General features: G+C 62.8%; 176 protein-coding genes, 3 tRNA genes and 13 pseudogenes (2 of these 192 only partly in view). 59 read left to right on the top strand and 133 right to left on the bottom strand.

The window, feature by feature from the left end:
- From CAP2UW1_RS01220 to ggt, 9 genes are all read right to left on the bottom strand, one after another.
- Window positions 1–320: the 5' end (the start) of a nucleotidyl transferase AbiEii/AbiGii toxin family protein gene (locus CAP2UW1_RS01220; protein WP_012807043.1), read on the bottom strand. 604 nt of this gene lie to the left of the window's left edge; only the first 320 of its 924 coding nucleotides appear in the window; its start codon is at window positions 318–320; its stop codon lies beyond the left edge, outside the window.
- On the bottom strand, window positions 317–916 hold the full coding sequence (locus tag CAP2UW1_RS01215; protein ID WP_041568016.1) for a type IV toxin-antitoxin system AbiEi family antitoxin domain-containing protein: 600 nt from the start codon (window positions 914–916) through the stop codon (window positions 317–319). Before CAP2UW1_RS01215 ends, CAP2UW1_RS01220 begins: the two co-directional genes overlap by 4 nt.
- A gap of 91 nt (window positions 917–1007) precedes the next feature.
- Window positions 1008–1574, bottom strand: a complete 567-nt coding sequence (locus CAP2UW1_RS01210) for a hypothetical protein (protein WP_199931548.1) — start codon at window positions 1572–1574, stop codon at window positions 1008–1010.
- An 89-nt stretch (window positions 1575–1663) separates the two neighbouring features.
- The gene (locus tag CAP2UW1_RS01205) at window positions 1664–2989 is read right to left on the bottom strand and encodes an IS4 family transposase (RefSeq protein ID WP_012806920.1); all 1326 of its coding nucleotides are present in this window, start codon (window positions 2987–2989) and stop codon (window positions 1664–1666) included.
- A 42-nt stretch (window positions 2990–3031) separates the two neighbouring features.
- Entirely contained in the window at window positions 3032–3442 is a 411-nt protein-coding gene (locus CAP2UW1_RS25180) for a hypothetical protein (protein ID WP_199931547.1), read from the bottom strand.
- A 57-nt stretch (window positions 3443–3499) separates the two neighbouring features.
- Complete coding sequence (locus CAP2UW1_RS01195; protein WP_199931546.1) at window positions 3500–4129, bottom strand: hypothetical protein; 630 nt, start codon at window positions 4127–4129, stop codon at window positions 3500–3502.
- A 215-nt stretch (window positions 4130–4344) separates the two neighbouring features.
- A tRNA-Phe gene (locus CAP2UW1_RS01190) sits at window positions 4345–4420 on the bottom strand.
- Window positions 4421–4526: 106 nt separating this feature from the next.
- Window positions 4527–5567: a DUF1615 domain-containing protein gene (locus CAP2UW1_RS01185; RefSeq protein ID WP_291913607.1), complete on the bottom strand. Its 1041-nt coding sequence runs from the start codon at window positions 5565–5567 to the stop codon at window positions 4527–4529.
- Window positions 5568–5896: 329 nt separating this feature from the next.
- Entirely contained in the window at window positions 5897–7693 is a 1797-nt protein-coding gene (ggt, locus tag CAP2UW1_RS01180; protein WP_012807039.1) for a gamma-glutamyltransferase, read from the bottom strand.
- Window positions 7694–7875: 182 nt separating this feature from the next.
- On the opposite strand from ggt, the gene CAP2UW1_RS01175 reads away from it, so the two are divergent.
- From CAP2UW1_RS01175 to CAP2UW1_RS01165, 3 genes are read left to right on the top strand one after another with little or no spacing between them, the layout of a single operon-like run.
- Entirely contained in the window at window positions 7876–8898 is a 1023-nt protein-coding gene (locus tag CAP2UW1_RS01175) for an efflux RND transporter periplasmic adaptor subunit (RefSeq protein ID WP_012807038.1), read from the top strand.
- 4 nt (window positions 8899–8902) lie between these two features.
- A complete protein-coding gene (locus CAP2UW1_RS01170; RefSeq protein WP_012807037.1) occupies window positions 8903–12109 on the top strand; it encodes an efflux RND transporter permease subunit in 3207 nt (1068 codons plus the stop codon).
- Entirely contained in the window at window positions 12106–12333 is a 228-nt protein-coding gene (locus CAP2UW1_RS01165) for a YgaP family membrane protein (RefSeq protein ID WP_012807036.1), read from the top strand. Before CAP2UW1_RS01170 ends, CAP2UW1_RS01165 begins: the two co-directional genes overlap by 4 nt.
- A 151-nt stretch (window positions 12334–12484) precedes the next feature.
- Here the strand turns inward: CAP2UW1_RS01165 and CAP2UW1_RS01160 are convergent, their stop codons facing one another.
- From CAP2UW1_RS01160 to CAP2UW1_RS01130, 7 genes are all read right to left on the bottom strand, one after another.
- On the bottom strand, window positions 12485–12895 hold the full coding sequence (locus tag CAP2UW1_RS01160) for a type II toxin-antitoxin system MqsA family antitoxin (RefSeq protein WP_012807035.1): 411 nt from the start codon (window positions 12893–12895) through the stop codon (window positions 12485–12487).
- Window position 12896: 1 nt separating this feature from the next.
- Complete coding sequence (locus CAP2UW1_RS01155) at window positions 12897–13199, bottom strand: type II toxin-antitoxin system MqsR family toxin (protein ID WP_012807034.1); 303 nt, start codon at window positions 13197–13199, stop codon at window positions 12897–12899.
- Window positions 13200–13505: 306 nt separating this feature from the next.
- Complete coding sequence (locus tag CAP2UW1_RS01150) at window positions 13506–14441, bottom strand: CysB family HTH-type transcriptional regulator (RefSeq protein ID WP_012807033.1); 936 nt, start codon at window positions 14439–14441, stop codon at window positions 13506–13508.
- A gap of 9 nt (window positions 14442–14450) precedes the next feature.
- A complete protein-coding gene (locus CAP2UW1_RS01145; protein WP_012807032.1) occupies window positions 14451–15518 on the bottom strand; it encodes a sulfate/molybdate ABC transporter ATP-binding protein in 1068 nt (355 codons plus the stop codon).
- A gap of 3 nt (window positions 15519–15521) precedes the next feature.
- A complete protein-coding gene (cysW, locus tag CAP2UW1_RS01140) occupies window positions 15522–16415 on the bottom strand; it encodes a sulfate ABC transporter permease subunit CysW (protein WP_012807031.1) in 894 nt (297 codons plus the stop codon).
- A gap of 1 nt (window position 16416) precedes the next feature.
- Window positions 16417–17253, bottom strand: coding sequence for a sulfate ABC transporter permease subunit CysT (gene cysT / locus CAP2UW1_RS01135; protein WP_012807030.1), 837 nt, complete (start codon window positions 17251–17253; stop codon window positions 16417–16419).
- A gap of 184 nt (window positions 17254–17437) precedes the next feature.
- Window positions 17438–18448 carry a sulfate ABC transporter substrate-binding protein gene (locus CAP2UW1_RS01130; RefSeq protein ID WP_012807029.1) on the bottom strand — a complete coding sequence of 337 codons (1011 nt, stop codon included), beginning with the start codon at window positions 18446–18448 and terminating at the stop codon, window positions 17438–17440.
- A gap of 649 nt (window positions 18449–19097) precedes the next feature.
- On the opposite strand from CAP2UW1_RS01130, the gene CAP2UW1_RS01125 reads away from it, so the two are divergent.
- On the top strand, window positions 19098–20552 hold the full coding sequence (locus CAP2UW1_RS01125) for an SPOR domain-containing protein (RefSeq protein ID WP_012807027.1): 1455 nt from the start codon (window positions 19098–19100) through the stop codon (window positions 20550–20552).
- Between the two features lie 768 nt (window positions 20553–21320).
- On the top strand, window positions 21321–23288 hold the full coding sequence (locus tag CAP2UW1_RS01120; RefSeq protein WP_012807026.1) for an acyl CoA:acetate/3-ketoacid CoA transferase: 1968 nt from the start codon (window positions 21321–21323) through the stop codon (window positions 23286–23288).
- Between the two features lie 137 nt (window positions 23289–23425).
- On the opposite strand, the gene CAP2UW1_RS01115 is transcribed toward CAP2UW1_RS01120, so the two are convergent.
- A complete protein-coding gene (locus CAP2UW1_RS01115; protein WP_012807025.1) occupies window positions 23426–24028 on the bottom strand; it encodes a MarC family protein in 603 nt (200 codons plus the stop codon).
- A gap of 90 nt (window positions 24029–24118) precedes the next feature.
- Window positions 24119–25297 carry a GGDEF domain-containing protein gene (locus CAP2UW1_RS23445; protein ID WP_012807024.1) on the bottom strand — a complete coding sequence of 393 codons (1179 nt, stop codon included), beginning with the start codon at window positions 25295–25297 and terminating at the stop codon, window positions 24119–24121.
- Window positions 25298–25616: 319 nt separating this feature from the next.
- Here CAP2UW1_RS23445 and metH point away from each other — a divergent pair, with 319 nt between their 5' ends.
- Window positions 25617–29333 carry a methionine synthase gene (metH, locus tag CAP2UW1_RS01105; RefSeq protein WP_012807023.1) on the top strand — a complete coding sequence of 1239 codons (3717 nt, stop codon included), beginning with the start codon at window positions 25617–25619 and terminating at the stop codon, window positions 29331–29333.
- Window positions 29334–29352: 19 nt separating this feature from the next.
- Window positions 29353–30393, top strand: a complete 1041-nt coding sequence (murB, locus tag CAP2UW1_RS01100; RefSeq protein WP_012807022.1) for a UDP-N-acetylmuramate dehydrogenase — start codon at window positions 29353–29355, stop codon at window positions 30391–30393.
- A gap of 40 nt (window positions 30394–30433) precedes the next feature.
- Here the strand turns inward: murB and CAP2UW1_RS01095 are convergent, their stop codons facing one another.
- Both CAP2UW1_RS01095 and CAP2UW1_RS01090 read right to left on the bottom strand, forming a co-directional pair.
- The gene (locus CAP2UW1_RS01095) at window positions 30434–31351 is read right to left on the bottom strand and encodes a pseudouridine synthase (protein WP_012807021.1); all 918 of its coding nucleotides are present in this window, start codon (window positions 31349–31351) and stop codon (window positions 30434–30436) included.
- A 3-nt stretch (window positions 31352–31354) separates the two neighbouring features.
- A complete protein-coding gene (locus tag CAP2UW1_RS01090; RefSeq protein ID WP_012807020.1) occupies window positions 31355–31699 on the bottom strand; it encodes an FKBP-type peptidyl-prolyl cis-trans isomerase in 345 nt (114 codons plus the stop codon).
- A 225-nt stretch (window positions 31700–31924) separates the two neighbouring features.
- On the opposite strand from CAP2UW1_RS01090, the gene CAP2UW1_RS01085 reads away from it, so the two are divergent.
- Window positions 31925–33022 (top strand): HD domain-containing phosphohydrolase, encoded by a 1098-nt coding sequence (locus tag CAP2UW1_RS01085; RefSeq protein WP_412566849.1) that lies wholly within the window; start codon window positions 31925–31927, stop codon window positions 33020–33022.
- Window positions 33019–33819, top strand: coding sequence for a tRNA threonylcarbamoyladenosine dehydratase (locus CAP2UW1_RS01080; protein WP_012807018.1), 801 nt, complete (start codon window positions 33019–33021; stop codon window positions 33817–33819). The genes CAP2UW1_RS01085 and CAP2UW1_RS01080 overlap by 4 nt, the downstream gene beginning before the upstream one ends.
- Before the next feature lie 37 nt (window positions 33820–33856).
- Here the strand turns inward: CAP2UW1_RS01080 and CAP2UW1_RS01075 are convergent, their stop codons facing one another.
- A complete protein-coding gene (locus tag CAP2UW1_RS01075) occupies window positions 33857–35650 on the bottom strand; it encodes a GGDEF domain-containing protein (protein ID WP_012807017.1) in 1794 nt (597 codons plus the stop codon).
- Between the two features lie 157 nt (window positions 35651–35807).
- Here CAP2UW1_RS01075 and CAP2UW1_RS01070 point away from each other — a divergent pair.
- From CAP2UW1_RS01070 to CAP2UW1_RS01060, 3 genes are all read left to right on the top strand, one after another.
- Window positions 35808–35881 (top strand) — tRNA-Thr (locus tag CAP2UW1_RS01070).
- A gap of 209 nt (window positions 35882–36090) precedes the next feature.
- Complete coding sequence (locus CAP2UW1_RS01065; RefSeq protein WP_199931544.1) at window positions 36091–36621, top strand: hypothetical protein; 531 nt, start codon at window positions 36091–36093, stop codon at window positions 36619–36621.
- A gap of 190 nt (window positions 36622–36811) precedes the next feature.
- Window positions 36812–38062, top strand: a complete 1251-nt coding sequence (locus tag CAP2UW1_RS01060) for a hypothetical protein (RefSeq protein ID WP_012807016.1) — start codon at window positions 36812–36814, stop codon at window positions 38060–38062.
- A 4-nt stretch (window positions 38063–38066) separates the two neighbouring features.
- Here CAP2UW1_RS01060 and CAP2UW1_RS01055 read toward each other — a convergent pair whose 3' ends face one another.
- From CAP2UW1_RS01055 to CAP2UW1_RS01045, 3 genes are read right to left on the bottom strand one after another with little or no spacing between them, the layout of a single operon-like run.
- Window positions 38067–38381, bottom strand: a complete 315-nt coding sequence (locus CAP2UW1_RS01055; protein WP_012807015.1) for a HigA family addiction module antitoxin — start codon at window positions 38379–38381, stop codon at window positions 38067–38069.
- 10 nt (window positions 38382–38391) lie between these two features.
- A complete protein-coding gene (locus CAP2UW1_RS01050; protein ID WP_012807014.1) occupies window positions 38392–38670 on the bottom strand; it encodes a type II toxin-antitoxin system RelE/ParE family toxin in 279 nt (92 codons plus the stop codon).
- A gap of 30 nt (window positions 38671–38700) precedes the next feature.
- Complete coding sequence (locus CAP2UW1_RS01045) at window positions 38701–39366, bottom strand: tyrosine-type recombinase/integrase (RefSeq protein ID WP_012807013.1); 666 nt, start codon at window positions 39364–39366, stop codon at window positions 38701–38703.
- An 18-nt stretch (window positions 39367–39384) separates the two neighbouring features.
- Here CAP2UW1_RS01045 and CAP2UW1_RS24280 point away from each other — a divergent pair.
- Window positions 39385–40556: pseudogene (locus CAP2UW1_RS24280) on the top strand (IS3 family transposase); the annotation flags it as partial.
- A 537-nt stretch (window positions 40557–41093) separates the two neighbouring features.
- Here CAP2UW1_RS24280 and CAP2UW1_RS01030 read toward each other — a convergent pair.
- The 7 genes from CAP2UW1_RS01030 to CAP2UW1_RS01000 all read right to left on the bottom strand — a co-directional run bounded on the left by CAP2UW1_RS01030 (window position 41094) and on the right by CAP2UW1_RS01000 (window position 47974).
- A complete protein-coding gene (locus CAP2UW1_RS01030) occupies window positions 41094–41564 on the bottom strand; it encodes a hypothetical protein (protein WP_012807010.1) in 471 nt (156 codons plus the stop codon).
- Between the two features lie 12 nt (window positions 41565–41576).
- A complete protein-coding gene (locus CAP2UW1_RS01025) occupies window positions 41577–42356 on the bottom strand; it encodes a DUF2092 domain-containing protein (protein WP_012807009.1) in 780 nt (259 codons plus the stop codon).
- A gap of 136 nt (window positions 42357–42492) precedes the next feature.
- Complete coding sequence (locus CAP2UW1_RS01020; RefSeq protein WP_199931542.1) at window positions 42493–42801, bottom strand: hypothetical protein; 309 nt, start codon at window positions 42799–42801, stop codon at window positions 42493–42495.
- 124 nt (window positions 42802–42925) lie between these two features.
- A complete protein-coding gene (locus tag CAP2UW1_RS01015) occupies window positions 42926–43927 on the bottom strand; it encodes an HAD family hydrolase (RefSeq protein ID WP_012807007.1) in 1002 nt (333 codons plus the stop codon).
- Between the two features lie 67 nt (window positions 43928–43994).
- Window positions 43995–45539, bottom strand: coding sequence for an arylsulfatase (locus CAP2UW1_RS01010; RefSeq protein ID WP_041567643.1), 1545 nt, complete (start codon window positions 45537–45539; stop codon window positions 43995–43997).
- Between the two features lie 160 nt (window positions 45540–45699).
- Complete coding sequence (locus CAP2UW1_RS01005; protein ID WP_041567642.1) at window positions 45700–46086, bottom strand: transposase; 387 nt, start codon at window positions 46084–46086, stop codon at window positions 45700–45702.
- A gap of 208 nt (window positions 46087–46294) precedes the next feature.
- Window positions 46295–47974: an IS1634 family transposase gene (locus CAP2UW1_RS01000; RefSeq protein WP_012807005.1), complete on the bottom strand. Its 1680-nt coding sequence runs from the start codon at window positions 47972–47974 to the stop codon at window positions 46295–46297.
- Window positions 47975–48094: 120 nt separating this feature from the next.
- On the opposite strand from CAP2UW1_RS01000, the gene CAP2UW1_RS00995 reads away from it, so the two are divergent.
- From CAP2UW1_RS00995 to CAP2UW1_RS00975, 5 genes are all read left to right on the top strand, one after another.
- Window positions 48095–48820, top strand: a complete 726-nt coding sequence (locus CAP2UW1_RS00995) for a DUF2092 domain-containing protein (protein ID WP_012807004.1) — start codon at window positions 48095–48097, stop codon at window positions 48818–48820.
- A gap of 12 nt (window positions 48821–48832) precedes the next feature.
- Complete coding sequence (locus tag CAP2UW1_RS00990) at window positions 48833–49300, top strand: hypothetical protein (protein WP_012807003.1); 468 nt, start codon at window positions 48833–48835, stop codon at window positions 49298–49300.
- An 805-nt stretch (window positions 49301–50105) separates the two neighbouring features.
- Window positions 50106–50399: a DUF2924 domain-containing protein gene (locus CAP2UW1_RS00985; protein WP_363319326.1), complete on the top strand. Its 294-nt coding sequence runs from the start codon at window positions 50106–50108 to the stop codon at window positions 50397–50399.
- On the top strand, window positions 50396–51754 hold the full coding sequence (locus tag CAP2UW1_RS00980) for a recombinase family protein (RefSeq protein ID WP_012807001.1): 1359 nt from the start codon (window positions 50396–50398) through the stop codon (window positions 51752–51754). Before CAP2UW1_RS00985 ends, CAP2UW1_RS00980 begins: the two co-directional genes overlap by 4 nt.
- On the top strand, window positions 51751–52206 hold the full coding sequence (locus CAP2UW1_RS00975; RefSeq protein WP_012807000.1) for a hypothetical protein: 456 nt from the start codon (window positions 51751–51753) through the stop codon (window positions 52204–52206). Before CAP2UW1_RS00980 ends, CAP2UW1_RS00975 begins: the two co-directional genes overlap by 4 nt.
- 174 nt (window positions 52207–52380) lie before the next feature.
- Here the strand turns inward: CAP2UW1_RS00975 and CAP2UW1_RS00970 are convergent, their stop codons facing one another.
- The 5 genes from CAP2UW1_RS00970 to CAP2UW1_RS00950 all read right to left on the bottom strand — a co-directional run bounded on the left by CAP2UW1_RS00970 (window position 52381) and on the right by CAP2UW1_RS00950 (window position 61675).
- Complete coding sequence (locus tag CAP2UW1_RS00970; RefSeq protein WP_012806999.1) at window positions 52381–54867, bottom strand: phospholipase D family protein; 2487 nt, start codon at window positions 54865–54867, stop codon at window positions 52381–52383.
- Window positions 54864–56456: a hypothetical protein gene (locus tag CAP2UW1_RS00965; RefSeq protein ID WP_012806998.1), complete on the bottom strand. Its 1593-nt coding sequence runs from the start codon at window positions 56454–56456 to the stop codon at window positions 54864–54866. Before CAP2UW1_RS00965 ends, CAP2UW1_RS00970 begins: the two co-directional genes overlap by 4 nt.
- A gap of 642 nt (window positions 56457–57098) precedes the next feature.
- On the bottom strand, window positions 57099–57956 hold the full coding sequence (locus CAP2UW1_RS00960) for a DUF4338 domain-containing protein (RefSeq protein WP_012806997.1): 858 nt from the start codon (window positions 57954–57956) through the stop codon (window positions 57099–57101).
- Window positions 57953–59647 carry an IS66 family transposase gene (tnpC, locus tag CAP2UW1_RS00955; RefSeq protein WP_012806996.1) on the bottom strand — a complete coding sequence of 565 codons (1695 nt, stop codon included), beginning with the start codon at window positions 59645–59647 and terminating at the stop codon, window positions 57953–57955. Before tnpC (CAP2UW1_RS00955) ends, CAP2UW1_RS00960 begins: the two co-directional genes overlap by 4 nt.
- Window positions 59648–60454: 807 nt before the next feature.
- The gene (locus CAP2UW1_RS00950) at window positions 60455–61675 is read right to left on the bottom strand and encodes an aminotransferase class I/II-fold pyridoxal phosphate-dependent enzyme (protein ID WP_012806995.1); all 1221 of its coding nucleotides are present in this window, start codon (window positions 61673–61675) and stop codon (window positions 60455–60457) included.
- Between the two features lie 292 nt (window positions 61676–61967).
- Between CAP2UW1_RS00950 and CAP2UW1_RS00945 the strand changes: the two genes are divergently transcribed.
- The 7 genes from CAP2UW1_RS00945 to CAP2UW1_RS00915 all read left to right on the top strand — a co-directional run bounded on the left by CAP2UW1_RS00945 (window position 61968) and on the right by CAP2UW1_RS00915 (window position 70056).
- Window positions 61968–63062: an isocitrate/isopropylmalate dehydrogenase family protein gene (locus CAP2UW1_RS00945; protein ID WP_012806994.1), complete on the top strand. Its 1095-nt coding sequence runs from the start codon at window positions 61968–61970 to the stop codon at window positions 63060–63062.
- 123 nt (window positions 63063–63185) lie between these two features.
- The gene (locus CAP2UW1_RS00940; RefSeq protein WP_012806993.1) at window positions 63186–63896 is read left to right on the top strand and encodes an alpha/beta hydrolase; all 711 of its coding nucleotides are present in this window, start codon (window positions 63186–63188) and stop codon (window positions 63894–63896) included.
- A 93-nt stretch (window positions 63897–63989) separates the two neighbouring features.
- Entirely contained in the window at window positions 63990–64754 is a 765-nt protein-coding gene (locus CAP2UW1_RS00935; RefSeq protein ID WP_012806992.1) for a ParA family protein, read from the top strand.
- Window positions 64755–64883: 129 nt separating this feature from the next.
- Window positions 64884–66344, top strand: coding sequence for a caspase family protein (locus CAP2UW1_RS00930; RefSeq protein WP_012806991.1), 1461 nt, complete (start codon window positions 64884–64886; stop codon window positions 66342–66344).
- 33 nt (window positions 66345–66377) lie between these two features.
- Window positions 66378–67829, top strand: a complete 1452-nt coding sequence (locus CAP2UW1_RS00925) for a DUF2868 domain-containing protein (RefSeq protein WP_012806990.1) — start codon at window positions 66378–66380, stop codon at window positions 67827–67829.
- Window positions 67826–69280: a DUF3482 domain-containing protein gene (locus CAP2UW1_RS00920; RefSeq protein ID WP_012806989.1), complete on the top strand. Its 1455-nt coding sequence runs from the start codon at window positions 67826–67828 to the stop codon at window positions 69278–69280. The genes CAP2UW1_RS00925 and CAP2UW1_RS00920 overlap by 4 nt, the downstream gene beginning before the upstream one ends.
- A gap of 254 nt (window positions 69281–69534) precedes the next feature.
- Complete coding sequence (locus tag CAP2UW1_RS00915; RefSeq protein WP_012806988.1) at window positions 69535–70056, top strand: DUF1993 domain-containing protein; 522 nt, start codon at window positions 69535–69537, stop codon at window positions 70054–70056.
- A gap of 155 nt (window positions 70057–70211) precedes the next feature.
- Here CAP2UW1_RS00915 and CAP2UW1_RS00910 read toward each other — a convergent pair whose 3' ends face one another.
- The gene (locus CAP2UW1_RS00910; protein WP_012806987.1) at window positions 70212–71081 is read right to left on the bottom strand and encodes a caspase family protein; all 870 of its coding nucleotides are present in this window, start codon (window positions 71079–71081) and stop codon (window positions 70212–70214) included.
- Between the two features lie 607 nt (window positions 71082–71688).
- Between CAP2UW1_RS00910 and CAP2UW1_RS00905 the strand changes: the two genes are divergently transcribed.
- Window positions 71689–73014, top strand: coding sequence for an IS4 family transposase (locus tag CAP2UW1_RS00905; RefSeq protein ID WP_012806986.1), 1326 nt, complete (start codon window positions 71689–71691; stop codon window positions 73012–73014).
- A gap of 198 nt (window positions 73015–73212) precedes the next feature.
- On the opposite strand, the gene CAP2UW1_RS00900 is transcribed toward CAP2UW1_RS00905, so the two are convergent.
- From CAP2UW1_RS00900 to CAP2UW1_RS23435, 8 genes and pseudogenes are all read right to left on the bottom strand, one after another.
- Window positions 73213–73410 (bottom strand): hypothetical protein, encoded by a 198-nt coding sequence (locus tag CAP2UW1_RS00900; protein WP_012806121.1) that lies wholly within the window; start codon window positions 73408–73410, stop codon window positions 73213–73215.
- Window positions 73407–74201 carry an ExeA family protein gene (locus CAP2UW1_RS00895; protein WP_012806122.1) on the bottom strand — a complete coding sequence of 265 codons (795 nt, stop codon included), beginning with the start codon at window positions 74199–74201 and terminating at the stop codon, window positions 73407–73409. Before CAP2UW1_RS00895 ends, CAP2UW1_RS00900 begins: the two co-directional genes overlap by 4 nt.
- Window positions 74202–74203: 2 nt before the next feature.
- Window positions 74204–75526 carry a DDE-type integrase/transposase/recombinase gene (locus CAP2UW1_RS00890; RefSeq protein WP_012806985.1) on the bottom strand — a complete coding sequence of 441 codons (1323 nt, stop codon included), beginning with the start codon at window positions 75524–75526 and terminating at the stop codon, window positions 74204–74206.
- A 129-nt stretch (window positions 75527–75655) separates the two neighbouring features.
- On the bottom strand, window positions 75656–76180 hold the full coding sequence (locus CAP2UW1_RS00885) for a DUF6431 domain-containing protein (RefSeq protein WP_012806124.1): 525 nt from the start codon (window positions 76178–76180) through the stop codon (window positions 75656–75658).
- 293 nt (window positions 76181–76473) lie between these two features.
- A complete protein-coding gene (locus CAP2UW1_RS00880) occupies window positions 76474–77742 on the bottom strand; it encodes an IS4 family transposase (RefSeq protein WP_081444076.1) in 1269 nt (422 codons plus the stop codon).
- A 119-nt stretch (window positions 77743–77861) separates the two neighbouring features.
- Window positions 77862–78509 (bottom strand): annotated as a pseudogene (locus CAP2UW1_RS00875) (nucleoside recognition domain-containing protein); the annotation flags it as partial.
- Window positions 78510–78839: 330 nt separating this feature from the next.
- Window positions 78840–79271, bottom strand: coding sequence for a S49 family peptidase (locus CAP2UW1_RS23440; RefSeq protein ID WP_199931541.1), 432 nt, complete (start codon window positions 79269–79271; stop codon window positions 78840–78842).
- Window positions 79272–79302: 31 nt separating this feature from the next.
- The gene (locus tag CAP2UW1_RS23435) at window positions 79303–80424 is read right to left on the bottom strand and encodes a phage portal protein (protein ID WP_199931540.1); all 1122 of its coding nucleotides are present in this window, start codon (window positions 80422–80424) and stop codon (window positions 79303–79305) included.
- 65 nt (window positions 80425–80489) lie between these two features.
- Between CAP2UW1_RS23435 and CAP2UW1_RS00860 the strand changes: the two genes are divergently transcribed.
- From CAP2UW1_RS00860 to CAP2UW1_RS00850, 3 genes are read left to right on the top strand one after another with little or no spacing between them, the layout of a single operon-like run.
- Window positions 80490–81620 carry an efflux RND transporter periplasmic adaptor subunit gene (locus CAP2UW1_RS00860; RefSeq protein WP_012806981.1) on the top strand — a complete coding sequence of 377 codons (1131 nt, stop codon included), beginning with the start codon at window positions 80490–80492 and terminating at the stop codon, window positions 81618–81620.
- Window positions 81621–81629: 9 nt separating this feature from the next.
- Window positions 81630–84800, top strand: coding sequence for an efflux RND transporter permease subunit (locus CAP2UW1_RS00855; RefSeq protein ID WP_012806980.1), 3171 nt, complete (start codon window positions 81630–81632; stop codon window positions 84798–84800).
- On the top strand, window positions 84797–86251 hold the full coding sequence (locus tag CAP2UW1_RS00850; RefSeq protein ID WP_012806979.1) for an efflux transporter outer membrane subunit: 1455 nt from the start codon (window positions 84797–84799) through the stop codon (window positions 86249–86251). Before CAP2UW1_RS00855 ends, CAP2UW1_RS00850 begins: the two co-directional genes overlap by 4 nt.
- Window positions 86252–86307: 56 nt before the next feature.
- On the opposite strand, the gene CAP2UW1_RS00845 is transcribed toward CAP2UW1_RS00850, so the two are convergent.
- The 6 genes from CAP2UW1_RS00845 to CAP2UW1_RS00820 all read right to left on the bottom strand — a co-directional run bounded on the left by CAP2UW1_RS00845 (window position 86308) and on the right by CAP2UW1_RS00820 (window position 94153).
- Entirely contained in the window at window positions 86308–86769 is a 462-nt protein-coding gene (locus tag CAP2UW1_RS00845) for a hypothetical protein (RefSeq protein ID WP_012806978.1), read from the bottom strand.
- A gap of 23 nt (window positions 86770–86792) precedes the next feature.
- The gene (locus CAP2UW1_RS00840; RefSeq protein ID WP_012806977.1) at window positions 86793–89897 is read right to left on the bottom strand and encodes an efflux RND transporter permease subunit; all 3105 of its coding nucleotides are present in this window, start codon (window positions 89895–89897) and stop codon (window positions 86793–86795) included.
- 9 nt (window positions 89898–89906) lie between these two features.
- Window positions 89907–91109, bottom strand: coding sequence for an efflux RND transporter periplasmic adaptor subunit (locus CAP2UW1_RS00835; protein ID WP_012806976.1), 1203 nt, complete (start codon window positions 91107–91109; stop codon window positions 89907–89909).
- On the bottom strand, window positions 91102–91674 hold the full coding sequence (locus CAP2UW1_RS00830) for a hypothetical protein (RefSeq protein WP_012806975.1): 573 nt from the start codon (window positions 91672–91674) through the stop codon (window positions 91102–91104). The genes CAP2UW1_RS00835 and CAP2UW1_RS00830 overlap by 8 nt, the downstream gene beginning before the upstream one ends.
- Window positions 91671–92897 carry a TolC family protein gene (locus tag CAP2UW1_RS00825; protein WP_012806974.1) on the bottom strand — a complete coding sequence of 409 codons (1227 nt, stop codon included), beginning with the start codon at window positions 92895–92897 and terminating at the stop codon, window positions 91671–91673. Before CAP2UW1_RS00825 ends, CAP2UW1_RS00830 begins: the two co-directional genes overlap by 4 nt.
- A 227-nt stretch (window positions 92898–93124) precedes the next feature.
- Entirely contained in the window at window positions 93125–94153 is a 1029-nt protein-coding gene (locus tag CAP2UW1_RS00820; RefSeq protein ID WP_012806973.1) for a metal-dependent hydrolase, read from the bottom strand.
- A gap of 499 nt (window positions 94154–94652) precedes the next feature.
- Between CAP2UW1_RS00820 and CAP2UW1_RS23430 the strand changes: the two genes are divergently transcribed.
- The 4 genes from CAP2UW1_RS23430 (at window position 94653) to CAP2UW1_RS00800 (ending at window position 104045) form a co-directional block, all read left to right on the top strand.
- Window positions 94653–97565 carry an ATP-binding protein gene (locus CAP2UW1_RS23430; RefSeq protein WP_049778500.1) on the top strand — a complete coding sequence of 971 codons (2913 nt, stop codon included), beginning with the start codon at window positions 94653–94655 and terminating at the stop codon, window positions 97563–97565.
- A gap of 429 nt (window positions 97566–97994) precedes the next feature.
- Entirely contained in the window at window positions 97995–101729 is a 3735-nt protein-coding gene (locus tag CAP2UW1_RS23425) for a PAS domain S-box protein (RefSeq protein ID WP_012806971.1), read from the top strand.
- Between the two features lie 182 nt (window positions 101730–101911).
- The gene (locus CAP2UW1_RS00805) at window positions 101912–102529 is read left to right on the top strand and encodes a glutathione S-transferase family protein (RefSeq protein ID WP_012806970.1); all 618 of its coding nucleotides are present in this window, start codon (window positions 101912–101914) and stop codon (window positions 102527–102529) included.
- 277 nt (window positions 102530–102806) lie between these two features.
- A complete protein-coding gene (locus tag CAP2UW1_RS00800; protein WP_012806968.1) occupies window positions 102807–104045 on the top strand; it encodes an L-serine ammonia-lyase in 1239 nt (412 codons plus the stop codon).
- A gap of 151 nt (window positions 104046–104196) precedes the next feature.
- Here the strand turns inward: CAP2UW1_RS00800 and CAP2UW1_RS25910 are convergent.
- Window positions 104197–104387, bottom strand: a pseudogene (locus CAP2UW1_RS25910) (efflux RND transporter permease subunit); the annotation flags it as partial.
- A 415-nt stretch (window positions 104388–104802) separates the two neighbouring features.
- On the opposite strand from CAP2UW1_RS25910, the gene CAP2UW1_RS00790 reads away from it, so the two are divergent.
- Entirely contained in the window at window positions 104803–105684 is an 882-nt protein-coding gene (locus tag CAP2UW1_RS00790; RefSeq protein WP_412566848.1) for a hypothetical protein, read from the top strand.
- 6 nt (window positions 105685–105690) lie between these two features.
- Here CAP2UW1_RS00790 and CAP2UW1_RS00785 read toward each other — a convergent pair whose 3' ends face one another.
- From CAP2UW1_RS00785 to CAP2UW1_RS00775, 3 genes are read right to left on the bottom strand one after another with little or no spacing between them, the layout of a single operon-like run.
- Window positions 105691–108822: an efflux RND transporter permease subunit gene (locus CAP2UW1_RS00785; protein WP_012806965.1), complete on the bottom strand. Its 3132-nt coding sequence runs from the start codon at window positions 108820–108822 to the stop codon at window positions 105691–105693.
- Window positions 108823–108857: 35 nt separating this feature from the next.
- The gene (locus CAP2UW1_RS00780; protein ID WP_012806964.1) at window positions 108858–110207 is read right to left on the bottom strand and encodes an efflux RND transporter periplasmic adaptor subunit; all 1350 of its coding nucleotides are present in this window, start codon (window positions 110205–110207) and stop codon (window positions 108858–108860) included.
- Entirely contained in the window at window positions 110204–111553 is a 1350-nt protein-coding gene (locus CAP2UW1_RS00775; RefSeq protein WP_012806963.1) for a TolC family protein, read from the bottom strand. Before CAP2UW1_RS00775 ends, CAP2UW1_RS00780 begins: the two co-directional genes overlap by 4 nt.
- 150 nt (window positions 111554–111703) lie before the next feature.
- Between CAP2UW1_RS00775 and CAP2UW1_RS00770 the strand changes: the two genes are divergently transcribed.
- Window positions 111704–112387 (top strand): heavy metal response regulator transcription factor, encoded by a 684-nt coding sequence (locus tag CAP2UW1_RS00770; RefSeq protein ID WP_012806962.1) that lies wholly within the window; start codon window positions 111704–111706, stop codon window positions 112385–112387.
- A complete protein-coding gene (locus CAP2UW1_RS00765; RefSeq protein WP_012806961.1) occupies window positions 112378–113817 on the top strand; it encodes a heavy metal sensor histidine kinase in 1440 nt (479 codons plus the stop codon). Before CAP2UW1_RS00770 ends, CAP2UW1_RS00765 begins: the two co-directional genes overlap by 10 nt.
- Here the strand turns inward: CAP2UW1_RS00765 and CAP2UW1_RS00760 are convergent.
- From CAP2UW1_RS00760 to CAP2UW1_RS00750, 3 genes are all read right to left on the bottom strand, one after another.
- Window positions 113801–114604 carry an EAL domain-containing protein gene (locus CAP2UW1_RS00760; protein ID WP_012806960.1) on the bottom strand — a complete coding sequence of 268 codons (804 nt, stop codon included), beginning with the start codon at window positions 114602–114604 and terminating at the stop codon, window positions 113801–113803. The two genes, CAP2UW1_RS00765 and CAP2UW1_RS00760, sit on opposite strands and share 17 nt — an antisense overlap.
- 374 nt (window positions 114605–114978) lie before the next feature.
- Window positions 114979–115812, bottom strand: a complete 834-nt coding sequence (gene fabI / locus CAP2UW1_RS00755) for an enoyl-ACP reductase FabI (protein ID WP_012806959.1) — start codon at window positions 115810–115812, stop codon at window positions 114979–114981.
- A 210-nt stretch (window positions 115813–116022) separates the two neighbouring features.
- Complete coding sequence (locus CAP2UW1_RS00750; protein WP_049778499.1) at window positions 116023–117717, bottom strand: PHA/PHB synthase family protein; 1695 nt, start codon at window positions 117715–117717, stop codon at window positions 116023–116025.
- A gap of 604 nt (window positions 117718–118321) precedes the next feature.
- Between CAP2UW1_RS00750 and CAP2UW1_RS00745 the strand changes: the two genes are divergently transcribed.
- The gene (locus CAP2UW1_RS00745) at window positions 118322–119449 is read left to right on the top strand and encodes an AI-2E family transporter (protein ID WP_012806957.1); all 1128 of its coding nucleotides are present in this window, start codon (window positions 118322–118324) and stop codon (window positions 119447–119449) included.
- A gap of 51 nt (window positions 119450–119500) precedes the next feature.
- Here CAP2UW1_RS00745 and CAP2UW1_RS00740 read toward each other — a convergent pair whose 3' ends face one another.
- The 14 genes from CAP2UW1_RS00740 to CAP2UW1_RS00670 form a co-directional block, all read right to left on the bottom strand.
- Entirely contained in the window at window positions 119501–121120 is a 1620-nt protein-coding gene (locus tag CAP2UW1_RS00740) for a patatin-like phospholipase family protein (RefSeq protein WP_199931537.1), read from the bottom strand.
- A 224-nt stretch (window positions 121121–121344) separates the two neighbouring features.
- Window positions 121345–122961, bottom strand: a complete 1617-nt coding sequence (locus CAP2UW1_RS00735; RefSeq protein WP_012806955.1) for an IS1634 family transposase — start codon at window positions 122959–122961, stop codon at window positions 121345–121347.
- A gap of 158 nt (window positions 122962–123119) precedes the next feature.
- A complete protein-coding gene (locus CAP2UW1_RS00730; protein ID WP_012806954.1) occupies window positions 123120–123776 on the bottom strand; it encodes an alcohol dehydrogenase catalytic domain-containing protein in 657 nt (218 codons plus the stop codon).
- 90 nt (window positions 123777–123866) lie between these two features.
- Window positions 123867–126956 carry an efflux RND transporter permease subunit gene (locus CAP2UW1_RS00725; protein ID WP_012806953.1) on the bottom strand — a complete coding sequence of 1030 codons (3090 nt, stop codon included), beginning with the start codon at window positions 126954–126956 and terminating at the stop codon, window positions 123867–123869.
- Window positions 126953–128032, bottom strand: coding sequence for an efflux RND transporter periplasmic adaptor subunit (locus tag CAP2UW1_RS00720; protein ID WP_041567640.1), 1080 nt, complete (start codon window positions 128030–128032; stop codon window positions 126953–126955). Before CAP2UW1_RS00720 ends, CAP2UW1_RS00725 begins: the two co-directional genes overlap by 4 nt.
- A gap of 35 nt (window positions 128033–128067) precedes the next feature.
- Window positions 128068–129570 carry an efflux transporter outer membrane subunit gene (locus tag CAP2UW1_RS00715; protein ID WP_012806951.1) on the bottom strand — a complete coding sequence of 501 codons (1503 nt, stop codon included), beginning with the start codon at window positions 129568–129570 and terminating at the stop codon, window positions 128068–128070.
- Window positions 129571–129658: 88 nt separating this feature from the next.
- Complete coding sequence (locus tag CAP2UW1_RS00710; protein WP_012806950.1) at window positions 129659–130105, bottom strand: hypothetical protein; 447 nt, start codon at window positions 130103–130105, stop codon at window positions 129659–129661.
- Window positions 130106–130117: 12 nt separating this feature from the next.
- Window positions 130118–130453: a hypothetical protein gene (locus CAP2UW1_RS00705; RefSeq protein WP_012806949.1), complete on the bottom strand. Its 336-nt coding sequence runs from the start codon at window positions 130451–130453 to the stop codon at window positions 130118–130120.
- Window positions 130454–130506: 53 nt separating this feature from the next.
- Complete coding sequence (locus tag CAP2UW1_RS00700) at window positions 130507–130722, bottom strand: hypothetical protein (RefSeq protein WP_012806948.1); 216 nt, start codon at window positions 130720–130722, stop codon at window positions 130507–130509.
- 106 nt (window positions 130723–130828) lie between these two features.
- Window positions 130829–133756: an ATP-binding protein gene (locus tag CAP2UW1_RS00695; protein WP_012806947.1), complete on the bottom strand. Its 2928-nt coding sequence runs from the start codon at window positions 133754–133756 to the stop codon at window positions 130829–130831.
- A 717-nt stretch (window positions 133757–134473) separates the two neighbouring features.
- A complete protein-coding gene (locus CAP2UW1_RS00685; protein WP_012806946.1) occupies window positions 134474–134932 on the bottom strand; it encodes a hypothetical protein in 459 nt (152 codons plus the stop codon).
- 75 nt (window positions 134933–135007) lie between these two features.
- Window positions 135008–136450, bottom strand: a complete 1443-nt coding sequence (locus CAP2UW1_RS23420; RefSeq protein WP_012806945.1) for a diguanylate cyclase domain-containing protein — start codon at window positions 136448–136450, stop codon at window positions 135008–135010.
- Between the two features lie 281 nt (window positions 136451–136731).
- A tRNA-Ala gene (locus tag CAP2UW1_RS00675) sits at window positions 136732–136807 on the bottom strand.
- Between the two features lie 94 nt (window positions 136808–136901).
- The gene (locus tag CAP2UW1_RS00670) at window positions 136902–137084 is read right to left on the bottom strand and encodes a hypothetical protein (RefSeq protein WP_041567638.1); all 183 of its coding nucleotides are present in this window, start codon (window positions 137082–137084) and stop codon (window positions 136902–136904) included.
- Between the two features lie 75 nt (window positions 137085–137159).
- Here CAP2UW1_RS00670 and CAP2UW1_RS00665 point away from each other — a divergent pair, with 75 nt between their 5' ends.
- On the top strand, window positions 137160–138218 hold the full coding sequence (locus tag CAP2UW1_RS00665) for a transposase (RefSeq protein WP_012806944.1): 1059 nt from the start codon (window positions 137160–137162) through the stop codon (window positions 138216–138218).
- Here the strand turns inward: CAP2UW1_RS00665 and CAP2UW1_RS00660 are convergent.
- From CAP2UW1_RS00660 to uvrA, 3 genes and pseudogenes are all read right to left on the bottom strand, one after another.
- A complete protein-coding gene (locus CAP2UW1_RS00660; RefSeq protein ID WP_012806943.1) occupies window positions 138192–138701 on the bottom strand; it encodes a hypothetical protein in 510 nt (169 codons plus the stop codon). The two genes, CAP2UW1_RS00665 and CAP2UW1_RS00660, sit on opposite strands and share 27 nt — an antisense overlap.
- 110 nt (window positions 138702–138811) lie before the next feature.
- Window positions 138812–139120, bottom strand: a pseudogene (locus tag CAP2UW1_RS00655) (HU family DNA-binding protein); the annotation flags it as partial.
- Between the two features lie 221 nt (window positions 139121–139341).
- Window positions 139342–142215: an excinuclease ABC subunit UvrA gene (gene uvrA / locus CAP2UW1_RS00645; RefSeq protein ID WP_012806941.1), complete on the bottom strand. Its 2874-nt coding sequence runs from the start codon at window positions 142213–142215 to the stop codon at window positions 139342–139344.
- Between the two features lie 70 nt (window positions 142216–142285).
- Between uvrA and CAP2UW1_RS00640 the strand changes: the two genes are divergently transcribed.
- Entirely contained in the window at window positions 142286–143491 is a 1206-nt protein-coding gene (locus CAP2UW1_RS00640; RefSeq protein WP_012806940.1) for an MFS transporter, read from the top strand.
- Between the two features lie 50 nt (window positions 143492–143541).
- Window positions 143542–144021, top strand: coding sequence for a single-stranded DNA-binding protein (gene ssb, locus CAP2UW1_RS00635; protein ID WP_012806939.1), 480 nt, complete (start codon window positions 143542–143544; stop codon window positions 144019–144021).
- Window positions 144022–144097: 76 nt separating this feature from the next.
- Here ssb and CAP2UW1_RS00630 read toward each other — a convergent pair whose 3' ends face one another.
- The 18 genes and pseudogenes from CAP2UW1_RS00630 to CAP2UW1_RS00545 all read right to left on the bottom strand — a co-directional run.
- Window positions 144098–144685, bottom strand: coding sequence for a Fe-Mn family superoxide dismutase (locus CAP2UW1_RS00630; protein ID WP_012806938.1), 588 nt, complete (start codon window positions 144683–144685; stop codon window positions 144098–144100).
- 90 nt (window positions 144686–144775) lie between these two features.
- Window positions 144776–146185 (bottom strand): exodeoxyribonuclease VII large subunit, encoded by a 1410-nt coding sequence (gene xseA, locus CAP2UW1_RS00625; RefSeq protein ID WP_012806937.1) that lies wholly within the window; start codon window positions 146183–146185, stop codon window positions 144776–144778.
- 177 nt (window positions 146186–146362) lie between these two features.
- Window positions 146363–148261, bottom strand: coding sequence for a GGDEF domain-containing response regulator (locus CAP2UW1_RS00620; RefSeq protein WP_012806936.1), 1899 nt, complete (start codon window positions 148259–148261; stop codon window positions 146363–146365).
- A gap of 81 nt (window positions 148262–148342) precedes the next feature.
- A complete protein-coding gene (locus CAP2UW1_RS00615; RefSeq protein ID WP_291913221.1) occupies window positions 148343–148672 on the bottom strand; it encodes a hypothetical protein in 330 nt (109 codons plus the stop codon).
- A gap of 156 nt (window positions 148673–148828) precedes the next feature.
- Window positions 148829–149254, bottom strand: a complete 426-nt coding sequence (locus CAP2UW1_RS00610; RefSeq protein WP_012806934.1) for an LPS biosynthesis protein — start codon at window positions 149252–149254, stop codon at window positions 148829–148831.
- Window positions 149255–149275: 21 nt separating this feature from the next.
- Complete coding sequence (locus tag CAP2UW1_RS00605) at window positions 149276–151207, bottom strand: polysaccharide biosynthesis protein (RefSeq protein WP_012806933.1); 1932 nt, start codon at window positions 151205–151207, stop codon at window positions 149276–149278.
- Between the two features lie 111 nt (window positions 151208–151318).
- Entirely contained in the window at window positions 151319–151879 is a 561-nt protein-coding gene (locus CAP2UW1_RS00600) for a sugar transferase (protein WP_041567635.1), read from the bottom strand.
- 27 nt (window positions 151880–151906) lie between these two features.
- Entirely contained in the window at window positions 151907–152872 is a 966-nt protein-coding gene (locus CAP2UW1_RS00595; protein WP_012806931.1) for a UDP-glucose 4-epimerase family protein, read from the bottom strand.
- Window positions 152869–154116, bottom strand: coding sequence for a glycosyltransferase family 4 protein (locus CAP2UW1_RS00590; RefSeq protein ID WP_012806930.1), 1248 nt, complete (start codon window positions 154114–154116; stop codon window positions 152869–152871). Before CAP2UW1_RS00590 ends, CAP2UW1_RS00595 begins: the two co-directional genes overlap by 4 nt.
- Before the next feature lie 12 nt (window positions 154117–154128).
- Window positions 154129–155262 (bottom strand): non-hydrolyzing UDP-N-acetylglucosamine 2-epimerase, encoded by a 1134-nt coding sequence (gene wecB, locus CAP2UW1_RS00585; protein ID WP_012806929.1) that lies wholly within the window; start codon window positions 155260–155262, stop codon window positions 154129–154131.
- 1 nt (window position 155263) lies between these two features.
- Entirely contained in the window at window positions 155264–156370 is a 1107-nt protein-coding gene (gene wbjC / locus CAP2UW1_RS00580) for a UDP-2-acetamido-2,6-beta-L-arabino-hexul-4-ose reductase (RefSeq protein WP_041567990.1), read from the bottom strand.
- 317 nt (window positions 156371–156687) lie between these two features.
- Entirely contained in the window at window positions 156688–156888 is a 201-nt protein-coding gene (locus CAP2UW1_RS24275) for a DUF4160 domain-containing protein (RefSeq protein WP_291913217.1), read from the bottom strand.
- Between the two features lie 3 nt (window positions 156889–156891).
- Window positions 156892–157920, bottom strand: coding sequence for a polysaccharide biosynthesis protein (locus tag CAP2UW1_RS00570; RefSeq protein ID WP_012806927.1), 1029 nt, complete (start codon window positions 157918–157920; stop codon window positions 156892–156894).
- Between the two features lie 10 nt (window positions 157921–157930).
- A complete protein-coding gene (locus CAP2UW1_RS00565) occupies window positions 157931–158728 on the bottom strand; it encodes an AglZ/HisF2 family acetamidino modification protein (protein ID WP_012806926.1) in 798 nt (265 codons plus the stop codon).
- Window position 158729: 1 nt separating this feature from the next.
- Window positions 158730–159344, bottom strand: a complete 615-nt coding sequence (hisH, locus tag CAP2UW1_RS00560) for an imidazole glycerol phosphate synthase subunit HisH (RefSeq protein WP_012806925.1) — start codon at window positions 159342–159344, stop codon at window positions 158730–158732.
- Window positions 159341–160498, bottom strand: a complete 1158-nt coding sequence (locus CAP2UW1_RS00555) for an N-acetyl sugar amidotransferase (protein WP_012806924.1) — start codon at window positions 160496–160498, stop codon at window positions 159341–159343. The genes hisH and CAP2UW1_RS00555 overlap by 4 nt, the downstream gene beginning before the upstream one ends.
- Before the next feature lie 201 nt (window positions 160499–160699).
- Window positions 160700–161947: a glycosyltransferase family 4 protein gene (locus tag CAP2UW1_RS24270; RefSeq protein WP_012806923.1), complete on the bottom strand. Its 1248-nt coding sequence runs from the start codon at window positions 161945–161947 to the stop codon at window positions 160700–160702.
- A 587-nt stretch (window positions 161948–162534) separates the two neighbouring features.
- Window positions 162535–163443 (bottom strand): annotated as a pseudogene (locus CAP2UW1_RS00545) (IS4 family transposase); the annotation flags it as partial.
- A 98-nt stretch (window positions 163444–163541) separates the two neighbouring features.
- Here CAP2UW1_RS00545 and CAP2UW1_RS00540 point away from each other — a divergent pair.
- Window positions 163542–164810, top strand: a complete 1269-nt coding sequence (locus CAP2UW1_RS00540) for an IS4 family transposase (protein WP_081444076.1) — start codon at window positions 163542–163544, stop codon at window positions 164808–164810.
- A 382-nt stretch (window positions 164811–165192) separates the two neighbouring features.
- On the opposite strand, the gene CAP2UW1_RS00535 is transcribed toward CAP2UW1_RS00540, so the two are convergent.
- Entirely contained in the window at window positions 165193–166584 is a 1392-nt protein-coding gene (locus tag CAP2UW1_RS00535) for a lipopolysaccharide biosynthesis protein (protein WP_199931535.1), read from the bottom strand.
- A gap of 156 nt (window positions 166585–166740) precedes the next feature.
- On the bottom strand, window positions 166741–167652 hold the full coding sequence (locus CAP2UW1_RS25175) for a hypothetical protein (RefSeq protein WP_199931534.1): 912 nt from the start codon (window positions 167650–167652) through the stop codon (window positions 166741–166743).
- On the opposite strand from CAP2UW1_RS25175, the gene CAP2UW1_RS23415 reads away from it, so the two are divergent.
- A complete protein-coding gene (locus CAP2UW1_RS23415; RefSeq protein WP_412566866.1) occupies window positions 167605–167982 on the top strand; it encodes a hypothetical protein in 378 nt (125 codons plus the stop codon). The genes CAP2UW1_RS25175 and CAP2UW1_RS23415 overlap by 48 nt on opposite strands.
- A 415-nt stretch (window positions 167983–168397) precedes the next feature.
- Here CAP2UW1_RS23415 and CAP2UW1_RS00525 read toward each other — a convergent pair.
- The 3 genes and pseudogenes from CAP2UW1_RS00525 to CAP2UW1_RS00515 all read right to left on the bottom strand — a co-directional run.
- Window positions 168398–168691: pseudogene (locus CAP2UW1_RS00525) on the bottom strand (IS1634 family transposase); the annotation flags it as partial.
- Window positions 168692–168711: 20 nt separating this feature from the next.
- Complete coding sequence (locus CAP2UW1_RS00520) at window positions 168712–170037, bottom strand: IS4 family transposase (protein WP_012806920.1); 1326 nt, start codon at window positions 170035–170037, stop codon at window positions 168712–168714.
- 66 nt (window positions 170038–170103) lie between these two features.
- Window positions 170104–171657, bottom strand: a pseudogene (locus tag CAP2UW1_RS00515) (IS1634 family transposase); the annotation flags it as partial.
- Between the two features lie 234 nt (window positions 171658–171891).
- On the opposite strand from CAP2UW1_RS00515, the gene CAP2UW1_RS25905 reads away from it, so the two are divergent.
- The 3 genes from CAP2UW1_RS25905 to CAP2UW1_RS00505 are packed head-to-tail and all read left to right on the top strand — an operon-like array spanning window position 171892 to window position 174441.
- Window positions 171892–172614, top strand: coding sequence for a hypothetical protein (locus CAP2UW1_RS25905; RefSeq protein ID WP_412566846.1), 723 nt, complete (start codon window positions 171892–171894; stop codon window positions 172612–172614).
- On the top strand, window positions 172535–173587 hold the full coding sequence (gene tnpC / locus CAP2UW1_RS25900) for an IS66 family transposase (protein WP_412566845.1): 1053 nt from the start codon (window positions 172535–172537) through the stop codon (window positions 173585–173587). Before CAP2UW1_RS25905 ends, tnpC (CAP2UW1_RS25900) begins: the two co-directional genes overlap by 80 nt.
- Entirely contained in the window at window positions 173584–174441 is an 858-nt protein-coding gene (locus CAP2UW1_RS00505; protein ID WP_012806919.1) for a Druantia anti-phage system protein DruA, read from the top strand. Before tnpC (CAP2UW1_RS25900) ends, CAP2UW1_RS00505 begins: the two co-directional genes overlap by 4 nt.
- 48 nt (window positions 174442–174489) lie before the next feature.
- On the opposite strand, the pseudogene CAP2UW1_RS00500 reads toward CAP2UW1_RS00505, so the two are convergent.
- The 4 genes and pseudogenes from CAP2UW1_RS00500 to CAP2UW1_RS00485 all read right to left on the bottom strand — a co-directional run.
- Window positions 174490–174672: pseudogene (locus CAP2UW1_RS00500) on the bottom strand (ISAs1 family transposase); the annotation flags it as partial.
- A gap of 28 nt (window positions 174673–174700) precedes the next feature.
- The gene (locus CAP2UW1_RS00495) at window positions 174701–175969 is read right to left on the bottom strand and encodes an IS4 family transposase (RefSeq protein WP_081444076.1); all 1269 of its coding nucleotides are present in this window, start codon (window positions 175967–175969) and stop codon (window positions 174701–174703) included.
- A gap of 109 nt (window positions 175970–176078) precedes the next feature.
- Window positions 176079–176441: pseudogene (locus CAP2UW1_RS00490) on the bottom strand (ISAs1 family transposase); the annotation flags it as partial.
- 453 nt (window positions 176442–176894) lie between these two features.
- Window positions 176895–179459 carry an ArnT family glycosyltransferase gene (locus CAP2UW1_RS00485; protein ID WP_041567628.1) on the bottom strand — a complete coding sequence of 855 codons (2565 nt, stop codon included), beginning with the start codon at window positions 179457–179459 and terminating at the stop codon, window positions 176895–176897.
- A gap of 473 nt (window positions 179460–179932) precedes the next feature.
- Here CAP2UW1_RS00485 and CAP2UW1_RS00480 point away from each other — a divergent pair, with 473 nt between their 5' ends.
- Window positions 179933–180268 carry a hypothetical protein gene (locus CAP2UW1_RS00480; protein ID WP_412566844.1) on the top strand — a complete coding sequence of 112 codons (336 nt, stop codon included), beginning with the start codon at window positions 179933–179935 and terminating at the stop codon, window positions 180266–180268.
- Window positions 180269–180982: 714 nt separating this feature from the next.
- Here CAP2UW1_RS00480 and tnpC (CAP2UW1_RS00475) read toward each other — a convergent pair.
- Window positions 180983–182437, bottom strand: a pseudogene (gene tnpC / locus CAP2UW1_RS00475) (IS66 family transposase); the annotation flags it as partial.
- Between the two features lie 187 nt (window positions 182438–182624).
- On the opposite strand from tnpC (CAP2UW1_RS00475), the gene istA (CAP2UW1_RS00470) reads away from it, so the two are divergent.
- Together istA (CAP2UW1_RS00470) and istB (CAP2UW1_RS00465) are read left to right on the top strand one after the other, a co-directional pair.
- On the top strand, window positions 182625–184151 hold the full coding sequence (gene istA / locus CAP2UW1_RS00470; RefSeq protein WP_012806915.1) for an IS21 family transposase: 1527 nt from the start codon (window positions 182625–182627) through the stop codon (window positions 184149–184151).
- A gap of 55 nt (window positions 184152–184206) precedes the next feature.
- Window positions 184207–185010, top strand: a complete 804-nt coding sequence (gene istB, locus CAP2UW1_RS00465) for an IS21-like element helper ATPase IstB (RefSeq protein ID WP_012806914.1) — start codon at window positions 184207–184209, stop codon at window positions 185008–185010.
- 530 nt (window positions 185011–185540) lie between these two features.
- On the opposite strand, the gene tnpB is transcribed toward istB (CAP2UW1_RS00465), so the two are convergent.
- The 4 genes from tnpB to istA (CAP2UW1_RS00450) all read right to left on the bottom strand — a co-directional run bounded on the left by tnpB (window position 185541) and on the right by istA (CAP2UW1_RS00450) (window position 188401).
- Window positions 185541–185894 carry an IS66 family insertion sequence element accessory protein TnpB gene (tnpB, locus tag CAP2UW1_RS00460; protein WP_012806913.1) on the bottom strand — a complete coding sequence of 118 codons (354 nt, stop codon included), beginning with the start codon at window positions 185892–185894 and terminating at the stop codon, window positions 185541–185543.
- Window positions 185891–186211, bottom strand: a complete 321-nt coding sequence (gene tnpA / locus CAP2UW1_RS25895) for an IS66 family insertion sequence element accessory protein TnpA (RefSeq protein WP_012806912.1) — start codon at window positions 186209–186211, stop codon at window positions 185891–185893. The genes tnpB and tnpA overlap by 4 nt, the downstream gene beginning before the upstream one ends.
- Window positions 186212–186530: 319 nt before the next feature.
- Window positions 186531–187316, bottom strand: coding sequence for an IS21-like element helper ATPase IstB (gene istB, locus CAP2UW1_RS00455; RefSeq protein WP_012806911.1), 786 nt, complete (start codon window positions 187314–187316; stop codon window positions 186531–186533).
- Complete coding sequence (istA, locus tag CAP2UW1_RS00450; RefSeq protein WP_012806910.1) at window positions 187313–188401, bottom strand: IS21 family transposase; 1089 nt, start codon at window positions 188399–188401, stop codon at window positions 187313–187315. Before istA (CAP2UW1_RS00450) ends, istB (CAP2UW1_RS00455) begins: the two co-directional genes overlap by 4 nt.
- A gap of 265 nt (window positions 188402–188666) precedes the next feature.
- On the opposite strand from istA (CAP2UW1_RS00450), the gene CAP2UW1_RS00445 reads away from it, so the two are divergent.
- On the top strand, window positions 188667–189191 hold the full coding sequence (locus tag CAP2UW1_RS00445; protein WP_012806124.1) for a DUF6431 domain-containing protein: 525 nt from the start codon (window positions 188667–188669) through the stop codon (window positions 189189–189191).
- A 129-nt stretch (window positions 189192–189320) separates the two neighbouring features.
- Window positions 189321–190097, top strand: a pseudogene (locus CAP2UW1_RS24260) (DDE-type integrase/transposase/recombinase); the annotation flags it as partial.
- Window positions 190098–190118: 21 nt separating this feature from the next.
- Here the strand turns inward: CAP2UW1_RS24260 and CAP2UW1_RS00430 are convergent.
- The 4 genes from CAP2UW1_RS00430 to CAP2UW1_RS24255 all read right to left on the bottom strand — a co-directional run bounded on the left by CAP2UW1_RS00430 (window position 190119) and on the right by CAP2UW1_RS24255 (window position 193354).
- Window positions 190119–192197 carry a recombinase family protein gene (locus tag CAP2UW1_RS00430; protein WP_012806909.1) on the bottom strand — a complete coding sequence of 693 codons (2079 nt, stop codon included), beginning with the start codon at window positions 192195–192197 and terminating at the stop codon, window positions 190119–190121.
- Window positions 192194–192478 carry a hypothetical protein gene (locus CAP2UW1_RS00425; RefSeq protein ID WP_012806908.1) on the bottom strand — a complete coding sequence of 95 codons (285 nt, stop codon included), beginning with the start codon at window positions 192476–192478 and terminating at the stop codon, window positions 192194–192196. The genes CAP2UW1_RS00430 and CAP2UW1_RS00425 overlap by 4 nt, the downstream gene beginning before the upstream one ends.
- A complete protein-coding gene (locus tag CAP2UW1_RS00420) occupies window positions 192475–192942 on the bottom strand; it encodes a helix-turn-helix domain-containing protein (protein ID WP_012806907.1) in 468 nt (155 codons plus the stop codon). The genes CAP2UW1_RS00425 and CAP2UW1_RS00420 overlap by 4 nt, the downstream gene beginning before the upstream one ends.
- Before the next feature lie 166 nt (window positions 192943–193108).
- Complete coding sequence (locus tag CAP2UW1_RS24255; protein ID WP_291914475.1) at window positions 193109–193354, bottom strand: DUF5372 family protein; 246 nt, start codon at window positions 193352–193354, stop codon at window positions 193109–193111.
- Between the two features lie 98 nt (window positions 193355–193452).
- Here CAP2UW1_RS24255 and CAP2UW1_RS00410 point away from each other — a divergent pair.
- The 6 genes and pseudogenes from CAP2UW1_RS00410 to CAP2UW1_RS00385 all read left to right on the top strand — a co-directional run.
- A pseudogene (locus CAP2UW1_RS00410) lies at window positions 193453–194001 on the top strand (Mu transposase C-terminal domain-containing protein); the annotation flags it as partial.
- Between the two features lie 2 nt (window positions 194002–194003).
- The gene (locus CAP2UW1_RS00405) at window positions 194004–194798 is read left to right on the top strand and encodes an ExeA family protein (RefSeq protein WP_012806906.1); all 795 of its coding nucleotides are present in this window, start codon (window positions 194004–194006) and stop codon (window positions 194796–194798) included.
- Window positions 194795–194992 carry a hypothetical protein gene (locus CAP2UW1_RS00400; RefSeq protein ID WP_012806905.1) on the top strand — a complete coding sequence of 66 codons (198 nt, stop codon included), beginning with the start codon at window positions 194795–194797 and terminating at the stop codon, window positions 194990–194992. The genes CAP2UW1_RS00405 and CAP2UW1_RS00400 overlap by 4 nt, the downstream gene beginning before the upstream one ends.
- 118 nt (window positions 194993–195110) lie before the next feature.
- Window positions 195111–195983, top strand: a pseudogene (locus CAP2UW1_RS00395) (IS66 family transposase); the annotation flags it as partial.
- Window positions 195984–196064: 81 nt separating this feature from the next.
- Window positions 196065–196442, top strand: a complete 378-nt coding sequence (locus tag CAP2UW1_RS25890; protein WP_412566841.1) for a hypothetical protein — start codon at window positions 196065–196067, stop codon at window positions 196440–196442.
- Window positions 196394–197029, top strand: a complete 636-nt coding sequence (locus CAP2UW1_RS00385; RefSeq protein WP_412566840.1) for a transposase — start codon at window positions 196394–196396, stop codon at window positions 197027–197029. The genes CAP2UW1_RS25890 and CAP2UW1_RS00385 overlap by 49 nt, the downstream gene beginning before the upstream one ends.
- Window positions 197030–197133: 104 nt before the next feature.
- Here the strand turns inward: CAP2UW1_RS00385 and CAP2UW1_RS00380 are convergent, their stop codons facing one another.
- From CAP2UW1_RS00380 to CAP2UW1_RS00335, 11 genes are all read right to left on the bottom strand, one after another.
- Window positions 197134–200304, bottom strand: a complete 3171-nt coding sequence (locus CAP2UW1_RS00380; RefSeq protein ID WP_012806904.1) for a hypothetical protein — start codon at window positions 200302–200304, stop codon at window positions 197134–197136.
- A complete protein-coding gene (locus tag CAP2UW1_RS00375; protein WP_199931533.1) occupies window positions 200301–201440 on the bottom strand; it encodes a hypothetical protein in 1140 nt (379 codons plus the stop codon). The genes CAP2UW1_RS00380 and CAP2UW1_RS00375 overlap by 4 nt, the downstream gene beginning before the upstream one ends.
- Window positions 201441–201478: 38 nt before the next feature.
- On the bottom strand, window positions 201479–203533 hold the full coding sequence (locus CAP2UW1_RS00370; RefSeq protein WP_012806902.1) for a glutamine amidotransferase: 2055 nt from the start codon (window positions 203531–203533) through the stop codon (window positions 201479–201481).
- Window positions 203534–203540: 7 nt separating this feature from the next.
- Window positions 203541–205859: a fused MFS/spermidine synthase gene (locus CAP2UW1_RS00365; RefSeq protein WP_012806901.1), complete on the bottom strand. Its 2319-nt coding sequence runs from the start codon at window positions 205857–205859 to the stop codon at window positions 203541–203543.
- On the bottom strand, window positions 205856–207181 hold the full coding sequence (locus CAP2UW1_RS00360; RefSeq protein ID WP_012806900.1) for a lipopolysaccharide biosynthesis protein: 1326 nt from the start codon (window positions 207179–207181) through the stop codon (window positions 205856–205858). Before CAP2UW1_RS00360 ends, CAP2UW1_RS00365 begins: the two co-directional genes overlap by 4 nt.
- On the bottom strand, window positions 207178–208176 hold the full coding sequence (locus CAP2UW1_RS00355; protein WP_012806899.1) for a glycosyltransferase family 2 protein: 999 nt from the start codon (window positions 208174–208176) through the stop codon (window positions 207178–207180). The genes CAP2UW1_RS00360 and CAP2UW1_RS00355 overlap by 4 nt, the downstream gene beginning before the upstream one ends.
- Before the next feature lie 277 nt (window positions 208177–208453).
- Complete coding sequence (locus CAP2UW1_RS25885) at window positions 208454–210085, bottom strand: aminotransferase class I/II-fold pyridoxal phosphate-dependent enzyme (protein WP_291911560.1); 1632 nt, start codon at window positions 210083–210085, stop codon at window positions 208454–208456.
- Window positions 210033–210341 carry a hypothetical protein gene (locus CAP2UW1_RS25165; protein ID WP_199931532.1) on the bottom strand — a complete coding sequence of 103 codons (309 nt, stop codon included), beginning with the start codon at window positions 210339–210341 and terminating at the stop codon, window positions 210033–210035. The genes CAP2UW1_RS25885 and CAP2UW1_RS25165 overlap by 53 nt, the downstream gene beginning before the upstream one ends.
- Before the next feature lie 56 nt (window positions 210342–210397).
- Complete coding sequence (locus tag CAP2UW1_RS00345; RefSeq protein WP_012806897.1) at window positions 210398–211468, bottom strand: glycerol-3-phosphate dehydrogenase/oxidase; 1071 nt, start codon at window positions 211466–211468, stop codon at window positions 210398–210400.
- Window positions 211465–212040: an acyltransferase gene (locus CAP2UW1_RS00340; protein WP_012806896.1), complete on the bottom strand. Its 576-nt coding sequence runs from the start codon at window positions 212038–212040 to the stop codon at window positions 211465–211467. The genes CAP2UW1_RS00345 and CAP2UW1_RS00340 overlap by 4 nt, the downstream gene beginning before the upstream one ends.
- Window positions 212041–212042: 2 nt before the next feature.
- Entirely contained in the window at window positions 212043–213101 is a 1059-nt protein-coding gene (locus CAP2UW1_RS00335; protein WP_012806895.1) for a Gfo/Idh/MocA family protein, read from the bottom strand.
- Window positions 213102–213638: 537 nt separating this feature from the next.
- Between CAP2UW1_RS00335 and CAP2UW1_RS00325 the strand changes: the two genes are divergently transcribed.
- Complete coding sequence (locus tag CAP2UW1_RS00325) at window positions 213639–214577, top strand: ROK family protein (protein WP_012806894.1); 939 nt, start codon at window positions 213639–213641, stop codon at window positions 214575–214577.
- A 24-nt stretch (window positions 214578–214601) separates the two neighbouring features.
- On the top strand, window positions 214602–215801 hold the full coding sequence (locus CAP2UW1_RS00320) for an MFS transporter (protein ID WP_012806893.1): 1200 nt from the start codon (window positions 214602–214604) through the stop codon (window positions 215799–215801).
- A 43-nt stretch (window positions 215802–215844) separates the two neighbouring features.
- Here the strand turns inward: CAP2UW1_RS00320 and CAP2UW1_RS00315 are convergent, their stop codons facing one another.
- From CAP2UW1_RS00315 to CAP2UW1_RS00280, 8 genes are all read right to left on the bottom strand, one after another.
- Window positions 215845–217083, bottom strand: coding sequence for a hypothetical protein (locus CAP2UW1_RS00315; RefSeq protein ID WP_012806892.1), 1239 nt, complete (start codon window positions 217081–217083; stop codon window positions 215845–215847).
- A gap of 102 nt (window positions 217084–217185) precedes the next feature.
- A complete protein-coding gene (locus CAP2UW1_RS00310) occupies window positions 217186–218724 on the bottom strand; it encodes a Ppx/GppA phosphatase family protein (RefSeq protein ID WP_012806891.1) in 1539 nt (512 codons plus the stop codon).
- Between the two features lie 342 nt (window positions 218725–219066).
- Window positions 219067–221091 carry a primosomal protein N' gene (locus tag CAP2UW1_RS00305; protein ID WP_012806890.1) on the bottom strand — a complete coding sequence of 675 codons (2025 nt, stop codon included), beginning with the start codon at window positions 221089–221091 and terminating at the stop codon, window positions 219067–219069.
- A gap of 342 nt (window positions 221092–221433) precedes the next feature.
- Entirely contained in the window at window positions 221434–222513 is a 1080-nt protein-coding gene (gene hemE, locus CAP2UW1_RS00300) for a uroporphyrinogen decarboxylase (RefSeq protein ID WP_012806889.1), read from the bottom strand.
- Between the two features lie 150 nt (window positions 222514–222663).
- The gene (locus CAP2UW1_RS00295; protein ID WP_012806888.1) at window positions 222664–223101 is read right to left on the bottom strand and encodes a hypothetical protein; all 438 of its coding nucleotides are present in this window, start codon (window positions 223099–223101) and stop codon (window positions 222664–222666) included.
- A 12-nt stretch (window positions 223102–223113) separates the two neighbouring features.
- Entirely contained in the window at window positions 223114–223509 is a 396-nt protein-coding gene (locus CAP2UW1_RS00290; RefSeq protein ID WP_012806887.1) for a CBS domain-containing protein, read from the bottom strand.
- A 74-nt stretch (window positions 223510–223583) separates the two neighbouring features.
- A complete protein-coding gene (locus CAP2UW1_RS00285) occupies window positions 223584–223931 on the bottom strand; it encodes a P-II family nitrogen regulator (RefSeq protein WP_012806886.1) in 348 nt (115 codons plus the stop codon).
- A complete protein-coding gene (locus CAP2UW1_RS00280) occupies window positions 223928–225427 on the bottom strand; it encodes a DUF1538 domain-containing protein (RefSeq protein WP_012806885.1) in 1500 nt (499 codons plus the stop codon). The genes CAP2UW1_RS00285 and CAP2UW1_RS00280 overlap by 4 nt, the downstream gene beginning before the upstream one ends.
- Window positions 225428–225903: 476 nt before the next feature.
- Between CAP2UW1_RS00280 and CAP2UW1_RS00275 the strand changes: the two genes are divergently transcribed.
- Entirely contained in the window at window positions 225904–227361 is a 1458-nt protein-coding gene (locus CAP2UW1_RS00275; RefSeq protein ID WP_041567976.1) for a TrkH family potassium uptake protein, read from the top strand.
- Window positions 227362–227400: 39 nt separating this feature from the next.
- On the opposite strand, the gene CAP2UW1_RS00270 is transcribed toward CAP2UW1_RS00275, so the two are convergent.
- The 3 genes in view from CAP2UW1_RS00270 to CAP2UW1_RS25880 are tightly spaced (at most 37 nt apart) and all read right to left on the bottom strand, a layout consistent with a single transcriptional unit that may run on beyond the window.
- Window positions 227401–228855, bottom strand: a complete 1455-nt coding sequence (locus CAP2UW1_RS00270) for a TrkH family potassium uptake protein (protein WP_012806883.1) — start codon at window positions 228853–228855, stop codon at window positions 227401–227403.
- Between the two features lie 9 nt (window positions 228856–228864).
- Window positions 228865–230295: a Trk system potassium transporter TrkA gene (trkA, locus tag CAP2UW1_RS00265; protein WP_012806882.1), complete on the bottom strand. Its 1431-nt coding sequence runs from the start codon at window positions 230293–230295 to the stop codon at window positions 228865–228867.
- A gap of 37 nt (window positions 230296–230332) precedes the next feature.
- Window positions 230333–230686 carry the 3' end of a sigma-54-dependent transcriptional regulator gene (locus CAP2UW1_RS25880; protein ID WP_012806881.1) on the bottom strand. The gene runs 903 nt beyond the window's last position, so only the last 354 of its 1257 coding nucleotides appear in the window; its start codon lies off the right edge, out of view; the stop codon is at window positions 230333–230335.

Genomic DNA, 230686 nt, shown 5'->3' with positions numbered 1-230686 from the left:
GAGTCGGGCTGGAACACGATGCCGTCCTCGACCTCAATGCTGCACATACTCCGGAAGACCTGCTCGATGTGTGGAATCTCGGCCGGCCCAAAACCGAGTAAATCGGCGTCATGGGTGGGTCGGTGTGGCACATCGAACCACAGATCGAACAGCAATGCTCCCTTGAGCACGAGCTGGTCGCGTTGTTCCGAGATGCTCAGGCGGTAGAGCATGCGCTCCAGTGCATATCTGGTCAGCAGCAGATTGTAGTCCAGGTTCTCGGCACGAGCCTTATTGAGCAGCCTGTTACGGATGGCAGCTCCGATGTTCCGAACGCTCACGTCAGACTGTCCAGGTAAGGACGCATTACGTTGGCCACACGGCAGACCTTGGCGTATCGCCAGATGTCGTCACTGCTCATGCGCCTCTCGTGCCAAGCCTCGCGTAGCGCCTCCAGGGCGACGTCGAGACCGATCTTGTTCCGATACTTGAAGCAGTCGGCGACGGTCTTGGCAACGCCGGTGATACGGATGGTCACGCTATCCACGACGTGTTCCTCCACGCCCTCGGTGAATGCCTTGCCGGAGAAACGGACGATGCGCAGTGGCGGATAGTCGAGTTTCGGCGCGAGGGCCTTGTTCTCGATCGCCAGCCACACCTCGAACGGGGCCTGCGTCGTCAGACCATGAAAACGCAGTGCCGAGAGCAGACAAACAACACCCTTGGGCACCCTGCGCGCCACTTCCGCCAGCAAACCGTGGGCCGAAACCTCGCGTCCGGGCAGGCCGTAGAGCCCACGCCCGATCCGCTCCAGCAGGCCGCTGCGGACGGCACGGGTCAGGGAGACCCGGGGAATTCCAAACGGTGCCAGATCACAGGGGCGAATCAGTCCTCGGGATCGAGCCAGTTCGATCAGCCTCTCGGCAGTGGTGTCCATGTCGGGCATAATGTTTCATAACATCGGCAAATGTCAATAACTGCCGATGAATCGAAACGAATGTGCCTATGCGCGCCGCACGCACTGTCGTCTACCGGACAAGATAATTGACGCCACCCTCCCCGCCACGAACGCTGGAATCCCCTATCAAGCCGACTTGGCAGTGATAGTCCAGCCGTGAATTGTCAGCAGACGGCTGCTGCGTGAAATATACACTGGCGAGCCGAAGACGATCCCTCTTGAGAAATGCCCCGGTGCTGGCACGAATTTCGTCGATCTCGGCCTCTTCGTCAAAGGTAAACAGGAAGCCCTTTGCTTCAACGCTCAAGGGTTTGATGCCCTGCTGTTCTATCGATGTCTCCAACTCCCGGCCCGCTTCGACGACGTAGAACCACTGCTGGTCGCCGTCGCGCCAATATAGGTGCATGCGGCGCACGCCGGTGCCCTCGCCGGTGCACTTGCCGATGGCACGACGCAACAGCACCTGCGTAAGATTGCTTCGCCCCGCGCCGCCGAGCCGTTCACCCATCGTGTCGCCCACCCCGAAGCGCTGAAAAGCCGCCGGGTTGTCGCCCGTGTTTTGCGGTTGCCATGGCTTTCCATCCCACCGCAGCGGCACGTCCCAAATCTCCAGACTCTTGAAGCCGCTGTCGGGCAAGGGCGGTCGATGCCGGCGCATCCGCCCGACAAACTGGAGAATGTCTCGCTCTTGCCGGCTCTCGATTACCCCATATCCTTATACACAACTCACCCCGGGGCCGCCTCACGCATGAACTGGAGGCCGACGACGCAGTCCATGACGCGCTGCAACCCGATCCAGATCGTTTTGACGCCCGGCTCGCCGTCGCCTTTGCGCGCCAAGAAACCGCCGAGCATGGCCACCAATCGCAGGACCTGGTTGAGAGTTGGTGGGTCAGCCGGAGGTTTCTTTTTGTTGAGGAGATAGGCGGCATGCCATTCATCTTGGTCGAAGAACAAGTCGGCTGGCAAGTCTGGACAGGTCCGGCCGAATCGCATCAGCATCGCAATGCGCCAGGAAACGATGAGGTACAGCGCGATGGCGCGTTGCAGGCCGTCGATCGTGCGCAATTGCAGGGACTCGATCCGGCAGCCGTTCTTGAGGATGTGGAAGAGGATCTCGATCTCCCAGCGCGCGCGATACCAGTCAATCAGCTCCGCCACCTCGGCGAGCGTCTCGGCGGTGCGATTGGTCAGCAGGCGCCACTCAACCGGGGTGCTGCCGGCAGGGGGGTCGATCTCCTTGGCCACCACACAGGTAGCTCGGATCGTTTTGTTCTTGCCATGCGGAAGATCGACGACGCGCGCCCAAAGTTGCTGGCGCACTACGCGAGCCTTCTGGCCATGTCTCGCCGGCAGGGTGAAAGAGATTCCGCCGAGTTCCTCACCAGACGTCACCGTTTGCCACAGCTTCTGGCCGTCGGGCAGCGCTCGATCGTGCTGGGCACGCAGCAACCAGTCGGCCGGGGTCTCCAATTCGCCGGCACGGGCCATCAGTTCGATCATGTCGGACTCGCGGTCGGCGACGTAGACCAGCCGGGTGTCCGGCAACTCCGCCGCCAACTCGGCCACTCGTTCATAGCCCTCGACCCAGCGCGTGCTCTCTTTGATCCCTGGGCGCTGGCCGTTGGCGTCTTTCGGCTCGCGCGCCCACATCCACGCATCCAGAACCCCCAAGGGCTCGCGATCCGTACTCACTGCGTACGTCGGATGCACGTACAGACCGCGCTGAGCTTCATAGCTCAAGGGGCCCAAGCCGTCGATGCTTTGCCCGTTGAAGTCCAGTTCGGTCGTGTCCTGCAGCATCAGCACGACCTTGTGGCAGGCGATCCGCGTCCGCGAGCACGACCAATGAGGTCTCAGGATGCCCTCCCACGTGACGGCATCATTGTCCAGGAAGCGGTAGGCCGCAATCGTCTCCGACCAGCCCGAACACGCCGACGGGATACTCAGTGTCGGCTTGGCCGCCAGCGTGTCCAACAACGTGATCGCTCGCTTGTTCAGTCGTCGGTCCCCCAAGTCAACTTCCTTCAGCTCCTCCCCAGCCCAGCCCATTCTGCCACCTTCTCAAAAAAATCGGCAGCTTACAACGAGATGCTAAAGTTGTGTATAAGGATATGCGATTACCCCCCAATCGAAATCATGATCCCTGCCGGTGGTCTCCAGTGTCGAAACGAGGATCACCGCGATGTTCAGGCACGACGAGCCGGCAACGAAATCCCGCACAAATGGATTGGCCAGCGGCGCGAGATCGCCATTTTCTCCCTTTCGGCAGAGCATTCGGTTCAGTTGCCCATTAATCCAGTTGCGCGTCGCCAGCGACAGTCGGCCGTGCAGGCAAATCACGCGGATATCGAGCGCCTCGACGGCTCTTTCCTCGGCGGCCCAGGCCGCGAGCGCCAGGGCCAAGCGCTGGCAATGCACTACATGGACCACCTGAACACATCCGACGGAGAAGCGGCGTTCATCTGGCAGGCATACAGCGTTGAGCCGGTGAAGGTGATCCACGGCAGCCACCAGGGACAATAGCTGCTGCCGCTGCTCTAACGCGGGGGCATCCGCAGCTTATTGACGATGGATACATCCGGCAACCCGCCGTTTACCCTGCACGCCTGCCATCTCCGCAACCCCTCCGGCAAACGCCAGGTGTTCCTGCTCGAAACCTTCCGGCGAGGAGATCTTCTGGATGACGGGCGGCGTCGAATCCGAGAACCAGCCCCCGAAGATCCGTGTCTCTGCGCTCTCCAGGGCATCGCGCGACTTGACCCCGGCGAGGTAGGCGCGAAAGAGAGCAAAAGCGATCACTGGCGAGAGCGTCGCCGAACTCAGAATGAGGCGGCTGCGCCAGAAACCCGCGGCTTCCACGAGACGGCCAATCGCCAGAAGATCCATCGGCGAATACATGTCGACCTCGTCGATGATCAGGTCCGAGGAGGCCAGGCGCAGCAAATGGGTCAGGTAGCTGCCGCGCCGTCCGTCGGCGAGTTTCATCACCGTATCGAGTGTCGCTGCGAGCACCGGCGTGGTGATCATCCGCGCTTCGCGATCCTTGAAGCAGCGCAGTGTGCGCATGCGCTCGCCGAGATCCGGTGATGAACCGCCGCCGACGAGATCGATTGACTCGTCGTCGCACTCCGGGCGGTTTTGCTGCGTCTGTTTCCATGCAGTCGCTTTCGCCCCAGGACTTGCCGACAACAACCGACCGCCTCCAAACCCCCGCCAATACAGGGGGCGGTCTCGCGCACGCTCGCGAGACCACCAGATAGAAACGGAGAACAGAGAGGCCGTGAAGGGCCAGAAACGCGGGGATGGGAGGGGTGGCGCTCGCGAGGCAAATCCGCGAAGCCCCGCCAGGACTCGCATTGCGGGCAGATACGAAAAAGCCCGGAGCGAGTCCGGGCTTTAGGATCTGGTGGCCAAGCGCGGAATCGAACCACGGACACGCGGATTTTCAGTCCGCTGCTCTACCAACTGAGCTACTTGGCCAATCAACCCAGAATTATATCCAATGCCTTCCGTGCCGTCAAAAAAAGTGCGTACGCATCAGCAAAGCGGGGGCGACAGCGTCGCCGACCTTGCCTGTGCCTCGTAGTCAAGTGGCTGGCACATTTCTTTCGAGACAATTGCGGTAACGCTCATCGACGCGGCGGGCGAACCACTCGGTGGTCAGCCGGCGCGAGATTTTCGGACTTTTCAGGTCAATCCGGGGTAGCAACTCGCGCGGACGTTTTCCGGCGCCGGCGGCGTCGGCGAGTGCGTATAGCCGTTGGTAGAGCGGCGTCTGCTCGAAAGCGAACGACTTCTCGAGTTTGAGATCGCGCAGGATCTCGGCCTCGCTCAGGTTGAGCCGTACCCGCAAGGACTGGATGGCGCGTTGTGTGTCGCTGGCTTCCGCCGCCGGAGAACCGTCGCTGTAACGCAGGAGATCGCCATCGAGTGCCAGGGGAGAACCGCTGAGGCGCGCAACCGACGATTGGAAGGCGGCATTCCGGCTGCTGTAGCGGCCGGCATTGAAGTCGGCGAAGCGGTAAAGCATCTGACTGTACGCGGCCGGGTAGTCGAGCAGCATCGCGACGCCAAAATAGACGCCGCCGCGACGGGTGAAGACCTGGTCACGGATGCTGTCCCGGCGCGTGTAAGGGTAAGGGCGGTTGCGCACCTGCTCCTCGGCGAAGGTGACGCTGACCTGCATCGGCCCACCGGTGCGGACCGGGTTGTAGCCTCCGAGGAGCATCCGACCCGCCGGCAGTTCCGAGATCATCTCCTCGTAGAGCGCGTTCATCTGCTTTTCTGTGCGCAAGGCATCTATCCTCGCGCGGTAGGTACGGCCGTCCGGGGAGGACTTGAGCAGCGCCAGATCGAGAACGACTTTCGGGATGGCATACCTTTCGCGTCGCCGTTCGATTTCCTGCCAGACGATGTGTGCCAGGCCGGGCACTGGCGGGTCAGCCTGGAAGCTCGATTCCTGCGCGATGATGGCGATGGTTGCGCAGAGGTTCTCTGCCAGCGCCGGAATCCGCAGAGAGGCAAACGCTGTCAGGATGTCCACCGCCCAAGCGCTGCGCTCGCTGATACCCGTCGGCAGCAGGCGGTCGAGCGCCAACCGGGCCTCGTTCGCGCTCGGGTAGGGCACGGGCGCCGGTTGTGGCAGTGGAGCCGGCGAGCCGAGGGTCGGCGGCGTCGGGGTGATCGGCGACGCTTCGCGTAGCGGGGCCGGCGAGCTCGCCGACGAGTCTGCTGGCAAAGCGGCGCGGGCTCGCGGCGAGGCTCGCGATTCGTAGCTGCCATCGGTGGCACAACCGGCGACGGCAGCTACGCAAAGAAGGACGGAAAGGCGCCACGCGGGTGAGACCGGGGCGGGCCGCCAACCGGTCTGAGCGTGAGAAGATGAGCTGTCCGTGGCAAGCGGCGCGAAGGCCGTCGAGGGTCGCTGCCGGTGAGTGCGGTTCATGATCGCGGGCATCACTCGCCCATTACCCTGCCCTCGCGGCGCGGGTCGGCGCCACCGACATAGCTGCCATGGTCCTTGCGGATGGCCTGCACGCCGCTGGTCATGCCGACTTCCTTCACTTCATGGCCGGCCGCCCTGAGCGCTTCGACGAAGGCCGGCGGGAAGCGCTTCTCCTCAAGGAGCGTCGGACCATTCAGCGAGCCGAAGTTGGGCAGATCGATCGCCTGCTGCGGTGCGAACCCCCAGTTCAGTGTGGCGTAGAGCAGCTTGGCGGTGTAGTGGATGATCAGCGCACCGCCCGGCGAGCCACCGCTCATCACCAGTTCGCCGGTATCGTCGTCGAAGACCAGCGTCGGGCTCATCGACGAGCGCGGCCGCTTGCCGGGCTGGACGCGGTTGGCCACCGGTGCGCCGCTGGCGTCGGTCGGCGTGAATGAGAAATCGGTAAGTTCGTTGTTGAGCAGGAAGCCTCTGACCATCTGGCGGGCACCGAAGGCGTCCTCGATCGTGCTGGTCATCGCCAGTGCATTGCCGTAGGCGTCGACGATGCTGATGTGCGAGGTGCCGTACTCGGCTTGCTCGGGCATCGGCGCGTGCGAACTCCTTTCCGGTGACGGCAAACCGGGTCGGGCGACCTGCATGCTCATCGGCCCGATCAGTCGCGCCCGGGCCGCCAGATAGTCCGGCCGGACCAGCGACAACCAATCGCCCGCCGGGGCCGAAACGAAGTCCGGGTCGGCGACATACTGTGCGCGGTCGGCGAAGGCCAGTCGCGAGGCTTCGCTGTAGAAGTGCATCCAGCGCGGGTCTTCAAAGGGCAGGAACGGCGCCTCGGTATGGTTGAGAATGCCCAGGATCTGGGCGATCGCGACTGCCCCCGAACTCGGCGGCGGAAAACCGCAGATGCGGTAAGTCCGCGCCGGCTCGGCCGTCCTCGAGGCATAGCGGGTGCACAGCGGCGTACGTTCCTTCGGCGAATACGTCGTCAGGTCGGCCATGCTCAGTGTGCCGGGGTTGTAAGGGTGCTTGGCGACCTTGTCGACGATCGCCTGCGCAATCTCGCCCTGGTACAGGGCGGGCGAGCCTTCCGCGGCAATCAGGCGCAGGACGGCTGCCAGCGCCGGATTGCGCAGCAGGGTCCCCGTAGCTAGAGCGCGACCGTCGGGGTCATAGAAGTAGGCGGCGGCGCCCGGGTCCTTGCGCAGATGCGGGTCGCTCTCGAGCAGGGCGTACAGGCGGGCGCCCAGTGGGAAACCGCTGTCCGCCAGCCGAATCGCCGGCTCGAAGAGGCTCGCCCAGGGCAGTCTGCCGTACCTGGCATGCGCGACTTCAAGCATGCGAACGGCTCCCGGTACGCCAACCGCGCGACCGCCCACGACCGCATCGTGAAAGTCCATCGGTTTGCCGTCTGGCCGCATCAACAGCGTCTCGCCGGCAGCGGCCGGCGCCGTTTCGCGGCCGTCGAAGGCGACCGTTTCGCGCCCGTCGTGGTAGAGCAGGAAGGCCCCCCCACCGATGCCGCTGGACTGCGGTTCGACGATGGTCAGCACCATCTGCGCAGCGATCGCCGCGTCGATTGCCGACCCGCCAGCCACCAGCACTTGCTGGCCAGCTTCGCTGGCCAGCGGATGCGCGGTCGCGACGGCAAAGCGCCGGCCGTGCCAGCCCGGCTGCGTGCTGACGCCCGAGGGGCCTTCCGGCTGGTGAAGAGCGGTGCCGGCCGCAGGTGCCGGGGCGAGCGCAGGCGCCAGGTTGCTGCAGCCGATGGCCAGCAGAGCCGTGGTCAGAGCGAGGCAGACGAGTTTCATCGCGACAGTCCGGTAGGGAAGCTCTGCTTTGTCTCATTCGCGCGGCCTGGTCGTCAAGAGGCGAGACACGCAAGTGCCGGCGGACCCGAGCGGGCGACCCGGATAGCGAAACACGGGCGGGACATGCAGCGAGGACGCGGCCACACTTGTCTTTCACGATATATCAGGATATGCTTATATACATGCCAGACCATACTCACCGTCGCTGGTCACTCTGGCAGCCGCTGCTCGCCAGCCTGGCTGCCGCCGTCTCGTTGACCGTCCAGGCGCAGGCCCTGCCGGTGATGATCATGCAGCCGCATCCGGTCGAACTGACGCTGCCCGCTGACGCGCTCGTCGAAGCGGTCAATCAAGCGACGGTGGCGGCGCAGGTTGCCGGGCGCGTCGTCGAAGTGCACGTCGATGCTGGCCAAGCGGTGCGCAAGGGCGATCTCCTGATGAAGATCGATGCTCGCGAAGCAAGCGAGGTGGCCGCCGGCGCCTCGGCGCAGTACGTCAACGCGAGAGCCCACTACCAGCGAACGGTGAGCCTGCGTCAGCAGGGTTTCGTCAGTCAGGCGGCGGTCGACAAGGCGAAAGCCGATCTTGACGCGGCACAGGCGGCGCATGGGCAAGCGGCGGTGGGTGTCGGGCACGCGACGGTGCGCGCGCCGCTCACCGGAATCGTCGCCCAGCGGCTGACCGAAATGGGGGAAATGGCGACTCCGGGCAAACCACTGCTCGTCATTCACGATCCGCAGGGTCTGCGTGTGACTGCCAGCATCCCGCAGTACCGAGTGCCACAGATGCACGCGGTGCGGCAGGCGCGGATCGAGTTTCCGGAACTCGGCAAGGTGGTCGATGCCACGAGCGTGACGCTACTGCCGACGGCTGACGCGGCGACGCACGTCTCACCGGTACGCGTCGGTCTGCCGCCCGGGTTTGCCGATATCGTCCCCGGCATGCATGCGCGTGTCCATTTCGTCGTTGGTCGCGCCAACAAGATGACCGTGCCGCAGACTGCCATCGTGCGGCGCGGCGAGGTGGCCGCCGTGTATGTGCAGAATGAGCAGGAAGCGCTTTCCCTGCGCCAGTTGCGCCTCGGCGAGCCGGTAGGGACCGGCGAAGTCGAAGTGCTGGCGGGTTTGCGGGCCGGCGAGCGGGTCGTCCTCGATCCGGTGAAGGCCGCCGTCGCGCTGAAATCTGCCAGTCCGCCGGGCAAGTAAGGTGATGGGGGTTTCCGGCCGTATCGCCCGCCTTTTCGCGAGCTCGCAGATGACGCCGCTGCTGGCACTGGTGGCCTTGCTGATGGGCGTCTTTGCGACGCTGGTGACGCCGCGCGAGGAAGAGCCGCAGATCGACGTGACCATGGCCGACGTCTTGATCCCCTTTACCGGCGCGTCGGTGCGCGATGTTGAAAACCTCGTCGCCACGCCGGCCGAACAGGTGCTGTCGCGCATGTCGGGAATCGAACACGTCTATTCGGTGTCGCGGCCGGGCATGGCGATCGTGACCGTGCAGTTCGCCGTCGGCGTCAAGTACAACGACGCCGTGGTTCGCCTCTACGACACGGTGCATTCGCACCGCGACTGGCTGGCGCCGAATCTCGGCGTGCTCGAGCCGACGATCAAGCCGAAGGGCATCGACGACGTGCCGATCGTTTCCTTGACGTTCTGGACCAGTGATCCGACGCGTTCGGCTTTCGATCTGCAGCAGGTGGCGCGCGCCGCCGAGATCGACCTCAAGCGTGTCAAGGGGACACGCGACGTGTCGACATTGGGCGGCCCCGATCACGTGCTGCGCGTCCTGATGGACAGCGAGCGGATGAACGCCTTCGCCGTCACGCCGCAGGATCTCGCCGCTGCCCTGCGCGTCGGCAACGCGCTGCAATCGTCGGGTAGCCTCGTCGCCGGCAACCACGAAGTGCTGGTACAGACCGGTACGTATCTCGAGTCGGCCGCCGACGTGAGGCAGCTCGTCGTCGCCGTGCGCGGTAGCGCCGACGAGCGCAAGCCGGTGTTCATGAGCGACGTCGCGCGCGTCGAGGATGGCCCGGACCAGCCCCGCCGCTATGTCTGGCTCGGCAACCGCGAGGGTGAGTTCCCGGCCGTGACGGTGCAGGTTTCGAAGAAGCCCGGCGTCAACGCGGCCGACGTCGCCGATGCGCTGATCGCGCGTGTCGCGACGCTGAAGGGAACGCTGATCCCCGAGGGCGTCGAGGTGACGGTCACTCGCAACTACGGCCAGACGGCGACCGACAAGGCACAGAAGCTGATCGGCAAGCTCGTCTTCGCCACCGCCTTCGTCGTTCTGCTGGTCTTCTTTGCCCTCGGCCGGCGCGAGGCGCTGATCGTCGGCGTCGCCGTCAGCCTGACCCTGGCGGCGACGCTGTTTGCCTCCTGGGCGTGGGGCTTCACCCTCAACCGCGTGTCGCTGTTCGCCCTGATCTTCTCGATCGGCATCCTCGTCGACGACGCCATCGTCGTCGTCGAGAACATTCATCGCTGGCAGGCGCTGCAGCCGGGGACGCCGCTGATCGAGATCATCCCGCTGGCCGTCGACGAAGTTGGCGGGCCGACGATCCTCGCCACCTTCACGGTGATCGCCGCGCTGCTGCCGATGGCCTTCGTCACCGGCCTGATGGGCCCGTACATGAGCCCGATCCCGATCAACTCGTCACTCGGCATGTTCATCTCGCTGGCCGTCGCCTTCGTCGTCACGCCGTGGCTGGCCGCGCGCCTGCTGGCCGCGGCCCCGCCGCATCCAGGCGTCGCCGACACGCCCGTGGCGAGCCGCCTCGAACGACTGTTCCGCCGTCTGCTGACGCCCTTTCTCGACGCGCACACCGGCCGGCGTGCACGTCGCTGGCTGCTGCTGGTCATCGGGCTGCTAATCCTCAGCTCGCTGGCACTCGCCGGCCTGAAGCTGGTCGTCCTCAAGATGCTGCCTTTCGACAACAAGAGCGAATTCCAGATCGTTCTCGACATGCCTGCCGGCACGCCGCTCGAGGAAACCGCGCGCGTCCTGCGCGAGATCGGCGCCGAGGTCGTCAGGGTGCCGGAAGTCAGCGACTACCAGGCCTATGCCGGTACCGCCAGCCCGATCAATTTCAACGGTCTGGTCCGCCAGTACTATTTGCGGGCCGCGCCGGAACTGGGCGACCTGCAGGTCAACCTCGTCGACCACCGGCAGCGCTCGCGGCAGAGTCACGAGATCGCCGCTTCCGTGCGCGCCGCCGTCGAAGCCATCGGTCAACGGGCCGGCGGCAACGCCAAGATCGTCGAAGTGCCGCCGGGGCCGCCGGTGCTGTCGCCGATCGTCGCCGAGGTCTACGGGCCGGATTACCGGGGCCAGATCGCGGTGGCCAGGGAAGTGCGCAAGGTGCTGGAGGGCACGCCCGATCTCGTGGGAGTCGACGACTCGGTGACCGCCGCAGGCAGCAAGACGGTGCTGCACGTTCTGCAGAACAAGGCGGCGCTGCTCGACGTCGCGCAGAGCGACATCGTCGAGGTCGTGCGCATGGGGCTGGCCGGCGAGGATGTGACACCGGTACACAACAGCGAGTCGAAGTTCGAGATTCCGGTGCGGCTGACGCTACCGGCGGAACAGCAGAGTTCGATCGAGGCGCTGCTCAAGCTGCGGGTGCGTTCGCGCGCGGGCCGCCTGGTGCCGGTTTCCGAACTCGTCGAGGTGCGCGAGCAGCCGCGCGAGACGGTGGTCTATCACAAGGATCTGCTGCCAGTGGTTTACGTCGTCGCCGACATGGGCGGCAAGCTCGATTCCCCGCTCTACGGCATGTTTGCGGCGCGCAGCGACCTCGTCGGCCGTTCGCTCGATGGACTCGACAAGGGCGCCGGCACGCTCGGCGAGTGGTTCATTCGCCAGCCGGCCGCTCCGGACGCGGCCTACAGCATCAAATGGGACGGTGAGTGGCAGATCACCTACGAGACCTTCCGCGATATGGGTATCGCCTACGGAGTCGGCCTGATCCTGATCTATCTGCTGGTCGTCGCCCACTTCAGGAGCTATCTCCTGCCGCTGATCATCATGGCGCCGATACCGCTGACGATCATCGGCGTCATGCCGGGGCACGCGCTGCTCGGCAGTCAATACACGGCGACCTCGATGATCGGCATGATCGCGCTCGCCGGGATCATCGTCCGCAACTCGATCCTGCTCGTCGATTTCATTCGTCAGCAAATCGGGGAGGGAATGCCCCTGCGCGAAGCGATCATCCAGTCGGCCGCCGTGCGTGCCAAGCCGATTGCGCTCACCGGACTGGCGGCGATGCTCGGCGCACTGTTCATTCTCGACGACCCGATCTTCAACGGGCTGGCGATCAGCCTGATCTTCGGCATCTTCGTCTCCACCCTGCTGACGCTGGTCGTCATCCCGGTGCTCTACTACGCCGCTTTCAGAAAGGAGCCTCAGACATGACCACCGATCGCGCCGTGCGCATCATGGCCGGCAGTTTCATCCTCATCTCGCTGGCCCTCGGCGTCCCGGAGAGCCCACTCTTTGTCTCGAAGTATTTCCTGTGGTTCACCGCCTTCGTCGGGGCGAACCTGTTGCAGAGCGGCTTCACCTGCTTCTGCCCGGCCGAGAGCGTTATGGTCAAGTTGGGAATGAAGCGGGGAGACGAGGCATCGTGCGGTCGCTGAGTCGGTCGAGAAGAGGGGGGGATTATGGCTTTCACGATCGCGGTCGTTTGGAACGTTCGTGTTTCTTAGCCCGGGCATCCTGGCGCTTGACGCGTGCGCGACAAGCAGGCTAACGCTACAGCTACGCCCGCCTTCGGTCACGCGCGGTGACTCACGTTCCGCGCAGTTCTTCAAGCAATTCCGGGTGCCTATCCAGGAGCTTGAGCAGTAGCACGGTAGATTTGTGCGGCTGGGTCTTGCCGCGCTCGTATTCCGAAAAGGCGCTGGCGCCACCGCCGAACAGCCTCCCTGCATCGGCTTGTCGCAAGCCGAGCTTCTTGCGGATCGCGCGCAGCGAGGCAGCGCGTTGCGCGTTCGCCAACTGGCGCAGCGCTGCCAGCGTCGCACTGAAGCGCTTCCCCTCACCATCGTCAAACTCGCAGGTCCCGCAAGTCGGGCAGTGCCAGCCAACAACGGCAGGAACGGTCTGCGACATTCCGTCAATCGTGATCATCATGTCTTGCGCGCCGTGTTGCAGCACGCTTCCGTCATCGCATTGCAAACAATAAGCAGGGTTCCTCATTTCACAACTCCTTGAACTGGATGACCACGGCTCCATCCTGCAGCGTGACCTTCACATAGGCTGTTTTTCCGTTGGGGCAAGGGGCGTGATACACGTCCTGCCACACACGACTGTCTGCGTGGGTTGTCATGCTCTTGAACAGCATGTCACGACGCAAGCCCAACACGATGGACACTCCGTCGGCTTCGCTCAGGCCCATGCTGAAAAGTCCGAGCAATGCCGTACTGGTAAAACTGTCGATACCGCGATACATGACCACCGCCTTCACCTGGCCCAGATCGTAATGTGCCCTGCGTTTCTCCATGCCCTCTAGTTTATGGATTCCATAACTCAAGTGCAATGGGGTTCTCGTCCGTAGTGAAGGTTGATCAGAGCAAGGGGGCCGGGCTCGACTTCGTCGCCTCAGCGTGGTGAGCAAGCGGCGCGCTCGCGGCCGGCTGGGTCAAACCCGCCTTGCCAACCACTGTTTGGGGATGAGGCGATCGGCTAGCCGATCGCCCTTGGGACTGCGGAGCCGCCGCCCTGTCCGCGGCATGGGAGCAGTTGGGGCGACAAGCGTGGACGCCTTCAGCGAGCCGTGCCGTTCATTCGTCGAATGCGGCGCCGCGAATCACTCGTTGCCATTCTGCTTCTGAATGGCTGCCTTGAGGTTTTCCTCACCAATGTCCGGGCAGACTTTCTCGATGAACGCCAGCGCGTAGCTGCGCAGATAGGTTCCCCGGCGCACGGCCAGGCGAGTCGTACTTTCCGGGAACAGATGCGGCACCGCAATCAGCGTCAAGTTGCGGTCCTTGCAAGCATCGTAGGCCATCGAGGCAACAATGCCGACACCGAGTTCGAGCTCGACGTAGGTCTTGATCACATCGGCATCAATTGCCGAGAGCACGATATCCGGCACGACGCCAGCGTCGGCGAAAGCCTTGTCGATGTGCGTGCGGCCGGTGAAACCTTCATGATAGGTGATGATCGGGTATTCGCCGATGACCTCCAGTGTCAGCTTGTCCACCTGCAGCAACGGGTGGCCGTGCGGAACGATCAGGGCATGGTGCCAGCGATAGAACGGAAACGTCTCCAGTTCGGGGACCTGGTCCAGCCGCTCGGTCGCGATGCCGACATCGGCCTCGCCGGAGACGAGCTTTTCGGCAATGTCGACCGGGCTGCCCTGGTGCAGCGCGAGGTGCACGCGCGGGTAATCGGTCTTGAACCACTTGATGATCTGGGGCAGCGCGTAGCGCGCCTGCGTATGCGTCGTGGCGACGACGAAATGGCCGGTTTCCCGACTGGCGAACTGGTCGGCGATCCGGCGCAGGTTCTGGGTGCCGAGGAGAATGCGGTCGACCACCTCGGCCAGTTCCTTGCCAGGCTCGGTCAATCCCAGCAGACGCTTGCCGCGACGCACGAAGATCTCGATCCCGAGTTCGTCTTCGAGGTCCTTGATGTGTTTGCTGACTCCTGGCTGCGAGGTGTAGAGCGCGCTCGCCACGGCGGTCAGGTTGAAGTCCTGGCGCAGCGTCTCGCGGATGATGCGTAGCTGTTGAAAGTTCATGCTCTTGCCTCAAGCGGCCAGAGCGTCCGTTGGAAAGACGCGGATATGGCGCGGACGCAGCGACACCCTGTCTCCCTCCGACAGACCCAAGAGGCGGAAGGCGTCGCGCCCGAGGCTCACTTCGATCAGCTTGCCGTCGCCGTGCGCGAGTTCGATCTGGGCGCTGGGTCCGACGGAGACGACGCGGACGATGCGCGCCGCCAGAGCTCCCTGTTCATCCCATCCCGGCACCAGGTCGAACTCGTGCGGCCGCACGAAGGCCACTGCCTTGCCGTCGCTGCCTTCGCTCGCGCCCAGGGCCAGCGCGTCGTTGCCGACGTGCAGGTGGCCATCCTCGACCCGTCCGTGGAACAGATTGACGGAGCCGAGGAAATTGGCGACAAAGGGCGTTGCCGGATGGTCGTACACCGATTCCGGCGTACCGATCTGCTCGACCTTGCCTTTGTTGATCACCACCACCCGGTCGGATACCTCGAGCGCCTCTTCCTGGTCGTGCGTGACGAAGACGCTGGTGACGTGGATTTCGTCGTGCAACTGCCGCAGCCAGCGGCGCAACTCCTTGCGCACCTTGGCATCGAGGGCGCCAAAGGGCTCGTCGAGCAGCAGCACCTTCGGGTCCACCGCCAACGCGCGTGCCAGAGCGATTCGCTGGCGCTGACCGCCGGAAAGCTGCGACGGATAGCGATCGGCCAGCCAATCGAGTTGCACGAGTTCCAGCAGGCGCTTCACCCGGCGTTTGATATCCGCTTCGGCGAGGCGCTCGCGACGTGGCTTGACGCGCAGCCCGAAAGCAACATTGTCGGCGATGCTCATGTGGCGAAACAGCGCGTAATGCTGAAAAACGAAACCGACGTGGCGCTCGCGGACGTGACGGGCCGAAGCGTCGTCGCCATCGAGCACGATCTGACCGCTATCGGCAAAGTCGAGGCCGGCGATGATGCGCAGCAGGGTCGTCTTGCCGCAGCCCGAGGGACCGAGGAGAGCGACAAGTTCGCCCGAGGGCACGTCGATGGAGACATCGTCGAGCGCCTTGAAGGCGCCGAACTGCTTGCTGATGTTACGGATGGCAATACTCATCACTCACTCTCCGGAGGGTTCGATAATTTCCTGCAACTGCCGACGCGTCTGCCGCTCGACCAGGGTCTTCAGCGCCAGCGTGACAATGGCCAGCAAGGCCAGCAGCGACGCCACGGCAAAAGCGGCTGCGTAGTTGTATTCGTTGTAGAGGATTTCCACATAGAGCGGCATGGTGTTGGTCTGCCCACGAATGTGCCCGGAGACCACCGATACAGCCCCGAACTCGCCCATCGCACGCGCGTTGCAGAGGATGACGCCGTACAGCAGCCCCCACTTGATGTTGGGCAGCGTGGTGTACCAGAACACCTGCCAACCGGACGCTCCGAGAACGACGGCGGCCTCTTCCTCTTCGCTGCCCTGTGCCTCCATGAGAGGGATCAGCTCGCGGGCGACGAACGGGAACGTGACGAAGATGGTCGCCAGTACGATGCCGGGCACCGCGAAAATGATCCGGATGTCGTGCTCCTGTAACCAGGGGCCGAACCAGCCCTGGGCGCCAAACAGCAGGACGTAGATCAGACCCGAAATGACCGGCGACACCGAAAAGGGTAGATCGATGAACGTGATCAACAGGCGCTTGCCTGGGAACTCGAACTTGGCGATCGACCAGGCGGCAGCGACACCGAACACCAGATTGAGCGGAACGGCGATTGCAGCCGTGATCAAGGTCAGCTTGATGGCATCCCAGGCATCGTCATTGACCAAGGCCGCCACGTAGGCAGCCCAGCCCTTGCGCAGGCCTTCGGCGAAGACCGTGCCCAGCGGCAGCAGCAGGAAGACGGCAAAAAAAGTCAGGGCGATGCTGATCAGCACCACTCTTACCCAGGCAGGCTCGCGGGTGCTTGCCGTTTCGGCATGCTCCAGGCTGCCCGCGTGCAGTGCAATAGTCGCGCTCATGTCAGGCTCCCTTGGCATGACGGTTCTGCATCCAGCCCTGCAAGCCGTTGATGATCAGCAGGAGGACGAAGGAAAAGACCAGCATCACCGAAGCCACGGCGGTGGCACCGGCGTAGTCGTACTGTTCCAGCTTGGTGATGATCAGCAGCGGCGTGATTTCCGACACCATCGGCACGTTGCCGGCGATGAAGATCACCGAGCCGTACTCGCCGACGGCGCGGGCAAAGGCCATGGCGAAGCCGGTCAGCAGAGCCGGCGCGATGTGCGGCAGGATGATGCGCAGGAAGGTCTGCCAGCGCGAGGCGCCAAGCCCAGCCGCGGCCTCCTCGACTTCCTTTTCGAGATCGCCGAGGACCGGCTGTACGGTGCGCACGACAAAAGGTAGGCCGATGAAGACCAGCGCCAGGAGAACGCCGTTCGGCGTATACGCGATCTCGATGCCCCAGGGCTCGAGCAACTTGCCGACCGGACCGTTCTCCGAATAGATCGTGGCCAGTGCAATTCCGGCAACTGCTGTCGGCAAGGCGAACGGGAGATCGACCAAGGAATCGATCAGGCCCTTGCCGGGGAAACGGTAGCGGACCAGCACCCACGCGAAAATCAGGCCGAAAACCACATTGATCGCAGCGGCGAGCAGTGAGGCGCCGAAACTGAGCTGATAGGAAGCCACGACCCGCGGACTGCTGACCGCGGCCCAGAAAGCCTCCCAGCCCATCGTCAGGGTCTTGGTCCCCACTGCGGCGAGGGGAATGAGCACGATGAGGGTCAGATAGACCAGGGTGTAGCCCATGGCCAGGCGAAAGCCCGGCAGGGGACTGTAACGCTTCACGCTGGTCATGCCGGCCTCGCCAGGAATAAGCCTGTGTTCATCGTCGGTTCCTGCTGCGGTGCAATCACGGATACTGGAGTCTAGAGGCAACGGTTTATGCTGAGAAATACGAAGTTGTGAGAAAGTAATTCACTTTCGGCATAACGGCGGCGGACCGAGCAACGCCCGTGTCCTCGAAAGCAGTGGCCAGAAATCAGCGCTTGCCACCAGGGACGTAGATCTGGTCGAAGATGCCGCCGTCGGAGAAGTGGGTCTTCTGGGCGTAGCGCCAGCCGCCGAACGTGTCATCGATGGTCACCAGATTGACCTTGCCAAACTGCCCGGCGTACTTGGCCGAGACCTTGGCATCGCGTGGCCGGTAGTAGTGCCTGGCGGCAATCTCCTGACCTTCCGGAGAATAAAGGTAGTCGAGGTAGGCCTGCGCGACCTTGCGCGTGGCGCGCTTGTCGACCACCCTGTCGACGACGGATACCGGTGGCTCGGCTAGGATCGACAGCGACGGGGTGACGATCTCGAACTTGTCGGGCCCCAGTTCCTTGATCGCCAGATAGGCTTCATTCTCCCAGGCGATCAGCACGTCGCCGATGCCGCGCTCGACGAAGGTGGTGGTCGAGCCGCGCGCACCGGAGTCGAGGACTTTGACATTGCCGTAGATCTGGCCGACGAATTCCCGCGCCCTGGTTTCGCTGCCACCTGGCTGCTTGAGCGCGTACGCCCAGGCAGCCAGGTAGTTCCAGCGGGCACCCCCAGAAGTCTTGGGGTTGGGAGTGATGATCGAGACACCCGGCTTGACGAGATCGTTCCAGTCCCTGATCGCTTTGGGATTGCCTTTCCTGACCAGAAAGACGATCGTTGAGGTGTAGGGCGCCGCGTTGCTGGGCAATCGCTTCTGCCAGTCGAGCGGCACGATCCCCCGATCGGCGATGGCGTCGATATCGAACGCCAGCGCCAGAGTGACCACGTCGGCGTCGATGCCGTCGATGACCGAGCGTGCCTGCTTGCCGGAGCCTCCGTGCGAAGCCTTGACCCTGAGAGTGTCTCCGGTCTTCGCTTGCCAGTACTTGCCGAAAGCGGCGTTGAAATCCTGGTACAACTCGCGCGTCGGGTCATAGGAGACATTCAGGATGGTTATCTCGGCGGCGCTCGCGCTACCGAGCAGGAGAGCGCCGACCAGCAGGCCGGCGAGAGATTCTTGTACGTTCATGGGCACTCCCTTCAACAAATTGGCGAAACGGAGTCTAGGAAGGCGGCACGGCCAAACGAACGAATCTTTGCTTATTTGCTTATACGGAGAGGCTTCGGTTCGTGCGGATCGGTTCACTGCGGACTCCGCAGGCCGCAGGGACGATCGAGCTCGCCGGGCATCTCGACGAAAGCATCGCTGCGCTGCCAGACACGGCAAGCGGCATATCAACCGCTTGTGACGCAACCGGTCTGAGCACGACGGGGCAAGACGGCGGGCAGGAGAACACCGGCCACGAGTGTGCCTTTCCCGTCACCGCGACCAGCTACGAGAGCTTTGCCCTCGGCCAGCGCTACCGGAAATGGGGCGGACACCAAAAACTTCTTCGCTGCACTCACCCAGCTGTGCGGCTGGGGCGGCGAACGTTGGCCACCTGAACTTTATCGACTTCGCGGAAGTCGGAATGACAGGTTGTCGGTCTTGGCGTCTCTTGCGGTGTCCTCGTTTGCACTGCGGGAATGGCGTCTGGGCCTTTGGGCGCTTGCGACAGCCGGCACCCACGCAGTCCAGGAGAAGACGAGAGAACTGGTCAACTTCCGATGCAGCGTGTCTGAGTGCGCTGCCAGAAGCCAGCCGCAAACCTGTGATACCACGACCGAGGAGGCCGACTATGACCAAGACAGCACGACTGGCGGTGCCGAACAATGCGCAGGCCGAGAACGAGATAACCATGCAGGCGAGCGCGTCGCTGGAGACGCTGGAGACGGAAATTCCGGCTATCGAACCGAAGATGGCTGGGCTGCTGGAATTCACCCGGGCAAACGATTCCCGCCTGACACCCAAGGAGATCAACGCGCAGCTTGACCTTGTCCTGCGCGACTACGACGACCTGACAGCGCGATACGCCGAGAACAATCGACTCATCGACACGGCGTTGGCCGAACTCCGGCAGTCCGGTGGCGCGGTATCGAGTCAGGTGCATCGGCTCGACGCGGATTTGCAGCAGCAGAGAATGTCGTTGGCCGCGCATGCCACGGCGACCGAGCAACGGATCGAGGCGGTTGCGGAAGATGCTCGCGGTCACCTGGCCGAAACCGAGCAGCGCTGGGAAACTCGGCTCGCGAGCGACAATGCACGTATCGGTGCCGACCTGACGCGGCTCGGCGCCGGTATTGGTTCGCTGCATGGCCTGTTTGCAGCGCAGGAGCGAATCATCGCCGAGCAACGCGTGCGTCTTGATCAGTTTGATCTCACCTACGAGTTGCTGGATAGCGTGACGCGCGGAAACAAGAGCCGTATCGAAGCGGTGCGCGAGCAAGCGGCAAAGCAGCACGCGATTGTCGAGGCGCGACTCGAGGGTTTGAGCGCCTTGCAGCGCGAGCACCATGCCGAGTTTCAGACCTTGCAGGGCTTGGTCGGCGTGTTGCAGTCGGAGACGCAGCGACTGGACGCGGCTATTGGCGAGCTTGCCACAGCACAGGCCGACCATCGAAGTGCCACGCGTGACACGTTCAAGTGGACCCATCGCGCCATCGCCGCCCTGCTGTTGCTGACCATTTCGGGTTTCGTCCTGGTCAAGTGGGTGCCGGCCTTCGCCCCGGCAAGCAGTGAATCGGCAATTGCGAAGAACGACGCCCGAATCACCGAAGTCAGCAGCCAGATGGCGTCACTCTCCGCGGCCGAAGCGGCCCGGAAGACCAGCGATGCGCTGCAGCAGGGGCGCCTTGAGCAGGTCTCGGACAAGGTTTCCGGGCTGGAGAAAAGCCTCGGCGAATTGCGCACCGCGCTGCGGAAGATAGGCGTGCCCAGCGGGGGAGCAGCGGTCGTGCATGACAGCCAGTGGTTACTCCGACAACACCCCAAGGCTTACACCGTGCAGTTGGTGATGTCGCCAAGCCGGGACGACATGGCGCGCTTCATCGACCGCAACATGGAACATCTGACGCTGAATTCGCTGGCCTTTTCCGCGACTGAACACCAGCAGCGCGAGCACTACAATCTCTTTTTCGGCGTGTTCGATACGATCGCTCAGGCGCGTGCCGCCATCGCGGCGCTGCCAGCTGAATTGCGTGTCAACCAACCGTGGGTGCGTCAGCTCCAGTCGGTGCAGGATTCTTTGCGCTAGCCGCACTGTGACAAGCTTGGCCATCGTGTCACGGTGGCCAGTTCTTCTTGATCGGCCGAATGCTGGGCTGGACCGGCCGCGCGCACCAGGAAGGCGCCCTGGTCGGTTCTGTGAGGACGGTGAGTGGCCGCTGCCAACCGTTCTTAACGCCTGGGCGTCGCCCACCAGCACCTGCAGGCCAAAGGCGATGTTCTTGAGGCGCTCCTGCACGTCGTGAGGAGCCCTGCTTTCGCGCTGGATCTGCGCCGACCGTCTGTAGAGACGCTGGAGCCGGGCATCGGCGCGGTCGCTACATCGCCGGCCGCACGCGTCGGTCCGGACAAGACCCGGCTTACCCGTGGGCAGGAGTGCTGCGAACGCAGAGTCGATTCCGCATGCGTGAATGGAACCCACACCCCGCCGCGCCCTGGGCAAACTTGGGCCACTGCCATCCGCCGCTGGCCTGCCAAGAACAACTGCCTTGACGCCCAAGAACCGCTTACCACGTGCCGTCAGCCGCGGCGCGCGCGGGAGCACTGAACGGAAGGCTCGGCCGCAAGGTATTCGGAGTATCCTGCTTCAGGGTAGACGTGAGGGCGCACGGAGCTGCATCGAGAAGTCGCCGGTGGCCGATGGGGCTCCGGTGGGCGCTGGCGGATTTGTAGCAACGCTCACGCTTTCAGGCCGCGAGGGCTTGACGAGCGCGGCGACCCGGCTGGTCCCGCCGCGTTGATCTCGTCAGTCAGGACTCCGGCCGGGAATCATCAACGTGATCGGGAGGAAACCAACATGCGCAGCAAGATCGTCACCGCCGACGAAGCGATCGCCCTGATCCGCGACGGCGATACCCTGGCCAGTACCGGCTTCGTCCAGACCGGCTTCGCCGAGGCTCTGCTGTCGGCACTCGAGCGACGCTTCCTCACCACCGGCAGGCCAAGGAACCTGGCCTTGTTCGCTGCCGCCGGCCAGGGCGATGGCAAGACCCTGGGGCTCAACCACCTGGGTCACGAGGGGCTGCTGCGCCGGGTGGTGGCGGGCCACTGGGGCCGCATGCCGACGGTCGCGAAGCTGGCACTCGACAACCGCATCCAGGCGTACAACCTGCCCCAGGGCATCATCTGCCAGTTGTTCCGGGATCTTGCCTCCGGCAAACCGGGCTCCTTCTCCAAGGTCGGCCTCCACACCTTCGTCGATCCCCGCTACGGTGGTGGCCGGGTCAATGCCGCCACCACCAAGGACATCGTCAGCCTGGTCGAAGTCGAGGGCGAGGAGTGGCTGTTCTACAAGGTCGGCACGGTCAATGTTGCCTTCGTGCGTGGCACGACCGCCGATACCTTCGGCAACATAACCATGGAGCGGGAAGCCCTGACGCTCAACAACCTCGCCATGGCGATGGCGGCCAAGAACAGCAACGGCATCGTCATAGCCCAGGTCGAACGGATCGCCGAGCGCAGCGGGCTGCCCCCGCGCCAGGTCAAGATCCCGGGGATTCTGGTCGATTGCGTTGTGGTTGCCGAACCGGCCCAGCATATGCAGACGCTGGCCACCCAGTACAACGCGGCTTATGCCGGCGAGTTCCGGGTGCCGGCCGCCAGCCTGGTGTCGACTCCGCTCACCGAGCGCAAGATCATCGCACGTCGAGCCGCCTTCGAATTGCCGCCCAACGGCATCATCAACCTGGGGGTCGGGATGCCCGAAGGCGTGGCGGCGGTGGCCAACGAGGAGCGCATCTCGCACCTGCTGACCCTCACCGTGGAATCCGGGCTGATTGGCGGGATCCCGTCGAGCGGGGGCAACTTCGGCACCGGGGTCAACATGGATGCGGTGATCGACGAGAATCAGCAATTCGATTTCTACGACGGTGGCGGTCTCGACATGGCGTGTCTCGGCATGGCCGAGTGCGACGCCGCCGGCAACGTCGACGTTAGCCGCTTTGGCGGCCGGCTGACCGGGGCCGGCGGCTTCATCAACATCAGCCAGAACGCGCGTCTGGTGGTGTTCGTCGGGACCTTCACCGGCAGCGGTCTCAAGGTCGACGTCGATAACGGCAAGCTCCGCATCCTCCAGGAAGGCGTGCAGAAGAAATTCGTCAGGCAGGTCGAGCAGATCACCTTCAATGGGCAGTACGCTTACGACCGCGGCAAGCCGGTCTATTACGTCACCGAACGCTGCGTGTTCCGTCGGGTCAGGCGGGGGCTGGCGCTGATCGAGGTGGCGCCGGGCATCGATGTCGGCCGAGACATCCTGGCGCACATGGACTTCGAGCCGATCATCGGCGAATACGGCGAGATGGATGCTCGCATCTTCAGCGCCAACCCGATGGGCCTGGAAGCTGAACTGCTCAACCTGTCCCTGCCGGAACGCGTCATCTACGATCCGGAACGTAATATCCTGTTCCTCAACTTCGAGGGTATGCACGTGCGTGGGAGCGACGACGTGCAGGCGATCTGGGATATCTGCGAGCTGCGTTGCCGGGCGGCCGGCCAGCGGGTGGGCGTGATCATCAATTACGATCGCTTTCGCATCAATCAGGACATGTACGACGCCTATGCCGAGATGGACCGCTACTTCCTGGCCAACTACTTCAGCCAGATCACCCGCTACGCGACCAGCGCCTTCCTGCGCGCCAAACTGGGCGAGGCTTTCTCCGCCCGCAGCATCGCGCCGCATGTGTTCGAGCGCCGGGAGGAAGCCCAGGCATTCCTCGCCGGGCGCAGCGGTGACTACGGCCCGCAGCCGTCCTCCGGATTGCCCTGACCAGCGTGTGGAAAAGGCGCTGGTGGCAGACATCGCCCCCGCTGCGCGCCGGGGAGCGGCTTTCGGCTGGTTCAATCTGGCGGCGGGGTGACGCCGAGCGAGCCAGATACCGGCGTGTTGCCCCGATGCGCGGCGAGTCACATGCGCGTGATCTGGGTGGCGAAGGTCTTGATGCCGCGCAACATCATCTCGATCGACATCGCCACCAGCACCAGGCCCATCAGCCGCTCCAGGGCGACGACGAAGCGGTCGCCGACGACGCGCTGAATACGTTCGGCGAGGACCAGGACGACGGCACTCACCGCCATCGTGATGCACAGCGCGGCAATCCACTCCAGGCGCCGGTCGGGTGCCTGCGAGACCAGCAGGAGGACGGTCGCCAGCGCCGAAGGCCCGGCAATTGCCGGAATGGCCAGGGGCACGATCAGCGGCTCACCCGTGGTGTCGGGCGTGTCCGGATTTGGCGGTGGAAAGATCATGCGCAAGGCAATCAGGAACAGGATCACGCCACCGCCGATCTGCAGTGACAACTCGCTGAGGTTCATCAGACGCAGAAACCCCTCGCCAACGAACATGAAGGTGAGCAGCAGGACGAAGGCGATCAACACCTCGCGCAGGATCACCCAGGGGCGACGCTCCGGGGCCACGTGTCGGAGTGCATTGGCGAAGATCGGAATGTTGCCGATCGGGTCGGTGATCAACAGCAGCAGGATGGTCGCCGAGGCAAAGGTGTAGTTCATGGCGAGAGGCTCTCAGACAATGCCGTCCGGGCGACGACGGCCGGTGGCCACGGGCGGCCTGACGAGGGGGTTCCGGCGAGGCACGGACGATCACTCGCCGAGTTCGTGCAGCGGCATGGCGAGCGGCTGTTCGGACACGCGGCTCGCCTTCGCGCGATACATTCTCCGGTCGGCAACCGACCACAATGCGCTGGCGCCGATGCCGTCGTCGGGGTAAACGGCAAAACCGACGCTGGCACTGATGCGGACGACGATGGCGTCGAGCTGGAAGGGCTCGGCAAGAGCCAAGCGCAGCTTGCTGGCCACGTCGGCGACGTCGGATTCGGCATGCACGCTGGCGACGATGATCGCGAATTCATCGCCACCCATGCGCGCACAAAAATCGGCGGCACGGATGCTGCTGAGGAGACGGGCGGCGACCGCCTTGAGCACGCGATCCCCGGCAGTGTGCCCGTAGCGGTCGTTGATCGGCTTGAAGTTGTCCAGGTCGATGGCCAACAGTCCGACTTTCCCCTGATCACGGCTGGCGATGCTGAGCGTTCGCGCAATCGTCTCCTCGAAATACCTGCGGTTGCCAAGAGCGGTCAGGTCATCGTGCAGTGCCATGTGACGAATGGCTTCCCTGGTGCGTCGGTTTTCCTCGATCTCCTGCTGCAGGCGTTCGTTGAGGACGATGGCGCCGATCGCCGTCGCCGAGACCTGGCGTGCCTTTGCCAGGACGATGGCCTGCCACATGATCGCGACGGCGATGAGCAGCAGATAGTAGGAATCCGCATGCGCCAGATACTGCTGCGCAAAGTGCCCGGTCAAGGGTAGCAGACTGACCACGTTCAGCGTCAGGTAGTATCTTGGCATCACGGCGTAACCGAGCGCAGCGACGGTGACGACCGTCGACACGATGATGAACAGGAACGTGTCCTGCGCGGGAGCCGTTCCCGGCAGGAGAAATCCGACGATACCGTAGGACAGCGCTATTCCCGCCCCGAGACCGATCCGCAGGTTGACGAGCCGCTGGCAGTTCCCGGCCGTCACCCCCGTTTTCTTCACGCGGCGCTCGACCAGCAAGACCCCCGCAGACGCCGCGCACACGAACAGTCCCCAGACACCCAGAGTTGGCAGGGAGACGCCACCACTGTGGAGGACGACGGCGATCAGAATGGCCCCAACCAGGATGCTCGCCATGTTGCCGCTGGCGTGCCCGAAAAAAATGCGAATGCGGGCAAGCTGCACATTGTCGTCAAGAGAGGTGGCGGGGCTCGGCAAGGTCATCGTTCAACTGAGGTAGATGCGGGGCGCCGCAGGGCGAGTGCAAAATGCCGCTGGACTTCGGCGGAGCCCATTATGGCGGGTTTTCTGCGCGCCGGTAAGGGCTGCCGGGCGAGCCGCCATCTTGACAGGAGCTGCCACGCCGGTTAGATTCAGAACCCTGCTCAGGCCTGCTCCTGGGTTCGCGCCGATTTGACATCACCAGATTGCGGGCGCGCTAAAAATGCCGCTAAAGCGAAACCCACACGAGGACCCGTCGAGTTTTGCGCCGACGGGTTTTTTTGTTTTGCGCCGCGCGCGAGACAGGCATCAAAGGACAGACATGCAGCTTGACCGTACCGCCGAACTGAAGGCTCGCCTCGAACACGACATTCTGGTTCTCGACGGCGCGATGGGGACGATGATCCAGCGCCGGGGATTGCGCGAGGCGGACTACCGCGGGACGCGCTTTGCCGCCCATCCGCACGACCTGAAGGGCAATAACGACCTGCTGCTGCTGACTCGTCCCGACATCATCCGCGCCATTCACGCCGAGTATCTGGCGGCCGGCGCCGACATCATCGAGACCAATACCTTCAACTCGACGAGCGCTTCCCAGGCGGATTACCGACTGGAAGCCATCGTCTATGAGCTGAACGTTGCCGGCGCGCAACTGGCGCGCGCGGTCTGCGACGAGTTTACCGCCGGCAATCCGGCCAAGCCGCGCTTCGTCGCCGGCGTTCTCGGCCCGACCTCGCGCACCGCATCGATCTCGCCCGACGTCAACGACCCCGGCTATCGAAATACGAGTTTCGACGAACTCGTCGACACCTACGCCGAAGCCATCCGTGGTCTCTGCGATGGCGGCGCCGACATCCTGCTGGTCGAGACGGTCTTCGACACCCTGAACGCCAAGGCAGCCCTGTTCGCCATCGAACGTCACTTCGACGAGGTGGGGCGGCGCTGGCCGGTGATGATTTCCGGGACGATCACCGACGCCTCCGGGCGGACGCTGTCGGGGCAGACCGCCGAAGCGTTCTGGAACTCGCTCAACCATATCCGGCCGCTCTGCTTCGGTCTCAACTGCGCGCTCGGTGCCGCCGACCTGCGCCAGTACGTGGAAGAGCTGTCGCACCTGTGCGAGTGCTTCGTCTCGGCGCACCCGAATGCCGGCCTGCCGAACGCTTTCGGCGGCTATGACGAAACCCCCGAGCAACTGGCGGCCGAAATCGGTGACTGGGCACGCAAGGGGTTCGTGAATATCGTCGGTGGCTGCTGCGGCACGTCGCCCGCGCACATTGCCGCGATCGCCGCCAGTGTCGCCGGCGTCCAACCCCGGGTCATCCCCGAGCGCGAACGCAAGCTCCGCCTGTCCGGCCTCGAGCCTTTCAACGTTGGTAGGGACTCCCTGTTCGTCAACGTCGGCGAGCGCACCAACGTCACGGGTTCGCGCGCCTTCGCCCGGATGATCCTCGAGGGACGCTTCGACGACGCGTTGGCGGTCGCCCGTCAGCAGGTGGAAAACGGTGCCCAGGTCATCGACATCAACATGGACGAGGCGATGCTCGATTCGCAGGCGGCGATGGATCGCTTCCTGAAGCTGATCGCCAGCGAACCGGACATCTCGCGCGTGCCGATCATGCTCGACTCGTCGAAGTGGGAGGTCATCGAGGCCGGCCTCAAGTGCATCCAGGGCAAGGGCATCGTCAATTCGATCTCGATGAAGGAAGGCGAGGCCGAGTTCCTTCGTCAGGCCAGGCTGGCGCGCCGCTATGGCGCGGCGGTCGTGGTCATGGCTTTCGACGAGACCGGCCAGGCCGACACCTACACCCGCAAGACCGAGATCTGCGCGCGCGCCTATCGCCTGCTTACCGAGCAGGCGGCGTTTCCGCCCGAGGACATCATCTTCGACCCCAACATCTTCGCCATCGCCACCGGCATCGAAGAGCACAACAACTATGCCGTCGACTTCATCGAGGCCTGCGCCTGGATTCGTGCGCATCTGCCAGGCGCGCAGATCTCCGGCGGCGTCTCCAACGTCTCCTTCTCTTTCCGCGGCAACGATGCCGTGCGCGAGGCGATTCATACCGTCTTCCTCTATCACGCGGTGAAGGCCGGGCTGTCGATGGGAATCGTCAACGCCGGCATGCTCGGCGTCTATGACGACCTCGATCCGGCCCTGCGCGACAAGGTCGAGGACGTCGTGCTCAACCGCCGGCCCGACGCCGGCGAAGCGCTCGTCGAGTTCGCGCAGACGGTCAAGGAAGGCAGGTCCCGGGAGGGTGGCATGGGCGGCCCCGACCTCGCCTGGCGGGATTTCGAGGTCGAAGCGCGGCTGACGCATGCGCTGGTCAAGGGAATCAACGACTTCGTCGTTGCCGATACCGAGGAGTGTCGGGCGACGGTGGAGTCTGCCGGCAAGCCGCCGCTGTCGGTGATCGAAGGCCCGCTGATGAACGGCATGAACGTCGTCGGCGACCTCTTCGGCGCCGGCAAGATGTTCCTGCCGCAGGTGGTCAAGTCGGCGCGGGTGATGAAACAGGCGGTGGCACACCTGATTCCCTACATCGAAGCCGAAAAACTGCGTACGGGGGTGAGCAGCAAAGGCAAGATCGTCATCGCCACCGTCAAGGGCGACGTGCACGACATCGGCAAGAACATCGTCGGCGTCGTGCTGGGCTGCAACGGCTATGACGTGGTCGACCTCGGTGTCATGGTCGGCTGCGACAAGATCCTGCACGCGGCGCGCGAGCACGGTGCACAGGCGATCGGCCTGTCCGGCCTGATCACGCCGTCGCTCGAGGAAATGAGCCATGTCGCGGCCGAAATGGAACGACTGGGCTTCGCCACGGGGACTGACGGTAGCCCGCCGGTGCCGCTGCTGATCGGCGGTGCGACGACCAGCCGCGCCCACACGGCGATCAAGATCGCTCCGAACTACTCCGGACCGGTGGTCTACGTCCCCGATGCCTCGCGCGCCGTCGGCGTCGTCACCAAGCTGCTGTCGATCGATAACGCCGACGCCTTCAAGGCCGGGCTGGCCGCCGATTACGAAAAGCTGCGCGCCCAGCATGCCGGCAAGAAGGGCACCACGCTGCTTGCGCTGGAGGCCGCGCGCGACAACCGCTTCGTCTGGAACGGCGAGGCCACCTATCGACCGAGCGCACCGAAACGCCCGGGCCTGCATGTGCTGCGCGCGATCGATCTGGCGACGCTGGCCGGGTTCATCGACTGGGCGCCGTTCTTCCAGACCTGGGATCTGGCCGGCAGCTACCCGAAGATCCTTGACGACCCGCTGGTCGGCGCCACGGCGCGCGCGGTGTTCTCCGACGCCCAGGCGATGCTCGACAAGGTCATCGCCGAGAACTGGTTGAGCGCCAACGCCGTCTTCGGCATCTTCCCCGCCAACAGCGTCGGCGACGACATCGAAATCTATGCCGACGAAACGCGCGCGAAAACGCTGATGACCTGGCACAACCTCCGCCAGCAACACGAGCGGCCGGCGGGCAAGCCACACTACTGCCTCAGCGACTTCGTCGCCGAGCGGGGCACACCCGACTGGATCGGTGCCTTTGCCGTCAGTGCCGGCTTCGGTATCGAGGAGAAGCTCGCCGAATTCGCGGCGGCGCACGACGACTACCACGCGATCATGCTGAAGGCCATCGCCGATCGCCTGGCCGAAGCCTGTGCCGAGTGGCTGCACGCGCGCGTGCGCCGTGAGTACTGGGCCTACGCCGGCGATGAAGGGCTGGATCCGGAGGCACTGATTCGCGAGGCGTACCGCGGCATACGGCCGGCACCCGGCTATCCGGCCTGCCCCGACCATACTGCCAAGGGCGCCCTGTTCGCCATGCTCGATGCGCCGCGCAACGCCGGTATCGAACTGACCGAATCCTTTGCCATGACGCCGGCGGCGGCGGTTTCCGGCTTCTATCTGGCGCACCCGCAGGCCCGCTATTTTGCGATCAGCAAGATAGCCGGCGATCAGCTTGCCGACTGGGCGCAGCGCGCCGGCTTCAGTGTCCCCGAAGCACAGCGCTGGCTGGCGCCGCTGCTTTGAGCGGCAAGGAGGTCAGCCGGTGAATGGCGAGAAGCTTCCCCACTTCGTCGAGCGCGACGCCGACCTTGGGGGGCGAACGACGCTCGCCTTGCCGGGGCGCGCGGCGTTCTATGCGGAAATCAAGTCCGTGGAGCAACTGGCGCAGCTTGCCGGCAAGAGCGCGTTGCGCCGCTTCGTGCTCGGAGCTGGCAGCAACCTCGTCCTGACCGGCGACTTCGACGGCCTGGTGCTGCACATGGCGATCGGTGGGCGCGAACTGATCGGCGAGGACGACGACGCCTGGTACGTGCGCGGCGGGGCCGGCGAGGACTGGCATGCCTTCGTCGAGTGGACCCTGGCCAAGGGCTGTTGGCCGGGACTCGAGAATCTCGCGCTGATCCCCGGCACGGTCGGTGCGGCGCCGATCCAGAACATCGGTGCCTACGGGCTCGAGTTGGCCGATCGCTTTCAGTCGCTGGAAGCCTGCGACATGCTGACCGGCCGAACCGTACGGCTCGATCGCGACGCCTGCCGCTTTGCCTATCGCGACAGCGTCTTCAAGCAGCAGGGCTGGCATCTGGACGCCCGTCTGGTGATCACGCGGGTAACCTTCCGGTTGCCGAAGGCCTGGCAGCCGCTGGCCAGTTACGCCGACCTGGCCGCTGAACTCGACCAGCGACAGCTCGGTCGCCCAAATGCCCGGCAGATTGCCGATGCCGTCATCGCCGTCCGCCGCCGCAAACTGCCGGATCCCGCCTCAGTCCCGAACGCCGGCAGTTTCTTTCACAATCCGCTGGTCGAGGCGAATGTCGGCGAGCGACTGGCGGCGGCGCATCCGGACCTGCCGTCCTACCTGCAAGCAGATGGCCGCGTCAAGCTCGCGGCTGGCTGGTTGATCGAAAGGTGTGGCTGGAAGGGTCGAACCCTCGGGCAGGCGGGGATGTACGAGAAACAGGCGCTGGTGCTGGTCAATCGCGGCGGCGCGACCGGCGCCGAGGTTCTTGCGCTGGCGCGAGCCGTGCAGGATGCCGTGCGCGAGCGTTTTGGCGTCGCCCTCACACCCGAGCCGGTTTTCCTCTGAACGCCAGGCGACAATGAGCCGGCCGTAGCCGGCGCAGCCATCAAAAGACCTCGTCCGGACGCAGGAAGCGCCATTGCCCAAGCGGCAGATCGGCCAGCCTTACGGCGCCGATGCGGACGCGCTTGAGGCCGGTCACGCGCAGCCCGACCAGCTCGCACATTCGCCGGATCTGTCGCTTTCTACCCTCGCGCAGAACGAAACGAAGCTGGTCGTCGTTGAGCCATTCGACCCTGGCAGGCTTCAACTGCCGCCCATCGAGACTCAGTCCGTGATTGAGCAGGGCCAGATCCTTGTCGGCAAGGCGGCCGTCGACGCGTACCAGGTACTCTTTTTCGACCGTCGACTCCTCACCGATCAACTGGCGCGCGACACGTCCATCCTGGGTGAGCACCAGCAAACCGGTGGAATCGATGTCAAGACGTCCGGCAGGCGCCAGTCCCCTCAGGCAGGAGGGGTGAAAAACCGGCGTGTCCGGCGTGCGAAACTGTCGTTCCGGCTGAATCAGGGTCACCGCCGGCGTACAGCCGGGTTCGGGCTGCCCCGAGACGTAGCCCACCGGCTTGTGCAGCAGGATCGTCATCTGCTTTCGCTGCTGCGTCTGGGCGGCCGTGTCCAGGGTGATCGCCGCGCCAGGGTCAGCGCGAGTGCCCAGTTCGCTGACCCGCCGGCCATCGACGAAGACCCAGCCACGCGCGATGTAGTCATCCGCATCGCGGCGCGAACACAGACCGCGCTCGGCCATCAGCTTGGAGATGCGCACGCCGCCTGGTGGCGCGCTGACGACAGTTGCGGCTACTTTCGTCGCGGGAGATCCGGGCACGACCCGCGGTGACACCGCCGGCGCGCGCACCAGGCGTCCGCGCGCCGGGTGCGGCGGATGGCCGGTGCCGGTCGTCGCGACGCCGTCCGCGGCGGGCGGTGGGCGGCTCAGCAGCGTCTTGCGCGGCCGCTCGGCCATCGATCAGGCAATATCGAGCAACTCGATCTCGAATACCAGCTTGGCATTCGGTGGGATCATCTTGCCCGCGCCACGCGCGCCGTAAGCCAGGTCGGCGGGAATGGTCAACTTCCGAATGCCGCCGACGCTCATCCCGGGAACGCCTTCTTCCCAGCCGGCAATGACATGTCTCCCGTCGAGCGGAAAACGGAAGGGCTCGTTGCGATCCTTGCTCGAATCGAACTTCTTGCCATCGGCCAGCCAGCCCGTGTAATGGACGATGACGTGCTGACCGACGCTGGCGGTGGGGCCACTGCCGACGATGATTTCTTCGATCTGGAGACCACTGGGGGTAGTGACGATGGGCATGACTTATCCTCGCGTTCAAAAAAACCCGAAGTTTAGCCCAGCTAGCGGCCGCGGAGCCAGTTCAATCCGTGACGCCGCTGCTGGCGAGGACAGCGAACAAGCCGCCCGACGATCGCCGATGCTGCTCGGTTGCCCACGTGCGGTGGCGTGCGCAGGCAACGCTCGGTCGGTGTTTCCGTTAAACTCTCGGGCACGACTCAGCGGGGATAGAGCATGGATAGGCAGATGATCGTTGCCCCTGTCGCTGCCGACAGGGAGACGTTGCAGGACTTTATCGATTCGCTGCGCGACTACGCACCGGGCATCGAAGGCGACATCGCTCACCTGCGGAGCACGCCGGCGGATCGGGGGGCGATCGGCAGCCTGTTTCGCGCTTTGCACAGCATCAAGGGTGACGCGACAATCTGCCGACTTGATCTGGCGGTGGCCATTGTGCACCCCGTGGAGAGCATTCTCGACCGCGTGCGCCAAGGCGAGTTGCCCTTCAGCGAGCAGATTGCCGAAGTCATCTTGCTGACCATCGATCGTCTCGAACTGGCGATGGCCGGGCTGTCGGCCGGTGACAGACTCGACGGCCTGCATCTCGTGTCTCTCGTCGAAGGACTGGAAAGACTGGCGTCGGCACCCACCGGGCAGTTCGAGGATTGCGTCGCCGAGGTCATCGAGGCGGTCACCGGTTTTCGCCCGGTCTCTGCGACGGCCGTGTCGACTCGCCGCGAAGCGCCGGGCCTGCGCAGCACCGCGAACTCTCCGACAGACGATGACCTGCGTTTCTTCCACACACTGGCCGACCAGTTCGAAGCCCGCTCACCGATTTTCAAGGGCCGCACGCTGCGCCTGCTGCGTCTGGCACTGGAAACCAACCGACTGGCCGGCGAAACGATCGACCCGCTGCAACTCGAAGCGGCCGTGTATATGCACGACATCGGAATGATGTTTCTCCCGGAATCGGCGTGGTTGAAGACGAGCGCCCTGACGGCCGAGGAGAAGGCGATGCTGCGCACCCATCCCGCGTACGCCGCTGGCCTGCTGGCGCGGATGTCCGGTTGGGCAGGAGCTGCCGAAATGGTTGCCCAACACCATGAAACCCCCGATGGCAAGGGCTACCCGGCGGCGCACAAGGCGGCGCAGATCTGCCCCGGCGCCAAGCTCCTGGCCATCGTCGACGCCTATGAAGCGGTGATGCTGAAGCATGGCAGCCATGGTCGAACCCGTTCGCTGCTGCGCGCGATCGCCGAGATCAATGCCTGTGACACCCAGTTTGCCCCCGAGTGGATCGAGCCGTTCAATCGCGTCATCCGGCGGGCCGCCGACGCGCGATGAGCGAAACGGCAGGCGATCCTGGACGCCGTTTCGGCGGCATTGCCCGCCTCTATGGCGCCGGCGCACTGAGCCGTTTGCAGAGTGCCCATGTTGCTGTCGTCGGCATCGGCGGTGTTGGTTCTTGGGCGGTCGAAGGCCTGGCGCGTTCGGCGGTCGGCCGGATCACGCTGGTTGATCTCGACATGGTTGCCGAGTCGAACGTCAACCGGCAGGTGCATGCGCTCGAGGGAGAATTCGGCAAGGCCAAGGTCAGCGCCATGGCGCAGCGGATCCAGTCGATCAACCCGGCCTGCCTGGTTACCGAAATCGAGGATTTCGTGACCCCGGAGAATGTCGACACGATTCTTGCCGGTCACTTCGACTATGTGATCGACGCCATCGACCAGGTGCGCAGCAAAGCGGCGATGATCGACTGGTCGAAGCGTCGCGGCGTTCCTCTGATCACCGCGGGTGCCGCCGGCGGCCAGATCGATCCGACGCAAATCCGCGTCGCCGATCTCGCGTTGACGATTCAGGACCCGCTGCTGGCCAGGGTACGCGCACTGCTGCGCAAGGACTACGGCTTCACTCGAGAGGCAAAGAAGAAGTTCGGCATTCCGGCCGTCTTCTCGGGCGAAGCACTGCGCTATCCGGATCGCGCGATCGGCTGCGCGGAGCCGCGCGCGCTGAGCGGTCTGAACTGTGCGGGCTTCGGCTCGTCAGTCTGCGTGACGGCGCCTTTCGGCCTTCTGGCGGCCGGGGAAGCGCTGAGGGCGCTCGCCGGCGGCAAGTCTCCGGTCGCAGAGGCGCTCGCCTGACGCAGGATTGGCCGCTAACCCCGAAAACGACGGGCGCTCAGCCGACCAGCACCCGGTTCTTGCCCGCCTGCTTGGCGGCATACATGGCCTCGTCGGCCCGTTTGGTCACCGAAAGCTGTGTATCCTCGGCGCGGAAGTCCGTCACGCCGGCGCTGAAGGTGATCAACTGCCGATCGTTGTTGTGCAGGAAGATGCGCCGCGTCAGTTCGCGCTGCAGGCGCACGATGGCCGTTTGCGCGTCTTCGATCGAGGTATCGGGCAACAGAATGATGAATTCCTCGCCGCCATAGCGGGCGATGGTGTCCTGGGGCCGCATCGTCTCGCGGATGACCGTCGCCAGGTGAATCAGCGCCGCGTCGCCGGCGTCATGTCCCAGTGAGTCGTTGAGTTTCTTGAAGTTGTCGATGTCGAGCAAGGCTACGCAGAGGCAGGACTGCCGCCGCCGGGAACGCGCCGTCTCCTTGCCGAACGCTTCCTCGAGGCCACGGCGGTTGAGCGCCCCGGTCAGCTGATCGTGGCGAACCAGTGTACTGGCCCTGTCGAGTTCCGCCTGCAACTCGCTGATGCGCTTGTCGGCCTCTTCCACACGCAGTTTGGCGTTACGCAGGTCGTCTCGCGATCGCTGGGCGTTCAACTGAATGATCTGTGTCTCGCGAATCACCTCGGCGAGGACGTCTTCGAGCTGGTTGATGTCCTCCGCCTTGCTGATCCGGTCGGCGCAGACCTCGATCTTGTCATGATAGTCGGAAGTCGAATCGGCAAACTCGGCCAGGTGATCGACGAAACCCGCGAGCATCTGCTTGAGCGCTTCCTTGGCTTCGTTGAGGCTGTGCTTGAGCTGGCTTTGCTTGAAGATCACTTCCCGGAGCCGACTCTCGGCGTCGCCAATCGAGCGCAGGCTCAAGGGCTGGGCGACGATGTCACGAACGATGTCGATCTGACCTTTCAGCCAGTGGTCCTCGACAACCAGTTCGCCGACATTCTGAATCAACAATTGCAGCAGGTTGAGCAGACCGGCGCGCAGTTCGCCACGGTCTTCGGCGAGAATATCGAGGCGGAAGGCGAAACGCTTGATGGCCGTGAGCAACCCATCCATGGCCGCGCGCGACATGGTGGTGCGAACCTTGTGCGCCAGATCGCGAGCCTCGGCGGCCAGTTCCGGCTCATCCCCGAGTTGTGTGGTGATGACCGCTTCGAGCGTGTAGGCGAACAGTTCGCGCAACTCGGCCGCTGGCTCGCTGGTGGTACCCGCACTGGGCGTTGCACCGCCCTCGGCGGCCATCACGGCGGCGCTCGAAGGGGCAGCCAGGGTCTCTGGCTCGACGAGGGGGATCTCGTCGGCCACCGGAGCGTTGAGCGACCATGATTTGACCAGTCCCTGCAGCCTTCCGAACAACAGCTCGCGATTGGTCGAGCCGCCGGCCAGCACACGTTCGAGCGCCTCGCGCTTGCGGGCGACGGTAAGACCGGCCTGCTTGCCTTCCCACTGGCGGAGAAACTCGCCCAGCAACTCGCTCCAGGGCAGGTCCTGCTCCCGGCCGATCTCCTTGGCCAACTCGGCAACGCCCGCCTGGACTTCCTCCCAGTTCCGCCCCCCAAGCGCCTGCTCGAAGCGTTTGGCCAAGCGCTGCTGACTTGCCGTCGCGCGCGGAAGCGATGCCGGAAGCGCTTTCAGATCCTGTTCCGGGAATGCTTCCGCCACGTGATCGGCGATACCGGCTATCTCGTAGTAGAGCGCCCGATAATTCTCGGGGGATGGAGACATCCGGCGGGCAGCCAGCAGACGCAAGGCCTCCCGCGCAATTTCCGAAGGGTTCGACAAGCTTGGCATGGCTCCACACCGAAAAAGCAGTCAGCGCATTCTATCAGTGGCTCGACGACCGTGAAAGGATGGGTCCTCGGTCCGGCCGAACCCTCCGCGGCGCACCCCTGCAGACAAGTCGCGTCCAGCCGCCTTGGGCTATAATGGCGCACCGCAGCAGCCGGCAGCCCCCGTAGCATGAAGGTCGTGCAGTTGATTTGTAATCATCAGGTGTTGGTTCGATTCCGACCGGGGGCACCACGAAAACAATCACTTAGCCAGGAACATAAAGTCTGTCCTTCTCTATACGCCCTTCGGTAAGCAAATGGTAAGCAGATTTCGGCAACCCGAATCCACGCATCGGCCCGGCGGCGCCCCTCAAAAGGCCATTCATTCCGCGGCCATGCTGTAACGCCTCGGCGATCATCGGGCGAGGCTCGCGCCACCAACTTTGCCGGGAGCGAAAGCCTGTGACGAATCATCTCAGTCGTCTTGTTGTTCAACTTGGCGCGATCCTTGTCCTCGCTGCCTGCGCCCATACTGAAGTGGCGCGATGGGCATCGCCCCCTGGAAAAGAAGTCGTGATTGGGCAACGCGGGGCTGTCGAAACGGTCAAGCAAGGCAACCGCGAGATTGACGTGTGGGTTCAGGGTTCCCCGAACCGCCCGTTCAAGATTCTGGCGAAGACAACATCAACTTATCGGCACGGTCTAGCAGACAAACAACTCACGCGTGATGCGGCCAAGCGCCAGATGATCGACGCGGTTGTCGTTGCCGGAGGAGATGCGGTTGTATTTGGAAGCGAGGCAATCGCGTCCGTGGGAACCGTCTATATGCCGGGGACGCAAACGACCTACGTTCAGCCTGCTCCTGCTGGCGCCTTTACGGCGAACACCTACAGCAGTCCGATGGTCGGGGGAAGCATCGACGAAGGAACTAGGCTTTTCCCAAGACTGCGCTTGGGAAAAGAGGTTCTCCTTCGGAGAACCGCCGAAGACTGAGTGGTCGGGATGGTGTGATGCCATGACGCCCGGATCGGCATTGGATGGCCAGCTGATCGCTCAACGGCCGCGACATGGGTAGCTCAGGGCGAACGGCAGTTCACCCCGCCGGGTGAGAGGAAAGAAACCGTTGGCTCTGCGCCTGTCAAAGGAGGAACGGGATTTTCCGGTGTGCGCGGAGGCTCTTCCGATGAAACAACCCGATGACTTGTCTGCGTATTACGAGGAGCTTCTGGAAGGCCGTTATGACTGCGTGGATCGCATCGTGCTCAACGGCTACTTTCCGCTCGGCCAGCAGGCCATCTCCTTGGAGAAGGAGGGTAACTGCTTCGTCGGGGGTTCGTTCCAGGCTTTGGATCAGCTCGCAGATACCTTGTGCGATGAGCACGCCATAGGGCGACTGGCCAAGGTCTGTGACCGTTGGGTGTACTCGAGCTGCCTGTGTTTCGCTCTGACGATCGAGGAGCAAGAGCGCAGCCGCTTCCGGTACCGCTACTCGGTCTATCAGATCGAGTACAGTCGCAATCTCTTGTTCGTCCGTGGCACCACCCTGGATGCGGTCTTCCAGGGCTTGATTGATCGTACCCGGCGTCTGCTCGACGTGCCGATCCTGCGCACGCTGTTCGGCCGCAAACAACGCCCCCGCTGGCGTGCCGACAGGAGCCACGGCGTGGCTCGTATCGTCGATCAATCAGCCTACGATCTGACGGTGTTCAAGGTGCATTTCGGCGCGCTGACCCTGAAGCTCTACGACAAGGGCGCGCGCGTGCTGCGCGCCGAGGCCATCGCCCACAACATCAAGGAACTGCGCTGCGGGCGTTCGCTGGAGAAACTCTCGATCATGCTGGCCAAGCTCCAGCACATGGCGATCGACTTTCTCAACGCGATGCAGGCCGCCCATGTCAGCTTCCTTCCCGATGGCGTGCTCGACTCCCTCATCGAACCGACCGAGCGCGGCAATCGCCGCCTGTCCGGCGTTGATCTGCAAAAGCCGCGCATGCGCTCGGTCGCCGAAGCCATCCTGCACCTCGCGCCCAATCCCGACGGGTTCACGGTACAAGAGCTGGCTGACGAAGTGCGTCCGTCGCTGCCTGAAGTCTCGCGCGACGCCTACACCGGGCGGCAGGCCGCCTACGATCTCATGAAGCTCCGTGGCAAGTGCCTCATCGAGCGTATCGCCAAGACGCGCCGCTACCGACCCCAGCCGACGGGAATCAGCATTCTCGCTGGCTGGCTCATCCTCCGGGAGAAAGTCATCAAACCCGTTCTCGCCGGCGCCGGGACACCACACCTCGGACCACCACCGAAGAACATCCAGGCCCTTGATCAACACTACGAGAATCTCCAGCGCGAGTTGCGTCGCACCTTCGATACCCTGCTCATCACGGTTGCTCCTGGCTCAAACACTAACACCAACATGTTTGCTTCAACACCCGCTTAAGCGCCTATACCGTGGGGGCGATCTCGACTTGTGCCCGCCGAACCGTCGGTGCACCTGCCTGCCGTGCCTTCCACAGATCGAAGGCGGCTTGCTGCGCTATCCAGGCATCGGCACGCCCGCCATTCTCGACGCCAAGCCAGCCTTCAAGCCGCAGGGCCATCTCCGGAGAAATGGCGGCGCGGCCGTTCAGCACGCGCGACAGCGCGGCGCGAGTCACGCCAAGTTGTGCAGCGGCGGCAGTGACGCTCAGGCCCAGAGCGGGCAGAACGTCTTCACGTAGCGCCTCGCCGGGGTGGGGGTAGGCGTGCATCCTGTTCATGGGTCTTCTCCTAGTGGTAGTCCAGATAATCAACCAGTACGGCGTCGCCATCTTCAAAGGTGAAGGTCATGCGCCAATTGCCGTTCACCGACACCGAATGGAACCCGGCCAGATTGCCGGCAAGGCTATGCAGCCGCCAGCCCGGAAGGTTCATGTCCTCCGGCACCTTGGCAACATCCAGTCGCGCCAGTAGGCGCAGCAGCTTTTGCGAGTGGTGAGGTTGAATGCCGGCCTTGCTGCCCGTCTCGAAGAAGGCTTGCAGCCCCTTGTGCTGGAAACTCTTTATCATGCTTAAGTGTATAGCGATACGTTACGGGTATCAAGTGGCGTTTCTTTGCTTCATCGAGAGGACATTGGAACGTGCCGTTCCGGTAGCGATCTCGTGAAGCCGGCTTTCCCAGGCCATCAATGCGGCGCGCTTCTCGTCGGTGTAGGCGTCCCGGTCGTAGTGGGAAACCTGCACGCCTGACAGGCCGTGACTCAGCAATTGCGCGCGGGTGTCGCGGGATATGCCCATGCTCGCCAGCATCGTTTCGCACGTGCGGCGAATGTCTCGTAGGTCGAACGGCTCGCCAGTCACGGCGGCGCCGATTTCCGCGGCGCGCTTGCCGGGCGTCGTGTCTGCCAATTGAGTCTGGCCATACGTCGAGAACAGCAGCGGCGATCCTTTCGCTTCGGCGCGGGCGATCAAATGCGCCACCAGTGCGGCGGCTCGTGGCGCCAGGGGTAGCAGGTGCTCCCGCGGTGACGTTGTCCGGCCTTTGGCATCCCACAGACGAAGGGTGGCCGTGCCCGTGTCATAGTCGCTCACCTTGGGGCGCAACAGTTGCGCCACGCGTTGCCCGCCGGCCAGCAGTGTCAGCAGTAGCGCTTGGTCGGCGAGGTTGTCGCCAAGCTCGGCGAGATAGGCGCGCAGCTCGTCGGCGGATAGCGTCCGGTTATAGTGGTCCCCGGAATTCAGACAGTAGTTTAAGCTGTGCGCCAAGGTAGGGAGCAAGGAACGATGAGTGAAACGAAGACGCGGAAGGTACATACACCGGAGTTCAAGGCGAAGGTGGGTCTGGAGGCCGTGCGAGGGGTGAAGACGATCAACGAGATTGGCCAGGAGTATGGCGTCCATCCGGTTCAGGTTGGGCAGTGGAAGAAGGCTATCCAGGATCAGGCGAAGACGCTGTTTGAAGGTAAGCGAGGTCCCAAGCCGCTGGCCGCCCACCGGGAGCCGGAGCGGCTGTACAGCGAGATCGGCAAGTTGAAGATGGAATTGGACTGGCTCAAAAAAAAGTCCGGGATCAGCCCGTCATGATCCGGTAAGGGTGGATCGACCCAGGGGAGGCGGTCGCCATGGTGCAGCAGTGCGTCCTGGCCGGGGTCTGCCGGTCGACGATCTATGCGCAGCAAAAACCGGCGGTGGTCGATGCCAGCGATCTCCTGTACAGTCGCCTGATCGACGAGGAGTACACTCGGCACCCGTTCTACGGCAGCCGCCGGATGGTGATCTTCCTTGGGAAGGCGGGTCACACGGTCAACCGCAAACGGGTGCAACGCCTGATGCGGTTGCTGGGGTTAGCCGGCATGGCGCCGGGCCCGAACACCAGCCGTCCGCACCCAGAGCACCAGGTCTATCCCTACCTGCTGCGCGGAGTGCCTGTGGTCAGGCCCAACCAGGTCTGGAGCACCGACATCACCTACATCCGGCTGGCGCGTGGCTTCGCCTACCTGGTCGCGGTGATTGACTGGTATAGCCGCAAGGTCCTCAGCTGGCGGATCAGCAACAGCATGGAAGCGGCCTTCTGTGTCGATTGCCTGGAAGATGCCTTGCGCACTCACGGCAGGCCGGAGATCTTCAATAGCGATCAAGGCAGTCAGTTCACCAGCACTGCCTTCACCGATGTGCTGAAACGTGAAGGGGTGGTGATCAGCATGGACGGGCGGGGCCGGGTGTTCGACAACATCTTTGTCGAGCGACTCTGGCGCAGCGTCAAGCACGAGGACGTGTATCTGAAGGGCTACGCCACCTTGGGCGAATTGACGGTCGGATTGGCCGAGTACTTCGCCTTCTACAACGGCGAGCGTCCGCACCAGTCGCTGAGTGACAAGACGCCCGATGTGGTCTATCGCACCGCTATCGGTGGTGGGGCCTTGATCCTCGACAAATTCGGCGGCGCGGGTGGGGAATCGCCTGTTCCGCTACGCTCCACAGGCGATTCCCCACCCGCAGAAGCCAGATCAACATCAGAATCAACAGCAACGACCAAACCAACAGCAAAACCGGGGCAGCGCCGTCCAGCTGCTACTGCAGTTGAAAGCACAGCTTAAACCGAGCTAATTTTTGTCTTGACTTCGGGGACCACTTTAGAACAAGAGTAGAGCTCCATGTATGTTCACTTGTTATGAAAGAGCGCAGGGCCATACCCTGGTGGGGTAGCGAAGGATAGGATTTCAATCCAACCTTTGGCAGTGTCTGGGCCATTTCGGTCTCTGTTAATCGTTGATTTCGTGCCGAATGTTCCTGATCAGCCCTGAAACCTCGCCCCGGGGATGCCCATTATCCATGCCAGTGGCCACCTGGGTGGCGGAGGTTTACCGTGCAGGTCGCCACTGGCACGAGTCGTCCCCGACGAGCGAGGCTGTTCGTCTTATCCTGGTGCCGGGCTATCGGAGATATCCGCACCAAAAAAACCGCGCAGCGCGGTCTTTCTTTTGCTCGGCCGGTCAATACGGCGGATTGATGACGACATACTGGGAACCCTGGGGTTGATACCAGGTGCTGCCGCACTGCTGATAGATCATGCCACCATAGTTCACTGGGACGCAGCCGGCCGGCACGGTGCGCACCATTGAGCCAACGACGGCCGAAGTCACGACCACCGCAGCAGTGACCGCCGCCGCCGTCGCCACCGGGTGATAGTTGTTATCCCAGCCGCCGTTGCAGCAGCCACCACGGTTATTGTTGGCATTGACGTTGACGTTCCGGTTGACGTTGACGTTGTTGACACTGGTGTTCCGGACATTGTTGGTGCGCACGTCGGCACGGGCGTTGTTGACCTGCCGGTTGCCGCCACCACCACCACCGCTAAAGTGACCGCCACCGCCGCGTGCCTCAGCCACTGGAGCCATGGCGAAACTGGCCAGAACGAGAACCGTCAGGGGGGCCAGGAAGATTTTGCTGAATGATTTTTTCATGTGGGCTCTCCTTTACTTCTGAACCAGCGGACGAATTTCAACCGCGGTCGCGCCCTTGGGCGGCGTGAACCTGAAAACCGCGTCCTTGAACGTCGGCTTCAGGTTCCAGGCGATCAGTTGGAGCGACTGGGGACGAGCGTCGTCATTGCGATTGGTGATCACGAGCTTGCGCGGCAGCGGCTTGTCACCGGTGGTGATCCAGATCTGCCAGTCGAACATTCCCTGACGGAAGGCGTAGTGGTCGCAGAGGTCCTTGCCGATGAAGTCCTGACCGGCATTCATTGCCGATTCGATCTTGTCGAACGATGCTGCCGGCGTACCCCAGATGAACATGTCGGCCAGCGGCACTTCCACGCCATAGCGCTCTTCCAGCTTGTTGATCAGTTCGCCGAGGTTGCCGGAAAACTCGACGGTCGAGTAGTACTTCTGCGCCGGCGTATAGAGCGTAGCCGTCTTGCCGTCGTAGATCAGTTCGCGTTCGGCCCGGGCGCTCCAAATCCGGGCGTGTAGCCGGTTCGGACGCTCGACGTCCATGTCCGCCGTCGCCATGTGCTGCAGCTTCTGACCGTCGGCGAGAACACGCTCGCCAGTCAGCTCGGTGGACACCTGGAAACGTTTCAGGGTCTGCAGATACGCACCCATGTTCTTGAGGGCCTGAATCGATGCCGGATCGACCGCATTTGCCACCGCCGGTACGGCAGCGGGGGCGGCAGCCGGCGCCGTCTGTGCATGGATGCCGGGCGCTGCAAGCGAGATTGCCAGCAGGCTGAGCACCAGTTTTTTTCTTACCATGGTTATCTCCTCGGGAGTAATAAAAAAGGACTGGCAATTAAGGCAAATGCCATTCGGGGAAGGTCAAAGTACAGCCAACAAAAACTTCGGTGAATATCGTTAAGCATTGTCGTTCATACAAGCGCCTTGAGCAATTTTAGGACGATATCCTTGATTGGATTTGCAGCGCGGCGGCCAGCAACATCGGCAGCGCTATTGGCAGCATGATTGCAACCATCGCACGCATGCCGATCGGCGCCGGGCGCATGGCCTTTACTGCGTGATAGATGGCTGCGGTATCGGCGACCGGCCCGATCTCGGCGGCTTCGAGCAGCGTCGGGTCGGCCACCGGCTCGCGCAGTATCCAGCGCCGGTGCACCATGCGCTCGTGCTCGCCGACCAGCGCGGCGTAGGCCGGACGCGCCCGCCGCTTGGCCGCCAACAACGCGGGCGCCAGCATCAGCAACGGTAACAGCCACAGGAATGCGCTGGTGACCACCCGAGCTTGCGCTGCCAGCGCAGTGGCGGCTCGTTGTCGATGGGCGAGAAAGAGTGCTCGGGGGAGCTAGCCATCCTGCCCGACGGGTGGTTCATTGCTTTGTTGGCGCTGCGAAGACTGTCTTCCAGTCGCGCCTCATATCCACCACCGTCCAACCGCGCGCTTGCGCTTCGTCGAGCGCCTTGTCGAGCTTGCCGATGTGCGACTTGCGGTCGTAAGCCCATTCGCGTTCGGCATCGGTATGGTGGACGATGAGCGCGAAGCGCGGCCCGGCGCCGGCAGTCGTCCATTGCAGCATCTGCAAATCGCCGTCGGAATTGCCGAACGCGGCGATCGGTCGACGACCGATCTGCTGGTTGATGCCGACCGGCTTGCCAGCCTTGTCGTCGATGAAGTTGATCTCCGGCAGACGCACCAGCACCGGCTTGCCGTCGCGGATTTCATATTTTGTCTTGATGCTGCTGCCAATGACCTGTTCCGGCGGCACGCCATAAACCTTCTCCGTCCACGGACGCATGAACTCGATGCCGCCCCCGGAGACGATGTAGGTCTTGAAGCCGTTGGCACGCAGGTAGGCGAGCAGTTCGAGCATCGGCTGATAGACCATCTCGGTAAACGGCCGCCCCGTCTTCGGGTGCTTCGCAGTGGCAATCCAGTCCTTGACGATCTGCTCGAATTCCGCCGTACTCATGCCTGCGTGGGTGGCCATGACCATTTCCAGCAGCGCCTTCTCGCCGCCCGCCAGCGCCGCTTTCATGTCGCCCTTGAGCACCGACGCGAACGGCTCTTGCGTTGTCCACTCCGGATGCTTCGGCGCCAGCGCCTTGATGCGGTCGACGATGAAAAAGGCCTGAAAATACATCGGCTGCTCGGCCCACAGCGTGCCGTCATTGTCAAAAGTGGCAATGCGCTCGGGCGCCGGCACATAGTTGGGGGAGGCTTCGTGCGTCACCTTCTCGACAAACTCGACGATGGCACGTCGGGACGCGGTGTCGTTCCAGGAGGGCAGTGGGTCGACGACCGGGGCCGCAAAGGCCATCGCTGCCGCCGCGCTCAGCAAAACAGCGGCTATCTTGCTCAGTATCTTCTTCATGAAAACCCCGTTTTTCAATGAAAAACGGGGCGCCGTCAACCATGACGGTGCCCCGATGCAGATCAACTTATTTGCCTGAAGTGGTCATGCCCTTGATCTGCTTTTCCAGCGAATCAAGGCTCCAATCGCCCGGCGTCTGGCTGGGCGGGAAGTCCTTCAAGGTCAGCAGGAACTTGGTGGCCACGGCCTGCAGTGGGATCAGCACGTACGCCCGGTCAATCATCCAGTCGTGATACGTGTTGGAATTATGCTGTGATTTCTCGAACGGATCGCGGCGCAAATTGAACACCAGCGGCAAACGCAGATGAGCCACAGGCTCACGCCACACGTCCAGCTGGTAGCCGCGGTTCTCGAGATAAACAGCCTTCCAGTCACCGACGCGAATGGCCATCACGGCGCCGTCGTCACCCACATAGATGAACTCTTTGCGTGGCGATTCGTTGGTCTTGCCGCTCAGGTAATCAAGCTGGTTGTAGCCATCGATATGGTTCTTGTAGCTGCGACCGTTCAGAGTCGCGCCCTTGAGTAGCTTTTCCTTGATGTCGGGCGCGCCGGCGGCGGCGGCAAAAGTCGGCAGCCAGTCCTCATGCGAGACGATGCCGTTCAGCGTCGTGCCGGCAGGAAAATGACCGGGCCAGCGGACGAAGGCCGGTACGCGGTAGGCGCCTTCCCAGTTCGAGTTCTTCTCGCCACGGAAAGGCGTGGTGCCGGCATCGGGCCAGGTGTTGTAGTGCGGGCCGTTGTCAGTCGAATACTGGACGATGGTGTCGTTGGCCAGCCCAAGCTCGTCGATCAGCTTGAGCAACTCGCCCACGTGCATATCGTGCTCTACCATGCCGTCATGGTATTCATCGCCACTCTTGCCGCTGATCCCTGTGTGCTCTGGCTTCACATGGGTGCGGAAGTGCATGCGAGTGGCGTTCCACCACACGAAGAAGGGCTTGCCTTCTTTGGCTTGGCGAGTCAGGAACTCCTTGGCCGCGGCCAGCGATTCCTCATCGATGGTCTCCATGCGCTTCTTGGTCAGCGGGCCCAGGTTCTCGATGGTCTGGCCACCCTTGCCGTCGGCCTTGGACTTGATCACGCCACGCGGGCCGAACTGCTGCAAAAAGGTCTTGCCATTGGGCAGCTTGAGGTCGCGCGGATAATCGCGGTTCTCGGGCTCTTCCTCGGCATTCAGGTGGTAAAGGCTGCCCATGAATTCGTCAAAACCATGCACGGTGGGCAGATGCTCGTCGCGGTCGCCCTGGTGGTTCTTGCCGAACTGGCCAGTGGCGTAACCCTGACTCTTGAGAATCGTAGCCATAGTGACGTCGGTCTTTTGCCAGCCTTCCTTGGCTCCGGGCAAGCCGACCTTGGTCATGCCGGAACGTACCGGCACCGAGCCGCTGATGAAGGCCGCGCGGCCCGCCGTGCAGCTCTGCTGCGCGTAGTAATCGGTAAAGCCGACGCCTTCCCTGGCGATACGGTCGATGTTAGGCGTCATGTAGCCCATCATGCCGCGGTTGGTGTGGCTGATGTTCCAGGTGCCGATGTCGTCGCCCCAGATGACGAGGATATTGGGTTTTTTCTGCGCCTGCGCGAACGCGGGTGATGCCGCGATGAGCGCCATTGCTGTCGCCACGAGCCACGTAGCGGCCCGGCGCCATGTAAACTTGTTCATGAACCCCTCCCTGAATGAACCAAAAAAATTAACCGCTCAACTGTCAGCATAACTTTTTACCATACAAATGTTCTTGGGGGAAAAAAGCAGGAAATGCAAGACCACTTTTTCAGTATCGCTTTCGTTTCAGTCGTGGACAATCTCTTGAAGGCAGTGCTGAAGGACCCTGAAAAGCGTGCCCCCGGGGATGCCCGTTGTCTATGCCAGTGGCCACCTGGGCATCGACTGAGAAGTCGCCGCCGTATTCCCATTCGGCCATCACCTGAGCATCGTCCGCCAACATCAGCCAACGTCGCTCGACAGCCCGCAGAAGTCGCCGACGCACGGCGGTCTCAACCTCCGCAATCGCGGGTGCAGCCAGTCCGCTAGCCGGGCGAAAGCTGACGCCGCCTTCCGCATCGCCGTCGAAAACGCCATCCACCACAACGCAGTGGAAGTACAAGTGGAAGCGCAGATGGGTGTTCAGGAGCGCATCAAAGCGGTGGATGAAGACCACGGCGCCGAGACGGACACTGCACTGGCGGCAGGACTGTGTTGCCGAACTACCCGCTCAATGGCGGTCAGGAAAATGTGCAACGCGACGTTCAGAACCGCCGGATCACGTTCGAGGTGATAGCGCAGGCGCTTGGGCACCGAGAGCCCGAGTTCGACAAAAATACGGCTAAGCGATTGTTTATGCGCAATTCCCGGGTGCGGAATTGGCACTACAGGCGTCTGGCGGAGGGCTCGGGCAGGGCGACGGTTTCGAACAGCTCCTTCTGTTGGGGGGTGATGGCGGACAGGCCGGATGCCGACTGGCGTTGATGCAGCGTGATCTGGTGGTACTGGATCCGGCGGGCGATCTCCAGGGCGCGCTCCGGGGAAATGGGGCTGGCCTTCGCCTTCAGACGCAGGCGCAGCACCCGATAGAGTAGCAGTGCCAGGAAGCAGATCAAGGCGTGCGCCCGGATGCGATCCGGCAGGCGATGGAAGACCGGTGCGATTTCGATCTCGGACTTCAGGACCCGGAATCCCCGTTCGATGTCGGCTAGCGCCTTGTAGCGCGCCACGATCTCGGCCGGGAGAGAATCCGGAACGTTGGCAACGAGGATCAGTTTGCCATCCATCAGCCGCGCGCGCTTCAGCGCACGCTCGTCAATCTCGTAGGTGAATACCTCGGAGGCCAGATTGACCTTGATGATGTGCGTCAGATGCGCGTCAGCGACCGCCTTGTAGAAACGGGCGATCGTTCCGGCGTCTGACAGCTTCTTGCCCGGATGGGTCTGGCCGGCGTCTTGGGCATCGAGTTTCTCCGCCCACTGTGCTGCATCCGCTTCCAGCGCGGCAATGCGCTCGTCGCGCACGCGACTCTGCTCGCTGGCCATGTCGGGGCGATGAGCAACGATCAGACGAAACCCCTCCCACTTCAGCTCACCGAAGACCTCTGCCGTCGCCGAGTGGCAGATCTTCTCGTGGAACGGGGCGAGCAGGCTGTCAAAATCCCCGTAGCGCCGCGCCGGGACGGCCAGAATGAACTCCAGCGGCTGATCGTCGACCCGCAGCGCCCGGATGGCGTCGAGATTGTCGAGACTCAGCAGACCGCGGTCGGCGACCAGGACCACGCGCTTGATCGGATAGCGTGCCAGCACCTTCTCGATCGTCGGCACCAGCGTCGTCGTCTCACCGGTATTGCCGGCAAAGACCTCGTGATGGATCGGCAGGCCTTCCGCTGTCTGGACCACCCCCAACATCACTTGGCGCACCGTCCCGCCCTCCTTGGCGTGGCCAAAGTGCCGCAAGTCCTCGGACTCGGCAGTGCCTCCTTCGGCACGGATCGTCGTCAGGTCGTAGAAGACGATCGCCAACTCCTGATCGATCAACGGCCGCAAGAGGCCTGCCAGGGCGTCGTCCACCCGGTCGGCACCCTCCGCCAGCGTATCCATCGTGCGGAGCAGGTGCTGGTGGGTGACCGAATCGGCGCTGACCTCGGGAACCCGCGTGCCCTCCAGCCAACGCAGGATCCCCAGCTTGGACTCCGGATCACACAGCCGGTTGAAGACCATCACCCGCAGGAGGCGTTCCGCATCGAACTGGTGGCGGTTGCGCAGCAACCGGCGAAAGGCGTCGGCAAAGCCCAGTTCCTTCCACAAGGCGGTCAGCAACCAAGTATCGCCGACCGACAGCGCCGGCGCAAAGGCGACCTCGCCGGTTCCTTCTTCGAGGGAGGGTTTGCCTGCCGCTCGCAGCAGACCGTTGAGTAGCGAGTCCGCCTCGCCGGATCGTACGGATTCGATGCGCCCCAGGGTAGCGATGACCCGCTGGCGAGGCACCCCGGCGGTATCCCGGTAGGACTCGACGAGCTTGACGTACTGGCGCGGGCCGGACGTGGTGATCTTCACGAACATGTCGCCACTGTATCCGCATACCGACATGATCGCAATAGCTTTTTAGGCCAAACGTGTCACTACACAAAATTTTCGCCTGCGCGCCAACCCCTTGTTTTTATAGCGATCGAAGCCCTGTTTATGCGTTTGGCACGCGAAAAGTGTCGAACTCGGGCGGGTACTGCCCAGCAAGTAGCGAATGCTGTCGACCCAGCATCAATTCAGGCACTCAAGGACATGGGCGCCCATTTGCAGAGCCTGAAGCGCTTTCAGGTGTCCACCGAATTGACGGGCGAGCGGGTTCTCGCCGATGGTCAGAAGTTGCAGCATTCGGCAACCGCGGACCTTGAGGTCGACCGTCCGAACAAGCTGCGCGCCAGGATGTTCAGCGCCCGTTCCGAGCGCGAAATCTTCTACAACGGCCAAATGGCTACCCTCTACACGCCTGCACAAAGGTACTACTCGACGGTCGCGTTCACCGATACCCTCGCCGTGCTGGTTACTAAGCTCCAAGAAAAGTACGCCGTGCAGGTCCCATTGTCCGACCTATTCGTCTGGGGGACCGCGGCGGCGCCGCTCGACAAGATCGATTCAGCCATGAATGCCGGCCAGGATTTTGTCGGCCAAGACCTTTGTGATCATTACGCCTTTCGCCAGGGCAAGATCGACTGGCAGGTCTGGATCACGACCGGGAGCAAGCCGCTACCGCGCAAGATCGTGATCACCAATCGCGACGACGAGGCGCGTCCGCAATCGGTCTCCCTGCTCGACTGGAACCTGAAGCCGACCTTCACGGACGCCGTTTTCAAATTCACGCCGCCCAAGGGTGCAACCGAAGTTGAACTTCGTTCGCTGGACAAAAAGTAAGGGAGCGCCAAAATGAAAACAACATTCAGCAAACTGTTCTTGGCACGCCTGACCGTTCTCGTTCTGGCCAGCTTCGCGATGGCCCCGGTAGCTGACGCATTCGGTGGTGGCGGCGGTGGCGCTCGCGCAGGTGGAGGCGGCAACCGGGAGGTCAATACCAGCAATCGCGACGTGCGTGCCAACAATGTACGAAGTACTAGCGTGAATAACGTCAACAACACGAACGTCAACGTGAACAGGAACGTCAATGTCAATGTCGATAACCGTGGCGGCTGGGACAATGGCTATCACCCGGTCGCGACTGCAGCAGCAGTTACCACCGCGGTCGTCGTGACTTCCGCCGTCGTTGGCTCAATGGTGCGTACCGTCCCTGCCAACTGCGTCCCGGTCAACTACGGCGGCTTGATCTATCAGCAGTGCGGCAGCACCTGGTATCAGCCCCAGGGTTCTCAGTACGTGGTGATCAATCCACCGTATTGATGATTGGCCGAAAAGGGCCGCGGAGTTCGCGGTCCTTCTTTCCTGTTTTCCGAAAACTATCTGATGATCTGCCGTTCGCGGCAAGTTCCAGAAGCCACCGAATGACCATCGCCGAATGCGACACCGCCAACCCGCGCCGGTTCGAATTTGAACTGATACGCTACAACCGGCCCCTTACGCTGGCGACGCTAGATCGTGGTCGGTCTGGCCAAAGGGCTTGGCGCCGTGCGGCGGGCGATCGTGTTCACTCTGTCGTGCTGGCGGCCGCTTGTGCTGCGGGCCGCCCTCTTTGAACGCCTGTTTGGCGAAGTGGGACTGTCGACAATCGGACCGAGTTCGTCCGCTATGAGGATTCTCCACATAATGCGTGTATGGAGTCGTTCAGTGAAGTCGGAAGCGATCATTCGCGGGTACCGAGCCGCAACAACTCACCAATGGCGACACTGGCCACTGGGCAGCCGGTCGCGCTGGCAACGGATCACCATGCAGCCAGAGAGCCAACGTTTTTCGCTCGCTGACCCCGCGTTGTTGCCCCCTCCGCCTACCAATGCCACGAATCAACCGCTTGATTACATCACGCGTAAGCTGTTGATACATAACGGTTCCGTTTCATGAACTCGTGGACTTCGGCCTCCAGTGGACACCAAGGCCGGAGAGAAGAATGATGGCCAGGAGAGAGTGAAAACGGCCAAATCCGGGCGCCCGCGGGCAACCTCGAAGTCCACAGGAACCCGCACGAACCCGCGCCAGCACGCGGGAGTATGCAAAAAGGCCCCGACCGAGAACGGTCAGGGCTTCGTGTTTGGTGGAGCGAAACCAGCGTCGGATCGAATCCCTCCTCGAAACGGGCCAGGTCAGGAAGTGCGACCGCGACACCCGGCCGGCGGTGGGCACCGTGCTGACTCGGGAATACCGCGATGTCGAATACTGTGTGGTTGCCACCGGCGACGACCAGTACGAGTTCAACGGCCGGATGTACCCTAGCCTGTCGATGATCGCGCGCGAGATCACCGGTACACGCTGGTCGGGGCCGCTGTTCTTCGGGCTCAAGGCCCCGGCCCAGCCGGCCACGTCCGCCAGGAAAGGTACCCGGCGATGAGCGAAGCCCTGAAACGGCGCGTGCGCTGCGCCGTCTACACGCGCAAATCGACCGACGAGGGAATGGACCAGGAATACAACTCCATCGACGCGCAGCGCGACGCCGGTCATGCCTACATCGCCAGCCAGCGCGCCGAAGGCTGGATTCCTGTGGCGGACGATTACGACGACCCGGCTTTCTCGGGTGGGCACATGGAACGTCCAGCGCTCCGGCGCATGATGGCCGACATCGAGGCCGGCAGGATCGACGTGGTCGTGATCTACAAGATCGATCGCCTGACCCGCAGCCTGGCGGACTTCTCCAAGATGGTCGAAGTCTTCGAGCGTTACGGTGTTTCGTTCGTCTCGGTGACCCAGCAGTTCAATACTACGACCTCGATGGGCCGGCTGATGCTCAATATCCTGCTGTCGTTCGCGCAATTCGAGCGCGAGGTCACCGGCGAGCGCATCCGCGACAAGATCGCGGCCAGCAAGGTGAAGGGGATGTGGATGGGTGGCGTGCCGCCGCTGGGCTACGATGTCGAGAACCGGCGCCTGGTGCTCAATGAGCAGGAAGCCAAACTCATCCGGCACATCTTCCAGCGCTTCTTCGAACTCGGTTCCAGCACCGCCCTGTTCAACGAGTTGAAGCTGGACGGCGTCACTTCGAAGGCCTGGACCACGCAGGACGGAAAGGTCCGCGAAGGGAGGCCGATCGACAAGGGGATGATCTACAAATTGCTGAACAACCGCACTTACCTCGGCGAGTTGCGGCACAAGGAGCAGTGGGTTCCGGCGGCGCACCCGCCGATCATCGAACGCGAGTTGTGGGACAGCGTGCACGCGATCCTCTCGACCAACTGCCGGGTGCGCGGCGGCGTCACCCAGGCGGTCGTGCCCTTCCTGCTCAAGGGCATCGTATTTGGCAACGACGGGCGCGCCTTGTCTCCTTGGCACTCGACCAAGAAGAGTAACGGGCGCCGGTACCGGTATTACATCCCGATGCGCGACACCAAGGAACAGGCGGGCGCGTCCGGTCTGCCGCGCTTGCCGGCGGCAGAGCTGGAATCGGCGGTGCTCGAACAGCTACGAGGCATCCTGCGCGCGCCGGCACTGCTCGGCGACCTGCTGTCGCAAGCCAGCAAACTCGATCCAACCCTGGACGAGGCCAAGGTTACGGTGGCCATGACGCGCCTAGATGCGATCTGGGACCAGTTGTTCCCGGCAGAGCAGACCCGCATCGTCCGGCTCCTGGTAGAGAAGGTGATCGTTTCGCCCACCGATATGGAACTGCGCCTGCGCGCCAATGGCATCGAACGGGTGGTACTCGATCTTCGCCGTGAGCCCGCCGAACGGCGGCAGGAGGTACTGGCATGAATGGGATTCGGATCCGTAAGACCGGAGCGCCGGATGTCATCGCCGCCAGCGACGGCAGGCTGACCCTGTCGGTGCCGATTCAGATCAAGCGCCGCAGCGGGCGGAAACTGGTCACCCTGCCCAGCGGTGAGTCCGCCCAGCCCAGACCGTGGGATGTCGCCGCCACACCGATGCAACTGGCGCTGGCCAGGGGCCATCGCTGGCTTGCGATGCTCGAATCGGGCGAAGCCCAATCCATCACCGAACTCGCTGCCCGCGAGAAGATCGACAACAGCTACATGTGCCGCATGCTCAACCTAACCACGCTCGCGCCCGATATCGTGGAGGCCATCCTGGATGAGACCTTGCCTCCTCACGTCACCGTACATGAGCTGGCGATCAGTCCGCCGGTCTTGTGGGAGGAGCAACACGCGAGAATTGGTGTTGTGGGCGAGGAGATCCAGCCGGAATGATTGCGGCTGCATCCAGATGCCTGCAGGGTGGTGGGCGTAGACGACCCATTGCCGCCGTACAGCGCAACACCGTCAACGACAGTAGTGCCGCGCGTCGCTCACAGCGGCGAGAGGCGCCAAGCCCGCTCGCAACCATGACGACTATGGGCCTGAGCGCCCGGCGGCCCGAGTGCATCAGCGCGCCGCATACGACTGGATTCGAGCGGGTTCAACCAAGGCCAGGTGCGCCTGGTCGACGCGCTCGGCGGATACACCAAGCCGGTCTCCATAGCGGCGGCTCATTCCCGAGAACACTTCGTGCACCACTGCACCAAGGGCCTGCTCCGGCAGCAATCGGGTGAACCGGTACAGGTCCGCGGCCAGCATGTTCTCCGACTTGGTGACATGGAACGGCGCACCTACATCGTTGACGGCCTCACGCATGGCACAAGTTGCCCAGAAGCAGGTGGCCCAACACTCGAGCACGTCCTCGGGGAGCCCCATGTCGCCGTCTGATTCGAGGCGCAGGCTCTGAATGAGAGGCGCACGGGTCCCGAGGCGATCGCGGAAGAAGTCATATAGGAGCCGTCCGACGAGTCGGCGCCAGCTTGCCTCGCCAACCGACGGAAGCACCTGCCTGCGACGGACCTGGGTGGCAAGGTCTCTCGGCAGGAGGTCAGTCTTCTTGCTCCCGGCGCCGAGCACCACAATCAGGAGTGCCCGCAGCCGAAGCAGGTCGACCACACCCAGTGACTGGCCATTCGCCTGTTCGCGCAAGCCCCGGAGGAAGGCTTCGACGGCGTCAATGATGCTTCGCTGTGTGTCTTGAACATACCGCTGGCGTTGGCGCAGCTGTCGCTTCGCTTCGGCGGTCTGATCCGCTCCAGTGCCATCGGGCGCGGACTGCGGCAGGTCGCCCGATTCCATGGCGCCTGCGCCGTCGGCAGTCTCGTCTCCCAGGCCCAGGTCCGGTACCGGCCCCTCGTCCTCTTGCGATTCCGAGAATTCGAGGACTGCGCGCTTGCCAATGAGCGCGTTGAGGAAGCTTCGTACCGACTCCTGGTGGGTCGCTGCCAAGTGGCTGCCTGCCGAAGCGGTTCTACCGTCCTCGGCTCGTCGACCTGCAACGAATTCGTCATAGGAGAGCACGCGGGAGTCCGGCGCTGCGTCCGTGGTGGGCCGCTGCTGAGGAGGCTGCTCGGCCGCACCCCGCGGACCGCGCATCTCGTGTTCGGCTTCGGTGATCTTTTGAATTACCTCCAGCAGCCACAGTCCTTCGGACGCCTCGTCGTCGTCGAGCAGGTCCAGCACATTCGCCAAGCCTCGCCCTGCCGCCCGCCGTTGGCTCTCATGAATCGACTGCTCGACAACCACAACCGCTAGTGACGACACAAACTGCCCCTGGTGAACCTGTGCGAAGTGGGGGGCGACAGTGCCGTCGAAACGGTAGTTCGCCGGGCTGCCCTGAGTTCCCAGCCTGCTCAAACTGCCAGCCACCGGCGCTCCCCGCTGGTCAAGCAGCCGGATGGCGGCCTCATCGGACAAAAGACCCGACGGCGGCCACCAACGCAGCAGTTCGCCCGCCAGCTCGAATCGCCCTGGAAGTCTCGCCGCGAGGTCCGACAGAGGGATGTCGTCGGCCGGACTGAAACTCGGTACGGACGAGACGGCGAGTTCCGCGCCTGCGGACAGCGCCTCTTCGAGGCCAAGCAGCCGCACCGCGTCGCCTGCGGGCAGGTCCCGAGCCAGGCATGCCTCCTCGTTGATACCTGCTTGACCTGAGGTACCCAGAGCTGCCTCGGTGCAGTTCGCGCTTCCGAATAAGACGCAGTCGCCGCTGTCGCCCTCGGCGATGAAGAGCTTCGCGTGTGCGAACCTACTGGCTGTGCCCGGCACGCGGTTCAGGTCAAAGAGGGCAAGCGGGCCCGCGCTTGCGTGGGCGTGGACCGGAAACAGGGCCGACTGCGGCTGTATAAATGCGGCGCCCTTGGCGGCACCGAAGCGATCGCAAAGACCGCGCAGCGACCGCAGGTCGTGGTCCCAGTACGGACTCACCACCACGAGGCGCGTGACGACGCGGTCGCCGACGAACTCAAGGAAGCGCTCCGCAATGCCCTTGCCATCGTTCCTTGCGAGGAACGCGACTCGCATCCCGTCCTGAAGCGCGACAACGGCTTCGGGGGAAGCCGAAGCGGGGAGCCAGCGCGCTCTCTTCAGCGTCCACTCGACCTGGCGCCGGGCCACCGACGCCGGCGCCAAGAACCGAAGCAGGTAGTCGACAGCGGCCCGCAACAGCGGTGCAGCCTCCATGGCGTCCTCGGCGACCGCGACCTCTCCGGCGACCTCAAAATTGCCGGCCATACCGGCAGTGGTCATGTTCGCGGAGGTCACGAGGAGTCGTCCCGACGCCTTGCCCAACTGGAGAATCAGCTTGGGATGAAATACTCCGGCGCACTGCGTGCCTACCACGGAGTAGCGTCGACCGGCGAATTTCGGGCGGTGCGCGCCGTCCCCAAGCGCCTGCACAAGCATGCGGGCATCGGCCACCACGATATTGTTGTTGCAGCCCGCATCACGCAACCGTGGCAGTGCGATGGCCTCGTAGGCATCGAAGTCGATGCCAAAGGTCGTGATGATGCTGGAGTGATAGCCGCTTGCTGAGAAGCAGTTGAAGAGCTTCATGCTGCTTCTTGGATGAGGCGCAAGCCAGCCGGCGTGGGCCCGTCGGGGCCCAGCAGATGAGTGTCCTGCAGGAACGCGATTGCCGAGGACAGCCGAGGGTTCGTGAGCACAGGCCCGTCCTTCTGTCGAAGGCGCATGCGCCCATCGTCGGCTTCGATCAAGAAGGTGTAGTCGCCTGCTGGGCCGCGGAACTTCTGGATAGCCACCCACAGGTGACGGTCGAGGACTCGCTGCTTCACGATTCGAGCCAGTAGCGACTCGAAACGCTCCGTCGCATGTTCGTCGAGGAAGCGCATCTCCGTCACGATTGAGCGCAGGAAGTCACCTTGTGCAAGCACGGGGAACTCGCGGGCAATCCGCTCGAGCAGGTCGCCGAAGCGTTTGTGAAGCACGGCAAGCAGCAGGACCGAGCAGCGCGCGGAGTCTTCACTGGTGACGACTTCGGGCCGGGAGCTTCTAAAGGCGGTCTGTTGCAGCATGAATTCGCTCATGGGGTCTTTCTCGGACACGGGGTCTTTCGCGAGTACCAATGAAGCGATGAGTTCGTTCCAGGACTCAACGGAATGAGAACCGAGCGCCGACATCAGTCGCGAGACGGTTTGCGCCAACAATGCCTCGAACGGCATTCCGGTAGGTGCGCCGCCGAGGATGTCCAGGGCCAGTTTGAGAATGGTCTCGTAGCTCACGTGCAGCAGGTCGTTCGCCTGGTACACGGCCCAGGCGAATCGCTGCTGGTCCTCTTCGGCTCCAAGGGCGGTCAAGGCTGGCGCGCCGCCACATTGAGACGCATAAAGCGACCAACGAAGGGTATCTACTCTCAGCGACGTTCGCTGGTCACTAGCGATCCTGAGAACCAGGCGTAGGCTGTGGCTTCGTGATGTCGCTCGCGGCTTCTGGGCCGGGTCGCCGACGAGCAACAACTCTTCGTACAGATCTCGCTCAGGTCCGGTCGCCGCGATTCGCGAAGGGAGCATGGGTGCCAACGACGTGAGGCTGCTCTTGCCAACGGTTCCCGCCTTGGCAGCTGCAATGAAGGCATCGGCTGATGCGCCGATGGCCGATTCGAAGGCATTGGCCAGCTTGTCACCTATACCTCGTGTTGGCACGGGGACACGGTGGCCAGGTACGACCTCGAGAACGCCAATATCCAGGAGCTGGCTGCCGTAGGCCGCACCAAATGCGCCGAACTTCTGCTTTAGGTACTGCGGCGCGCCTTCACCTCTGTCCGTCGCAGGGTGGAAGGCGACCTCAGGTCCAGAGGCGGCGAATGCCCGGGAGGCCCAGTCCACACCAGCCACCCCTCGCTCGGCACCCGCATGAACGGCGATGAGCGAATACAGCGCCTCGGCGCGTCTCAGGTACAGACACCATCTTTCCACGGATGTGTCGCCCAGGTCCTTTGCGTACCGCTGCGCCAGCCACGCGTAGAATCCGTAGTACCGCATCCGTAGCGTCACGTTGCTGATACCAGGCAACAGCAGCTGGTAGAGCGCGACACTCGTCGTTTGCATGCCCAACGGGTCCAGGCCGCGCTTCTCGGCCTTCGTCGTCCACTCCGGGTAGCCCAGACCGATTGCTGGAGTTGCCATTGCGCTTCGTTCCTCCCGTGAGACCCCATTTTTCTTAGTCGACATCATCAGGAACCACGGCAGTAGCCCGATGTGCAATCCGGCCAGAGGAAAGTCTGGCCGGCGAAAATCTTGGTGACATGCTTATGGCAAGGCACGCACGCGGCGCATGCAGCATAAGCCGCGCGAGCGCGATCTGATGATTCGTGAACTTGCTCATACTCACGGCATGAACTCTTCGGCCCCTTACGGGCCTTCATCATGCCAGTCGATTCTACTACTGAATGGTCCTGAAGGCTGAGATAGGGTCGGCTAACAGTTGTTCGGGACATTGATACGACTGGTTGTCGTTGAGTACTCGGTTGAGGAGGCACTGCGGTCGTTCGACGCGCCGTTCGTTGAGCGACCGATTCTGACGGCCACCGCCTCTTCTGTGTCGCGGCCGAATGGTCGCGACCAGTTCAAAACGGACATCCAACCGGCTGCGGCCAATGGCCGCTGATGGCTGGAAATGGCTCGCCAGCCAGCCACAGAGCCAGCATTTTCGAACTCGCCGGCATGGCGCCGCTGTTTCCACCGCCTACCAATGCCACGAATCAACCGCTTGTAAGTATTCGGTGAACCCGTGGGCCAAGTCTGACCTTGACGATCGGCGCTTCGGCGCTAGCGACACAGAATTGAGCGGAAGTTCCTGTGCAGGGGATAGAGCCAGATATCCTTGATCGGCAGGATAGGCTTGGACGTGGGGCATTTCTTGCCGCGTCCGGTGGTTTGACCGACCTTGATCCAGTTGGCGGCCTGGTAACAGGTGCCGCGATGACGGGGAGTCTCGACAAAGGTTTCGAGGAGCACGGGGCGGTAGCCGTAGCGCGCCAGCCAGTCGTTGGGCAGTTGCCTGTGGATGATCGCGAGGATCTTCGAGGCCAAGCCCTTGGACTGGATCCAGGGCAAGATCAGAAAGCGGGCATTGTTGACCACGAGCGGCAGGTTTCTTTGCCGCTCGTCCTCCTGCCAGCCGATGAAGCGCTCGCGTGCCGCAAGCTTCCAGGCACTGGCGCCGAAGCTCAACAAGGCAACCCGATGCTCACCGGCGAAGACGAAGTAGCGGCTCTGACTACCGGCCATGGGCGTGTAGCCGAGATAGTGGTAACGGGCGATGTACTCGTTCCACAGCCGGGAGTGGGCCGAACCGGAGACTTGGCGCAAGTGGAGCGGCGGCAACTCATGCACTGGCCGCACGAGCAGCGATTGGGGATCGGTAGCGGCGGTGGCGAGATACTCGGGTTGGCGAGGGGCGCACCGTTGTGCCGCCGGCAGGGTGAGCAGGCCGTCCGCTTGCATGCGTAGCATGGCGACTCGGCAGGTCATGTCCTTCAGCTCGCCATTCGGCTTGAACCAGTCGAGGAGCGCGCACACCTGACGCGAGAGCTGCGCGCGGCTGGCACTGGGGTTGGCCTCGATCAGGTGGCGGAGGGTCTGCAGTTCGTCAAGGGTGAACTGACGCCCGCAATAAGGCTTCATGAGCTGTCGATGGGGTCGGCCGGGTCCATCGCGGCACGACGCCTCTGTGCCAGCAGGTCAGCGTCCATCGCCCAGGGCAGAAAGACACTCAGGTCCGCCGGCGGCTGGCTGCCATTCGCCGCACAGGCGTCCAGATACGCCGTCAGCCAGGTGCGGGGATTGATCCCCCACAGGCGCATCGTCATCAGCAAGCTGAACATCGTGGCCGCGAGGGCGCCCGACCACGGACTGCCGGAACCGTAGAAGTTCTTGCGCGCGACGACGGGCGTGCGTTGGTCCCGCTCGGCGACGTTGTTGTCCATCGGCACCTCGGGGTGGTCGACAAACACCGTCAAGCCGGACCAATGCTTCTGCATGCTCTGCAGCACCTTCCTGGCCGGGGCCTTGAGCGCCGGGTTCGCCCGTTCGGCCTCGCGTTGGTTCGCCATTTGCGCGACCCTTTGCCGCAAGCCGTCGTCACGTGCGGCCCACTGAACCGGATCGGCGCGCACGGCAAGGCGCGCGTCGTTCAAGAGGTAGAGCTCGCCAATCCGTTCGACCCAGGACAGGGCCCATTCCGAGAGCTCCGGATGGGCGTTGGCCAACTCGATGAAATCACGCCGTTGATGGGCCCAGCAGAAGGCCAGAAGGATCGTCCCAAGGATTCTCGCGAGCTTCTTGTAGCCCGAGTAGCGATCACAGATGACGATCCCTCCTTGGCTGGCGGACAGTTCTGCGATCGGCACCTGCGCCGATCGCGTCGGGTCAAGCACAAAGTGAATCACCGATTCGGAGTGAAACACCCACAGGTACCAGCGATGACCGATCTTCCCTTCGGTCTCGGCAAACACCATCCAGCGGGTTTCATCCGCGTGCCAGCGATTCTCGCTCTGCAGTCGGCAACGCAGCGCGTCTTCCAGCGGCTCGAATAGCGGGGCCAAGGCGCGTAGTCCGCCAGTAAGGGTTCCGGGCGAGAGCGTCAGATCGTAGTCAGACCAGTCTCGGAGTAGCCGATGAGTCGGCTGGCCGTACGAGAACTTGGAGAGCAGAAGGTGCACCCAGATCGACACCCCGTACTTGCCGCGGGCGATCAACCGCGCCGGGGGGGGTGCGCTCAGGATGCCCGGCGTCCCGGGGCACCGACAGGTCCGCCGGTAGCGCCGCCGGCGGATTACTCGCCGGTACGGCTTGACGTCTATTTCGAGAATTTCACTGTCTTCCGTGCCGGGAAAGTCGGCATAGCCGAGACCACACTCCGGGCAATGGGGGCAGTCGAGTTCGATGGTTTCGACCTGTGCCGGCAAGTGGCTTTCGAGCCTCCGTCCGTGACCGGCGACTCCCGGCCGCTGGCCTCGCGGCCTCGCCGACTTCTGGTCATTCGATGCGGCGTCCTTTTCCGTCCTCGAACGACGCTCGGACTTGCGGCCAAACAGGCGCTTTTGCAAGTCCCGGAGCTTGCCCTCGGCCTTCTCCAACTCGCTGCGCAAAGCCGCCTCACGCGCCGCCGCTTGCGCCATCGCCAGGCGATGATCAGCCTCCCGTTGCGCCAAACGGGCAAGCGCTTGTTGATGTTGACTCTTCCAGTAATTGGCCTCGGAACGGAGCTTGATCTCCGCTTCCTTGCTCAGCGTCACCATCACCTGGGCAAACGGCGTCGGCTTGCCGTTGCTTGTCGATGGTCCTGCGTACGAGATGTCCGATCCAGAGCCCATACGTCGAAGTCTACCCAAACTCGGCTTCTGTGTCCAGCCCTCCGCCATCTGCTCAGTCGCCGACTATCGGCCGCCACCTCCGACTACGGGTTCACCGAATACTTACAACCGCTTGAATGGTCCACGTATAAGCTGTTGATTCGTAACGGTGCAATTTCATGAACTCGTGGACTTCGGCGTCCAGCGGTGAGCGAGGCCGGAGAGAAGAATGGCCAGGAGAGAGTGAAAACGGCCGAATTTCCGCGCCCGTGGGAAACGACGAAGTCCACAGGAACCCGCACGAACCCGCGCCAGCACGCGGGAGTAGGCAAAAAAAGACCAACCCGATGAGGGGTTGGTCTTCTTGTTTGGTGGGCCCGCAGGGACTTGAACCCTGGACCAAAGGATTATGCTTACCACTACGGCTTTCGTCGCCTCGGGTGAGTTTGTGGTCTGGACTATACCTTCCCGTTACAGGCTGGCCGTCTAGTCTCTACACCTTTCCCCTTCCTGCAGGGGACTTGGCTCGGTATTGGCTTGTCCTGATGGAGTTAGCGTTCACCGAATTTGACCAGTTCTACCCGCCACCAGACCGAATCTGATCACGGGCAACCCTTGAGGCCAACCCGACATCCGACGATGTGCGGGATGACCTCGCTAAGTCCTCTGCTCTGACCAACTGAGCTACAGGCCCGGGAATGTATTCTACAGGCTTACCGCCCGATCGGCAGCATTCAAGGCCGCAGGTGCAAAGCAGCATTCGGGGCTCCGCCCTCGCCTTCCCGACCTTGGGAGTCGCCGCCGCAGAGCACCGACTCGTCGGACGCGTCAGACACCAGCGCCGGCTGCGGGCATCACGTTGGCCTCGGCGAGACAGTGTTCGATGCGGACCATCGTCTGAGCGATATCTTCGTCGAGGCCGATCGAAAAACGGATCAGTCCGTCGCTCAGGCCCGCGGCCGCGCGCTCGTCGAGCGGGATCTCGGACGACGTGCTGTGGCCGGGCGTCGTGAACAGCGTCTTGAAGTAGCCGAGGCTCACCGCCAGGTAGCCGACCTTGTCGCGCTGCAGCAGCGTCATCAGGCGATTGGCGGCAGCATGGTTGCCGGCGTCGAGCGTCAGCATTCCGCCCCAGCCATAGCCGTGGTTCATCAGCCGCGCCAGGAGTGCGTGGTGGGGATGACTGGCCAGCCCCGGGTAGTGCACCGGGTAGCCCAACGTTTCGAGCCGGCTCGCCAGATAGAGCGCATTGGCACCGTGCTGGCGCAGACGCACGTGCAGGCTATGCAGGTTCTTCAGGATGCTCGCGGCGCGCGTGCTGTCGAGTACCGGACCGAGGAGCATGCTCGGGCCGGCATTGATGTCGTTCAGTCGGGCGATGAATTCGCGCGACGAAACGACGCAACCGGCGACGCAGTCGCTGGTGCCGTTGACGAACTTGGTCAGGCTATGCACGACGACGTCCGCACCGTGACGGAGTGGCGACAGAATCATCGGCGTGAAGGTGTTGTCGACCACCAGTCGCGCGCCGCCGGCATGCGCGATGGCTGCAAGAGCTGGCAGGTCGCTGACTTCCAGCAGCGGATTGCTCAGCGATTCACAGTACACGACGCGCGTACGCGGGGTCATCGCCGCGCGCACGGCATCGTGGTCGCAGAGGTCAACGAAGCGGGTGTTCACGCCGAAGCGCGGCAGCAGATTCTTGAGCAAGGCATAGGTGCCTCCGTAGATGCTGCGACCGCAGACGATCTCGTCGCCGGCGCCGCACAGCGTCATCAGCGTGGTGCTGATCGCGCCCATCCCCGACGCCATGACCTGCGCGGATTCACCGTCTTCCATCCGCTCCAGCGCGCTGGCCAGATACTTGTTGGTCGGGTTGAAATGGCGTGAGTAGAGGAAGCAGCCCTCGATCTCGTGTTCGAACAGCTCCGCCATTCGCTCCGGACTCAGGAAGGTGTAGGTCGACGAGTCGGTGATCGATGGGTTGACGTCGCCGAACTCGCCGAACACCAGATAATCCTGAACGCGTGATGCGGGATTGAAAGCCATGCGGTTGTCCTCCGACGGGTGCTGGGAACATCGAACGTAGCACGTACGAACCCGCGATGGCAAAGCCATCCCGGCGGCGCTCGCGGCCGGCTGCAGCGTGCGCGCGTCGGCTCACCTGCCCGCCTGGGGTCTGCTCGTAACCCCGAAAGGGAAAGCGCACGGCAGAAAATGCTTGACCCCGCTGCCGGTTTTATTTATGTATGTGTGCTGGCCCCGTGGCGGGCCGACGCCGCCTCGCCCAGGGGCGGCAGGCACCGGCAGCCGTCCCCGCCAGAACCAGGAAATCACAACAATGAAAAGAGATCTGCGTTTCCATATCGCCGTCCTCCCCGGGGATGGAATCGGCCCCGAGATCGTCGCGTCCAGCCTGCACGTTCTCGAGGTCCTCAACGAGCGCATGGGCGGTATCGGCTTCGATTTCTGGCATCTCGAAGGGGGCGCGGCGCATTACCAGAAGACCGGTACGGCTTTCTCCGATGAGAACATGGCTGCGTGCAAGAAGGCCGATGCCGTGCTGCTCGGTGCGATTGGCCTGCCGCATGTCCGCTACTCCGATGGCACGGAGGTCACCACCCAGCTGGATCTGCGCGTCGAGATGGACCTGTACGCCGGGCTGCGTCCGATCCGCAGCTACCCGAGCCTGCCGCGGGTGCTGGTCGACAAGCGCGCCTCCCAGATCGACCTCGTCCTCGTTCGTGAACAGACCGAAGGGATCCTCTACTCGCGTTGTCGCGGCACGATCGAGGACGACCGCGTCGCCTGGGAGACGATGATGATTTCGCGCAACGGCACCAGCCGGGTTTCCGAGTTTGCCTTCCGCGTCGCCGAGCGGCGCGCCAAGAGCCGGCGACGACCGGGCAAGGTACTGTGTGTCGACAGATCCAACGCGCTAACCTCGATGGCCTTCTTCCGGCGGATTTTCGGCGAGGTGGCTGAACGTCATCCGTCCGTCTCGGCGGACTATGCCTACGTTGACACGACCGCAATGAAGCTGGTCAAGTCGCCCTGGGAGTTCGACGTGCTGGTCACCGAGAATGCCTTCGGCGGCATCCTCTCCGACCTTGCCGCGGGTGTCGTCGGCAGCCTGGGTCTCGCGCCATCGGCGGACATCGGCGAAAAACACGCTGTCTTCCAGCCTGCGCACGGCAGCGCACCACATATTGCCGGTCAGGGTCTGGCCAACCCGGTGGCGCAGATTCTCTCGGTGGCATTGATGCTCGACTGGCTGGCCGACCAGCACGGCGAACCGCGCCTCGCGCATGGCGCGCGCATCCTCGAGCACGCCGTCGAAAAGGCGCTGACCGTCGTTTGCCCGGTCGAATTCGGTGGCAAGGATGGCACGGCGGCGATCACCAAGGCGATCATCGCCCAGATCCGGAAATCCTGATCGCGAGCCAGACAACGCACGGCCGATGGCCACGCGGCGGCGGCCGTCGTTCGTCATCGGCAGTGTGTTGCGCAGCACGGACCGTTAGAATGGCGCCTGCCGAAAAGAACCAGGACCGATGACATGAATGCCAAGCCAACACCCAGTACCGCCGATGCACTGTTGCTTCCTGCCGTCGAATGCCGCACCGGGGACTCGCCGCAGTGCGCGATCATCTGGCTGCACGGGCTGGGTGCCGACGGACATGACTTCGAGCCGATTGTCGACGAGTTCGATTTCGACCAGTTGCCGGCAATCCGCTTCGTCTTTCCGCATGCACCCATGCGGGCGGTGACGATCAACGGCGGCTACGTGATGCGCGCCTGGTACGACATCGTGTCGCCGGATTTCGCGCCGGGGCGTGAGGAGGCCGAGGGTGTACGCCAGTCGGCCGAGCAGATCGAAGCGCTGATCGCCCGCGAGAACGCCCGCGGCATCCCCGACGGACGCATCGTTTTGGCCGGGTTTTCGCAAGGCGGAGTGATCGCCCTGCATACGGGTTTGCGCCACCCTCAGCGACTGGCAGGCGTCCTCGCGCTATCGTGCTATCTGCCGCTGGTCGATACGCTGCCTGCGGAAGCGCATCCCGCCAATCGCGACGTGCCGATCTTCATGGCGCACGGACGTAACGACCCGGTCATACCTTACGATTTCGGCAAGCGCTCGGCCAAGCTGCTCAAGGTGCAGGGCTACGCCCTGCAGTGGCACGGCTACGCCGCTGAACATACCGTATGCATGGAGGAGTTGCGGGACATCGAGGGCTGGTTGCAGCAGATCCTCGCCGCCGCCTGCTGAGCCGGCGGCCATCCTCCTGATCCAGGTCCTCGACGGCTGCCCCCGAAGTGACTACACTTCCATCAAATCCTTATTTGCGATGGGGGAACTGTCATGCGCCGGGTCGTCTTCAATCAGAAGGGAGGGGTGGGCAAGTCGACCATCGCCTGCAACCTTGCCGCCATTGCGGCGGCACGCGGACGAAGGACCTTGCTGATTGATCTCGATTCGCAAGCCAATGCTTCCCGCTATGTGCTCGGCAAGGCGCTGGACGAACAGAAGAAGACGCTTGCCCACTACTTCGACGATATCCTCGGCTATCGCCTGTTTCCCGAGGCGCTCGATGCCTACGTGATTCACACGCCTTTCGCGAATCTTGACGTGCTGCCGTCGGACTCCCGCCTCGAGGAACTGCAGGTCAAGCTCGAATCCCGCTACAAGATGTACAAACTGCGCGAATCGCTGGACAAGCTTGCCGGCTACGACGAGATCTTCATCGATACACCACCGGCGCTCAATTTCTTCACCCGCTCGGCACTGATCGCCGCCGACACCTGCCTGATCCCGTTCGATTGCGACGATTTCTCGCGCCGTGCGCTGTACACGCTGATGGACAACGTGCGCGAGATTCAGGCAGACCACAACCGTGCCCTGCGTGTCGAAGGCATCGTCGTCAACCACTATCAGGCGCGGGCCAACCTGCCGCTGCGTCTGGTCGATGAACTGCGCGGCGAGGGACTGCCGATCCTCGACGCTTTTCTGTCGGCGTCGATCAAGATTCGCGAGTCGCACCATCAGGCGCTGCCGATGATCCACCTCGATCCGCGGCACAAGCTGACCGGCGAGTTCGCTGCCCTCTACGACCTGTTGTCGCAGTGAGCAGCGGCGGCGTCGGCAGTGGCGTTCGCCGGCAGTCGATGCTGTCGATGCCGCCGATGCGCGCGATCAGCGCAGCCAGCCCGACGAGGTGTATGATTTCCCCTTGTCATTGATCCTGGGGAGATGGGGATGCCTGCTGTGCGGCGGTGCCTGCGCCTGTTGGCGACGATTCTCTTGTGGCTCGGCTGTGGTGCGCTGGCAGCCGCGCCGGCGGCTACGCCGGGCAAGGGCCAGGTGGCGCTGGTCGTCGGCATCGGCGCCTATCAGAATGCGCCGCCGCTACCCAACCCGCCGAAGGACGCGCGCGCGCTCGCCGACTCGCTGAAGAAACTCGGCTTCCAGGTGGAACTGGCCATCGATCCGGACAAGACGCGTCTGGAACAGGCAGTCAAGCGCTTTGGCGACCAGTTGCAGGGGGCCAAGGTAGGCTTGTTCTTCTACGCCGGTCATGGCCTCCAGGTCAGCGGACGCAATTACCTGGTGCCGGCGGATGCCAAGATCGACAACGAGCGCTCGCTGCCTTTCGCCGCCGTCGATGCCGACCTGGTCTTGACGCAGATGGAAACGTCAACCCCGATCAGTCTCGTTTTCCTCGACGCCTGCCGCGACAACCCCTTTTCGCGTTCCCTGGCACGCAGTATGGGAACACGTTCCGCTGCCGTCGGTCGTGGCCTGGCCCAGATCGCCGCCGGGGAGGGCTCGCTGATCGTCTTCGCCACCCAACCGGGCAATGTCGCCGAGGACGGCAAGGCCGACCACAGCCCATTCACCGAAGCGCTGCTGAAGAACCTGGCGGCGCCGGGACTGGAAGTGCGGCAGATGCTCACTCGGGTGCGCCAGCAGGTGAAGGAGCAGACCAACGGCAAGCAGATACCCTGGGACCATTCGTCGCTGACTCAGGATTACTATTTCCTCGGACCCACCACGGTGGTCGTCCAGCCGCAGGCGGCGCCGGCCGCCCAGCCGAAAGCGGCGGGCGTCGATCCGATGGCGGTGCAGCTTTCGCTCTGGGAATCTGTACGGACCAGCCAGGATCCAGCGGATTTCGAGGACTACCTCAAGCAGTACCCGGACGGCAAGTTCGCGGCCATTGCCCGACGTCGCGTAGCGGCGCTGAAGACCGCCTCGTTGAAGGAGCGCGAGCCGGCCGCCAAGGAGCCGGCGGCGCAGCCGCAGCCGCCACCGGCGCGGCCGGCGGCACCGGTCGAGCGCCAACCGGCCAAGGCCTCGCCCGCGCCGCCGGTTGCCGCCCCCGATGCGCAGGCGCAGGCGGCGTTTGACGTCATGATGCAGGGCACCGCCACCAACCTCACCGTCGGTACCACCGCTCAGGTGCAGTTTCAGCTGCGTCGCTCCGGCAGCGGCGTCACCGCCGCCATCCGCGTCTTCCCACCCCTATACGCGACCGGCGTCCTGCAGGGCCAGTACCAGGGGGGTCAGTGCCTGATGCAGGGATGGATGAATGAAGGCTTCCTGCTGAAAATGGCCGGCGCGTGCTCGGCGGGCAGTTTCTCGGGCCAGTACCAGGCCGAAAGCCCGGGTCTGGTCCAGCAAGGCGTGTTCCGGCTGCAATCGCGGGCGACCAACTGAACCCGCCTGCCGGGGATTTGCTATCCTTGGCCGATGAACGAACGCGAGGCCCTGCTGACCACTGCGCTGCGCGTGGTGGAAACGGTTGACCGGGACGGCCACCTGTGGACCGACGAGGACCGCGCGTGGGCCAGCCACGCGGCGGCCGAAGTCGTCGGCGAAGGGGCGAGTCCGGCCGCCTTCGTCGCCCGCCGCGCCGGCCTGGCCTTCGAGCGTTTGCGTAGCCGCGACCAGGCTTTCGTTGCCGCCGTCGACGGACTCGGCTGGCGTCCCTGGATCGGCACGGCAGTGATCGTCCTGGCGTTTCTGGCCGGCGTCGTCATCGACCACCTCGGGGGTGGGCAACGCATCAATCTGTTGGCGCCGCCGATCCTCGGGCTGCTCGTGTGGAACCTGACGGTATACCTGTTGATCGTCGTCGGCTGGCTGCGCCACCAGCTTGGCCAAGCGCCGGCCTGGAGCACCGTGCGGCGTATTCTCGTGCGCTGGGCGACGGGTAGGGACGGCTGGCTGCGTCAGCGCGGGATGCACCTGCCGGCGTCGGTGCTGGCCCGCCTGATCAGCGACTGGAGTACCGTCGCGGCGCCTCTCTATGCCTCGCGGGCCACGCGCATACTCCACCTTGCTGCCGCACTGTTTGCGGTCGGCGTCGTCGCCGGCTTCTATCTCCGCGGCCTCGCCTTCGAGTACCGCGCCGGCTGGGAAAGCACCTTTCTCGGCAGCGAGGCCGTTCATCGGCTGCTCGCGCTGATGCTGGCGCCCGGCGTGTGGCTCACCGGCCAACCCCTGCCGGATGTCGAGGCGCTGGCGGCCATCCGTTTCGGCGTCTCGCCGCCCACGGAAAACGCAGCGCTCTGGCTGCATCGCCTGGCGGCGACGATCGTCATCGTGGTGGTGGCTCCACGGCTCCTTCTGGCGCTGCTCAACGCCCTGATCGAACGACAGCGATCGGCAGACCTGATCGACCGTTTCGACGACCCCTATTTCCAACGCCTGTTGCGCGGCTACCGGTCGACACCGCTGAACCTGACGGTCATTCCGTACAGCTACCACCCGCTGCCGGCCGCACTGGCCGGGCTGCAGCGCGTGCTCGCGCGCATCTTCGGCAGCAGCGCCGCGATGCTCTGCACGCCGCCGGTGAGTTATGGCGAAGAGGACGCGCCGCCGAGCGCCGCCCGACTCGACGGCAATTCCCCGGTGTTCGCCCTGTTCAGCCTGGCGGCTACACCGGAGAACGAAACGCAGGGCGCCTTCGTGCGCGCGCTGCGGTCCTTCGCGAGCGGGGCGCCAGTGCTCCTGCTCGTCGATGAAGGCCCGTGGCGCGCCCGTTTCGCCGCCGACGAGCGGCGACTCGCCGAGCGTCGGTCGGCATGGCGGGCGCAATTTGCCGACCTCGCCCTGGTGCCGATATTTCTTGATCTGACGACACCTGACCTGGCCGCTGCACAGAGCGAGATTGAACGTCGCCTCGAGGCTGCCGGATGAATACCGATCGCATCTCCCTGTCGCTGATTTCGCACACCAATGCCGGCAAGACGACGCTCGCGCGCACCCTGCTCGGGCGCGATGTCGGCGAGGTGCGCGACGCGCCGCACGTCACCCTCGAGGCCACCGGCCATTCCCTGATCAGCACGCCGGAAGGCGATGAACTGCTGCTCTGGGACACCCCGGGATTCGGCGACAGCGCCCGCCTGGCCAGGCGTCTGCAGCAGCAAGGCAACCCCATCGGCTGGTTCCTGGCGCAGGTCTGGGATCGTTTCCGCGATCGCGCGTTCTGGCTCTCGCAGCAGGCGGTGCGCAACGTGCGCGAACAGGCTGACGTCGTGCTGTACCTGGTGAACGCGTCCGAGGAACCGGCGGACGTGGGCTACCTGGCGCCCGAACTTGCCGTTCTCGAATGGATCGGCAAACCGGTCATCGTGCTGCTCAACCAGACCGGCCGTCCGCGTCCCGGCGACGAAGAGGCAGCCGATCGGGAGCGTTGGCATGGAGCGCTGGCCGGCTATCGATTCGTCCGTGCGGTGCTGCCACTGGATGCCTTCGCCCGCTGCTGGGTGCAGGAGATCACCTTGTTGCGCGCCGTCGGCGGCGTCCTGCCGGTTGAGCGCACAGCCGCCTACGGACGCCTCGTCGCCGCCTGGCAAGTGCGGCGGGAAGCCCAGTTCGACGCGGCGATGGCGCTGCTCGCGGAAACCCTGGCACGCGCCGTGGCGGACTGCGAGACGCTGCCGGAGAAGCGGCTGCAGGGCGCGTTGCGCGATCTTGGCCGCGCCATCGGCGTCGGCCGCGACGACGGCGGTGGCGATCAGGCGCGTGCCGTGCAGGCACTCGCCGCGCGCCTGGACGCGAACCTGCGGGCGAGTATGGACCGCCTGCTCGCCATCCACGAACTCGAGGGCCAGGCGGGAAGCGAGTTGCTCGGCAGGATGGCGCGGACAGTGACATTGGCCGCACCGGTCAACGCCGGCAAGGCCGCGCTGATGGGTGGCGCGCTGTCCGGCGCCCTGACCGGACTGGGTGCCGACCTGATGGCCGGCGGACTCACCTTTGGTGCCGGCCTGCTCACCGGTGCCGTCCTGGGTGCGCTCGGTGGTGCCGGCATGGCGCGCGGCGTAAACCGCGCACGCGGCCGGCTCGGCACCACCTTGCGTTGGGACGATGCGTTCCTCAGCGAACTGGTCGTCGCTCTGCTACTGCGTTATCTCGCCGTCGCTCATTACGGCCGTGGGCGCGGCGAATGGCACGAAACCGAGTACCCGTCGTTCTGGCAAGCGCTGGTCACCGGCGTCGTCGCCGAGAACGCCGCCGCACTGGTCATGGTGTGGGACGGCCGTGCGGCCGATTCGTCCACCGCCGCTATCGCCCGGCATGCGCGGCCGCTGCTCGCGCAAGTCGCACGCACCATCCTCGCGCGGCTGTACCCGGATTCGTTCTGATTTCGCGATTGACGACGCTCGCTGCGGACTCCTATCCTATACTGCCTGCCGTGCCGCACCACAAACAGTCCGGGGTGACCGATGCCGGGGACAGCGAGGCGAGAGTCGACGCCGTCGTCACTGACCGCGGCTTGCGGCAAGAAGTACCGGCGCATCGGGCGCTGGTGATTTGCCGGACGGACCGCGAGCGCGCAAGGAGGCGGCGGGGGGCCATTGCCGGTTTTCGCAACCAGGACTTACGGAGGTGACATAGCATGGCCATTCCCCTTTACGACGTCAGCGTTTCATCGTTTCTGCAGGTGCTCGGAGCCGTCTCGGGCTTTCTCGACAAGGGCGCGAGTCATTGCCGGGAGACAGGCACCGATCCGAACGACATCGTCGAGATGCGCCTGTACCCGGACATGCTGCCGTTCCGCTTTCAGATCATCTCGGTGGCACACCACTCGAAAGGCGCCATCGACGGCGTGCAATCCGGGGTGTTCGCGCCGCCGACCGGCATGGCGGACCAGGACTACGCCGCGCTGCAGGCCATCGTCGCCGACGCGCGTTCGGCACTGGAAAAGCTCACGCGGGAAACGGTCGACGCGATGCAGGGCAAGGAGGTCGTGTTCAAGTTCGGCGAACGCAGCATACCCTTTACCGCCGAGGGCTTTCTGATGTCGTTCTCGCTGCCCAACCTGCATTTCCACGCCACTACCGCGTACGACATGCTGCGCATGCGGGGCGTGCCGCTCAGCAAGCGCGACTATCTCGGCCGGATGCAGATCAAGAGCTGACGCGAAAACGACTGCGACTGCCCGACCGTAATCGGCATGCCGGTTCGGCGACCACACCGACCGGCGTCACCACTGCCAAGCCCTGGTTGGCCCAGGGCCGGAAACGAAGCGGGGGCTCCGCCAGGACCCCCCGCCTTACCGACACCAGCTACCGGTCAATAGACGATCGCCTGCCCGCGGTTGGTGGCATTGCCTTCCAGTTGCGGGGTTTGTGCAAAACCGCTCTTCATCAGCGCCCGCATCTTGGCGATCACCGCCTTGCGCGAAAGCTTGTTCTGGGTATCGCGCATCACCTTCACGAAATAGTAGGTGAAGGCACCGTTGTAGCGACCATTGAAGTAGGCGTCGGCACTCGTCTGGTTGGCCTTGCAGCCCGTCCACAGAACGTGGTGCGCCCCGGCGACGGCCGCCTTGCTGGCCTCGGCGGCCCCCTTCTTGGCACTGCCCGCGGGCGGGCGGTCGAGCGCGAAGCCACGCATCTTGGCCGTCTTCTGCTCGAATTCATGGTCGGGCGGAGCGATGTAACGGGCTCTCGGCGCATGCAGGCCGAACTCGGCTCCGCGCAGACCGGTACCGCTGTGGCAGGTATCGAGGTAGACCTCCAGCAGAACGTTGGCCGGCAGTTGCACGAAAAGATCGTGGAATTCGTCGTCACTGATGATACGGGCGGGGTCCCAGGCGCCGTTCTTCTCGGCGATGTCATGCGGCACGAAGGCCTCGTCCTTGCCGTCCGGCTCGTCGCCGCTGGTGTCGTTCATCTGGGTGCCGTGCGATGAAAGGCTGAACACGAGATAGTTGAGCTTGCCGGCCTTCGCGTCGGCGACCATGGCGTTGAGTCTGGCCATGATGTTGGCCTTGGTTGCCTGGGCATCGGTGAGCGTGCTCATCTCGGTGGTCTTGAATCCCAGCAGGTCCTTGTAGAGAGCCGCCATGTCCTTGGCGTCATTGACGCAGCCGTTGAGGGTGAACTGCGAGTAGTTCGCAAACTTGTTGATGCCCACAAAAAGGGCTTTCTTGCCAGCCATGTCTCGTCTCCTTTCAATGACGCAGCAAAAGAGAACCGCGATGGTGCTGCGTCCACCGCTGCCGCATTATGCGGCGATCATCAGGGGGTCGCAATGGGCGATGAACGGCGCCGCGCAGCGGGTTGCCGCGAGTCCAACGCCAAGCGATCGCGAAAGAAAGCGACAGTGCTCGATCCGGCGTCTGCTTACCACCCCCCAAGACCGCTTACGATAGCCGTCGGAGTGTGGTGTGACCGTATAGCCTCGCACATCGTGCAAGGGGAACACAGTCGTAACGGCGGTCCCTGCATGCCGAACTTCACGGAGCCAGATGACGTCGCCTACCCCAAATCTCAACTGTGCCGATTCAAGAACGAGGTTGTTGTCGTAGTAGAGAGCTGGGGAACTCAGCTCGGGCTCTAAATGGCGCAGCGATGGCGGCACAGGGTGATCGAGCGATTGAGCTGAACGCTACTTCACTATTACCTTCATTACTTTCATTTGTCTTAGATGCTTTGAAGTCAAGCCAGCATCGAGCAGGCTAGCCTTTTCCACGCCTAACGCATATCCTTATACACAACTTTAGCATCTCGTTGTAAGCTGCCGATTTTTTTGAGAAGGTGGCAGAATGGGCTGGGCTGGGGAGGAGCTGAAGGAAGTTGACTTGGGGGACCGACGACTGAACAAGCGAGCGATCACGTTGTTGGACACGCTGGCGGCCAAACCGACACCGAGTATCCCGTCGGCGTGTTCGGGCTGGTCGGAGACGATTGCGGCCTACCGCTTCCTGGACAATGATGCCGTCACGTGGGAGGGCATCCTGAGACCTCATTGGTCGTGCTCGCGGACGCGGATCGCCTGCCACAAGGTCGTGCTGATGCTGCAGGACACGACCGAACTGGACTTCAACGGGCAAAGCATCGACGGCTTGGGCCCCTTGAGCTATGAAGCTCAGCGCGGTCTGTACGTGCATCCGACGTACGCAGTGAGTACGGATCGCGAGCCCTTGGGGGTTCTGGATGCGTGGATGTGGGCGCGCGAGCCGAAAGACGCCAACGGCCAGCGCCCAGGGATCAAAGAGAGCACGCGCTGGGTCGAGGGCTATGAACGAGTGGCCGAGTTGGCGGCGGAGTTGCCGGACACCCGGCTGGTCTACGTCGCCGACCGCGAGTCCGACATGATCGAACTGATGGCCCGTGCCGGCGAATTGGAGACCCCGGCCGACTGGTTGCTGCGTGCCCAGCACGATCGAGCGCTGCCCGACGGCCAGAAGCTGTGGCAAACGGTGACGTCTGGTGAGGAACTCGGCGGAATCTCTTTCACCCTGCCGGCGAGAGATGGCCAGAAAGCTCGCGTAGTGCGCCAGCAACTTTGGGCGCGCGTCGTTGATCTTCCGCATGGCAAGAACAAAACGATCCGAGCTACCTGTGTGGTGGCCAAGGAGATCGACCCCCCTGCCGGCAGCACCCCGGTTGAGTGGCGCCTGCTGACCAATCGCACCGCCGAGACGCTCGCCGAGGTGGCGGAGCTGATTGACTGGTATCGCGCGCGCTGGGAGATCGAGATCCTCTTCCACATCCTCAAGAACGGCTGCCGGATCGAGTCCCTGCAATTGCGCACGATCGACGGCCTGCAACGCGCCATCGCGCTGTACCTCATCGTTTCCTGGCGCATCGCGATGCTGATGCGATTCGGCCGGACGTGTCCAGACTTGCCAGCCGACTTGTTCTTCGACCAAGATGAATGGCATGCCGCCTATCTCCTCAACAAAAAGAAACCTCCGGCTGACCCACCAACTCTCAACCAGGTCCTGCGATTGGTGGCCATGCTCGGCGGTTTCCTGGCGCGCAAAGGCGACGGCGAGCCAGGCGTCAAAACCATCTGGATCGGGTTGCAGCGCGTCATGGACTTCGTCGTCGGCCTCCAGTTCATGCGTGAGGCGGCCCCGGGGTGAGTTGTGTATAAGGATATGCGCCTAACGCCCTAAAGGCGTCAAGAGTAATCCCCGTAGCGGCAGTCTCCGCCGGGGCTACGTGTTACGTCCCGCGATATCTGGAACTCTTCAACCCGAGCCATTCGAGGTTGAGATGATGGCAAAGTCCCACGCTGACGCCGGAAGAAGAGGTTCCGGCGTCAGCGTGGGACGAGAGGGCTAGAAGGGCTCGCCTGGAGGTATTCTCCAAGGGGCTTCGGGATCGTAGAGGTTCATCTGACGGCTGCGGTGGCGGCGAAGCTGGACGAGGTAGCGGGCCTCACAAGCAGCGGCGAGTTGGTGAAGGAACTCGCTGATCGCCGCCGCACTTTCGTCGGAGAGGCCGTCGGGGAAGAGGGAGTGAGGGCGGCGTTTCATCGCAACTCCTCGATAGCCGCTTGCAGCAGATCGTCGGGCAAATGATTGAGTGCGCGCGGCACCGCCAGACGCATGGCGGTGCGCAGGATGCGCCCGGCGTGGCGCGGCAGGCCCTTGCTGGCTTGGCGCAGGAGTTCCAGGCCGGAATCGGTGAGCAGGGTATGCGCACACCCGGCGCTCTTGAGGGCATGGCCGACGAGTTGCGCAAAGCGCTCGCGTTCGAGCACCGGTCGCAGATGCACGCGTGCCTGGATGCGGCCGGCGAGTGCGGCGTAAGACGCCCGTTCGAGGGTTTGGGCGAGGATCGGGTGACCGACCAGCCAGACAGTGATGAGATCGCGCGAATCGAAGGCGAAGTTGAGAAAAGCGGGGAAATCGCGGAAGAATTCGGGTGGCAGATTCTGCGCCTCGTCGAGGATCCAGACCGGCAGAAGTTGCTTGGCGTCGGCCAGATGATGGATATGCGCCTTGATGTCGCGCCACAGTTGGGCGCGACGATAACTCGGCTGAAGGCCGAGGGATTGGGCCAGGCACCGGTAAAGGTCTGCCCGTCCGAAATCGGTCTCGGCATGGTAGATGACTTGGTAGCGATGCGGATTGAGCTTGGCGGTCACGAGGCGCAAGGCGGCCGTCTTGCCCACGCCGGCCTCGCCGGTCAGCAGGCCGAGGCCCGGCGATTGCAGAAGCCACTGGAAGCGCTCGGCGAGTTGCGCCAGCGCACCGTCATCCCACAGCTCGGCGGCGTCCTTGCCCAGAGGCGGATGGCGCAGACCAAAGTGTTGCAGATACATCTTCAGTCTCCTTTGCGGTCGTAATACTGACGATAGGTGAGTTCGATCAGATTCGGGCCAGACGGCGAGGCGGGAGCGGCGTCTGTCGGGTCGGATTTATTTCGTTGGCGATCGAGATTGCCCAGGGCATCGAGCGGGGTCGCGGCGCCGATCCCCTTGCCGTGCTCGTCCTCGACCTCGATGACCGCCCCGCTATGCGGATCGACGACCAGACACACCGTCTTGCCGGAGAGTTCGAAAGGCACTTCGAAGCGCGCCCCCTGATACGACACCGTGCCATCCTTCCTGACTCGACGGCTGACGCGATACCGGAACAAGGCATCGAGCTGCGCGGCCAGCGCTCCCAGCGAACGAATCTTCGACAAATCCTGCTGGTAGCGCGCGAGCGGCGTCATCCCGTCGAGGCCGGCATGCGGCGTATGGTGATAGACCCGCTCCAGCCAGGCCCAGAGACGCGCATTGAGGTCCTCGAAACTGTTGATGTGGCGCTCGTCGAGTTCCGACAGGAACTGGTCGCGGCAGGTCCGGTGCCAGCGCTCCAACTTGCCCTTGCCCTCGGGCGCATAGGGCCGGCAATAGATCAGGTGAATGCCCAGGCGGGCGCAGATCCCCTGCAGGGTCTCAGCGCGGTAGGCCGCGCCGTTATCGACGACGAGCTTGATCGGGATGCCTCGCTTCAGCAGCGCCTGCTTGAGCACCCCTTCGATGTCGAGCGCCGTTTCGCCGGGGCAGAAAGCGCTGTGAGCCACCAGACGTGAGGCATCGTCGAACAGCGAGACGAGATACCCCTTGACGAGCTTGCCCTCGTGAGGCACGCGGGGACCGTGCATCACATCGCCATACCAGATGGCGCCCGCGGAAGCGGCGACGAAGCTGCGCTTCTCCTCGGGCAGGCTGGCCGAGCCGCTGATCCGCGACAGGCCGTGCTGTTGCAGCAGCCGGTGGACCGTCGAGCGCGACAGGCTGCCGCGAGCCACCGTTCCGGTGGCTTCGAGCAACTGGCGAATCTGACGGATCGAGCGGCGCGGGTTGTCGCGCTTCGCGGCAAGGATCGCGGTCTGAATGGCTTGCGATAGCTTCGATTGCCCGCGGTCGATACGGGTCTTGGGTGTCAGGCCATCGATGCCCTGGGCAAGGTAAGTGTAATACCAGCCCTGAATCGTCTTCTCGGCAACATGGCGCCGACGCGTGCCGGGAATGGTGTATTCGCGCTCGGCCAGGGCGCGGATGGTCTGCTGCAATTCGCCGTGATCCAGCCGTTCCCGGCTGGTCAGCGAACCCAGGACGGACAGGCGAAACAAGGCGATCGGATTGATTCGATTCATGACGACTCCTCGGGGTGAATGGGAGTCGTCATCAAAACAAAAGGGCCGAAATAATGCCACGAGCAAACTGTGTGGGGACCCCGCCCGGGCGGGGTCCCCACCGTCCGCCACTCGCTCGGTGTCAGGAAATCATGGGACGCTCATCTCTTGATCGAGCCAGAACATGGCCCGCGGCAGACCCAGGCTGTTGAACACCTGGTGCCAAAAGCCGTGCGTGTCAACGGCCCGGCCGAGTTCGGCAAAGCGCACGCGCAGGTGAAACACAAAGTCCTTTCCCCGCTCCTGCAACCAGTTCCACCAGCGCGCGCCCGTGTGCCGGTCAGGTGGACCGCCGGGGTGCTCTGCCGCGCCGTTCAGCCGCTGCTGCAGGACTTGCTGTTGCACCGACCAGTCATACCAGCGTCGCGGTGCGATACATTCCGGCAGGCGCGAACACGTGCGTCGGCATCCGGCACAACGGTAGCGAAGGATGGGGATCGGGTTGAGCCGTGGCGGCACGGCTCGGCGGTCGGCCTTTCGCTCATAGTGACCATGCTGATGGACCACTCCCAGCCCGCAGTGCGGGCACGACTTCGGTCGATACACTTCAGCGGCCTTTTGAGTCGTCTCAACGTGCTGCTCAAGCGTGGTGATGCCGGCTACAATTCGTTGCATGGGCTGGGCTCTTTTCTATCTCGGTCGTCTCGATAACTTCCCACGATAGCAGAGGTGTTCCAGCCCTTCTCCGTCCTTCTTCATTCCGCCTTCGCTCAGGAGATCCTTCGATCTTCCTGCTCAAAGTACGCGCGATATTCAAAGCCCTTCAATCCCGTTTAGGGGCGGACGTAACACTACGTTTGAAAGCTGTTTGGCTGCGGATATAGCGAGAACCTTGACATCCTCAACCGACTGCGTCTTAACAAGCTGAGCCAGCCTTGCGCCAATGCTCCCAACCTATCAGAACCTTGTCATACTCCACTTTTGTAAGCGTGTGATAAATGTGGTTTTTGGGTGAATTTCCTGGGGTATGACCGGTTTGGTTTTATCTGGACGAGGTTCTTGATGAGTTCGTTGAAGACCGAGGTGATGTTGTCGAGGGCGTCGCGGCCTTGGAGGAGCCAGCGTCCGAGTGTACGCTTGATGCGCGAGAAGGTGTCGCCGCGGTTGATGAAGTAACTTGCGCGGGTGTTGGGATCGAGGGATTCGCTGGCGGCATGGACGGCCAGGGCATTGATGTTGTCGCAGAGGATTTTAGCGCCGAAGTCTTGTCGTGCGGCCAACCAGGACATGCCCGACAGATGCTCCAGGGCCAGACGGTGCTTGATCCGTTTGAAGGCTTCCTCAATTCTCCACCGCGAGTGATAGAGCGCCCCGAATTCGGCAGCGGGATAGGCGTCGAGGTCGAGGAGCGAGGTCACGAGGACACGCACCTTGTGGCCGAAGACCTGGCGAATCAGGCGCACCTCACAAGGCGTGGCGGCAATTTCGTAGTCCAGCGCATCCTGTTTGCAGGGAGCGGGCAGCCTGACGATTTGCTCGGCCAGGCCGGATCGGCGGAAGGCTTGAATAGCGCTGAAATTGAGGCTGTCCGCTCGCATGCAGAAGTGCCGCCCGCGCTGCAACAAGGCGGCGAAGAGCCAGTAGGCTGGGTAACCGCGGTCGAGCACCAGAATGTCCTTGGAACGGAGTTTATCGAGATGTTCGAAGAGCATCTGACGCTCGCCGACGTCAGGAGAATACAGCGTGGCCGCCAGGGTCATTTCGATCCCGGGCAGATACAGTGCGAAGCCAATGGCGTCGACCACGTGGCGAACAAATGGCCTGCCGTCACGGGTCTTGCCGAACAAAGTCAGGCGCAGGACCGTGGCATCGCCGGCGACGACCCGCAGACCGCGCCAGAGGGGAAAGCCGAACTGCGTATCGACCAAGGCGAGGAAGTGATCGTTGAGAAGCTCGAAGGCGGTGGCCGACACCTGCTTTCGGGCTTTGGCAAAGGCTTGTGCGGAGACTTCTCGCAGCAGGTCGGCGCGGTTCGCCAGATTGGCGAAGAACGCGTCGAGTTCAGACTGCACTTTCGACGTGTATCCGCCGAGCAGGCAGGCGATCAGGCGGGGAAAACTGAGGAAGCCCGTTCGCGAGAAAGCTTTCGTCGAAAGACGCGCATCAAGGAAAAAAGCTTGGGAAACAAGATACTTGGAAAACGAGTCAACGACGTTGACATAAAGATCGCGGCATATAAAATTTTACATCCGTATCAAGGGGATACCCACTTTGCCTTGTCCTCGCCCGGCGCGCAACCGGTTTCTCGGCGGGTTCCTGAATTTATGCTAATCGCGTGTTAGGTTGGGAGCATTGGCGGTGTCAGCCATTCTGTGAGCAGATCAATGACACCAAAACGCTTCAAGGCGATAACCACCACCAGTGACAGCACTAGCATGGGGATGGCCCCAACAGCAATTTTGAAGGCCTCGGCACCGGCCCGATTGATGACGTCAAGCACGCCCTTGGCACTGTCCGCTGATTGGTGTGGAAGTGTTTCATCGACCACTCCCTCTGCTGCAGAGAGGTGGCGGCCGAACAGATAGTATGTCGCTGACGCTGCTGCCAACCCTCCGACCAGAGAAAATGCCAAAGTTGTGCCAAAGTTCAGACCCATCGTCATCATTGGAAACGCTGCATTGGCTTGTGACATCGAGAAAACCATTGCCAAGGTGGCTGCAATATGACGATCTGAAGCGCCGCGTTGTTCCATCATGGTCAAGGTTGCAATTGGGGCAGCGAAACTGACAAAATTTATTTGTAGTGCAGCGAAAACACCCAATCCGCCAAGCCCGAAGGGTCTCAACGCCGGCGCCAGTCGTTGAGCCAACCAGTCGAGCATGCCTTGGGCCTCGAGCATACGCATCAGGGTGAGCATGACCACCATGACCGGCAACAGGACGAAGAAAGCAAGCTCAACGGCAGAACGGCCAGCCTTGAGGATGATGTCGATCAAGATTTCCATTGCCTGATACGCCTCGCTGCGGTTGCCTCCGCAGGCAGTAATGAAGAAAGCAAAGAGGCAGATTGGATGATGGCCTCCCAGTTCCACTCACTGTTATCGTGATCATGTGGTTGCCAAAATGCCTCGGCAACCTCCGTCGCCTTCGCCGATCCCGCAGTGACCGGAGTGCTCACGGTGACTTTGCGATATGAATGCGGTTTTCTCTCATAGTCCCGAAAAGAGCCTTGAATGACTCTTGGTGGCCGGCATCAGCCGTTCACTTCGGCCGACCAACGCGATCGCACGCAGCACCAAACCGTGCAACGAGGTCTCAACTGCGCGTTCCCATTATCACAGAATCTCGCTCGCCCGTTGCGCGTACGCTGCGTCGGCGCCGAGCACACGACCCTGCCCCATCCCGTCGCGCACCTGCGCAATCGGCACGGCGCGCCCACGCGCCACCACCTTGGTAAAGCTGGTGTAGTAGTCATCCACCCGCGACTGCATCAAGCCCTGCGCCTCCTCGTCGAGCGGCGCACACGGATTGCCCTCGACCTTGTACTTGCCGGCCGAGATCAACGTGGGCTTCACGCCCCCGGCAGCAAACGCCTGCGAGTAGTCGAAATACGCCTGCCAGACGGCGATCGAGCCGACCTCGCCACCCGGCGCGACGTAGAACTCCGACGCCGAGCAGCCGATCCAGTACGACCCACTGGCAGCGAGGCGGTTGGCAATTGCCACCATCGGCTTCTGCACCCGGGCACTGGTAACCTCGTCCGCCAACGCGGACGCCCCATAGACGCCGTCGCCCGGACTATCGATGTCGATCAGGATCTGACGACCGAGTCATCCGCCAGCGGCTGGCCCAACACAGACGCAAACTGCTGCGTGCGGACGCTGCCCGGCCCCGACACGTCGTCGACCATGTTGCCACGCTGAGTGACGACGCCATACAAGGGCAGGACGGCGATCCCACCGCTGGAGACCGCGGTGGCCGCCTCCCGGCGCGCTTCGCGCACCGCGCGGTAGGCAGCGATTGATGCGACCACCTCCCCGCCAAACGGCCGTCCTGGATGCGGCTCTGGTAGTACGACGAGCGGCCAGCCGCGTCGCTGCGCATCAGGTTGGCCAAGCCGAACTCGACTGCCAGATCGTCGCCGTCGAACAGCAACTCCGCCTCGAGGCTCGCCTCCCAACGCTCCGCCCAAGACGTCATCGTGTGCATCTCGAATTCCAGACTCTGCTGCTCAATGTTCGAGAAGGTCGCGCGATCGAGATCCGCGATGATGTGCGGCGGCACGCGGAACAGCCGCGCGATGTCGGTGATCCGGAACTTGCGCAGTTCGAGAAACTGCGCGTCCCGGTCGGTCACCCGATAGCGGTAGTCACCCGAGGGGGTGAGTTCCATCCGGATCCGGTCCGGGTGGATCGGCACCAGTTTGACAATCTCACGCCGGCCGTTGGCGACGATCCGGTTGTAGGCGTTGCCCCTCAACGCCAGGTGGCCCTGCAGCATCTCGCGCCACTCATACGGGTTCTGGTACCGGTTCGGACGTTTCGCGAACAAGCGATACAACCAGTGATCCGTCACCCGGTCCTTGCCGCCATCGGCGCGCTGCCGGTAGAACACGAACGGCAACGAGGCCATCGTCTCGGCCAGGATGCGCACGCTGGCGTACACCGCCGCCAGGCGCAGGGCGTTGTCCGCCGAGACACGCATGCCACTGGACGTGCGCACGGAGACCAGTTCGAACCAGAAGTCCCCCCATTCAGAGCGGTCGGAACTCGACGCCCGCAGGCGGTTCAAGAAGCTCAAGAAGCCCATCAGAGCATCACCAGTTCGTAGAGCAGGCGTGGAGTTGACTGACTGTCGGCTGCCGGGGATACTCCGCCGGGTGCCGTTGCGTTTCCAAAGCTTCCTCTTGCCGTCCTTCACGGTTGCACAAGTCGATGCCCAAATCCTTTCTGCATCAGCGTCGCCGGCTTGTCGGGCGACTGAGCATGCACTCTGCCACCCTCGTCCTGGGCCTGGCCGCCCTCGCCGCTTGTGGCCGCGAGCCGGCAAAGCCGGCGCCACCGCCGCTCGAAGTGACGACGCTGACGATCGAGGTGCGCGACGTGCCGGTGTCGGCCGAATACGTGGCGCAAACGCAGAGTTCGCAGGCCGTCAATATCCAGGCGCGCGTTTCCGGCTTCCTCGACAAGCGTGTGTACACCGAGGGCGCGGTGGTGAAGGCCGGCCAGTTGCTGTTCCAGATCGATCCCAAGCCGTTCCAGGTGCAGGTCGATGGCGCGGCAGCGGCATTGCAGCGCAACCAGGCGTCGCTGCAGGTGGCGACCGCCAATCTCAAGCGCACCAAGCCGCTGGTCGAGCAGGACGCCCTGTCGCAGAAAGACCTCGACGACGCGCAGGGCCAGTACGAGCAGGCTGGCGCCGCCGTCGCGCAGTCGAAGGCGCAACTGGAGTCGGCAAAGCTCGATCTCTCGTACACCAGGATCACTTCGCCGGTCGCCGGCGTGACGAGTTTCGCCGCCGTCGCCGAAGGCACCTATGTCAGTTCGCAGAACAGCCAGTTGACGACCGTCTCGGTGCTCACGCCGATGTGGGTGAACTTCAGCATCTCCGAGAACGAAGTCGAGCGCATTCGCAACAACATCAGGAAAGGGCTGCTCAAGCTGCCCGCCGACAACAAGCTGGTGGTCGAGATCGAACTGGGTGGCGGGAATCTGTTTCCCCATACCGGCAAAATCACCTTTACCGACCCCTCGTACAATTCGCAGACCGGCACCTTCCTGATCCGTGCGACGGTCGATAACCCGGACGGGCTGCTGCGCCCCAACCAGTACGTGCGGGCGCGACTGCAGGGCGCGCTGCGGCCGAATGCCATCCTGATCCCCCAGCGTGCCGTGCAGCAGGGAGCTCAGGGTCATTTCGTCTGGCTGGTCAACAAGGAGGGCAAGGCCGAGCAGCGGCCGATCGTCGTCGGCGACTGGTACCGCGAGCACTGGTTCGTCAGCGAGGGACTGCAGGCTGGCGATCAGCTCGTCGTCGATGGCGGCATGCGCCTGTCGTCGGGGGCAACGGTGACGGTGAAACCGCCTGCGCCCAGACCGGCGGCGGCCGGTTCCTGAGCAGTCGGCATGTTTTCCCGCTTCTTCATCGAGCGCCCGATCTTCGCGGCGGTCGTCGCGATCATCCTGTCGATTGCCGGACTGGTGTCGATCTTCGTCATGCCGGTGCAGCAGTATCCGGCGATCACGCCGGTACAGGTGACCGTTCAGGCGACCTACCCGGGTGCCGATTCGAAGACGCTGGCCGATTCGGTGGCGGCACCGATCGAGGCGCAGATCAACGGCGTCGACAAGATGCTCTACATGACGTCGAGCAGCTCGGCCACGGGTCAGCTCCTGCTGACCGTCTACTTCGCGCTCGACGCCGACCCCGACATCGCGCAGGTGCAGGTGCAGAACCGGGTGAACCTGGCGCTGCCGCAGTTGCCTTCGGCGGTAACTCAGCAGGGCGTGTCGGTGCAGAAGAAGTCGTCGACGATCATGATGCTGCTCGGCGTTACCGGCAAGGGCGGCCGCTACAGCCCCGGCTACGTCGCCAACTATGCGAACGTGTATGTACTCGACGCGCTGAAGCGCGTTCCCGGCGCCGGCCAGGCGCAGATCATGGGCGTTGCCGACCAGGCGATGCGCATCTGGATGAACCCCGACCGGATGGCGTCGCTGGCGATTACCACCAGTGACATCGCCAACGCCATCAACACCCAGAACGCGCTCTTCGGCGCCGGCCAGATCGGCCAGCAGCCGACCGCCGACGCCGTCGAGCTGAGTTTCCCGGTGGTTACGCAGAGTCCCTTTACCGATCCACGCCAGTACGAGAAGATCATCCTGCGCGCCAACCAGGACGGCAGCGCGATCGTCCGCGTCGGCGACGTCGCACGCGCAGAAGTCGGCCTGCGCCAGTACGTCGTCAATACCCGGATCAACGGCGAACCGACGACCTTGATCGCCATCTACCAGCAGCCCGGCGCCAATGGCCTGGTCGTTTCGCAAGCCGTGCGCGCGGCGCTGACGGAAATGAAGTCGCGCTTTCCCGAAGGGCTCGATGTGGTGGTGGCGCTCGACACCAACGATTTCGTCCGGCTGTCGATCGAGGAGGTGCTGAAGACGCTGGCCGCGGCGATGGTCCTGGTCGTGCTGATCGTTTACCTGTTCCTGCAGAACCTGCGTACGACGCTGATCTGTGCGGTGGCGATCGTCGTCGCTCTCGTCGGCACCTTTGCCGGCATGCTGGCGCTCGGTTTCTCGATCAACCTGCTGACGCTGTTCGGGTTGATCCTGGCAATCGGCATGGTCGTCGACGATGCCATCGTCGTCGTCGAGAACGTCGAACGAAACATGGCGCAACACCATCTGGCGGCCAAGGAGGCGACGATCCGCTCGCTGGGCGAGATCGGCAGTTCCCTTGTCGCCGTGGTTCTGGTCATGGCCTCCGTCTTCGTTCCGGCGGCGTTCCTGGCCGGCACCACCGGCCAGCTCTACCGGCAGTTCGCAATCACCATCGTCATTTCGGTGAGCATCTCCGGTTTCGTCGCGCTGACTCTGACACCGGCGATGTGTGCCTTGCTGCTGAAGCACTCGCCGGCACCGCAGCGCGGCTTCTTCGCCTGGTTCAACCGCCAGGTCGACCGCGTGACGCGCGCCTTCGGGCATGCCGTCGAATGGGTCATCAAGCGCATGCTCCTCGCCTTCGTGCTGCTCGGCGTGTTCCTGTACAGCATCTGGCACCTCTTTCACCTGCTGCCGACGAGCTTCGTGCCCAACGAGGACCAGGGCTACGCGATGGTGGCGATCATCATGCCGCAGTCCGCCAGCCTCGACCGCACGCAGGCGGTCGCCGACCGCGTCGATGCGATCCTGGCGCAGATACCGGGCGTCGACCGGCGTTCGATGATCACCGGCTACAGCCTGATCGATGCCGGCTACAAGGCCAACGCGGCCACCTTCTTCGTCACCTTCAAGGACTTCGCCACGCGTTATGGTTCGCTGGATTCGGCGCGCAGCCAGAACGCGCGCGCGATCCTGCTCGCGTTCTACGACCAGGCCAAGCACATCGAAGAGGCGATCGTCCTGCCGATCGCGCCGCCAGCGATTCCGGGCATCGGCACCACCGGCGGTTTCGAGTTCTGGATCCAGGACACCGCCGCCGGTGACCCGCTGAAGCTCGATGCGCTGACGCGCGCCTTCCTCGACAAGGCGCGCACGCGTCCCGAACTGGCATCGCTGAACAGCACTTTCAACGCACAGGCACAGCAGTTGCGTGCCGATGTCGATCGCGACAAGGCGACGCTGCTCGGCCTGCAGGTGCAGGACGTCTATAGCGCGATCCAGGCGCAGTTCGGTTCGCTGACGGCCAGCCAGTTCAGCCAGTTCAGTCGCGTCTGGTGGGTGATCGTGCAGTCCGACGCCAGCTTCCGCCAGCAGCCCGCGGACCTGACGCGGCTATACACGCGCAACAACCAGGGCAAGATGGTGCCGTTGTCGGCGGTGGTGACGACCCACTGGACCGTCGGACCCGACATCCTGCCGCATTTCAACGGTTTCCCGGCGGCCAAGGTGATCGGCAACCCGGCACCGGGTTTCAGCTCCGGCCAGGCGATCGCGGCGATGGAGGAGGTGGCCGGCGAGATCCTGCCGGCGGGCTATACCTTCGCCTGGTCCGGGCTCGCCTTCGAGGAGAAGAAGTCCCGCGGCACCTCGGCGCTGGCATTTGTCTTCGGGCTGCTTATCGTCTTCCTGGTACTGGCCGCGCAATACGAGTCGTGGACGCTGCCCGGCGCGGTGATGACCGCGGTGCCCTTCGGCATCCTCGGCGCGCTGCTCACCAACTGGGCGCGCGGCCTCGAAAACGACGTCTATTTCCAGATCGGTCTGCTGGTCCTCATCGGTCTGGGCGCCAAGAACGCCGTGCTGCGCGTCTCGGCGGCCGTCGACTTTCGCAAGCAAGGCAAGTCGATCATGGAAGCGACCGTGCTCGCCGGCGAGCAGCGACTGCGGCCGATCATCATGACCTCGCTGGCATTTGCCTTCGGCTGCCTGCCGCTGGCGCTGGCGCTCGGCGCCGGGGCGAATGCCCGTCATTCGATCGGCACCGGCATCATCGGCGGCATGATCGGCGAGACAACGCTGGCGATGCTCTACGTGCCGCTGTTCTTCTACCTCTTCGACCGCCTGGCCGAGCGCAGAAAAGGCGGCGGCGCACCGGCAGCAGCCGCCGCCCCGCCCACAGGACAACGGGAATGAGGCGCCTGCTGGTGCTCGCTGCCACGGCAATCCTGTTGGCCGGTTGCCTGCTGGGCCCCGACTACCGGCGCCCGCAGGTCGCTGCGCCCGAGGCCTTCCAATACGCACCGAAAGATGCCGCCGACACCGCCGACACCTTGTGGTGGAAGCAGTTCCAGGATCCCGTGCTCGACCAGTTGATCGCCGAAGGGCTGGCGCACAACAGCAACATCGCCATCGCCGCCGCCAACGTCGAGCAGGCGGCGGCGGTGCTCACGCAGACGCGCTCGCAACTGTTTCCGCAGCTTGGCTATGGCGCCAGCGGCGAGCGCCAGCGCTCGCTCGAACCGGCTTTCGCGGCGCTGCTGCGCGACTATCCGAACCCGAGCACGGCCTACCAGGCGGGGCTGTCGGCGAGTTGGGAAATCGACCTGTGGGGCCGCATCCGGCGGCAGTCCGAGGCGGCGCTGGCCAATCTGCTGGCCACCGACGAGGCGCGGCGCGGCGTGGTCCTCTCGCTCGTCGCTTCGGTCGCCAACAGCTACCTGCAGTTGCGCGGCCTCGACGCGCAACTGGCGGTCGCCAAGAAGACGCTGTCGGCCTACGGCGAGTCGGTCAAGCTCTTCGAGCTGCAGTACAAGTACGGCCAGGTGTCGAAGATGAACGTCGTGCAGGCGCAGTCGCAATACGAGTCGGCGGCAGCGCAGATCCCGCTGATCGAATCGCAGATCGCGCAGACCCAGAACTCGCTGGCGGTGCTGATCGGGCGCGACCCCGGTCCGATCGCGCGCGGCAAGTCGGTCGACGACCTCGTCTTGCCGCAGGTGCCGGCGGGTGTGCCGTCAGCCTTGCTCGAGCGTCGCCCTGACCTGCTGCAGGCCGAGCAGACCCTGATTGCCGCGAACGCGCAGATCGGCGCGGCGAAAGCCCTGTATTTCCCGTCGATCTCGCTGACCGGCGCCTTCGGCGGCGCCAGCTCCGATCTGTCGAATCTGTTCAAGGGCTCGTCGCGGGTATGGAACTACACCGGCTCGATCGTCGGACCGATCTTCACCTTCGGCGCGGTCAGCGGTCAGGTCGCACAGGCTGAAGCCGGACAGGCCGCGGCGCTGCTCAACTACCAGTTGTCGATTCGCAACGCCTTTGCCGACGTGGATAACGCGCTGGTCGCCAACCAGAAGCTGCAGGAGCAGCTCGCCGCGCAGAAGCGGCTGGTCGTCGCGCTGAGTGAGTACTCGCGCCTCGCCCGCCTTCAGTACGAGGGCGGTTACACCGGCTATTCGACCGTGCTGCAGGCCGAGCAAACCCTGTTCCCGGCGGAACTCAATCTGGCGTCGATCCGCGCGTCCCTGTTCGCCTCGTCGGTCAACATCTACAAGGCGATGGGCGGCGGCTGGGTGAGCGAAGCCGACCAGCTGACCGCGGGCGGCGGGCGGCCAGTCGCGCCGGGATCCATACCGCCATTGTTCTGACTGCCGGCACCTCGTCGGGGGCCGGCGCGTTACGGCCAGGCCGCCATTGCCGGTGCTCACTGCCGGTGATCACCGTGCCCATCGGCGGCGGCCATGGTCAGCGGCGTAAACCGCGCCTGTTCTGTTTTCCTGTCGGCGAGGGTGATTGACACGACGACCTTCATCTGCGGATCCGACGCGTACTTGCCGATTCCCGTCAGCCGGTTGTCGCCGGCCGGCACCAGCGGCACCGTGATCTTCGCTTTTTCGGCCAGGATGGTGGCCGTACCGCTGGCGCCCGCCGCGGCGACCTTTTTCCCGTCATGGTCGGAGAGATAGACGCTTACCGGGTTGTCTCTGGCCTGCCTGCTGTCCCTGGCGACGACCAGTTCGAAGTGGTAAGCGCCGGCCATGCGCAGTTGGCCGCCATTGGGTCCGGCGAGTTTGTCGAGCGTGGCATCGTCATGGGCGAAGGCGCCGTTGCCGACCGACACTAAAGCCGCCACCAGGGTCAGGGGGAAAATCAGGGTGCGTTGCATGGGTTCTTCCTCACGGGGCAGGGTCAAAAGGAGGCTTTCGCTTTCTCGGCCAACAAGCGTTGCAGCGGCTTCTCGCCGAACAGCCAGAACATGACCGGCGTCAGCAGTGTGTCGAGCAGGGTGGAACTGATCAGTCCGCCAAAAATCACCACCGCCACCGGGTGCAGGATCTCCTTGCCAGGCGCGTCGGCGGCGAGCAGTAGCGGCGTCAGGGCGAAGGCGGCGACCAGGGCAGTCATCAACACCGGCGTCAGCCGCTCCAGCGAGCCGCGCACGATCATCTTTCGCCCGAATACCTCGTCCTCAAAGGCGCACAGGTTGATGTAGTGGCTGATCTTGAGAATGCCGTTGCGAGTGGCGATGCCGGTCAGCGTGACAAAGCCGACCAGCGCGGCCACCGACAGCGGTTCGCCGGAGATCCACAAGGCCACCACCGAGCCGACCAGCGCGAGTGGCACATTGCCCATGACGATGGCCGTCAGGACGGCCGAACGATAGCGGCTGTAGAGGACCAGGTAGATCATGGCGAGCGAGACCAGCGCCAGTACCGCAATCAGCCTGGCGGCCTCCTCCTGCGCCTGGAACTGCCCCTCCAGGAGAGGGAAATAGCCCTCCGGCATCGGTTGGCGGTCGATTTCTGCGCGGATCTCGGCAATGATGCGGCTCATGTCGGAACCATCGCTATTGGCCGAGATGACGATGCGTCGGCGCGTGTTTTCCCGGCCGATCTGGTTCGGGCCATCGCCATCCTCGATCGTGGCGAGGCTTGACAGCGGCACCCGACCGATCGGCGTCTCGATCAGCAGGTTCTCCAGGCCGCGCTCGCCGCGGGCGTCTTCCGGCAGGCGCAGGCTGAGGTCGAAGCGACGATTGCCTTCCAGGACCTGGCCAAGGCGTTCGCCGGCCAGCAACTGTTCGAGCCGTTGCAGCAGTTCGCCGGAGGTGACGCCGTAGCGCGCGGCGGCGTCATAATCGACGCGGATCTTGTACTGCGGGATCAGCACCTGCTTTTCGATCTGCAGATCGGTAATCCCGGGGATCCTGGCCAGTCGCTCCCTGAGGTCGCCGGCCAGCCCGCGCAGGGTATCCAGGTCGTCACCGAAGATTTTCAGTGCAATCTGCGCCCGCACCCCCGAAAGCAGATGGTCGAGGCGGTGCGAAATCGGCTGTCCCACACTGACCACCGCAGGCAGGCCGGAGAGGCGCTGGCGAATGTCGGCGATGATCACCTCGCGGCCACGTTCCGAGGCTTTCAGGTCGACCTCGATTTCCGAGGAATGGACGCCTTCAGCGTGTTCGTCCAGTTCGGCCCGACCGGTCCGACGGCCAACTTCGGTGACTTCCGGCACGGTCAGCAACAGCTTCTCGGCCTGCGTGCCGAGGCGATTCGCCTCGCTGAGCGAGGTGCCGGGGTTGAGCAGCACACTGACCGTCAGGGTGCCTTCGTTGAACGGCGGCAGAAAGGATTTCGGGAAGAAGGGGATCGATGCCAGCGCCACCGCCACGGTGATCGCCGCACCGGCCAGCAGGAGTCGGCCACGATCAAAGGACCAGTTGAGCAGGCGTTCGTCCCACGCCTTGAGTTTCTTGACCAAGGCACTGTCGCCATGATCGATGTGCTTCATTTTCGGCAAAAGGTAGTAGCACAGCACCGGGGTGATGGTCATTGCCACCGCCATGCTGGCCAGGATGGAAACGATATAGGCCACGCCGAGCGGCGTGAACAGCCGGCCCTCGATACCCGGCAGGGCGAACAGCGGAATGAACACCAGCACGACGATCAAGGTCGCATAGACGACCCCGGAGCGAACTTCCTTCGAGGCGGCAGCGATCACTTCCAGCGCCGACCGGGGATTGGGCAAACTCCGGTTTTCGCGCAGGCGACGCAGGACGTTTTCGACATCGACCACCGCATCATCGACCAGTTCGCCGATGGCGATGGCCAGGCCGCCAAGCGTCATGGTGTTGATCGACAGGCCGAAGTAGTGGAAGACCAGCGCCGTGATCAGCAGGGAGACCGGGATGGCGGTCAGCGAAATGAAGGTCGTGCGGAAATTGGCCAGGAACAGGAAGAGGATGATGGCGACCATGATCGCGCCGTCGCGCAGCGCTTCCTCGACGTTATTGACCGACGCTTCGATGAAATTGGCCTGCCTGAAGAGGAACTGCGGTGTTTCGACCCCCTGCGGCAGACTCCTGCCCATCTCCGTCAGGGCTTTTTCGATGGCGCGCGTCAAGGCCACCGAGTCCGCCGTCGGTTGCTTCTGTACCGAGAGAATGACTGCCGGCTTGCCCTGGAAACTGCCATCGCCGCGCTTGATGGCCGGCGCGAAGCTGACCGAGGCGACTTGGTGGAGCAGGATCACTTGCCCCTTGCGCAGCGCCACCGGTTGGTTCTGCAGGTCTTCCAGCCGGCTGCTGCGGCCGATGTTGCGGATCAGGTATTCGCGTCCGCCGGCATCGACGAAGCCCCCGGCCGTGTTGCCGCCGAAGTTTTTCAGCGCCGCTTCCAGTTCGCTCAGCGTCACTGCCAGCGCCTGCAGGCGCGCCGGATCGGGTTCAACGCGGTACTGCTTGACCTGGCCACCGATGGCAATGACCTGCGCGACGCCGGGAATGGTGAGCAGGCGTGGGCGGATGACCCAGTCGGCGTATTCCCGGACCTGCATCGGGCTGACCTTGTCGGGGTCGGCGGGCAGGGCGATGAGCAGGATCTCGCCCATGATCGACGAGATCGGCCCCATCTGCGGAACGATGCCCTGGGGCAATTGCTCGCGCACCAGATTGAGACGTTCGGCGATCTGCTGGCGGTTGCGGTAAATCTCGCTTCCCCACGCGAACTCGATATACACCACCGACAGGCCGATACCGGACACGGAGCGCACGCGCGTCACACCGGGCATCCCGTTCATCGCCGACTCGATGGGGAAGGTGATCAACTGCTCGACCTCTTCGGGCGCCATGCCGCCGGCTTCGGTCATCAGCGTGACCATCGGCTTGTTGAGGTCGGGGAAGACGTCCACCGGCATCTTGCGCACAGTCAGGGCGCCATAAATGATCAGCAGCAACGAGACACCCAGCACGATCAGACGCTGCCTGAGGCTGGCGTTGATGATGAAATCGAACACGGCGCCCCCTCAACGAATCTGCGAAAGCGATGCGGCGCCTTGCACGACGACCCGCTCGCCGCCGCTCAGCCCCTCGGTCACGGCCACGGAATGACCGTCCAGCGGCGCGATCCTGACCTTGCGCGAGACAAAGCGCTCGGCGCTGGTATGCAGCCAAACCACCGATTCATTGGCCGCATTGCGCACCACGGCGCCGACGGGAACGGCGACGCCGGACTGGCGCTCCCGAGTCTGGGCCAGCACCTTGAGTGTCTGGCCGACCGCAAGCGCAGGCAGCTCGCCGGTTTTCGGCAATTCGACACGGAACAGGACCGGCATGGCCTGCTCCTTGAGAGTGCGCCCGATGCCGACGAAGGCCAGATCGATAACGCCGCCGGCCACCGGCGCGCTGGCCCCGGCCAGTCCGGCGAGCAGCAGCGGGTCGTAGGCCAGTGCCTCGACCGCCAGGCGCTGTGGATCGATTACCTCGAAGACCACCTCCCGCGCATTGACGACCTGACCCACGACGGCGTTGGCGGCGCTGACGACACCGCTGACCGGCGCCACCAGCGCTTCACGACCGAGGCTGCCGCCGAGCGCGCCTTTTCGTTTTTTGAAGGCGGCGAGTTCGATCTGCGCCTGCTCGACATCCTTCTGCGGAACGCTGCCTTCGAGTTGCCTGAAGCGTGCGACGCGGCGTTCGAGGATGCTTTCCTGAGCGGCGAGTTCGGCCAGCGCCGCCTGCTGCGAACCGCGTTCGATGGCGCTGGACGCCGGCTGCAGCCAGGCGAGAACTTGCCCTTTGCCGACCCGCTGGCCGAGTACCGCGAGTCCCTGCGGGCCGGCCTCGATGCGCCCGCTCTGGAAGGTCTGCACGCGTCCGCCCGCATTGGGATCGCCGACGACGCGGCCATTGAGTTCGATGGTGCGGGGAAACTCGCCCTTGCGTGCCGCCAGGGTGCGCAGCGCCAGTTGCCGTTGGGCCGATTTCGGCACGAAGACGCTGCCATCCGGCAAGCGCAAGGCGGGCTCGACAAAGGTCACCTGGCCCTGGGCGTTGACTGCCTTGACTGCCTTGACTGCGCTGACTGCGGCGACCGCCACCGGGGCTGCGGTGGATTTCTTCTCGTCGTCATGCTTCTCACCGCCGTGCGCCCAGACCTGCTGAACCGTCAGCACACCAGCCAGCAGCAAAACAACAGCGTGACGGCCTGAAGTGCGGTAGTCAGACATGGTGAATGGCCCTCTCTCTTGCTTGGCGACGCAGGCGATGCGCGACCAGGCCGCCGGACAGCACGAGCAGCGAAATCCCTGCGAGGAGCCACCACGGGCGTTTGGTATTCTCCTCGGCGGACGCTGCCGCCGGGACTTCTCCCACCTCCAGAGTGGCAGCGAGCAGATCGACGCTTTCGCCTGCCTGAATCGTCAGCGTCAGGGGGTATCTGCCGGCCGGGGCGAGGGCGGCAGCGGGTAGTTGATAGACCCCGTCGGGCATCGCGGAGGCAACGCCCTTGATCCCTGGCCCCTCGACTTCGATCTGTGCGTCTTGAACTGGCCGGTTGTCGCTGACGCGGTCGAGATAGATGAGCAGAGTCTTGTCGGCGAGCACACCGACAACTTCCACGTCCTCGTTGCGCACCTCGAAACGTGGTGCCAGCCGGACATCGGTGGGTTTCGCGGCGGCCCCGTGGTCATGGCCTTCGTGGGCGATGAGCGGCGCAGACAGGGAAAACAGCGCCAGCAGACTGGCCGCCACACAAGCAGCGGCCCAGGTCGGGAGGAAGAATGGTCGGGTCACGGCGTGATTCCTCGAGCCTGATTCAGATTGGCCTGCGCGGCGGATAGTCGGGAACGGCTGCGGGCCCCTTCGATGCGGGCCTCGGTGGTCTGGGAATGGGCGCGGAGCAGCTCGACGAGCGAGGTTTCGCCAAGCTCGAACGAGCGGCGCATCAGCGCCAGGCGCTCCGCCGCGGCGTGCTCGCGCTCGACCGCCAGCGTCGCACCGAGACCGGCCGAGTCGAGCTGTGCCTCGGCTTCGCGCACCTCGGCCTCGACTTCGGCAAGGAGCCGACGATAGCGGGCTTCGGCGTCGATCAGGGCCGTGTTGGCGCTGGCCAGCAGGGGCGCATTGCGCACTTCGACGGCCAGCGGGATGCTGATGGCAAAACCAATGCTGTCGCGCGGGGTGGCACCGGAAACGTCACGATCGCGGCGATAGAGCACACCGACACTCGGCGCCTCTCGGCGTGACTCCTGAGCCAGTTTGAGGGCCGCGCGGGCGCGCTCGATAACGGCCTGGCCAGCGGCGACGCGGGGATCGACAGGCCGATTGTCTGCCACCGCAACCGGCTCCTGCGGATCGTCCGGCAGCCGCTCGCTGCCGGTCAGCACCCGGTAGCGTTGCAGGCTGCGAACCACCCCGAGTTGCGCGTCGGCTGCGGCGGCGCGCGCACTGGCGGTTTCCTGCCGGGCAAGCAGCAGGTCGGAGCGGGCGATTTCTCCCACCTTGAGCCGCCTGCCGACATCCTCTTCGAGTGCGAGCGCGGCTTTCAGGCGTTCTGCGGCAACCTCGGCTTCACTCCTGGCCATGATCAGCGTCCACAACGCCCGGCGCAGTTCACCGGCCACGGCCAGCCGTGTCGCCTGGATGTCACCTTCGTTCTCTCCGCCTTCGGCCTCGGCCAGGCTCCGGCGCGCCGCCTTCTGTCCGGGCAGCCAGAGCGGAACGGAAACGCCGATTTCGCTCTCCTGGTTGCCGAGATCGCTGTTCCAACGGTCGGTCCGGTGAAAAGCGTCAACCTTCGGGGCGGCAGGAAACCAGGATTCGGCCACCGTTCGGCTGGCGGCGACTTCGTCCCGCTTCGCCTCTGCCGTCCGCCCGTGGGGGGAACTGGCCCACGCTTTCTCGAACACCTCGCGCAAGGTCTCCGCCTGCGCGGAAGCTGTCGTAACGCCAAGCAACACGCTCAGGAGCTTGACTGCCAGCCGTGCCTTCAACGTTCGCTGGGGATTGCAATGCATCGGAGGCGCCCATCGTGAATCACTGATGGACGCCATGTTGCCGGACGCTGACCAACAGAAAGCTGACTGAAAAATTACAAATTCGTTATCTGCGTCGCTTGTACGTGACAGCGCGCGCGACAGAAGCCTGTACGCCTCACGCCGTGTACAGGCCTTCGCGGCGAGCGCCTTGGGAGTGGGAAGATTTCATGGCAGGAGTGAGCCCGAAGGAGCGGTAAGCTCGCCGTTCACGGTAACTCCCGCACGCTGCGGTAGCCCGCAGCGGTCGCACTGATTTCGCTCCACAGCTCGCTGATCGGTATGCGGTTCCGTGCGGTGTAGTCCACCCACTCGGTGGCGGCTACGCTACCGGGGTGGAAACGGACGCCCCAGATCGGTTCGAAACCGTCGCGTCGCAACGAATAGCGGGCGTCGCCGACGACGCTTGCATCGTCGTCGGCAAGCGCCGTCCACCCGGCCGAGAAATAGCTGAAACGCGCGAAGTCACGGCGGATTCGTGGATCGGCGAGGGCCTGCGCCGACAAATCGTCTTCGCGAAAGAGCTTCAAGCGACTGCCCTGCTTCCACAGGCTGTTGTCCTCGCCGAGAATCCGCAGGCGATTGGTGTACAGGGTGGTGCCCGATTGATAGACCGAGCGCCAGAGTATGGGATTGCCGACCGTCGGAAACATCTCGGCACGCGCTACCTGATGCCCGCGTGCGGCCGCGATCTCTGCCTGTACATCGAGTGCGCGCTCGCGCTGCCAGGCCGCGCCGCCAACATAAGCGACCGCCAGCAGCAGCGACAGCACAGCCGGAAGCCGCGATCGCCGGCCTGCGGAAAACAGTAGCCCGAGCAACAGAATCAGCGTCAACAAGGGGCCGATGGTGGTGATCCAGTGCCAGGCGACGCGCTGCGGCGAGAAAGGCCACAGCAGGTGCGTTCCGTAGTTGGTACAGGCATCGAGGAGCCCATGCGTGGCGTAACCCAGCGTGCTTGCCGCGAGCAGCGGCCGCCAGTCAGGGCGATAGCGCTTCTGTAAGAGCCAGGGCGACGCGGCCAGGGCACCGCCACAGGGAATGAACGCGAGTGCGTGCGTGAAGTGGCGGTGGTACTCGATCGCCAGCAAGGGATCGCTCGCGCTGCGGATCAGGATGTCGGCGTCAGGCAACACGCCGCCGAGTGCCCCGAGCATCCACGCCTGACGACCCAGCCGCGGACCCAGGGCTGCCTGCGCAGCCGTCGCGCCGAGCAGGGCATGGGTCAGTGGGTCCACTCGCGCTCCACCAACAGCGGCGAACAAGCGACGGCCACGCAGTGCGCCCGAATATCATGTGCCGACCGATCATTCGGCGATGCTCGCTGCGAACAGTCGAGATCGTTCATCTTGCGCCCAGTAACGATGGAGTCACGATGGAGTCGGACATGGCAGGAGGCGGTCGTTCAGACGGGCCCCGATCATAGCATCGCTCGCGCTGGGCGAGATCCAGGTCCCACCGCCTGCTGTTCGGCCAGCGAGCCGCGCCGAAGCCTGGCGGAGATTCGTCGCAGCAAGTCACATCGCTACCTCCCCCGGCCGGCGCCGCAAGCTTTTCGTGCACGGCGGGGAGAATTGCTTTTGAGCCTGAAACGGCACAGACTCTCTCACAAGAGGCGAAACTACAGGTACCAGGGGCGACGTGATACGGGGGAGTTGGCGGCAGCAATCGAGGAAGGGCGGCTCAGCCACGGCGCTGACGTGCTCCCTCGCCTTGGTCGCCGTCCGGGGGAAGCGATTGGCGCGACTGCTGCTTGCTGTGGCTTGCCTGACGCTGCCCGTCGCGTCGATCGCCGACGAGCGCCCGGGGCACGCGCATGTCGACATCCTCGTCCTCCATTCCTACCATCAAGGGCTGCCCTGGACCGACAGCGAGCAGGACGGACTCCGGGTCGGGCTTGCCGAGCATCTGCCGCGCCTCGGCCTGTTCATCGAGTACCTGGATGCCTTGCGCTTTCCGCTGCGCGGCCCCGACGCGGAAGCGGCGGCCGCGCAGCGTCTGGCCGAGCGCTACGCCAGCATGCACATTGAGTATCTGGTTGCCACCGACGATCCAGCCTATCGGCTTCTCTTGGCACATCGGGATCGCCTCTGGCCGGGGATTCCGATCCTGTTCGCGGGCGTCAACAACATCGACAGCAGGGACATCGCTCATCTTGACCGGGTGGCCGGTGTAGCGGAACGCCCGGACTTCTTCGCCAACCTGGCGTTGATCCAGTCCTTGCACCCGAAGGTCGATCGGCTCGTCGTCGTCGGCGACGAAACCAGGACCTTCGCGTCGAACCGCAAGGCCCTCGAAGACGCCAACGCGACGCTCGCCCGGCCGTTCACCGTCGAGGTCATCGTCCGCCATTCGCTGCGGGATGTCCTTGCCGAGCTGCGCAGCCTGTCCGGCGATTTCGTCATCTTTCTGATGGGTCGGCCGTTCGATGATGAGGATCGCATTGGCGCCGAGGCCGTCGTGGCCGAGGCGGTCCGCGGCGCTACCCGGCACGCGGTCTATTCCGCCTGGAGTTTCTTTCTCGGCCACGGCATCGTCGGCGGCAAACTGGTTTCCGGCAAGGAGCAGGGGCTGGCGCTCGCCGGCCTGCTGACCGACCTGTATGCCGGCAAGGCGCTGGCCGACCTGCCGCGCGTTATCGACAGTCCGAACCGCTACCTGTTCGACTATACCGAACTCGATCGCCTGGGCCTGTCCGGACACTCGCTTCCACCGGGGTCGGTCGTGATCAACCGGCCGGCCAGCATCTGGGACTCGTACCCGAAGACCTTTGCCGCTTCGCTGGCGGTTTTCGTCTTCCTGCTGGCGCTGCTGGCTCTGCAGCGACGAAATCTGCGCGTCAAGCAGGCGCTGTCGGCGGAGATCGAGAAGGAACTGGTGCTGGTGCAGGCGCTGATGAACGCCGCTCCCTTCCCGATGTTCTTCAAGGACGTGGCCTTGCGCTACCAGCGCATCAACGATGCCTTCGTCGCCTTTCTCGGCAAGTCTCGCGAGGAGATCATAGGCCAGACGGCGAGCGCCGTCGCACCGCCGGCGCAGGTGAGCGTGTATCGCAGCCGCGACGAGGACCTGCTGGCCGAGGGAGGCAGGCAGATCTACGAAACGGTCGTGGTCGGCCCGCAACAGGCGCCGCGGGACGTCGTCTTTCACAAGGCCGTCGTGCGACTGCCGGACGGTCGCGTCGAAGGCATCGTCGGCGCCATGCTCGACGTCAGCGAGTTGCGGCGCAGCGAGCGCGAACTGCGCGAACTCAACGAGCACCTCGAGCAACGCGTAGCCGGGCGGACCGCGGACCTCGCGCAGTCCAACGTCCGCCTGCAGCAGGCGGTCGATTCGCTGGCGCTGGCGCAGGATGAGCTGGTGCGCTCGGAGAAACTCGCCTCGCTCGGGTCCATGGTCGCCGGCGTGGCGCATGAACTCAACACGCCGATTGGCAACGCTCTGACGGTGTCGACGGCGATGCAAAACAAGCGTAACGCCCTGGCGGCCGAGTTGACGCAAGGTGTGCTGCGCAAGTCCAGCCTCGATCAGTACCTTTCCCATGGCGAGAGCGGCTTCGCTATGCTGGTCCGCAACCTGGAGCGCGCGGCGCGGCTCATCACCAACTTCAAGGAAGTCGCGGTCGACCAGACCAGCGATCGCCGCCGGCGTTTCCGCCTGCTCGATACCGTCGAGGAATGCGTTCACACCTTCACCGCCGGCGTCGGCGCTCGGGTGCCCGGGTTCCAGGTCGATGTCGCAGAGTCGATCGCCTTCGACGCGTATCCGGGGGCGCTGGGTCAGATTCTCTTGAACCTGTTCGAGAACGCGCGCGTCCACGCCTTCGCCGATGGCGCTCCAGGCACGATCCGGATCGGTGCACAGGCCCTGCCGGACGGCAACGTCCAGATCAGCGTCGGCGACAACGGCAAGGGCATCGCTGCCGATGCGCTGCCGAAGATCTTCGATCCGTTCTTCACCACCCGTCTCGGGCAGGGCGGCAGCGGACTCGGTCTGGCCATCGTCTATCGGCTGGTCACCAAGAAGCTCGGCGGCAAGATTCGCATCAGCAGCGAACCGGGACAGGGAGCGATCTTCATTATCGAGTTGCCGGCAACCGCGCCGGAAGTCGACAGCGGCGACGAGGTCACGGCGACGCACGCGGCGTGGGCACCGCCGGCGGGGATGAACCCGGCCGGGACGGGGGCCGGGGACGCATCGCCTCTGCACCTGCGCGACGAACTCCTCGATATCCGCGAACTGGTCGAATCGCGCGCCGCCGCCGCCACCACACGGCGTATCACCGACGCTGGCCGAAGGCGCCTGGCGGATGTTTTCGAACGGCTGGACAAGAGCTTCTCGACCGAGGACGCCGAGGCGCAGGTGGCCTGCGATCTGGCTTTCCACATGGCGATCATCGACCTGTCGGTGGATCCGGCACTGCAGAAGGTCGGCGCGGCCGTGATCCCGCTGATGTACGGCCATATGCGGCGCACCCTGACGCGATTGATGCCCGATCCGGAGCGGCGGGACACGCTTCGCCGACAGCATCGGGCGATCTACGAGGCCATCATCGCCGGCGATCCCGACAGTGCTTCGGCGGCGGCGGCGGCACACATGGCCTACGTTCGCACCCAGGCGGATCGGCGTGAGGAGACCGCAGCGAGCTGACGCACCCGACTCCAGCCCTCGCTTGCCGTCGCGTGGCGCCGACGATCCAGCTCCGCGCCGGCATTGCCAACCCCAGCCGAGGCCACGTTCGAGATTGACGCCCTTTGCTGGTGGCCCATATACTCGCCTCGATGCCATTGGCTTTACGGGCCCTTGATGGCGGTACAGTTGCTCCCGCTGCCACCCTTGGATTTGCTTTTCGCAACGATGCCAGCGTTCTTCTGATGACTCCTGCCGCCACAACCGACGACCTCACCGGTCGAGACCGCGACTCCTTGCGGGTCGATGCATCAACTCAGGATAGCGCCAACGGGATCGCGCGGCACTCCTTGAACCGGCAATCCAGGCGCCGTTTGGCAGCGGCCGGCGAGCTGCGCAAACGCTTCACAGCCTCGCATGATCGCCGCTCCATGATGGCCGGATAAGGCGATGGCCTCCGCTCGTCCTCTTCGCCTGTGGCTGGCGCTGCGCATCGCACTGGCGGGAATGGTGCCACTGGCCATGGTTGCCGTCCTCATCGTGGGGGTGCTGCTGCCGCAACGGCGTGCCGACCTCGATACAGGCTATCAGGGCCTGGCCGGCGCCCTCGCCGCGCAAGTCGAAACTCACCTGCTCGGCGCCGAACGTCAGCTGCGCGCCATCGCGGAGGACTTCCGCAGCCACCCGGGCGACCACTCAGCGCCGAACTGGTCCCGCACCCTGGACGCGCACGCCGGCACGGGCGACGGTTTCGCGGCGATCTACCTCGCCGATCCGGACGGCTCGGCGTACGCCGTCGGCCTGCCCCGGGCGGAGCGCGGCCGGCGCCGGGATCTGGTGCACCTTGATCTTTCCGAAAGGGCAGCCCTGCGCGAGGCGCGCCAGCAGAACGAAGAGGTGTGGTCGGCAGCCTTCCTGTCCACCGTCACCGGCCGGCTCGCCGTGAGCGTGGCAATTCCGTTGTCTGAACAGGTGCTCGTTGGCCAGATCGCCCTCGACCGACTCGCGCTGCTCCTCGGTCGCTCGCCCGCCGAATCGGCGATGCACACGATCATTCTCGACGCTCAGGGCCAGATCATCGCCCATTCCGCCGGTGTCCAGAGTGGCGCGCCGTTCAGTGTCGACCACCTGCCCGGCATCCGCGATGCCTTGCTGGGGCACCGCACGACCCAGGACTTCGCGGTGGACGGCGAGATGTTTGTTGGCACCTCGGTCAGCATTCCGCGATTCGGCTGGATCCTGCTGGTCGCGCAGCCCCACAGCGATACGCTTCGACCGTTTCTGTCTACCGCTTGGGTGCTGGCCGCCGGCGCGCTGGCGGCGCTGCTGTTGACGGTCGTGATGGCGCTGACCATGGCGCGTAGTCTTGCGCGGCCCATCGGTCGCTACGCCGAACAAGCTCACGCGATCGCCGGCGGCGACTACAGCCAGCCGTGGCCGGTCTACCGGATCCGGGAGTTCGACCGCCTGGCGGGCGATCTGGAACGGATGGCACTCGCCATCCGCCAGCGCGAGCAGGAGCTGGCGAAGAGCGAGGCGCGCTACCGGTCCGTGATCGCCAGTGCCCCACTGGCCATCTTCCAGTTCGACGAGCGCGGCGTCTTCGCGCTCAGCGAAGGCAAGGGCCTGGCACGCGTCGGTCTGGTCGCCGGCGAAGCGGTCGGACAGTCCCTGTTCGAGCTTTACCGCGGCTACCCGGAACTCTGCGACTATGCCCGCCGTGCCATCGGCGGCGAGCCCTTGCACTTTGTCTCGCGTTTCGGCGACACCTGGTTCGACACCTGCTTCAGTCCCGTGCGGGATGCCGCGGGCTGTCTCCAGGTGATGGGCGTGGCGGTGGACATCTCCGAGCGCCTGCACGCGGAGAAGGCGCTGCGGGAGAGCGAGGCGCGGCTGCGTACCGCCATCGAAAGCATACCCTTCGACCTGTTCCTCATCGGCCCTGACGGGCGCTATGTATTGCAGAACACGGCTTGCCGGAAAGCCTGGGGCGACGTGCTTGGCAAATACCCTGGAGACGTCACCGACGACACGGCAATACTCGCGCGCTGGGACGACAACAACAAGAGGGCGCTTGCCGGCGAGATTGTCGAGGAGGACGTCCGGCTCACCGTCGGCAACGAGGAGCGATACCTCCATAACATCATCGCTCCGATCAAGGACGGAGATGACATCCGGGGCATCCTCGGGATCAACATCGACATCACCGAGCGCAAACGCTCCGCGGAGTTGCTGGAGCTGATGCGGCTTTCCGTGGAGTACGGCTCCGACGCGATCTTCTGGATGAACCGCGACGGCAGCATTGCCTACGTCAACGAGCAAGCCTGTCGCTCCTTGGGCTACGTGCGGGCCGATCTCCTGCAATTGCGCCTCTGGGAAGTCGACCCGAACTATTCCACGGACACATGGGACGAGGCCTGGCGGGCGCTCACGGAAACGGGTTCGTTCCACGCCGAAACACGGCACCGGCGCCATGACGGCAGCGAGTTCCCGGTCGAGGTGAACGCGATAGCGATCACTTACGAGGGTCGAACGTATGCCATCGGTTTTGCGTGCGACATCACCGAGCGTAAGCGAGACCACGAAATCCTGAAGCGAAGCGAGACCGATCTCCAGCTCGCTGTGGAGGTGGCAGGGCTGGGTCACTGGAAGTGGGATATCCGCACCGGCGAGCTGATCTGGTCCGAGCGGTGCAAGGCGCTATACGGTTTGCCACCCGATACGGAGCTTACCTACGAGCGCTTCCTTGCACGCGTTCATCCGGACGATCGCGCACGCGTTGACGCTCTGCTCCGGGAGGCGCTTGAGAAACGAGGTGGCTACGAGCTGGAGAAGCGACTGGTCTGGCCTGATGGGTCGGTGCGTTGGACGTCCTCGATGGGACGGGTGATCTGCGATTCCGACGATCAACCCGTGCTCATGGTGGGCGTGACGCTTGATATTACCGAGCGCAAGCAGGCCGAGGACGCCCTGCGCTTGACCCAGTTCACCGTAGATCGCACGGCGGACGCCGTTTTCCTGATCGATGCCGAGTCACGTTTCAAGTACGTCAATGAAGCGGCCTGCGTCGCGCTTGACTATACCCGGGAAGAGTTGACATCGATGTCGATCCCCGACATCGATCCCGACGTTTCCGATCAGATGGCGAGCGACATTTTTCAGGATCTCAAACGGCAGGGCAGTCTGCGATTCGAGACTCGCCATCGTCGCAAGGATGGGACGACATTCCCGGTCGAGGTCAATGCAAATTACATTGCGTTCAGCGGCGAGGAACTCAATAGCTGTTTCGTCCGTAACATCACCGAGCGCAAGCGGGCGGAGGACGAACTGGAACGGCACCAGGAGCACCTGGAAGAGTTGGTCACCGAACGTACCGCCGAATTGCGCCAGGCGATGGAGCAACTGGTGCAAGCCGAGAAACTGGCCGCGCTGGGCCACCTGGTGGCCGGCATGGCCCACGAGCTCAACACCCCGCTGGGCAACGCCCGCGTCGTCGCCAGCAGCCTGGGCGCGGAAGTACGCAACTTCGCCGCCGCTGTGGACGCCGGCGCCCTGCGCCGCTCCCAGGTGGCGACTTTCCTGGAGCGGAGCCGGGAAGCGGTCGAGCTGCTGGAGCGCAACGCCGCCCGCGCCGCCGACCTGATCAGCAATTTCAAGCAGGTCGCGGTGGACCAGGCCAGCGCCCGCCGCCGCCGCTTCGACCTGCGCCAGACCGTCGAGGAATTGCTGGTCACGCTGCAACCCCAACTGAAGCGCACCGCCCACCGTATCGAGCTGGACATCCCCCGGGAGCTGGAGCTGGACAGCTATCCCGGTCCGCTCGAGCAGGTGCTCGCCAATCTGGTCGGCAACTCCCTGACCCACGGCTTTGCCGGGATCGAGGCCGGGCTGATCCGCGTCCGGGCCGCGCCGCTCGATGGCGATCGCGTGCAGATCGACTACACGGACGACGGCGTCGGCATCCCCGATGGGCTACTCCATCGTATCTTCGAGCCGTTCTTCACCACCCGGCTGGGCCAAGGTGGCAGCGGCCTGGGTTTGTACATTGTCTATAATCTGGTCACCGGGGTGCTCGGAGGAACGATTCGCGGATTCAGCGACGTGGGCAAGGGGGTCGCGTTCGTCCTCATCCTGCCCCGGATCGCCTCCGAGCGGACCCTGCAGACCGACACGCATGAGCAATGACCCCGTCGCGTCGTATCACCCTCCGGTCGGCAGCCAGCGTGTGGGCGCCAGCAGAGCCCGGTGCAACCACCGTCGGTCCATCGTGTCACCGCCGTCAATGCAGGCTTGTCGGCGGAGCATCGATGTCTACCTCCAGCAGCCCGTTTTGATCGAATCCACCTCAACATTGCAAGGGGCTCAACATGTCTGACCTGGTTTTCTATACCCATCCACAAAGTCGTGGCCGTATCGTGCGCTGGATGCTGGAAGAGTGCGAAGCGCCTTATCAAACCGAAATCGTGCAATACGGTCTTCAGATGAAAACGCCGCCGTACACCGATATCAACCCGATGGGCAAGGTGCCGGCGATCGTGCACCAGGGGAGAGTGGTCACGGAATGCGCCGCCATCATTGCCTATTTGGCAGACGTGTTTGCGGCAGCGGCCCTGGCACCGCCAGCGGCGCAGCGGCAGGATTACTATCGGTGGCTTTTCTTCGCCGCCGGGCCTTTCGAGCAGGCGACGACCAACAACGCGCTGGGCTTCGTGGTCAGTGAGGAAAAGCAGAGGATGGTGGGCTATGGCAATCTCGACCTGGTGGTCAATACGCTGGCCAGGGCCGTCAGTGCGCATCCCTATATCGCTGGCGACCACTTCTCGGCGGCTGACGTCTACGTCGGCTCGCAGATTGGCTATGGCCTGCAGTTTGGCACCTTGCCCGATCGCGCCGAGTTTCGCGATTACTTTGCTCGCCTCGAGAACAGGCCAGCCCGTCTGCGCGCCACGCAAATGGATGACGCACTGATCAACAAGCCGGTGTGAGATCCGTCGCGAGTGACCTCATCCACGTCCGCATGCGGCGATCTGCAGCCAGTTCAACCCGTTACCCGACTCGCTCTGACACTCCAAGGTCACCGGACCGGCGATGACCGAGGTGTTCGAGAAGACGGCGTGCCCCGGCGACAGCATCGCGGGCGCCGAGCCTGCGTCGGACTCCGCCGGAACGATGGCCGCAGCTACTGGGGCTGTCTCCGCACCCAGGCCGCCGATCTCGGTCGGATGATCGACGAGTTCAACGAGAAAGTGGGAGGCTGATGACGTGAAATCCCTGCGCGAACTCTACCGCATCGGCCTCGGGCCCTCGAGCAGCCACACCATGGGGCCGCGCTTTGCCGCGCAAGCCTTCAAGGCCGCCAACCCCACGGCTGCACGCCTGCGCGTCACGCTGTACGGCACCCTGGCGGCCACCGGCCGCGGCCACCTGACCGACCGGGCGGTCAGCGTACCGTTTGCGCCGACGCCGGTCGACATCGTCTGGCTACCGGATCGTTTGCTGCCGCGGCACCCCAACGGCATGCAGTTCGAGGCCCTCGACGCCGGCGGCGGCGTTCTTGCCGCGCGCGTCGTGTACTCGGTGGGCGGCGGCGCCTTGCTCGACGAAAACGGCCAACCCGACGGCGGCGACGATGTTTATCCGTATGCCGGCATGCGGGAGATTCTCGAAGAAGCGGAACGCGAAGGCCTGCGGATCTGGGAGCTTGTCGACCGCCACGAAGGACCGCCGATCTGGCCATATCTGAGCGGCGTCTGGAGCAGCATGCGGAGAGCCATCGCCAGCGGCCTGAATGCCGAAGGCCGCCTGCCCGGGACGCTGAACGTGCCGCGCAAGGCCTCGGCCTATCACGCGCGCGCGCAAAGTCTCGCCGGCTACTTCGGACAAACCGCGCTGCAGTTTGCCTACGCGCTGGCCGTGTCGGAGGAGAATGCCGCCGGCGGCGAGGTCGTGACCGCGCCGACCTGCGGCGCCTGTGGCGTGTTGCCCGCCGTGTTGTTCTTCCTGCAGCAACAAGCGCAACTGTCCGACGAAAAGATCCACCGCGCCCTCGCCACGGCCGGACTGATCGGCAACCTCGTCAAGCGCAACGCCTCGATCTCGGGCGCCGAAGTCGGCTGCCAGGGCGAAGTGGGGACGGCCTGCGCCATGGCTGCCGGTGCTGCCGCGCAACTGCTGGGGGGCTCGGTACGGCAGATCGAATATGCAGCGGAGATGGGGCTGGAACATCATCTGGGCCTCACCTGCGACCCCATCGGCGGCTACGTGCAGATTCCCTGCATCGAACGCAATGCGATTGCCGCGGTACGCGCCGTCGACTGCGCCGCCTACGCCCTGCTCTCCGACGGCCACCACATCGTGTCCTTCGACGAGGTCGTGCGCACGATGTGGGAAACGGGCTGCGACATGAAGGCGAGCTATCGGGAAACGGCGCGTGGCGGACTCGCCAAGATCCATGCGCTGCGCAAGAAGGGCGCCGGCAGCGTTCCTGGCATGGGGAGTTGAATCTGGCGCGCTGGCACGAGTCAGGGGAAGGAGTGACATTTGTCTACCGGATGGTGATCGGTGCCTCTTCCCGGCAGTGCTGGGCACCGTCGTGGAGCGATTAAAGCGGGCGATTCACTCGTGCTCGTCGGTAATCCTTCCTGCCCGTGGAGTCGAGGTGTTGCTGGGCGTGCTCAACTATCATGATCGCCGCGTCGATCGTCGCGCCGATGGCAATTACGCCGAGACACATCCGCTGGGAACTCATTCCCGGCGAGCGCATGCCGATGAATGCATAGAGATGCGGATTGGTAGCATCAGGATGGCCACCAGGGCGCTGCGCACGTGCAACAGGAAGAAGACAAGCGGCGCCAGACTGAAGCTCTACGCTTGGCTCGGAGAAGCTCGGCCTTCTGGGGTAAACTCGCACCAATGCGCCTTTTTGGCACACCGGAAGAGGTCTTCGGAGATTTGTGATGATCGACCCCATCGTTGAAGAAGCACGGAAGTATCGCGCCGAACATGCGCGGAGGTTCAATTTCGACCTCCCTGCCATTGGGGCCGACCTTGAGGAGATCGATGCTACTTGCGGGCATACGGTTGTCAGTCTCCCGCCGCGAACGTTGGACGTAACCACTGACCAGTTGGAGCCATCCGATCAGGGCCGGCAGGCCGTTGATGTCCATTCGCTTTCACCCCGACTAAGCCTGTCCTTCGGGCCGCCTGATATATATAAAAGGAAATCGTTATGAACTCACGGTCTTGGCGCGTACCAAGCTTGACGGTTCTTGCCTCGCTGATGGCGGTCACGGGTTCTGTGCAGGGGGGCGAGGCGGGTGAGAGGCAAGCGTTCGTCTCGCTCACGCCGGTCTACCAGGGGAACGCCGACCTCGACCGCAGCGGTGATTTCAGCGTTGGCGGCGCGATCCTGCGCGGTGGGGTTTCCCAGGACCTTGGCGGCGGCAGGCGCGCGGGTATCACCCTCACCTACGACTATCTCGACTATTCGTTCTCCAACTCCGGCGCTTTCGACAGAGTGGCGCCGTGGAACATCGTTCAACGTTACGGCGTATCGGCACCGCTCTCGTTCGAGGTCGGCGACGGCTGGAGCGTAGGAGTAGCGCCGTCGGTGGACTGGTTCAGGGAAAATGGGGCGAAATCCGGCGATTCGCTCATCTGGGGCGCCACAGTCTCCGGGTCCAGGCGCTTCGAGCGTGGCAATCGTCTCGGCCTGGGCATAGGCGTATTCGACGGGATCGAGAAAACCAGCGTATTCCCGTTACTGGTCATCGACTGGCGCTTCGGAGACCACTGGCGCCTGACCAATCCCCTCCCCAGCGGCCCGACGGGGCCAGCCGGACTGGAACTTGGTTACTACTTTGATGGCGGCTGGACTGCCGGTGTCGGCGTGGCCTATCGGGTTCTGCGTTTTCGCCTGAGCGAGACCGGCCCGGTGCGTAACGGCATCGGCGAAGAGAGCGGTATGCCGGTGTTCGTTCGAGTAACGCGCAACTTCACCGACCAATTGGCGCTGCACCTCTATGGCGGCGTCGTAGCAAACGGGAGGCTACGCGTCGAGAATTCATCCGGACATCTGGTCCGCAAGGAGGACTTCGACCCGGCGCCTCTCTTCGGCGCGACCTTCATCGGACGTTTCTGAGAAATTTCAACCGCTGCCCGGCCGGAGCCGCCACTGCTTGACCAGTGCGTAGATCGCCGGAATCACCGCCAGCGTGAGCACCGTTGACGAGATCATCCCGCCCACCATCGGCGCCGCGATTCGGCTCATCACTTCCGAACCCGTCCCTGTCCCCCACAGGATCGGCAGCAGACCGGCCATGATCGCCACGACGGTCATCATCTTCGGTCGTACGCGCTCGACGGCGCCTTCCATGATCGCCGCGTAGAGGTCGTCGACGTTTGGCGCGCGCCCCGCTGCGCGGCATTTCGCCTGGACAGCTTCCCAGGCATGGTCGAGGTAGATCAGCATGATCACGCCCGTCTCGGCCGCCACCCCGGCGAGCGCGATGAAGCCGATGACCACGGCGACTGAAAGGTTGTAGTCGAGCAGCCACAGCAGCCAGATGCCGCCGACCAGGGCGAAAGGCACCGAGAGCATGACGATCAGCGTTTCGGTGAGGCGCTTGAAGTTGAGGTAGAGCAGCAGGAAGATCGACAGCAGCGTCACCGGAATGACGATCTTCATCTTCTCGGTTGCCCGCTCCATGTATTCGAACTGGCCGCTCCAGGTCACGTAGTAGCCGGGCGGGAAGCTGACCTGCTCGGCGACCGCCTTCTTCGCGTCGGCGACGTAACCGCCGATGTCGCGGTCGCGAATGTCGACGTAGATGTAGGCGGAAAGCAGCGCGTTCTCGGTGCGGATGCTCGGGGGTCCCTTGGCGACGACCACCCGGGCCAGTTGCCCGAGGGGGATCATCGCCCCGTTCATGGTCGGAATCAGCACTTCGCGGGCGATCTGCTGCGGGTCGGAGCGCAGCTCGCGCGGATAGCGGATGGTGACGCCGAAACGCTCGCGGCCCTCGACGGTCGTGGTCACCATTTCACCGCCCAGCGCGCTGCCGATGACGTCCTGGAGTTCGCCGACGGCCAGCCCATAACGCGCCAGTTGCTCGCGGTCGGGTTCGATGTTGAGGTAGAAGCCGCCGGTGATGCGTTCGGCAAAGGCGCTGGTCGTTCCGGGGACGGTTTTCACCACCGCCTCGATTTCCTTGGCCAGCGTTTCCATTTCGTCGAGGTCCTTGCCGAAGACCTTGATGCCGATCGGCGTGCGGATACCGGTGGACAACATGTCGATACGCGCCTTGATCGGCATCGTCCAGGCGTTGGCGACACCGGGAAACTGCAGCGCCTTGTCGAGTTCGGCGATCAGCTTGTCGGTGGTCATGCCGGCGCGCCACTCGGATTCCGGCTTGAGGTTGATCACCGTCTCGAACATCTCGGTCGGCGCCGGGTCGGTGGCGGTGTTGGCGCGCCCGGCCTTGCCGTACACCGACGCCACCTCGGGGAAGCGCTCGATGATCTTGTTCTGGGTCTGCATCAGCTCGGCGGCTTTGGTGATCGACATTCCGGGCAGCGAGGTGGGCATGTACAGCAGCGTCCCCTCGTTGAGCGTCGGCATGAACTCGGAACCGAGCCGCGAGGCCGGGTAGAGAGAGAGCGCCATGGCCAGGACGGCGAGAACGAGGGTCAGCTTTTTCCAGCGCATGACGCCGGCGATGATCGGCCGATAGACCCAGATCAGGAAGCGGTTCACCGGGTTCTTCGCTTCGGGCAGGATCCTGCCGCGGATGAACAGCAGCATCAGCACCGGCACCAGCGTAATCGACAACAGTGCGGCGCCGGCCATCGCGAAGGTCTTGGTGTAGGCAAGCGGCGAGAACAGCCGGCCTTCCTGGCCTTCCAGGCTGAAGACCGGCAGGAAGGAAACGGTGATGACCAGCAAGGAGAAGAACAGCGCCGGCCCGACCTCCCGGCAGGCGGCGAGCATGGCTTCAGCGCGGTCGCCGGGTGAGTGCCCCGCGGGCAGGCGCTCGAGATGCTTGTGGGCGTTCTCGATCATCACGATCGCCGCGTCGATCATCGCGCCGATGGCAATGGCAATTCCTCCGAGACTCATCAGATTGGAATTCATTCCCAGCGAGCGCATGGCGATGAAGGCGATGAGGATGCCGACCGGCAGCATCAGGATGGCGACCAGCGCGCTGCGCACGTGCAGCAGGAAGACGATGCAGACCAGCGCGACGATGAACGATTCTTCGAGCAGCGTTCGCTTGAGCGTCTCGATGGCGCGGTGGATCAGCTCGGAACGGTCATAGACGGTTTCCACCGTCACTCCCTCAGGCAGCCCGGGGCCGATTTCGGCGATCTTGGCTTTCACGTTATGGATCACTTCGAGAGCGTTCTGACCATAGCGCGCCATGGCGATCCCCGACACCACTTCGCCTTCGCCGTTGAGTTCGGCGAGGCCGCGCCGTTCGTCCGGTGCGAGTTCGACGCGGGCGATGTCGCGGATCAGAACGGGGGTGCCCCTGTCGCTCTTGACGACCAGTCTCTCGATGTCGCTCTTGCCGCGCAGGTAACCCTTGCCGCGCACCATGTATTCGGTCTCGGCCATTTCCACCACCCGGCCGCCGACGTCGCGGTTGGAATCGCGGATCACCTGCGCGATCTTCATCAGTGGGATCCCGTAGGCGCGCAGCTTCACCGGGTCGACGGTGACCTGATACGTCTGCACGAAGCCGCCGATCGATGCCACTTCGGCGACGCCATGCGCCTTGCTCAGTGGGTAGCGCACATACCAGTCCTGGATCGTGCGCAACTCGGCGAGCGTCTTGTCTCTGGCGAGCAGCGCGTACTGGTAGACCCAGCCGACGCCGGTGGCATCCGGCCCGAGCGACGGCGTAACGCCCCTGGGCAGGCGGCTGGAAGCGAAACTCAGGTATTCGAGGACGCGTGAGCGTGCCCAGTAGATGTCGGTGCCGTCCTCGAAGATGATGTAGACGAAGGAGGCGCCGAAGAAGGAGAAGCCGCGCACCACGCGCGATCTCGGGACCGACAGCATGGCCGTGCTCAGGGGATAGGTGACTTGATCCTCGACGACCTGCGGTGCCTGACCGGGGTACTCGGTGTACACGATCACCTGCACGTCGGAAAGATCGGGCAAGGCATCGATCGGTGTCCGGAGGACCGCGTAGATGCCGCCGATGGTGACGAAAAGGGTGGCGAGCAGGACCAGGAAACGGTTGCCACCCGACCAGTCGATGATTTTCGCCAGCATGGTGCCGAATCTCCGTCAGTCTCTGCTGAGGTCTGTCAGTGACCGGCGTGCGGGTTGGCGGCGCTGCCGGCCTTGCCGGCGTCGGCGCTGGCCGCGGGGGCGAAACCGGCGAGTGCCGCCTTGAGATTGCTCTCCGAATCGATCAGGAAGTTGGCCGCGACCACCACCTGTTCGCCGTCCTTCACGCCATCGACGACTTCCACGTAGTCGTCGCTGCGGGCGCCGAGCTTGACCTCGCGCGGCGCGAAGCGGCCTTCACCTTGCTGGATCAGGACGACCTGGCGGGTGCCGCTATCGATCACTGCCGAGAGCGGAACGCTGACCATCGGCCCCTTGGCCGACACGGCCAGCTCGACCTGGGCGAACATGGCCGGCTTGAGCAGCAGGCCGGGATTGGCGAGTTCCACGCGTACCGGAACGGTTCGCGTGTCGCTCTTGAGGGTCGGATAGACATAGGTGACGGCACCCTCGAAGAGCTTGTCCGGGTAGGCGTTGATCCGGATCTTCGCCCTGGCGCCGGTCCTGACCAGGCCGATGTCCTGCTCGAAGACGTCGGCGATGACCCACACCGAGGAGAGGTCCGCCACCTGATAGAGCGCTTCGCCGGGCATGAAGCGCATGCCCTGAACGGCCTTCTTCTCGGTGACGATGCCTGCCACCGGCGAGCGGAAGGTCAGCGTCCGTTTCGCTTCGCTGGATTCGGCGAGCGCCTTGACCTGCTCGGGCGAGACATCCCAGTTCCTGAGGCGCTGCAGGCTGGCGTTGGCCAGGTCCTGCATGCCTGTCTGCGCCTGACCGCCGGCCTCCTTGAGCGCGGTCACGCCCTGCGCGGCGACGGTGTACTCGCGCTGGGCGGAGACGAGTTCCGGGCTGTAGACCTCGAACAGGGGCTGCCCCTTGCCGACCGGCTGGCCGGTGACATTCACGTACAGGCGCTCGACGTAACCCTCGAACTTGGGGGCGATGGTGAACAGACGTCGCTCGTCCGGCTCGATCCGACCGGCAGCACGCACCGTCCTGTCCAGGGTGCGGCGCTGGGCGGCCTCGGTGCGCACCCCGAGCTTCTGGACCTTCTCGGTGCTGATCCGGATCTGGTTGGCGGAAGCTGGCTCGTCGTCCTGCTCGTCGGCGTAGACGGGTGTGTAGTCCATCCCCATCGAGTCCTTCTTCGGGACCGGCGAGGTATCCGGCAGGCCCATCGGATTGCGGTAGTAAAGCACCTTCCGCTTCTCCGGTTCGCCGGCGCCCTTTGCGGCAGCGGCGGTCATGGTAGCGCTGCCTTCACCGGGGGGTACGGCCCCCCTGCTGCCCAGCCAATAGCCGCTGCCGGCGGCCAGCACCGTCACCGCGACGAGACCGATGGCGATTCCGGTTGCCTGCTTCACAAGTCTTCCCCCAGTAGCCTTTCGATGGCGGCGAGACGGATCTGCGCTTCGCTCTGCGCCTTGATCTGGCTCTGCCGGGCCTGCCGAATCTGCCGCTGCGCTTCGAGGAGCGTCGCGAAATCGACCTTGCCGTTTTCGTAACCGGCCAGTGCCGCCCGAAACGTCAGTTCCGCCTGCGGCAGGAGGCTGGTCGTCGCCAGCATTTCGATGCGCCGCGCCGCCTCGATGCCGGCCAGATTCTCCGCGAGGTCGGCGAGCACCTGATTGGCGGTGGCTTCCTTGCGCGACCGGGCGGCCGACAGCATGGCTTCCGATTCGCGTTCCTGGGCCCGCCGCGTGCTCAGTTGCAGTGGGATGTTGAGTTCGACCATTACTTCCCATTCCTTGACGGCGTTCTGGTACTGGATGGGGCCGAAGCCGACGGTGAAATCCGGATAACGATTCCGGTAGGCGAGTTCACGGCTTTTCTCGGCCGCCTTGAGGCGCGATTCTTCCGCAAAGAGCACGGGGTTGCGCGCGCGCACGCGCTCTTCGAGCGTCGCGTAGTCGAGTCTGGCGGCTGTCGGCAGCACCGGCAGCCTTTCCGGTGGCGCGAGTTCTGCCGCAGCCGGACGCGCGAGCAGGGCATTGAGGCGCGCATCGACCTGGCGGCTCTCGCTTTCCAGTGTCACCAGTTCGCTGCGCATGCTGGTCTGCTCGACCTGGGCGCGGATCACATCCTGCTGGGCGGCGAGACCGCCGGCATAGCGAACCTGTGCAACCTTCTCCAGGCGAACGATCAGTTCGAGGATTTCCCGGGTCAGTTTTTCGTTGCGGGAGAGGTAATAGCGTTGCGCGTGCGCGGCCTTGATGCGCGCGGCGAGGTCGGACCAGGTTCCCCGCGCCCGGCTCGTTGCGCCTTCGGCTTCGAATTCGGCGATTTCCCGCTTCAGCTCACGCTTGCCGAACCACGGCAGATCCTGCGACAGCAGGTAGCGGGTACTGCCGACCTGGCTGGGTGACAGCGTGGGATTCTGGTCGCCGGACTTGGTGATGTCGCGCAGTTCCATCCTGAACTTCGGGTCGGCCAGCGCACCGGCGGGCGTCACGCGCTCCAGCGCGGCGTCGGCTTCGGAGCGTATCGCAGCGTACTCGGGATTGGTCTCTCGGGCAAAGACGAGCAGGCTCTCGACGGTCCTGCCGATGGCCTTGTCCTGTGGCCAGGCCGGGGCGGCGATGGCCAGCGCCAGCCCGAGCGCGCATGCCTGCGCCCCGAGAAACCCGCACGGCAGCACCCGAAGCGGCCGGACCCGACGGGATTCCTGCGATCGTTCGTCGTGCCCACTCGCAGTGGTCGGTTGCCGCATGCGTCGGAGATCCTCGGTCATGGCCGAATGATGCTGTCGGCAGCCTGACAGGAAGCTGTCTGCTTGATTACATTCCTGTAATCTTCGCGGAAAGGGCAAGCGCCGGCGCAGACTGGTGGGAGAGTATAGGTCCGGCAAAGGAGTGCACTGATGAAGATCCTGGTCGTCGAAGACGAGCCGAAGACAGGCAACTACCTCAAGCAGGGTCTGCTGGAAGCCGGTTTCGTCGTCGATCTGGCACGCGACGGAGAAGACGGCATGCACTGCGCGCTGACCGAGGCCTACGATCTGGTGATTCTAGACGTGATGTTGCCGGGCATCGATGGCTGGTCGGTGCTGCGGGGAATTCGCAAGTCGGGGAAGGACATGCCGGTATTGTTCCTGACAGCCCGCGATCATGTCGATGATCGGGTTCGCGGCCTCGAACTGGGCGCCGACGACTATTTGGTGAAGCCGTTCGCGTTCTCCGAACTGCTGGCGCGGGTGCGCAGCCTGCTGCGCCGCGGCGGCAAGGCCACGGAGTCGGAGTTTCTGCGCGCCGCCGATCTGGAACTCGACTTGATGCGCCGACGGGTGAACCGTTCCGGCAAACGAATCGATCTGACGGCCAAGGAGTTCGCCCTGCTGGAACTGCTGCTGCGCCGTCAGGGCGAGGTTCTGCCGCGCTCGCTGATCGCCTCGCAGGTCTGGGACATGAACTTCGACAGCGATACCAACGTGATCGAGGTGGCGATCCGGCGCCTGCGGGCAAAGATGGACGATGGCTTCGAGCCGAAACTGATCCGTACCGTACGTGGCATGGGCTATGTTCTGGAGGTGACGGCATGCGCTTGAGCGGCATGCGGTCGATGACCTTCCGCTTGACGATGCTCTTCGCGCTGTCCTCGACGGTTGTCCTGCTCTTGCTTGGCTACCTCATCGCCGGCGCCGTCGAGCGCCACTTCGAAGAACAGGATATGGAGGTGCTTTCCGGCAAGCTCAAACTGGCTCAACACGCTCTCGAGAAGGCTCACTCGCAGGCCGATCTCGATGCGCTGCCACAGCAACTGGCGGACTCGCTGGTTGGCCACGATGGTTTGGCGGTGATCGTCCTGGCGCCGGACGGGCGGACGCTTTTTGCTACCCGCGCTGCCGAGTTTCCCCGGACGCTGCTGGAGAGCGCGTCGCAGGCGGATCAGGCGCGCCCGACAGTCTGGACGACTGGCGACAAGCGGCCGCTACGCGGCATTTCCGCTCTCGCTCGCACCGGGATCAAGGGGTTCCACCCACTGATCGTCGGCGTCGCCACCGATGTTTCGCACCACGAGCATTTCATGAAGTCGTTCCGGACGACGCTATGGTCGTTCGTCATCCTGGCCGCCCTCCTGACGGGCGTCCTCGGCTGGCTCGCCGTCCGCCGCGGACTCGCCCCATTGCAGGCGATCCGGCGAGAAGCCGCGGCAATTACCGCGCATCGGCTGCACTCCCGACTTCCTGCCGACGCGATCCCCGTCGAACTCGCCGAATTGACCGCGACTCTGAACGAGATGCTGGCTCGCCTGGAGGACTCTTTCCGGCGGCTGACGGCCTTCTCGTCGGACATCGCGCATGAATTGCGGACCCCCGTCACCAATCTGCTGACACAGACCCAGGTCACTCTCGCCAAGGAAAGACCCGCCGGCGAGTACGGCGATGTACTGGCTTCCAACGCCGAGGAACTGGAGCGCCTCTCGCGGATGATTGCCGACATGCTCTTCCTGGCCCGGGCAGACAACGACCTGGTGATGCCCAGGCAGGAGCCCCTCGACCTGGTGGACGAAGTGAAGGGCTTGTTCGCGTTCTACGAGGCACTGGCCGAGGAGAAGACGATCACGCTCACCTGCTCCGGAAGCGGCCGCGTCGGCGGCGACCAGTTGATGTTGCGGCGGGCGATCAGCAATCTGCTGTCGAACGCCCTGCGCCATACTCCGGTGGGTGGTCAAGTAAGCGTTCATGTGGACGACACGGGCGATACCGGCGTTCGCCTATCGGTGCAAAACTCCGGTGAAACCATTGCCCTCGAGCACCTGCCACGCCTGTTCGACCGCTTCTACCGCGTAGATTCCTCGCGGCAACGAGCGAGCGATGGCGCTGGACTGGGCCTGGCAATCACCCGCTCGATCATGCGCGCCCACGGTGGCGACGCTGCCATCCGTTCGGCGCGTGGCATGACCGTGTGCGAGTTGCACTTCCCCCCTGAATTGGCGACCGACCGTCACCCCATCTGCATCAACGTGCCTCGTTGAGCCGCGCGACCAGATCGCGGCGCCAATTCGGAAAACCGGCCTCGAACACCTTCGGCAGTTCGGCCGCCGGCAGCGCCGGACTCCAGAACCACCCCTGTCCGTAGTCGACGCCGGCGGCCTGCAGAAAAAAAGCCTGCGCCGCCGACTCCACGCCCTCGGCAACAACCCGCGCGCGAATCATGGATGCCAGGACAATAATGCCCCGCACCAGCCGCTCGGCTGTCACGTCCGTGGTCAGCAGCACGACCTGCGAGCGGTCCAGCTTCAGGACATCGATGGTGAGGCCGAGCATTTGCGCGATGCCGCTGTGCCCGGTGCCGACATCATCGACCGCAAGCCGGATCCCGACCTGCCGCGCGAGTTCAAGCGCGGCGCGCCCTTGCGCACTGAGCGCCTGCCGTTCGGTTATCTCGCAAACCAGACGGCCGAGATAGGGTTCCAAGTCAAAATCAGAGAGCATGCCACGCATCGCTGGCTCGCCGAGCGCAGTTCGCGCACCGAGTATCGCCGGCGGTACGTTCACGCTGACGTAAAAACCGGGGTAGCGTTCGAACAGTGGCACCGCGTCGCGACTGATCATGCCTAGCAACCGCCGCATCAGGCGATCGAGCAGCACTGGATCGCTTTCGATCTGCTCGATGACGGGGCCGATCGAACCCGCATCGCCATCGGCGTCGACGGTCCGCAACAACGCTTCGAAACCCGCAATAGCGCCAGTATCGAGATCGACAATCGGCTGGTAGTGCACGGTCGCGCACTCCAGCACCATCAGGAGATCCTGGTTCATTGGTCCGGCTCCGCAATCACTCACTCGCGCTGCCGCGGTGATGTATGGTGGGCAATAGGGGTCTGAGGCGCCCTGCACGGCGGAGCGCGTGGCCAGGTTCACTCAATGATCTCCTGATTGCCGCTTCCGATCGTCGCAACCAGCACAACTTCGCGCACGGTCGGGTTCGCAGAGCCGACGCAACTCTCAGCTCCTTCTTGTGAAAGAGAAACCGCAGGTAGATCGATCGGGGATCCAACACTCGAAACGCCTTCACAATGCGTTCCCTATCGTCCGGGCGGGTCACGCGTATCGTTACACCCGTTGTGCTATGGAGCTGGATCACTTGTCGCGACCTTTGAGAGGCTCGGCGTTGCTGCGTGGCCCTTCTTCCCTCAGCCAACGATATGGTAACCGCCGTCGACATGGATGGTATCTCCGGTAATCAACTTCGCAAAGTCCGAAGCGAGAAACGCCGTCGCCATACCTACATCCTCGATTGTGACCAGCATGCGGCTGGGGGCGCGTTGTGCGGCAATCTCCATCAACTCGTCGAAGCGATCGATTCCCGTTGCGGCGCGGGTCTGGATCGGGCCGGGTGACATCGGATGGACGCGGATTCCTTTCGGTCCCAGCTCGTCCGCCAGGTACCGGGCCGATGCCTCGAGCGCTGCCTTGACGGGCCCCATCACGTTGTAATGCTCGACCACCTTCTCGGCGCCGTAATAGCTCATGGTAAATAGTGCTCCACCGTCCTTCATCAGTGGCTCCGCCAGCTTCGCCATGCGGATGAACGAGTGGCAGGAGACATCCATCGCGCTCAGGAAGCCGTCGCGGGAGCAATCGGTAACGCGGCCATGCAGATCCTCACGCGGCGCGAAAGCGATGGAATGCAGGGCGATATCCAGTTTTCCCCAGGTCTTGCCGATGGCCTCGAACACAGCCTCCAGTTGCCCCTCTACGCGCACGTCGCAGGGGCGATACAGGGCAGGATCGACGCCGAGGTGATCGGCCAGCGGCTGTGTGTACTTCTTGGTCTTGTCGTTGAGATAGGTCATCGCGATATCCGCGCCGAAGGCACGGAAGGCGAGCGCGCAGCCATAGGCGATCGACTGATCGTTGGCGATGCCGACGATCAAGGCCTTCTTGCCTTCAAGGGGGCCCGCAGAACCTTTGACCTCCTTCTTGAGGTCTTCAAAAAATTGTTCGGTTGCACTCAGTTGTGTCATCACTCGTTCTCCTAGAAACAATTAGCTCATGCTGTTGCCGGTAGCTTCGCGGCCCGGGCCTTTTCGGGTCGCGAAGTATGCCCACATCAGGTTCCTATCTCCGGTCACGGTCGCCTACGTTTCAAGGTCATCGGCCTGCAGCGCCCAAGTCAGGCTCGCCGCGTCTCCGACATTGATCGCATCGAAGGTTCCGTTCTCCAGGCAGTTCTGTCACTTCTGATGCACGTAGGTCCCGGGCGCGTCGCACAACGGCTCATAGCCCTTGTCCGGGGCGCCCATGATTGGCGGCGTAGCGCCGCCGCTCGAATGCTGCGTCAGCCACTGGTCCCAGGCGGGCCACCACGAGCCTTGCGTGACCGGCGTCTGCGCCTTCCAGGTCTCGGCATCGAGACAGCGTTCGCCTTCCTTGCAGGTCGCCATCTGAAACTTGCGTCGCGGGCGGCCCGGCTCGTTGACGATGCCGACGTTATGGCCGCCGCTGGTGAGCACGAAGCTGAGTTCGGTCGCGTCGCTCTGCAGGTGCAGCTTGTACACCGAATGCCAGGGGGCGACGTGGTCGGCCACCGCGGCGACGGCAAAAATCGGGCAGTGGATGTTGCTGATCGAGATGGCGCGCCCGCCGACCATGTACTTGCCCTCGAACAATTCGTTATCGACGTACAGTCGGCGCAGAACCTCGGAGTGCTGGCGGTAGGGCATGCGTGTGCCGTCCGCGTTCCAGGCCATCAGGTCGAACATCGGTTCACGATTTCCAAGGTAGTACTCGCGTACCATCTTCGACCAGATCAGGTCGGCAGACTTGAGCAACTGAAAACCGCCGGAGATCTGCTTGTGATCGAGATAGCCTTTCTGCCACATGATGTCCTCGAGCATGGTGACCTCGCCGGCATCCATAAAGACGTTGATTTCGCCGACCTCGGTGAAGTCGGTCATGGTGGTGAACAGGGTGACGCTGGCCAGACGGTCGTCACCGTCGCGCGCCATCGTCGCCGCGGCGATGGTCAGTAGAATGCCGCCCAGGCAGTAACCGACGGCGTGGATCTTGCGGTCCGGCAGGATGTTGGAAATGGCGTCGATCGCCGCCATGGTGCCAAGCTTGCGGTAATCCTCCAGGCCCAGATCGCGATCCTCAGGCCTAGGGTTGAGCCACGAGATCATGAACACCGTATGACCGCGATCGACGAGGTATTTGACCAGTGAGTTGTGCGGCGACAGGTCCAGGATGTAGTACTTCATCATCCACGCCGATTGCATCAGCACCGGTTCGCGCTGAACGCTCGCCGTGGTGGGCGTGTACTGGATCAGCTCCATCAGGCGGTTGCGGTAGACGACCTTGCCGGGAGTGACGGCGAGATTCTTGCCGACCTGGAACGTCTCGGTGCCGGCCGGCGGCTCGCCGCGGATACCTCGCCGCAAGTCCTCGGCGAAGTTCTGCGCGCCGCGCAGCAGGTTGGCGCCTCCCTCGGCGAGGGTGGTTTGCACGATTTCGGGATTGAGGAACGGAATGTTGGAGGGCGAGAACATGTCGAGCACTTGGCGCGTGATGAACGAGACCGCCTCTTCGTTGTGTTTGGAAACTCCGCGGACGCCGGTCGTGGCGTTGTGCCACCACTGCTGATCCAGAAGGAAGGCCTGATAGATGACGTTGTACGGAAAGCGTTGCCAGGCCTCATGCTCGAATCGATGGTCTTGCGCCAGTGGCTCGATGCAAGGCGTGGCGCCGGGGTCGGCCGCGCACGTCGCGGCGTAGCGCCCCAGACGCAGCGCCTTCCGCACGGCTTTCTGGCCGAGCTCGAACTGCTTGCCGGGGGAACTGGCCAGATGCGCCATCCAGCCGAAAAGGTCCATCGCGACGGAGGTAGGCGAGATGCCACCGGTGGCGTGGGCGATGGCTGCGTTGGTCATGCGATCCGCGTTCTCCAGCCATTCGGACTCGTACAAGGCGCGGTCGCCGATGCGCCGACCGGGTCGGGCGCCGAGCGCGCCTGCCTGACGCGATGCGGCGGCTGGTTCAAGCGCCTCTTGGCTCGGTGAAGGCGCGCTCGGCCCATTTGATGAGCTTGGCGTAATCGCTCTTCGATCATCGGTCGGGGTGGTCAAGGATGTTGGATTTGAGGCTGCGTTCATGGTCGGTTCTCCATTCAAATGACTCTCTCGTGATACTGAGGGTAGCGTACTCACATCCAATTACCGAGTGGTCAGCGAAACGTCTGCGATACGTGGGAACTCGGTGGCGAATGCCCGTGCCGATGCCACAGACGAGGCGCTCGGCACGCACGGCTTGCCGGCACCGCTGCCATCGCCGCGTCCGGGCACCTGCCGGCGAGCCAAATCGGGACGCAATGCCGACACTCTGCTTATGACTTGGGCCAGCGCGGCGTTTAGCATGCTTTTGATGGCGCCGAGGCACTACCCCCTGCGAATACGGGGTGAGCTTGGGCCCCCGAACGCATAGAGCCCGGACGGCCGCCGCGAAACGGCCCGTCCTGCATGAACCACGGAGCGAACCATGCGCAATCCGACCGACAGGGAAACGCCAGTGCCGCCGAAGACGATGACCATAAAGCTGCCGACAGGCTGGTTTTATGGCGCGTTGATCGTCATCCTGTCGGCCTGGATCCTGAACAGCTTCCTTCAAGCGATGCTCGCGGCGTGCGTGACCGCGATCGCCAGTTGGCCGCTCTACACACGGTTTGCGGCCCGCCTGCCACGGTGCATCGGCCGAAACTCGAGTTCGCTGATCTTCACGCTCGCGTTGACGATTTTCGTGCTGGCGCCGTTGATGTTTGCGTTCGGCGCGCTGCTCAGCGAAGCGCACGCGCTGCTGTCGGCGATCGCCGTCGCGGACAAGAAGGGAATCGCGGTTCCTCAGGGGTTGGAGAACGCACCGCTAATCGGGCCATGGCTCGCCGCTCGTTGGCAAAGTCAGCTCGCCTCTCCGGGTGCCCTTCTGACGTGGACGCAGCGGACCGACGCGGCTGCGCTCGTTCCGTGGGCGCAGTCGCTCGGACAATTCACGGTGCGGCACGCGTTCATCATCTTTTTTACGGTCCTTCTGTTGTTCTTCCTGTATCAGGAAGGCGAGTCGCTGGCGGCGGGCTTCAGGCGCGTCCTTCGTCGCTGCCTAGGCGAGCACGCTGACGGTTTTGCCGACCTCGCTACGCGGGCCGTGCGCGCCTCGGTAAACAGCATGCTGGTCGTGGCCCTCTTCGATGGACTCGCCAGCGGCGTCGCGTATGCGATTGTCGGCGTGCCGCACGCCGCCGTGTGGGCCGCCGTTACCGGCTTGCTCGCGCTGGTCCCGTTCCTGGGCTATGTAGCGGTCGGTGCGCTGGCGTTGCAACTCGCGATGACAGTCACCACCACGCCACCGCTTCTCGCGCTCGGACTGGGCTGCTTCGTCCTGTTTTGTGGCGACAAGGTTGTCCGGCCGGTAGTCGCGTGTAACGGAGTCCGCTTGCGCTTCGTCTGGGTCCTGATGGGTTGCCTTGGCGGTTTCGAGGTGCTTGGGCTGATCGGCCTGGTGATCGGTCCGGTGGTGCTCACCCTCGCAAGGGAACTGTGGGAGCAACGTGTTCGCGATCTCGCTGTGGTCGATGTCACCGACTCCAACCCCCAAGTGAGCCAGAGCGCGTGACAACGATACCTCGATGCATCAGCGGGGTGGCGGTCGGAGGAACCCGTGCAGCTAGTCCACGGGCGCCCGCGCGGGCGCGACCGCCATCTGCGCGGCGCCCGCCGATGTCCGCTCACTACCGACCATGCGCGCGATGTCCTGCTTCATCAGCCTCCGAATGGCAGGCGATTCGAGGATTGCCGTCCTCGCCGCGGCCCGAAGCCGATCGACCGCTTCGCTTGGCAGAACGAGCGAAGTGGGCAAACGGTGCAGATAATCGCGCTCGGCCGAGTCCTTCAGGACGGCGAATGACACGTCGATCACGTGGATATTGATGTCCGGCGCCCGCAGGATGAAATCGAGCTTTGGATTTCCCTCCGCTATCGGCTTCATGTCCGTGCGCACCACCCGTAACACCTCCCACCCAGCCTGCATATCCTTCAACGTCTCAACGGTGTCATACGAGTAGCGATCGATTGGTGCGCCGGCGGTCTGGATGAGCAGCTCGACCATACCAGGTGGGTTTTCGTGCAAGCTCCAGTCGTTGGGAGGAGTTGCCAGCGAGTTGACAACGAATACGAAAACCTCGCGCAAACGATCAACCGGCGTCGGCATGCCCAATGCGTGGAGCGACGCGAACGTCGATAGGACATCCAGCACACCCCGAGCGCTGATATTGTCGGAGATGCCGCCGTCCACAAGATGAAGGTAGGGTCGCCTCGACTGGTCCGTGTAGACTCGCAATTCATTCAAGTGTTTGATCGAGCGTACGGCGGGTCGCGGAGGATCGGGATTGTCGAGTAATAGCCTGGCCCACGCAGGGGGACGGTAATCGCAGGTCCCGCCGTGGTTGTCGATGGTGATGGCCGACAGGACCACCGGAACGGCGGAGGAAGCCGCGGCCGCGCGGGCGAGGCGGAAACCTCCCAAGTCCGTGCACAACATATCGAATGTCGGTTTGTTGAAGTCGATGCGTGTGCCCTCAGACAGGTCAGTGGCGCTCACGACGATTTGCGGACCGTCACGCTTCAGGTCGGCGTAGGTCGCGCCGTTGAACAACACGTCATCGTAGAGATCCGCAGCCAGCTCCGATCGGCCCCACCCCGTTGAAACAAGCGCGCCCCAGTTAAAAGGATTGAGCACGCGGGCGATCAACTGGCCCTGCACGTCCCGCCTGAGAAACCGCCTCTCGTAATCGTCGAAGAGCCTGTCGCCGTAGAGCCCGTAGGCAAGAGCAGTGAAGCTTCCGCCCGATACGCCGGTAATGACCTCGACTTCGTCGAGAGCCCGGACCTTGCGGCCGCTTGGGGTGGTGATCTGCATGTCGCGCAGGGTCTCCAGCACGCCGTAGGAGAATGCAGCCGCACGCATGCCCCCGCCCGAAAAGGCGAGCAAGACGAAATGCTGGCGATCCTCCTGGTTCTCCGAAGGCCGCTGGAAGGTGTACATCGTTGCAGGATCGAAGTGCTCGATCCGCGGATTGACCGGACGTGTGGCGCAGCCGGCGAGGCCGCAGGTAACCAGCAGCGCCACGAGTACGAAGGAAGAGCCCAGCAGGCGATCCTTGGCTGGTCGAAGGCTCGGCCGCGCTGCCCTGCGAGCAGCGCGCGCCACAGGAATACCGAGTCGCGACCGAGGTTCAGCCGCACGAGATGCTCGGGCTTCACAATCGCGGTACGCCAACTCGTTCATTGCTAAGTCATGCTGCGGTGGCAGGTGCAAAGTCCGGATCCGGCGCAACTGTGCGTCGTACTTTGAACAACGCGGCGTAAAGGGCCACGCAGGAAGAGAAGCGTCGGCATGGTCGCGGCGGTGAGTCCGCTCAGACGGATCTTCCTCTAGCCAGTAGACGCAACTACGCTTTAAGTATGGGTTTTTGTTGAAGAAAAAGCCAGCGCCGCAAAAGCGGCGGCTGCCTACACGGCGCGCTTTTCGGCTTTGGCCTTGAGCGGGAAGGAAAGGCCGATGGCGTCGAGGATTTTGGCCTGTTGATCGTCCGGGCGTGGCAGATGCGTGTGACGCTGACCGTTGCGGTCGGTGCTGTAGAGATAGGTCAATCGTCCGAGGGCCACCAGGGCGTCGTCCGGAGTGATGGTGGCGGGGTCGTCTACGGTGCTGCCGAAGGTCCGGTGGAGAGCCGCTTCAAACCGCCGCGTGATCTTCAAGGCGAGCATCGCCACGAAGACATGTGCCTTGGTACGCTCAGCCTTGCGCAGGAAGATCGGGCGAATTTCCAGGAAGGTGGTTTTGACCGTGCGGAAGTTGCGCTCGACTTTTTGCAGATCGCGATAACGCGCATCGACCGCCTTCGCATCCATCAAGCCTTGTGGCACATCGGTTTCCAGGAGATAGCAGCCGTCGAGCAGGGCGTCCTGCGCTTTAGCCTCCTGGTCGATGGTGCAGACAATGACGCGTTCGTTCAGCGCGAGGGTGACAAACGCGGCGAGTTTGTGGCGTTTGGCCCAGCGCTGCAAAGCGGCCAGGCCGGTTGCCGCGCTGGCGCGCCTGGAGTTCTTGACGAAGGCGTTACGGTCGGCGATCTTCGCCTGCAACTGAGCCAACTTGTCCTCCCGCCGCCGCTCCTCGCGCACCCGGACGATCTCGTTACGGCGCACGATCAGCCGTTTGTCGTCGTGTTCGACTTCGCACAGAGGCACATCGAAGAGGTCCGTCTGCAGCACGCCCTCCTTGAGGAAGGTGCGTACCTGCGCGTCAGTCAAGGCGGTGATATAGCGGAAGCCCTGTGCCGACAGCGCGGCCTTCCCCTTGGCCTTGATCATTCCCCGGTCGCCCACCATCACCACCTCGGCAATCCCGAATTGCTCCTTCAGAATCGTGATCTGGCTGGCCACCGTCGTCGGGTCCGCGGTGTTGCCCTCGAAGACGCGCACGGCGAGGGGCTCGCCGTCCTCGGCGGTCAATAAACCGATGACGATTTGCTGCTTGCCTCGCTTGCCGTCGCGGTTGTAGCCGTATTGCCCCAGTTCGTTGCATTCTCCTTCGAAATAGCTGGAGGTGACGTCGTAGAGCACCAGGACCGGTGGTTGGCCCTGCTCCTTGACGTAGGCCCGGTACAGTTCCCGCTCGATACGCTCCTGCTGGCTCGCCAGCCAGTCCAGAGCGGCATAGAGGTCGTCCTCATCGAACTCCTCCAGCGCCAACACATCGGCCACCGTGTGCTGTTTCGCCCAGCGCACCGCCGACAACCGCGACCCGCCATGCGCGATGCGTGCGAGAATCAGAAACAGGTTGAGCCTGCTTTCCGCCGCACTGCCCAATACCCGCGTGATGCCCACCTGATCCGCCAACTGCTTGAGCGCAAACAGCACTCCAAAAATCTCGCCGCTGGTCATCTCTCCCGACCAGTCGTCGAATTCGCCCTTCACCAGACGTTCCATGGCGACGATTCGCTCCGGTGCCCAGTTCGTCAGGTTGGCAATGGTCCGCGTGCAGACTTTGCCGCCCTCACGATAGGACTCGCGGAGCAGGATGGCGGGCCTGGATTTTCGGTTGGGGATGCGGGCGATGTACATGCCGACAATAAAGCCTAATAGCGCATTGTTTGTCAAGCACTATTATTGCATATACATGCCTACATGTTTTGCCGATTTTCTGATTTATTGCAATTAATCAGAGACTTACCTTGAGGACTCCGGGAAGGTCCGTCAGAGTCCGCTCACAATTCGGCCCGTCATTGCAGGTTCGCAACGATGCGGCCGTCGATCTTGCCGTCCTCCATGCGCGCGAAGATGTCGTTGAGGCTTTCCAGACTGTTCCAGGAGAAGTGGGCAGAAACGGATCCGCTGCCGGCGAAGGCCAGCGCCTCGTCCAGATCCTGACGCGTTCCGAAGATGGAGCCGCGCGAGGTTATGCGCTTGAGAACCATGTCGAAGATCGGCGGCGACATCTTGCCGGGTGGCAGACCGACCAGCGCCATCGTGCCACGCGACCGCAGCCTGTCGAAGGCCTGTTCGAATGCCTTCGGTGATTCGGCCGTGACGAGCGCGCCGTGGGCGCCGGACAACGTCTCCCACCCGGTCCGGCTGTGTGGGCAGTGCCCGCGGGCCGTATGCAGCCACGGAATTCCCACCCGATCGCCCTCCTTGACGCCGCGGGCGGCACGGCCGACCGCAGCCACCGTTCCCACGCCTTCGTGGCCGGGGATAAAGGGCGTCTGCGGCTTGACGGGACAATCGCCCTTCGCGGCGTGGAGGTCCGTGTGGCAGATCCCGGTCGCCGCGATGCGAACGAGGACTTGGTTCTCGTTCGGCTGCGGAACAGGTACCTCCTCGAGTCCGAGTGGCTTTCCGAGCTCGTGTACGACGGCTGCTTTCATCGAGTTGCCCATCGATCGCTCTCATCGAGCGCCTGTCACGGCGCGTTGGTCTACAGGCACATGCGGCGTTCCAATTGACCGTTGGCCTCGTTCATCGGTGCTTCATGCCGGGGCCGCCGCCGGCGGCATCTCAGGATTTGCAGCAGAAGCCCGCTCGACCTTGAACCACGCGGCGTAAAGAGCCGGCACGAAGAAAATCGTCAGCAACGTGGCGACGGTGAGACCGCCCATGATGGCGATCGCCATAGGACCCCAGAACACGCTGCGCGTCAGCGGAATCATCGCGAGCACGGTGGCCGCCGCGGTCAGCGCCACCGGACGAGTCCGGTGCACGGCTGCTTCAAGCACGGCATTCCAGGGATCGCGGCCCTCGGCCATTTCGGCCTGCACCTGGTCGACAAGGATCACCGCGTTGCGCATGATCATCCCGCACAATGCGGTGATGCCGAGGATCGCGACGAAGCCGAGCGGCGCCTGGAAGATGAGCAGCGCGGCGACGACACCGATGAGTCCGAGCGGTGCCGTCAGGAACACCATGAACATGCGCGAGAAGCTCTGCAGCTGCAGCATCAGGATCGTCAGGATCGTGACCAGCATGACCGGGAAGACCGCCATCAGCGCGCGGTTGGCGATGTCGCTTTCTTCGACGGCGCCGCCGACGTCGATGCGATAGCCGAAAGGCAGCTGCGCTTCGATCTCCTTCAGCATCGGACGGATCTCCTGAGTCACCGACACGCCCTGTTCGCCGTCCTTGACGTCCGCGCGCACGGTGATCGCCATGTCGCGATTGCGTCGCCACAGCACCGGCTCTTCAAGCTCGTACCGCACGCGCGCGACTTGCGACAGCGGCACGACAGTCCCCTCTCGGGTATAGAGATTGACGTCCTTCAGCGTGTCGACGTCGAGACGCTCAGACGGAACCGCACGGGCGACGATGTCGATCAGGTCTTCGTGCTCGCGCAGTTGCGACACCGTTGCGCCGTTCATTACGGTCTGGGTCACGAAGGCGACGTCGGCTGGCGCCAAGCCGAGCGCACGCGCCTTGTCCTGGTCGAGGTCGACTCTCAGCGTGCGCACCGGGTCATTCCAGTCGAGCTGCACATCGCGAACTTTCGGACTCGAAGCGACCGCCGCTTCGACCTCACGCGCGATCGAACGAACCCTCTGCGTATCCGGACCGACGACACGGAACTGGACTGGGAAGCCGACCGGCGGGCCGAGTTCGAGGCGCGTGACGCGGACCCAAACCTCCGGGAACTCCTCATTGACGCTCGTCATCAGGCGCGACCGCACGCGTTCACGCGCCTCCATGTCGCGCGTCATGACGATGAAGGCGGCGTAGCCCGGGTTCGGCAGCTCCGGATTGAGCGAGAGATAGAAGCGCGGCTGGCCGGCGCCCGTGTACGCGGTGAAGAAGCGAACGTCCTCGTCCTTCTTCAGCACCGCCTCCATCTTCTTTACCTGCTCGGTCGTCGCGGCGAACGAGGCGCCTTCCTTCAGTCGCAGTTCGACGACGAGCTCGGGTCGCGAACTGTTAGGGAAGAACTGTTGCGGCACGAACCTGCTTCCGACAACCGCGACGGCCAGTGCGACGACGGTGGTGGCGATGACCCACCAGCGCCGCGCGATGGCGAGGTCGATCCACCCGCGTAGCCTGCGATAAGAGGGCGTGTCGTACGGGTCGGCGCCGTGGTGGTGCGTTCCGAAGTCCTTGGGCAGCATGTTGACGGCGAGGTAGGGCGTGATGATCCCGGAGACGACCCACGAGAACAACACGGCCGTACCGACAATCCAGAAAATGCCGCCAGCGTATTCGCCGGTGGTCGATCTGGAGAAACCGATCGGCATGAAGGCGGCGACGGTGATGAGCGCACCGGTCAGCCGCGGCATCGCGGTCGCGGAGTACGAGTAGGCGGCCGCTTTCAGGCGATCCCAGCCCTCTTCCATCTTCACGACCATCATCTCGACCGCGATGATACCGTCATCCACCAGCAGGCCGAGCGCGATGATCAGAGACCCGAGCGAGACGCGCTCGAGGTTCCAGCCCATCGCAAGCATCACCAGCGCGACGACGCCGAGCACGAGCGGGACCGAGAGCCCGACGACGATGCCGATGCGCCAGCCGAGACTGATCAGGCTGACCGCGAGCACGATCGCCAGCGCTTCCATCAGCGAGCGTTCGAATTCCCAGATGGATTCACTGACGACGGTGGGCTGATCGGCGACGCGTTCGAGCTCGATGCCATGGGGCAATTCCGCCTGCACGTTGGCGACCGCCTTCGCGATCGCGTGGCCAAACTCGACGATGTTGCCGTCGTTGGTCATCGTGATGCCGAGCATCAGCACCTGCTGCCCGTTGTGGCGCACCGTGTACATGGGCGGATCTTCGTATCCGCGCGTGATCGTCGTGAAATCGCCGAGCTTGATCAGCCGTCCACCCGCAGCAATGGGAACATTGCGGATGTCATCGAGGCTCGTGAACTGGCCGCTCACACGAACGAGCACGCGGTCGCCGTGCGTGTCGATCGAGCCACTTGCCAGTACACTGTTCTGGCTGCGCAGGCTCTCGGCAATCGCGAGCGGGGTGATGCCGAGCGCGGCGAGACGCTGGTGCGAGAACTCGACGTAGACCTTCTTCGCCTGCTTGCCATAGATGTCGACCTTCTTCACCATCGGCACCTTCAGCAACCGGCGCTTGATGTCTTCCGCCGTGTCGGAGAGCTCGGCGTGGCTGATGCCGTCGCCCTTGACGGCGTAAAGCAGCCCGGTCACGTCACCGTATTCGTCGTTGAAGATGGGGCCGATGACGCCATCGGGCAGCTCGAGCTTGACGTCGCTGAACTTCTTGCGCGCTTGGTACCACGCCTCGCGCTGGTCCGCATGCGAGGTGCCGCCGACGACCGACAGCGTCATGCCGCCGTAGCCTTGGCGCGCGTAGGTCTTGACCTTGTCGAAGTGGTCGATCTGCTCGAACTTCTTCTCCATGCGGTTGAGCACCTCGTCCTGGATCTGCTGCGCCGTCGCGCCGGGCCAGATGACGATCACCGTCATCGACGGCACGGAGAAGTTCGGGTCTTCGAGCTGGCCGAGCTTCGTGAAGCCGAGCACGCCGCCGATGGCGATCGCGAGGATCAGGAACAGAACGACGGCGCGGTGGTTCAGCGCCCATTCGGTGAGGTTGAACGATTTCATCGGGCGACCTGCTTCGTTTCAGCGTTGCGCGCGGCCTCGGGAAGCGCGACCCGCAAGCCCGGCGCCATCTTCTGCACGCCGGCGGTGACGACGAGTTCGCCGGCCGGCGGCCCGGACACAAGCACCTCGTCATTGCGATACCCGTGCACCGAGACGTTGATCAAGTCGACGGTCGCGGCCGATTCGGACCCCGCGGGATGAACCACCCAGACCGCTGGCTGGCCGTTGTTCTGCGTGATCGCCGAGGCGGGAATTACTGCTGCCGGCGCTTCGCCGACCTGCCGTTCGACGACGAGCGTGGCGGTCGCGCCCAGCGGCAGCGGCCGCGGCGTGACCGGCTTCAAGCGAGCGCGAAAGGTTCGCGTTTGCGCCGCCGCCTGGGGCGACAGTTCTCGCAGCGCGACCTCGAACGTTTGCTCGGGCGCGCTGGCCAGCCACGCCTTGTAACGCGACGTCTTGAATACGGCGAGGTGATCCTCGGGCACGTCGGCCACGATCTCGGGCTCGCCGTCGTTGGCTATCGAGACGACCGGTTGGCCCTCGGCCACGACTTGCCCGACCTCGAAGCGCACGGCGGTGACGACGCCGCTGCGCGACGCGCGCAGCACCGTGTACTTGAACCGATTGCGCGCCAACTCGAGCTGCCGGGCCGCGGCCTCCGCCGACGCCGACGCCGTTTCGTGCGCCGTCCGTGCCTTCTCGTTGTCCGACACGCTGACCGAGCCGTCGGTCTTCAACGCGTCTAGCCGTTTGCGGTCCGACTCGGCCTGCTTCGCCTGCGCGGTGGCGGCGACGAGCTGCTGCCGCGCGGCGCCCTCGGCCAGCCGGTAATCGGTGTCGTCGAGCACCGTCAGCACGTCGCCCTCGCGCACGTTCTGGCCGACATCGACCTTGCGCTGCACGACCTTGCCGCCAACGCGAAAGGCCTCGTTGACTTCGTGGCGCGACTGCACCGTGCCGACGTAGCGGTTCATTTCCTGCGTCCTGTCGTAGCGGATCTGCGCGGTGCGCACGGCACGAAGGGCTTCTGCGGGTGGCTTCGATGTACACGCGGACAGGCCCGCGACGGCGATCATCGCGACGATGACTAATGTGGGGGAGGGAGACGGATTCACGACGGATCCTTGTATCGAGCGACGGAGTTTGATGATGTAGGCGAATTCGGGTTGGCGGACGCAGCGGGACCGGCGACGGGCTCGAACGCCTGCCAGCCACCGCCGAGCGCCTTGTATAGTTGCACGCTGTCAAGCAGCAATTGCGTGTTGGCGTCGTTGGCTCCGACGCGCACGGACAATCGCACGCGTTGCGCGTCAAGGAGTGGCAAGAGGTCGATCTGGCCGCGATCGTACAGCGATTGCGCGCGACCCAGCGCCGCGTCGGCCGACGCCGCAGCGCTGTTCAGCGCCTGCGCGCGTTGCCGTTCATCGGCGAGCGCCACGAGCGTGTTCTCGACGTCTTCCAATGCGCGCGCGATCGCGTCCTCGTAGCGCAGGACGGCTTCGCGTTGTCCACTCTCCGCGATGTCGTTGATCGCCTGCGTGCGTCCGGCGTTGAAGATCGGCATCGCCAACATCGCCGCAACGTTGGTGAAGCGCGCCGGGCCGAGGTCCGAACCATTGAGCTCGATGCTCTCGCGACCGAACACGGCACCGAGAACGAGCCGCGGGAACCACTCCGCCATCGCCTGCTGCCGGCGCGCGTTGGCGGCGTCGAGCTGCGCGCTCGCCGCGAGCAGGTCCGGCCTGCGTTGCAACAGCGCGGCGGGTTGCCCCGGACGCGCCGGCGGAACAGTGGCTTCGACGGTAGACGGCGTGATGCTTGCGGCGCGGAACGCCTGACCGCCAATGAGCACGGCGATGCGATGCCGGGAGACGGCGGCAAGTGTTTCGAGCGGCGGGATGGCTGCGCGTGCCCGCGAGGCTTCCGTCTGGGCACGTTCCACATCGAAAGCCGTCGCGAGACCGACCCGTTGGCGCGCCGTGACGAGGCGCAACGTTTCGTCTTGCGCGGCCGCTATCGCACGTACCGTTTCGAGCTGGCGCAATGCGCCGGTGAGTTTGAAGTAGTTGGTTGCGACGTCGCTCAACACCAAAAGACGCACGCCGCGCGCGCCGTTTTCGACGGCCAGCGTGTCGGCCGCGGCCGCAGCGGCGCCAGCGCGCAGGCGACCGAAGAGGTCGACTTCCCAGGTCACGCCGACGCCGATCTGCGCCGCCTTCGTGTTCGCTGCTTCCGGAACGACGCTTTTGAGAACCGAGTCGTAGTTCGTCTTGTGATCGAAGGCATCGCCGGCGAGGCCAACGGCCGGAAACAGCCACGAACGGCTGATCGTCTCTCCGGCGCGCGCGGCGCGTAGCCGCTCGGCCGCGATCTTGACATCGCGGTTCTCCTGCGCGGCGCGGCGGATGAGGTCGGCAAGCACGGGGTCCTTGAAGCCTTCCCACCACGCCACCTCGGGCTCGTCCACGGGGGCCGTTGCTGCCCCGAATCGGTCCGGCACATCGAGCGAGGGCTTCAGCACGGGTGTGGTACACCCCGCCAAGGCGAGCGCGACCGACGCGGCGAGTACACGGAAATGGCGGAATGGGATACTGGGGTTGGCTGGGTTCGACATGGCAGTGAGCGTAAGGGAATGGTTGCTGCGCGTCGTCAGCGAAGCGTCGACGTTCTGTCGGGATTTTGTCGGAAGGTGCGACGCGGATTCACAGGCGGGCGCGTATCAACTTGAGTTCCGCGCGGCAGGCTTCGCCGAACGCCTTCAACGGATCGGCGCCTACGGAGCGGGCAAGTTGGCCCATCTCCTGTACCGTCAGGTTGCGCGAGAAGTACTGGTCGGTGATGTGGCTCAACAGACGTTCGGCTTCGGCGAGCACCGGCTGCGAGGCGGTGAGGCGAATGCGATTCGTGAGTGCGTAGAGTGGGAGCAGCTTCTCCGGATCGTCGAGCGTGTGGACGAACGCGTCGATGAGAAGCTTCGCGCATTCGCCGATGAATTCGCCGTAGAGCGTCTCACGCTTGCGCATGTCCCCCTGAATCAGCTCGCGCTGGCTGACCGTCTTCTGGGTAATCCAGGCGGTCGCAAAGGCAGCCGAGCCGCCAACAAGCGAGCCGAGCACGCCTGCCATGGCGCTGATGATCGCACTATCCATGCGTTCGCTCCTTCACGCGGGCGGCCACTTTCCCAGCAAATCGCCGAAGCGATTCCTGATCTGCTCGATGACATGCGCCTCGATCTGCTCCGTTTGCAGCTCCCCGACGGCGTCGACCGACTTTTCGCGGATCACGAAATAAAACATGAGCATGTCGCGAAGCTTTGCGAAAGCGACGGGATTGGGGGTTCCGCACACGGAAGCGTCTTTCTCGAGCACACGCTCGATGATGCCGGGATCGAGGATGCGTACCTGACATAGCAAGCACAACCTGGCAATCTCGCGGTCGAGCTCGTCGATGTTCTCCGCCCACCAGGCGATCTGCCCATGATCATGTGGTTCAGTCACGGATTCGCTCCACCGTGTGAATCATCACGATTGCCGACGCTGAACGGTATCGATCACTCGCTTTGCGCATTGGACGGCTGCTCGTGGGGGGTCGCATCCAGGTCGCTGGCAAGGGACTCGAGCAACTCGCGACCGGATACAAATTCACATTGCCGGCCGGTAACGAGGTTCTCGAGACGGCCGGCGAGCGCATCGGGTTTTGCATCACCGCGCACCTTCACCACGTAGGCGCGTCGAGTAGGGTACTTGCAGTCAGTGTTGAAAGTCATCTCAGTTGTCGATAGTGAGTCATCGAGGCTAGCCTAAGAGTTCTTGTACGGCGAGTTGTCAGCGTAACGTCGCCAAGTCGTCCGGATTCGGGTAAACCGACGTGGTCTACCCAGACTTCGCTTTGGCGAGCAGTGCTCGCGCCCTCGCGGCCGCGGGTGTGTCGAGCGCTTCGGGAAGCTGATCGACGAGTTCGGCAAGCGCGCGTCGGTCTTCGGCCGTTGCACTGTGGCGCTCGCACAGTTCGATCAGTGCCATCAACTCCAGCCACGGCGCCTCCTGCGCTCTGGCCTCCACGATGGCGCGCCGAATGGCGGCGTCGGCGGCCGCGCGGTCGCCACGCGCGCGCCCGATGACAGCCTGCATCACGAACAACTGCGGCAGATACACGCGCTCACCGAGCGTGTTCGCCACTTGCAGCGCGTCCTCGAGTTCGTGTTGCGCGCCATCCCAGTCGCCGGCAAGCACCAAGGCCTCCGTAGCATACCCAAGGACCTCACTGCCTCCCGCCAGCATCCCGAGCTGGGTATTGTCTTCGTACGCTTCTCGAATGCGGCGATAGCCGTCGCGCGGTCGTCCCATCCGGGCATCCGCCCAGCCGCGAAACCACCGGCACGCCGTCCGACCTTGCGCGACCTTGGATTCGTCGACAAGTGCACGCATTTCGTCGGCCAGAGCCGCGACACGTTCTGCGTTGCCGAGTCGGACCTCAAACAGCGCAGCGTACCAGAGTGCCGCCAGCCGCGTGTTCGGCCATCCCAGGAGGAGCGCGCGCGCGTGCGCGCGCTCCAACCGCGCGCGCGCCTGTTCGACGAACCCGGAATGAAGAAGGTGGATGCCCTGCAGGCCCAGCAGCGTGACCTGTGGATCGGCCACGAAGATTTCGACCGGCGCCAGTTCGAGAAGCTCCGCGGCCACGAGCCCGCGCTCGATCCATGTGCCAGCCGCGCGCAGTCGGCCCTGAAGCTGAGCCACGTATCCGTGCACGATACACGTGACGAGCACAAGCACCGGATCGTTGGGTGCAGACGAGAGCGCCTCGGCTCGTTCCGCCACCGCCAGCGCCTCGGCATAGTCCGCCCGCAGGCTGAGAACGAACGCGAACCCGTGCAGCAGCCGTCCGCGCATCGAATGATCGGGGATGTCGGCGAGAAGCGCGTACGCACGCTGGAACGCGATTTTCGCTTCGGGATGACTGATACCATGTACGTGGGTGGCCGCTACTCCATGAAACGTGGCGAGCGCGATCTCCAGCGCGTTGCGTTGGGTGCCCTCCGGCGCCTGGCCAAGAAGGGTCAACGCATGCTCAGTGAGGTTCATGCACTCGCGCGGGCTCAGGCGCGCGAGCGCCGCTTCGGCAGCCGCAACGTAGTGGCGCAGCGCGGCCATCGGCTCGCGGCCAAGCTCGAAGTGCATGGCGAGTTCCGCCGCGGCGACCGAGGCGCCTGCCGCACGCTCGCGTTCGAGCGTGGTGCCGACCTTGCGGTGGAGCTGTGACCGAATCGATGGGTTCGTGTGCTCGTAGAGCACCTGGCGAAAAAGCGCATGCCTGAACGAATACGGCAACTCTGCTGCATTGTTACCTCCCTGGGGACGCGGGGCGACGAGCCACAACTGCGCGCGCGCGAGCTCGTCGCACGTCTGGCCGACCCAAAAAGCGTCCCGCTCGAGTGCTCCCGAGATCGTAGGGATACCGAACTCGATGCCGCAAACGGCGGCGGCCGAGAGCACCAGGCGCTGATCGCCTGTGAGCTTGGCGATGTAATGATCGATGATCGCCGCGAGATGCTCCGCAACCGCGATTTTCGCGAGCTGCGACCCGGCGGAAGCGTTGTCACCGGCATGTTCGGCGCGCGTGATCACTTCCGTCATCACCGACGCGACGAACAGCGCTACGCCGTCGGTGCGCTCGTGCAAAGCGCGCACGAACGCTTCGTCGGTGGCGATCGCTGGCGATCGTGCCGCCACGTAGTCGGCCACCTCGCTTTCGGAGAACGGATCGAGCACGATCTCCTCGCACAAGTCATGCAGACGGAGCTCGTGCCGCAACGGGTTGAGCGGATGGTCGAGGGCCACGACCTCGGCAAGACGGAAGCTTGCAAGCCACATGATCCGCGCGCTGCCGCGGCGCCGCGCGATGTAGTCGATGAGCTGGATCGTCGCGCGGTCGCTCCAGTGCAGGTCCTCGGTCACCAGCAACAGTGGGCGACGCTCGGTGTAGCGATCAAGGAACTGGCCCATCTCGCGCAACATGCGATCCGGGCTGACGCCGGCGAGCTCTCGTCGTAGTGCTTCTCGCTCGTCCGTCGTGCTGAGCCACGGCAGTTGCAGCAGCCAGGTCGGCGCCACGGCGCGCAGCAAGGACGGCACCTCGCTGTCGCTGCGGCACAACTCATCCAGCGCTTCCAAAACGGGAAGATAGGACTCAGCCGTGCCATAGTGGTCGACGCATTGGCCGCGCGCGCACGCGACGTTGCCGAGGCGCGCAATGAACTGTTCGATCAGCGTCGTCTTGCCGATACCCGGCTCGCCAACAATCCAGCCCACCGCGCGCTTGCCGCTGCACGCAGTGTCCCAGGTGCGGCGTAGTCGTGATAGTGGTTCGGCGCGACCGATGAAGTAGGGCACGTGCGCGGCGGTAAAGCCCGAAACGCTTGGCTGGACGCCAGGCGCAGCGGCGAGCGCACTGGGAGCGGCAACGAAGCGATACCCGCGCCGCGACACCGTTTCGATGTAACGCGGTTTGCGGGCATCGTCGTCGAGCACCGTCCGGAGCTCGCTGATGGCGGTTCTCAACACCGAGTCGGTCACGAACTGGTGGCCCCAAACCTCATCGAGCAAAGCGTTCGTGGTGAGCAGGGATCCGGCGTGCCGCACGAGTGCGCACAGGACGGCGAATGGCCTCGGCGCGAGCGCGACAGCCGTTCCGTCGCGCAGCAAGCGCGCGTTGGCCTCGTCGAGCTCGAATCGGTCAAAGCGCACTCGTAGCGGATGGGGTTCACCCTTGGGGCGACCGCTGGCGGGGCGTTCGATCATTGGGATGTCAAGCGGTTTCGATATGGCGTAGGACGCTCGAGCGCCAGCCAAGGAAGTGGTGCCCGAGTGGCCGGTCGCGCAATTGACGCCCGTAGCGCTTCCGGATCGGCAAAGTCACCATGGATCGGACGCGGCCGCCACACCCAGGGCGCAGTCAGCGTCGATGCCAGCGTTCGCGATTGTTGGCTGGTTCTCTGTCGACTGGCTCGGCACCGGCATTTGAACCCGATCATTGTCGACAATGGCTCCATTGGTCGCAATACAGACAAATACCAGGGCGACTACGGCGACGAGGCGCACAGATCTCGTGCTCGACACTGCTCCTCTCGCGATCCTTGGGGTTCGCCCTCCAAGCTGCGAAGTTGCACAGCGCACTTTGCAATAGTGGTCGTCGCACGCCCTTTGGTCAAGTCTGGCCGAAGGCAGCGTGATCGGGGTGTGTTGCGGCGCTACCTGCAGAACACCAGCAGGTACAGTCGGGCGCAAGTCACCCACTTGGTAGCCCGCTGGCGAGGCAAGCGTCTGGCCGCCCTCGCGCTGGCCATGCGCTACCGGGCACTGGCGCAGCCTTTCGCACGCAAGTACATGGCCGCCGATGTGGCCTTGCTCGTCGAAATGAATATGGGGACGCCGTCATCCGTTCGGAGCGTGGCACGACCGTGTGCGAGTTGCACTTCCCGCTTTGATCGCGCCCTTCCCGTTTACAACGCGCGGCCCTCAGGACTGTCCCTGCTCACAGACGACGTTCAACTCCCGGCACATGGCGAGTGTGCGCGCGACGATCGTCGACGTGGTCGAGCTAGCGATGCCCGGGTGCGCAGTCGATACCATCATTTGCGAGAGGCTGTCGTTCAGCGGGTTGACCTGAATGCCGCCGATCTGTGTGCCGTCGGTGAATTCGATCGAGCGCTTGGCGTCGTCGCTGCGCGTCACTCGGAGTTGCGTGTTCTGGGCCAGCAGGCGCTTTACGGTTTCGAAAACCTTGTCCGCCGTCACCTCGACGATCACCGTCGCCACATCGTAGGCGGCGCCGGTGGTGGGCGACGACTGCGCCATCTGCTCGATGCGTCCGATCGCCCGCCGGGCCAGAAACAAGGCCTGAGCGTCGGCAACACTGGCGAGGGCGAGCAGGACGCTGCCGGCCACCAGGCCGTGAAAGTGGGGCGGTCGCTGCATATCGATTCTCCTGTTACCACCAAGGCGTTTGAGGAGCGAGTCGCAGCGAAGTTCCGACAAGGAGCGAGCCGACGTTCACGGCGCCGGAGAGTCACCGAGCGGGGGTGGCACGTCTGCCGACTGGCAATGAACATGGTAGCCGTTGCGCCCCGCAGCCTTGGCGATGTACATGGCGGTATCGGCGTCGCGCAGCAGACCGGCTTGATCCGTGCCGTGGTCCGGATACAGGGCAATGCCGACGCTGCAACCCACTTGCACCTCACGTCCGGCGATGGTGACCGGGCGGCCAACTGCATCGATGATGCGACGAATCACGCCCTCGACGGCTTCCGCCGACTCGGGTGCGGAGAGCACGACGACAAACTCGTCGCCGCCAACCCGCGCCACTGTATCCACGTCGCGCACCATGGACGTGAGACGCGTGGCGAGTTCGCGCAGCAGGGCGTCACCCGCCGCATGCCCCATTTCGTCGTTGATCGGCTTGAAGTGATCGAGGTCGATGAAGGCGACCGCGACCACGCGTCCGTCGCGCGCGGCTTGCGCCAGCGCCTGCTTCAGGCGCTCTTCGAGGACCCGGCGGTTGGCCAGTCCGGTCAGCAGATCCTGCCGTGCCTGGTCTTCCAGCTGGGCCTCGTAACGCTTCTGCTCGCTGATGTCCTGCAGCGTTTCGACGGCGCCGATCACCCGGCCGTCGGCGCCATGCAAGGGCGCGGCCGTGAAATACAACCAGCGCCCGCCACCCGGGAACTGCGGGAAGTGATCCTTGGCCTCCCAGGCGCCGGCTATCAACCGCGAGGGTTGGTACTTGCCGGCATAGAACTTCTCCACTTCGCCGATCGCCGCATCGAGAACGAGGTCGGCCATCACCGGTCGCGGCTCCGGATAGAACGGCCACCAGTGCTGCCGGGAGCCGATCATCTGCTCAGCCGGCACGCCAGCCATCGACTCGCAAGCGCGATTCCAATGCGTTACCCGGTGCTCGGCGTCGATCACGAACATCGGCACCGGGCAGCCCTGGACGATTTCCGATAGGAGGACTGCCCCATCGCGTGCTGCCCGTTCCGCTTCGCGCTGTGCCGTTATGTCGCGGAAAGTTTCAACGGCGCCGATGACACGGCCTTCGCCGTCGCGCAGCGGCGCCGCCGTGAAGGCCAGCCACTTGCCGCCAGCCGGTAGCTGCGGGAAGAAATCCTCACACTCCCAGCCCCCCTCGACCAAAACCGAGGGCCGGTACTTGCCCTCGTAATAGCGTTCGAGGTCCTCGTGGCGGCAGCCGGTCAGGACCAGATCGGCCATGACCGGCCGCCGGCTTGGATAGAAGGCGGACCAGGCGCCGGCCTTGCGCAGCATGAACTTGCCTGGAATCCCGGTGATCCGCTCGCAGGAAGCATTCCAGAAGACAACCCGGTGCTCAGCGTCGATGGCGAACATCGGAATCGGCAAAGCGTCGACGACGTACTTTGCCAATCTCTCAGCCACTGCATCGCCGGAGTGGCCTTCGCTATTGACGTCGCTCATGGTGTAGGCTCCGTGCTGGTTGACATGGCGCGGGGCAACGCCAGACACCCCACGAGGCGGGAATTATCACCCTTCTCCGCCGACGGCGCCAAGCTTCGGGCGTCCCCGCCACGAGGTGCAGTTGGCCGCCGGACAGAACGCCATGCCGGTCCGTCACGCCTCACGCCCGCACCGTTCGTCACCTTACTCTGGATTTCTTGGACGTGGCGGCAAGGCGATCACAGGCAAGCAGAAAACAAAGAGGCCAGGCCTTGTGGGCCTGGCCGAATGCGTGCTTTCCTTGGTGGAGACAGGCAGGATCGAACTGCCGACCTTCTGATTGCGAACCAGACGCTCTCCCAGCTGAGCTATGCCCCCAAAGCCGCACGGATTCTACGCGGCGCAACTTGCAGCGTCAATCCCGGAAACGGCCTGGCGATGCCAAGCCGTCTACCCGAGGAAGACGGCACTCTTATTTCTTGCCTTTGGCGGGTGCTGGCACGACGGAAACGGCCACGGCTTCCGCATAAACGCCCTCAACCTGATCACCCTTCTTGATCAGCTTGAGCTGTTCCGGATCCTTGATCTTCAGGCGAACGGTCCTGGTCGCGCCACGCAAGGTGACCGTCTGATTCTTGCGGTCAACCTGTTGCACGTCGGCGACGAAGGCTTACCACCCATCACTTTTAATGTAATCTCTCATTACTACGAGGCAACACATTGAGAGACGATGGGAAAGACAGATAAGTTAGCGGATGAGGTACGGTTTGGTCTGGAAGAGGCCCTCCCTGGGATGCGCAAGACGATCCTGAAAAAGCTACCGCTAGCGGTGGCGGCGATGATTCAGGCGCGCACACCGAACACGATGGAATTGTCGACGCTACTGGCGCTGAACACGGAACGTGCGGACATGCGCGAGCAGTGGTTGCGGCGACTGCTGACGAACCGGCTGATCCGCAGTGCGGGGGTGCTTGAACCCTTCGCTCGCCGAGCGCTGGAGCAAGCGGCGGCGGGAGGACAGACGATTCTGCTGTCGATGGACCAGACCGACTTGGGCGATCGCTTCGCGGTATTGATGATCAGCGTGCGCCGCGGCGACCGATCGCTGCCGCTGGTGTGGCGGATCGAGGAAGGCGAGGCCAATATTGGCTTTGCCGGGCAGCAGGTGCTGCTGGAGGAGGTACGGGCGTGGTTGCCCGAAGGCGCGGCGGTGATGCTGCTGGCGGATCGATTCTACCCCTCCGTGGCCTTGTTCGAGTGGCTCCTCGCGACGGGCTGGCAGTATCGGCTGCGCCTGAAGGGGAACCTGTTGGTTGATGTCGGTTGCGCTGGCATCGGGACCACCGGCGAGTTGGCCGCCGGCGTGCGTGAGCGCTATGAGGCGAATGCGCGTCTGTTCGAAGCGGGCATCCCAATGGCGATTGGCGTGCTGCATGAGCCTGGACACCCCGAGCCCTGGATCATCGCGATGGATTGTCCGCCCAACCGGGCCGCGGTCCGAGACTACGGCGCGCGCTGGGCCATCGAACCGATGTTCTCGGACTTCAAGAGCCGCGGCTTCCGCCTGGAGGATACGAAACTCGAAGCGCCCAAGCGTCTCGATTGCCTTATCCTGATCATGGCGCTGGCCATGTACTGGTGTGTTCAGGCCGGGCAGGAGGACGCCCGCTGCAATCCCACCGCCACTGAAAAAAAGCCCGTGAGCAGACCGACCCCAACCATTGGAGTGTCCGCAAAGCCTATCGCAGTGCCCTTTCCTGGTTCAAACGCGGCCTCCGCCTTCTCTTGAGACGCGCTGCCAGCGCACTGCCTCTTCCCAAGTTCTTTCAGGGGGCCGAAACATGATAGGTGGTAAGGCGACGAAGGTAACCTCCTTGACCTCATAGCCGGCCGGCTTCTCGCCCTTGGCGGCGGAGGCGGTTTCGCCACTGTCGATCCGCTCACGCAGCGCGCCGCCGCCTTTCTTGAGGGTGATTACCAGGCCCTGGGTGTAAGTGGCGATGACGTTGTCACCAACCTTGATCTGGTCGAAATTCTTGACTTCGTCGCCGGCGACGATCTTGATCTGGTCGCCCTTGGCATCCTTGAGGACGACGCCACGCGTGGCCTTGTCAATCGACTCGACGACGAGGGTAACCTTGGCTTCGATCATGCCGGCAAACTTACCCGGGGCTACCGCGGTCAGTGCTTCGGCGGCCGGGGCCTGTTGGGCGGAAACAGCCAGCGGCATGAGGGCAAGCGCTGCGGTGGCAAGGGCGGTGCAAAGACGCATCAGGGACTCCTGTACGAGAGAAGAAAAGAGGGAGGACGGCAATTTGGCGCTTGTTGCGGACAGCGAGCCTGACTCAAGGACGAGCCGCTCGCGCATGCTGCGTGAGAAAGTCATACGTCCTTGCCGGCGACTCGCGCCTTGAAGGTCGCTCCGGCGGAGAACTTCGGAACCGTGGTTTCCGGGATGTGAATCTTCTCCCCGGTCTTCGGGTTCTTGCCCTCGCGCGAAGCACGCCCACTGGCCTTGAAGGAACCGAAACCAACCAGAGTCACCGTTTCTCCCTGAGCAACACTGTCCACGATCGTCTCGATCACGGCGTCAAGCGCTTTTGCTGCCGCCGCTTTCGAGAGTTCGCTTCGGGCGGCAATCGCGTCGATCAGTTCGGACTTGTTCATGTTATCTCCTATGATGGGTGAAGGTCTTCCTCGATCTGTATGCCCGCATTTCGAGGACGTCTAACGAAGGGAAGGAAAAGATTGCAGGAAGGTGAATTCTGTCACGGAATCCATCGGTGCCAAACAACTTTTTTTCGCGTTTCTAGCCGTCGGCGGCGCCAACGAGAAGGTTTCTCAGGTCTTCGGCGCGACTTTCCTCGCTGTTTGGGACGCCAACAGCGACCGCCGCCGCGCCTGCGTCACCTTCACTCGCCCAGGCGGGCCGCAGAGGCCTCGCGCCGGCGCATGAGTAGCGGCCGCAGGAAGCGGCCGCTATGGCTTTCCTCCTCCAGAGCCACACGTTCCGGGGTGCCGACGGCGAGGATTCGTCCGCCGCCGGCGCCACCCTCCGGCCCGAGGTCGATCAGCCAGTCGGCCGTCTTGATGACGTCGAGGTTGTGTTCGATGACCACGACCGTATTGCCGTGATCGACGAGGCGGTGCAGCACCGTCAGCAGCATCTCGATATCCTGAAAATGCAGCCCGGTGGTCGGTTCGTCAAGAATATAAAGTGTTCTGCCGGTGTCGCGCTTGGATAGTTCAAGGGCGAGCTTGACGCGCTGTGCCTCGCCACCCGAAAGAGTCGTCGCCGCCTGACCGAGCGTGATGTAGCTCAGACCGACGTCAACCAGCGTCTGCAGCTTGCGGGCGACGACCGGCACAGCGTCGAAAAAGGCACGCGCCACCTCGACAGTCATCTGCAGGACCTCGTGAATGTTGCGGCCCTTGTACTGGACTTCAAGCGTCTCCCGGTTGTAACGCTTGCCGTGACAGACGTCGCAGGGAACGTAAACATCGGGCAGAAAGTGCATTTCGACCTTGAGCACGCCGTCGCCCTGGCAGGCCTCGCAACGCCCGCCCTTGACGTTGAACGAAAAGCGGCCTGGCCCGTAGCCGCGTGAGCGGGATTCCGGAACGCCAGCGAAGAGTTCGCGGATCGGTGTCAGCAGGCCGGTGTAGGTGGCCGGATTGGAGCGTGGCGTACGGCCGATCGGGCTCTGGTCGACGTTGATCACCTTGTCGAAGTACTCGAGCCCGACGATGCGGTCGTGCTCGGCGGCCTCGCTGCTGGCGCCATAGAGATGCCTGGCGGCTGCCGTGTAGAGCGTGTCGTTGATCAGCGTTGACTTGCCCGAACCGGAGACGCCGGTGACACAGGTGAGCAGGCCAAGCGGGATGTCGACCGAAACGTCCCGGAGGTTGTTGCCGCGCGCACCGATGATCTGCAGCACTCGCCCGGCTTCCGGCTGGCGCCTGACGGCGCGCATGGCGATGCACCGGCGGCCGGCCAGGAAATCACCGGTCAGTGAGGCCGGATTGTCGATGATCGCCTGGGGAACGCCCTCGGCGACGACGTAGCCCCCGTGGACGCCGGCGCCGGGGCCGATGTCGACGACGTAATCGGCGCCGCGAATGGCTTCCTCGTCGTGTTCGACGACGATCACGGTATTGCCGATGTCGCGCAGGCGCTTGAGCGTCTTCAGGAGCCGCTCGTTGTCGCGCTGGTGGAGGCCGATCGACGGTTCGTCGAGGACGTACATGACGCCGGTCAGCCCCGAGCCGATCTGCGAGGCGAGACGGATGCGCTGCGCCTCACCGCCGGACAGCGTTTCGGCAGAGCGGTCGAGCGACAGGTAGTCGAGGCCGACGTCGATGAGGAACTGCAGCCGGCTGACGATTTCCTTGAGCACCTTTTCGGCTATCTGCGCCTTGTTGCCGGGAAGCTGGAGGGCGAGAAAATAGGCGCGCGCTTCGGCGAGGGGCAGGCGATTGATCTCGTGCAGCGTGCGTGCACTCGCGCGCACGCCGACGCGCACGTTGCGCGCCTCTTCGCGCAGGCGACTGCCGTGGCAGGCGGGACAGGTCCTGTTGCTGATCAGGCGGGCCAGTTCCTCGCGAACGGCGTTCGAGTCGGTCTCCTTGTAGCGTCGCTCGAGATTGACGACGATGCCTTCGAAGGCATGCTGGCGAACGCTGGGCCGGCCGCGTTCGTTGACGTAGCTGAACGGCAGTTCCTGCCGCCCGGAACCGTAGAGGACGACCTGCCTGACGTTGTCGGGAAGTGCGTCGAACGGCGTGTCGACGGCAAAACCATAGTGCTCGGCGAGCGAGCAGAGCATCTGAAAGTAGAAGGGGTTGCGTCGGTCCCAGCCGCGAATCGCGCCGGCGGCCAGGGACAGCTCGGGCCTGACGACGATGCGCTTCGGGTCGAAGAACTGGATGACGCCCAGACCGTCACATTTTTGACAGGCGCCCATCGGGCTGTTGAAGGAAAAAATCCGCGGCTCGAGTTCCTGTATGGAATAGGAGCACACCGGGCAGGCAAACTTGGCGGAAAAGAAATGTTCGTGCTCGTTATCCATTTCGTAGGCGATCGCGCGACCGTCAGCGTGGCGCAGCGCGGTTTCGAAGGATTCGGCGAGGCGCTGGCGCAGGTCTTCGCGGACCTTCAGCCGATCGACGACGACGTCGACGGTGTGCTTGTGCGTCTTGGCCAGCTTGGGCAGCGCGTCGATCTCGTGGATCTGACCATCGACGCGCAGCCGGGCAAAACCCTGCGCACGCAGTTCGGCAAAGAGCTCGAGCTGCTCGCCCTTGCGGTTGGCAACGACCGGCGCCAGGATCATCAGGCGGGTGCCTTCCGGCAGCGCCAGGACATGATCGACCATCTGCGAGACGGTTTGCGCTTCCAGCGGCTGCTGGTGTTCGGCGCAGTAGGGCGTACCGGCGCGGGCGAAAAGCAGGCGCAGGTAGTCGTGGATTTCGGTGACCGTGCCGACGGTCGAGCGCGGATTGTGACTGGTCGCCTTCTGCTCGATCGAGATCGCCGGCGACAACCCTTCGATCAGATCGACGTCGGGCTTTTCCATGCGTTGCAGAAACTGCCTGGCGTAGGCCGACAGGGACTCGACATAGCGCCGCTGCCCCTCGGCGTAGAGCGTGTCGAAGGCGAGCGACGACTTGCCCGAACCGGAAAGACCGGTAATCACGATCAGCCGGTTGCGCGGCAGGTCGAGACTGACGTTCTTCAGATTATGCGTGCGTGCGCCGCGGATGCGTATCTCTCGGGTCTCGTCCATTGGCTGCCGGCCGGAGGGCCGTGGGCAAACCTGCTAATATACGCAATTCCGCAGTCCGGCAGCAAACTCCATGTCCGTCTCGACCACCGACCGTATGAGCAGCGATGAGAAGCGCGCCGGCGTCAGCCTGGCGGCCGTTTTTGCCCTGCGCATGCTGGGCCTCTTCCTGATCCTGCCGGTGTTTGCGATCTACGCCAAGGAGCTGCCTTCCGGCAACGATGTGGCGCTGGTCGGCATTGCTCTTGGCGCCTACGGCCTCACGCAGGCCTGCCTGCAGATTGCCTATGGAGCGGCCTCGGACCGTTTCGGGCGCAAACCGGTGATCGTCTTCGGACTCATTGTCTTCGTCATCGGCAGCTTCGTTGCCGCCTTCGCTGGCGACATCTATATCGTCATCGCCGGCCGCGTGCTGCAGGGTGCCGGTGCCATTTCGGCGGCGGTCACGGCACTCGCTGCCGATCTGACGCGTGAACAGCACCTAACCAAGGTGATGGCGATGATCGGTTCGTCGATCGGGCTGGTCTTCGCCATCTCGATGGTCGGCGCGCCGCTGCTCTTCGTCAGCATCGGCATGCCCGGCATTTTCGCGCTGACCGGGATTCTCGCCCTGCTGGCCATCTTTGTCGTCATCAGGGTGGTGCCTGCCGCACCCGCGGTACCGCGCCAACCCACCTGGCAGAGTTTTGTCGAAGTCCTCGCGCATCGCCAGCTGTTGCGCCTGAACTTCGGTGTCTTTGCGCTACACCTGATGCTGACCGCGATGTGGGTGCTGCTGCCGGCCGAGCTGATCAGCACCGGCGGCCTGCCGGTCGCCGAGCACTGGAAGGTCTACCTGCCCGCGCTGCTGCTGTCCTTCGTGATCATGGTGCCGGCGATCATCGTCGCCGAGCGCTTCTCGCGCATGAAACTGATCTTCAACGCCGCGATTGTGCTGCTGCTGCTCGTTCAGTTCGGTTTCGGCCTTTTTTCGGCAGGGCTCTACGGACTGGCTTTCTGGCTGACGCTCTTCTTCGTCGCCTTCAACATCCTCGAAGCGACGCAGCCTTCGCTGATTTCGCGGATTGCGCCACCGCACGCCAAGGGCGCGGCGCTCGGCGTGTACAACACCACTCAGGCGCTCGGACTGTTTCTCGGCGGCGTCTTCGGCGGCGTGCTGGCCAAATACGCCGGCCCCGGTGCCGTCTGGGCAGGTGGGGCAGCGCTGGCGCTGGTCTGGCTGATGCTGGGTCTGTCAATGTCGATACCGCCGCTGCGCACCCGGCAACAGGCTGCCTAAGCCTCTATAATGACGCTTGGCTCTTTTCCTTCACCGTTCAGGGAGGCAACATGGCTTCGGTCAATAAAGTGATTCTCGTCGGCAACCTTGGTGCGGATCCGGAAACCCGCTATTCGGCCAACGGCGACGCGATTTGCAACATCAGGATGGCGACTACCGACCGCTTCCGTGACAAGGCATCGGGTGAGCTGAAGGACAGCACCGAATGGCACCGCGTCGTCTTCTTCGGCAAGCTGGCCGAGACGGCCGGCCAGTATCTCAAGAAGGGCCGCCAGATCTATGTCGAAGGGCGCATCCGGACCAACAAGTGGCAGGACAAGGACGGCAACGAGCGCTACACGACCGAGATCATTGCCAACGAAATGAAGATGCTCGGTAGCCGCGAAGGCATGGGCTCGCCGGCCAGCAGTGAGAGTGAATACGGCGGCAGCATGCCGTCTTCGGCCGCACCCGCCAGCGGTGCGGCACGCTCGGCGCCCGCCAAGAAAACGCCGAGTTTTGACGATATGGACGACGACATCCCGTTCTGAACCTGCCGGACCCCCAGAAACCCAGGTCGCGGAGAGCCGGGCCTGGGTTTCTTGTTGTCCAGCGGACGCAGGCGTCCTAGCCGGCGAAGTTCTGCTCGGCGAAACGCCAGTTGGCCAGGCTCGCGAGGAAGGTCTCGACGTACTTCGGCCGCAGGTTGCGATAGTCGATGTAGTAGGCGTGCTCCCAGACGTCGATGCAGAGCAAGGCCTTGTCGCCGGTGGTCAGCGGCGTGCCGGCAGCACCCATGTTGACGATGTCCACAGAACCGTCGGCCTTCTTGACCAGCCAGGTCCAGGCAGACCCGAAGTTGCCGACGGCGGACGTCTGAAAGGCCTTGCTGAACTCGGCGAACGAGCCCCACTTGGCGTCGATCGCGGCCGCCAGCGCGCCGCCGGGAGCGCCACCGCCATTCGGCGTCAGGCAATTCCAGAAGAAGGTGTGATTCCACACCTGCGCCGAATTGTTGTACACGCCCCCGGCCGGAGCCTTGCGAATGATCGCCTCGAGGTCGAGCGCCTCGTATTCGGTGCCCTTGATCAGATTGTTCAGGTTCGTTACGTAGGCCTGATGGTGTTTAGCGTAGTGGTATTCGAAAGTCTCCCTGGACATGTGTGGAGCAAGGGCGTCCATGGCAAAGGGCAATTGGGGCAGCTGATGTTCCATTTGTGTTCTCCGTGAGGTCGTTATCAGGCGATAGGGATCGGCGAGCGCAGGCGCCTTGCTGTCTTTTTCGTGTCGTTTGACTGTCGGATTCTATTCGGGGCCTGCCTTGCTGGCAATGGCAGCTACAGCCGGGGCCAGGCCACCGTCGGGGAAAACCGCCAGCACCGCGGCATCCGCTCGTCCGCGCTCGAAGAAGACAGCGATCCGCTGGCTTGGTTCCACAGATCGGCTATCGCGAACGATCCGTCCTCGCTCATCGAGTGCGACACAGTAGCCGCGCGCCAGTACGGCGGCGGGGTTGAGGTGCGCGAGACTGGCCGTCAGCCGCGCGAGGTCGGCACCCTGGCGCTGCGCAGCCTGTTGCCACGCGCCGCGCAGCCTCGCCGCCAGCGCTTCGACTTGACCAGTGCGGCGCGACGTCTCCGGGCGAGCCAGCAGCAGTCGACGGCTCAGGTCGGCCAGCGCCGTCCGTGCCCGGGCGCTGGCCTGCAACAGGGCGGCGGCGAGTTGGCGCTGCTGATTGCGCAGAACCTCGCGCTGATGCGCAAGATACTGTGCCGGGTGCTGGAGCCGGCGCGTCAACCAGTCGAGTTGCTGGCCGCGCTGGTTGATCTGCTGGTCGACGCTGCGACGCAGGGCCAGTTGCCGGGCGGCAAGCCGGGCGAGCAGAACGAGCTGCTCTGGGGCGGCCAGCTCCGCGGCGGCGGTAGGCGTTGGCGCACGCTGATCGGCGGCGAAGTCGGCGATCGTGAAGTCTGTCTCGTGGCCAATGCCGCTGACCACCGGAATGGGACAGGCGCGGATGGCACGGGCGACGAGTTCGTCGTTGAAAGCCCACAGGTCCTCCATGCTGCCACCACCTCGGCAGACGATCAGCGTTTCGCACTCCCGGCGCTCGCCGGCGATGCGAATGCTCTCGGCGATCTGCGACGCGGCACCCTCGCCCTGCACCAGGGTGGGATAGACGACGATGCCGACCTGTGGTGCACGACGCGCGAGCGTGCTCAGGACGTCGCGCAGGGCAGCCGCCTGGAGCGAGGTGACGATGCCGATGCGGCGCGGGAAACCGGGCAAGGGGCGCTTGCCGGCGCTCGCAAACAATCCCTCGCTTTCGAGCTTCTCCTTGAGACGAAGGAACTTCTCGTAGAGGTTGCCGACGCCGGCCCGACGCGCCGCTTCGACGTTGAGTTGGAAGTCGCCGCGCGCCTCGTAGAGCGTCACCAGGACACGCGCCTCGATATGCTGACCATTTTCCAGACGCCAGCCGAGTAGCTGCGTTCGGCTGCGGAACATGACGCAGCGAACCTGCGCCGCGGCGTCCTTGAGCGAGAAGTAGACGTGCCCGGAGGCCGCATGGCTGAGGTTCGAGACCTCGCCGGCGACCCAGCACAGCGGAAAGGCCGCTTCGAGTCGCTCGCGCGCGAGGCGATTGAGCAGGGAGACGGCGATCACCGGCACGAATGCCGGCAGGCCGGTGGCTGGCGAGGGGATGTCGGACATGGATCGCTTTCGATGGGCTGGCGCGGTCAGCGCAGCGCAGGCGTCACGCGCACGCGCATGGCTGGCCAGCGAACGGCGGCCACTGGCCAAGCCAAGCCGGTTCCTGACCGCCGGCGCCGTCCGAGGAAACACTCTGCCCTCGCCGCGGAGAGGAAGTGCGGGGATGGCGCTCCGCTTTCAAGCGCAACGTGCCTTGCCCAGAGCGAAGAGGCACACCCGGTCCCGACCGGCATTCTTGGCGGCGTAGAGGGCCTTGTCCGCGGCGCGCAGCATGTCGTCTTCACTCTCCATGCCCGCTTCCCGGCTCGCAACGCCGACGCTCACGGATACCTGGATGTCCACGCCGCCAACGCTGATCTTCAGGGCCTTGACCATCCGGCGCAGACGCTCGGCCGCCAGCAGGGCAGCCCGCGGATCCGCGTCGTGACACACGAGCAGGAATTCCTCGCCACCAATGCGACTGACGCTGTCGTCCTTGCGGGCTGCACTCTGGATGGCCCTGGCCACTTCCTGCAGGACCCGGTCGCCGACGGCGTGACCATGCCGATCATTGACGGACTTGAAGAAATCGACGTCGATCATCAGCGCCGCCACAGGCTGGCCTGTACGCATGGAGGCGCTCCAGAACCGGGCCAGCGACTCCATGCCGGCCCGCCGATTTGGCAGATCGGTCAGCAGGTCGGTCATCGCGGCATGTTCGAGGCGCCGATTGCTGGTGGCCAGCTCAGCCGCGAACTGCTTGAGTTGCGCGCGGTCGCGCTCCCAGGCATCGAGCAGCTTGACGTAGTGCAGCGCCGCGCGCATCCGGGCGCTCAGGGCGCGGACATTCACCGGCTTGGTGACGTAGTCGTCCACGCCCGCCTCGAAGGCCTCGATGATCTTCTCTTCCGTCTCCTCGCCGGTCAGCATGATCACATACATCGATTGCCCCCAGTCGGTGGCACGCAGGGCGCGGCAGAACTCCAGCCCATCCATGACCGGCATCAGCCAGTCGGTGACGACGATCTGGGGCGTCACCTCGAGAGCGAGGGCGAGCGCCTCCCGGCCATTCTCGGCGGTGTGTACGGTGCAGCCAAGAAGGTGCGAGAGCACGCCTTCGGTCATCATGCGGGTGGTGGGATCGTCCTCCACCAGCAACACCACCTGGCGAGTGCCGGTTGCCGCGGCCTCCTGCTCCGGACGGGGCACCGGAGCATTGGCCATGGCATCGAAGGAGGGGAGATGACCAACGGGCACTTTCAGCAACTCGGCCCACTCCTGCCATTGGCGAACCACCTGGTCGAACACCTCACCGAGGGCCGTCGCGTCCAGACCGATCTTGCCGCCGAGGAGCATGAGTTCGGAGATGCTGCCGTGGGGCTCGGTCACTGCCGAACGACCGAGATCGGCCATGCGGCGCGCCTGGAAGAACAGATTGACCAGTTGGTAAGGCCGGGAGCCTTCCGCAAAGCCTGACGTCTCGGGCACTTCATGGTAATAGACGGGCTCCGTCAGGGCCTTGGGGATGCCGCAGTCGGCCATGATGGCGACCGTGAATTCGCTGTGGTCAACCCCGAGCCGCCTGCGCTCCAGCTCCATCAGCGCCACGCCATGGCACGACTCCGTCAGCAGCCTCGCGTAGTCGGCAGGGTAGACGGTGACCAATGCCAGCGAGCCGACCTGCGCCAACAATCCACAGGCGAACAGTTCGTCCGGTGAGGCGGCCGGCAGCAACCGACCCAGCTCCTGGCTGGCGACCGCCATGAACAGGGAATGTGACCAGAAACCCGGATAGTCGAACGAAGGGCAAGGGCCTTCCAGATACTGGTCGACCAGTGAGAACGCCATTGCCAGCCGACGCACGGTCGCCATGCCCAGGCGCATCACAGCCTCGCTGATGGAAACCACCGGCCGGCCGCGCGCCGCGGCATTGGACAGGCGCAAGAGGCGGCTGGACAGGGCGGGATCGCTCTGTACCACCCGCGCCACCTCGTCGAGAGTCGTTTCCTCGCGCCGAGTGATTTCCATGATCGCCAAAGCCACTCCCTTCGGGCTGGGGAGTCGACCGCTGAGCCGCAGTTGTTCGATCGTGTTCATGGTTTCCTGCTAACGGTTGGCGACATCTCGCAATGATGGCTGGGGCACGCGTTAATCAGCTCCCTCAGGAAGCTGTCCGAGTCAGGCGTTCAGCTCTCGCGCGCCACCGGGCATGGCTGGCAAACACACGGAAACCACCCCGGCAAACAGCCCACCGATCAAACCCAACGCCAGCAGCAAGCCTTTTGTTGGAGAGACCGGCTTGTCCGAGACAAAAACTGGCTCTATCGCCTCTGACGATTGCGTTGCAGGCGGATTCAATGCGGCTTCGAGCATCGAAACGATCGGCCCCTGATTGAAGAACTCCGACTCCTTCTGGAGACGCAAGGATGTCAACAACGACAGTTGGGTAAAGCGATCGTCCTTGATCCCGGCATTCGCTACAAACCTGTTCAGGCTCTCGGTTTCCATTTCGGCGCTCGCCAGCTTCGCCCTGGCGAGCGCCAAGGCGACTTGCATTCTTGCCATCAGGGCCTAGCAAATTCCGAATGCCGTCTTGCCAGTTCGGATGCCGCTTCCTTGGCAGAATTCCTGGCATTCCCCGCACTGTCGTCAGTCTCCTTCAGCTCAATCAACGCGGATGCCAACGCCCGCGGATTGACGGTCGTCTTGCGCAACCTGCGCCGACAGATACGCGGCGCAGACGCTTGGCGAAGCGCGCAAGGCATCGATCCAGGCCTGATTGCCGGGATGTTCGGCGACACTAGACTGGGAAGCCGCGGTCTTGATTCGCTCGACTGCGTTCGCCGGTGGCTCGACCGGCAGGCTGGGGACAAGCCTCAGCGGACCATTCTGCTGCCCGATTTGTCCGATCGGCCCAACCTGGACAACGGCCACCGCTTCATACTGCGGCGGCGTCCGCGCGATCGCCAGCCCGGCAACGAGCAAACCGATCGCAGCGCCACCGACGCCACGGCGCCAGCCCGCCCGCAACTTCTGCCATAGGTCAAACGCAGTCATCTCCCAGTCCTGCGCACGCTGGATTTGGCTCATGGGCTCAAGCTTCCTGAGCTTTCAATGTACGACAACCTCGCCGCGGCCGGGTCTGGTCATCGCATTCCATAACAACTCGCCGTCGCCATCGCCGTGCGGTGCCGGTGAGTATTCCTTCACCAATGAAACCAGCAAGGCCAGTGCTTGCTCGTAGTCGAAGCGCTGGCAGGCATCGTCCATGACCGCCAGCCGCTCGGCCAGCAACGCCCACGGAAGCTCATGCTCATGCGCCCGCATGATCAGCGGATGCGTCGTTCCTTCGACGTTCTCGCCGATCAGCAACTCTTCGTAGAGCTTCTCGCCGGGGCGCAGACCAACCACTTCGATGGCAATGTCACCGTCGGGATGCTCTTCGTCGCGCACCTCGAGACCGCTCAGGTGCACCATGCGGCGAGCAAGGTCAATGATTCTAACAGGCTTCCCCATGTCCAGAACATAGACTTCGCCGCCTTCACCCATCGATCCCGCCTGAATGACGAGTTGTGCCGCCTCGGGGATGGTCATGAAGTAGCGCGTGATCTCGGCGTGCGTCAGGGTGATCGGGCCGCCGGCGGCGATCTGCCGGCGAAAGAGGGGCACGACCGATCCGGAGGAACCCAGCACATTGCCAAAGCGCACCATGCAGAAACGCGTGCCTCCACCGCTTCGCGCCAATGCCTGCAGGATGAGCTCGGCAAGCCGCTTGCTGGCGCCCATCACATTGGTCGGACGTACCGCCTTGTCGGTCGAGATCAGAACGAAGGTGCCGACGCCGGCCGCCAGCGCCGCTTCGGCCATTCGCCGCGTGCCCACGGCATTGTTGCGCAGGCCCTCGATCGGGTTATGCTCGACCAGAGGGACATGTTTGTAGGCGGCCGCATGGTAGACCGTTTGCACTCCGAAACTCTTCATCACCATTTCGTTGCGCTTCTGGTGAAGTACCGAACCCAGTACGGGCACGAGTTCGACGCACGCACTGCCGCCCACGCAGAGCGTGGCCAACTCCTGCTCGATCGAATAGAGGGCAAACTCGGAACGCTCCATCAGGACCAGGCGGCTGGGTCGCAGCTGGACAATCTGTCGGCAGAGTTCCGCGCCGATCGAGCCGCCAGCCCCGGAAACCATTACCACCTTCCCCGTGACGCAGCGACCCAGCAATGCCGCGTCGGGCGCCACGGATTCGCGACCCAGCAGGTCCTCGATTTCGACCTCCCGGATGGCGTCGGCCGTCACGTTGCCGCTCACCACATCCGCCATGCCGGGAACCAGCCTGACCTTGCAATGGAGACCCTCGAGGCTGCCGATGATCTCCGCCCGGCGTGACCGACTGGCTGACGGGATTGCCAGCAGCACCTCCTCGATGCGCCCGGCAGCCATCATGGGCATCAACTGATCGGGCGACTGAACCCGCAAACCGGCGACTTCAATTCGCTGCAAAGCCGCATTGTCGTCAACGAAAGCCACCGGCAGGTACTCCCGACCAGCACGCAAGGCGTAAGCCAACTGTGTTCCCGCACTACCGGCACCATAAATGGCCACCCGCTTGCGCGAATCCTCGGCGCGTTCTGCACGCAGGAAATAGCTGCGCGCCAGGAACCTCGCGGTGCCGACGTAGAGGATGGCCAACATGCAATAAATCCCGAGAACACCACGCGAAAGTCCTGGCGTATGGGTCAGGGCTATACCGGCCGCCAACAGGACGACCGACAGGGCCACGCCGCCGGTGACCACGAAAACAACCCGGTCCTCCATGAAGCGGATAACTGCCCGGTACAGGCCCAGGCGAATGAAGATGGGAATCGCCAGTAGGGGTGCAGCCAGCACCTGCCATCCATAGGTGGCGAAGCTGGGAGTCCACGTTTCGAAGCGCAGCGCCAGCGCCGACCACAAGGCCAGCAGGAGCAGCGCGAAGTCGGTGACGATCGCCACCGCCTGCTTGCGGCCACGCGACAGGGACAAGAAGGCTTTCATCATCTGCGCAAATCCCGGTGATTCCCTGACACCGGCTGTGCTGTCGTAGAAGCCGGCCGATCACACATTATCGTTCATTCCGCACCATAATCTCGATCATTCTCTGTCAGCACGTCAGTGCGACACGCCTTCACGCCTGAGAACCTTGACGGCGGTCAGCCAGAGGATGTGAATATCGAACGTCAGCGAGGCGCGCTGCAAGTATTCGACATCCAGCCTGACCTTTTCGGGAATCGGCAATTCATCGCGGCCGTTAACCTGAGCCCAGCCCGTCAACCCGGGCAGCAAGCGATGCACCCCATACTCGGTACGCAGGGCGACCAGATCCTGCTGATTGAACAACGCCGGTCGTGGCCCGACAAAACTCATGTCACCCACAAGGATGCTCCACAACTGAGGTAATTCGTCGAGGCTGGATCGCCGCAGGAAAGAGCCGATCGGCGTCAGGTATGCCTCCGGATTCTGCAGCAAATGCGTGGCTACGGTCGGTGCACCGACGCGCATGCTGCGAAACTTCGGCATCCGGAAGATGGCATTCCCCTTGCCCACGCGATCCGACCAGTACAGGGCCGGCCCCCTCGAAGTGAGGCGCACGAGGACGGCAACGATCAGAATGGGCAAGGCGAGAACGGTAGCGGTGCACAGACCGAGCAGCAGATCGAAAAAGCGCTTCATCGACATCGCCCGAAAACGAAAACCACGCTAGCGACGCGCACTCTGCGGCGCCGTCATCCAGTGCGCTGCAGTGCGCTGCAAACCCTGGTCAACGCTGAGCGGCGGCGACCAGCCGAGGAGGTGCCGTGTTTTGTCGATGTCTACCTCGAGTGACCCACAGAGGCGCTGCGCGATCCCGGGTCGTCCGAGCAGCGTCGCTGCCAGACGCAAAATGCCAACCGGTACCGGCAGCAGTCGCGCCGGCCGCCCCAGTGCCTGGCCCATCCGCCGCAGCAAAGCCGCCGTCGACAGGTCTTCGGCGTCGGAGACGAGAAAGGTCTGGTTGGCCGCCGCCGGATGGGCGATGCAGGTCACGATCAGGTCGACAAGATTATCCAGCGCGACCAGACTCCGCCGATTGGCCGTTACGGCGCCCAGCGGCAAGGGGATACCGCGCCAGAGTGCACGCATCATCGCCAGGAAATTGCCCTTCACCGCCGGCCCATAGACCAGGGGCGGACGGATGATGACCACCGCCATCCCGGTTTCGCGAGCCAGGGCGCGCAGGGCCGCTTCGGCCTCCATCTTGGAAATGCCGTAGGGGTCGAGGGGGCCGGGCGCCTGATCGGCCGTGAAAGGCCTGCCTGGGTCGGTCTGCTCGCCGTTGACCTTGATCGAGCTGAGAAAGACGAAGCGCCTGACGCCGGCTGCCGCCGCCTGTCTCGCCAATTGCAGGCTGCCCTCGACGTTGATGCGCCGGAACTCGGCCAGCGGATCCACGGCATCATCGTTCATAACGTGTACGCGTGCAGCGCAGTGCACCACCGCGACGACCCCGGCCATCGCTGCCGACCAATCGGCAGTGGCCGACAATTCTCCCCGCACGACGTCCACACCGTCGGCCGGGCTTTCGCCTGCCGTATTGCGGACGGCGATCCTGATCGAGCCACTCCTGATCAAGGCCGCGCACAATGCTCTGCCGACGAAACCCGTCGCCCCGGTGACCAGGATCATTCGCTGACCTCCTGCCACTCCGGCCTGCCTTCCGCGAGGCAGGTGAACGCGGACAGCAGGCGCGATATCAGTGTCGCCCGGTCGAATTCCGTCTGGCTCAGCACCGCGCCGCGCGCGCCCATAGCCATCAACTCTTGGCGTTGCCTGCCGGCGAGTTCGCGCACCGCCGCCGCCAGCGCCCGCCCATCCCCGGCCGGGCACGCCACTCCAGCGCCGCAACGACGGACGATGTCGGCTCCCTCGCCATTGAGCATGGCAAGGACGGGAATCCCGGCCGCCAGATAGGACTGCAGCTTGCCCGGGATGGTCATGGCAAAGATCGGCTTGTCCTGCAGCGACATGAGGAGTGCGTCGGCGTGCTTGTAGAAGGAAGGCATGCGCTCGACCGGGTGCCGCCCCAGCAAGAGGAAACTCTCGCCCAGACCGCGCCGCTCCACCTCTGCCTTGACCCACCCGGACGCCCGGCCATCGCCGACGATCAGCCAGCGGACCTTCCGGTCGTGCTTCACGATCTCCGCCGCGTCGAGGATTGCCGGAAAATCCTGGGCGTCACCCATGTTGCCGGCAAACATGACGCTGAACACGCCCTCGGCAGCCGGCACCTCGGCGGCGGGCTGCACGGCCGAAAGAGCGAAGTCCGAATCGGACCAACTCGGGAAATACTCCACACGCTTGTCGCCAGCGCAGTATTTCCGGATTTGCGGGATGAAGCTTCTCGACTGTGCCAGCACCAGATCACAGCGATTGTAGATAAAGGATACCAGTCGGCCGACGAGCTTGATGACGGCAGGCGAACGCACCACACCCAATGCCTCCAGCGTTTCCGGCCACAGGTCGAGAACCCAGAAGGCCACGGGAGCCCGCTTCAACGCCCGCAACAGCACGGCCGGCAAACCCACGGTGATTGGTGACGGCTCGAAAACGAATATCACGTCAAAAATCTGCCCCCGGAGTCTCCATGCCCCGAGCACGCTGGCGCTCAGCGCGAAGCTCAGGTAATTGAGCAGGAGACGCAACCCGCCGCTTCCCCGCGGCAGCAGCGGCACGCGCACGACCTTTGCCGCCGCATACTCGGAATAGTCGGCCGGGTTGCTGCGGAACTCCGGGAAAACCTCGCCGGAAGGATAGTTGGGGTAACCCGTGAGCACGGTTACCTGATGGCCCCTGGTACCCAGTTCCGACACGAGATCGTTGACCCGGAAGTTTTCGGGCCAGAAATACTGGCTAACGACGAGTATGCGCACGACCGGATCTCTTCAATAACGCTTCCATACCACGCGGCCGACATAGTCGGCGTAGCTGTGAATCAACCTCACGACCTTTTCCGAAACATTGGGCATGCTGTAGTCGGCGATGGGGCGCACGCTGCGCGCACTACTGCTGCTGAACTCCGCCTCCAGAATCTGCAAGGCCTGCATGATGCGCACTTCCTCGAGCCCCACCATCATCACCGCGGCTTCCTCCATACCCTCCGGCCGTTCATGTGCCTCGCGGATGTTGAGCGCCGCGAAACCGAGAATGGACGATTCCTCGGTAATGGTGCCGCTGTCCGAGAGCACGGCCTTCGCCATCATCTGCAGTTTGTTGTAGTCCTTGAAGCCCAGCGGCTTCAGCAAGCGCACCAGCGAATGGAACACGACCCCCATGGCGTCTACACGCTTTTGCGTACGCGGATGGGTGGAAACGATTACCGGGTACCCATAATGCTCGGCAATACGATTGAGTACCCCCACCAGCTTGCCGAAGTTCTTTTCCGAATCGACGTTTTCCTCGCGGTGTGCGCTGACGACGAAAAACCGGCCGGCTTCCAGCTGCAGGCGCGTCAGCACATCCGACTCCTCGATTCCCTGCCGATAATAAGTCAGGACTTCAAACATCGGGCTACCGGTCTTGATCACCGTGTCCGGCGCCAGTCCCTCACGCAGCAGATAGTCACGGGCAATCGTGCTGTAGGTCAGATTGATATCGGCCGTATGGTCGACGATGCGGCGGTTGATCTCTTCCGGAACGCGCATGTCGAAGCAACGGTTGCCGGCCTCCATGTGAAAAACGGGAATCTTCCGGCGCTTCGCGGGAATCACCGCCATGCAGCTATTGGTGTCGCCCAGCACCAGCATGGCATCGGGATTCTCCACCCCCAAGACACCGTCGACGGCGATGATCACCTTGCCGATCGTTTCCGCGCCGGTCGCACCGGCAGCGTTGAGAAAGTGATCCGGCCTGCGTATTCCCAAATCATCGAAGAAAATCTGGTTGAGCTCGTAATCGTAGTTCTGTCCGGTATGCACCAGGACGTGCTCGCAATGCTCGTCGAGTTTGGCCAGCACGCGCGACAGGCGAATGATTTCTGGCCGCGTGCCGACGACAGTGAGGACTTTCATCTTCTTCATGTCAGACCTTGCAGGCAATCGTATCGGGCTGGGCGCGATCGAAAATCTCGTTCGCCCACAGCATCACGACCATTTCCTCGCCACCGATATTGGTAATGTCGTGCGTCCAGCCGGGAACGGTCTCCACCACTTGCGGCCTGTCGCCCGAGGTGAATACCTCGTAGGGCTCGTTGGTGACGATATGGCGGAAGCCGAATCGGGCCGAACCCTTGATAACCAGGAACTTCTCGGTCTTGGTGTGGTGGTAATGCCCCCCGCGCGTAATCCCCGGGTGGGCGGTGAAGAAAGAAAATTGCCCGGAGTCCTGCGTCTTCAGCATCTCGACGAAGACGCCGCGCTCGTCGCCGTACTTGGGCAAGTCGTAGGCGAACTTGGCCGGCGGCAGGTAGCTGACATAGGTAGCGTACAGCGCGCGTACCAGCCCAGCGCCGACCCGCTCGGAAACCAGCGACTCGCGGCAATTCTTGAATGCCTCGATCTGCGCCGCCAAATCCCCCAGCGTGATGCCGTAAACCGTGCTGACCTCGCCGCGACTCAGCCCGGCAGGCATGGCATCCAGCGCACGGATGAACTCGCCAACGACATCATCCACATAAACCAGACTGAGGGCGAAGGCAGTGTCGCTGATCTGGATGGGCAGATCATTGGCGATGTTGTGGCAAAAGGTGGCGACGACTGAGTTGTAATTCGGCCGACACCATTTGCCGAACACGCCTGGCAGGCGATAAATGGACACCGGGTTGCCGGTCCTTTCGGCCAGCGTTTCACCCGCCACCTCGGCACCCCGCTTGCTTTCTCCATACGGGTTATCGAGATCGGCCTGGACCGAGGAGGAAATGATCAACGGAATCCTACGTCCTGTTGCGGCAATTAGATCGCACAACTCCGCCGTCAGATTGGCATTACCCTCGGCGAATTCCTTAATGTCCTTGGGTCGATTGACGCCCGCCAGATGCACGACCGCATCAGCACGCCCCACTCGTTCCGCCAGATCGTCCAGCGAATCTTCGCGGGCAAAGCCGATGGCTTCGTAGCAAGCCAACTCGCCAAGCCTAACCGTCAAGTTTGTCCCGACAAATCCTTTAGATCCAGTAACTAGAACGCGCATCGTCATGGGTGCTCCGTAACCAACAGCCGGGCGGATATCGTATCAGGACCCAAATCCTTCCCGCCGAGCCATCCCACCCCCGAGAAAAAAAGCCCAACCAGGGCGAAGTAGTGTCGATCCCTGAGCGCGGCAAAGAATCCTGACCGCACAAACGGCTTTACGTCAAGCTCAGCCGTTCGCCGATCGGAAAACGCAACCTTGAACCAGCCATCAGCCAATGCAGCAACGCTAACAACCTTATCCATCGTCACGCCAGCGGCTTTATCATTGCAATTGGAGTCCCCCGAACAGCCAAGCCCCAAACTGCCATGATTTCATCACGATGGCTTTCCGGCCACGCCTGGACAAGCATCATCTTTGTTCTGAGGCAAGCTTTCCTCAAGAACTTCACCGTTTGCAATTGCCACGACTGCCGAGCTTTCCACATATTCTGCGTAAGAATGACGGAGATGGTGCTCTTGTGTTTCGTAAGAATACATGTACGCAACGATACCGTAGAACATGGACAGAACCGGCATGGCTCACTCCTCCGGATGAGCGTTCTCGCCGCGCACGATGGCCTGCATGAAACGCAGACGTAACAGAAGTTGCTTCAGCTCCTCGACTTCCAGGCGCTCCGTATTGTGCGAATTGTAGTCTTCCGAAACCGAAATCTTCGGCTCGCCCTCTTCAACGAACTTGCCATAGTTTAGGTCGCGCAGATCCGGCGGGACGCGGTAGTAGCCGCCCATATCCTCAGCCGCCACGCGCTCCTCGCGGCTGAGCAGGGCTTCGTAGAGTTTCTCGCCATGGCGCGTACCGATGACACAGATCTCATGGTTGGGAACGCCGAGCATCCAGGTAAGCGCCTTGGCCAGCGTGGCGACCGTAGCCGCCGGTGCCTTCTGCACAACGATATCCCCCGAATTGCCGTGCTTGAAGGCATAGAGCACCAGATCGACCGCAGAATCCAGCGTCATCATGAAGCGCGTCATGTTCGGATCGGTAATGGTGATCGGTTTTCCAGCACGAATCTGCTCGATGAACAACGGAATTACCGAGCCACGCGAAGCCATCACGTTGCCGTAGCGGGTGCCGCAAATGACCGTCTCGCTGCTTCCGCGCGACTTGGCGACCATCACCTTTTCCATCATCGCCTTGGAAATCCCCATGGCGTTGATCGGGTAGACCGCCTTGTCGGTGCTCAGGCAAACCACGCGCTTGACCCCGCAGTTGATTGCTGCCTCCAGCACGTTCTCCGTACCCAGCACATTTGTCTTCACCGCTTCGAGCGGGTGAAACTCGCAGGAGGGCACCTGTTTGAGGGCGGCGGCGTGAAAGACGAAATCCACGCTGCGCATGGCGTTCAATACCGACTGATAGTCGCGCACGTCACCCATGTAGAACATGAGCTTGGCATCGTGATAACGCTTACGCATGTCGTCCTGCTTCTTCTCGTCACGGCTGAAGATGCGGATTTCACGCAAGTCGGAATCCAGAAAACGGCGCAACACCGCGTTGCCAAAGGAACCCGTGCCACCCGTAATCAGAAGAGTCTTGTTCTTGAACATCTAATCTCGCTTATTTCGACGAATACGCAGCCAGACCGCTGCGACAAATCCCGTTTTTTTGCTCGGGATTGGGATAATTGATCAGGACCGCACGATAAGGTCCCTTGAAAACAAATAGGCTCCCGGCCGAAGCACCAACAACGCCGCATTCACCGAGCAGAGCCTCGATGTCCTGGTACGAACCGGCCCCGCCCAAGAAACTCAGGGGGATCCGCAACTCCCGGCGCATTCTGGCCGCCAGGGTGAGGTCGTAACCCTTCATCTGGCCGTCGCGGTCGATCGAGTTGATGACAATCTCGCCCGCTCCGGCCGCCTGCATTGCCTGAGCAAGCTCGAAAGGATCAGTCTTTGTGGATCTCTTGCCGTTATGGGTGAACACCTCGTAGCCCTTGGCAAACAGCCCGTTCTTCCTGCGCACATCCAGCACCACCACCACGCTTTGCCGACCGATCGCGTCGGCGGTACGCGTTACCAGGGTTGCATCGTCGGCCGCAGCTGCGCTCATGGCCACCTTCTCGACTCCAAGGCCGATGATCGTCTTCGCTTGTTTCGGCGTGTGTACCCCGCCACCGTAGCAAAGCGGCATCCGACATTCTGCCGCCAGGTTGGCGATCATCCGGTAATCGGGCTCGGCGCCATTGACCGAGGCGTCGATGTCGAGCACGACCAGTTCGTCCGCCTCCTTCTCGTTGAAGATCTTGACGGCGTTGATCGGGTCGCCAACGTACTTGGGATCTTTGAACTCGACGGTCTTCACCAGACCACCCTGATGAACCAGCAAGCAAGGAATGATTCTCGGCCTCAGCATGTCAAAGGTCCGCGAAGTTCTTCAGAAGCGCTGCACCCCAGTGATGGCTCTTTTCCGGGTGAAACTGCACCCCGAACACGTTGCCGTTCTGTACCGCGCAATGGAACTGAAAGCCGTAGTCGGCCCTTGCCGCGACACTTGCCGGATCGGAGCACTCGAAGTAGAAGGAGTGCAGGAAATAGAAGCGCGCATCCTCTTCAAGCCCTTTGAACAAGGGCGAACCGGCTGCCGGAATAACATCGTTCCACCCCATGTGTGGCATCGGCAATGCAACGGAGGCCGGGTTGCCAGCAAAACTGCGAACGCGCCCATCAACCCAGCCAAGGCCCGCACTGACGCCCTCGTCACTGGATCCGGCAAGAAGCTGCATGCCGACACAGATGCCCAGTACCGGCACCTTGTCCTCCCGGACAAGCCACTCCAGCGGCTGACACATCCCCGAAGCATCCAGCAGCTCCATAGCGTGGTCGAAGGCCCCAACCCCCGGAAGGATCAATTTGCTCGCCCCCCTCAACTCAGCCCCCGACGCGGCGCGCACAGCCTCGATTCCTAGGCGCTTGTACATGTTCACGAACGCCTGGGTGTTGCCCAACCCGTAGTCGACGATATGGATCATCGGAACAACCTTCTCTCCAGACCAAGCCTGCGCATCACGTCGGCGCCGACGCCGATGGCCCAACGCTTGTTCTTGTAGTCGCGATAGGTCTTGTTCGGGCCTTCGAAAATCTCCTGAAGCTCGGCCACCGTCAGGTCAAGCTTGTTGGCCACGTACTCGAACTCTTGCTTCAGGAAATGCTCATCCATCTCCGGCCGCGAGAGTCGATCCAGCGCTTCATCGCGAGTCATCTGCCCGGTAAGGATCAAGCTCGAAAAATGGGCGCGACGCTTGTGGAAGCCAAATTTGCGAGGCATCCAGTAGTCTTCGTAGAAACGCGTGAAGCGCGACTCATGATGCTTGTGCTGGAACCTCTGCCAGCCAAAACGGCGCTCAAGCTCCGCCTCTGCATCTTTCTTGATGTAAGGCACCAGGTTGAGTGGCTTGACTACCGTCATACCCATCAACTTCTGGTAAAGGATTTTGTAGACGAAGATGTCCACAAGCGGGAAGGTCTTCAATGCGCGCTGGCCGAAGCGACTGTGAATACTCTGGAACAGTGTCGTGTCGATACCGGGATAGCCGCCCCATTCCTCCGGCTCCCGGCAACACTCCGTAGAGAAATTCGCCCCTGTGATCACGTACTTGATACGATGCTTCCGGGCAAACATGTAAAGCGCAGAAAAGAAGGCAGCATCCTGCGGCAAATCTTGGTCCGCAATCTGCGAACGCAAGAAGGCAAGCTGGAGGTCCTTCATTTCCTCCCAGTTGATCACCTCGGTGTACAGAGCAAGCCCCAGGCCATCGACCAGCTTCTCGATATTCCCAACCGCCTGATTGGTGTTCCACCCGGCATCCACGTGGAAGAGCAGGGGGCGCAATCCCATCCTTTCCTTGGCGACGTGTGCGGCATAGGAACTGTCCAGCCCACCGCTCAAACCTATGATGCAGTCGAAGTCCTTGCCCCTACCCTCTGCCCTAATTTTATCCGCCAATGCCGCTAATTCGGTCGCACCCTGCGCATCGGTATGCCAATTTGGCAGAATCTCGTTCTTGTAATTATTGCAGTACTCGCAAACACCACTTTCGTCAAATGCAATGCTTGGATCGCTAGTGTCCATCACGCAATGGGCGCATATCTTCCAAGAGGACGAACGTACGGGTTTTTCTGTCATAATAATTAAAGGCGGACTTGAACAAGCCATAAGTTCTGGCGACTGGCGTGACAATGCTGGAAGAAAAACAAATCTTGAGCCCTAAACATGAGGAAGGCAACACTGCGTGTCTTCATCGATTTCATCGAAGTCATGGGCGCCATTTCAATGTCGAAACCATTTGTTGCTGCGCTCCATGATGGCTCCCTAATCTTGAAACCATCAGCCCCGTTTCCTGAGAATCTGTGCGCTGCTCTTGCCACCAACAATGCCATGATAAACGCCAAGGAGCCTCTTCGAGTTCTTGCAGGGATCGAAGTTTTCCTCGGCTAGTCGCCTAGCATTACTTCCCATTCGCTTCTGCTCACTTCGATTAGCCTCGAGGTATAGAATAGCTTTCGCCAACTCCGCCGGACATCTCCCGGAAACCGCAAGACCGGTTTCCCCAGGAATGAATGTGTCCGGCATCGGCTTTTTGACGGCGACTATGCTTGGAACCCCTGAAAATCCAGCCTCAAACACCGGCCGGCCGGGCGCGTCAAAATGGGAAGGAAAAAGCAAGACATCAAGCCTATCATAAACGTACTTGATATTTAGCGTAGGACCAAGAAAATGAAAAAAACCACCCAAACCTTCCTGATCAACACGGCGTGCCAGATCAGCTCGGACGTTTTGTGCGAATCCCATCTTTGAAAGCACCCACGCCTTTAAGCCAACATCATCCATAGTGACGCCCCCAACCATGAGAAAATCGACCTCTCGACCGGAAGTCTTGATCAGTTTGGCAGCATCCACAATCTCAAAAACCCCCTTCGAACGGTGAAGATTACCCACAAACCCCACTTTAAATGAACCCGATGGCAACGATCCAAGCTTATCAACAAGTGGTTTTTCTGGTGAACTCGCGAGTCCAGGTGTGAAAGAATTGTTAATCACAGTTACAGGCCAGTCACTCGGAATCGTTGCGCGAACATTGCCATCAATGGCAACTACCGAATCAACATAGCGGGAAAACATACTGTTCAGCACCCTTGTTCTAATTGACCCATCACCAAATCTTGCCAACGCTCTGACATGTACAACAAGGGGAACATGAAACAGCCATTTTCCGATTAATCCAGGCAGCACATAGACAAACTCATTTACGTGAACAAGATCAATATCTTTCCACCTTAAGCGCGCCCTTACTAGAGCTACGATCACAAATGGGAAATAAAACAGTTCGCGAAGCAGTATTAGCCATCGAACGCCTCGATAATAACCGTACCTCGTATTATCGAACCTTGGCATTCCGCGAGTGGTTATAATATCAACGGCGAGTTGCTTATAAAAGTCTAATGCCGTTCCTCGAGTGGCAAGGAAGTATGGTAACACAGCCCCTTCCGGGAAAGCCTTAACTGCTTCGAAGAGACTTCGCGAAGAACCCCCAAACGCCCCTTCACCATCAATATATAGAACTTTGATTGCCATGGTAAGTAAGTTCTCCCAATAGTGACTTCTGCCTTCACCTTACCATCGCCCGCAGTGTTATGAAACCAGGGGTAGCTACCCGTTTCTCATAGTCTGGCGACCCCAGACTCCTTGCCAGTTCTCGCAAGGTAGTATATTGGCATATCTCGTAGAGCACCTTGTGTCGGCCCTACTCCTGCGGGGCAATGGTACTATAACTCACTGTGTATAAGAGGGATTTGCCTGACGACCTGAATATGCACAAGCGCTTTTCGAGTGTCTGTTCGCACAAAAGTTCACCTGATTAGCAATGAACGTCAGCCACACAACTCGAACGCTACGGGCGTGACCGAAAGGCAACTCCCGAGACAGACACCATGCACTGGCCTCGGTGGTGTCATGGGGACAGAATGGGCCTGCGGCACCTCATCACGTGGGGCTGGCTGACGGTCATTGCTAATCAGGAAAGTTCATGGAAGCGGCCCGCCTCGACCCATAACACTTCACCCGCCGCCGTACCCTCACCCTGCCAAGCGTCCTCAGTTTTCTGCTCTCCAGTGTCCACGCCGCCGTCCAGTCGGAACTCGATCATTTTTTTCGCCAACCTGTGCAATCGCGCCGACTCGGTCCGTAAGGTCACCGCTCAAGCCGTCCACCGGGGTGCTGCCGGCAGGGGGATCGATCTCCTTAGCCACCACACAGGTGGCTCGGATGGTCTGATTCTTGCCATGAGGAAGATCGACGACGCGCGCCCAAAGCTGCTGGCGAACCACGCGAGCCTTCTGGCCATCTCTCGCTGGCAGGGTGAACGAGATTCCGCCGAGTTCCTCACCGGAGGTCACCGTTTGCCACAGCTTCTCGCCGTTGGGCAGCGCTCGATCGTGCTGGGCACGCAGCAACCAGTCGGCCGGGGTATCCAACTCGCCGGCACGCGCCATCAGCTCGATCATGTCGGACTCGCGGTCGGCCACGTAGACCAGCCGGGTGTCCGGCACCTCCGCCGCCAGCTCGGCCACCCGCTCATAGCCCTCGATCCAGCGCGTGCTCTCTTTGATCCCCGGGCGTTGCCCGTTGGCGTCTTTCGGCTCACGCGCCCACATCCACGCATCCAGAACCCCCAAGGGCTCGCGATCCGTGCTGACGGCGTACGTCGGATGCACGTACAGACCGCGCTGAGCTTCATAGCTCAAGGGGCCCAAGCCGTCGATGCTTTGCCCGTTGAAGTCCAGTTCGGTCGTGTCCTGCAGCATCAGCACGACCTTGTGGCAGGCGATCCGCGTCCGCGAGCACGACCAATGAGGTCTCAGGATGCCCTCCCACGTGACGGCATCATTGTCCAGGAAGCGGTAGGCCGCAATCGTCTCCGACCAGCCCGAACACGCCGACGGGATACTCAGTGTCGGTTTGGCCGCCAGCGTGTCCAACAACGTGATCGCTCGCTTGTTCAGTCGTCGGTCCCCCAAGTCAACTTCCTTCAGCTCCTCCCCAGCCCAGCCCCAATGCTCCCAACCTAACACGCGATTAGCATAAATTCAGGAACCCGCCGAGAAACCGGTTGCGCGCCGGGCGAGGACAAGGCAAAGTGGGTATCCCCTTGATACGGATGTAAAATTTTATATGCCGCGATCTTTATGTCAACGTCGTTGACTCGTTTTCCAAGTATCTTGTTTCCCAAGCTTTTTTCCTTGATGCGCGTCTTTCGACGAAAGCTTTCTCGCGAACGGGCTTCCTCAGTTTTCCCCGCCTGATCGCCTGCCTGCTCGGCGGATACACGTCGAAAGTGCAGTCTGAACTCGACGCGTTCTTCGCCAATCTGGCGAACCGCGCCGACCTGCTGCGAGAAGTCTCCGCACAAGCCTTTGCCAAAGCCCGAAAGCAGGTGTCGGCCACCGCCTTCGAGCTTCTCAACGATCACTTCCTCGCCTTGGTCGATACGCAGTTCGGCTTTCCCCTCTGGCGCGGTCTGCGGGTCGTCGCCGGCGATGCCACGGTCCTGCGCCTGACTTTGTTCGGCAAGACCCGTGACGGCAGGCCATTTGTTCGCCACGTGGTCGACGCCATTGGCTTCGCACTGTATCTGCCCGGGATCGAAATGACCCTGGCGGCCACGCTGTATTCTCCTGACGTCGGCGAGCGTCAGATGCTCTTCGAACATCTCGATAAACTCCGTTCCAAGGACATTCTGGTGCTCGACCGCGGTTACCCAGCCTACTGGCTCTTCGCCGCCTTGTTGCAGCGCGGGCGGCACTTCTGCATGCGAGCGGACAGCCTCAATTTCAGCGCTATTCAAGCCTTCCGCCGATCCGGCCTGGCCGAGCAAATCGTCAGGCTGCCCGCTCCCTGCAAACAGGATGCGCTGGACTACGAAATTGCCGCCACGCCTTGTGAGGTGCGCCTGATTCGCCAGGTCTTCGGCCACAAGGTGCGTGTCCTCGTGACCTCGCTCCTCGACCTCGACGCCTATCCCGCTGCCGAATTCGGGGCGCTCTATCACTCGCGGTGGAGAATTGAGGAAGCCTTCAAACGGATCAAGCACCGTCTGGCCCTGGAGCATCTGTCGGGCATGTCCTGGTTGGCCGCACGACAAGACTTCGGCGCTAAAATCCTCTGCGACAACATCAATGCCCTGGCCGTCCATGCCGCCAGCGAATCCCTCGATCCCAACACCCGCGCAAGTTACTTCATCAACCGCGGCGACACCTTCTCGCGCATCAAGCGTACACTCGGACGCTGGCTCCTCCAAGGCCGCGACGCCCTCGACAACATCACCTCGGTCTTCAACGAACTCATCAAGAACCTCGTCCAGATAAAACCAAACCGGTCATACCCCAGGAAATTCACCCAAAAACCACATTTATCACACGCTTACAAAAGTGGAGTATGACAAGGTTCTGATAGGTTGGGAGCATTGAGCCCAGCCCATCCTGCCACCTTCTCAGAACAATCGGCAGTTTACAACGAGATCCTGAACTTGTGTATAAGGCCAGGCACTCAACCCCCATCACAATGCTACCCTCACCGTCGCTCCTTCAGGCTCACAAGAAACAGAGCCTAAATGACTGTTTTCTAAACGCGAAAGCTTCTTCGATGACGTTTGCAACTAGCGCTGAAATCACACTTCTCTCAGACGCATTGCGGCCGAAGGCCGATTGCCACGCTCATTCCTGAATCGGCAAATACTCTCTTGCATTTACTTCTACATCTTCTCAAATAGACTTGAGCCACACGAAGTGTTCAAAAACTGACATCGTCACGATGAGCAGGCATCAACGATCAGGCTGCATGGGCATAATAGTGGTCCACACCAGCACAAACACGATTGCCACCCCTACCCAGGCGAGTGAAACCCAGATTCCGCCAAGTGCCTTCTGAAGAATCTCCCCGCAATGACACTTGACGCAATACAAGATAGTCCAAATATAGAACAGATAAAACAATAGACCAGAAATCGCATATGCTTCACTTATTGACCCGTTTGGAAATTGGGCAGCTGCCCAGACCGCACAGACTCTCAACACAACGCCAAACACTTGCAGAAGGAGAGCGGCTCGCTGTTTACCGGTCACGTGCAGCGCCATGGATATAGGCGTCGCGAGAAATTGCATGATAAAACATGGCGTCATCCACGTCACCAGCCAGCCGGCGCGTTCCCAACCCTCACCAAATAGCGCCCCAAATATAACGGGAGCGATAATTCCGACAGCCAACAATGGCCCGACTCCAGCCCTGACCAGCCGACCGAAGACATCAGTAGTGAAGCTACCCAAACCACCTTCTCGGTGCGCCTCAGGTGCGTGGGAGAGATAGACCTGCCCAATCGCAGTTCCAAAGAGGGCCATTGGTGCCTGAATGACTGACATAGCCAGGAGAAGATAGCCAGCCTCCGGGCCAGCCGCCAAGGCGGCGATCATGATGACCGGGAGCTGAATCGCTGCGCTGTTTGCCAGAGCCTCCAACGTCGAGTATTTGGGGAAACGGCTAAAGTTGAGCCACGCCTGCTTAAGGCTCGAACAGGTCAGCCCCTCAATGTTTTGCCGGAAACGCTCGTGACGCACCAGCCGGAAGGCGAGGATCACGCAGGCTGAGCCGGTATTCAGCAAATAACCGAACATTAGACCAACGGGTCCGGCGCCGAAGCCGGCCATGCCAATCTGCATGCCTGCACTAGCTGCTGACTGCGCAACCCTACTGCGCGCAATCAACGAAAACTCCTTTTCTCGCACAAACCAGTTCTGTAAGGCGCTGTACGCGCTAGCCAACAGTATGCCAAACGGCAATAGCCAGAGATATGGCTGCAAATCCAGCCTGCCCGTGATCTCTGGCAACCACGAAGGCGCGAGCAGCACCAATGCGCCCGCACCCACTGAAACCACAACGGCACATCCAATGGCAAGCGCCAGCAGATTGAAGGCTTCGGAATCGCGCCCCGGCATGGGAATGGCAATATCAAAGCGCAAACAGGCGGCAACCGCAACGATTGACAACAGACTCGCAAACACCGCGAGGATGCTAAAATCGGCCGGGGTGTAAAGGCGTGTCAGGATTGGCAACGCCAATCCGGTAATTGCATGGGCGAAGGCTGTGCCGCCCACAAGCACCAACACAGAGCGCATAAAGCCACCCTGTACAACCACCCGTTTGTACCAGCGTATCGCCATTACCGAATCACCCACCCTCTCGCCCAATGCTCCCAACCCAACACGCGATTAGCATAAATTCAGGAACCCGCCGAGAAACCGGTTGCGCGCCGGGCGAGGACAAGGCAAAGTGGGTATCCCCTTGATACGGATGTAAAATTTTATATGCCGCGATCTTTATGTCAACGTCGTTGACTCGTTTTCCAAGCTTTTTTCCTTGATGCGCGTCTTTCGACGAAAGGTTTCTCGCGAACGGGCTTCCTCAGTTTTCCCCGCCTGATCGCCTGCCTGCTCGGCGGATACACGTCGAAAGTGCAGTCTGAACTCGACGCGTTCTTCGCCAATCTGGCGAACCGCGCCGACCTGCTGCGAGAAGTCTCCGCACAAGCCTTTGCCAAAGCCCGAAAGCAGGTGTCGGCCACCGCCTTCGAACTTCTCAACGATCACTTCCTCGCCTTGGTCGATACGCAGTTCGGCTTTCCCCTCTGGCGCGGTCTGCGGGTCGTCGCCGGCGATGCCACGGTCCTGCGCCTGACTTTGTTCGGCAAGACCCGTGACGGCAGGCCATTTGTTCGCCACGTGGTCGACGCCATTGGCTTCGCACTGTATCTGCCCGGGATCGAAATGACCCTGGCGGCCACGCTGTATTCTCCTGACGTCGGCGAGCGTCAGATGCTCTTCGAACATCTCGATAAACTCCGTTCCAAGGACATTCTGGTGCTCGACCGCGGTTACCCAGCCTACTGGCTCTTCGCCGCCTTGTTGCAGCGCGGGCGGCACTTCTGCATGCGAGCGGACAGCCTCAATTTCAGCGCTATTCAAGCCTTCCGCCGATCCGGCCTGGCCGAGCAAATCGTCAGGCTGCCCGCTCCCTGCAAACAGGATGCGCTGGACTACGAAATTGCCGCCACGCCTTGTGTGTGAGGTGCGCCTGATTCGCCAGGTCTTCGGCCACAAGGTGCGTGTCCTCGTGACCTCGCTCCTCGACTCGACGCCTATCCCGCTGCCGAATTCGGGGCGCTCTATCACTCGCGGTGGAGAATTGAGGAAGCCTTCAAACGGATCAAGCACCGTCTGGCCCTGGAGCATCTGTCGGGCATGTCCTGGTTGGCCGCACGACAAGACTTCGGCGCTAAAATCCTCTGCGACAACATCAATGCCCTGGCCGTCCATGCCGCCAGCGAATCCCTCGACCCCAACACCCGCGCACATTACTTCATCAACCGCGGCGACACCTTCTCGCGCATCAAGCGTACACTCGGACGCTGGCTCCTCCAAGGCCGCGACGCCCTCGACAACATCACCTCGGTCTTCAACGAACTCATCAAGAACCTCGTCCAGATAAAACCAAACCGGTCATACCCCAGGAAATTCACCAAACAACCACATTTATCACACGCTTACAAAAGTGGAGTATGACAAGGTTCTGATGGGTTGGGAGCATTGGGACTCGGGCGGCCACTTCTGGCATGATGCGGTTATCGAGACCAAAAGCATAGCGCTCGCCCAATGGATACTACCCAACCGCGACAGATCATGCAACGGTGGCACGTGATTGAGACATTTTCGATGTTTCGACTTTCCAGCGTCCCAAATATACCGTACGCGTTTCTGGCGACGGCACCGACGTCCGGCAGCCGTAGGAGGCGAGGCTGCGCTGGTTTTTTGTCGTCGGCGCCGGTTTTTTTGGTTTTGACGATTCTTGGGCGCCAGCTGTCCCCGCTGTTGGCGGTGCCCAACCCATCTTTAACAAGCCCCACTAAACCTATAACTGAATCAATTGGTTGCGAGCCAAGAAGAACTCAAGTGGCACTACAAGCCCGTAATTTCGGATTCAGCTGATGAGTTTTCTGGTCCCTCCTGGTGCGGCGCTGATGCCCAGGGCGCGATAGATCGCCATCAGATCGGGTTCGGCGACGGTGGCTTTGCGGACATGCAGGGAGTGCCCGTCGCGCCGACTGAAGGTGGCGGTAACCCGGCGCTGAACCGAGAGGATATCGCGCAGGGTCGCCCAACTGTCGGTAATTCCCGCCGCCTTGAGTTTCACGCGCAGGAACTGCACGCACTGGTAGGCGAGGACGGTGATGAACAAGTGGCCGTCCGAGCGGACCTCCTTGTGGTAGTAGATGGCATATCCTTATACACAACTCACCCCGGGGCCGCCTCACGCATGAACTGGAGGCCGACGACGCAGTCCATGACGCGCTGCAACCCGATCCAGATCGTTTTGACGCCCGGCTCGCCGTCGCCTTTGCGCGCCAAGAAACCGCCGAGCATGGCCACCAATCGCAGGACCTGGTTGAGAGTTGGTGGGTCAGCCGGAGGTTTCTTTTTGTTGAGGAGATAGGCGGCATGCCATTCATCTTGGTCGAAGAACAAGTCGGCTGGCAAGTCTGGACAGGTCCGGCCGAATCGCATCAGCATCGCAATGCGCCAGGAAACGATGAGGTACAGCGCGATGGCGCGTTGCAGGCCGTCGATCGTGCGCAATTGCAGGGACTCGATCCGGCAGCCGTTCTTGAGGATGTGGAAGAGGATCTCGATCTCCCAGCGCGCGCGATACCAGTCAATCAGCTCCGCCACCTCGGCGAGCGTCTCGGCGGTGCGATTGGTCAGCAGGCGCCACTCAACCGGGGTGCTGCCGGCAGGGGGGTCGATCTCCTTGGCCACCACACAGGTAGCTCGGATCGTTTTGTTCTTGCCATGCGGAAGATCGACGACGCGCGCCCAAAGTTGCTGGCGCACTACGCGAGCCTTCTGGCCATGTCTCGCCGGCAGGGTGAAAGAGATTCCGCCGAGTTCCTCACCAGACGTCACCGTTTGCCACAGCTTCTGGCCGTCGGGCAGCGCTCGATCGTGCTGGGCACGCAGCAACCAGTCGGCCGGGGTCTCCAATTCGCCGGCACGGGCCATCAGTTCGATCATGTCGGACTCGCGGTCGGCGACGTAGACCAGCCGGGTGTCCGGCAACTCCGCCGCCAACTCGGCCACTCGTTCATAGCCCTCGACCCAGCGCGTGCTCTCTTTGATCCCTGGGCGCTGGCCGTTGGCGTCTTTCGGCTCGCGCGCCCACATCCACGCATCCAGAACCCCCAAGGGCTCGCGATCCGTACTCACTGCGTACGTCGGATGCACGTACAGACCGCGCTGAGCTTCATAGCTCAAGGGGCCCAAGCCGTCGATGCTTTGCCCGTTGAAGTCCAGTTCGGTCGTGTCCTGCAGCATCAGCACGACCTTGTGGCAGGCGATCCGCGTCCGCGAGCACGACCAATGAGGTCTCAGGATGCCCTCCCACGTGACGGCATCATTGTCCAGGAAGCGGTAGGCCGCAATCGTCTCCGACCAGCCCGAACACGCCGACGGGATACTCAGTGTCGGCTTGGCCGCCAGCGTGTCCAACAACGTGATCGCTCGCTTGTTCAGTCGTCGGTCCCCCAAGTCAACTTCCTTCAGCTCCTCCCCAGCCCAGCCCATTCTGCCACCTTCTCAAAAAAATCGGCAGCTTACAACGAGATGCTAAAGTTGTGTATAAGGATATGGGTAGATGGGCCGCAAGCCGAGCTCGCCTTTCAGACTGCGAAAGACACTCTCCAGGTCGGTCAGCATCGTGTAGGTGCGCCAGAGTTTCTCTTCATCCCAGGCGAGTTCGTTGGTCCGCAGGCAATAGACGCCGGGATGCGTGGCCATCGTGCCGAGTACCGGCACCTTCTGCCAGGTGATCGCCGTCACCGTCTTGCCGGACTCCTCGGTGACCAGCCTGACCTGGTAGTGTTGGCTGGCACCGCGGCTCTTCTGCTTGAGTCGGCCGAGACGTTCCAGCAGCTTGTCGTGACTCTTTTCGCTGCGCGGCTTCTGCAGTCCATCGCTCATTTGCTGCAAGCCGGCCTCGAAACGCCCACAGGATTGCGCGAGCATGGCCTCTTCCTTGAGCTGCCGACTCGGCGAATGGCAATACAGGCAGAGCTCCTGGCCATCCGGACTCAGCTCCTTCTGGAGATGTAACCACTCCTCACCAGCCGTCTCGATGCTCACCGAGCGTGTCGCATCGAACTGGCGCCTGCCGCCGCGACGCACCACCAGATAGCGGTAGCCGTGTTCGACCAGCCAGACGACGTTGGCGTCGGTGGCAATGCCGGCATCCATGACCACCAGCGCGCCCGCCGGCGCCCCCAGTCCGGCCAGCATGGACGCCAGCGTGCCGGGCTCGGAAACGTTGCCGGCGAAGGTCTCTGAACGCCTGACGAAGCCGCTGCCGTCGAGCACCAGACCGAGCGTCACCAACGGGCAGTCGCTGCGCTTCTCCTTCGACCGTCCGCGCCTGGCCTTTGGATTGCGCTTGGCTTCGCCTTCGAAATAGGTGTTGCTCAGGTCGTACAGGGTGACCGTTTCCTGCAGATCAAAAAGTGTCTGAGCGGTGCGGAATAAACGCGTCTCGATCACCTCCCGATGTTTCATCAGCACATCCGAGGCGCGGTACAGGCTCATGTGGGACATCGACCCAAAGTCGACGTCGATCAACTCGCCCAGGGCGCTGTGCTGCTGCAGCCAGTTCCAGGTCGCCAGTTCCGACCCCGGCTGGCCCATTCTCCCGATCAGGTTGCCCAGGATCGAGGCCTGCATCACCCCATTGACGCCCAGGTCGTTCAGCGTCTCGATCAATCCCAGCTCGCTTGCCGCATGCAGACCGGCGTGTTCGACGCCTACCGACCGCGGTTGCGTCATCTGCAGGGAGTCCACATCGACTTCCTGGAAATCAGCCGGCGGGCGAGCTTCGCCCGCCGACCCGGCCGCCTCGTCAGCCGGCGACACCAACATCGGCGCGCGGGCGACCAGCTGCGCATGGTAACGCTGCGCGGCGCGCTCAATCGACTCCGAACATTCCAAGGACATGATCAGAGCCTGCGGATTGAGCAACTGCTCCAGGCGGCTGCACAGAATCGGCCAGTCTTCCGACTTGATCGGAAAATGGCGGCCGAGGTTCAACACCGTGATCTGACGGACCTTGCCACCGATGCGCTCGGTACGCACCAGCCGGTAGGTGACGTAGCCTTCACCTGTCGCCTTGTTGCTCGTTCTTGTCTGTCGGATGAACATGCACACGATCGTACAACAAAAGCAAGAGGCCCAGCGTTCCTGGCGAAACTATTATGGCACTACAAAACGTCGGAGAAATCCAGCATCAAGCAAATCAACAGCTTAGGGTTCGCTCCTGCCTGGAAAGTGTAAGTATTCGGTGAACCCGTAGTCGGAGGTGGCGGCCGATAGTCGGCGACTGAGCAGATGGCGGAGGGCTGGACACAGAAGCCGAGTTTGGGTAGACTTCGACGTATGGGCTCTGGATCGGACATCTCGTACGCAGGACCATCGACAAGCAACGGCAAGCCGACGCCGTTTGCCCAGGTGATGGTGACGCTGAGCAAGGAAGCGGAGATCAAGCTCCGTTCCGAGGCCAATTACTGGAAGAGTCAACATCAACAAGCGCTTGCCCGTTTGGCGCAACGGGAGGCTGATCATCGCCTGGCGATGGCGCAAGCAGCGGCGCGTGAGGCGGTTTTGCGCAGCGAGTTGGAGAAGGCCGAGGGCAAACTCCGGGACTTGCAAAAGCGCCTGTTTGGCCGTAAGTCCGAGCGTCGTTCGAGGACGGAAAAGGACGCCGCGTCGAATGACCAGAAGTCGGCGAGGCCGCGAGGCCAGCGGCCGGGAGTCGCCGGTCACGGACGGAGGCTCGAAAGCCACTTGCCGGCACAGGTCGAAACCATCGAACTCGACTGCCCCCATTGCCCGGAGTGTGGTCTCGGCTATGCCGACTTTCCCGGCACGGAAGACAGTGAAATTCTCGAAATAGACGTCAAGCCGTACCGGCGAGTAATCCGCCGGCGGCGCTACCGGCGGACCTGTCGGTGCCCCGGGACGCCGGGCATCCTGAGCGCACCCCCCCCCGGCGCGGTTGATCACCCGCGGCAAGTACGGGGTGTCGATCTGGGTGCACCTTCTGCTCGCCAAGTTCTCGTACGGCCAGCCGACTCATCGGCTACTCCGAGACTGGTCTGACTACGATCTGACGCTCTCGCCCGGAACCCTTACTGGCGGACTACGCGCCTTGGCCCCGCTATTCGAGCCGCTGGAAGACGCGCTGCGTTGCCGACTGCAGAGCGAGAATCGCTGGCACGCGGATGAAACCCGCTGGATAGTGTTTGCCGAGACCGAAGGGAAGATCGGTCATCGCTGGTACCTGTGGGTGTTTCACTCCGAATCGGTGATTCACTTTGTGCTTGACCCGACGCGATCGGCGCAGGTGCCGATCGCAGAACTGTCCGCCAGCCAAGGAGGGATCGTCATCTGTGATCGCTACTCGGGCTACAAGAAGCTCGCGAGAATCCTTGGGACGATCCTTCTGGCCTTCTGCTGGGCCCATCAACGGCGTGATTTCATCGAGTTGGCCAACGCCCATCCGGAGCTCTCGGAATGGGCCCGGTCCTGGGTCGAACGGATTGGCGAGCTCTACCTCTTGAACGACGCGCGCCTTGCCGTGCGCGCCGATCCGGTTCAGTGGGCCGCACGTGACGACGGCTTGCGGCAAAGGGTCGCGCAAATGGCGAACCAACGCGAGGCCGAACGGGCGAACCCGGCGCTCAAGGCCCCGGCCAGGAAGGTGCTGCAGAGCATGCAGAAGCATTGGTCCGGCTTGACGGTGTTTGTCGACCACCCCGAGGTGCCGATGGACAACAACGTCGCCGAGCGGGACCAACGCACGCCCGTCGTCGCGCGCAAGAACTTCTACGGTTCCGGCAGTCCGTGGTCGGGCGCCCTCGCGGCCACGATGTTCAGCTTGCTGATGACGATGCGCCTGTGGGGGATCAATCCCCGCACCTGGCTGACGGCGTATCTGGACGCCTGTGCGGCGAATGGCAGCCAGCCGCCGGCGGACCTGAGTGTCTTTCTGCCCTGGGCGATGGACGCTGACCTGCTGGCACAGAGGCGTCGTGCCGCGATGGACCCGGCCGACCCCATCGACAGCTCATGAAGCCTTATTGCGGGCGTCAGTTCACCCTTGACGAACTGCAGACCCTCCGCCACCTGATCGAGGCCAACCCCAGTGCCAGCCGCGCGCAGCTCTCGCGTCAGGTGTGCGCGCTCCTCGACTGGTTCAAGCCGAATGGCGAGCTGAAGGACATGACCTGCCGAGTCGCCATGCTACGCATGCAAGCGGACGGCCTGCTCACCCTGCCGGCGGCACAACGGTGCGCCCCTCGCCAACCCGAGTATCTCGCCACCGCCGCTACCGATCCCCAATCGCTGCTCGTGCGGCCAGTGCATGAGCTGCCGCCGCTCCACTTGCGCCAAGTCTCCGGTTCGGCCCACTCCCGACTGTGGAACGAGTACATCGCCCGTTACCACTATCTCGGCTACACGCCCATGGCCGGTAGTCAGAGCCGCTACTTCGTCTTCGCCGGTGAGCATCGGGTTGCCTTGTTGAGCTTCGGCGCCAGTGCCTGGAAGCTCGCCGCACGCGAGCGCTTCATCGGCTGGCAGGAGGACGAGCGGCAAAGAAACCTGCCGCTCGTGGTCAACAATGCCCGCTTTCTGATCTTGCCCTGGATCCAGTCCAAGGGCTTGGCCTCGAAGATCCTCGCGATCATCCACAGGCAACTGCCCAACGACTGGCTGGCGCGCTACGGCTACCGCCCCGTGCTCCTCGAAACCTTTGTCGAGACTCCCCGTCATCGCGGCACCTGTTACCAGGCCGCCAACTGGATCAAGGTCGGTCAAACCACCGGACGCGGCAAGAAATGCCCCACGTCCAAGCCTATCCTGCCGATCAAGGATATCTGGCTCCATCCCCTGCACAGGAACTTCCGCTCAATTCTGTGTCGCTAGCGCCGATCGTCAAGGTCAGACTTGGCCCACGGGTTCACCGAATACTTACCCCATCGCATCGATGCTGACCAGCAAGCCATTAATATAAAGCGCTTTCAGGAGTTCCGGGATGGCGGTGATCTCATTGCTCTTGCTGGCAACCTTTTCCTGGCCGAGAACAACCCCCAGTTCCGTCGCGAAGGCGCTGACCATGTGAATCGCACTCTCGCCGCCACTGCCCGACCCGCGCACCCAATGCTCCCAACCTATCAGAACCTTGTCATACTCCACTTTTGTAAGCGTGTGATAAATGTGGTTTTTGGGTGAATTTCCTGGGGTATGACCGGTTTGGTTTTATCTGGACGAGGTTCTTGATGAGTTCGTTGAAGACCGAGGTGATGTTGTCGAGGGCGTCGCGGCCTTGGAGGAGCCAGCGTCCGAGTGTACGCTTGATGCGCGAGAAGGTGTCGCCGCGGTTGATGAAGTAACTTGCGCGGGTGTTGGGATCGAGGGATTCGCTGGCGGCATGGACGGCCAGGGCATTGATGTTGTCGCAGAGGATTTTAGCGCCGAAGTCTTGTCGTGCGGCCAACCAGGACATGCCCGACAGATGCTCCAGGGCCAGACGGTGCTTGATCCGTTTGAAGGCTTCCTCAATTCTCCACCGCGAGTGATAGAGCGCCCCGAATTCGGCAGCGGGATAGGCGTCGAGGTCGAGGAGCGAGGTCACGAGGACACGCACCTTGTGGCCGAAGACCTGGCGAATCAGGCGCACCTCACAAGGCGTGGCGGCAATTTCGTAGTCCAGCGCATCCTGTTTGCAGGGAGCGGGCAGCCTGACGATTTGCTCGGCCAGGCCGGATCGGCGGAAGGCTTGAATAGCGCTGAAATTGAGGCTGTCCGCTCGCATGCAGAAGTGCCGCCCGCGCTGCAACAAGGCGGCGAAGAGCCAGTAGGCTGGGTAACCGCGGTCGAGCACCAGAATGTCCTTGGAACGGAGTTTATCGAGATGTTCGAAGAGCATCTGACGCTCGCCGACGTCAGGAGAATACAGCGTGGCCGCCAGGGTCATTTCGATCCCGGGCAGATACAGTGCGAAGCCAATGGCGTCGACCACGTGGCGAACAAATGGCCTGCCGTCACGGGTCTTGCCGAACAAAGTCAGGCGCAGGACCGTGGCATCGCCGGCGACGACCCGCAGACCGCGCCAGAGGGGAAAGCCGAACTGCGTATCGACCAAGGCGAGGAAGTGATCGTTGAGAAGCTCGAAGGCGGTGGCCGACACCTGCTTTCGGGCTTTGGCAAAGGCTTGTGCGGAGACTTCTCGCAGCAGGTCGGCGCGGTTCGCCAGATTGGCGAAGAACGCGTCGAGTTCAGACTGCACTTTCGACGTGTATCCGCCGAGCAGGCAGGCGATCAGGCGGGGAAAACTGAGGAAGCCCGTTCGCGAGAAAGCTTTCGTCGAAAGACGCGCATCAAGGAAAAAAGCTTGGGAAACAAGATACTTGGAAAACGAGTCAACGACGTTGACATAAAGATCGCGGCATATAAAATTTTACATCCGTATCAAGGGGATACCCACTTTGCCTTGTCCTCGCCCGGCGCGCAACCGGTTTCTCGGCGGGTTCCTGAATTTATGCTAATCGCGTGTTAGGTTGGGAGCATTGCCCGCGCACCGTCTTGCCATCGACCGCCACGACTCCTCGCAGCGCACCCACCACTCCAGCCACCCAGCGCCGGAACGCCGCCTCAAATTGCTTCGGATCCAGCGCCTGGAAGATGCGCAGGAAGGTCTTTTCCGAAGGAATTCCATTCCTGAGCACCAGAAAATTACGTAGCCACGCCTCCTTCGTGCGACCCCACTCCGCCATGTCTTCGATGGTATCGCAGTCGGAGAGGACTGCGGAAATGGCGATCACAAGAATCACCAGGAAATCATGCAGCGTCCCGTTGCTCGGCTTCCGCGGATCAGTCACTTCACCCAAACAGCATACCAGGCTTGCCCCCGTCGTCTTGGTCATTCCTTACGCCCAAAAGACGAGAGTAGACCCGATTTCCTGCGGGTTCACAAGACCATGGCATAACGCTATGAATGTTAACGGTTTTCCCTTTCCGGTTTATGACAATGGAGATTATGTCGTCCGAGTGGCGAGGCCCTGATCCTACCCGCTCCCTTGGACGACGTAATTTCGGGGGGTTGCTCATTCCGCGCATACCCTGTAATCAGCATTGGCAATGAACCCAGCCCTCGCCACTCGGAATGCATAAACAAACGCACTGTTTCTGTTTGGTTTCAGAGCAGTTTGTGTAAACCTCCATCATCCAAACCTCGACTACCATAACATCCGGGGAAGATTCGGCCAGTTTGGCATGCTCAAAAAAAGCGTTGGAAAAGACGATAGTCGCCAACAAATCATGTGCTTGAGACCCCAATCGTCATATGTTGTCCGAGTGGCCAGCCCCTGGCCATAAACCTACCTTCCTTTTCCGCCCACCGCGGAATCCGGACGACCAAGATGCTCCAACACCGCCCGGCGAACTTGAATCTCCGAGTAACCCAAATGTTCGACGCCAAATCGAACATAGGCAGCGTCTGGTAGCGCGAGGAATCGCCTACTGACCCGCCTTGTTTCATCGGGATGATTCAGAACGACCTCGGCAATCCGATCTACGCCAGAAGAGTATTCCCCCGACAGCAACAGCCGCCCCTTTTCGTCGAACTGAACAAGCCACAACTTGACGAACGCGTTGCCCGCGAGATCGAAGGTAACGCGGTATTCCTCCCCACCCCGGATTGAAGGAAGCAAGTCATGACGCGCCACAGCTAGCGGTCTCCCTCTGCCATTCGCAACCATCGTAGAAAAGTCCCGATGGAACAATGGCACGTGCCACTCTGACGAAGATATGCCATCTTTCGGCAGCCGTTTGCTGAGAAAACCAAGTGCGCTCGCGAGTCGTTGTCCCCCAAGGTTCAATTGGCGATACTGAGTCCAATCAGTCGTTGCAGGGGTAAAGTCTGTGAACTCGAAAGAGAGTAATGCACGACCGGCATTTCCTTCGCTCGCCAGCTGAAAGACCTGAGTTCCTGAAGCGGAATACATCAAGCGCGAAAGGGCTGGATCGTCAATAATGCGATCAAGTACCGAATTGTACATGACCGGCAGACCATAGTCGGGCACATGCAGATGTGTTATCCCCAAGTCGCGCAGCATTTGTGCGGCGCGCGGCGGCGAGGTTTCCCGATATACCGGCAACAACCGCTCATCCAGATAGCTGACCATCTTACGCTGCGCGTAATACATGTCTGCGGGCCGCAGAGAGAGTAATAACGCATTTTCCGGCAGATTCCCACGTGTCCAAAACATGGCAGCCATGTTCGGGAAATATTCAAGTCGCCGTTGGCTTAGCGGCTTATCCAGTTTACTTCGTTTGATCGCCTCTGCGGCTGGTGTGTCGGCTTCGGATATCTGAACAGCGGCCGGAACGTAACGCCATCGGTAATAGACTCCCTGGACGACAAACTGCACCAAAAGAGCCACTCCCAAAAAGAAACCTACTCCCGCAAGGAAATCACGCTTCACTGATCCTGTCTCGGTGTCGGCCAAACTACTTGCCCCACGGCAAAGTAACACGTGGGCCCCATAACCCCCAAGAAGGGAAACACAGGGGAGAATGACAAGAGAATATCGATCATTCTTGATCATCAGGTCAATACCGATCAGCGTCGACGCAAAAACCCCACCCAGATATATCGATATCAGGCCAAGCGAAACCCATAGCAACTGGGAGCCCGAATCGAGTGCCTGGCGCCCCCCGCAGAGAAGTGTCGCCCGCCAGGTGGGGTGACGCAGGGGCTTAATTGCCAGGACCACGCCAAGGGTCATCAACCAGAATGCCCAGCCAAAGGATTGAAACGAAAACCACCCTTTGAGTAAACCATATTGAAGGACAGCGGCCCAGTTATCCAGACCGCGCGCATAAGAAAAATACCCGGTCCAATCCAGCGATGGCAAGGCAAAGACGGCAGGACTGTCACTGATCGGGTTGCCGAAAATACGCACATTGCGCCAGTACGGCCAACCCCCCAGCAAGAGTGCCGACGCACAAAGCGCAACCGACTCGATGGTTGTTGTTCGCCAACGCGCCAGCCCATTCTGCAGGGCAATAGCCCCGAGGGCGAGGGGGAAAAACAATATGGCTTGCGAGTGTGTCCACAAGCCCAAGGCGACCGCGCAACCGGAAAAAAGGCCCCGTACGAAGGGCCGCGCTTCAAGGCATACGACAGAAGCCACAATCAAGCCGATCGCGAGTACCGGCAAAGCGTCAATTGAAGCGGAATCGGCACCCGAAAACAACAAGGGCGTAGACAAGAAAATTAGCGCCGAGATCAAGCCGAACAGGCGCTTAAGCAGTGATCCCAGCGTGATGATCAACAACGTTGAGCACACCGCGAACCAGGGGGAGACAAACCGCATGAACCCCGGTTCGTCGGCATGCCCTTGGATAATCTGCGTAAGATAGCTGAGCGACACATACAGCGGGGGATGTGTCCATGGGCCAAAGAAGCCTGAGGTGCTCAGTTCCGGCTGGATAGCTGGGTAACTGACTAAGTCGCGTGTTTCATATAGCAGGCGTGCAACGGTCGCATACTCGAGCGAATCATTCGCGGTCAATGGCAAGAAAATGACGTTAACCAGAAGTGCAACGATCCACAACGTGAGCAAACCTGAGACCAGAAGTTCGCCGAATTGCCTCGGAGCCCGCCGGCAATCATCCTCCTTTTGGGGAATGCCGCGCCCGCGCCATAGGGCAAGGAGCGCGACTCCCAGCAATCCTACAACAACCGCGACCAAGTGAGTCGAGGGCAAAGCTCCCGCCAATATACCAAGGGTTAGCACCCCGCCAGCGCCCAGCAAGAAGGGCCCCAGTGCAAGGCCAGCGGCAACGCAAACTCCCGCCCTTCTGGCTTCAGAAGACCAAGGCAACAGACGGCTTAAGGAATAACCAGCTAGGCTCGCCAGAATAATCATGGCCAGCATGAGCAGACATGCCATTAGAGAAGTAACTATCATGGCTCTCGATCGAGTCGCGAGTGTGCCCAAGCAGCACTCGACAGATCCCGAGGAGCACTAACCGGAGCGTAGGTCTGAGCTATCTGGATCGAAGGCAAGACCAACAGATCCAGACGAAAGGGTTCGTAGGCGGCAATGGACACAATTTACCTTTATGGACGAGCGTGCGCACGGTATTCATCCGCCCCCTCCCTGGGTCAGGCAATGCGCTATATGGAGACACCACCGCCATGGCATCAATCGTTCGGAACGAAATCCAGCCCTTAGTCTTGTCACCCCTATAGAATGGCATATTGACAGACACCTTGTCCACCTCCTGCCTTGTCCAACGTGGTATGAGCCTGAACGAGGATCGTGTTTCCACCCAGGAATGAGCCCGAGCAAAAGAAATTGCGGGTGAAGTGAGGTGTGGGTTGATCATCGCAAGGATGGTGATCAACATGAACGAAGCACGGCTGACCACGATCGAGCAGATCGAGCAGTTTCTCAGCGCCAGCGGCTCAATAGAGCTCTCGGCGGCAGACGACAACGGCGAGCGGTATGGGCACATCAGTCGCGTCCTCGCACGTTTTGACTACCCCGGTCGCAACAAGCGCGAGCGCGGCGTGCTGCTGAGGTACCTGCAGCACACCAGCGGCTACAGTCGGGCTCAGGTGACCCGCCTGGTGACCCGTTGGCAGTGTAACCGCCTGGCGGCGGTCCCCTTGGTCAAGCGCTACGTAACCGTTCACACCCCCTTAAGAAAAGCCGCCAGCGTGATGATTTGTATGGCATAGTTGCGAAACTTGCAAACGACCTGACAGATGCGGCGCGATGCACCTGAGCAAACATGACCTGTTCCAGATGAACGACGAGTGGCTGAAGAAGCTGCCGGCGGAGCTATTGTTGGAAGTGTCGAAGCGCCTGTTGCACGACGTGAAGGAGTTGCAGGATCGGCTGAATCAGAACCCGGACAACAGCTCGCGTCCGCCGACCAGCCAAGCGCCCTGGGCGAGGACAGGCGACTCGGAGGAACAGAGTGGCGCGGCGGACGAGAGCGACACGGCAGACGCCGCCGCGGAGAGGGCGACGGGAAGCGCTACGGAAGAGACGGAACAGGCTTCGCCGGTCGATGGCCAGCGGTCATCAACCAAGAAGGGGTCGGGGAGGCGGCCCGGCAAGCAGCCGGGCAGTCCAGGCCATGGCCGCAGTCAGAAACTGGCGATCACTGCCCGGTGCGAGCACCGCCCCGAGCTCTGCGCAGCTTGTGCGGCAGCGTTGTCGACGGACGCGGCGTCGCAGGCTTACACGGCTTGGGACGAAGTCGACATTGCACCGCAGGTTGAGGGCCTGATCGGGGTGACGTTCCGTGTCACACGCCACACGCTGCTTGAAGTGAGCTGCTCCTGCGGTCATGTCAGCCGTGCGCAAGCTTGGCGGGCGCCGGCCGACGGGCAATGGGAGAAGGTTGATCGTAAGCGTTCAGCGCCCCCACCTTTGCGCACACACGATCACTCTCGTTTTTTGAGCGGCAACAACTCGTCGATGCGGCTGTTGGGCCAGGAGGGGAGTTTCTCGAGGGTGTCGATCAGCCAGGCCATGGGCTCGATGCCGTTCAGGCGCGCGGTTTCGAGTAGCGATTGAATAGCCGCGGCGCGCTGGCCGGCCGCCTCGGAACCGGCGAACAGCCAATTCTTCTTGCCGATGGCGATCGGGCGAATGGCATTCTCGACGGGGTTGTTGTCGATCGGGTAGAAACCGTTCGTGACGTAACGGGCAATGGCCGGCCAGCGTCGCAGACTGTAGTCGATCGCCTTGGCCAGAGCGCTTCCGTGAGCCACCGTCGTGCGGGTGCTCAGGAGCCACAGATGCAGAGCGTCGAGCAGAGGTTGACTCGTCTCTTTCCGTCGCCGAGCCCGCTCCTCTACCGTCTTTCCCTTCGCCGTGGCCTCGATCGCATACAACGCGGCGAAGCGGTCCAGGGCTTCGGCCGCGACGGGGCTCCCATTGGCCTGATGGAGGTCGAAGAACTTCCGTCGCGCGTGGGTCAGACAGGCGAGTTCGATCACGTGGCCACGAAACAGGGCATCGTAACCGGCGAAGTCATCAACCATCAGAGCCCCTTGCCAGTCGCGGAGGAACGCCGCCACATACTTTCCGCCGCGGCCAGGCTGGTAGTCGAAGACGACGATCGACGGATCGCCCGCCAAGGCATTGCTGCGATACGCCCAGAGATACGCTCGTTTGGTCTTTCCCCGGCCCGGATCGAGTTGCTGCACCGGCGTTTCATCGGCATGCAGCACCGTCCCCTGGCGGAGCACTTCGGCGAGGCGCTGCCAGAGCGGCTCCAGGGCGACACCGGTGCGCCCGACCCAGTCGGCCAGCGTCGAACGGGACAGCGTCACCCCCGCGCGAGCGGCCTGCCGTTCGAGACGGTAGAGCGGCAGGTGATCGGCGTACTTGCTGACCATTACCCAGGCCAGCAAGGCCGGTGCCGCCAACCCACCGTCGATGATCGACGCCACAGCCGGTGCGGCGGTGAGGGTCTCGCAAGGCCGGCAGGCGTACTTCGGGTAGATATGGCGTTCGACGAAGAACTCGGCAGGGACGATGCTCAGCTTCTCGGTCACGTCCTCACCGATCCGCACCAGTGCCTGACCACACCGACCACAGGTGCAGGTATTGGGCTCGTGCAGGTGCTCGACACGGGGCAACTGGTCGGGCAAGGGCTGACGGCCGGCGCGTTCGCGTTTGGGCTTTTCGGGGGGAGGGAGCGGCGGCCCCATTTCGGCCGCTTGACGCTTTTCGGCCAAACGGGCTTCGCAGGCGGCGAGATCGGCGGCCAGGGTTTCGTCGAAGAGGCCCCGTGAGCCGGCGGCCAGGGATTCGCTCTTGACGCCGAATTTCATCCGCCGCAAATAGGCCAGTTCGAGAGTCAGCTTCTCGATCTTGGCATCTGTTAGTTCGCGCCGCTATAAGGCCATTTCGGTGGCGGCGTAATGAGGCCACTGGACTCGCGGCGCAATGAGGCCAGAGCAATCGCGGCACAATAAGGCCACGTAGAAGGCAAGTAGAGGCGGTTTTGGACTTCCGATTGTGTAACCTCTGGCAATTTTGCCGGGGGCAGGCGCAATGGCTAACAGGAAGTTCGAAATGTACGAAATACGACAAATGATTCAACGCCTGCGACTGGGCGAAAGCAATCGGGCGGTCGCCCGAGCACAGGGGGTCGGGCGCGACACCGTCGCACGTGTGCGAGACATCGCCGCCGCGCAGAACTGGCTGGAGGCGACGAGCCCGCTGCCGGACGACGCGACGATGGCGCGTTACTACCAGACGGCGGGCGGCGGGGCGGTCAAGAACGCGAGCCACCTGTCCACTGTGGAGCCCTTTCGCGAGAACGTTCTCGAGTGGCACCGTCAGGGCATTGCCGTGAGCAGCATCCGCCAGGCGCTGGCCCGCCGGTACGGCTACGGCGGCAGCGTGCATGCCGTCTATCGCTTCCTGCGTAGCGAAGCGGCCCCCGCCCCGGTGGCGACCGTGATGCTCGACTTTGCCGTCGGCGAACAAGCGCAGGTCGACTTCGGTTCGGGACCGCTGATCACCGACCGCCATTCCGGCGAGGTGTTCAAGACCTGGTTCTTCGTCATGACCTTGTCGTGGAGTCGGCACCAGTACGCCGAAGTGGTGCGCAACCAGAGCGTCGAGACCTGGCTGGCCTGCCACCGGCACGCCTTCGAGTGGTTCAACGGCGTCCCGCGCAAGGTACGGATAGACAACCCGAAGTGCGCGATCACGCGCGCCTGCTACTACGAGCCGACGGTGCAGCGCGCCTACGCCGAACTCGCGCTCGGCTATGCCTTTGTAATCGACCCCTGTCCGGTCGCGGACCCGGCCAAGAAAGGCCGCGTGGAGTCGGGAGTCAAATATGTCAAGGGCAACTTCATGCCGCTGCGCGAGTTTCATAGCCTGGCGCACGCGAATGCGCAATTAGAGGCGTGGATTCAGGGCGAGGCAGGCAATCGCCTCCACGGCAGTACGCGTGAGCGGCCGCTCATGCGCTTCAACGAAACCGAGCAAGCGCTGCTGCAGCCGCTGCCCGCCGTCGCGCCAACGTGCCCAACCTGGGCTAAGGCCAAGCTGCACGGCAACGGCCACGTCCAGCATGCGTATTGCCACTACTCAGCGCCGTTTCGCCTGATCCACCAGACGCTGTGGTTGGAAATCACGCCGGATGTCGTACGCCTCTATCACGAGCACGAGCTGGTGGCGATCCATCCGCGCCTGTTCAAAGCGGGTACGCGGTCGACCGTCGCGGATCATCTGCCACCCGACGCCCAGGCTTACTTCATGCGCGATCCGCAGTGGTGCTTGACCCAGGCCACGGCGGTCGGGCCGGCTTGTCGGGCGGTCGTCGAGAGCTTGTTCGCGAAGCGTGTGCTCGATCAGCTGCGCGCCGTCCAGGGCTTGCTGCGCTTGGCCGATCAGTTCGGTCGCAACCGACTCGACGCGGCGTGTAGCCGCGCGCTGAACTTTGGTACGCCGAGCTATCGCACGATCAAGCAGATCCTCCAGACCGGACTCGACCAGCAGCCGGAGTTGATCGACGCGCCGACGCTGGAAGCGCCCTATCTGAGTGGCGGCCACTTCCGCCGCCAACCCTCCGATCTGTTGCATTGAGCCGCCGCACGGCGCGCCGCTCCTTGCTCATCCCTTATCTATCTGGAATCCTCTCATGAATCCCATGCTCCCACTTGAACCCCTGCTCAAGCAACTGCGCCTGTCCGGCATCCTCGACTCGCTCGAGGCGAGAAACCGTCAGGCGATCGAGGCCAAGCTGGCCTACACCGACTTCCTGGCGTTGCTGGTCGAGGACGAAGTCGCCCGTCGTGATCAGCGTCAGTTTGCCCAGCGCCTGCGCAAGGCGCAGGTGGTCGGCGACAAGACTCTGGAACGTTTCGATTGCAGCCACAGTCCGTCGGTCAATCACGCCTTGATTGCCGAGCTGGCAACCTGCCGATTCGTCCTCGAACAGGCGCCGGTTCTGATCGCCGGTCCGACCGGTACGGGCAAGTCTCACCTGGTCCAGTCGCTCTGCCATTGCGCACTGCGCGCCGGCCATGAGGTCCTGTTCATTTCGCACGCCAAGCTACTGGCTCAGCTGCACGCGGCGCGGGCGACCGATTCCTTTGAGCGCAAGCTGCGTCAACTGGCCCGCGTCGATGTGCTGGCAATTGATGACTTCGGGCTGCGTCCTATGCGCTCGCCGCAGGATGAGGATTTCCACGATCTGATTGATGCCCGTTATGAGCGCACGACCACCTTGCTGACCAGCAATTTGCACTTCGACGAGTGGGGCGCGGCGTTTCCCAACAAGTTGATGGGGGCGGCGACGCTCGACCGTTTGCGCGACCGTGCTTATCAGATCATTCTCGACGGCGAGACCCGGCGCAAACCGCGGCCCCTGCCGGAAGTCCGCTCGCCCGTCCAGGCCACGGCGGGCAGGGACGCTTCCAAGCCTCCCCCGGCCGCACGTTAGACCCTCAGCGGCGAGCAAACCCTGGGGCGCTGCCCCAGACCCCGCACTCGCCGTGAGGCAGCCGCCGGGGATGAAAAAACATCCCCGACAACTGCCGTCAGCGTCTGCGACCTCCAGGGTGTCAAGGGGCTTTCGCGGCATAAACGCCAAACAGCCGGCATTTATTCCACGGTCCCCTGGACACCCTTCCGGTCGCCACTTGCCACGTTGCAAAAAGACTGAAAACGGCGTAAAACCGACCCGTCCGAAACCGCTAAAACAGCCACTTCTGCTGGCCACATTACGCCGCGATTCGCTGGCCTTAATGTGCCGCAAATTGACAGCATCGCGCCAGTGAATCTCCGTGGCGTTGGTCTTGACCTGTTCGAGCAGCCCACCGACCCGGCTCTCGGCCCAGAACAACAGTTCCGGTGAGGGCGAGAAGCGGGCAAGTTCGCTGGCTAAATCCATGACGAATTATACCATAACAATCTACCAAAAGACGTGTAAGTGGCGGCTTTTGCTTGTGTTTTTATCGATACTTGACACCTCTAGACTTGCCAGTTGGCGGGTGCCGGGGCGTCCCGACGTTGCCAGTCAACGCCGGCAGTCAGCCAACGCCATTGCGCCGCCGTCAGGGCGAAGACGGGGTCGCTGGCGCTCGGCCAGGTGAAATAACCGCGGTGCAACCGGCGTTGCGACAGCCACACGCCGGTGCCATCCCAGACCAGCAGTTTGAGCCGGCTGCGTCGCCGGTTGGTGAAGGCGTAGGCGGTACCGTCACAAGGCGAGCGCCCGAGACTGGCCTGGATGCGGACCGACAGGCCATCGATACCCAGGCGCATGTCCACCGCTTCAACAGCCAGCCAGATGCGCTCCGGCGCGGCGCCGATAGGCGCGCTCATGCGTGCTCTCCCCACAGCGCCATCAGCCACCCTACCGGCGGCAGCGTGGCAAATTCGAGTCGCCAGCCTTGCGGGCCGTGAAGTAACAAGCTTGGCAGCGATGCCCCTGCATCGGGAACCCGCACGGCAGGAACCAGGGTCAGCGGACCTCCCCCCTTGCGCGCTCCCGACCCCTCCGCCAAACGCACGTGCCAGTAACTGAGCGAATGGCTTCTCAGACCGTGTTCGTCACAGTACGCCTTCTGAGTGGCGCCACTCTCCCGCCACGCGCCCACATGCCGTCGCCAGTACGCTTCCCGTTCCCCTGCCTTGTCCATCTCGTCCTCCTCTCGAAAACCAGGAGGTTGCCCCAGATCTCAGCCGCTTTACAGGTGGAGGGGCTGGACGCTTACGGTTGATCTGGGGGAATGGCGTCTCGTGGGTCCCCGCCTGGCCGGGGTGATCGTCCTGCTGGCGCTGCGCATGCGCCTGTCACGGGCGAGTGTTGTCAACACCGATTGAAAACTGACACAGTTTTTCCTTTGTCACCGATTGAAAACTGATACACCCCCAATGCTGCTTGATGGCGGTGGTGGGGCCTCCTGGAGGGCGGGCCGTAGGCCCAACCGGAAGGAGGCCCCACCACCGCGGCGGCGCCTACCCTCCGGCGATCGCCTTCCTGGCCTGAACCATTCCCGTCTGCCGCTGACGTTTGAGCCGGTAGCTTTCCCCGGCGATCGGTACGATCTGTGCGTGGTGCAGCAAACGATCCAGCAATGCCGCCGTCAGCGTGGCATCCTGCGCAAAGGTGGCATCCCATTGGCCAAACGACAGGTTGCTGGTGACGATCAGGCTGCCCTTCTCGTAGCGCGCGGCAATCACCTGGAAAAAGAGGTTGGCCTGCTCGCGGCTCATCGGCAGATAGCCGATTTCGTCGATGATCAGCAGACGGTAAGCGGCGATCGCCCGGTGCATGACCGCTTTCAACTGGTTCTGTGCGTGCGCGGCCGAGAGGGTCAGCAAGAGATCGGCGGCGGTCGTGAAACGGGTCTTGATGCCGGCTTGCGCGGCGCGATAGCCCAGGGCGATCGCGAGATGGGTCTTGCCCACCCCGGAGGGGCCGACCAGGACGACGTTTTCGTTGCGCTCGACAAAGGCCAGACCGGCCAGTTCGTCGATCTGGCTCCTTTTGACGCCGGCGGCGAAGGCGTAATCGAATTCCTCCAGCGTCTTGATCGCCGGGAATCCCGCCAGACGCGTCAACATGCTTTGCTTGCGCACCTGGCGTCCCGCGACTTCCGCTTTCAGCAGTGCTTCCAGAAAGTCGCTGTAGGCGCTTTCCTGCGCAGCGGCTTCCTGGGCGGCGCCGACGTAGTTCTGCGCCACGAACGGCAGGTTCAGACTGTCGCACAAGGCGAGCATTCGTTCGTACTGGAGGTTCATGGCTGCATCTCTGCAGCGGCCTGCAGTTGGGTCAGCAGTTGCGCGTAGACGGCGAGCGGATGCTGCTCCGGCGTGGGCAAGGCGATTCTCTCGGCAACCGTCGGGCGGACAGTGGCCCCCTCGACCGGCGGCGGGGCGTCCAGGGGACGAGCGGCGGCGATATCGCCGCGCCATGGCGGGGGAATGCCTTGCAGATGCGCCTGCTCTTCCTGCAGGCGTTGTGCGGGCTGTACTTGCGTGCTGGCGTGGATACGCACGTTGGCCACTTCCTTGAGCCAGCGCCTGACCTCGGCATTGGCGGTCACGGCGTCCAGTGGCAGGCCGGCCTGCTTGAGCCGACTGATCAGGGGAACGTAGAAGGAGCGGCGAAGGTAGCCGTTGAAGCGCTCGACCTTGCCTTTGGTCCGGGCGCGATAGGGACGGCACAGGTTGATGACGAAGCCACAGTGCTTGGCGTAGTCGAGAAAGCCCGCGTGATAGCGGTGTTCGCCTGGGCCGTCGACGTCGCGTTCGAGAACAACGGTCTTCATGTTGTCGTAGAGCAGGCGCCGGGCCACGCCACCGAGCGCCTCAAAGGCATGCTGGTGGCAGTCGATCAGCGTACTGACTTTCATGTCGGTGACGAATTCGACGTAACTCGCCCGGCTGTACCCAAGGGTCGCGCAGAAGGCGTACAGCGGATCAGCACCTTTACGAAACTCGACCCAGTCGATTTGCAACTGTTCGCCCGGTGCCGTTTCGAAACGCACCACCGGATCAGCAGCCCCCTGCGGCCGGATCGTACGCATGAAGGCGCGCAATTGGCTGACGCCGCCGGCGTAGCCCAGGGCCCTAATCTCCCTGAACAGAACCGTGGCCGGGATCCACTGCGGCTGCGCTGCAGCCTGTCGCTCGCACAGGTACGTTTCATGGGTCGAGAGTTTGGTGGCCCGCTTCTTCTGACGCTGGTAGCGGGGCTGTTTGCCCTGCGCCAAGTGGCTGCGAACCGTATTCACCGCGCAGCCCACTTCGGCTGCAATCTTGCGCAGACTGAATCCATGCTTCCTCAATACTTCAATTTCCACATACACCTCCTTCGTAATCATCGGCGCCCAAAAAAATCGCCGATCTTCTCAGTTCGGTGTATCAACTTTCAATCGTTGCGCTGTATCAATTTACTTCCGTTGCTGACAAGTGTTACGTCCGCCCCTAAACGGGATTGAAGGGCTTTGAATATCCCGCGTACTTTGAGCAGGAAGATCGAAGGATCTCCTGAGCGAAGGCGGAATGAAGAAGGACGGAGAAGGGCTGGAACACCTCTGCTATCGTGGGAAGTTATCGAGACGACCGAGATAGAAAAGAGCCCAGCCCATGCAACGAATTGTAGCCGGCATCACCACGCTTGAGCAGCACGTTGAGACGACTCAAAAGGCCGCTGAAGTGTATCGACCGAAGTCGTGCCCGCACTGCGGGCTGGGAGTGGTCCATCAGCATGGTCACTATGAGCGAAAGGCCGACCGCCGAGCCGTGCCGCCACGGCTCAACCCGATCCCCATCCTTCGCTACCGTTGTGCCGGATGCCGACGCACGTGTTCGCGCCTGCCGGAATGTATCGCACCGCGACGCTGGTATGACTGGTCGGTGCAACAGCAAGTCCTGCAGCAGCGGCTGAACGGCGCGGCAGAGCACCCCGGCGGTCCACCTGACCGGCACACGGGCGCGCGCTGGTGGAACTGGTTGCAGGAGCGGGGAAAGGACTTTGTGTTTCACCTGCGCGTGCGCTTTGCCGAACTCGGCCGGGCCGTTGACACGCACGGTTTTTGGCACCAGGTGTTCAACAGCCTGGGTCTGCCGCGGGCCATGTTCTGGCTCGATCAAGAGATGAGCGTCCCATGATTTCCTGACACCGAGCGAGTGGCGGACGGTGGGGACCCCGCCCGGGCGGGGTCCCCACACAGTTTGCTCGTGGCATTATTTCGGCCCTTTTGTTTTGATGACGACTCCCATTCACCCCGAGGAGTCGTCATGAATCGAATCAATCCGATCGCCTTGTTTCGCCTGTCCGTCCTGGGTTCGCTGACCAGCCGGGAACGGCTGGATCACGGCGAATTGCAGCAGACCATCCGCGCCCTGGCCGAGCGCGAATACACCATTCCCGGCACGCGTCGGCGCCATGTTGCCGAGAAGACGATTCAGGGCTGGTATTACACTTACCTTGCCCAGGGCATCGATGGCCTGACACCCAAGACCCGTGTCGACCGCGGGCAATCGAAGCTATCGCAAGCCATTCAGACCGCGATCCTTGCCGCGAAGCGCGACAACCCGCGCCGCTCGATCCGTCAGATTCGCCAGTTGCTCGAAGCCGCCGGAACGGTGGCTCGCGGCAGCCTGTCGCGCTCGACGGTCCACCGGCTGCTGCAACAGCACGGCCTGTCGCGGATCAGCGGCTCGGCCAGCCTGCCCGAGGAGAAGCGCAGCTTCGTCGCCGCTTCCGCGGGCGCCATCTGGTATGGCGATGTGATGCACGGTCCCCGCGTGCCTCACGAGGGCAAGCTCGTCAAGGGGTATCTCGTCTCGCTGTTCGACGATGCCTCACGTCTGGTGGCTCACAGCGCTTTCTGCCCCGGCGAAACGGCGCTCGACATCGAAGGGGTGCTCAAGCAGGCGCTGCTGAAGCGAGGCCTCCCGATCAAGCTCGTCGTCGATAACGGCGCGGCCTACCGTGCTGAGACCCTGCAGGGGATCTGCGCCCGCCTGGGCATTCACCTGATCTATTGCCGGCCCTATGCGCCCGAGGGCAAGGACTGCGCTGCATATTGCACCTCATGCGGTATGTGCGGGGAGACTTTCCTCGCGGGTGGTGGCTCTTCCAGCAGTTTTGCCTTGATGTTGGTGCTTGATCGGCGTGCCGGGGCCAGGTGGTTCGAAGAGATAGCCGCCCTTGTCGTCATAGCGGTGCGCTTTGAGCAGACCGGCGCGACGCCAGTTCTTGAGGGTGGCCGTAGCGATGTTGAGACGTTCTGCCAACTCCTGCGGGGTAAGCAAGCCACGCGCGCGCAGCCGATCGTGGCGACTGGGTAGCGCATAGTCGATCCGGATACGACGAACCATCGGGCGGTGGAAGGGCTTGCCATCGCCGGAGATCAAGCCCTGGTCGTTGAGCCAGTCCGCGATTTCACTGTCGGTGTGATCTTCGAGGAGTCGGTCAATCTCGGCGACCACGGTGCTCGGCGTCTGGCGCAGCATCCAGGCCGGCTTGGGAAGCGGAAGGTGCAGCGTGTGCGTCGCGCCACCGCTAAAGCGTACTTGCGCCCTGATGTCGACCTCTTTGAGCAAGGTGACATCCGCGATCAGCAACCGGGCCATCCGTTTGCGCTCCCGGTCAGGGGTGTGCGGATCGTTCCACAGGCGTGGGAAATCTCTGGCCAGCGCCAGGATGCTGACGCGCTGCTGATCGTCGAGCCCGGTCTCCCTCTGGCGCTGTTTGTCGTAGTGCTCCTGGGCGGCGGTTTGCGCACGCAGCGCCTGGTTCCATTCCGCTTCCAGCGAATCGGCGACCAGACGGTTGTCGGGATCACAGCGCATATAACGGCGGCGCGCCAGGTCGGACTCGTAACGCGCCCACTCGACGGCTTGACGGCGTAAGCGGTCACTGTCTTCGCTTCGGCTCTCCAGTTCTTTCTGCACCGCCAGCGCCACCCCCAGGGTGACCGGGGTCACGACCTCCACCAGCAGTCGGCCGATGGCCGCGTCGAGTTCGCCCCCCACAATCTGTTGACATATCGGTTCCGCATGCTCTACGCCCCGGCGCTGACAGACATAATCCGGCACGCGCCGCGCGCCAGTCACGTGATAGCGCACGGTCATGCGATCACCACATTTGGCGCAGATTGCCAATCCTTGCAGCAATGCCGGGCCTTCACGCGGGGGGCCCCGATCACGCCCGGCGGCAGGTGCCTGCGCATTGTCGCGCAGGATCTGGAGGTTCTGTTCGTACTCGTCCCAGGTAATGTATCCGGCATGAGCATCACGAATCAGCGCGATCCACTCCTCGGACGGCAGCCGTTGATGGCGATGAGAACCATCGGGCTGCTTGCGCACGCGCGTCCGCCCAAAACAAAAGGCGCCGGTATAGCGCGGATGATGCAGGAGCCAGAGCGCGCGCGAGTGTTCGAGATCAGTCCACAACAGCTCGCCAGTTTGCGGTCCGCGGTGAATCCGGTGCGGGAAGCTCAGCCCTTCGGCACGAAAGGCCTTGACCGTCGCCGTGGCCGAACCGGTACGCCGGAAGGTGCGGAAGAACTGCCGCACGCTCTCCTGAACGCGGACATCGGGATCGAGCCGCACGCGCCCGGCCGGATCGTAATCAAATCCGATCGGCAGCCGAATTTCGAGTTCGCCGCGGCGGGCCTTGTTGAGGATGCCACCGCGCAGGCGGGCCCGCAAAACGTGCAGTTCAGCCTCGCTCATCGTACCCTTCAGGCCGAGCAACAAGCGATCATTGAAGTGCGCCGGGTCGTACACACCGTCTTCGTCGAGGATCAGCGTGTCCGCCAAAGCGCAGATCTCCAGGAGGCGGTGCCAGTCCGTCGAGTTGCGCGCCAGACGCGACACTTCCAGGCCCATCACGATCCCCGCCCGCCCCAGACCGACCTCGCTGACCAGTCGCTGGAAGCCTTCGCGATCCACCGCACTCGCCCCGGACTGGCCGAGATCGGAGTCAATGACGACGACTTGATCGAGACGCCAGCCCAGCGCCATGGCCCGTTCGCGCAAATCATACTGGCGCTTGGTACTCTCGGTGTTCTCGAGCACCTGGCGCAACGTCGACTGCCGCACGTAGAGATAGGCATTTCTCTTCAGGTGTCGCGCCTGTATTTTTGCGTGGTGCTCACCCATCATGGCGTACGCTCCCGTGCCGTCGCCAGCGCCATGCTGGCGACCAGATTGATCAGGTTCTGTTCGATCCCCGCCGGTAACCTCGACTCCTTGCGCAGAGCGGCGGCGGCCGGACTCGGCGCCGTTTCGCCCACGCAACGCATCCAGGCCGCCATCCCTTTGAACAGGAAGAGTGCACGCCCGGGCGAGCGATGACAGCCCCCAGGCCACTCGGCGCTCTCTTGCCGCAAGGACTCGTAACCCTCGGTCAAGGTCTGGCCATCGGTCATCCCCGTCGGTTTCATCGGCGTTTTTTTTTGCTCCGTGCCAGCGCGCGCTCGACGGTACGCCGATGGACGGCCAGTCCGAAGTGCTGCGCGATCCTCTCCACCAGCCCCTGTGCGTCCAGGCCTTCTTCCTGGGCACGTGCTGCCTCGATGAAGGCCATGACCTCGTCGGTGATCTTGTGCGGTCCGTGCGGCCCTCGTTTGACCGGCAACAGCCCTGCGAGACCCTCGCGTTCGAAATCTGCCTGGGCCTTGTAGAAGGTGGGCCGGGAGACCCCGAAGCGGGTCGCGATATCGACAATGGTCTGACCCTCGGTGCGTACGCGACGCAGCATCTCGTAACGCACCTGCACCAAGTCCCGAGGATCAAAGAAATCGCTGTCGATAAAGGCGGCATCCTGAACGTCCTGCGCGTGCGGATTCACGGTTCCGCTCTCGGCGAGAGAAAGCGGTTTGGAGTCGGGTTTCGAGGGCGGCGCCATTGTAATCGGAATTATGCCACACATAGGCCGATGTAAAGACCTTTTTCTGAGCTGGAGCCATAACGCACTGATTGGTTATGATTTCGGTCGCTTGCGTGCGGAGTCTTGGAATCGAGTCCTCCGACAGTCCTGCTGACATGGCAGAATTTACTTAACATTGCCGGCATTATTTTCTTGACACTTTGCGCTGCCGGGAACTTGCCCCGACCGACCCCTGTGCTTCGCTTTGGCGGGCAATCAGCGCCACCAGGTGCAAGAGGTCGTCGACTCGGAAGTGCGAGCGGCCGGCCGACACGCTGGCGAACGGATCCGCTGCCACCGCACTGGTCCAGGCGGCTGTCAGGCGCCTTACCCGGCCGGTGTCATCGTGAAAGTAGACGCGCTCCTCGCCCCAGGCGTTGCGCCGTTCGATCAGAACGAACTCGCGCCCGAAAAGGGGATGGAAGGGGTGGGTGACCCGAAAAACTTGTTGCTGCTCGACTGCATCATCTGCAGTTGGCTGCTCATTTGAAGGGCAAGTTGGAGCGCTGGCACCGGACCTGCCGCGACCAGTTCCTGTCGGAACTCGACGAGCGCCACATCAACAGCTTCGAGGACCTCAATGCGCGTCTCTGGGCCTGGCTGGAGCGGGTCTATCACCATACGCCGCATGCCGGCCTCGACGGGATGACGCCGCTCGCGCGCTACCAGCAGGATTTGTCGAAGATTCGTTCGCTGGGAGCGCTGGCCGCGCAGCTCGATGCCTTGTTCCGGTATCGCGTCAGCCGTCGAGTCAGGAAGGATGGCACGGTGTCGTATCAGGGGGCGCGCTTCGAAGTGCCTTTCGAACTCTCCGGAAAGACGGTGTGTCTGGTCGTCGATCCGCATAGCGGGGCGGTCATCGAGGTCGAGGACGAGCACGGCAAGGGGATCGGCGCCGCGACCCCGCTCGATGCCCTGGGCAATCTCGATCGCCAACGAAATAAATCCGACCCGACAGACGCCGCTCCCGTCTCGCCGTCTGGCCCGAATCTGATCGAACTCACCTATCGTCAGTATTACGACCGCAAAGGAGACTGAAGATGTATCTGCAACACTTTGGTCTGCGCCATCCGCCTCTGGGCAAGGACGCCGCCGAGCTGTGGGATGACGGTGCGCTGGCGCAACTCGCCGAGCGCTTCCAGTGGCTTCTGCAATCGCCGGGCCTCGGCCTGCTGACCGGCGAGGCCGGCGTGGGCAAGACGGCCGCCTTGCGCCTCGTGACCGCCAAGCTCAATCCGCATCGCTACCAAGTCATCTACCATGCCGAGACCGATTTCGGACGGGCAGACCTTTACCGGTGCCTGGCCCAATCCCTCGGCCTTCAGCCGAGTTATCGTCGCGCCCAACTGTGGCGCGACATCAAGGCGCATATCCATCATCTGGCCGACGCCAAGCAACTTCTGCCGGTCTGGATCCTCGACGAGGCGCAGAATCTGCCACCCGAATTCTTCCGCGATTTCCCCGCTTTTCTCAACTTCGCCTTCGATTCGCGCGATCTCATCACTGTCTGGCTGGTCGGTCACCCGATCCTCGCCCAAACCCTCGAACGGGCGTCTTACGCCGCACTCGCCGGCCGCATCCAGGCACGCGTGCATCTGCGACCGGTGCTCGAACGCGAGCGCTTTGCGCAACTCGTCGGCCATGCCCTCAAGAGCGCCGGGTGTGCACATGCCCTGCTCACCGATTCCGGCCTGGAACTCCTGCGCCAAGCCAGCAAGGGCCTGCCGCGCCACGCCGGGCGCATCCTGCGCACCGCCATGCGTCTGGCGGTGCCGCGCGCACTCAATCATTTGCCCGACGATCTGCTGCAAGCGGCTCTCGAGGAGTTGCGATGAAACGCCGCCGTCTCTCCCTCTTCCCCGACGGCCTCTCCGACGAAAGTGCGGCGGCGATCAGCGAGTTCCTTCACCAACTCGCCGCTGCTTGTGAGGCCCGCTACCTCGTCCAGCTTCGCCGCCACCGCAGCCGTCAGATGAACCTCTACGATCCCGAAGCCCCTTGGAGAATACCTCCAGGCGAGCCCTTCTAGCCCTCTCGTCCCACGCTGACGCCGGAACCTCTTCTTCCGGCCTCAGCGTGGGATTTTGCCATCACCTCAACCTCGAATGGCTCGGGTTGAAGAGTTCCAGATATCGCGGGACGTAACAGCGAGTATTCGCGAACTGCTGATGGAAATGTTCGAGTTGACGCTGAGTACCGGCGTCATCGACGAAACGATCCGGGAAGCGGGCCGCGCCAGTCTGCCGCTGGAGGATGCTTTGGTGGCCGACATCGTGCAGGCAGCGCAACTGCATGTCGATGAGACCTCGTGGCCGGAGTCCGGCGTGCTGCTGTGGCTGTGGGCGCTGGTCACCACCCACACGACGCTGTTCCTGATCGGCCCGCGCAGCCGGGAAATGCTCGAGAACGCCCTGCAGGACGGCTTTCCGGGCATACTCATCAGCGATGGCTACGGCGTCTATCGCGCCTGGAAAAACCGCTTGCGCTGCTGGCCGCACCTGATGCGCAAACTGAGGGGCCTGGCCGAATCGAGCGATGCGCGAGTCTCCGGGGTTGGACAAGAGATGGAAAGCATCATGAAAACGCTGATGGCTGCCATCTACGCGGCGCGGATCGATCCGCCACCGGAAGAAGGACTCCCGGCCCGCTACGCGAAGGCAATTGAGCGACTACGGCACGTGTGCCAAGCGCATCGGATGGATGACCACTTGGTGCTGCGTAGCGTGGTGCGCGAATTCCTGTACGACTGGAACGTGATCCTGCGTCCAGTCGCCGAGCCCCACCTGCCGCTTTCCAACAACGCTGCGGAACAGGCGCTGCGGCACTGGGTGATTTCGCGCTACATTAGCCACGGCACACGCTCTGAAGAGGGGTCCCGTGCCTTCGGTTTCCTTGCCAGCCTCATCGAAACCTGCCGCCGTCGCGGCGCATCCGCCTGGCAGTACCTCGGCACCGTTATCGCCGCCGCTCGCAAAGGCTTGCAGCTCCCCACGATCCCCGCCATCCCGGCAACCGTGTAGGGGAGTGAGTGATTACAGCGCTACCGTGCGCCTGCCGCGCCCTTTGCACGCAAGTACACCGCCGTCGACGTGGCGTTGCTCGTGGAGATGGACCAGGCCCATGAAGACGTCTGCGGGCCGGCCATCGCGCACCTTCTGCAACGGGCCTACCGGGACTATGACGATCCTCGTTACGCGCGCCTGGCCAAGCTGTCCGTCTCGCACCTGTACAACCTGCGCAAGAGCGCCGGCTATCAGGCCCGGCGCAGGAGCTTCACCAAGACCCGCCCGGTGTGCAACGCGATCGGTGTTCGCAAAGCCCCCGGCCCGGAGGGACGCGCCGGCTTTGTACGCATCGATACCGTTCATCAGGGCGATCAGGATGGCGTCAAGGGCGTCTATCACATCACCTGCGTCGATGCCGTCAGGCAGTGGCAGGTCGAAGCCTGTATGCAAGGGATCAGCGAGGCGTATTTGTAGCCGGTGCTGGCTTTGATCATGGCCCAGTTTCCGTTCGTCATCGCCGGATTTCACTCCGACAACGGCCCCGAGTACATCAATCACCACGTCGCGAGCCTGCTCGAGAAGCTGCGCATCGAGCAGACCAAGTCACGCTCCCGGTACGAGCAGTGTGGTGCGAGATGTTCCTGTCCGACCACACCTGGTCGCGTCCGCGCCTGATTCTGGCGACCGAGACCGAGCTCTCGGCGCAACAGGTGGTGGAGATCTACGCCGAGCGCTGGGGGATCGAGCCCTTGTTTCACAACCTGAAGCGCTGGTGGGGAGTAGCCAATCTGTGGCAGCGGTCAAAGGCTGCCCTGGAACTGTGGATGCAGATTCGCTCCATGGCCTATGCCTTGATGCAATTGCTGGCTCTGCAGTTGTGGCAGTCCTTTCCGCTGATGGCCATCGCGCCCTGGCGAAAGGGCGCCATGATCACCGCGGGCCTTTTCGCCCAGTGGCTGCGGATTCAATTTATCGGACTTCCCGTGCGTGACGCCTGTGACCCGAAGTCCGGTCAATTCGTGATGCCTTTCCCCGGTCAGGATCAGCGTTTGCAGTGTTGAGGTGTCTGGCCCAGCGCCGATCGGCGCTGGGGAATGCCATCGTCGTGCCCATCGTCGATCGCCTCCGCGGAAATCCCGACCGGCGGGACCCGCGTGTGTCTCCGTCATGGCGCGCGCTTCAGCAGTCCCGGCAGTCCATATGCCATGGCAATCGGCCCGGTCGCATACGAAAAGTTGCCAAGAGGAAAAGCGGCCGGATGTTCCATGACGAATCGCGCGATCAGCCGGGCCACGCCACCGTCGAATTCATCCAGGATGACCCAGCCCGTTAGCCCCTCGTGAAGCCCACTGCCGATAATCTGGCCGCCGCCGGCCAGGTCCGCAGCCCAGTCACCCTGGTTCTTGCGGACGTTTAGCAGGAGCGTCTTCGCGAGCTTCGCCATGTCGTCCTTCGTGATCACATTGCCGACCTTATAGCTTTCATAAGCGAAGTGGACGTTGATCTGCGCGTGCGTGACGTCCTCCGCAGTCGCCGACTTGTGCTTCGCCTGCTGCGCACCGGCCCAGTATTCCCATTCAACGGAGCCATTGTTTCGATCTTTCCAGTGATGGCGGAAGAACCGGGCAAGCTTGATGGCGCGGTCCTTGTGGCCACTGGCCCCGAGCTTCTGCAGCTCTATGTGCACGAGGCCCAGCGTCAGCATGTGGTTGAGAGGGGCAATGTCCTCCAGATAAGGGTCGACGTAGAACCCCCCGCCCGACGCCTCGTCATCCCTCCAGTAGGGCCCGTATTCGGCGAGCGCCTCCTCAGCAACCTTGCGGTATTGCGCGCACAACCGCGCCGCACTAGGCATCCCGCGCGCGACCACGCAGTATTTGACCAGGGGGTAGACGGCCATGCCGGCGAATGCGTCCCACGCCACCCACTTCTGCTTGTTGGCGCTGTAGCGATTGGATCCCCACGATTTTGCAGGGCGACCGCGGAGGTCGTCCACCACGCCCAAGCGATCGTCCCGCATGGCGATCAGCCTGTCGGCGGCGCGTTCGAACAGGGCCAGGAACCGTCCGTCCTTCGTCCGCTCGTAGGCAAGGACGGCGGCGCGCATGTCGTACGCTAGGTTCCACGCGACGTACTTCCCACCGAGCTCGCGGCCAGCTTCTCGTGTGGCCATCGAGGCATTGTACGGCAAGGCAATCGCCAGATAGTCGAGCAAGAGTTGGTCCGCCTGCCGCCGGTCTGCGCCGGCGCTGGCAATTGAGGGCAATCGCCCCACGACCTTCTCGTTCAGCCGGTACGAGTGCGGATCCTCCGCCTCCTTGCCAGCTGGCAGTGTCGCGAGCGCCCAGGGGACGTTTGCGATTTCCCAAGGCGCTCCCGAGCGCGCGTACTTGTGCGCGACGGTGGAGTGGTAGCCGGCGCGGGCGCCGTCCATGTCGAGCGATCGTGCCGCGAACGGATATACCTCGCCGCGCATGATGAGGTCACGCGCGCTGACCGCGAATCCCTCACCACCGGCTTCCGCGACATAACCGCGGGCGCCCAGCACCGACATCAGGTCGATCGTCCGGAAGGAAATCCATGCAGCGGACTTGTCGCCGACATACGAAGGGGTGTTGAGAGAACGGGCCGAAGCCTCGTCATAGCCATCGTAGGCATGGCCCCACCAGTAGTCCCACGCCAGCGGCTCGGGGAATCGCCCATCCTTTCCGAGCCTGGAGATGAAGTGACGGATGATCTCGCGCTGTGCCTCGACCGCAGGGTCGTCGGTCTTCCCACCGGCGGCGCGGTGCGCATCGAGAACGCCATAGGCCCATTCGTTCTGGTGGTTGTAGGGAACGGGCATGCCGTCGTAATAGAACGCGCTTCCCTTCGGCCACCGCAGATGCCGGGTCCCGGGCGCAAGCCACTTTTCCGCCTCGCCAGCATTCGCCATCACTTCGATGTGCCCCTGGAGCGCCTTCACTTCGCGCTCGAACTTCCCGAGGTTCGCCAGCGGAGGCGCGCCGGGAAACTCCTCGAGGTAACGCGTGAGCAGGAGCAGCGCGCGGCTGGTCTGCACGCCGAACAGCGCGAGGGACCGGTCCTTCGTGAAGGCCCGCGTGCGCAAGCCCTCGGGCGCCCCGAGCTGGCGGTCGATCAGGCGCACCTCCAGCTCGATCCGCAGGCGCAGCTTTTCCAGCAGGGGATAAAACACATCGAACGCCTGTTGTTCGCGGCGCGCCAGGTGGACCGCGTCCATGAAGCCGTTCAGGTAGTAGATCTGCGACCAGGCGATCCGGCCTTCGATGTTGTTCGAGCCGAGTTCCAGCATTCCGCCGTTCTGGCCACGCTGGATGTCGTGTTCCATCATCTCGCCGTACGACTGCGTATCGGTCGCCTTACGCCATGCCAGCCTAGCGGCGGCCTCGTCCCACGAGAGCTTCCAAGGGATGCCTTGGGACAGCGGCAGCACCTCAGGCGGTTCGCCAGCGGGATGGACGACGGTGTAGGCACCCAGCGTATCCACGTTCTTGCGGTTGCAAAGTATCCCGACACCGGTAGGTGTCGCGATGGCCTCGAGCACTTTCGCGCAATCCTCGATGCGCTTGACTTCTATCCACTCGGCACCCGCCTTCGCATTCAATGTGCCGGCGAGGATCCGCAGCCCGTCCTTCTCCCCGAAAAGGAACACGGGCGGCTCCATCTCGTAATGCGTCCCCGCCGGATCCTCCATCGTCGGAAGTTCCAGTTCGGGACCGGCAGCCACCCATTGATTGCCTTCGAGCCTCAGGCGACGCAGGTAGTTCTTCGCCGCGTGATTGTCGTACAAGACGAGGTTCAGCACGCCTTCGTGGAACAGCGCGGCTCTGAACATCAGGAACTCGACGCCAGGGCGCTTCACCTTTGTGAAGCGCATCCCCTTCGCGGCGTTGGTCCAGTCCGCGAGCCACAGCTCGCTGTCTGGCAAGCTCCGGACGATGGCACCCGTTCTGGCTTCGCCGAGGTCGAGAAGGACCACAGGAACCCCAGGCCGCGCCAGCGGAATGCGCTGTCCGTTGTCCATCCGCAAAGTGGATTGGTTCGCCGCGATGTCGAGCTCCACGGTGGCCGCAGCCTTGCCGGCGCGCAGGACGACGAAAGGAACCTCCACCGCGCCGCGAATCCGAGGAGTAACGACAGCGTCTTCCACGAGCGGCTTGCGGTAGGCTGAGAGGGGTGTCGACGCTTCAAGCTTGATATCCTCGGGCGGCGCAACCGGGGCACGAGCCTGCGGATTCTCAGCCTGCCCGCCGCAGCTGGCCAAGAGAAGGGAAACAACCATCGCAGCGGGTACGGCAAACATGCGCCAGCTCATTTCGCGCCTCCAACGGGATGAGCTAAGCAGGTCTCGAAGCCCCTCAGCAGGTAGGTTTCATACTCCCGAACGACGAAGTTGCGTTCTTTCGATGCGGCGGGATACTTGAGGTACTGCCCGTCCGGGTCCTTGTACGCGGGCGTTGCCGCGATGAGCCGTGTCCTCAGGCCCGCCATTGCGGGCTCCGTGCACGCGACGTGCAGTGCCATCCCAATGTCGTATGACCTTGCCGCCAGCGTCACATCGGGGCGAAGCCTCGGCCAAGCGCGGATGTCCGGCGTCTTCTCGCCCAAGAATTCGTCCAGATGGGCGAGCACCTTCTCGCGATCGAACGCCGCGGCCAGCCGGCCGCCGTGCCGGATGTAGGTGCGGATGCCGTCCACGACGTAGGACGCATGCGGCAGGTCGTTAGAACTATCTTCCTGCACGGAGTAGTTCCAGTACCAGGAGCCAGTCGCTGGATTGACCTTGCGGTGGTCAAGCAGGGCCTGCATCGTCTGGTCCGCGGCCTGGCGCAGCAGCTCTGCCTGGCCGGGATCGTTGACCAGCCGGCTGAGGCGCTGCATCTGTCCGGCCATGTAGGCCGCTGGATTGAAGGTGTCGTAACGGCGGTCGGGCGGCGACAGCGAGTACGGCAGCAGTCCGGCCGGCGTCCGCATCGATGCATCGAAGTACGGCTGCGAGGCGGCCAGCACGACTTCCATGATCCTGTCCCTCGGCGCGGTCCCCGGCTCTCCCGCCCAGTCGAGCAGCGCGTGGACAGCAATTGCCGTGGCGATCGTGTACTCGGTGCTGGCGGGGTTCTCAGAGCCGTCGCCATAGGCATCCCAGGCGACCGGCACACCCCAGCCCGTGATGCCGTTGCGATTCTCGTCGGCGTGGTCAAGCAGCCATAGGCCCGACACCGTTCCCGCCTCCGGGAAGCCTCGCCCTGCCCGCTGGGCGTCGACAGCCGCCAGGAGGATCATCGCATACGCCTTTGGAATGTCCGCAGGGCCGTCCGAAGGGTAATCGACCAAGCCCTTTCCTGGAGAAGGGCCCGCCATTCGTACCCACATGAGGGGCAGTTCGGCCTTTAGCAGGGCCGCCTCGTCCACCTTCGAGCATGCGGCGAGCGACGCGACGACCATGCCCAAGAGCAGGCTCTTGGCAGCCCACCGCGCGTGCGCTGGCCTCATCGGTGTAGCCCCATCGTGTCCAGCTCGTTCACGCGGCGGATGGTCTCGTTGAAATCGAGTCCGATGGTTGCAAGGTACCACCGTAGCGACTCCATACGCGGGCGATTTTCCACGGCAATTGATTCGAGTGCCATCTCTCGCGTAATCATGCCTTCACGGATCTGATTGCTGCGGAAGGTATCGAACTCGCTAAAACCGCGCGCGGTCATGTAAACGTAGTTGTAGAACGGCGCCGTGCCATCACCGATCCGCCACGTACTGGGCGAATCAGGGGAAAGCTCCCAATCGTAGGTAGACAATAGCGTCTTATTGACTTCATCCTCGTTCCAGATGAAATGGTCGAAAATGAAGTAAAAGTCGCGCCTAGGTTCAAAATAATAGGCAACGAATGCGCCAAATGTATCGAGAAGGGAAGCGTTGAGATAACCCGTATTTCTCAGGAAACGGGCCCCATAGTAAGCCGCCATCTGCGCCTTGCGCCCGATGGAAAGGTAGTCGACGCGGCTCTTATCAAAGTCGGGGCGTACCCCACAGAAGCCTGACTTAAAATCAGTATTCTCGAGCGGATTTGCGCACCACAGGTCCAGAGCAATACCGGTTTGACGTTTGAGTTGATTGACCACCCGGAAAAAATGCTTGTCCCCGGCCATGAACAAAGGGACCATTCCCAAGTCAGGCTTTTTCAGCCATGCAGCAACATTCTTGCGAATATTCTCTCGCTTGGCCTTGATGTCGGCCGACACCAGAATATTCGGGATCCCCAACTGCCCACACATTCGCGCGACATTGCGGCGCGCGAGATCAGTCACCATCCCCCAGTCGTAGGTGAAAGTAATCGGGCGCAAGCCGAATTCCTCATGGATCAGGTGCAAACCGTAGCTGGAGTCACGACCGCCGCTGAACGGCACCAGCACATCCGGTTCCTTACCATTGCGCCGGTACTTGACTAACGAATCGATAAAGGTCTTGCGCGTCTCTGTAGGATGCATGCCGGCATAACGAGGTTTGTAGCTGCGACAGTAATTACACACACCCTTCTCGTCGAACTCAATGAAAGGGAATGTCTCTGGCAACACGCAGCAGGTACAGCGGCGCAACCCACGAATACGCTCCTCTCCGTAACGCACCAGCTTTTCATCTACCTGGTTTGAGAATCCGACTGGCGCTGGGTTGCTGCTTGCCGCGCCAATGTCGTGTTGGCGAGCCGCCAGATGGCGCATACAGGCCATTGCTACGAGGTCGGCATCCGGCGCAAGACCAAAGTGTCTGGCAGAACCAGCCGCGTTGAGGTCGAAGACCAGCCCGTTACCCGCCTGCAGCCATTCCAAATTACTCATGATGGACGCAGCCCCTTCCCTACCCAATGTCTTTGCCAGGGCTTCGGTCAGGATGTAGCGCTCCGATGCAAAAACCAGACCCATTTCTTCTGGCAATGTTGCAACGTAGAGGTCACCGGTGTTGGTCGCCAACGTCACCGTGGAGGCCTCTTCGTGTACCCAGGCAACCGAAGCAGCGCCTTTGATCGCTGAGAAAACGGTTCGAGTAGCCTTGATAGGATCGAATTCCTGACGGAGAGATCGATCAATCACGGCCGCCATCACCTCGGTATCGACTTCCGCCGCGCGCTTCAAGTCTGGGTTGGTTTGCCAAAGCTTGTCGACATTCACCACAATTCCGTTGTGAATCATGCTCACCCCGCCCCAGCGCACCGGCTGATTGTTGCGATCCAGCGCCGCAGTGCCATTTGTCACCAAGCGGGAATGTGCCATTACGATCAGCGGCTGCGCCAAGGAGTCTTTGGAACTACCATAGGCGAGCGTCAGGCCCTGCGACAGCGCCTCCTTATAAGCCTTGGTTCGCAACAGTTCGGTGGCAGCCTGGGCCCCCTTGAGGGTCCAGGCACTTGCAGCATCAGGAAGGTACAGGTGAAGTCCCGCAGATTCCTTGCCGCGGCTTTCCGAAAAAACATAGAGATTCGTAAGCAGTTTGCGCACCGTGTCGGGTAGCATATCTGCACCTTGCCGCAACGCTATTCCGAAAATTCCACACATGATCTATTCACTCCAAAGGCGTCAGGACCGGAACGGTTCGCCGATACTCATTGAAACGCGGATTGTCCAAGCCATCCCGCGGCGAAATCCATGTACCCAGACGTTGCCGTAGCCAGTAGTACTCAAAGGTTGGTCGATCGTCCGTGTTGAGGTCGATCTGCGGCCGCGGACTCCGGGCGTCGAACTGCATGATTTCCAGAGCGCCGTTGCGCGACGGGCCTAGGGCAGCCGCACCCGGAAGTTCCCGTCGCCATGCATCAGCGATATCGGGTGTAACCACAGCCTGCTCGACTAAAGGTATCTCGCCATTCTTGAAAAATAGATGGTAGTAGCCCGGATAAAGGGCTCCATCGAACACTTGCATGCCATCCGACAGGTGGCCGACCAAGGGACGCACTCCGAGATAGCCGCCCTCCGCGAGCAATCCCTTGATCATGCGGAAGAATTCCACCGAAAACAGGTTGCCGGAGCCGGCATGCCACGGCTCATTAATCTTGATCTGCACGAGATCGAAGCGCTCACCACGCTTCAGGGCTGACTGAGCGTAGCGCCTGCCATCAGCGATGACGATTCTGACGCGAGGATCGCTGAACACGCGGCGGGCGGAAGTCGCGGTGTGCTTCTTCACCGCACCGACGATTTCCGGAGACAGGTCGACCACCACAATTTCCTGCACGGAGGGCAGGTCCAGCAGTGCATGCGGCAAGTAAGCGTGGCCGATGCCGATCACCAGGACGCGACGGGGCCGAAACGACGGATCGAGCGCCATCAACTCCGAGTGATTCCAGCGCCAGGCTTCGTAGGAATCACCGGGACCCGGCTCGCGCACCATCGCCGAGGCCGAAGCGGTCCGGCTCATGTCGACGATATGATAGAAGCGGGTTGTAGGGCTTACCGTGGCGACACCTACCCGTCCTTCGAATACGTCCGAGATGCTGTAGTTGTCGAGCTGGAACTTGCCATAAAAATTCGCAGGCACGAGCAATGCCGCCAAGAGTCCTACGGCGGCCAAGCCTCGGCCCAGCGCGGGCTCAGGTTCCGCCTCGCCACGGCCGCCCAGCAGCAGCCAGGCGCCAGCCCCGACCACCACGATCGCGCAGGCCGCGGCTCCCGTCGTGCCTACCCAGGCGAGGATCAGCGCGCCGGTAAGGAAGGTGCCGGCCACGTTGCCGACCGTGTACATACCGTAGAGGTGGCCAAAACTTGCGCCGGCCTCGTCGATGTGGCGAGTCGCCACCTTCAACAGCACCGGGAACAGAGCCGACCAGGCAGCCACCGACATCATGAACAGCAGCGAGAAGGAAAGGGCACCCAGGACAGGCGGGTCGCCGATCAGGTGGCGATTCTCAAGTAGCAGCGAACCATTGAAGGCAGTAAAGCGCAGCGCGCCGAAGGGGATCGCCCAGTTCGGCGGCATGTTCAGCGCCGCCACCATCAGCAACGAGCCAGCGGCGAACAGAGCCGCGGCGATGGCAGCCAAGCGGCGTTGAAAGCGGTCCGCCAGCCAGCCACCCAGCCACTGGCCGAGCGACATCAGCAACAGGTAGGCAGAAAGCACTATCGGGAATACTAGCGTGGACAGGGTAAGGTAGGCATGTAGTATGCGGAAGTAAAGTACCTGCATGGCCAAGGTACCGAAGCCGAACAGAATGGCGGCCAAGTCGATGCGCCCAAACGGCAATTGTCCTTCTGGCGCTGGATCGGCAGCATCGGGCGGAAACTTTCGCAGTGCAAGCAGCACAGCACAAGCGGCCAGCATGTTGAGAACAGCAGCCAGCTGCGTGACGCCTTGCAATCCTAGCCATTCCAACAACACCAGGCCGCTGATTAACGCACCGGCAGCTGCACCAAGGATGTTCAAACCATAGATATAGCCGACAGTGCGGCCGAAGTTATCAAGCGCCTGGCGCGCAGCATGTACGATCAGGGGCGTGGTCATACCCATGCCAATGATGGGTATCGCCAGCACCAGGAGATTAAGGGCGAAGTCGGCCCACACCGAGTCGATGCCGGTCAGCGCGAACGCACCGTTGGCTGCTCGCAGCACCGGTACCGAGACCAGCCCGCACATCGAGATGACCATTTCCACCACGGCATAGTTGAAGGCGATGCGGCGACGAGATCGGCGCAAAAGACTGCGTGCCAGCGCGGCACCCACACCAAGCCAAGTCATGAATATGGTAACGACCAGAACCACCGCGATTGCGTCCGCGCCGATGGACTGGGTCAATGCCCGCTGCCAGGTGACCTGATAACAGAGGGCCGCGAACCCCGACAGCAGGATGGCCGCGCCAAGCAACCCGGAAATGAATCTCGTATTACTCACTCGGCAGACCTTATGGTGTTGGTGAACAGATTCCAGCCCAACAAACGGTTGGCGAAAATAGCCATTGTCAAGACACCAGCAACGTAACTGACAGCAGTACCCAACGCAGCACCCTCGATACCGAGCAGGGGCAACAACAATACAGCCACGGTTATATTGGTTACCACCAAAACCAATTGCTGCAGTGTCTGGTATCCGGGGTGACCAGAAACCATGAGCAGGTTGTCGAAAGGAACCAGAAAGCAAATCAGGGTTAGCCCACCAAGCAGGATTGCCAGCGAAGGCAAACCTTCCAGCAGACCCTTTTCAGACGGCATCACCCAAGCCGTGAATACGTAGTAGGTAGCGATCAGGCCGAGTGCCAGGACAATGGTTACCGGCAGCACAATCCGGCGAGCCTGCCGGCGCAGGTTTAGCACAGTTCGCCAGTCCCTGTCGCGTATGGCTGCCACCAGTATCGGATTGAAATTGATCCGAACCATGGCCAGCACATGGTAAACGCCATCCACCAACATCGCTGCAAAGCTGTAGATCCCGGTGGCACGGTCGGACAGGAAGATGCCGATCATCAGCACATCCACCCGGGAGTTGACTTCGGTAAACAGCCCGGCTGCCAGCGCCTTGGTGCCGAACTGGTAGTGGCGTACAACCCAGGACCGCCTGAAACCCAAGGTGCCGACCAAACGCCTGCTGGCGATGTACAGGCACGCCGTTACTAACGTAAGCAGCTCGGCAACGAAGAAGCAGAACGTGGAAACCTCGATGGGCAGGGACGATGCAGCAACCAGCGCCACAAGCGCCATGATCATCAGGTAACGGAGTGCCTGCAGCACGGCGTAGGCCCTCATTTCGCGCAGGCCGTTCAAGTAGGCAATCAACACCTTGTTGAGTGGGAAGACAGTCAGTCCCAGAGCAGTATTGCGTATCGCTGCTCCGGTCGTCTCGCTGTTGAACGCAACTGCAAAGAGGGGCTCAGCCTGGAAGACAACCGCACCGGCCCCCAAGCCCATGGCGATTGAGCAGACCGCTGCAGTCAGCAGCATGTGCCCCCGTGCCTCCTGATCGCTCGCATGATAGGCTGCATGCCGAAGTACCGAGTAGTGAAGGCCCCATACCGCAACTTGCGACGCCACGATATAGACAGCGTATGCGATATTGAAGACACCAAGCGCAGCCGCATCGCGAAATACGGTGATCACTATATTGATCACGATGCCGCTGATCGCCAGAACGGCAAAACTACCGAGCGAGAACGCTATGTCCTGCGATAGTTTTTGGTGTCGAAGACTATGCAGAGCCTGCGCGATGAGCGGGCGTATCATTCCGCTTGAGTGGACTTGCGGCGTGTTTCACGATGTTTCAGCGGCGGATTCAGGTGCTTGTTCTCGTCATAGTCGAACCACATGGCGAAAAAAAGTGAATTAACACTGAGGGAGAATGAAAACAGACTTCCGAGAAAAGTGATTTCTGGAACATTGCCGCTACCGATCCACATCGAAAGCATGCGCACGAAGAGGATCGAGCTCAGCGCCAACCCGCCAAGCCCCATGGCATAAAAGAACACCAAGGGATGAAAGTTGCGGATGATGTATTTTTCCTTGAGTCGCCAGAAGAACAAGCGCACCAGCAAAGAGCCGATGGTGAAGATAACCTTGCGAACCTTGATGCCCGACTTTTCTCCCACGTTGTAGACTGGTTCGATGGGCACATCCACAACTCGCATGTTGGCTACGTTCAGCTTGACCAGCAGGTCGTTGGGTTGCCCGTACCGCTTGTACATGTTATCCCAATCGATAGCTTGTAAAGCTGACTGGCTAATGGCCGTGTAACCTGTTTGTGAATCGGCGACGTGCCAGTATCCCGAAGCGATCTTCGTCAGGAGTGACAAGGCGGAGTTGCCAAAGAAGCGGATCTTGGGAATCTTCTTGAAGGCTTCTCCCGTAACCAGCCGATTACCCTTGGTGTAATCGGCCTCACCATCCACCACTGGATCGAGAATAGCGGGCAAGTCGTCGGGGGCCATCTGTCCGTCGCCAGCCATTACCACCGCAACATCGTAGTTGTTATCTCTAACCCATTTATACCCTGTGGCAATGGCGCCACCAACCCCTTGGTTTTCTGCATGCTCCAGCAAGACGATTCTTCCGGAGCCAAATTCAGAATGCCGTCTTACAACTTGGGATGTCTGATCCTTGCTGCAATCGTTGACTATGACAATCACATCAACAATATCTGGCATGGATTCAATAACCACGGCTATTTGTGTTTCTTCGTTATATGCAGGAACGACTACTGCTACCGAGCAATTCTTGTACATTATCACAAAACCCTTCGTTGATTAATACTCAATAACAATTGTCACTAACTGTTTCATAAGAAATGTCAGTCGTGCGCATATTGGCACTCGGGTTGGCGAAAGAACAATTTCGCGCAGGGTTCTCGCGCTCGAACATACTACAATGGCTGAATCCCGAGGATGCTGCGCATGGTCGAACAATCCAAGGGGCGACTCATCGCTTCTACCGCCCCAGTATCGCAAACCCAGTGCGCTACGCATTTACAGAACATGAAATAAGCCAACGCCACCCCATTGGTTAGTTCCTGACAACCTCAAGCGCTGCAGCCACGACTCTTTCTTGGTCTTCTACGGAAAGATCGGCACTCATCGGAAAACTCATTACCCTTTGCGCCATCCGTTCGGCGGTCTTGACTCCGCCATGCACTTGGCAGCCTCCCCTGTATGCCGGCTGCAGATGCAACGGCACGGGGTAGTGTACCGCAGTCGGCACCCCCGCCGCCTTGAGTCTTTCCTGAACCTGTTCGCGGTTCTCAATGAAGGCCGTGTATTGGGCAAAGACGCTGGTCCGGTCCGGGCGCTGGGTGACGGTCTGCACCTTGCCGGCAAACAGTGCATTGTAGCGGGCACCAATTTTCAGGCGCTGCTCAACTTCCCAGTCGAATCTTTCCAGCTTTGCAAGCACCACGGCGCATTGCAGTGTATCCATGCGCCCACCCACCCCGATGCGCGTATGCACGTAGCGCTTCTCCTGGCCGTGCACGCGGATCTCGCGCATGGCCTTGGCCAGATTTTCGTCACTGGAGAAGATCGCCCCGCCGTCGCCATAGCAGCCCAGCGGCTTGCTCGGGAAGAAGCTGGTGCAGGCGATGGTCGACAGATTGCAACTCTTCCTGCCCTTGTATTCGGCGCCAAAACTCTGCGCGGCATCTTCGATGACCGTCAGGCCGTGCCTAGCGGCGATGGCATTGATTTCGTCCATGTCCGCCGGTTGACCATAGAGGCTGACAGGAATTATCGCGCGGGTCTTCGAGGTGATCGCGGCTTCGATCTTGCTGGCATCGATGTTGCAGGTGTCGGGTTCGATATCGACAAAAACCGGAACGGCACCCAGCAGGACGATAACTTCGGCGGTGGCGACGAAGGTGAAGGGCGTGGTGATGACTTCCTCGCCTGGTTTGATGCCCAGCGCCATCAGGGCAATGAGGAGTGCTTCGGTGCCAGAGGCGACCGTGATGCAGTGCTTGGCGCCTGTATAAGCGGCGAGCTTGCCTTCGAGTTCGGCCACTTCAGGACCCATGATGTATTGGCCGTGGTGAAGAACGCGATGCATGTTGCGTTCAAGCTGAGGGCGTATGCAATGCTGTTGCGTGGTTAAATCCGCAAAAGGGATCGGCTGGCCTCTAGACTGCCAAGCGGTCAAGCCCCTTTCAATAATCTCCTTGGGGTGAGCCGCCGCCAGAGAAGAATGCTGCAAAAACCACTTATCGCGCGTGACAACCAGCGGATTGGGTAGATAGCTACTTGCCAGATGAACAATCAGGAGGTCTTCCAAATCATCACCGGGCATCGAGTGAATGCGCCGCAACTCGTCACCAACTTGCGGCAAGGGTCTCAGAAACTGGAGCAATTCGCGCAACAATGTTTGCGCTAGATCTGTCGCGGTCTTGCGGTTTTGCGTTTCTGCTGCAAAGGCACGCTCCAGCAAGTAATAAACCGAAGTAAGCGTATGATGCGCATACCAGCCTTCAACTTTGCCATTGCGCACCATCTCCAGCAAATCGACCGCGCAGGCGAAATATTGCCCGCGCGCGGTCAGTGCATCGACCAGGACATTAGTGTCGAATACAAGCTGTATGTCAGTTTGCTTGTGTGTATTAACGTCCACAATAACGTTCCTCCATTGCATCTTGAACTGTTTGATAATCATCCCCAATGCTTGCGCTGGGCCTTATTCTTGCCAGGGGACCAAGTAGTTGGTTCAGCCGCTCTTGCAAGCTGCCCGGTCGGGCTGGGGGCACTGTTGCAACATCGGCTGGCCGGGGCTGTTCTTCAAGATAGTCGCGAGCGTCGAGGAGCGCATCATCAGGCACTTCAATGTGGTAATGGGTGGGTGCATCCGGCTTCAGGTAGAGTGGATTTAGCAATTTGGCTTGGCCTAGTTGAATCAAAATCTCCGCACGCACGACTACGTCTCCTTATAGCTGTTTCAGGTCGATGAAGTGAGCTTCCATAGTTTCTCTCAATACTGTGATTTCGTGACGACTGCTTCGGCAAGGGCCCGCGAGGTGGTCCACTTGCCGCCGAAGACGTTTATCAGCCTGCCTTGGCGCTCGATGACCGATTCCCGGCTGGCCGCGGAAAAATCGGTCTTGCTCGCAACAATCGGTCGAATTCCGGCGAAGCTTGAGATTATATCCTGACGCGCAACGACCTCAAAAAAGCAACGGTTGTAGTTGGTAGTCAAATAGTCGATTTCCTCATCGCTGGGCAGGCAATGATCGGGGTCGGCCTGGCTGACTTCGGTAGTCCCGAGCAGGGTGTTTTCTCCGTGCGGGAGAACGAACAGGATGCGTTTCTCACCCGGCACCTGCAGAACGCAACCGTGCTCGAGCTTGCCAGGCACGACGATGTGGCTGCCACGGATCAAGTCAAGCCGGTAGGCGCTTGCCACGCCTGACCTGGCGAGGAGTGTTTCCGCCCAGGGGCCGGCGACGTTGACGATACGGTCGTAACGGGCACTGGATCCGTCCAGGGCAACCTCTCCCGTCGCCGGATGGACCTTGAGCACGGCGGTGAACTCGTGGAGCCTGGCACCTGATTCCCCGGCTCTTTCTGCTGCCCACAGGCCAAGCCGGTAGTCATCCATACGGGCATCCCAGTAACCGTAGGCGCCCAGCAACTCGTCGCGTTTCAAGCCGGGAAAGCGTTCGACCACCTCGTCGGCGCTGTACCAACGGCCCCGCGGGAACCCCGATCCGATTGCGAGCAGATCGTAGAGCCTGATGCCTGCGCCGACCAGCCACTTGGCGCGCTCGCCGTTCCGGTAAATTGGAATCAGCAACTCAAGCGGTCTGGCAAATTCCGGCGCCTGTCTGATCCACCAAGAGCGCTCCTGGAGTGCCTCGCGAACCAGCCTCAGATGGCCGTGTTCGAGGTAGCGCAAGCCGCCGTGCAACATCTTGGAGGAGGAGTGGCTGGTGGCCGACATCAGCCGGCCCTTTTCGAATAGGTCTACGCTGTCGCCGCGCCGGGCGAAGGCCCAGGCGGTCATGACCCCGTTGATCCCGCCGCCGATGACCGCTACCTTCATTCAACCGCCAGCGTCGTCCCCGTCAGCTTGTAGGTCTCACCCGTCACCGGGCATTGCGCTACTCCGTCTCCCTCCAGGGGCAGCCGTAGACGCTCGCCATGCTTGCTGATCCAGCCTATCTGTCTGGCCGGCACACCAGCCATCAGAGCATAGGGCTTGACGTCACGAGTCACCACCGCACCCGCAGCGACAAAGGCGAATCTACCAACCGTTACCCCGCAGACGATCGTACTGTTCGCCCCAAGAGTCGCGCCCCGCTTTATTGTCGTCGGGCGATACTCATCCTTGCGGGTGACCGCGGAACGCGGGTTGTACACGTTGGTAAACACCATGCTTGGGCCGCAGAAGACGTCGTCCTCGATCTGCACGGCGTCGTAGATGGAAACGTTGTTCTGCACCTTGACGTTGTTGCCGATCGCTACGTCGTTACCGACGAAGACGTTCTGGCCGAAGGAACAGTCTGTGCCAATCCTGGCACCAGCGCAAATGTGGGCAAAATGCCAGACGCGGCTACCATCGCCGATTTGTGCGCCCTCATCGACAATTGCAGAAGGGTGTATGGAGAGCACCATGTTCAGTAATCCAGAGGCAGCGCAACTCGCTTGCCGTCACGGGCAGCGAGGTACGCCGCAATCAGTGTTTCGAGCGACTTGAGGCCTTCGCGGCCATCGGTTTCCGGCTCCGCTTCACCGCGCATGACCTTGATCACGTTGTCGTAATAGAGCGGGTGGCCAAAGCCATAGATGGATGTGGTTTCATAGTTTGCGGCGGAAATTTTATCATCTTCAGGCATCTTCTCGGCGAAATCCCAGTGCTGGATCTCGTTGACCGCAACGCCGCCGACGCGGACTGTGCCTTTCTCCCCGAGTATCGTGATGCTGCCCTCGAGATTCTTCGGGTAGGTCAGCATGGTGACGTTCATCGAGCCCAGCGCACCGGAACGCCAGCGGACACTGAGCACGCCGCTGTCCTCGACCTGGATATCCCGTCCCAATGTGGCCGTGTAGGCCTGAATGCTCTCGATGGGGCCAATCAGCCAGTCGAGCAGATCGACATAGTGGCTTGCCTGATTCATGAACGCGCCGCCGTCGAACTCCCAGGTGCCGCGCCATTTGGCGCTGTCGTAGTATTCCTGTGGCCGCGTCCAGAAGACGTTGATATTGACCATGTAGATGCGTCCGAACCGTTTCTGCTCGACGGCACGCTTCAAGAGTTGCAAGGTGGCGTTACGCCGATTCTGCTTGACGACAAACATCCGCACGCCGGCTTCGTCGCAAGCCTTGACCATGTGCAGGCCATCATGCCAGCGCGTGGCCATCGGCTTTTCGGTCATCACATGGCGCCCGGATTCCGCGATTTCAATCGTCTGCTCCGGATGCAGGCCACTGGGCGTCGTGAGCACGACGAGGTCCGCCGTGCTCGCCTTGAGCATTTCGGTCATGCTAAGGTGTCCATGGGCAAGAGTCCGCTGGACAGCCTTGTCGAGCGCGTTGCGGTCAACGTCGCAAACATCGACGATTTCAACATCTTCGGCGTGCTGCTCCATCGCCGCGAAGTGATTGGCCGCGATTCGCCCGCATCCGACAAGCGCCAGGCGGATCTTCCGGCCGGTGATGGTGGGGTAGTTGCGCATTTTTCCTCCTGCGGGCGAAATACTGTGAAGCCGGCATCAGGGCTGGCTGGGATGGCGGCAAGAAAGGCATGTCAGCACGGTAGAGCGAGCGAGATTCCGCATGAGATTCAAGCCTAAGTTCGTTGAGCCGGACAGAGAGAACCAAACCGTCCAGCAGATGTGCAGCATCGACGATTCCACGTGATAAACCATATTCGTTGGCCAAATCGTCAGGATATGCCCATGCATGAGAAACGACGATCCTGATGCTCCATCCCTCCAGCTCACGCACCAGATCGGCGACCTTCCTGGTGCGGACATCCGGACGACTAACTCTCCTCCAAGGTCAAGCCCAAAAAGCCGATCGTACCGCGCGCGATGTCGATGCCGCTACTCAGTATCAGCGTGACCACATGGGGGACAGCTTCAAGCAATGTTGTTATAGTCCGTCGCTCCGCAACCATAACCTGTCCATGATAGCCCAGTTCATCAGCCGTGTGGGTCACATACTGCCCCCTGCAAGGATCCGGGATGGCCGCAAGAGGAAAGGCGCGCCTCATGGCCACGCAGCGCACGAGAACGAGATTGTTCAGACGCTTACGAATCGGGATTGACCTCGGCGGTACGAAGATCGAACTCGTCGCTCTCGACGAGTCCGGGAACGTGCTGCGGCGGCGCCGTCGTCCGACCCCGCAAGGCGATTACCTGGCGACAATCAGGGTCGTCACGGAACTGGTTGCTGCCGCCGAAGACGATCTCGGTGGGCGAGGCAGCGTCGGGATAGGAATTCCCGGTACCGAATCCGTTGCGGCCGGTCACATCAAGAATGCCAACTCCACCTGCCTGATCGGCAGACCACTGCGGGACGACCTTCAGAGGCTGCTGCAGCGCGAAGTACGTTTGGCCAACGACGCCAACTGCTTTGCCCTTTCGGAAGCGATCGATGGTGCTGGACGAGGTGCGGAGGTCGTTTTCGGGGTCATCCTCGGCACCGGTGTCGGCGGGGGAATTGTCGTCAATCAGCGGGTACTGACCGGGGTTAACCGGATTGCCGGGGAATGGGGCCACAATCCGCTGCCGTCGGCCGAAGAGGAAGGCCTGCCGCCACCAGCGTGCTACTGCGGGCGTTCGGGCTGTGTCGAAACGTGGCTCTCCGGTCCCGCGCTCAGCCTGGACCACTGGCGCCACCACGGGGAATCGCTGACTGCCGAAGCCGTCGGCGCTCGCGCCGGCGCCGGTGACCTTGCTGCCAATGCGTCACTGCAGCGCTACGAACGGCGCCTGGCGAAGGCGCTGGCCCAAGTGATCAACATCCTGGACCCGGACGTGATCGTGCTTGGCGGCGGCCTTTCCAATCTTGAGCGCCTGTATCGAAGCGTGCCGATGTTGTGGACAGCGCACGTCTTCTCCGACGAGGTGCGCACCCGCCTGCTGCCCAACGTGCATGGGGACTCCTCCGGCGTGCGCGGGGCCGCGTGGCTGTGGGACGAGGCGTGAAACAACCGGACTCCTGACCAATCCATGCTCTGGCTGAAACTATTCCTGCCCTTCGCAGGCGCCTACTTCTTGTCCTATCTGTACCGGACGGCTAACGCCGTTATCGGGCCGATACTGACTGCCGAACTGGCACTTGGCGCCGGCAGCCTGGGCCTGCTGACCAGCGCCTACTTCCTGTCCTTCGCCGCCGCCCAGCTGCCGCTGGGGATGTTGCTCGACCGCTTCGGCGCGCGCCGGGTCGAATCGGGGCTGCTCCTGATTGCCGCTACCGGTGCCGCGACGTTCGCCATCGGCAAGAGCATCGGCGACCTGGCCTTCTCGCGTGCGCTGATCGGGCTGGGCGTTTCGGCGTGTCTGATGGCCGCCTTCAAAGCGTTTTCGCTGTGGTTCCCGGCCGACCGACAGGCATCGCTGACCGGCTGGATCATGACCTCCGGCGGTCTCGGAGCGCTCGCTGCGACGGCACCGCTGGAAGCAGCCTTGCAGGTAGCCGGCTGGCGCGAGATCTTCGTCGGACTGGCCGGCCTGACCCTGCTGGTTGCCATCTGGCTGTTCCTCAGCGTCCCCGAACGCACGGACGGCGCAAAGCCGGAACCGCTCGCGGCGCAGTGGGCCGGCGTCAGGCAGGTCTTCGCCAGCGCCCATTTCTGGCGCTTCGCGCCTCTTGGACTGACGCTGGTCGGGGGCTTTATGGCCGTGCAGAGCCTGTGGTCGGTTTCCTGGCTGATGCAGGTGAACGGCTACGCGCGCGCGGTCGCCGCCGACCATATGGCGGGGATGAGCGCGGCGATGCTGATTGCCTATCTCCTGATTGGCCTCCTCGCCACCGGCTTGGCCAGGCGCGGCATCAAGCCGCTGATGTTGCTCGCTGCCGGACTCGGCCTTTCGCTACTGACGCTCGCCCTGATCGTCACCCAGGCCGTCGAACACACCCACCTCCTGTGGATCGCCTATGGCAGCTTCTCGAGCTTTGGCACGCTCGCCTATTCGCAGGCGGCCGCCGGCTTTGCTGTGGCGCTATCCGGCCGCGCCAACACGGCATTCAACCTGATGGTCTTCGTTGGCGCCTTCGGCGTCCAGTGGGGGCTCGGGCTCTTGATCGACCTGCTGCAGGCGCAGGGACAAACGGCCGCCATGGCTCACCGGAACGCTCTCCTGTCCTTGCTGGGAGCACAGCTCGCCGCTTATCTGTGGTTCCTGCTTGCCGGTCGACGGGTGCGCTGAGCAGCACGCGCCGAGGGTGGCCACGGGCGCACAGGGCAGCCGATCAGCGATACAGCGGCAGGGCCGCCAGGCGACGCTCGATTTCGGCCATTACCTGCGCATAGGCGGCGTTGCCGCTGCCGCCGAAACGCCGCTGGAACTCGCTTTCCGACAGATACTCCGGAAGCCCGCCAAGCGCTGGCGCCAGGTCCGCATCGGTCAGCGTTCTTCCCAGTGCAGCGTTCAGGCGTGGCGACGCGTCGGCAACCAGTTGTCCAAAACGGGTACCGGCACGATCCGCGGCAAGATCCGCAAACGAGAAGCCGCTGCCATGGCGCGCGTCCTCGACTTCCTTGTAGACGCCGATGGCGTTGGCCGCCGGCTCGCCGGCCCAGGCAGCCAGGGCGGCTGAAATGGCGAAATGCTGGGCGCTGTCGCCGCGGCCGAGCAGGATCAGCTTGACGGGTCGTGGGCGTGGCCATTGCCTCGCCTGCGGCAACAGCCTGACCAGGCTCTGTCCCGACTGGTGCGTGGCCAAAACCAGTAGTGCCGCACGACGCTGCACAAGGGATCCGTCGCCGGTGTGCGCCAGGAGGGTGCCGAGAATTTCCGGCAGGGGCACGCGCGCGCGCGGCCCGTGGTGATCGAGAAGGCCCGCCAGGGCTCGCTGGGCGGCTTCGAGATGGAGCAGATCCTCGGGCGTAAAGGCCAGCGCCAGCGCACGATCGAGGATTTCTGGTTCCCAGACGTAGGTGATGACCACGACGCCCCGCCCGGGCTCGAACATCAACCGCCGGATGCTCTGTCGGGCCAGCTGCCAGTCGTCTCCAAAACCGGCAAGCTTGATCGCCGAGGCCATCAGCAGCTCGATCAGCGCGGCCGGAACGGGCAACGAACCCAGGGTCGCCGAGGCGACATGCGGTTCCCCCTCGGCTTCCTTGAAGACCGCGCCAAGGTTCAGAAAACGGGGTCCGGGCAGACCGGGAACGCGGACGCTGAGGCGGATCTGCGCCGAGTCCTCGCCCATGACGAAGGCACCACGTCCGTGCAACAGCCGGTTCGCCAGGTGATTGACGCCATCATCGATCAACGCCGCCGGGAGATCTGCCGTTCGTTCATCGCCGCGCGCCAGTCGGCGCGGATCGTTCCTGGCCAAGAGAAGTTTGGCCTGCGCAATCGACGCGGGCGAGATCGTCTCGCCACGGGTAACCAGGGGCGCTGGCTCAAGCGCGGCGACCAGCAGAAAGAAGACGACGAGCAGCGACAGCAGCAGGGATGCAGCCAGCCAGGCGAGAAATCGCATCACCGCGACCCGCGCGTCACGGCCGGTGTGCCGTTACGATGCCAGCCCTGGTCAGGGACGAAAAGGTGACTGGTGCACTGCACAGGCGGTCATTGCCGACGGTCATGGCAAGCCCGCGGCCGGTGCCGGCGGCAGCGTCACCGGTCCACTGCGGCCGATCTCGAGATCGAAGCCGGCCTTGCGAAGTTGCCTGGCTTCGATCTCGAGATCGGCACGCGTCAGTGGGTGCTGGTCCAGCCAGCCCGCCGGAAGGCGCAGAACCAGTCGCTGCCGGTCGACGCGCAGGCTGATCGCGGGCAACGGCTCGCTGCTGCGACCCCGGTGGAGAACCACCGCCAGACGCAGGAGAACGCACAGGCGGCGTGCCGGCCGCGCCCAGTCCTTTGGCAGATGGGAAAACGCATCGGCCGGAAACGACCGCCGGTGGCGCCCGACCAGGGCCGACAGCAAACGCTGATCGTCGCGCGAGTAACCGGGCAGGTCGGAATGCTCCAGCACGTAGGCGCCGTGCCTGTGATACTGGTCGTGGGTCAGCAACAGGCCGATCTCGTGCAGGCGGGCGGCCCGTTCGAGAACGTGCCGCGCTTCCTTGCCGGTCAGTTGCCATTTCGCGCGTACCTGTCGGTGCAGTTCCAGCGCCGTGCCGCTGACTCGCCCGGCCTGAGCCTCATCGAGGCCGAAGCGACCGATGACATCGGCGATGGTTCGGTCGCGCACATCCTCGTGCCGGATGCGGCCCAGCAGGTCATAGATCAGGCCCTCGCGCAAAGCGCCTTCCGAGACCTCGAGCTGCTGCACGCCGAGCGTCTCGCACAGACCGTGCAGGATGACGAAGCCACCGAAGAAGACGCGCGCGCGCGCGGGGTCGAGTTGCCAGCGACTGGCGATTTCGGCCGTGTCGCGCACTTCGAGCAGTGCCGTGCGCAGTCGGCGCAGGGCGTCGAGACTGATTCCCTCGCGACACCAGCCTTCGCTGACGACCACATCCTGGATCGCCTTGATCGACCCCGACGCACCGGTCACCACCTCCCAGCCGCGCGCCAGGTATTCCTCGCGCACTGGTTCGAGATTCAGCTGGACAAGCAATTCCGCCTCGCGCAGGCGGCCCGCGGTCACTCGACCGTTACCAAAACAATGGCGACTGATGCTGACGCAGCCCATGCGCAGGCTCGCCAGATGCAGGGGATCGAACTGCTCGCCGATGATCAGCTCGGTGCTACCGCCGCCAATGTCGACCACCAGACGTTGCCCGGGCACGTCGCCGACGCTGTGCGCAACACCGAGGTAGATCAGCCGCGCCTCCTCCTGGCCGGCGACGATCTCGACCTTGTGGCCGAGAACCTGCTCGGCGCGGGCCACGAACTCGGCGCTGTTGCGCGCCTGTCGCAAGGTGTTGGTGCCGACGATGCGCACGCGGGTTGGCGGAATGTGGCGTAGTCTCTGGCCAAAGCGCGCCAGGCAGTCGAGCGCCCGCTGCTGCGACTGTGGCGACAGGCGGTTGCGACTGTCGAGGCCCGCAGCCAATTGAACCATCTCGCGCAGGCGGTCGAGAACCTGCACCCGTCCATTGGCGATACGGGCAACAATCATGTGGAAGCTGTTCGAACCCAGGTCAATCGCGGCTACGAAATCGGAAGACACGTCAGGACTCCTTGGTGGGTGGCGCCAGCAGACGAGGCCCGTCTTCGTCGCGTGAGCGCCGAAGCGGCGCGGGCGTGGCAAGCGCGACCCCCATCTACCGGCACCCGATAGAATAGCTGGCGGGAATTCGCCGCGCTGTGAAATGGTGCACGCTGGGGAGCTGGCCAGGCTGGCTTTCGAGGAGAGTATCCCTGGGCCCGGCGGCTTCGTCAATCCTTGCCGGTGCGCGACAGCGGGCCACGCGGCGGCTCGCTCGAGCGGCAAAGGGGCGGGGGCCACGAGGGCGCTACCGTGGCACAGGCGAGGTGCAGCGCCCGCACACGCGCTGGCCGCGCCGCCAAGTCAGAACTCGAGCGGGTCCACCTCCAGGTGCCAGCGCAGGCTGCCCGGCGCCTTGATGGCTTCGATCTGCACCACCCAGCCGGCAAGAAACTGCTGCAACACGCGACGTGACGACGACTCGACGAGCAACTGCCCGCGTTCGCGGCTGGCTCTGCGTGAAAGGCGCATCGGCACCGCGTCGTAGAAGGTCACGGCGTTCTCGCAACCGGGTGGCGGACAGGCGCGCGCCGTATTCAGGAAGCTCAGGGCGTCTGCCATGCGTGGCGCTTCCGCGCGCAGCATCGCCTGATGGGTGTAGGGTGGAAAGCCTGCCTGCTGCCGTTCCTTGAGATGGGCCGCGGCGAAGGCCGGATAGTCGTGGTCGACCAGGGCGGCATACAACGGATGGTCGGGGAACTGCGTCTGGATCAGCACTTCCCCCGGGCGGTCCGCACGCCCCGCGCGACCGGCCACCTGCATCAACTGGGCAAAAAGTCGCTCGGGCGCGCGCCAATCGGCGGCAAAGAGCGCAGCATCGGGAGAAACGACGCCGACCAGCGTCAGCTTCGGGAAGTCGTGACCCTTGGCGAGCATCTGCGTGCCGACAAGAATATCGACCTCGCCGGCGTGGATCCTTGCCACCAGCGCTTCCCAATGCGTGCGGCTGCTCGCCGAGTCGCGGTCAACACGCAGGACGCGTGCCTGCGGAAAGCGCTCACCGAGAACCACCTCCAGGCGCTGCGTGCCGCGACCGAAGGCGCTCAGATCCTGGTTGCCGCAGGTCGGGCAGGCCTTCGGCACGGCCGCCGCATAGCCACAGTGGTGACAACGCAGGCAACGGTCGGCAAGATGCAGCACTAGATGGGCAGCGCAACGCCGGCAACCGGAGGTCCAGCCGCAGGCCATGCAGGCGAGCACGGGTGCGTACCCGCGTCGATTGAGAAACAGCAGACTCTGCTCACCGCGTTCCAGGCGTTTCTCGATCGCCTCGAGCAGCGCGCCGGATAGCCCGTCAATCGGTTTGTCAACGCGCGTGTCGACGCGCCGCACCACCGGCAGGCGAGCCCCCTCGACCGCGCGCGCGTGCAGCGAGAGCAGGCGGTAGCGGGCGCGCGCGCCATTGCCCGCGCCGTTGCCAGCGGCGTTTGCCCAGCTTTCCAGCGACGGCGTCGCCGAACCGAGGACGATCGGAATTCCGCACTGGCGGGCACGGAACACGGCCAGGTCGCGCGCCGAATAGCGAATGCCGTCCTGCTGTTTGAAAGAGGCATCATGCTCCTCGTCGACAACGATCAGGCCCGGTTCCGGCAAGGGAGCGAAGACGGCCAGGCGCGTGCCGAGAACGATTCGCGCGGCGCCGCTCAAGGCTGCCCGCCAGTTCCGGTTGCGCGCGGATTCCCCGAGTTCGCTATGCAGACTGACCAGCCCGGCAGCGGGGAAACGCGCCATCACCCGCGCCTCGAGTTGTGGCGTCAGGTTGATCTCCGGCACCAGCAACAGCGATTGCCGTCCGGCAGCGAGGGTACGCTCGATCAGGCGCAGATAGATCTCGGTCTTGCCGCTGCCGGTGACGCCATGCAACAGGTAGGCGTGAAACCCCGGGCCACCGGCCGCAATCGCGGCCAGCGACATTTCCTGTTCGGCGGTCAGGGCCGGCGCCGCGATCGCCCGGGTGTCGTCGGGCAACCGCCGGACCGGCCGGGGCTTCGCTGGAGTGGTCGAGCGCAGGCCGGCGGGCAAGGTGGACAACATGACCTGACCCACAGGAGCCTGGTAATAGGCGGCGCAGAACTCGACCAGGCGGAACCAGTCAGCGGGCAAGGGCGGCAAGTCGCGCAGCACCACCTCGCAGGATCTGAGCTGGGCGAGCGGAACTGCACTCTCGCTCGGCAGTCCGACGATGATGCCGATCTTCCGTTGCTGGCCGAACGGCACGCGCACGCGACAGCCGATGTCGTCCACCGACAGGCACTCTCCTTTCGGTACGCAGTAGTCGAAGAAGCGGCGCAGAGGCACGTCCAGGGCGACGCGGACTATCTGCGGCATGCGCGTGCAATCTCGAAACGGGTTGAAGTCCGGGGGGAATCAACGGGCCACTTAGCGGCGGAAGCTCGCGCCAGTTCTCTCAAAGCCGCCTAACATCCTCAGTTATCAGAGCTTTCGACCCGACGCACAGTTCCTGTGGATAACTCTGTGGATCGTGCGTCAGACAAGTGCCGCAAAGGCCCTTCCCACAAGGGTTTCAGGTCGTTGCCGGAAAAATAAGCGATAACAAAACTCCCAATAAATCAGCGCATTATTGATAGACCTCTGATTCTTGGGAGATTTCCTGGCGGGCGCGATACATGCACGGCATTTCTGTGAATAAGTCAAGTGGTCAACCGATGTTTATTCGCTTCTGGTGCGCAGCAACACGCTATGCGCATGTACTTCCTCTACCAGTGCCGTGACGTTCTCCGGCGGCGTAAACTGGGAGATGCCGTGCCCCAGATTGAAAACGTGACCCGTGTTCTGGCCGGCGCCATAGCTCTCCAGCACCCGTCGAGCTTCGGCGGCAACTTTCTCGGGCGAGGCAAAAAGCACGGCCGGGTCGATGTTGCCCTGCAGCGCCACGCGGTCACCGACGCGTCGGCGCGCTTCCCCGATGTCGATTGTCCAGTCGAGGCCGACCGCGTCGCAGCCGATGTCAGCGATCGCCTCCAGCCACAGACCGCCACCCTTGGTAAACACGATCGAGGGAACGCGCTCGCCACCTCGCTCCCGGAGCAAATTGCCGACGATACGCTGCATGTATTGCAGCGAGAACTCCTCGTACGCAGCCGCCGACAGCGAACCGCCCCAGGAATCGAAAATCATCACCGCCTGTGCGCCGGATTCGATCTGCGCATTCAGATAGGCGGTGACGGCGTCGGCGGTGACCGACAAAATGCGATGCAACAGGTCCGGCCGCTCGTAGAGCATTCCCTTGATGCAGCGGTAATCGCTGCTCGAAGCGCCTTCGACCATGTAGCAGGCGAGCGTATAGGGACTCCCCGCAAAGCCGATCAGCGGTACCGAGTTGTGCAGCGCGCGTCTGATCTCGGCGACGGCGTCCATCACGTAACGCAGGTGATCCCAAGGGTCGGGCGCCGTAAGATCGCGGATCGCCCACTCCTCGCGCAAGGGACGTTCGAAGCGCGGCCCTTCGCCATCGGTGAAGTAGAGGCCGAGGCCCATCGCATCGGGTATCGTCAGAATGTCGGAGAAGAGGATCGCCGCATCGAGATCGTAGCGGGCGAGCGGTTGCAGCGTCACCTCGCAGGCCAGGGCAGGGTTCTTGCACAACTGCAGGAAGCTGCCGGCCCGCTTGCGCGTCTCGCAGTACTCGGGCAGATAGCGCCCGGCCTGACGCATCAGCCATACCGGCGTGTACGCGGTCGGCTCCTTGAGCAGGGCGCGCAGGAAACTGTCGTTGCTTGGTCGGGTCACGGCGAACTCCACCGGCGAGGGAAGTACGCCGGAAAGTCCCGATTATCCGCTTTTCGCCGTCACTTGCGCCAGAAGGCCGAAGGCATCACTGGCCCTGCGAAAGTCGCTGTCAGCCGCTGGGGCCGGCGGCGACAGCCACCCGGGGCCGTGTCACGCGCAGACGCTGACCGCCAGTGGCGCCATTTCCTTGTAGAGCAGAGGTAGCGGCGGCTTGAGCGATACGGTGATGATGCGCGTCCCCGGAGGGTAGATGAGGTGGTAGGTCAGGAACATGTGCGTTTCATCGCCGGCGAGCAGCAACTCGCGCAGCGCCGCATAGCCGGAATGCCCAAGAACCTCGACCTCGTCGTAGTCGTAACGGTTGAGGCTCAGCGAGCGCTGCCGGAACTCGAGGTGGGGCTTCTGTGGTCCCAGCAGTTCGTGCATCAGGAGGCGGCGAACCTCTGGCAGGACGATCACGCCAACGCAGCCCTCGCCGACCAGCCACTCGACCGCCCGCCCTTCGCCGCCCGGATCCGGGAGATGGTCGCCGAAAGCCTGGCACCAGCGTGGGAAGTGGGCCGCATAACGGCGCACGATCTTTTCCATGGCGTCCCGAACCTAGCGATCGCGCAACGCACGTTCAATGAGGCTGGTCACCACGTCGGTATCCGAGACGAAGCCCTGCAACTCGTTGTTGTCGATGACCAGCACGCGCTTTACCGAATACTGGATCATCAGGCGCGCCAGATAGCGGATTTCCAGGTGCTGAGAAACCTGTAGCGCCGGTTTCTGGGCAATGTCGTAGACGTTGAGAAGGTCAATGTCGCCATCCTCGGCGATGACCGACTTGGCGACGTCGCGATAAGCGATGAGGCCGTAGGCGTCACCGGAATGGCGCTTCTCGACGACCAGCGAGCGCACCCCGCGAGCCTTCATCATCATCAGCGCCTCGCGTACGGTGGCCAGCGGGCTGATGGTGACGACATCCTTCTTCATGATTCCGGCAACCAACATGACAAGAACTCCTTCAGTCAATCATAGGGGTCAGCGACCCGACAGCGGGCTTGAGGCCAATGGCCGAGGGCGACTCACAGATCCTCCTCGACTTCGCGGCGAAACGCCTGCATCTGCGCCAGACCGATGCCGACGACACTGCCCAGCGGCAGCGAAAAGGCGAGACCGCCGCCCGGCTCATCGAGTTTCATCTCGGTCTTGACCGAGCGCAAGATGCGCATCGCCAGTTGCTTCTCGACGACGCACAACAGCACCGACTCCTTGCGCTCGAGGCCAAGGCCGAGAAAGGTCTTGCGCTCGTTGTGGCGCAGACCCTTGCCCTTGAGAATCGTCAGGCCGGTAGCGCCGGCGTGCTTGAGAATCCCCACCGCGCGGTTCTCGTCTTCTTCCGGGATGATCAGGACGACAGCAGAAAACTTCATCGTGTCTTCTCCTTGGCAGATTTCCTTGACATCAGCCAGGAGGCGAGGATGCCATAGGACATAACGATAATCATCGGCAGCAGCGAAGCGAAGGCGATCAAACCGAAACCGTCGATCATCGGGTCACGACCGGGCGTCCGTTCGGCCAGCCCAACGCCGAGGGCGGTGACCAGCGGCACGGTCACCGTCGACGTCGTCACGCCGCCGCAATCATAGGCGATCGGCACGATGAAGCGCGGCGCCACTTTGGTCATGGCCAGGACCAGCAGGTAACCCGGAATCAGCCAATAGGCGATGTTGATTCCGTCGATGATGCGCGCGCAGCCGATGACGATGCCGATGCCGACACCGATCGATACCAGCGAACGCAGCCAGATGCCCTTGAGTTGCCCAAGGCTCACTTCGTCGGCCTTGATCGACAGGGCGATCAAGGCCGGCTCCGCCATCGTTGTGGCGAAACCGATGAGAAAACCGTAAAGATAGACCGCCCACATGGCGACGCCGTCGCCCATCAGGCCTTTGGTCATCTCGTCGCCAAGCGGAAAGAGCCCGACTTGCAGCCCCTCGTCGAAGAGAAAGAGACCGACAGCCACGAGGACCATTCCCACGGCCAGGCCTTTGGGATCGGCGAGCGGGCGGCGAAGGATGACGAAACTGGAGAAGAGGACGACGACGATGATCGGCAGCAGGTTTCTCACCATGATCAGGAAGTCGAAGAGCAGTTCCAGGGCAGCATACTGGTGCTGGTCGTCGGTCGGCATCATCACCACCGCCGTGCCGGCCGCCGCCGGCACGAAGAAGACGATGCCGTAGATCTGGATGATGATCATCGGCGCGAGCGCGCCGAAAGCGATCAGACCAAAGCCGTCGAGCATCGGGTTGCGGCCACGAATGCTGGTCGCCAGGCCAACACCGAGAGCCGTCAACAGGGGGGCAGTGACGGTCGAGGCGACAACGCCACCCGAATCGAAAGCCAGACCGACCAGTTGCGGCGGTGAAAACACCGTCAGGGCGATGACGATCAAGTAACCGGGGATCAGGTAGTTGCCGATCGAGTGGCCGAGGACGATGCGCCATACGCCAACCACCACCGCCAGACCGACGCCGAGCGCCGCAACCATGCGCAGGGTCAGCGCACCCATGCTGCCACCCGACACCGCTTCCGCCTTGTAGGCCACGGCCATCAGCGCCGGCTCGGCAGCCACCGAAGCAAAGCTGATGCAGAAGGCAAAGAGCATCAGCCAGAGAAACGAACCGCGACGCGCAAAGTCGAAAGCCATCGTCTCGCCAGCCGGGAAAATCGCGGCGTCGAGTCCCTTGACGAAGAGTGCCAGGCCGAGAAGGACAGCGGCAAAGCCGCCGATCAACCCCGCCGGACTGTCCGGCATACGCTGGATGAAAAATACCTGAAAGATCGCCACAACGACCAGCGTCGGCGCTAGGTCGCGCGCCGCTTCGCGCATCAGTTCGCGGGCGATGCGCAGCAGGGAACCCATGCGCCCTAGCCCGCGACGACCGAGCGCAGGGAGCGCTTCGGCGACTGTGAAGGAGGGGGGCAAGCGTGCGTCATCGGCTCTCGAAGGAATCAGCGCATCTACGGGCCAACATCGGCACGGCCACGAATCATGCCGCAGATCGCCCGGTACGACAAGCCCTTGGCAAGTGATGCCATATGGATCAAACGTTCCCTGGGGGGCGCAAACAACTCCAGAGACGAGAATACGGCGAAAGTTGGTGCAGCCAGCACGAGAAGACGAGATCCGCCGGCGATTGACCCTACCGCCGTCTGGCGCGATACTGCCAAGGGGGAATTTACCGTCGCCCCTTCACGCGCCTGCACACCGCTGCACGCTATCCCTCGATTGCAGAGCGCCCTCTTTGATCGCCCACATACACTGGAAGTGGATGCGAGGGAACGCGATCGGCCGGCGGATCAGCGCTCGTTGACCGCTCTTCGGAAAGGCTTCGCATGATCAAGCGTTTCGCGCCGGTGCTCTTCGTTCTCGGCATCCTCATCCTCGGTTTTGGCTTCCTGATGCTGGTGCCGCTCAGTCTCTCATGGCTCAGCGCCGACGGTGCGCACGGCGCCTACGACGAAGCGGTGCTCATCACGATGGCCAGCGGCGCACTGTTGTCGCTGTCCGTTCGCCGGCAAAAGCGCGAAATACGCGTGCGCGAGAGCTTCCTGCTGGTCGCGCTGATCTGGTCGCTGCTGCCGGCCTTCGGGGCGCTGCCGCTGTATCTGCACATCAAGGAACTGTCGTGGACCGACGCCTACTTCGAGGCCGTCTCCGGTCTGACGGCGACCGGCGCGACGGTCCTCTCCGGGCTCGACACTCTGCCCCTGTCGATCAACTTCTGGCGAACCTTCATGCACTGGATTGGCGGCCTCGGCGTCGTCGTTCTCGCGGTCGCCATCCTGCCGATGCTCGGCTTCGGCGGACGCGGCATGCTCAAGGCGGAAACGCCGGGCCCGATGAAGGATGCGAAGATCACGCCGCGCATCACCGAGACCGCGAAGGGACTATGGGTGGTCTACGTGATCCTGACCATTTCCTGTGGGGTGAGCCTGTATCAGGTGGGAATGGAACCCTGGGACGCACTGATGCACGCCTTCTCGATCATGGGGCTGGGCGGCTTTTCGACCAAGGACGCGAGCCTCGGCCACTTCGACAGCCTCGACATCGAGCTGGTGGTGATCTTCTTTGCGCTGCTCGCCGGCATCAACTTCAGCACCCACTTCCTGGTCTTGTCGCAACGCTCGCTGCGCGCCTATCGCTTCGACATCGAAGCGCACTATTTTCTCGGCTTCCTTGCCCTGAGCAGCGTCGCGCTCGCGCTCTACCTGTGGCCTGACGACGTCTACGAGGATTTTCTGACGACCCTTCGCTACGTCGCTTTCCACTCGGTGTCGCTTGCCACTTCGCTCGGCTTCGCCACCACCGACTACGCGCAGTGGCCCTTGTTCGCGCAACTGTGGATCCTCTTCCTCGGCAGCTTCGTCGCCTGTTCCGGTTCGGCCGGCGGCGGCATCAAGATGATCCGCGCCGTCGTCCTCTACAAGCAGGTGTCGCGCGAGTTGATGCGTGCCATGCACCCACGCGGTCTACAGACCGTTCGCTTCGGGGCGACGGTGGTTCCCGACCCGGTGCTGCATTCGATTCTCGGCTTCATGTTCATTTACGTCGTGACGATCGTCATACTGACGCTGCTCTTGATCGCCACGCGCCTGGACGTCATCACCGCTTTCTCGGCAGTCGTGGCGTGCATCAACAACACCGGCCCGGGTCTCAATCTGGTCGGTCCTTCAACGACCTATGCGGTGCTCACCGACTTTCAGACCTGGGTATGTACCTGGGCAATGCTTCTCGGCCGGCTGGAGATCTTCACCCTGCTGGTAATCTTGATGCCTGCCTTCTGGCGGCGCTAGTTCGTCCGCCAAACCGGCGCTCCCGATGTTCCCCTCCGGCTACTTGCGCCAGAACGCCGGTGTCAGGACAACCAGCAGGGTGAAGATCTCCAGTCGGCCGATCAACATGGCGAAGGTGCACACCCAGGTCTGGAAGTCGGTCAGCACGGAAAAGTTGTTCGCCGGACCGACCTGACCGAGCCCGGGTCCGGTGTTGTTGATGCTCGCGACAACCGCTGTAAACGCGGTGATGATCTCCAACCCCGAGAACGAAAGAAGCAGGGTCATCGACGCGATGCAGACCATGTACATGAAGCCGAAGGCGAGCACGGCGAAGAGGATGTTCGGAGGGACAACCTCGTTGCCGACCTTGACCGGATGAACGGCGTTCGGGTGCATGGCCCGCGCGAGTTCGCGGTAGACCTGCTTGTAGAGGACGATCGCGCGGATCATCTTGATGCCACCGCCCGTTGAACCGGCACTGGTGGCGAAGCTGGAAAGAAACAACATCCAGAGCGGTGCGAAGAACGGCCACAAGGCATAATCGGTGTTGGCAAAGCCGGTGGTCGTCGCGATCGACACGACATTGAACGCCGAGAAGCGCAGCGCTTCGGAAAACGTCGGATAAACCTCGTGCACATCGAGGAAGATGGCGATACCGACGACACTGCCGAGGGTCACCAGCAGGAACATCCCGGCTTCCGGGTCGGTCGCGTAGGGCCGCAACGATCGGCCGCTGAGGACGACGTAGTGGGTGGCGAAGTTGCAGCCGGCGATCAGCATGAAGAGAATCGCCACCGCCTCGATCAACGGCGAGTTGAAGTAGCCATAGCTCGCGTCGTGGCTCGAGAAACCGCCCAGTCCCATGGTGGCGAACATGTGCATGATGGCATCGAGCCAGGTCATGCCCGCCCACTGGTAGCCGAGCACACAGCACACCGAAATCAGCGTATAGACGACCCAAAGGCCTTTCGCGGTCTCGGCCATGCGGGGAGTCATCTTCGAGTCCTTCATCGGTCCCGGCGTTTCCGCCTTGAACATCTGGCGGCCACCGATACCGAGCAGCGGCAGGATGGCGACCGCCAGGACGATCAGGCCCATGCCACCCAGCCAAACGAGCTGCGTGCGCCAGAAGTTGATCGACACCGGCAGATTGTCGAGCCCTTCGAAGACCGTCGCGCCGGTCGTCGTCAACCCGGAAACGGCTTCAAAATAGGCGTCGGTGAAACTTGCATTGAGTTGAATCACCAGCGGTAGCGCCGCGTAGACCGGCAGCACCGTCCACACCAGGGCGACCATCAGAAAGCCGTCACGAATCGTCAGATCGCGTTTCTCCTTGCGCGTCGCGTACCAGAGACCCGCACCGGTACCGACCGTCAATAGCACGGCTTCGTCGAAGGCGCTCTCGGCACCGTCGTGCATGAACCAAGACAACCCCCAGGGAACCAGCATGGTCAGGCCGAACATGACAATGACCATCGACAGCACCCGAATGACCGGGTAATAGCGTTGCATGCTTCGCTCTCAGAAGAAATGGAAGCCGACGGCGAACAGCTTCTCGACCTGCTTGACGACCTTCTTGTCCAGGCAGAAGACGATCACGTGATCGTCGGTCTGAATCACCACGTCCTTGTGCGCGATCAGCACTCGACCCCTCTGCTTCTTCTTGGCCAGGCCGAGGAATCCGACATCCTGCGTCTTGTCGAGATCGCGGACGACGGCGGCGATGAACGCGCCCTCGATCGTCGGCACATCGCAGATCCGCCGGCCAACGACGCGCGAAGTCTTCTGATCGCCGTGGGCGACGACCTCGAGCGCCTCGGCAGCGCCGCGGCGCAAGCTATGCACCTGCGCCACGTCACCGTGGCGGACATAGGTCAACAGCGTGCCGATCGAAACCTGCGCCGGCGAAATCGCGATGTCGATCGGCCCGCCCTGCACCAGATCGGCGTAAGCCCGGCGGTTGATCAGCGCCACCACGCGCTTGCTGCCCATCTTCTTGGCCAGCGACGCGGCCATGATATTGTCTTCATCGTCGTTGGTCAGCGCCAAGAAGAGATCCATTTCGTCGATCGCCTCCTGTTGCAGCAACTCCTCGTCGGTTGCATCGCCGTGCAGCACCAGCACCGCCTTCAGCGAGGTCGCGACAAACTCGGCCCGCCGCCGCGAAACCTCGATCAGCTTGACTTCGCACTTGCCTTCCAGCGCCTGCGCGACGCGATGGCCGATGTTGCCGCCACCGGCGATCATCACCCGCCGCACCGGCTCGACCGAGCGGCGCAACTCACGCATGACGGCCCGAATGTGTTCCTCGGCGGCCAGCAGGAAGACCTCGTCGCCGTCTTCGATGATCGTCTCACCGGTCGGTGTGATGGCGCCGTCGCGGCGATAGATGGCGGCGATGCGCCCGTCGATCTCGGGCGGTAGATGGCCGCGCATCTCCTTGATCGGGCTACCCACCAACAAACCGCCGGCGTAGGCGCGAAGCCCCACCAGCACCAGTCGGCCATCGCCGAAGTTCAGCACCTGCAAAGCTTCCGGAAACTCGACGAGGCGCGCGATGTACTCGGTAATGACCTGCTCCGGACACAGCGCATAGTCGACGGCGAAGTTCTCCGGCGCCAGCAGCTTTTCGCTCTCCAGAAAGTCACGCGCGCGCAACCTGGCGATGCGTGCCGGGACGTTGAAGACGCTGTGCGCCACCTTGCACGCCACGAGATTGGTCTGGTCGCTCTGCGTCACGGCGATCAACAGGTCGGCATCGTCCAGGCCGGCGCTGGCCAGTACCGAAGGATAGGCGGCGTTGCCGGTCACCGTTCGCAGGTCGAGACGATCCTGGAGGTAGGCGAGACGATCCTGGTCGCTATCGACGATCGTGATATCGTTGTTTTCCGAGACAAGACTCTCGGCAACACTCGCACCGACCTGGCCGGCACCAAGAATGACGATCCGCATTTCTTTTTAATCTCCCTGACGGTGCTGCGGCGCGATGTCATTCGCGCTCGTCGCTGCGCCGCCCGATGTTCAGACCGAGCTGCCGCAACTTGCGATAGAGATGAGTTCGTTCAAGACCCGTCTTCTCCGCCAAGCGCGTCATGTTACCCCTCTCGCTGCTCAGATGGTATTCGAAGTACAGGCGCTCGAAGCCTTCGCGGGCCTCGCGCAACGGCAGATCGAAGAACAGTGCCGCGAGCGGCGTGGCGGCGCCGCTGGCCTCGGTCTGCAAGGTACGGGCGACATCGTCGGCACTGATCTCCTCATCGAGCGCCGACAGCGCGAGGTTCTTGACCGTGGTCAGGAGTTCGGCCCATTCACCCTGCCAGCGATGCAGACGTAGCGCGTTCTG

This window comes from Candidatus Accumulibacter phosphatis (assembly GCF_000024165.1).
GTDB classification, from domain to species: Bacteria; Pseudomonadota; Gammaproteobacteria; order Burkholderiales; family Rhodocyclaceae; genus Accumulibacter; species Accumulibacter phosphatis.
Note: the sequence above shows the minus strand (reverse complement) of the source record. Positions and strands in the feature narration are given on the sequence as shown.

Coding starts and splice junctions, on each gene's coding strand:
- CAP2UW1_RS01215 (WP_041568016.1), bottom strand. CDS start 916: ATGGACACCACTGCCGAGAGGCTGATCGAACTGGCTCGATCCCGAGGA.
- CAP2UW1_RS01205 (WP_012806920.1), bottom strand. CDS start 2,989: ATGGGCTGGGCTGGGGAGGAGCTGAAGGAAGTTGACTTGGGGGACCGA.
- ggt (WP_012807039.1), bottom strand. CDS start 7,693: ATGAAACTCGTCTGCCTCGCTCTGACCACGGCTCTGCTGGCCATCGGC.
- CAP2UW1_RS01175 (WP_012807038.1), top strand. CDS start 7,876: ATGCCAGACCATACTCACCGTCGCTGGTCACTCTGGCAGCCGCTGCTC.
- CAP2UW1_RS01170 (WP_012807037.1), top strand. CDS start 8,903: ATGGGGGTTTCCGGCCGTATCGCCCGCCTTTTCGCGAGCTCGCAGATG.
- CAP2UW1_RS01165 (WP_012807036.1), top strand. CDS start 12,106: ATGACCACCGATCGCGCCGTGCGCATCATGGCCGGCAGTTTCATCCTC.
- CAP2UW1_RS01160 (WP_012807035.1), bottom strand. CDS start 12,895: ATGAGGAACCCTGCTTATTGTTTGCAATGCGATGACGGAAGCGTGCTG.
- CAP2UW1_RS01155 (WP_012807034.1), bottom strand. CDS start 13,199: ATGGAGAAACGCAGGGCACATTACGATCTGGGCCAGGTGAAGGCGGTG.
- CAP2UW1_RS01150 (WP_012807033.1), bottom strand. CDS start 14,441: ATGAACTTTCAACAGCTACGCATCATCCGCGAGACGCTGCGCCAGGAC.
- CAP2UW1_RS01145 (WP_012807032.1), bottom strand. CDS start 15,518: ATGAGTATTGCCATCCGTAACATCAGCAAGCAGTTCGGCGCCTTCAAG.
- cysW (WP_012807031.1), bottom strand. CDS start 16,415: ATGAGCGCGACTATTGCACTGCACGCGGGCAGCCTGGAGCATGCCGAA.
- cysT (WP_012807030.1), bottom strand. CDS start 17,253: ATGACCAGCGTGAAGCGTTACAGTCCCCTGCCGGGCTTTCGCCTGGCC.
- CAP2UW1_RS01130 (WP_012807029.1), bottom strand. CDS start 18,448: ATGAACGTACAAGAATCTCTCGCCGGCCTGCTGGTCGGCGCTCTCCTG.
- CAP2UW1_RS01125 (WP_012807027.1), top strand. CDS start 19,098: ATGACCAAGACAGCACGACTGGCGGTGCCGAACAATGCGCAGGCCGAG.
- CAP2UW1_RS01120 (WP_012807026.1), top strand. CDS start 21,321: ATGCGCAGCAAGATCGTCACCGCCGACGAAGCGATCGCCCTGATCCGC.
- CAP2UW1_RS01115 (WP_012807025.1), bottom strand. CDS start 24,028: ATGAACTACACCTTTGCCTCGGCGACCATCCTGCTGCTGTTGATCACC.
- CAP2UW1_RS23445 (WP_012807024.1), bottom strand. CDS start 25,297: ATGACCTTGCCGAGCCCCGCCACCTCTCTTGACGACAATGTGCAGCTT.
- metH (WP_012807023.1), top strand. CDS start 25,617: ATGCAGCTTGACCGTACCGCCGAACTGAAGGCTCGCCTCGAACACGAC.
- CAP2UW1_RS01095 (WP_012807021.1), bottom strand. CDS start 31,351: ATGGCCGAGCGGCCGCGCAAGACGCTGCTGAGCCGCCCACCGCCCGCC.
- CAP2UW1_RS01090 (WP_012807020.1), bottom strand. CDS start 31,699: ATGCCCATCGTCACTACCCCCAGTGGTCTCCAGATCGAAGAAATCATC.
- CAP2UW1_RS01085 (WP_412566849.1), top strand. CDS start 31,925: ATGATCGTTGCCCCTGTCGCTGCCGACAGGGAGACGTTGCAGGACTTT.
- CAP2UW1_RS01080 (WP_012807018.1), top strand. CDS start 33,019: ATGAGCGAAACGGCAGGCGATCCTGGACGCCGTTTCGGCGGCATTGCC.
- CAP2UW1_RS01075 (WP_012807017.1), bottom strand. CDS start 35,650: ATGCCAAGCTTGTCGAACCCTTCGGAAATTGCGCGGGAGGCCTTGCGT.
- CAP2UW1_RS01060 (WP_012807016.1), top strand. CDS start 36,812: ATGAAACAACCCGATGACTTGTCTGCGTATTACGAGGAGCTTCTGGAA.
- CAP2UW1_RS01055 (WP_012807015.1), bottom strand. CDS start 38,381: ATGAACAGGATGCACGCCTACCCCCACCCCGGCGAGGCGCTACGTGAA.
- CAP2UW1_RS01050 (WP_012807014.1), bottom strand. CDS start 38,670: ATGATAAAGAGTTTCCAGCACAAGGGGCTGCAAGCCTTCTTCGAGACG.
- CAP2UW1_RS01030 (WP_012807010.1), bottom strand. CDS start 41,564: ATGAAAAAATCATTCAGCAAAATCTTCCTGGCCCCCCTGACGGTTCTC.
- CAP2UW1_RS01025 (WP_012807009.1), bottom strand. CDS start 42,356: ATGGTAAGAAAAAAACTGGTGCTCAGCCTGCTGGCAATCTCGCTTGCA.
- CAP2UW1_RS01015 (WP_012807007.1), bottom strand. CDS start 43,927: ATGAAGAAGATACTGAGCAAGATAGCCGCTGTTTTGCTGAGCGCGGCG.
- CAP2UW1_RS01010 (WP_041567643.1), bottom strand. CDS start 45,539: ATGGCGCTCATCGCGGCATCACCCGCGTTCGCGCAGGCGCAGAAAAAA.
- CAP2UW1_RS01000 (WP_012807005.1), bottom strand. CDS start 47,974: ATGTTCGTGAAGATCACCACGTCCGGCCCGCGCCAGTACGTCAAGCTC.
- CAP2UW1_RS00995 (WP_012807004.1), top strand. CDS start 48,095: ATGCGTTTGGCACGCGAAAAGTGTCGAACTCGGGCGGGTACTGCCCAG.
- CAP2UW1_RS00990 (WP_012807003.1), top strand. CDS start 48,833: ATGAAAACAACATTCAGCAAACTGTTCTTGGCACGCCTGACCGTTCTC.
- CAP2UW1_RS00980 (WP_012807001.1), top strand. CDS start 50,396: ATGAGCGAAGCCCTGAAACGGCGCGTGCGCTGCGCCGTCTACACGCGC.
- CAP2UW1_RS00975 (WP_012807000.1), top strand. CDS start 51,751: ATGAATGGGATTCGGATCCGTAAGACCGGAGCGCCGGATGTCATCGCC.
- CAP2UW1_RS00970 (WP_012806999.1), bottom strand. CDS start 54,867: ATGAAGCTCTTCAACTGCTTCTCAGCAAGCGGCTATCACTCCAGCATC.
- CAP2UW1_RS00965 (WP_012806998.1), bottom strand. CDS start 56,456: ATGGCAACTCCAGCAATCGGTCTGGGCTACCCGGAGTGGACGACGAAG.
- CAP2UW1_RS00960 (WP_012806997.1), bottom strand. CDS start 57,956: ATGAAGCCTTATTGCGGGCGTCAGTTCACCCTTGACGAACTGCAGACC.
- tnpC (WP_012806996.1), bottom strand. CDS start 59,647: ATGGGCTCTGGATCGGACATCTCGTACGCAGGACCATCGACAAGCAAC.
- CAP2UW1_RS00950 (WP_012806995.1), bottom strand. CDS start 61,675: ATGGCTTTCAATCCCGCATCACGCGTTCAGGATTATCTGGTGTTCGGC.
- CAP2UW1_RS00945 (WP_012806994.1), top strand. CDS start 61,968: ATGAAAAGAGATCTGCGTTTCCATATCGCCGTCCTCCCCGGGGATGGA.
- CAP2UW1_RS00940 (WP_012806993.1), top strand. CDS start 63,186: ATGAATGCCAAGCCAACACCCAGTACCGCCGATGCACTGTTGCTTCCT.
- CAP2UW1_RS00935 (WP_012806992.1), top strand. CDS start 63,990: ATGCGCCGGGTCGTCTTCAATCAGAAGGGAGGGGTGGGCAAGTCGACC.
- CAP2UW1_RS00930 (WP_012806991.1), top strand. CDS start 64,884: ATGCCTGCTGTGCGGCGGTGCCTGCGCCTGTTGGCGACGATTCTCTTG.
- CAP2UW1_RS00925 (WP_012806990.1), top strand. CDS start 66,378: ATGAACGAACGCGAGGCCCTGCTGACCACTGCGCTGCGCGTGGTGGAA.
- CAP2UW1_RS00920 (WP_012806989.1), top strand. CDS start 67,826: ATGAATACCGATCGCATCTCCCTGTCGCTGATTTCGCACACCAATGCC.
- CAP2UW1_RS00915 (WP_012806988.1), top strand. CDS start 69,535: ATGGCCATTCCCCTTTACGACGTCAGCGTTTCATCGTTTCTGCAGGTG.
- CAP2UW1_RS00910 (WP_012806987.1), bottom strand. CDS start 71,081: ATGGCTGGCAAGAAAGCCCTTTTTGTGGGCATCAACAAGTTTGCGAAC.
- CAP2UW1_RS00905 (WP_012806986.1), top strand. CDS start 71,689: ATGGGCTGGGCTGGGGAGGAGCTGAAGGAAGTTGACTTGGGGGACCGA.
- CAP2UW1_RS00900 (WP_012806121.1), bottom strand. CDS start 73,410: ATGAAACGCCGCCCTCACTCCCTCTTCCCCGACGGCCTCTCCGACGAA.
- CAP2UW1_RS00895 (WP_012806122.1), bottom strand. CDS start 74,201: ATGTATCTGCAACACTTTGGTCTGCGCCATCCGCCTCTGGGCAAGGAC.
- CAP2UW1_RS00890 (WP_012806985.1), bottom strand. CDS start 75,526: ATGAATCGAATCAATCCGATCGCCTTGTTTCGCCTGTCCGTCCTGGGT.
- CAP2UW1_RS00885 (WP_012806124.1), bottom strand. CDS start 76,180: ATGCAACGAATTGTAGCCGGCATCACCACGCTTGAGCAGCACGTTGAG.
- CAP2UW1_RS00860 (WP_012806981.1), top strand. CDS start 80,490: ATGCACTCTGCCACCCTCGTCCTGGGCCTGGCCGCCCTCGCCGCTTGT.
- CAP2UW1_RS00855 (WP_012806980.1), top strand. CDS start 81,630: ATGTTTTCCCGCTTCTTCATCGAGCGCCCGATCTTCGCGGCGGTCGTC.
- CAP2UW1_RS00850 (WP_012806979.1), top strand. CDS start 84,797: ATGAGGCGCCTGCTGGTGCTCGCTGCCACGGCAATCCTGTTGGCCGGT.
- CAP2UW1_RS00845 (WP_012806978.1), bottom strand. CDS start 86,769: ATGCAACGCACCCTGATTTTCCCCCTGACCCTGGTGGCGGCTTTAGTG.
- CAP2UW1_RS00835 (WP_012806976.1), bottom strand. CDS start 91,109: ATGTCTGACTACCGCACTTCAGGCCGTCACGCTGTTGTTTTGCTGCTG.
- CAP2UW1_RS00825 (WP_012806974.1), bottom strand. CDS start 92,897: ATGCATTGCAATCCCCAGCGAACGTTGAAGGCACGGCTGGCAGTCAAG.
- CAP2UW1_RS23425 (WP_012806971.1), top strand. CDS start 97,995: ATGGCCTCCGCTCGTCCTCTTCGCCTGTGGCTGGCGCTGCGCATCGCA.
- CAP2UW1_RS00805 (WP_012806970.1), top strand. CDS start 101,912: ATGTCTGACCTGGTTTTCTATACCCATCCACAAAGTCGTGGCCGTATC.
- CAP2UW1_RS00785 (WP_012806965.1), bottom strand. CDS start 108,822: ATGCTGGCGAAAATCATCGACTGGTCGGGTGGCAACCGTTTCCTGGTC.
- CAP2UW1_RS00775 (WP_012806963.1), bottom strand. CDS start 111,553: ATGCGGCAACCGACCACTGCGAGTGGGCACGACGAACGATCGCAGGAA.
- CAP2UW1_RS00770 (WP_012806962.1), top strand. CDS start 111,704: ATGAAGATCCTGGTCGTCGAAGACGAGCCGAAGACAGGCAACTACCTC.
- CAP2UW1_RS00765 (WP_012806961.1), top strand. CDS start 112,378: ATGCGCTTGAGCGGCATGCGGTCGATGACCTTCCGCTTGACGATGCTC.
- CAP2UW1_RS00760 (WP_012806960.1), bottom strand. CDS start 114,604: ATGAACCAGGATCTCCTGATGGTGCTGGAGTGCGCGACCGTGCACTAC.
- fabI (WP_012806959.1), bottom strand. CDS start 115,812: ATGACACAACTGAGTGCAACCGAACAATTTTTTGAAGACCTCAAGAAG.
- CAP2UW1_RS00750 (WP_049778499.1), bottom strand. CDS start 117,717: ATGACCAACGCAGCCATCGCCCACGCCACCGGTGGCATCTCGCCTACC.
- CAP2UW1_RS00745 (WP_012806957.1), top strand. CDS start 118,322: ATGCGCAATCCGACCGACAGGGAAACGCCAGTGCCGCCGAAGACGATG.
- CAP2UW1_RS00740 (WP_199931537.1), bottom strand. CDS start 121,120: ATGAACGAGTTGGCGTACCGCGATTGTGAAGCCCGAGCATCTCGTGCG.
- CAP2UW1_RS00735 (WP_012806955.1), bottom strand. CDS start 122,961: ATGTACATCGCCCGCATCCCCAACCGAAAATCCAGGCCCGCCATCCTG.
- CAP2UW1_RS00730 (WP_012806954.1), bottom strand. CDS start 123,776: ATGGGCAACTCGATGAAAGCAGCCGTCGTACACGAGCTCGGAAAGCCA.
- CAP2UW1_RS00725 (WP_012806953.1), bottom strand. CDS start 126,956: ATGAAATCGTTCAACCTCACCGAATGGGCGCTGAACCACCGCGCCGTC.
- CAP2UW1_RS00720 (WP_041567640.1), bottom strand. CDS start 128,032: ATGATCGCCGTCGCGGGCCTGTCCGCGTGTACATCGAAGCCACCCGCA.
- CAP2UW1_RS00715 (WP_012806951.1), bottom strand. CDS start 129,570: ATGTCGAACCCAGCCAACCCCAGTATCCCATTCCGCCATTTCCGTGTA.
- CAP2UW1_RS00710 (WP_012806950.1), bottom strand. CDS start 130,105: ATGGATAGTGCGATCATCAGCGCCATGGCAGGCGTGCTCGGCTCGCTT.
- CAP2UW1_RS00700 (WP_012806948.1), bottom strand. CDS start 130,722: ATGACTTTCAACACTGACTGCAAGTACCCTACTCGACGCGCCTACGTG.
- CAP2UW1_RS00695 (WP_012806947.1), bottom strand. CDS start 133,756: ATGATCGAACGCCCCGCCAGCGGTCGCCCCAAGGGTGAACCCCATCCG.
- CAP2UW1_RS00685 (WP_012806946.1), bottom strand. CDS start 134,932: ATGCAGCGACCGCCCCACTTTCACGGCCTGGTGGCCGGCAGCGTCCTG.
- CAP2UW1_RS23420 (WP_012806945.1), bottom strand. CDS start 136,450: ATGAGCGACGTCAATAGCGAAGGCCACTCCGGCGATGCAGTGGCTGAG.
- CAP2UW1_RS00665 (WP_012806944.1), top strand. CDS start 137,160: ATGGGAAAGACAGATAAGTTAGCGGATGAGGTACGGTTTGGTCTGGAA.
- CAP2UW1_RS00660 (WP_012806943.1), bottom strand. CDS start 138,701: ATGCGTCTTTGCACCGCCCTTGCCACCGCAGCGCTTGCCCTCATGCCG.
- uvrA (WP_012806941.1), bottom strand. CDS start 142,215: ATGGACGAGACCCGAGAGATACGCATCCGCGGCGCACGCACGCATAAT.
- CAP2UW1_RS00640 (WP_012806940.1), top strand. CDS start 142,286: ATGTCCGTCTCGACCACCGACCGTATGAGCAGCGATGAGAAGCGCGCC.
- ssb (WP_012806939.1), top strand. CDS start 143,542: ATGGCTTCGGTCAATAAAGTGATTCTCGTCGGCAACCTTGGTGCGGAT.
- CAP2UW1_RS00630 (WP_012806938.1), bottom strand. CDS start 144,685: ATGGAACATCAGCTGCCCCAATTGCCCTTTGCCATGGACGCCCTTGCT.
- xseA (WP_012806937.1), bottom strand. CDS start 146,185: ATGTCCGACATCCCCTCGCCAGCCACCGGCCTGCCGGCATTCGTGCCG.
- CAP2UW1_RS00620 (WP_012806936.1), bottom strand. CDS start 148,261: ATGAACACGATCGAACAACTGCGGCTCAGCGGTCGACTCCCCAGCCCG.
- CAP2UW1_RS00615 (WP_291913221.1), bottom strand. CDS start 148,672: ATGGAAACCGAGAGCCTGAACAGGTTTGTAGCGAATGCCGGGATCAAG.
- CAP2UW1_RS00610 (WP_012806934.1), bottom strand. CDS start 149,254: ATGAGCCAAATCCAGCGTGCGCAGGACTGGGAGATGACTGCGTTTGAC.
- CAP2UW1_RS00605 (WP_012806933.1), bottom strand. CDS start 151,207: ATGATGAAAGCCTTCTTGTCCCTGTCGCGTGGCCGCAAGCAGGCGGTG.
- CAP2UW1_RS00600 (WP_041567635.1), bottom strand. CDS start 151,879: ATGAAGCGCTTTTTCGATCTGCTGCTCGGTCTGTGCACCGCTACCGTT.
- CAP2UW1_RS00595 (WP_012806931.1), bottom strand. CDS start 152,872: ATGATCCTGGTCACCGGGGCGACGGGTTTCGTCGGCAGAGCATTGTGC.
- wecB (WP_012806929.1), bottom strand. CDS start 155,262: ATGAAGAAGATGAAAGTCCTCACTGTCGTCGGCACGCGGCCAGAAATC.
- wbjC (WP_041567990.1), bottom strand. CDS start 156,370: ATGCGCGTTCTAGTTACTGGATCTAAAGGATTTGTCGGGACAAACTTG.
- CAP2UW1_RS24275 (WP_291913217.1), bottom strand. CDS start 156,888: ATGCCGGTTCTGTCCATGTTCTACGGTATCGTTGCGTACATGTATTCT.
- CAP2UW1_RS00570 (WP_012806927.1), bottom strand. CDS start 157,920: ATGTTCAAGAACAAGACTCTTCTGATTACGGGTGGCACGGGTTCCTTT.
- CAP2UW1_RS00565 (WP_012806926.1), bottom strand. CDS start 158,728: ATGCTGAGGCCGAGAATCATTCCTTGCTTGCTGGTTCATCAGGGTGGT.
- hisH (WP_012806925.1), bottom strand. CDS start 159,344: ATGATCCATATCGTCGACTACGGGTTGGGCAACACCCAGGCGTTCGTG.
- CAP2UW1_RS00555 (WP_012806924.1), bottom strand. CDS start 160,498: ATGACAGAAAAACCCGTACGTTCGTCCTCTTGGAAGATATGCGCCCAT.
- CAP2UW1_RS24270 (WP_012806923.1), bottom strand. CDS start 161,947: ATGGCAATCAAAGTTCTATATATTGATGGTGAAGGGGCGTTTGGGGGT.
- CAP2UW1_RS00535 (WP_199931535.1), bottom strand. CDS start 166,584: ATGGCGATACGCTGGTACAAACGGGTGGTTGTACAGGGTGGCTTTATG.
- CAP2UW1_RS25175 (WP_199931534.1), bottom strand. CDS start 167,652: ATGCTCCAGGGCCAGACGGTGCTTGATCCGTTTGAAGGCTTCCTCAAT.
- CAP2UW1_RS00520 (WP_012806920.1), bottom strand. CDS start 170,037: ATGGGCTGGGCTGGGGAGGAGCTGAAGGAAGTTGACTTGGGGGACCGA.
- CAP2UW1_RS25905 (WP_412566846.1), top strand. CDS start 171,892: ATGGGCTCTGGATCGGACATCTCGTACGCAGGACCATCGACAAGCAAC.
- CAP2UW1_RS00505 (WP_012806919.1), top strand. CDS start 173,584: ATGAAGCCTTATTGCGGGCGTCAGTTCACCCTTGACGAACTGCAGACC.
- CAP2UW1_RS00485 (WP_041567628.1), bottom strand. CDS start 179,459: ATGCTGGCCATGATTATTCTGGCGAGCCTAGCTGGTTATTCCTTAAGC.
- CAP2UW1_RS00480 (WP_412566844.1), top strand. CDS start 179,933: ATGAACGAAGCACGGCTGACCACGATCGAGCAGATCGAGCAGTTTCTC.
- istA (WP_012806915.1), top strand. CDS start 182,625: ATGTACGAAATACGACAAATGATTCAACGCCTGCGACTGGGCGAAAGC.
- istB (WP_012806914.1), top strand. CDS start 184,207: ATGAATCCCATGCTCCCACTTGAACCCCTGCTCAAGCAACTGCGCCTG.
- tnpB (WP_012806913.1), bottom strand. CDS start 185,894: ATGAGCGCGCCTATCGGCGCCGCGCCGGAGCGCATCTGGCTGGCTGTT.
- tnpA (WP_012806912.1), bottom strand. CDS start 186,211: ATGGACAAGGCAGGGGAACGGGAAGCGTACTGGCGACGGCATGTGGGC.
- istB (WP_012806911.1), bottom strand. CDS start 187,316: ATGAACCTCCAGTACGAACGAATGCTCGCCTTGTGCGACAGTCTGAAC.
- istA (WP_012806910.1), bottom strand. CDS start 188,401: ATGATTACGAAGGAGGTGTATGTGGAAATTGAAGTATTGAGGAAGCAT.
- CAP2UW1_RS00445 (WP_012806124.1), top strand. CDS start 188,667: ATGCAACGAATTGTAGCCGGCATCACCACGCTTGAGCAGCACGTTGAG.
- CAP2UW1_RS00430 (WP_012806909.1), bottom strand. CDS start 192,197: ATGATGGGTGAGCACCACGCAAAAATACAGGCGCGACACCTGAAGAGA.
- CAP2UW1_RS00425 (WP_012806908.1), bottom strand. CDS start 192,478: ATGAAACCGACGGGGATGACCGATGGCCAGACCTTGACCGAGGGTTAC.
- CAP2UW1_RS00420 (WP_012806907.1), bottom strand. CDS start 192,942: ATGGCGCCGCCCTCGAAACCCGACTCCAAACCGCTTTCTCTCGCCGAG.
- CAP2UW1_RS00405 (WP_012806906.1), top strand. CDS start 194,004: ATGTATCTGCAACACTTTGGTCTGCGCCATCCGCCTCTGGGCAAGGAC.
- CAP2UW1_RS00400 (WP_012806905.1), top strand. CDS start 194,795: ATGAAACGCCGCCGTCTCTCCCTCTTCCCCGACGGCCTCTCCGACGAA.
- CAP2UW1_RS00380 (WP_012806904.1), bottom strand. CDS start 200,304: ATGAGCTGGCGCATGTTTGCCGTACCCGCTGCGATGGTTGTTTCCCTT.
- CAP2UW1_RS00370 (WP_012806902.1), bottom strand. CDS start 203,533: ATGTGTGGAATTTTCGGAATAGCGTTGCGGCAAGGTGCAGATATGCTA.
- CAP2UW1_RS00360 (WP_012806900.1), bottom strand. CDS start 207,181: ATGATACGCCCGCTCATCGCGCAGGCTCTGCATAGTCTTCGACACCAA.
- CAP2UW1_RS00355 (WP_012806899.1), bottom strand. CDS start 208,176: ATGTACAAGAATTGCTCGGTAGCAGTAGTCGTTCCTGCATATAACGAA.
- CAP2UW1_RS25885 (WP_291911560.1), bottom strand. CDS start 210,085: ATGATTATCAAACAGTTCAAGATGCAATGGAGGAACGTTATTGTGGAC.
- CAP2UW1_RS00345 (WP_012806897.1), bottom strand. CDS start 211,468: ATGAAGGTAGCGGTCATCGGCGGCGGGATCAACGGGGTCATGACCGCC.
- CAP2UW1_RS00340 (WP_012806896.1), bottom strand. CDS start 212,040: ATGGTGCTCTCCATACACCCTTCTGCAATTGTCGATGAGGGCGCACAA.
- CAP2UW1_RS00335 (WP_012806895.1), bottom strand. CDS start 213,101: ATGCGCAACTACCCCACCATCACCGGCCGGAAGATCCGCCTGGCGCTT.
- CAP2UW1_RS00325 (WP_012806894.1), top strand. CDS start 213,639: ATGGCCACGCAGCGCACGAGAACGAGATTGTTCAGACGCTTACGAATC.
- CAP2UW1_RS00320 (WP_012806893.1), top strand. CDS start 214,602: ATGCTCTGGCTGAAACTATTCCTGCCCTTCGCAGGCGCCTACTTCTTG.
- CAP2UW1_RS00315 (WP_012806892.1), bottom strand. CDS start 217,083: ATGCGATTTCTCGCCTGGCTGGCTGCATCCCTGCTGCTGTCGCTGCTC.
- CAP2UW1_RS00305 (WP_012806890.1), bottom strand. CDS start 221,091: ATGCCGCAGATAGTCCGCGTCGCCCTGGACGTGCCTCTGCGCCGCTTC.
- CAP2UW1_RS00295 (WP_012806888.1), bottom strand. CDS start 223,101: ATGGAAAAGATCGTGCGCCGTTATGCGGCCCACTTCCCACGCTGGTGC.
- CAP2UW1_RS00290 (WP_012806887.1), bottom strand. CDS start 223,509: ATGTTGGTTGCCGGAATCATGAAGAAGGATGTCGTCACCATCAGCCCG.
- CAP2UW1_RS00285 (WP_012806886.1), bottom strand. CDS start 223,931: ATGAAGTTTTCTGCTGTCGTCCTGATCATCCCGGAAGAAGACGAGAAC.
- CAP2UW1_RS00280 (WP_012806885.1), bottom strand. CDS start 225,427: ATGGGTTCCCTGCTGCGCATCGCCCGCGAACTGATGCGCGAAGCGGCG.
- CAP2UW1_RS00270 (WP_012806883.1), bottom strand. CDS start 228,855: ATGCAACGCTATTACCCGGTCATTCGGGTGCTGTCGATGGTCATTGTC.
- trkA (WP_012806882.1), bottom strand. CDS start 230,295: ATGCGGATCGTCATTCTTGGTGCCGGCCAGGTCGGTGCGAGTGTTGCC.